This is a genomic window from Pseudomonas sp. E315, assembly GCF_055406205.1.
The window spans coordinates 1-230,686 of sequence record NZ_JBUZPJ010000006.1; the positions used below are offsets into that span (position 1 = coordinate 1).

A 230,686-nucleotide genomic window follows, 5' to 3' on the forward strand; every position below is an offset into this window, starting at 1 on the left:
ATGCGAAGGGAGAAGATATCTTAAACAAGATACAGCGAGCCCGTGAGGCAATGGCCTCACGGGCTGGCGGGTAAGTTATTTTCAAAACAGCACACTAGAGAGGCCATGCAAAACGCTTACCTCAACACGGCTTATAACTTCGAGAGCCTGCACATCATCCTGACCACTCTTGAAAAACTCCCTGACTGGCCTACCTCCCTCAAAATTGAAATACGGGATAACAACATTAATGGCGAAACGCTTGGCGTCATTGGTCCCGACAATGCGGCTAAACAGTACCTGCTCGTTCGTAAAGACAATCTTTATGCCGTTAACGATGCCAACCTCGGCCAGTTGCATGCGCCTACCGACCTATTTAGTGCCATCGAGCAAACCTTGACCACGGACACCTTAAGCGTTAACAAAGGCGAGGCTCTTGAGCGAACAGTACAGCGAGCGCTACTACAGCGTGCGCAGTGGAAAACCCTGCCGATAAGAAGTGCTTCGCCTGCGCCGCCCCCTGTCATTTCAGCCGGACGCCCTCTTGACCCTAATTTTGCTGAACCAAAGCCGCCGAAAGGCGCTGTATTGCATAGTGAACACATCTACCAGAGCCAGCCCCAACCAGACGGCATGTACCGCTATTACATCCTCCAAGATGGTAAATACTACCAAGTCAAATCTGACAGAGCAGGCTGGCAGTTAATTGATTCCCGTAGCCGATTCCGGGCGTATAAGCCTTACATCCAAAGAAACCCTGAGGGAGGCTGGGGAATTGATGAAAGCAAAGGTTCGCTTCTCGGTGGCATGCCTGACAGCGCTCTACAAAAAACACTACAACGAGACAATAGTCACGATTCCAGCGACGACTTTCAATCTGCAACGTCCTCAAGCGAGGACGAATACGCATCTGCTGATGACAGCCCCCCACAAGTGTTTTACACAGCGGAAGAATTGGCCGACATGCGACGTATAAGTCCTTACGAAGATAATGAGGAGCACATTCGTACATACAAACGTTCAAACAATGGAAGGTACCCTATTCGTGATCCTGAAGGCCGGCCTATGCATATAAAAAGTATACAAGCCAACAGCAACCATTCAGCTTCTGGCATTAGATATGAGAAAAAATTATTAATACCTTATATTCTGTGGGAAGGCTACGAAAGGGTTGCCAGACTCTATGACGAAAAAATTGAAGTCGTCACTTTCAAAGCTGAATATCAAAAACACTCACAAGAATCGAGGTTGATTGGTCAAAAAACAGTAATTACAAAAAGAGTCATTAAAAAAGGAGAAATCCTGGGTATTTATGGCGGCGAATTTTTCAACGCGACACTTGAAAAAGCGCAAAAAAACCCCTATTTGATAGACGCCGACCCAAGCATCTTTCCAAGCCGTAGTGAGGCTCCGCAACTCAAAGCAATTCCAGGCAATTGGGCGTTTTCTGGTGACAATGTGCTGTCCAGAATTAATACCATTTTTGAATATCGCGCCAATAAACCTTACCGGCAGGCTAACAATGGGTACAACACCGAAATGGCAATTTTCGACATTACTGCACTTAACAACTATGCTCAAGAGTTAGCTCTGGGGCACAGAGTACGGCTTAAACTGGCAGGTATTTTTGCCACCGAAGACATCAGCGAAGGTACGGAGTTACGCTGGAACTATGGCTACAGTGAAAAAATGATCAAAGGTCTATTTCGAGAATAGAATACCGGCAGCTCACCTTCGACTTTAACTTAGGGCCAATCAGTCATCGTCAAAGTTGTAACTACCCGGCGCCAAGTTTTCAAAACGCGTGTATTTACCGATAAACGCTAGGCGCGTGGTGCCAATTGGGCCATTACGCTGCTTACCGATGATGATTTCAGCAATGCCTTTATGTTCGGTTTCGGGGTGATAGACCTCATCCCGATACACGAACATGATCACGTCGGCATCCTGCTCGATAGCTCCAGATTCACGCAAGTCGGAGTTAATCGGGCGCTTGTTTGGGCGTTGTTCAAGGGAGCGGTTAAGCTGCGACAGCGCGACGACCGGGCAGTTGAACTCCTTGGCCAGCGCTTTCAGGGAGCGCGAGATTTCAGAAATCTCGTTGGTACGGTTATCACCACCCGACCCAGGGATCTGCATCAATTGCAGGTAGTCGATCATGATCAGGCCAATGTCGCCGTGTTCACGCACCAGTCGACGCGTACGCGCACGCATCTCTGATGGGCTGATACCCGCCGTGTCATCAATGAACAACTTGCGGTCGTTCAGCAAGTTGACCGCAGAAGTCAGGCGCGGCCAGTCATCGTCTTCAAGACGACCCGCACGAACCTTGGTCTGGTCGATACGACCAAGCGAGGACAACATACGCATGATCAGTGATTCACCTGGCATCTCAAGCGAGTAAACCAACACCGCTTTTTCACTGCGCAAAACGGCGTTCTCTACCAGGTTCATCGCAAAGGTGGTTTTACCCATCGAAGGACGACCCGCGACGATGATCAAGTCCGCAGGCTGCAAGCCGCTGGTCATGCCATCAAGGTCGGTGTAACCCGTGGACAAGCCGGTAATGGCGTTGTCCGTGTTAAACAGCGTGTCGATTCGGTCGATGGCTTTGGTCAACAGGTCGTTAACACTCACCGGGCCGCCGGTTTTAGGCCGGGCCTCAGCGATTGCGAAGATCTGACGCTCAGCCTCGTCGAGGATTTCTTCGGCGCTACGACCTTCCGGGTTGAACGCACTGTCAGCAATTTCAGTGCTGATGCCGATCAACTGGCGCAAGGTTGCGCGCTGGCGCACGATCTGCGCGTAGGCCTTGATGTTAGCGACAGAAGGCGTGTTTTTCGCCAATTCGCCCAGGTAGCCCAACCCCCCAACTTGCGAAGTCTGACCTTCCTTGTCCAATTGCTCGGCAAGGGTCACGACGTCGATAGGGGAGTTTTGATCAGCCAATTTGGCAATGGCGCGGAAAATCAGGCGGTGGTCATGCCGATAGAAGTCGCCGTCCGACACTTGATCCAACACACGTTCCCAGGCGTTGTTGTCCAGCATCAACCCACCGAGCACGGCCTGTTCGGCCTCGATGGAATGCGGAGGCACCTTCAGGGCAGCGGTTTGTAGATCGTATTGCTCAGGAGCGGAGATATCGTTCATGGCCACTTGGAATTTGAGAGTGAAAATCAGGGTCAGCAGAAAGACAAAGGGCACGACCTGTAAACAGGATCGTGCCCGATGTTAACCGCCCGACACACAAGGTGCCAGTCAGTTAAGACTGCTTAAGCAGCTACCACAACAACGCGTACGGTTGCTTCAACTTCGGCGTGCAGGTGCACAGCCACGTCGAATTCACCCACGTTGCGGATAGTGCCGTTCGGCAGACGAACTTCGCTTTTTGCAACTTCAACGCCAGAGGCGGTCAGTGCATCAGCGATGTCGTGAGTGCCGATCGAACCGAACAGCTTGCCTTCGTCACCAGCGGTGGCAGTGATAGTCACTTCCAGCTCAGCCAGTTGGGCAGCACGCGTTTCAGCCGAAGCTTTTTTGTCTGCTGCTGCTTGTTCCAGCTCAGCACGACGCTCTTCAAACGCAGCCAGGTTGGCAGCGGTTGCAGCGGTTGCTTTGCCGTATGGCAGCAGGTAGTTACGACCGTAACCGGACTTAACATTTACTTTGTCGCCCAGGTTGCCCAGGTTCGCGACTTTTTCCAGAAGGATCAGTTGCATGTGAAAATCCTCTTAACTTTTAACCTTCACCGTTCGCAGAACCTTTGTCGGCATCTTTCGGCGCCAAACGTCCGCGAAAATCAATCAGGCTGTCGACAATGGCCAAAACCACGAGCAACGGATAGATCAGCTGCATAAACAGCAACAGCGTGACGTACAACCCCACCAGCCAAAACTTGGCCAGTCGCTTATGCGCCACCAGCCCGTGAATCAGGGCCAGCCCGGCGAAGAACAGCGGTACGCTGCACAACGGCGTAAGCATTGCCATTTGAGGACCAAAATTTGGCCCTACAAGCATGCACGCCAGCAGCAACATCGCTGGTCCAAGCGGTAGGCGGATGCTGCGAAACTCGCTGGCAAAACCGCCCGGGTTGTACAACAACGCTTGCCAATAACGCCCAAGAATCAGGCTCAGCACGCTGACGACCTGCATCAAAGCTGCAATCAAACCGGTGAGGACGGGTGCAATCAGTGCTCCAAGGCGCGCTCGCTCTACGTCAGATAACTTGTCGTAGAGCCCATTGAGGACCTGCGGCAGAAGTTTTTCCAACTCCTGTGCCATCGCTGCAATGGGTTCACGGAAAACCGTGCCCAGGATCACGCCATACACCACACCCAATGCCACGCTGACTAGCAGCACGCGATGCCAAGGCTGATCGGCGCGTAATAACATCGCCAATCCCAGAGTTCCGAGCAGCACCATCAAGGTGCGAGGTTCTCCGATAAACCACCAGACCAAGGCCGGCAGTAGAGCCCATGAGAGGATGCTCAAGGCATCTCTCGGACCGCGCCGCAGGAGCACAAGGCAACCCGCAGCAGCACTCAACCAGAACAAAAACGGCAATGCCGCACATCCGGCCACGATTAACGTGGCCTGCACACGGCCGCGCATGATGAACTCAGCTAAGGCGCGCATGCTTTCAATCCTTTACTACTTGTCGACTGCCCGGTCTCAGCGGCCGTGGCTGTCGGTGTAGGCCAGCAGGGCCAGGAAGCGGGCGCGCTTGATAGCGGTGGCCAGCTGACGCTGATAACGAGCTTTGGTACCGGTGATACGGCTTGGAACGATTTTGCCGGTTTCGGATACATAAGCTTTCAGGGTGTTGAGATCTTTGTAATCGATCTCTTTCACTTCTTCAGCTGTGAAGCGGCAGAATTTACGACGACGGAAGAAACGTGCCATGTAATTGGCTCCTCAAAAGGTCCGTGGATTACTCGTCAGCGTTATCGCTGGCGTCGCTGTTATCGCTGTCATCGCCATCGGCGCTGTCAGAATGCTCAGGACGGTCACGACGCTCACGGCGCTCACTGCGGTTCTCTTCAGCCTTGAGCATCTCGGACTGGCCAGTTACGGCTTCGTCGCGACGGATGACCAGGTTACGGATCACAGCATCGTTGTAACGGAAGTTGTCTTCCAGCTCAGCCAAAGCCTTGCCAGTGCACTCAACGTTCAGCATCACGTAGTGAGCCTTGTGAACATTGTTGATTGCGTAGGCCAGTTGACGACGGCCCCAATCTTCCAGACGGTGGATTTTGCCGCCGTCTTCTTCGATCAGCTTGGTGTAACGCTCTACCATGCCGCCGACTTGTTCGCTTTGATCCGGGTGGACCAAAAAGATGATTTCGTAATGACGCATGAATGCTCCTTACGGGTTGTAGCCTGCCGCTAACTAAAAAGCGGTCAGACAAGGAGTGAATGACACTTGTGTGTCTTGCCTAGAGAGGCACATATGCGCCCGCCATGACGGCAAGGGGCGCAATTGTAGAGAAGGCACAAGAGAGGCGCAAGGCAATTGGTGATTATTTGAACAATCAACCCCTGCCGAATTTCGTAGTCGCTGCCGCAGGCTGCGATAAGGTCCAAGACCGAAACGCCGAGCGCCTAGCACTCGATCGCAGCCTTCGGCAGCGACTACGGGTTTGGCTTACTTCTTTTTCGAAGAAGATTTAGCTTTGACGCTGCGCTGACGCAAGGCCTCGAACAGACAAACACCGGTGGCAACCGATACGTTCAGGCTGCTAACGCTACCGGCCATCGGCAAGCGCACCAGATAGTCGCAATGCTCACGCGTCAAACGACGCATACCTTTGCCTTCAGCACCCATGATCAGGATGGTCGGGCCAGTCAGGTCTTGCTCGTACAACTCTTGTTCGGCTTCGCCAGCAGTGCCGACGATCCACAAACCGCGCTGCTGAAGCTTTTTCAGCGTTGCCGCCAAGTTAGTAACGGCAACCAACGGAATCACTTCCGCCGCACCACAAGCCACTTTTCGCACAGTCGGGGTCAGGGTAGCTGACTTGTCTTTGGGCACGATAACAGCCAAAGCACCGGCTGCATCAGCCGTGCGCAGGCAAGCACCCAAGTTGTGCGGATCGGTCACGCCGTCCAGCACCAAGATCAGCGGAGCACCTTCGGTACGGTCCAGCAGCTCGTTGAGCATCGCTTCGCCCCACACCTGGCTCGGGCTCACATCCGCCACAACACCTTGGTGAACGCCTTCAACCCAAACGTCCATTTCACGACGCTCGGCGTTACCTACTGGCACCCGGCTTTCATCGGCCAAGGCAATCAGGGTCTGAACGCGAGGATCGCTGCGACCCTCGGCCAGCCATATCTGCTTAACACGCTTAGGGTGATGACGAAGCAACGCTTCTACGGCGTGGATGCCGTAGATTTTTTCCAACTGACTCATGACTTGGCCTTAGGTTTGCGCGCCCCGCCGCTTTTGGCGGCAGGAGCGGTGCCCGTTTTTGGCGGGCCTTTACGATGTTTGCTCGGCTTGGAAGGCTTGCCCGCGTCTTTAGCGGGTGCTGCCCTCCCCGACTTTCCCGGCTCAGATGTCCGACCGCCGCTTTTCGCTTCGGCCAGCAGCGCCTGCTTCAATTCGCGGCTTTTGCGCAGCTCGGCATTCTTTGCTGCCGCATCGCTTGGGCGATAGGCATCATCGGTGCTTTTCGGGGCTTTCTTCGCTGGCGCGCGGCGGCTGGCCTTTGCCGGCTCTGCGGGCTTTTCAGTCTCGTAGCTGCTTGGCTTGCCGGCCGGTTTGGTCTTGGCCGCAGGCTTTTCAGCACCACGATTCTTGCGACCGATCGGCGCGCTGAGGGTTTTCTCAGCCATTTCGAAGTCAATTTTGCGCTCGTCGAGATCGACGCGCATCACCCGCACTTCAACGGTGTCGCCCAAACGGAAGCTGCGACCGGTGCGCTCGCCCGCCAAGCGGTGATGCACAGGATCAAAGTGGTAGTAGTCGCCCGGCAAGGCTGTCACGTGAACCAGACCTTCGACATAAATGTCGGTCAGCTCCACAAACAGACCAAAGCCCGTCACAGCGGTCACTACACCCGGGAACGATTCGCCAACGCGGTCTTTCATGAACTCGCACTTGAGCCAGTTGGTCACGTCACGCGTGGCCTCATCGGCACGGCGCTCGCTCATTGAGCACTGCTCGCCGAGTTGCTCCAGAGCAGCTTCGTCGTACGGGTAAATGCGCGCCTTAGGAATAGTCATCGCGCCAGCACGGCGAACGTGCGGGGTATCCATTTTTGAATGGATGACGCTACGAATCGCACGGTGCGTGAGCAAGTCCGGGTAGCGACGAATCGGCGAAGTGAAGTGGGTATAGGCTTCATAGTTCAGGCCAAAGTGGCCTTGGTTATCAGCGCTGTACACCGCCTGACTCAACGAACGCAGCATCACGGTCTGGATCAGATGGAAGTCCGGACGATCCTTGATGGTTTCAAGCAACGCCTGATAGTCCTTCGGCGACGGGCCATCTTTGCCTTTGTGCAGGGTCAAACCCAGCTCGCCGAGGAAAGCGCGCAGTTTTTCCAGACGCTCTGGTGGCGGGCCATCGTGCACGCGGTACAGAGCCGGAATTTCGTGCTTTTTGAGGAATTCAGCGGTGGCCACGTTGGCCGCCAACATGCACTCTTCGATCAGTTTGTGCGCATCGTTACGAGTGGTTGGGCGGATTTCTGCGATTTTGCGCTCAGAACCGAAGATAATTCGGGTTTCTTGCGTTTCAAAATCGATTGCACCACGCGTATGACGAGCGGCCAGCAGCACTTTGTACAGCGAATAAAGCTGTTTGAGGTGCGGCACAACGTCAGCGTATTCAGTACGCAGTTGCTTGGCTTCGCTGGTTTTGGGCTGCTCAAGAATGGTGCTGACCTTGTTGTAGGTCAGACGCGCCTGAGAGTGAATCACCGCTTCATAGAACTGGTAGTCGGTCATTTCGCCGGTTTTGGAGATAGTCATCTCGCAAACCATGGCCAAACGATCAACTTTCGGGTTCAGGGAGCACAGGCCATTGGACAACTGCTCAGGCAGCATCGGGATAACGCGCTCGGGGAAGTACACCGAGTTACCGCGAACCTGAGCTTCGGCATCCAGCGCCGAGCCGATTTTCACGTAGCTGGACACGTCGGCAATGGCCACGTACAACTTCCAACCACCCGAGAACAGGCGCAACTTGCCTGGCTTGGCCTCACAGAACACCGCGTCATCGAAGTCGCGAGCATCTTCACCGTCAATGGTGACGAATGGCAGATGACGCAGGTCGATGCGCTTTTCTTTGTCTTTAGCTTCAACTTCAGGCTTGAGGCGACTGGCTTCTTTGAGCACCGCCTCTGGCCAGACGTGAGGAATGTCGTAGGTGCGCAGCGCGATGTCGATTTCCATGCCGGGCGCCATGTAGTTGCCCACCACTTCAAGCACATCACCTTGCGGCTGGAAGCGCGGCGTCGGCCAGTGAGTGATTTTCACTTCAACGAACTGGCCGACCTTGGCCCCTGCGTTGCGACCTGGCGTGACCAGCACTTCTTGCTGGATCTTGGGGTTGTCTGCAACCACAAAACCAATGCCGCCTTCTTCGAAGTAACGGCCCACGATGGTTTCGTGAGCGCGCGATACCACTTCGACAATAACGCCTTCACGACGACCACGACGGTCTAGCCCAGACACTCGGGCCAGTGCGCGGTCGCCATCGAATACCAGACGCATTTGCGACGGGCTCATGAATAGATCGTCGCTGCCATCATCCGGGATCAGAAAGCCGAAGCCATCACGGTGACCACTGATGCGGCCGAGAATCAGGTCGAGTTTGTCCACCGGGGCGTAAGTGCCGCGGCGCGTATAAATAAGTTGTGCATCACGCTCCATCGCACGCAGGCGACGGCGCAAGGCCTCAATTTGGTCTTCAGTCACCAGACCAAACTCTTCTACCAACTGCTCGCGAGCAGCAGGCGAGCCACGCTCGGCCAAGTGCTGAAGGATCAGTTCGCGGCTAGGGATAGGGTTTTCGTATTTTTCCGCTTCACGTGCGGCCTCGGGATCGAGGGTCTGCCAATCGGCCATTAGATAGTTTTCACCTTGTCTATATGCGGGTTAGTTTGGCATACGCGTATTGAAACGGGAAATTTCGGGCTCACACAGAGCCTTATTAGTCCTTTCTGACGCGTAATGAAGCTGCTTGCCAACCGTTCGCGAAATATTTGCGCTATTTTTGTTCACAACGCTTTACAGGTCAAAGGGGCATCCGTATAGTGCGCGCCATCAACAGCGGCAACGTTGCTGATGCTGCCCAGATGGTGAAATTGGTAGACACGCCAGCTTCAGGTGCTGGTGACCGCAAGGTCGTGGAAGTTCGAGTCTTCTTCTGGGCACCAATTTCGAGGTTGAGATTAGTACACTCTCAGGCCTCACACAAAAACCCGCGAAAGCGGGTTTTTGCATTCTAAGCATCTGGTTTATTAAAACTAAATCAGGGGTTTACAGAATTAAAAGGCCTCCGTATAGTGCGCCACATCAACAGCGGCAACGTTGCTGATACTGCCCAGATGGTGAAATTGGTAGACACGCCAGCTTCAGGTGCTGGTGACCGCAAGGTCGTGGAAGTTCGAGTCTTCTTCTGGGCACCAATTCAGGTTTGTAGTTAAACACTGCACAACCACTCAAAAAGCCCGCGAAAGCGGGCTTTTTAGTTTCCGGGATTCAAGCCCTCCCCCGCACACCCATCAAATACCTTCTATCTGCGTATCCAACGCTGTATTTGATAATCCATCTCATCCGCATTAATATCCGACCACCTTCAGATCGCTAACGCGTCTTCCTGGATTCTTGTGTCCGATAACAACGAAAGGCTCCAGCTCTACCTCACGCATCGACTTGCCTTGGTGGACTACGCCGCACCTATCGTAGGCTGCCGCTCCAAAGCCGAAGATGTCGTTCAGGATGCCTGGCTGCGTTTCAGCCAAAGCGCAGACAACCTTAACCCGTTGACGCAACCGGTCGGCTATCTCTATCGCATCGTGCGCAATCTGGCATTTGACCTCAACCGTCGCGTTACTCTGGAAAACCGCCACACCTCACGCGGCGAGTTACTGGATGAGCACATCGCCAACACCCCGTCCCCCGAACAAGAAGCACTGCATGTGGACGAGCTGCGCAAATTGCAACATGCTCTGTACCGCTTACCAGAGCGCACACGCCAAGCCTTTGTGCTGCACCGACTGCAAGGCTTGACGTTTCAACAAATCGGCACGCAACTGGGGATTTCTGTCAGCCTGGCCCACCAATTGGTACGCGACGCCCTGACCTACTGCGCGGAACAACTGAGCGATGACTGACTTTTTTGACACAACACCCTTACCTGCGCCCACCCAAGCCCGTGATTTCGGTGGCGCGTCCCGTGGCGACTGATAACCCGAACCCGGTTTGGGAAGCCGCACTGGACTGGCTTTTGCTGATTCAGCAAAACCCGCATGACCGCGAACTAATGAATCGCCTGAACGATTGGCGCCTCTGCACGCCCGAACATGACGCGGCGTATCGCAAAGCGCTTAAGGTCTGGCGTCTGAGCGGTGAAGCACTCAACCTGCCCGCCGAATCGCCACTCCTGTCGTCAATCACCCCAGCACCTACGCGCCCAACTGCACGTTTTACGCGCCGAAAACGCTCATTGCTCGGCGCAGCTGTGGCCGCCTGCGCATTGGTCATGCTGCTGCCAGACTGGCAAGCCATGAGAGCCGACTACCAAAGCCCGGTTGCCGAACACCGAACCGTCGCATTAAGCGACGGCAGCCAAGTGCTGCTCGACAGCAACACCTTGGCCGATGTGCAGTTCAATCCCGAACGACGCGAAGTCACGCTGCTGCGAGGTCAGGCGTTTTTCTCAGTTAAGCCCGATGCCGCCCGCGCCTTCTATGTAAACGCCGGGCAAGTTCGGGTGCGAGTGACCGGAACCGCGTTTGCTGTGAGCCTGAATGACAACGGCGTCGACGTCAGCGTCGAAAGCGGTACCGTGGCGGTGCACACCTCACAATCATCCACGACCGCGCCTCACCTGCTGCACAGCGGCGACCTGCTGAGTTACACCTCCGCCGACGATCGCACCCGTCTTGCGCAATTACCCCTTGAGCAAATCGCCCCGTGGCGCCGCTGGCAATTGGTGGCCATCGATCAGCCCCTGGAGCAGGTACTCGTACAGTTGCGACGCTATCAACCCGGCTTGATCTTGCTGACCGACAAAGCACTGGGACAGCGACGCATCACCGCTGCCCTCAACCTGCGCGACCCTAAACGCGCACTGCAAACGGCCATCGCTCCACTGGGCGCTCGCGTGCAAGACAGCGTGCCTTTTACCCTGATTGTCTCGGCCTCTAGCACCGCTCTGTAAGGCCCATTCCGGGCCTTGTGGAAAAAACTTCATTTATTTCTGGAAATCTTCAACAGCCAAGAGTCTTTACCTACGAACGTCACTGATAAAGATTCGCATTAGTGACTATGGCGTTTCATTTCGTAGGTCATCTCATGCCTTCTTCGCGTTTGCGTTGCATCCGTCTTGCTGTTTATGGATCTCTGGCCCTTGCACTTGGACTGCCCTCACTGGCCTGCGGCGCCACTATTGAGCCTGATGCAAGCATCAGCCACCCGCTTCAGCACTTCCAGATTGCAGCTCAGCCATTGGGCTCAGCGCTGATTGTTTTTTCACAACAATCTGGCTGGCAGGTCAGCGCCGAAAGCTCATTACTGGCGACACAAAGTAGCGCGCCAGTGCAAGGCAACATGAGCCCTGAGAAAGCCCTGACTCAACTCTTGCGCAACAGCGACTTGCAATGGGAGGCCACATCACCCGATAGCGCCTCAATCTTGCCGCCCATTCAGGCCAATGAACTACTCATCAAAAGCACGCCCATCACGGCTATGGAGCCTATTTTTCAAGGCGAGCAGACGATTGACCGACAAATGATCGAGAGCCTGCCCTCAGGTAACGGCGACATTACTAGCCTGTTGCGCACCAACCCTAATGTGCAATTCGACAACAGTCAGTTGAGCAGTAAAACCCCGGGCGAAATCGCTCCTGCCGACATCAGCATCAACGGCGCACGCCCTTGGCAGAACCTGTTCATAGTCGACGGCATGAACATGAACAACGACCTCGACCCGGGCAATAGCAACGACGATTTCGATGAAATGCCTGGCCGCAGTCAAGGTTTGGCGCTCGATACCGACCTGCTCAATAACATCAAGGTTTATGACAGCAACGTCCCCGTCGAATTTGGCGGCTTTAACGGTGGCGTGGTCGAGGCCAATACCCGAGACCCCAAAACCGACTTTCACGGCAAGCTCTCCGTGCAAATGTCGCGCTCCGAGTGGACTCGGTATCACCTGAACGAAGACGACCCGGACCTTGAAAGTTTTGAAGCCGGGTTCGGCAACAAAAACCAGCCCGGATTTAAGAAGATCATCACCCGCGCCACCCTTGAAGGGCACCTGACCGAAAACCTTGGCCTGTTAGGCAGCTTCTCCCGCAAGGACTCAACGATTCCGACCCGGGTGTTTGCCCTGTCCAACCAAACTGAAACGGCCAATCAGACTGAAGTTCAGACCCGACGCATCGACAACTATTTTCTAAAGGCTGTGTGGCAGGCCAATGAAGACTGGAAACTGGACGTGAGCCTCACCCACGCTCCCGAAACCGCCAAGACGTTTGGCCCAAACTCGCTCTATTCCGCCCGTGAGATGGAAGCAGGCGGCGATAGCCTAAGCGCACGTCTGGTATGGAACGCCCCTTTTGCCCGCGTCGAGCAGAACCTGAGTTGGAGCCAGTTGAATACCGCACGCTACTCCGAAAGCGACTACATGATTCTATGGCGCACCTCCGAGACTAAAGACTGGAGCTCTACGGCATTCGCCACAGAAGGCGGTTTTGGGAATATCGAAGAAACCCAAAAAACCCTGGCTTACAAACTCAAGGCCGACTGGAACAGCTTCAACTGGCTAGGGGTCGAGCACACCCTGCAAACCGGGCTGGAACTCTCGCAAAATTCGGCTACTTACGAGCGCGCCCAGCCTTATTCCAGCTTCGGCGTGGCCAAGACACAATCCTGTCAGAACAATGATCGCTGGTGCTCGATGGGCACCACTCTCAATGGCTGGGCAGGGCAATATGCCAACACCATGACCCTAACCGAGGGGAAAATTGCCTTCGACACACGCTCATGGGCCTTATATCTGCAGGACGAAATGCGCTACAAACGCCTGACGGTGAGGCCTGGTGTGCGAGTCGACGGGGACGACTACATGAACCAAATCACTGTGGCCCCACGACTGGCGATAGAACTGGACGTGTTCGGTGACAGCAAAACCCGTATCACCGCCGGCGCCAACCGTTACTACGGGCGCAACCTGTATGCCTATCGCCTGCGAGATGGGGTTGCAGCCATGAGCACTGAGTACACCCGAGCCAATCAGACGGCCGAATGGGTAAAGGGCGACCGCACACCCAACGACAGCAAGTTCCAGCAGTTGAATGTTCCCTATGACGATGAACTCACACTGGGGCTAAGCCATGTGCAATGGAACACCGAGTTCGCCGTCAAATACGTTAACCGCAAGGGCCGCCAACAGATAAGCCGGGCCTGGGGCTCGCAAATCGGCGCCCCCTCCGAAGACACCAGCACCTTGGCAGCCAACTACTACACCTATTACAACGGCGGCAAAAGTGACGCCGACATCTACACACTGACCATTACTCCACTTCAGGCACTGACCCTGGGCAGCACCCGCACCAGCGGCCAGTTCGCTATGGACTGGAGCAAAATCAATAACACCGGGCTGTCCAACTACAGCGCCAGCATCGGCGCCACCTATGTCGAAGATCCAATGATCCAGTACAACGGTAAATTCATGCGCTATTCCGACATGCCTGCGACCAATTACAACCGTCCCTGGACTGCGCGCCTGACAACCATTACCGAAATAGAACCGCTGCACCTGACGTGGAGTAACTTCCTTCGTTACCGAGATGGCTATCGCCGTATCGCCGCCACAGGTAAAAAAGTCGTACACGAAGGCACCGAGGCCCGCGTCTGGGAAGAAACGCCATTCTCTGGCGCACTGACGTGGGACACCCGTCTGGCTTGGGAAATGCCCACCGCCAAGGAGCAAGCGGTATTCGTGAACCTCGATGTGACCAACCTGCTGGACAAGAAAATCGTCAGCACCACAGAAACCTCCGGCTTACCCACCTTTGAAGTCGGACGCCAATTCATGCTGGAAGTGGGGTACAAGTTTTGAACCGCTTGTTGGCGCGCGCACTGCACACTGGCTTGGCCGCGTGGCTGAGCAGCGCAGCCCTGAACGCAGCAGCCACAACAACCTGCGAAGAAAAATCGGCGGATTACACCGCCTGCATCGCTCAGCTCTATCGCCAACCCATTGCCCAATGGCCGACGCCAAGCGTAGATGCCGACATTGACTGGCAAGAAATGGCCGCGCTGCCCGACCACGCCCCAGCGCCGACCAACAACCCCTTTACGCAAGCCAAGGCTGATCTGGGTAAAAAGCTCTTTAACGACCCCAAGCTGTCGCGCTCCGGGCAAATTGCTTGCGCGTCATGTCACGAAGCCGATATGGCGTTTGCCGATGGGCGCCGCGTGTCTTTCGGCCATGACCGACAGAGCGGACGGCGCAATGCGCCAAGTCTGGTCATGAGCGGTTACAGTCAGGCACTGTTTTGGGATGGCCGTGGCGGCAGCCAAGAACAACAAGCCACACAACCAATCATCGACCCCGTTGAAATGGCTTTCGAGATCCCGCAGTTGCTGCAACGCCTCAACGCCGACTCAACCTACCGCGCGCTCTTTGCGCAGGTGTTCGGCGCCAGCCCTATTACCCAAGAACAAACGTCGTACGCGCTGGCCACCTACCAACGCACACTCGTCACCGCCACACGTAACACGGCGTTTGAACAACTGCTGCGCGGGCGCCCACAACGCATGAGCGAGCAGCAGTTGTACGGCCTGCATTTGTTTCGTACCAAGGCGCGGTGCATGAACTGCCACTTTGGCCCATCGCTGAGTGACGACGAGTTTCACAACGTGGGCCTGAGCTACTACGGGCGTAAATATGAAGACTTGGGCCGCTACGAAGTGACCGGAAAACCTGAGGATGTCGGGGCATTTCGCACACCATCATTGCGCTTGGTGATGAAAACCGGCCCGTGGATGCACAACGGGTTGTTCGTCAACATGGAAGGCACGCTAGCGTTTTACAACATGGGCATGCCTCGCCCGCGGCCCAATGCACAGCAAGCCAACGACCCATTGTTCCCGCAGACCAGCGATCGACTCAAAGTGCTGAACATGGACAAGGACGAGCTGCGAGCACTGCGCAGTTTTCTCGACACGCTCTAGGCAGGAGGCATCACAGTTCGTCGTACTAGCGCAATTGGACGCTGGGTCAAGCGCACTTGAGAAACAATATCGTTTATTATTGTTACAAGTTTTGTAGTACCCAAGCGAGGAACCCAGCGAATGATGCTCCGAAATACCCAGCTTGCGACATTTCTACTGCGCGGCCTGTCCATCGCCGCTTTAGGTCTGACACTGACCGCACCCACCGCCTACGCCGCCGATAAAGTTTCTCTGACCTTGTATAACGGCCAGCACAAAGAAGTGGGCGACAACCTCGCCGCAGCCTTTGAGGCCAAAACAGGCATCCACGTCAACGTGCGCAAAGGCAGCAGCAACCAACTGGCCAGCCAGATCATGGAAGAAGGTGATCGCTCGCCTGCTGACGTGTTTTACGCCGAAGAATCCCCGCCCCTGAACAACTTGGGTGAACAGGGTTTTCTGGCCAAGGCAGACGACAGCACCCTGCAAGCATTGCCTCAAGAATACGTGGCCGCTAACGGCACATGGATTGGCGTCACGGCGCGTACCCGTGTTGTAGCGTTCAACCCCAAGTTGATCAAAGAAGAAGAGCTGCCCAAGTCGGTGCTCGATTTTGCCGACCCTGAATGGCAAGGCAAAATTGGCTTTGTGCCCACCAGCGGCGCCTTTCAAGAACAAGCCGTTGCCATCATCAAACTGCACGGGCGTGAAGCAGCAGAAGAATGGCTAACGGGCCTGCGCGCCTTCGGCAAGACCTACACCAACAACATGGTGGCGCTCAAGGCGGTTGAAAATGGCGAAGTCGCCGCCGTTTTGGTCAACAACTACTACTGGTTTGCACTGGAAAAAGAGAAAGGCAAGCTGGACTCCAAACTGCACTACTTCACTGACGGCGATGCGGGCGGCTTGATCACCGTGTCCAGCGCAGGCGTGTTGAAAGCCAGCAAGCATCCCAAAGAAGCCCAGCAACTGCTCGCCTACATGGCCAGTGAAGAAGGCCAGCGTGTGATCACCAACACCACTGCTGAGTACCCAATGCGTAAAGGCATGGTGTCGGATCGTGGGCTTAAGCCATTCGAAGAACTGCAAGCGCCCAAAGTCACCCCGGCTGATCTGGGCAACGCCGAAGAAGCGCTGGACCTTGAACGCGACGTGGGCCTGCTCTGATGCTGTCTGGCGCCCAACCCGCACGCTTCACCCTAAAACCTAAAAGGCCTTCGATCTGGCTGCTGTTGCCCGTGCTGTTACTGGTGGGCCTCAGCCTGTTGCCGCTGCTGTACGTCGGCACCAAGGCCTGGCAGGCCGGATGGGCGCAGGCGGCGAATCTGTTGTGGCGCCCTTATGTCTTTGGCTTGATGCGCAACACGTTGATGCTGATGGTCGGCGTTACCGTGACCTGCGCGCTGGTCGGGCTGTCTTTGGCGTGGCTGCTTGAACGCAGCAACCTGCCGGGACGGCGCTTGTGGGGCGTAATTTTGTGCCTGCCGTTTGCCGTTCCGGCCTTCGTCAGCAGCTTCACTTGGGTGTCGCTCAGTTCCAGCTTTGAGGGCTTGGGCGGCGCCATTCTGGTGATGAGCCTGTCCAAATACCCACTGATTTTTTTGCCGGTCGCGGCCACCTTGCGCAACCTCGACCCGGCACTTGAAGAGTCGGCCCGCACCTTAGGGCAGAACCGTTGGGGCGTGTTTTTCAAAATCACGCTGCCGCTGCTCTGGCCTTCATTGCTGGCGGGCTCACTGTTGATTGCCCTGCACATGCTGGTGGAGTTTGGCGCGCTGTCGATTATCGGCCTGCAAACCTTCACCACCGCGATCTATCAACAGTTTGAGCTGGAGTTCAGTAACGCCAATGCGGCGATGCTGTCTGCGGTGCTGCTGGTGATGTGCCTGAGCCTGTTGTGGCTGGAACTGAAAGTGCGCGGCAAGGGCCGCCACATTCGCATTGGCCAAGGTGCAGCCCGTCACGCCGAACAAGTGCGACTGGGCAAGTGGTCAATTTTGGGGCAGGTGTATTGCTTGGGGCTGGCCATTATCGGCAGCGGTATTCCATTGGGCATGCTGGTGTTTTGGCTGGTAAAAGGCAGCTCAGCCGCGTTCCCGATGGCGGCCATTGGCGAAGCGCTGTTTTCGTCGCTGTCATTGGCGTTGGGGGGCGCAGCGCTGTGTTTGGTGCTGGCCGTTCCCGTTGGGCTGTTGGTGGTGCGCTATAAGGGCCAATTGGCGATCTGGGCCGAGCGCCTTCCGTATTTGCTGCATGCACTGCCGGGGCTGGTCATCGCCTTGGCGCTGGTGTACTTCGCGCTGCATTACGTGCCCGCGCTGTACCAAACTTCAGCTCTGCTGCTAGTCGCCTATGCCTTGTTGTTTTTGCCACTGGCGCAAGCGCCGATTCGTACTGCGCTGAACAAAGCCGCCCCGCAGCTTGAAGAAGCCGCACGGACGTTGGGCGCATCGTCGTTCTCGGCGTTTTGCCGAGTGACGCTGCCGATCATCTTCCCGGCATTGGGTGCGGCCTTCGCGCTGGTGTTTCTCGATGCCATGAAAGAGCTGACGGCCACGCTGCTATTGAGCCCGACCGGGCTTAATACCCTGGCCACCCAAGTTTGGGCGCACACCTCCAACATCGAATTTGCGGCAGCAGCGCCTTATGCCGCGCTGCTGATTGTGGTGTCGGGGCTGCCGGTTTACTTGCTCACAACCAAGATGTATTTGAGCCGCTGACAAAGCAAAAGATCGCAGGCTGCGATCTTTTGACCTCAAGCCCTGAACTGCCCCAAGCTTGCTTTGAGTTGCGCCGCCAAGCCATCGAGCACTTGCCCGCTGGCCGTGGTTTCATTTACAGCTTGGGCGGCGCGTTCAGCCTGAGCATGGATCACCTCAACTCGCCCACGCACAGCCTGTGCGCCCTGCGCCTGATGCGCTGCGGCTTTAGTGGCCTCGCCAATCGCTGCGTGCACCTGTTCAACGGATGCCTGAACGGTCTTTTGTAATTGCACGCTGCCACGCAATACGGCCAAGCCTTCGTTGGCTTGACGACCCGCCAGACCAATCGCGGCCACAGCTTCTTTGGCGCCTTGCTGCAAGGCCACGATGTGCGCCTGAATATCTCCGGTAGAGCTTTGCGTCTTGCTGGCCAGCGCTCGCACCTCATCAGCGACCACCGCAAACCCGCGACCGGTTTCGCCTGCCCGAGCGGCCTCAATGGCTGCGTTCAAAGCCAGTAGATTGGTTTGCTCAGCAATGCCGTGAATGACTGTCAGCACCACTTCGATTTGCTCGCTTTGCTGCGCCAGCCGCTCAATAACTTTTGCCCCAGCGCCCACTTGCCCTGCCAGCGCTTCAATGAGGCCGCCCACCTGAGCCGACGTTCGGGTGTTTTCATCTGTGGCCTGACGAATGTCCAAGACCTGCTTGAGCGCCGCCTGCATTGCATGGCTTTCCGATTGTGCTGCGTCGGCCATAGTCGACAGCGCTTCAAGGCTTTGCGCCACTTCATCACGCTGCATTTGCGCCGCAGCATTGGCGCCCGCGTTACGCACGGTCATTGCGCCGATTTCAACGCCGGTACGCTGCGCAACATCACCGGCTTCGCGCACGATAGGCTGCAGTTTTTCGACAAAGCGGTTAACCGCCGCCGCCATGTCACCAATCTCGTCCTTGCTGTTAAGGCCCACACGTTTGGTCAGATCCCCCTCACCTGCTGCCAAGTCGTCCAGCGCCGCAATTAACAACAGCAACTTGTTGACCACTCGCCGGCCCAGCACCACAGCCAGCAAAAGCAATACGCCCAAGCCCACAATCGCCAAGCCCAAGCCAATGCGCCAGCGCAAGGTGTCAGCCGCTTCACGCACAACGGTGGCGGTGTTGGCCTGCATCTGCGCCGCTGCAGCCTGAGCCGATTGCAAACGCGCGCCCAGGGCCGCAGCACTGTCACTGGCCGCCCCTTGCAGGCTTTCGCCGACCAACTGCTCGCTATTCACGATCAACGTTGCAAAACGCTTATCAAGGGCAGCCAAGTCCTTCTCTACTGACGCGGTGGAAACCCCCATCAAAACCTTGCCGATCTCGACACCGTTAGGGCTAATGGGCGCTTCGAGGTAATACACGGCTGGATCGCTGCGAGCGGCATCCAGCACTTTGTCGAGCGCACGCTCGCCTTTGCCCCTTTCCAAAAGCGCTTTGTTGATAGGGTTTTCACGATTGAGGTAACGCGTCAGATGTTGCCCCGCTGCGTCGTCATACACCACAAACAACACATTGGGATTGCGCTGAGCGCGACGGGCGAATTCAGACAGCGCAGGAACATCACTGTCCCACATGGCACGGGGCGCGACAGCCGCCAGCAGTTGCGCCATATCGTTGGCCGAATCCATCAGACTCTTCTCCAGCGTACCCCACAGCTGTTCTTGCTCTTCTTTTAAGCGAGGCGCCAAACCGGCGGTCAAACGTTCGCGTGTACTGGCAGAAAGGCTGTCCAAACTGCCTTTGACTTCACGTCCGGCCTGCTCAAGTTCACCCGAAAGTTTTTGACTGTCAGCCCCCAGACGTACCGCTAAATCACCCTCAAGTGCAGAGACTGTGCTCCGAGTTAGTGCAACCGCCACCAACACTTGCACCAAAAGAGCGATACCAAGGGTAACGAATACCGGCCGCAATAAACGGCTTTGTAACAGTGAGAGTACGGCGGACATGGAGAACCCCTCTACATCGGTGCCATTACGTTGATGGCACACTTGGATACATTTCCTACAGCAAAGGGCGTGCCGCTTACCAAAACAACAAAAGGCCCCGAAGGGCCTTTTGTTTTACATCAACAGCGACTTAAGCGAACGGGTGACGCAGAACGATAGTTTCGTTGCGATCCGGGCCTGTCGAGATGATGTCAATCGGAGCACCGATCAGCTCTTCAACGCGCTTGATGTAAGCGCGCGCGTTAGCTGGCAGTTCTTCCAGGGTTTTGGCACCCACGGTCGACTCGGTCCAGCCTGGCACTTCTTCGTACACAGGCTGCAGGCCTACGTAGCTGTCAGCGTCAGTCGGCGCAATGTCGTTACCTTCTGCGTCTTTGTAGCCAATGCAGATGTTGATGGTTTCTAGGCCGTCGAGTACGTCCAGCTTGGTCAGGCAGATGCCCGAGATGCTGTTCACATCAATAGCACGACGCAGGATTACGGCGTCGAACCAGCCGCAACGACGAGCACGGCCAGTGGTTGCGCCGAATTCGTGACCTTGCTTGGCCAGGTGAGCGCCGACGTCGTCGAACAGCTCAGTCGGGAACGGGCCCGAACCTACGCGAGTGGTGTAAGCCTTGGTGATGCCCAGGATGTAGTCCAGGAACATCGGGCCAACGCCCGAACCCGTAGCCACGCCACCAGCAGTGGTGTTGGAGCTGGTCACGTACGGGTAGGTGCCGTGGTCGATGTCCAGCAGCGAACCCTGAGCGCCTTCAAACATGATGTCTTTGCCAGCACGACGCAGGTCGTGCAGCTCAGCAGTCACGTCCAGCATCAGCGGCTTGAGCAGCTCAGCGTATTCTTTGCACTCGGCCAGCGTTTTGTCGAAGTCGATGGCAGGCTCTTTGTAGAAACCCACCAGCATGAAGTTGTGGTATTCCACCAGTTCACGCAGTTTGGCTTCAAAGCGCGGCATGTTCAGCAGATCGCCAACGCGCAGGCCGCGACGTGCAACCTTGTCTTCGTAAGCCGGGCCAATGCCGCGACCGGTTGTACCGATCTTCAGCTCGCCACGGGCCTTTTCACGGGCCTGGTCCAGCGCAACGTGGAACGACAGGATCAGCGGGCAGGACGGGCTGATACGCAGACGCTCACGCACCGGTACGCCTTTTTCTTCCAGCTTGATGATTTCACGCAGCAGGGCGTCGGGAGCAACCACCACACCGTTGCCGATCAGGCATTGCACGCCTTCGCGCAATACGCCCGATGGAATCAGGTGCAAAACGGTTTTTTCGCCGTCGATGACCAAGGTGTGGCCAGCGTTGTGGCCACCTTGGTAGCGCACTACAGCGGCAGCATGTTCGGTCAGCAGATCAACGATCTTGCCTTTGCCCTCATCACCCCATTGGGTGCCCAGGACTACGACATTCTTACCCATAACACTTGTCCTCATTCGCGCAAACTTGGTGCCGGCAGCCGCCGGCAGGAAAACTCAAGAAACCAGCGGCACTACTTGCCACAAGTCGTTCTGCTGAATCAATTGGCGGTCACAGTCTGCCTCACGGGCGGCGGTCAGTGGCTGCCCGGGCAATGCCTGAACCACACGCTGACCTTCACTGCGAAGCTGGCAAACGTGCTGCCAGAGTGCCGCATCTGTGCTGTCGGGCATCCAGATACCGCCAGACGGTAGCTCGACTTCAGCACGCCCCAGGGTTACCAGGGTTTTCAAATCGGTAGAGAAGCCGGTAGCCGGACGGGCACGACCGAAGTCAGCACCGATATCGTCATACCGACCGCCCTGAGCGATGGAGTCTCCAACGCCCGGTACAAAGACCGCAAACACGACACCCGTGTGGTAGTGATACCCACGCAACTCACCCAGGTCGAAATACAACGGCAACTGAGGGAAGCGCACAGACAACCGCTCGGCAATTGCCAGCAAGTCGTCCAGAGCAGCCAATACCGGGGCCGGAGCCTTGGCCAGTCGCACACGTGCAGCGTCCAGTACTTCACGGCCGCCACACAAATCAACCAATGCCCGCAGCATACCTGCCAAATCAGCGGGCAAGCCTTCGGTCAAGGCTGTTACTTCGTCGATCGCCTTACGTTGCAGGGCGTCGAACAATTGTTGTTCCACTTCAACCGACAGGTTGGCCGCACGGGCCAGACCGCGGTAAATACCTACGTGTCCCAAGTCCATGTGGACATCCGGAACGTCAGCCAGTTGCAGCATTGCCAGCATCAGGCTGATGACTTCTACGTCGCTGCTCGGGCTGGCATCACCATACAACTCGGCACCCAACTGAATCGGGCTGCGTGAGGACGACAATGCACGTGGCTGAGCATGCAATACGCTACCGGCATAGCACAGACGACTCGGCCCTTCACGACGCAGGGTATGCGCATCAATGCGCGCTACTTGCGGGGTGATGTCGGCACGAAAACCCATCTGGCGACCCGTTTGCGGGTCAATAACCTTAAAGGTCCGCAAGTCGAGGTCCTGGCCAGCCCCTGTCAACAGGGACTCCAGGTATTCGATATGCGGGGTGACGACGAACTCATAGCCCCAGCTCTGGAACAGATCCAACACCTGACGGCGTGCGACTTCGATACGCGCAGCCTCAGGTGGAAGTACTTCTTCGATGCCATCTGGCAAGAGCCAGCGGTCTACCGTTGCCATTACGCCATTCCCCTATGATCCGGGCGGCCAGCCAGCAGGCGAGCCTTGAGTAAAGCAGAACGTGCCTGCGTCTTGAACGCGCACAGCAAAAAAGCCCGAAACGACAGGCTCAGACAGCACATTCCTCGAAAAATCTGCCGACGCTGTACCAGCCAGTCGGTCAATCAAACATGCAGACGCAAAAAAGCCGGGAATTTCCCGGCTGCCGCATCATACACACGTTTTCTAAAAGGATCACCCCGCCAGGCAATTTGACCGCCGGGCGGAGTGAGTACATGCGACGCATTCTATGCAGAAGCGGCCTTGCTCGTGATTGCTTCAACGCAGTTTCATTGCCAAACCGCGCTGCCTGCATCGCGAGCAAGCTCGCTCCTACAAGAGTGGCCACATACCTTTTACTGCTGCTGCGGCTTGGATTTTTCCAGATAGCGGAAAAAATCGCTGCTTGGGTCCAGAACCAGAACGTCGCTCTTGTTCGCAAAGCTTTCGCGGTAAGCGCGCAGGCTGCGATAGAACTTGTAGAACTCCTGATCCTGACCATAAGCCTTGGAGTAGATCGCCGCGGCCTGAGCATCACCATCACCGCGTGCTTCTTCGGACTGACGATACGCCTCAGCCAGCAGTACACGACGTTGACGATCGGCGTCAGCACGAATGCCTTCTGCCAGCTCGTTACCCTTGGCCCGGTGCTCACGAGCTTCACGCTCACGCTCGGTGCTCATACGTTCGAAAACGCTGCGGTTCACTTCTTTAGGCAGGTCGATAGCCTTGACCCGAACATCGACAACTTCGATGCCCAGCTCTTTTTCAGCCATTTTGTTCAGCGATGCAGTGATGTCAGCCATCAACGCATCACGCTCACCCGACACCACTTCGTGCAGGGTGCGCTTACCGAACTGGTCACGCAGGCCTGATTCCAGACGACGCGACAAGCGCTCGTCAGCAATCTGCTTCATGCCGGAGGTTGCGGTGTAGAAGCGCTCGGCATCTTTCACGCGCCACTTGGCGAAGGCATCAACCATTACAGCTTTCTTTTCCAGCGTCAGAAAACGCTGAGTCGGCGCATCCAGCGTCATCAGGCGGGCGTCAAACTTGCGCACCTGGTTAACGTAAGGAATTTTCACGTGCATGCCAGGCTGAACATCCGCCTGAACCACGCGCCCAAAGCGCAGCAGCACTGCACGTTCGGTTTGCGAGACGATGTAGAAGCTGTTCCAGGCAACCACCGCCACGACAACGCCAACAATAAGGGCGATCAGCGATTTATTGCTCATCAGCGACTCTCCCTGGTACGCGGTTGTTGCGGCAGATCTGTACTGACGTGCGAGGCAGCATCGTTAGTGCTCGCCGCGGCTGCCGAACCCGTTGCCGGGGTGCTGCCATTACGACCTTCGATCATTTTGTCCAGCGGCAAGTAAAGCAGGTTGCTCTGGCCGTTTTTGTTGCCGGTCACGAGAACCTTGCTGGTATTGCTGAAGACTTCCTGCATGGTGTCCAGATACAGACGATCACGCGTAACTTCTGGTGCCTTGCGGTACTCGGCGACCAGCTTGGTAAAGCGGTCTGCTTCACCCTTGGCGCGAGAAACCACTTCGTCGCGGTAGCCGTTGGCATCTTCGATGATGCGCTGAGCTTGACCACGGGCTTCTGGCACCACGCCATTGGCGTAGCTTTCAGCCTGGTTACGAGCACGCTGTTCGTCTTCACGAGCACGAATCACGTCATCAAAGGCTTCTTGTACTTCACGCGGTGCAGCTGCGTTTTGTACGTTGACCTGAGTCACCGTGATACCGGTCTTGTAGGTATCGAGGAAGCGCTGCAAGCGTTCCTTGATTTCGACTGCCATTTGCTCACGACCTTCGGTCAGCACCTTGTCCATCGAGGTAGAACCCACGACGTGACGCAAGGCGCTGTCGGTGGCCTGCTGAAGGCTGACTTCTGGCTGATCAACGTTAAGCACGAAATCGCGCAGGTTGCTGATCTTGTACTGCACGGTCAGCGGCACTTCGACGATGTTTTCGTCTTCAGTGAGCATCTGACCCTGCTTGGTGTACGCACGCTCACGCGTTACGTTTTCCATGTACTTTTTATCGAACGGCGGCAGGTAGAGGTTCAAACCTGGCCCTACGGTTTCGTAGTACTTGCCCAAGCGCAGCACAACGGCTTGCTCTTGTTCATCGACCACGTACACGGCGCTGTAAAGCCAGACAGCCGCAAGCACGACCAGACCGATGCCGAGCAGGCCAAAGCCAGCGCCCTTGCCATTCGATCCGCCGTCGCTGCCACTACCGCCAGTGCGTTTTTTTCCACCACCGAACAACCCATTCAGGCTTTCCTGCAGCTTACGGAAGGCCTCGTCGAGATCTGGTGGTCCCTTGCGGTCGCCATTTTTAGGGCGTTTGCCACCCCAAGGATCTTGATTATTCGAGTTGCCACCCGGCTCATTCCAAGCCATAGCGCTCTCCATCTGATAAAGCAAAGACGCGCCCACGGCGCGCCGACCAATGCTACAGAATGCCTATCACAGCGGCACGACCGCTTTGCGAGGCTTTTATTGCAAAGTGTGTTCTTCGATGAACTCTGCGGGCTGTATCCCTTCGCGGCTGACCAAGCGATTAAGCTCGGATCGCGGCAGGCGGACAGCCAGCAGGCAGACACCTTCATCGTCGTGCTCTTCTTTTTGCACCGCACCCAACTCAAAGAACTGCGCTCGCAGTCGAGCAAAACGCTGGCCCAAGCGCAAGGTCCCAACGAACAAATCATTGCCCAACAACTCGGCAATGGCTTGTTCCAGCAACTCCAACCCTTGCCCGTTGCGCGCCGACAACCAGACCCGCTGCGGTTTGCCATCGGCATCGCGCTGGATCTGCGGCTCAACGCCTTCAAGCAAATCGATTTTGTTGTAGACCTCGAGGATCGGCAAGTCTTGGGCGCCAATCTCGCCCAACACCACCATCACCTGCTCGATCTGCGCCATGCGCTCAGGCTCGTGCGCATCAATCACATGCAGCAACAAGTCGGAATTGCTCGACTCTTCGAGCGTAGACCGGAAAGCTTCAACTAGCTTGTGCGGAAGGTGACGAATAAAGCCCACGGTGTCAGCCAGTACAATCGGCCCCAAGTCGCCCAAATCAAGGCGGCGCAAGGTCGGGTCGAGTGTGGCGAACAATTGGTCGGCCGCAAAGACGTCAGAACCGGTGACCGAATTGAACAACGTGGATTTACCCGCGTTGGTATAGCCCACCAGCGACACCGTAGGAATGTCGGCGCGTTGGCGCCCTCTACGAGACTGCTCGCGTTGACTGCGGACTTTTTTCAGACGGGACTTGATCTGACTCATGCGAACACGCAGCAGACGTCGGTCGGTTTCGAGCTGGGTTTCACCCGGGCCACGACTACCGATGCCACCCCCTTGACGCTCAAGGTGAGTCCAGCCGCGCACAAGACGCGTGCTCATGTGGTCAAGCTGGGCCAGTTCGACCTGGAGCTTGCCTTCATGGGTACGGGCGCGTTGGGCGAAGATGTCGAGAATCAGCCCGGTACGGTCAAGCACACGACACTCAAACACACGTTCGAGATTTCGCTCCTGACTGGGCGTGAGGACGTGATTAAAAATCACAATGTCGACCTTCTCGGCCTTGACCAGGTCGCGCAGTTCCTCGACCTTGCCAGTGCCAATCAGGTACTTGGCCGATGGCCGATGACGCGGCACGTTAAAAAACGCGACGGTCTCGGCGCCAGCCGATACAGCGAGCTCCTGAAACTCCTGCGGATCTTCGCGCGCCTCAGGGTCCTGACCTTCTAAGTGAACGAGGATCGCTCGTTCACCACCACCGTGGCGCTCAAAGAACAAAGCAGACTCCTATCAAGCGTTACCTGGTTCAGTGTCAGCCAGTTCAGATTCAGCTGCGCTCGGCAAACGAATTGGACGTACTGGCACTACTGTCGAGATAGCGTGTTTGTAGACCATCTGGCTGACTGTGTTTTTCAGCAGAATTACAAACTGGTCGAAAGATTCGATAGTGCCCTGCAACTTGATCCCGTTGACCAAGTAGATGGAAACGCCCACCTTCTCTTTACGCAAAGTATTCAAGTAAGGGTCTTGTAGCGAATGCCCTTTTGACATATGCCGCACTCCTGTAAGGATAAAAAAATAGAAACGAAATTGGATGACTGATGACGCCACACCCATAGGATAGACGGCATTTCTGGAGACTCAGCTCAATATGGAGACCGATCCCAGGTATTTCAAGGCTCGCGGCAGATTGTCGCAGTCCAGACTGTCAAGCCACTGTAGATCAGCCCAACTGCGCAACCAGGTGAACTGACGCTTGGCCAATTGGCGCGTGGCAATGATGCCGCGCTCCTGCATCTCGGCCGCTGTCAGCTTCCCATCCAGGTAATCCCACACTTGGCGATAACCCACAGCACGTATAGACGGCAACCCTGCATGCAGGTCACTTCTATTACGCAGGGCTAGGACCTCGTCGATGAATCCCTGTTCCAGCATTTGCTCAAATCTTTGTGCTATTCGCTGGTGCAGCACCTGACGGTTCGCCGGGGCGATGGCCAGATTTGCGACAGTATAGGGCAATTGACTAGCGCCTGAAGCCGCTGCTTTAGTCGTTTGTTCAGATTGTTTCTGACGATGGGCTGTCATGCTCATGCCACTGACCCGGTAAACCTCTAATGCCCGCGTCAAACGCTGCGGATCATTGGGGTGAATACGCGCCGCTGATTCAGGATCAATCGCTGCCAACTGATCGTGCAAGGCTTGCCAGCCAAGGCGCTGCGCCTCTTCTTCAAGCTGCGCGCGCACCTCTGGATCTGCTGCGGGCATATCGGCCAGCCCTTCATTCAGCGCCTTGAAATACAGCATGGTGCCGCCCACCAACAGCGGGATATTGCCCCGTGCGGTGATTTCAGCCATCGATTTGAGCGCATCGCGCCGAAAATCAGCCGCCGAATAGCTGTCAGCCGGGTCGAGGATATCGATCAGTTGATGCGGGTGCTGGGCCAGAATGTCTTTCGACGGCTTGGCCGTGCCGATGTCCATGCCGCGATAAACCAGTGCCGAATCGACGCTGACCAACTCACACGGCAGCACCTTGCTCAGCTCAATGGCTAAGTCGGTTTTACCGGCAGCGGTAGGCCCCATCAAGAAAATAGCGGGGGGTAAAGCGTTGGAACCTGTCATCAGCGACCGCGCAAAAAGAGTTTGTCCAAGTCGTCCAGGCCCATTTGGGTCCAAGTGGGACGACCATGATTGCACTGACCACTGCGCTCGGTGTTCTCCATGTCGCGCAACAAGCCGTTCATTTCCGGGATCGCCAAACGACGATTCGCCCGGATAGCGCCGTGGCACGCCATAGTGCCAAGCAGTTCGTTGAGGTGCGCTTGAATCCGGTCACTGGTGCCGTATTCCATCAAGTCAGCAAGTACGTCATGCACCAAACGCTGCGCCTCGGCTTGTTTGAGCAGCGCCGGGATTTGACGGATCGCCAAGGTCTCGGGGCCAAGGCGCTGCAATTCAAAGCCCAATCGCTGGAACCACTCAGCGTGCTCCTCGGCACAATTCGCTTCACGCTGACTCACAGCGATGGACTCCGGCACCAACAACGGCTGACCACTCAGGCCTTCACTGGCCATAGCGATTTTTAAACGTTCGTACATGATGCGTTCGTGGGCCGCGTGCATGTCGACCAACACCAACCCTTGAGCGTTTTCCGCAAGGATGTAAATGCCTTTGAGCTGTGCCAGAGCAAAGCCCAGCGGCGGAATATCGCCCTGCCCATCGGGCAACGGCGCGGCATTAGCCTCGGGCAACGGGGCAAAAAACTCCCGGTACGCGCTTTTAGCTTCATTGACCGGCACAGAAGGCGCCGAAGGCTGCGGGCGATATTGATACTGATAGCCCGCGCCAGCACCAGAACCCGGCACATGGGGAGCAGGGGCTGATTGAGGCTGTTCAAGCAAATGCGCCGCCAGACGCATTTCACCTTGTGGGCCGAACTCACCAGCATCCAGCCCGGTCGGGCGTTCGGCGCCCGGGACAGGCGCTGGCGCGGCTAATTGATCTTCGGGGCGCACATCGCCCAACGCACGGTGCAACGTGCCATAGAGGAAGTCATGCACCATGCGCCCATCACGGAAGCGCACTTCGTGTTTGGTCGGGTGAACGTTGACGTCAACCACCGAAGGGTCAACCTCAAAAAACAGTACAAACGTGGGGTGCCGGCCGTTGAACAACACATCGCGATACGCCTGACGCACCGCGTGGGCCACCAGCTTGTCGCGCACGGCTCGGCCATTGACGTAAAAGTATTGCAAGTCAGCTTGACTGCGCGAGAACGTCGGCAAGCCAACCCAACCCCACAAATGCAAACCATTGCGTTCGATCTCAATCGGCAGCGCTTGCTCCAGAAACGCCGAGCCGCATACCGCTGCCACGCGTCGGGCGCGAGCAGTGTCGTCATGAGCTTCGTGCAAGTTGAGGATCGACTTACCGTTGTGGCGCAAGTTAAAGGCCACATCAAAACGCGCCAACGCCAAGCGCTTGATCACTTCTTGCAGATGATCAAACTCGGTTTTTTCGGTTTTGAGAAATTTGCGTCGCGCCGGAGTGTTGAAAAACAGGTCGCGCACTTCAACCGACGTACCGACCGGGTGCGCCGCTGGCTGCACACGTGGCGCCATGTCGCGACCTTCTGTTTCAACCTGCCAAGCTTGGTCAGCGCCGCGCGTGCGCGAGGTTAAGGTCAAACGCGCCACAGAACTGATGGATGCCAGCGCTTCCCCACGAAACCCCAGGCTCATCACCCGCTCAAGGTCTTCGAGGTCACGAATTTTACTGGTGGCGTGTCGCGCCAGCGCCAGCGGCAAGTCATCGCTGGAGATACCGCTGCCATCGTCGCGCACCCGCAGCAGCTTGATCCCGGCTTGCTCCACGTCCACATCAATACGCTTGGCGCCCGAGTCGAGGCTGTTTTCCAACAGCTCCTTAATCACCGACGCCGGACGTTCAACCACCTCGCCCGCCGCAATCTGGTTAGCCAGACGCGGGCTGAGCAGTTCAATCCGTGCGCTGCTGTTCAGCTCCCCAGCACTCATTGCTTGGACACCAAGTCAGTGGCGGGGATGTTGAGGGTTTGGCCGATTTTCAGCTCGTCGGTTTTCAAGCTGTTGCTCGAACGCAACGTGGCAACACCCACTTGATAACGCACGGCGATCATGGCCAAGGTCTCGCCGGGAAGCACTCGGTGCTCGCGTGAACTCTGGGCAATTTTGCCGGTGTCACGCAGCCATGCAATGTAGCTGCCCGGTGGCGGATTTTGTTGGAAGAACTGACGCACGCCGCTGCTGATCGACCGAGCCAGCGCTTGCTGGTGGTTGGCCGAGGCCAGCTTGGAGGCTTCGTTGGCGTTCGAGATAAACCCGGTTTCAACGAGAATCGACGGAATGTCTGGCGACTTGAGCACCATAAACCCGGCTTGCTCTACACGTTGTTTGTGCAGTGGCGTTACGCGACCGATGTTAGTCAGCACTTTTTGGCCCACATTAAGGCTGGAGGTCAACGAAGCGGTCATCGACAGATCGAGCAACACCCCCGCCAGCATCCGGTCTTTGTCATCGAGGCTGACGTTGCCTGCACCGCCGATCAAGTCAGAACGGTTTTCGCTGTCTGCCAACCAACGGGCTGTTTCAGAGGTGGCACCGCGCTCAGACAAAGCAAACACGGAAGCACCAAAGGCCGCCTTGGACGGCGCGGCATCTGCGTGGATCGACACAAACAAATCGGCGCCCTTTTTGCGGGCGATTTCAGTTCGGCCACGCAGTGGGATGAAGTAGTCGCCCGTACGAGTCAGCTCGGCTTTAAAGCCTTTCATGCCATTGATCTGGCGCTGCAATTCTTTGGCAATTGCTAACACGACGTCTTTTTCACGCTGACCTTGGGAGCCCGAAGCGCCCGGGTCTTCACCGCCGTGACCGGCGTCAATCACCACCACAATGTTGCGTTTACCGCTAGGAATAGGCGCCAGCTTAATATCGGGCTGCGCCGGGGTGACAGGCACCACGGGCACCGTCACCACATTGGTCGCTGGCAGGCTTGGAGCAGGGTCAACTCCTTGGTCATACAGGTCGACGACCAGTCGGTTGCCATATTGCGCGTTAGGCGCAAGGGTGAAGCTCTTGGGAGTGACCGATTTTTTCAGGTCGATCACCACCCGCAAATCGGTTGGGGTGCGTTGCGCTGAGCGCAGGCTGGTGATGGGCGTGTTGGCCATCGGCACATTCAAGGTGCCGCCCAAGGTGGCACCGTTGATGTCGATCACCAGACGGTCAGGCGAGGTCAGGGTAAACACGCTGTGCTGCACCGGGCCCGTAAGGTCAAACACCAGTCGCGTGTTGTCTGGCGCACGCCACAGGCGCACGCTTTTTACTTGTGTCGCCGCAACGGCATTCACCGCCATGACACTGAGCAACAGTCCAACGACACTCAACAACGCGCGAAAGCGCATACCAAACCCCATCATTATTTGAATTCCAATGCCAAAGCTTCACACCAAGACTCGCCACGCGTGCCTTGGGGCGACAACTTCAGCGAGCGCCCGGCGTTATGCGGGCTAATGGTAATGGTCAGGTCGGGCTTTGGCAAAAAGCCTGCACCTTTATCGGGCCACTCAATCAAGCATAGAGCGTCATCGTCGAAGTAATCACGAATCCCCATGTACTCAAGCTCTTCAGGGTCGACCAAACGGTAGAGATCAAAATGGAACACCCGGGTGTCGCCAATTTCGTAAGGCTCAACCAGCGTGAAGGTCGGACTTTTAACCGCCCCGGTATGACCAAGGCCGCGAATCAAGCCGCGTGACAGGGTGGTCTTACCCATGCCGAGGTTGCCATCCAGAAAAATCAAACCGTGACCTTGGGTGATTTTCCCCAGGCGCGCACCCAGCGCGGTCATGGCCTCTTCATCAGCCAAGTGCAGTGTTAATTCAGACACGGTGTTTGCTCCTCCAACAACTGACGAATGGCTGGCATCAAGTCACTGGCCGCCAGCCCACGGCCCAATTGCCCTTGCTGCTCTCCCGCGCGGGCATGCAGCCACACCGCCAGGCACGCCGCATCAAATGCACTCATACCCTGCGCCAATAACGCCCCAATCACGCCTGCCAGCACATCGCCCAACCCGGCAGTCGCCATCGCAGGGTGCCCGTGATTGCACATGGCTAGCTCGCCATTCAGCCCGGCGACCAATGTGCCAGCACCTTTCAACACGCACACCACTGAGTATTTTTTAACCAGCGCACGGGCCGCAGCAGGGCGGTCTGCCTGCACCTGCTCAGTACTCACGCCCAGCAAACGTGCTGCCTCACCGGGATGTGGCGTCAGCACGGAGCCAAATGCCAGAGCAAGGCCAGCGTTGGACAACAGATTCAGCGCATCGGCATCCCAGACTTGTGGCATTTTTGCCTGAGCGGCCGCCGACAACAGGCTGCGCCCCCATGCAGCCTGCCCCAAGCCGGGGCCGACAACCAACACCGACGCCTGAGCCAACACGCCCATCAATTGATTAGCTGACGACACGCCCAGCGTCATCACCTCGGGCAAACGCGTTAAGGCCGCTGCGACATGTTCCGGGCGTGTCGCCAGCGACACAAGGCCTGCGCCTGAGCGTAACGCCGCGTGCGCGCTGAGGGTAATTGAACCGCCAAACCCTCGATCACCGCCAATCAGCAGCACATGCCCAAACTGGCCTTTATGGGCGTCTGAGGCACGCGCAGGCAGTCGCGCCAAGGTCTGTGCGTTGAGGGTTTGAGGAGGGGTAATCAGGTGTTTGGTCTGCGGCATGCGTGTTGGGCTCCGATGTCTGGCAGAATTATACGCATCTCAGCCCCGGTTTCTCTTGCCTCATGCCTGCTATTACTGCCGACCTCCCCGCTCTTGCCCAGTCCATCAAGGAATGGGGCCGTGAGTTGGGCTTTCAACAAGTCGCTATTGCCGGGCTTGACCTGGGTGAACACGAACAACACTTACAGCGTTGGCTGGATGCCGGCTACCACGGCGACATGGAATACATGGCCGCCCACGGCAGCAAACGCTCACACCCCGACGAGTTAGTGCCCGGCACCTTACGCGTGGTTTCGCTACGTATGGATTACCTGCCGGGCGACACTCAAATGGCGCAATTACTGGCTCAACCAGAAAAAGCCTACGTGTCGCGCTACGCCTTGGGTCGCGATTATCACAAGCTGATTCGCAAGCGTGTGCAACAACTGGCTGATCGTATTCAAGCTGAAATTGGCCCTTTCGGCTTTCGCGCCTTTGTCGACAGCGCCCCGGTGCTGGAAAAAGCCATCGCCGAAAAAGCAGGCCTCGGCTGGATTGGCAAAAACACCTTGGTGCTGAATCGTAAGGCGGGCAGCTTCTTTTTCTTGAGTGAGTTGTTTGTGGATTTGCCTCTGCCCGAAGACCCACCTCACACCACCGAACACTGTGGGCGCTGCACCGCGTGCCTGGACATTTGCCCGACCAATGCCTTTGTGGGGCCTTATGTGCTGGATGCGCGGCGCTGCATTTCGTATCTGACCATTGAGCTGAAAACCGCCATCCCCGAAGACCTGCGCCCATTAATAGGAAACCGGGTATTTGGCTGTGACGATTGCCAGATCGTGTGCCCGTGGAACCGTTTTTCCCGCCCCACAGGCGAGAGCGACTTCAAACCGCGGCATAACTTGGACAACGCCGAGTTAGCCGAGCTGTTTATGTGGGATGAAGACACATTTTTGAGCAGTACCGAAGGTTCGCCCCTACGGCGGGCAGGTTACGAGCGCTGGCTACGCAACCTCGCTGTAGGGCTGGGCAACGCGCCATCGAGCATTCCCGTACTGGAAGCACTCAAGGCGCGAAGCGATTACCCATCAGATTTGGTGCAAGAACATGTGGCATGGGCGCTCAAACAACATGCGCAGCGACAGTGAAGTAGAAGAGCCCGGGCTCAGATATGGCCACCCACCTGCATGATTGTCATCGTGCTGCCCTCCAAACTAAAAAGCACACGATCCTTTCCACCAATACGGATTTCGTATATGCCTAGGCTTTTCTTTAGACCTTTAACCGGGCTGTATTTGGAGTCACCAATTAACTTTGCTGCCAATTTAGGGTGGAGATTTTCGTTATTGACTGCATCGACAAACGCTTCGTAGTCGCGCAAAGCGACATCACCCAAGTCACTCACGATGTCTTTTGGCTTAGGCCGAACGGCCTTCCACTTAATCGCCTCTTTTTCAAGCGATGTGGTGTTCTTTGCTAACGCCGCCCCTGCCTTAATAGCGCCCTTTCCTGCAAGCCCCGGTTTAAAGGCATCATTTAGCCGGTTACCAAATTTATTGAATGCTTTGCCCAGCGCCACCAGCCCTGTCGCTGCAGACGCCAGCCCCAATCCCATACCAACCCATCCTAAAATGGCCCCCGCCTCAGACCGGGGCTCAAGCTCATCCAAGATAGCGCCCGTAATGGTAGCGACCGCCGAAGCTGCGCCTAACGCAAGCCCCGCGATGGCGAGCGGCGTTGCAGCACCTAACGTCAAAAGGCTAGCAGCTACTCCGACAACAGCCATTGCAATCCCGAGTGTGGACTCCCAAGACCAATGCCCTGTCGGGTCAACTCGATTGATAGGGTCTCCCAGGCAATAGGCATAGGGGTTTAACCCGCCCGCACCGAACGGGCTCCAACTGTCCGGCGATTGAAAGCGCATAAGCGCAGGGCTGTAAGCGCGGTAACCATTGCCCAGCAAATAAAGCCCAGTCAGCGGGTCGAGCTGCTCACCATTAAAGCCCTGCAAACTGAACAATCCGCCCTGTGCCGCACAATGCCCATACGTGTCATAAGCCCTGTATTGATACTCACCGCTGACAACCGCGCTCAACACGCTGTGCTGCTGATCGGTGCAAAACAACGTCGTTTTTGCCTCTGGCCCTTGTTGATGACAACCCAGTGCGATGCCTGCAACCTGCAAGGAGCTCGAACGTTGATCACCATTGATCTCAGTGGCACTCCTGTCGTTGCAGTAATAACGCTGGGTGGGTGCGACTGAGGGCTGAGATAACTCAACCAACTGATCTCGGGCGTCATAGTGATACCCACGCACCACGCCGGTCTCTGCACTGGTTACCTGCGTCAAACGCCCTAGAGCGTCGTACTGCAAGTCGCGATTTTGCTCATCAACAATCAAGCGGCCATTAAGGTCGTACTTCAAGACGACAGCAGCCGGGTAATCAGGGTGGCTGTGTTCAATGCCCACCAACTGAGTCGGGTCGTGCTCGCTGTAACTGAACAAGCTTATGTTTTTGCCCTCTGGAAACTCAGTCTCCAGCGTCACAATGTTGTCCAGCGCATCAAATACGTAGATCTGTTTGAGGATTTGTTTGCCATGAGCATCAACCGGCAACTGAGTACCACTGCAGTAGTACTCACTTAAGCGCCCTCGTGCGTCATAACTGAAGCGCTCATCTCGAACACTGCGCTCCCCTCGGGTCAGTGTTCGTTGCGCCAGCTTGCTGGCTGGCGTGTATCGAGACCTCAAAGTGCTGGCCTCTGAGCCCGCGCTTTCAAAACGTCGCGAAACCTCGCGCCCAAGGTCGTCATACATCAGCAGCGTTATGACTTGACGCCCACTGGCCACTTCAAACGCAGTTACGGTCTCGATCTGGCCCAGGCCGTTGTACTTCAACTCGGCCTTGATACCGTTATGCTCAAACGAGACCGGCAATCCTGCCGCCCCATAGGTCGTATGGTGAACCGCACCAAGTACATCGGTGTACGTCAAAGGCCGACCGGCCAGTGAATACGTGTGGCTTGCCTGCTTCTCAACGTCAGGGGTTAGCGTCATTTCACGCTTGAGACGCCCGCTTGGGTAGTACTCAAAACGCGACTCATGCGATTGTTCCTTGCAACTCAACAGCATGCCCAACTTGGTGTCGTAGGTGTAACTGGCCGATAAGTCAGCAGCCTCACGCAACGTGATTTTCTCATTCACATTACGCTCGTAGGTGTAAGCAATGCTCTCGCCGCTTGGGGTATGCACGTGAGAGGGCTGCAGGCTTTCGGCGTTATAGGCCAAGCGAGTCACTCGCCCACCGATTGCGCTTTGCGATAAGCGCCCCAAACCATCGAATACTTGCTGGCCCAAACTAAGCCCGGCGACTGTCACCTCGGTCGGCAACTCGCTTGCCGTGTGCTCTGCATACCGGGTTTCAACTGCGTGGCCATCTGGCAGTACGCTGCGGCACAAGCGATTGAACACATCGAATTGGTACGTTGTGCAGTTACCCACTGGATCCGTCTGACTGATGCAACGCCCCAGCCCGTCATAGACATTCACTGTTTCGCTCAAACGTGTACCGTCACTGCCAAACACTTCAATACGTTCGGGCTTGTTGAACAGGTTCAAGTGAGTAATGCTCTTGCCTGCACCCTCAGTCCATTGAGCCTCAAGCATCAAGACATAATCTGTCTCGCTATAGGTTGTTCGCCCATCAGGATGGGACGTCATTAAGCGCTGTTGATTCGCGCTTAAATCAAAGGTGCTGGTGAGTGCCAGTGGCACACCTTGCAGCCAGTCGGTGCGTACTTCCCGAAGGCAATGCCCCAACTGGTCATAGTGTGTTGAGTAGACTTCACGCAATGGCCCATTTTGCGTGCCATCCGAGTCCTGCTCCTCAACACGTGACGTACGACCCAAACCGTCGTACGTGACTTTATTGCGCACGCCATTGACATCAATCCTCTCTAGCGTTGCGGGTGTACCTGCACCGCTGGCAGCCTGATAAACCGAAGAGCGGGTAGCCTCAAAGTCAGTGCCCGGAGCAACCGTTTCACTCAACACACGCCCCAAGGCATCGTAAGTAAACACCTCCAGCGGCTGACCTTCGTTTTGCTCTGACAATAGCAGCCCGTTAACACTCGACAGCGTTTGCACCTGCTGAGTGCGCGTATCGTCAAAGCCAATCAGAGTCCGCACCAGTGTGAGCGTGGTGTCATTCAATGAGTAGCTGCAGAGAGTCTGAGTACGCTGACCGTTTTGAAGCTCGCTTTGTGTGCTCACAACCCCATGACGCAGGAAGTCTTGAGGGTCGTTGATATAGGTGAAGTCGGTTTGCACGCACAAAACTTGTTCAGCTTCGGCCTGCTCATAGAGTGACTCACGCGTGCAAACCACATGTTCTTGGTCTGCCCCTTCCATGCCTGGCATCGACTCATAGTCAAAGCGGGTGATGGTGGTCGGGGCTGCGGCAAACCCGGGAGCAGGTATAACCGTACGCTCGCGCTCAAACCGCACAAAACCCATCGGATCAGCCGGGCACCCTTGCGCGCCTTCTGCCGGGTAAAAGGTGGACAACACGGTAATACCGCTGGGCTCAACCTTGCGTAGCAGATTACCGGCCACGTCATAGTCTGTGTAGGTCACCTCCTTGCGACTCTGCCCTGTGCTCAGGTTTTGATACGTCAGGGTTTGAATTTTTGGCAGCCGTAACTGAGCAGGTTGCTCGCTAAAAGACTTGCTCGGCAGCTCGTGATACTCAATCTCGCTCAAGAGGCGAAAATCGCCCGACGTGCTGACCTCAGAAACCAACAGGTGAAATTTGTTGTAGGTGCGCACCGTTGAGCTGTGGACTTTGCCACCCGCCATCAACCGCTCAGTTGAGGTGTATTGATAGCGCCCAGCAATGCGGTACAACGCATCACCCCGCTCACTCCCATCGATGCCCGCACCAAAACCTAAAAAGTTCGTATCCGAAAACTTATAGGTCTTGGTAAGAGGTTGCTGACCTTGGCCGGGATGAATCGTGTGCGTGCTCACACTGCGGATAGAGTCAAACGATCCATTAGGCATCTGTTGGCCGATCGCTTTATATCCAATGACCTCACGGGCGCCTAAGGGCGAATCGACCACGACCACATAAGGCGCGCCGTCAAAAACCTCGTATTTCAGGGCCCACTTTTCCCCAGTGGGCAACGTAATGCCCGTCAACAGGCCTTCACTCAGGCTCAACGTATACACCGCTTCGTGAGCTGACCCTGGGTATTGGGTCAGCGTCACCTGGTGTACTTGACGGCGGATGCTCAACAGCACACGCCGGGCATCGCTTACCTGGCACAACACAGGCTGGTCATTACTTAGTTCGTACTCAAACGAAAAGCTAGCACCGTTGGCTGCAAAGAGCTGACGCGAAACGGCGATGCTGCTCGTGCCGTATAAGGCCAACTCTTCACGCTGCCCATTTTTATAGGTCAGACGGTAACGGCCAAGCGCCAGCACCTGCGCCTTGAGATGCTCTAGCTTCATATCCTCGAACACCAACACAGTCGGCGTTTCGATAGCGTTAAACACTTCGCCATTAGCCAGTGACAGCGTTTTACTCAATACATCGTAACGGCTCAGTGCTAACGACCAGCCTTTACCCAGGCCTGTGTCACCACCCAACGGGTTAAAACTCAGATTAATCGGTAACTCTGGTCCATTGAGCCCCGACGACACAAGTGCTCCTAAAGACAAAGAACACGTATACAACCCTGTACGCGCGTCCACTCCACCTGCCATAAAATCATTAAAATTAAAGGCATTGGAGTAGACATTTTTGGACTGACTCATCCTGAGTCTCCTTTTTGACTAACACATTATCTTCAGCCACCCCATATCAAATACGGTCAATGTCAAATACCACTGAATAATCATTTAAATGATGATCACCCAACTCCTCATTAGACGCATTAATATCTACACGCTCACCATTTTTATGATTTATCGAAACCCGAACAACAAACCAATGCTCCGTGCCATAGACATCCATCAGCGAAAAGATAATACCCCCCCTACTTTTATTAACATCACTCAACTTATAGATAGCACTGAGCACGGCAGTCTGCCCACTCTGTGGCTGTGTGTTATCCACCAACGCATCAAAATAACCTGCCAACTGAGAACCCAAAACGCCCATGTATTTTTCATCGTCTTCAAGGTGATATCGCAAAGGATTTCTTGTGTTCACACCTGCTGAATGACTGAATGCCATCCCTGTTAACATACCCGTCAGCAATTCGCCCCCTACCAAAGGGATTTGCTTTCGGCCTTCGGCAGCAGGAAAAAGCTCTACGGTGTGCACGTCAAAGGTATTCAGAAGACCTTTATGCCTCTTCACAAGGAAATCGCTCATTGGGTAAGTAACTGGCAACTTCCCAATTAACGTCACGCTGCTGTCTCTGTCGCCAAAGTTGCCCGTCCTGTTGGACCTGATAACTTCACCATCCATGGTCACTTCAGCGGCTATTTGGGTGCTGTCGGCGCGGGTGGTTGAGACCCAGAACGTCAGCACATGCGGCGGCGACACCTCAGTGTCTGTAGGCTCTACAGTCATGCGTGCAAACGCACCTGGGATTTCATGCACAAAGTTGTTTTCTTGCTTGCTGCTTGCCCAACTGCGGGACAATATCTGACCCACATGGACCAATGGCCGCTCATCATTGGCCAGTGGCTGGCTACCGTTGTAATGGATCAGTTTTACCGTGTTCAAAATCTCATCAGGCAACGCCACTTCATTCGCTTGCTCATCCAAGCCCGAAATAATAACAAGCACCTTAACTTGCATACGCCCGTTTGCGTATAAAGACCGACTGCGGGTCGAGGCTGCTGCATCAAACTTAACCTCGAGCCTTCCTATTTTCAATTTAGTGTCCGCGGGTGCAGACGGAGCGTTATAAGCAGGGTTGATAGCTTCTCTTACGTTCATTATTCAATGTCCTATATAAATACATCAGCGCATCCATTGCACTGACTTGCGCCCTCAGTGTAACCAAAAAAAACCAATGAACCAGACCGCCCAAAGATACATTATTAAAAATCTAGCAAGCACCTGTAAGCAGATATATCAAAGTAAAAGACAATATCTAACGCGCTCACTCCCACCCTCTTTCCCAGAAACACCATCTTATCCGCGACAATTAAATTTTCCCTTCTTTTTGAGAGACATTACCCACATCAAAGGGCACCATTACAACACAACACCCAGCCATAGTGCTCAAACCTAATCTTTATATAGATGACACCGACAAACGAATCCTTCCCACTTACAAACTAGAAAGGGCATGCAATGTGCAATATATGGATAATATTCAAAAAAACACGAGCCACTGACTTCAGCGACTCGCTTTACAACTCCACACGCCCGTCGACAACCAACAATTTTAATGTTCGTCGTTATAAACGAACTTGGGCATTTCCCAGTTAAAGCGAATGGCTAGCAGACGCAATAATAAACCGCCGAACAGCGTGACGAAAATCGCCTGTTCGTTGGGCATTTCCCAGTAAGTGCACAGCAAGAAACACCAAGCAGCTGCAAAGGACACGCTGGCATACAGCTCGCGACGGAAGATCAACGGAATGTCGTTGCAGAAGATATCGCGCAGGATGCCGCCAAACACACCGGTTATCACTCCGCTCACCGAGGCCACCAACATGCCTTGGCCCATTTCAAGTGCAGTCATGCAGCCGATCAGGGTAAAGGCCACAAGCCCAAGGGCATCAAGCACCAAAAACAGCGAGCGTAAATGGCGCATCAGCGGTGCGATAAAAATCGTAACCAGTGCGGCAAACGTGGTGAGTACCAAGTATTCCGGGTGCTTGACCCACGTCAGTGGGTAATGGCCCAACAGCATGTCTCGTACCGAACCACCGCCCAGCGCAGTGACGCACGCAATCAGCACCACACCAAACCAGTCCATGCCCCGACGCCCGGCAGACAACGCCCCGGTCATGGCTTCTGCGGTAATGGCAACTAGATAGAGCATCAGCAACATGGCGGCAATCCTTGCAAGAAGGCGCGCAGTCTACTCATTCGGCGCGAGCACCAAAAGGGGGCAGTACAAGCCGCTTTCTTGTGGCAGCCCCCGCTGGCCGCAATCTTATAAAAAATCACAAGATCGCAGCCTGCAGCAGCGCCTACAAAATCGGCTTAGAACTTGATGAAGTGTTTGCGGTAGTGCTGCAACTCGGCAATCGACTCGCGAATGTCATCCAGCGCCAAATGCGTGCCTTTTTTCACCAGGCTGTCGCGCACCTCGGGCGCCCAGCGGGCAACCAGTTCTTTGAGCGTGGAGACATCAAGGTTGCGGTAGTGGAAGTAGCTCTCGAGGGTTTTCATGTGGGTGTACAGGAAGCGGCGATCCTGACAGATGCTGTTACCGCAGATCGGCGACTTGCCTTTTGGCACCCATTGCTCAAGAAACGCAATGGTCTGCGCCTCTGCTTCGGCCATGCTGGTGGTGCTGTCTTTGACGCGCTGGGTCAGGCCGCTGCCGCCGTGGGTGCGAGTGTTCCATTCATCCATACGGGCCAGCACTTCGTCGCTGTGGTGAATGGCGATTACGGGGCCTTCAGCCAAAATATTGAGGTTGCTGTCGGTGACGATGGTGGCCATTTCAATAATGACGTCGTTGTCAGGGTCCAGACCAGTCATTTCCAGGTCGATCCAAATCAGGTTCTGCGGGTTGTTCATAAAGGCCTCCATAGCTTAGTTGTGCAGTTTAGCTTAGGCGTGCAGCCCTCGTGCTAAACTCGCCAGCGTTTTACCCTCCTTATCGTTTTATCAACACGGAACACCCATGGCCAAACGCCAGCTCAATCGCCGCCAAAACTGGCGCATCGAAAAGATCCAAGGTGAGCGCGCTGCCCGCGCCGCCAAACGCGAATCCAGTGCCGTCGAAGCGCTTGAAGGCGGTGACTTAGGTCCCGAGCAGCTCGGTCTGGTGATCGCGCACTTCGGTGTGCAGGTCGAAGTTGAAGCCCAGGAAGGCGAGCTGAAAGGCCAGATGTTCCGTTGCCACTTGCGCGCTAACCTGCCCGCATTGGTCACTGGTGACACAGTCGTCTGGCGCGCAGGCAATCAAGGGATTGGCGTTATCGTCGCCCAATTGCCGCGCAAAACTGAGCTGTGCCGTCCTGACAGCCGTGGCCAGCTCAAGCCTGTGGCAGCTAACGTTGACATGATCGTGATTGTGTTCGCGCCAATGCCCGAACCTCACGCCAACTTGATCGACCGTTATTTGGTGGCCGCTGAGCACGCCGGGATTCGTCCGCTGCTGCTGCTCAACAAGGCTGACTTGATCGACGATCAAAACTCGCCAGCGCTCAATGCTCTGCTAGGTGTTTATCGCCAGTTGGGCTATCCGGTGCTGGAAGTGTCGGCCCATCACGGTGATGGCATGCAGCAGTTGCAAGCGCAACTGGACGGCCATATCAGCGTGTTTGTGGGTCAATCGGGCGTGGGTAAATCGTCTCTGGTCAACAGCCTGCTGCCCGAGGTCAATCTGCGCGTTGGGCCGCTGTCGGAAATCTCGGGGCAAGGGACGCACACCACCACCACTGCGCGGTTGTTCCACTTCCCGGGCGGCGGCGAACTGATCGACTCCCCGGGGATTCGCGAGTTTGGTTTGGGCCACGTGAGCCGGGCCGATGTTGAGGCCGGTTTTATCGAGTTCAACGACTTGATCGGCCGCTGCCGTTTCCGTGACTGCAAGCACGACCGCGAGCCGGGCTGTGCGTTACTGATGGCTTTGGAAGATGGCCGCGTGCAGCAACAACGCATGAACAGCTATCGTTCGATCATCGCCAGCTTGCCTGAGTCCAGCTACTAAACAGGCAGCCCCTGCTGGAGCGAGCACGCTCGCTCCAGCGTTGATCACGGCTTGATCGGTGCTGGCGCCTTGTCGTCAAACAGGTTCAGCTTTTCCCGCTCTTCGTGCATGGCAGGCGGTTGTTGATCGGCTGGCAACGTGATCGGGTCAATCGGCGTGGTCGGCGTTTCAGCTTTCGCCGCATCAGCACCTTGCTCACCTTCAATCGCACGCTGCGCCTTTTTGGTCAGCACCACGATGTCGATTCGACGATTGACCGGGTTCAACGGGTCAACCTTGTCAAACAACACAGATGAGGCATACCCCACAATTCGCGCGACCTGATCTTGCGGGTAGCTGCCAGCCACCAAAGCACGGCGGGCGGCATTGGCACGGTTGGCCGACAACTCCCAGTTACCGAATTCCGTATCGCTGGCATAAGGCGTGGCATCGGTATGACCACTGATGCTGACCTTGTTAGGCACGGCTTTGATGGTGTCTGCCATTGCCAGCAAGATGTCTTCAAAGTAGGGCTTGAGCCGCGCGCTGCCCACATCAAACATTGGGCGATTTTCGGCGTCCATGATCTGAATCCGCAGGCCGTCCGGGGTGATCTCAAACAACAACTGGTCTTTGAACTTGCGCAGTTGCGGGTTTTCTTCAACCTTGTTCTGTAACTCTTGCAACAGCAATTCGAGACGCTCTTTCTCGACCTGCTCCGCCATGCCTTCGACCTGATCAGTGTCGACCGTGATCTTGTCCGGCTGCGGCTGCATTTTTTGCTCGGGGTTCAGGGTGTTATCCGGCGCCATCGTTGGCGTGCCGCCCAAGTCGATGATGTAAGGCGTACCACTTTCTGAAAACCCGATCGGGTCTTTGAAGTAACCGGCAATCGCGATTTTTTGTTCTGGCGTGGCCGTGGACAACAGCCATAGCACCAGAAAGAACGCCATCATCGCCGTAGCAAAGTCAGCGAAAGCGATTTTCCAGGCGCCACCGTGGTGGCCCGCTGCAAAGCGCTTGACGCGCTTAATAATGATTGGCTGGTTGTTTTCCATGACTTAGCGACCGCGAACCACTTGTTCCAGCTCCATAAAGCTTGGACGGTGCTTGGGATACAGCACTTTGCGTCCAAACTCGACCGCCAGCGATGGCGGCATGCCCGAGGCCGAGGCCACCAGCGATGCTTTGATTGACTCGTAGACGTTCAGTTCTTCTTTGGCATCGTGCGCCAGTGACGTCGCCAACGGGCCGAAGAAGCCATAGGCCGCCAAAATACCAAAGAACGTACCGACCAACGCGGCGCCAACGTGCATACCAATCGCAGCTTGGTCGCCCTCACCCAACGAAGCCATCGTCACAACGATACCCAGCACCGCCGCCACAATACCGAAGCCCGGCATGCCATCGGCAATCCCGGTGACAGCGTGGGACGGGTGCTCCAGCTCTTCTTTCATGCTGAACAGCTCCATGTCGAACAAGCCTTCCAGCTCGTGCGGGGCCATGTTGCCCGACGACATGATGCGCAGGTAATCGCAGACAAACGCAGTCATGCGCTCGTCTTTAAGCACTGCGGGGTATTTGGCGAAGATTGGGCTAGCGGCCGCGTCTTCAATATCGCCCTCGATGGCCATCATGCCTTCGCGGCGACTTTTGTTGAGAATCTCGTAAACTAGACCCAGCACTTCAAGATAAAAGGTGTGGGTAAACCGCGAGCCGAACATGCCAAGTGATTTTTTGATCACGTGCATGGTCATATAACCGGGGTTAGCCTGCAGGAAGGCACCGAAGGCCGCCCCGCCAATAATCAAGACCTCAAACGGTTGGATCAATGCACCGATCTTGCCGTGGGAAAGTACGTATCCGCCAAGAACACTCGCGAACACGACAATGATGCCGATAATTTTAGCCATAGGAATAAAGGTACTTACTGAGTCGGGTTCAAGGTCATATTCGCAGGAGAGTAAAAACTCTTCTTCTCCTTATCGGCGAAACTGCGCCAGACTATAGGCCGTAAAGGCGAAAAGCCAGTTGGGCCCATTCCGGGCGTGTAAACAACGGATTAAAAGCGCGCTCCCATCATGGCAAATGAAACCACCACAGCGACCAACATTCCTTCTACCCTCGAAGCCTGGGTCAAACAGCTCGACGCTGTTCGCCTGCCCATTGCGCAGGACAGTCACGATCAGGTTTGCAAGGCGATCAACGACAATCGCCGCTCATTGCGCGAAATTGCCGAGCTTATGCAAGACAGCCCCGCGCTGGCGCTGAGCCTGATCCGCGAGGCTAATCACCACACGCATGGCAGCCTGAGCGAACCCGCCGAGAGCCTTGAAGTGGCGATCAACCGACTAGGTCTGACCCGTACGCAAGAACTGATGGAGCGTCTTCCCGCGCTACCTACGGAAGAAATCCCACAGGCATTTCGACAAATTCAACTGATTAGCCAGCATGCTGCGCAACAAGCCAGCGGGTTATTCGCCAATCGTTTAGCGCGTCTGTGGCAAGAAATTTATTGGGGCAGCTTGCTGTTTCTGTCGCCATTGTGGGCGATGGCTCTGACTCATCCCGAACAGCTCGAAGAATGGGAGCTGCGGGTGATTCACAAGGGCGAATGCGCGAGCAAGGTTGAGCAAAAACTGTTCGGTGTGCGCTTGTTTGAGATCTGCCGTTCACTGGCTGAGTTGTGGCGCCTGCCTGCGTGGGTGCTGCAAGGTTACGCAGTCATCACCGATGAGCAGCGCACGCTGGTCAAAGTGCTGCACATCGCCCGCGACAATCATCATCGCCTGCGCCAGCAACAACGTCTGGACGCTGATCCGTCGCTGCGGCGCTGGCTCAACCAGCCAGCCAATACAGTGTTGTTGGCAAACGGCCTGGCGTTATCGGCGCAGCAAGCGTGGGATACGCCGCACAACCTGCGCTGGCAATACCTGACCAGCCTGTACCTGCAAATACCGCTGGATGACTTACAGCAACAGGTTCACCAAAACGCCGCCAGCAGCGGGCGTTATCACGCAATGCCCGATTTGTGGCACCCGGCCGAGGCACTTGTCTGGCCTTGGGACATGCGCCGCGTGCATCGCGGCCTGCTGCCAGCCCCACCGCCCTCCGCAGAAGCGCTGGTGGTATGGCGCAAACACTGCGGGGAGTTACTCGCCGAGCCGAGTGCATTTACCAACTCGATGCACCTGACCACCTGCGCCCGTGACGCACTGGTGGCGTGTGGCATGCGCCGGGTCATTTTGTTGATGGCCGATAAAACGTCCACCACCCTACGCGCCCACCAAGTGGCCGGCTTGCCCAAAGCGGCTTTCGACCTCAACCTGGACGTCACCCAAAGCCCCGGCCTGCGGCGCTTACTGACGCAGCCCGCGCAAATTCGCCTCACCCCCGAAAACAACGCACAGATTTCTGCAGCCTTGCCCAACAACCTGCGCAACCTGTTCCCCGGCGAGCATTTGCTGCTACGGTCACTGAGCAATAACGGCCGCGTTGTGATGCTGGTGCTGGCAGACCAAGGTGGCGGCCCGCTTTCAGAGATCACCGTGCAGGCGTTTGGTAAAACAGCGCAATGCATTGAAAAAGCTCTGAACAGCTTTACTACGCGCGGGCGCTAGCGGTTACGTTACAATTTGCCCCTTTTTCGCTCTGGAGACCTCACATGCCTGACTTCTCTGGCTTGCCGTTAGTCATTGAGCCTCGCGACCTGCTCGCTCGGCTTGATGCTCCACACTTGATTTTGGTCGACCTGAGCAGTGCCGCTCGCTATGAGGCGGGGCATATAGCAGGGGCTCGTTTCATCGACCCCAAGCGCACGCAACTGGGCCAGCCTCCAGCGCCCGGCCTGTTGCCGACTCAAGCGTCGCTTCAAACGCTGTTTGGCGAATTGGGGCACAACCCCAATGCAATCTACGTGGTGTATGACGATGAAGGCGGCGGCTGGGCCGGGCGCTTTATCTGGCTGCTGGATGTGATCGGGCACAAAAACTATCACTATCTGGACGGCGGCATTCACGCGTGGATCGCCGAAGGTTATGAGCTGACTCAAGACGTGCCACCGGCTGTTGCCAAGCACGTTGCCCTGACCTTGCATGACGAGCCCACCGCAACCCGTGAATACCTGCAAAGTCGTTTGGGTGCCGCCGATCTCGCGATTTGGGACGCACGCAGCGCAGCTGAATACACCGGCGAAAAAGTGCTGGCAGCCAAGGGTGGACACATCCCCGGCGCCAAACATTTCGAATGGACCTCAGGCATGGACAAAGCCCGCAGCCTGCGTATTCGCACCGACATGGCCCAGATCCTCAACGATCTGGGCATCAGCAAAGACAAAGAAGTCATTACCCACTGCCAGACTCACCACCGCTCTGGCTTTACGTATCTGGTCGCCAAATCGCTCGGTTATCCTCGCGTTAAAGGCTATGCCGGTTCTTGGGGCGAATGGGGCAACCACCCCGATACGCCTGTAGAACTGCCTGTAAAAAATTAAGGACTTGTAATGAAAAAGCGTTTGTTCCTCCTGAGTCAGTACCTGTTACCGCATCACCTGTTGTCCCGTCTGGCCGGCTGCGTAGCCGAATGCCGCGTGCGCTGGTTCAAAAATGCGTTCACCACCTGGTTCGCCAAGCGTTATCAAGTGGACATGTCTCAGGCCCTGATTGAAGACGTCACCGCGTACGAGCACTTCAACGCCTTCTTCACCCGCGCCTTGAAAGACGGCGCACGCCCGCTGGACCAAACCCCCGGCGCAGTATTGAGCCCGGCCGATGGCGCCGTCAGCCAACTTGGCCCCATTGAGCATGGCCGCGTGTTTCAGGCCAAAGGCCATAGCTACAGCGTGCTGGAGCTGGTGGGCGGCGATCCGGCCGTGGCAGCACCGTTTATGGGCGGCGACTTTGCCACCATTTACCTGTCGCCCAAGGACTACCACCGCGTTCACATGCCATTGGCGGGCACCCTGCGCGAAATGATTTACGTGCCGGGCCGACTCTTCTCGGTCAACCAAACCACAGCCGAAAACGTGCCCGAGCTGTTTGCTCGCAACGAACGTGCGGTGTGCATTTTTGATACCGAGCGTGGCCCAATGGCTGTCGTGCTGGTTGGGGCGATGATCGTCGCGTCGATTGAAACCGTGTTTGCAGGTTTGGTGACGCCGCCTAAGCGCGAGCTGAAAACCTTCCGTTACGACGAAGCCGCCCGTGCGCCCATCCACTTGGAAAAAGGGGCCGAACTGGGTCGCTTCAAGTTGGGTTCTACTGCGATCGTGCTGTTTGGCCCTGAGCAGGTGAAATGGGCCGAGAACATGACGGCGGGAACGCCGGTCATGATGGGACAAAGCATGGGTGCCCCGGTTAACGCGGCGTAACACCCGCCGCCCCGTAGGCGTTGGCGAAGGCTTCGATCATCCAACAGATCGCAGCTTTCGCCAGCGCTTACAGGTCAGGGATTAGCCCTGGCTGTTGCGGTCGCGCTGACCCAACAGGTACAACACACCATCAAGCCCCAATGTTGAAATCGCATGCTTGGCCGATTTTTTCACCAGCGGCTTTGCACGAAACGCGACACCCAACCCGGCAATGGCAAGCATTGGCAAGTCATTGGCGCCATCACCGACCGCAATGGTCTGCTCCAGGCTCAGGCCTTCCTTTTGTGCCAGCTCGCGCAGCAAATCTGCCTTGCGCTGAGCGTCAACAATCGGCTCGACCGCTACGCCTGTGACCTTGCCGTCGACCACTGCCAGCTCATTAGCAAACACGTAATCAATGCCCAGCTTGGCCTGCAACTGTTTGGCAAAGTAGGTAAAGCCGCCAGACAAGATCGCAGTTTTGTAGCCCAGCCGCTTAAGCTCAGCGAACAGCACTTCTGCGCCTTCGGTCAAACGCAACGATGCACCAATGGCGTCCAACACCCCTACGTCCAGACCTTTAAGCAACGCCAGACGCTCTTTGAAGCTGGCCTTAAAGTCCAGCTCGCCAGCCATTGCGCGCTCGGTGATTTCGGACACCTTGTCACCCACACCCGCTGCCTTGGCCAACTCGTCGATCACTTCGGCTTCGATCAGGGTCGAGTCCATGTCGAACACCGCCAAGCGGCGATGACGACGGAACAGGGTGTCTTCTTGTAGCGCGATATCCACGTTCAGCTCTTGAGCCAAATTGAAGAACGCTGTGCGCAAACTGGCAATGTCAGTCGGCTCGCCACACACACGCAACTCAATGCAGCTTTTGCTCAGATGAGTCGGGGCGTCCAGCGGTACGCGCCCTGACAAGCGATCGGTCTGCTCAATGTTCAGACCGTGCTGACTGATCACTGACGTCACGCGCTGCAATTCATGGGCTGTCACTCGGCGACTCATCAGTGTCACCACATGACGCTTCTGGCTTTGCTCATTCACCCAATGCTTGTAGCGGTCTTCAGTAATAGGGTCAAAACGCAGTTGCAGGCCCTCTTTGGCAATCAGAGGCTGGATGCCTTGAAGCACCGACGCTACCTGCTCGGCTTGCGCAATTTCAACCAAAAAACCTAACGACAAAACACCGTGGATGACGGCCTGACCAATGTCGAGAATGTTCACACCATTGCTGGCCAGTACGCCGGTAATGGCTGCAGTGAGACCCGGACGGTCCTCACCCGTGATGTTTATCAGGACGATTTCGCGCAAGGCACACCCCCATTCACTAAAAAAAACGCATTCTACCCACTTTCAGTGACCATCGGGCATCGCCAAGGCTTTGCCGCCTCAGGGCTGCTCGCTATACTGCGCTCCAACTTAACGGACTAAGAGCCGCGCTCAGTGAACCGGCCATTGCCTGTCAAAACCGATAACTTCTTTCTGCTGATCTTCCGGGCCCTGCGCGATCGTCGCATTCCGCTTGCTCTGCGTATTGCCAGCCACAACGTGATTTTGGTCGCCTTGGCGTTGGTCATTTACGCGGTGGTCATGGGCCTGCAATTCAAGCAAGCCATGCACGAGCAAGCCGATGCGCTGGGGCAGAGCCTGACCACGCAAACCGCCACCTCGGCAACTGAACTGCTGGTGTCCAACGACATCCTCAGCCTCAACGTGCTGCTCAACAACCTGACTAAAAACCCGCTGGTGGCCCACGCCGCTATTTATAGCGTCGATAACCGCATCCTCGCCGAAGCCGGTCAGCGCCCCAAAACCGGCTTGCTGGGCGAAGCCGAAGGCGTTTATCAAACCAAGATCACCTTTCAGGATGTAACGGCCGGGCACCTGCGTATCAGCCTGGACATGAACCAGTTCGAACAGCCGATGACCATCAGCCTGCAAAGCATGGGCATCCTGAGCGCCATTTTGCTTGCACTGGCGCTGGCCTTGAGCCTGCGTTTGGGCCGGCACATTACGACGCCTTTGCTGCAACTGCGCGTGTGGTTGCGCGAACCAGACCCGTACACACCTGCGGTTAATCGCCAAGACGAAATCGGCGATTTGGCACGTCAACTGCACACCCGTCTCGCACCTGCGGCGCCAGAACCGGAGCCAGAGCCAGAGGCGGATTACGACGAAGAAGAGGCCGAAGACAACGAGCCAACCTTCGAAGTGCGCAGCCTGCGCGACCCTACTTTCGACGAAAAACCGGCCATGCCCGCCCCTAAAGCGGCACCGCGCCAGTTAATCAGCACCGAAGAAGACGAAACCGACGAAGAAGACCCGTTCGCTGACCTGCGTGACAGCAGCCCAGCCAACGCTGCACCCACGTCGCAGGCCAAGCCGCAACCGGTGGTTCCATCAGTGCCACAACCAAGCGCCGTCCTGGCGGTGCAATTGGGCGCACAGGAACAACTGCGACGCTTACCCCGCGCCCGCTTGATGGAACTGCTGCAGCGTTATCGCGATTGTCTGGATCAGGCCGCCTCTCTGTATCAAAGCGAACTGCACACGCTGAACGATGGCAGCACATTGATGTTGTTCCACAGCGAAGACAGCGGCGACGATTACCTGACTAACGCCATCTGCTGCGGTGAACTGCTGCGCGCTCTGGGGCACGCCTTGCAAATCGAAGTGGCAGACAGCGGCATCACCTTACAATTGCAGTTGGGCCTGGTGCTGGGCGAGGGCCTCAGTGGTTTGAGCCAGATCGACCTGCTGCTGACCGAAACCGCGCAAGACGCCCTGGCTCTGTCGCAACACAGCCGCAACCTGCTGCTGGTTGAGCGTCAAATCAGCGACGATCCGCTGATCCGTCAACGCGCACGTATTCGCCCGATTGCCAGCCCAGAAGGTGCTTGCTGCGTTGAGCGCCTGATGGAGCCCTACCCATCAATGCTCGAACGCCAACTGGCGCGCATGCACGAGACTCGCGAGTAAAAAGCCTGCGACAGCTGTTGCGAAAACAGGGCCTGCGCAGCCATTGATTGCGCGACCAAGGCCCTGAAGTTATCCACAAAAAATCCCGCACATGTGCGGGATTTTTCGTTTCGGCCGACAGGCTCAGAAGCGGAACACTTCCATGTCAGTGCGAATCGGTGAAGCCATAGGGATTCTTGGCTTTTCGACATCTGCCTTGGGTGCAGGTTTTGGCTCCGGCTTGCGGGCTTCAACCACAGGCGGTTGGTTGGCCAGCGGCTTGAGTGCTACCGCTAATTGCTCGCTCAATTGCTGTAACAACTGGCCTTGGGCCTTGACCTGATCTGCCGTGCTGCCTTCGTGCGGCTGCTCCAGATGGATCATGCGGTTGTCACGTACTTGCCCGCGACGGTCGATCAAACGCCATTGAGCATCCAAAATAGCGGGCTGCGACTTGCCAGAGTCAAGTCGGGTAATCGACAGCAAGACTTGCACATCAGGGGTAAAACCCGCAGTGGCCGGGGCCAGCACGACGCGCTGACTGTCAAGCCGCCACGCCAGTTGGCGTACCAGCAGTTGATCGATGTCCGCCGACAAGCTGCCCGCCCAACGACCATCAGTGGCAGCACTCAGGCTGCCATCGGCCTGACGCTGCAACAGGGTTTCACGTTGCAGGTAGTCAGCCACGGTCACCGGGCCAAGCAATACGGCCATGCCAGCGCTTTGCGTTGGCTGGCCTGGGGTACCGCTGTCTAGCTGATACAAGGACGCTGGCTGGTGCACGCTGCACCCCGCCAGACCAAGCACACCAGCCAGCAACACAATTAAAGGAAGGCGCAGAACGTTCATCATTCCATCCAGGTGGTCGCGAATGGGCGAGCCACAGTGTGATTCTCGAGAAATTCGTAGGGCACATCGCCATGGGCGTGGCCTCAAGTGCGCCATATCATCCGCGAATATCAGGCACGACTCCAGCGCTGTTGCGCCGATCTACGCGATAAAACGCAGATCGAGCGCTCTAAACAGCCTTAATTGGGAGTTTCTACCAATAACGCGTCGACACGCTGGAAGCCGCGAGGCAATTTATTACCCCGTCGCCCACGCTCGCCTTTGTAGTGTTCAAGGTCGTCAGCCTTAAGCGACAAGGTGCGCTTACCGGCCTGCAACACTAATGTCGCGTTGTCCGGCAGTACCGCGATGTCGGTAACGTACTCTTCACGGCTTGCCACGCGATCCCCGGGAATGCCGATGATCTTGTTGCCTTTGCCCTTACCCAGCTGCGGCAAGTCGCTGACTTTAAAGATCAGCAAGCGCCCTTCAGTGGTCACAGCGGCCAACCAGTTGTGCTCGCGATCAGCCACCGGACGCGGCAGCATGACTTGCGCGCCTTTTGGCAGGCTGAGCAACGCTTTACCCGCTTTGTTTTTGGCTTGCAGGTCTTCACCTTTGACCACAAAACCATAACCGGCATCAGAAGCGATCACGTACAGCGAGTCGTCTTCAGGCAGCAATACGCACTCAAACGTTGCACCCGGTGGCGGCGTAAGACGCCCGGTCAACGGCTCGCCTTGGCCCCGTGCCGACGGCAAGGTATGCGCTGCGACCGAGTAACTGCGCCCGGTGGAGTCAATAAACACGGCAAACTGGTTGGAGCGCCCGGCCGCAGCGGTTTTGTAACCATCCCCGGCCTTATAGGACAAACCAGTCGCATCAAGGTCGTGACCTTTACCGCAACGTACCCAACCTTTTTCAGACAGCACAACGGTAACGGGCTCAGTCGGTATCAGCTCGTTTTCCGACAGGGCTTTGGCTTCTGTACGCGACACAATCGGTGAACGGCGGTCATCGCCATAGGTGTTTGCGTCGGCCAGCAACTCAGTGCGCACCAGCTTCTTGAGCTTGGTCTCGCTGCCCAGCAAAGCTTGCAGCTTGGCTTGCTCTTTACGTAGCGCGTCCTGTTCGTCGCGCAGTTTCATCTCTTCAAGACGTGCCAATTGGCGCAAGCGCGTGTCGAGGATGTAATCGGCCTGAGTTTCAGTCAGACCAAAGCGCGCAATCAGCTCCGCTTTGGGGTGTTCCTCGGTACGAATGATGTGAATCACTTCGTCCAGGTTCAGGTACGCGGTGAGCAAACCGTCCAACAGGTGCAGGCGGCGCTCGACTTTATCGAGGCGGAACTGCAAGCGGCGGCGCACCGTATTAATACGGAACTCCAGCCACTCCACCAACAAAGCGCGCAGGTTTTTCAGCTGGGGCTTGCCGTCCAAACCAATGATGTTGATGTTGACCCGGAAGGTCGACTCCAGCTCAGTCACAGCGAACAAATGCTGCATCAGCTCATCGAGATCTACCTTGTTGTTACGCGGAATGATCACGATGCGGCATGGGTTTTCGTGGTCTGACTCGTCGCGCAAGTCAGTCACCATCGCCAGCTTGGTCGGCTTGGCTTGCATCAGCGCGGCGATTTGCTCCAGCACCTTGGCGCCGGACACTTGGTGCGGCAACGCCGTTACAACAATGTCGCCGTCTTCAACGTGATACACGGCACGCATGCGCACCGAGCCGCGCCCCGTTTGGTAGATCTTCAGCAGATCCGCGCGCGGGGTAATGATTTCAGCTTCAGTCGGGTAGTCCGGGCCTTGAATGTGTTCACACAATTGCTCAACGGTCGCCTTGGGCTCGTCGAGCAAGCGCACACAGGCGGTAGCAACTTCACGCAGGTTATGTGGCGGCACATCTGTGGCCATACCCACCGCGATGCCAGTGGTGCCATTGAGCAGGATATTCGGCAAACGTGCAGGCAATACCGCAGGTTCGTCCATCGTGCCGTCAAAGTTCGGCACCCAGTCAGCCGTGCCCTGGCCCAGCTCGCTGAGCAGCACTTCGGAGTAACGAGACAAGCGTGCTTCGGTGTATCGCATGGCCGCGAAGGACTTGGGATCATCCGGCGCACCCCAGTTACCCTGACCATCGACCAAGGTGTAGCGATAGCTAAACGGCTGCGCCATCAGCACCATTGCTTCGTAACACGCCGAGTCGCCGTGCGGGTGGAACTTGCCCAGAACGTCACCGACCGTACGGGCCGATTTTTTGTGCTTGGAGTCTGCGTCCAACCCCAATTCGCTCATGGCGTACACAATACGCCGCTGTACAGGCTTAAGACCGTCGCCGATGTGCGGCAAGGCCCGATCCATGATCACGTACATGGAGTAGTTGAGGTAGGCCTGTTCTGTGAAGTCGGCCAGTGACCGGCGTTCTACGCCGTCCAGGCTGAGATCAAGGGAGTCGCTCATGCGGACCTCATTCAGTTCGTTGTCTGGCGCAGCAGCATGGTGCCGCCGCGCTGAGTAAATTCAAGTTTTTTCAAAGCGCTCATGCCCAGCAGCACTTGTTCGCCTTCAAGCCCCGGAGCCGCCACGGCACGCACGTCGCGCAGCACAATGGCACCCAGTTGCAGGCGATCAATTTGAGTTCGGTAACCCTGAGCCCGGCCATTGGCGGTGCTCAAGGTAACGGGCGCGCCTTTGGGCAGCGCCAGTTGCTGGGCCAAATCCAGCGGAACCGCCACATCGGTGGCTCCGGTATCGAGTAAAAATTGCACGGGCACGTTGTTAATTCGTCCGCTGGCAACAAAGTGCCCCTGCGTATTGCCCAGCAACGTGACTTCGATATAACCCTCGCCTTGCTGCGAGGAGACCTCGGTGTTGGGGTTTTCTTGATGCTGCTCCCAGCGCCCGAAAAACTGGGTCGCCAAATACAAGCCGGCGCACCAGGCCAGAATCATAAAGATGCGCCCTGCGCCCTTACCCGGTGCTTGCTGGCTCATGATTTGGCGCCCCAACCACCTTGTGGCGCTGCAAAGCGCCAAACAACAGGCCGCTTCTCGCCATCGGCGCGCACATGGTTGCCGTTATCAACACCGATCCACACGCCCTTGGCATCCAAGCTCAAAGCCTCCGCGTTGCCGTAAGCCGATTTGTATCGGCGGGCATCGGTTAATGCGTCATTGGCAAATGACCAGCAGCGCTCAACTTCGCCCGTGCTCGGGGTGCGACGGCAAATGCGATAGGCCATGCGCTCAAGGGTGAACAACTTGCCCTCAAACAACGCCAGATCGGCAAAGTCCTTTTGTTGCGCCCGAACTTTGAGCTGTGGCGGGGCTTGCTCAAGCCCGCCCTCGCTCATCAAGACGCAGCCGCCCTCGCACTCCCACACACTCTGCTGCTTGCGAATGGTCAATAAACCCCGGCGTTCACGCTCGGCAGCCAACCAGATTTGATTGCCTTGCGGGTTGACAGCAATGCCTTCAAACAGCGCATTGAAATGCAGCAACATGCCGCTGGCGCGCGCTTGTCGCACCAGCGCCGAGTCGATCTTGAGCCACGCAGGTGAGCCCGTTTGCGGGATGTTGAGCACCGCCGCATAAGACTCGCTGACCACATACCGATTGCCCGCGTCGTCGCAGGTAATCCCTTCAAAATCCAGATCGCCGCCGCGCAACGGGCTAATGGCTTTACCCATCATGCGCACGCCCCAGGGCAAGCCGCTTTCAGGAGGCGACGGCACATTAAGGGCCAACGGCTCGGCGTGCCACAGGGCATAGCGGGTATCAAGGCGATAAATTTGATCATCATCGCGATCAGACACCGCCCACATCTCGCCCTGACACAGCGCCAGCCCCGACAGGTTGCGACCGCGCATACCTTCAACCGGATGCTCGGCCTGCAACGCCAGCTCAGGCCAGGCTTGGGCCATTACTGGCGTTGCGACCACACAGAGCAACGCCAGCAAGGCACTGCGCATCAGGCCAGCACCTGCGCGAGGTTACCTTTGGATTCCAGCCAGGACTTGCGATCACCTGCGCGTTTTTTAGCCAGCAGCATGTCCATCATTTCTGAGGTAGCGGCAAAGTCTTCCAGCGTCAGTTGCACCAAGCGACGGGTGTTCGGGTCCATCGTGGTTTCACGCAGTTGCGGAGGGTTCATTTCACCCAGCCCCTTGAATCGCGTGACCTGCGGCTTGCCGCGCTTTTTCTCGGCTACCAGACGATCCAAGATCCCGTCACGCTCGGCTTCGTCCAGCGCGTAGAAAATCTCTTTGCCCAGATCGATCCGGTACAAGGGTGGCATGGCGACATACACGTGACCGGCGTCCACCAACGGGCGGAAGTGCTGCACAAACAATGCACAGAGCAAGGTCGCAATGTGCAAACCATCGGAGTCGGCGTCGGCGAGGATGCAGATTTTGCCGTAACGCAGCTGGCTGATGTCTGCCGCGCCGGGGTCAACGCCAATGGCCACGGCGATGTTATGCACTTCCTGACTGGCCAGCACTTCGCTGCCATCGACTTCCCAGGTGTTGAGGATCTTGCCGCGCAACGGCAGGATCGCCTGAAACTCCTTGTCTCGTGCTTGCTTGGCCGAACCGCCAGCGGAATCACCTTCGACTAAAAATAGCTCCGAACGCATCGGGTCTTGCCCGGCGCAGTCCGCCAACTTGCCCGGCAAGGCCGGGCCTTGGGTGATGCGCTTACGCTCTACCTTTTTGCTGGCCTTAAGCCTGCGCCCGGCGTTGTTGATCGCCAGCTCGGCCAGTTGCATGCCCAGTTCGGGGTTGGCGTTGAGCCATAGGCTGAACGCATCTTTAACCACACCCGACACAAAAGCCGCCGCTTCACGCGACGACAGACGCTCTTTGGTTTGGCCAGAGAACTGAGGCTCTTGCATCTTCATCGACAGCACAAAAGCAATGCGCTCCCAGACGTCTTCAGGCGCCAGCTTCACGCCACGCGGCAACAGGCTGCGAAACTCGCAAAACTCACGCATCGCATCAAGCAAGCCCTGACGCAAACCGTTGACGTGGGTGCCGCCTTGCGCCGTCGGGATCAGGTTGACGTAGCTTTCCTGCACGCTGTCGCCGCCTTCTGGCAACCACAACAGCGCCCAATCGACGGCTTCTTTATTGCCGGCCAAGCTGCCGCAAAACGGCTCGTCGGGCAGGCGTTCAAATTCGCTGACCGCATCGACCAAATACGAGCGCAGGCCGTCTTCGTAATGCCACTCGACCTTTTCGCCGGTGCCTTTGTCTTCAAAGGAAACCAACAAACCGGGGCACAACACGGCCTTGGCCTTGAGTACGTGCTTAAGGCGGCTGACCGAAAACTTGGGCGAGTCGAAGTACTTAGGGTCTGGCGCGAAGTACACGCTGGTGCCGGTGTTGCGCTTGCCAACAGTACCGACGATTTCGAGGTCGGTGGCTTTGTAGCCATCGGCGAATGTCATTTGGTATTCGTTGCCGTCGCGCTTGACCTTGACCCGAACCTGAGTCGACAAGGCGTTGACCACCGAAATCCCCACGCCGTGCAGGCCGCCGGAGAACTGGTAGTTTTTGTTCGAAAACTTGCCGCCCGCGTGGAGCTTGGTCAGGATCAGCTCGACGCCTGACACACCTTCTTCGGGGTGAATGTCCACGGGCATGCCGCGCCCGTCATCACTGACTTCTAGCGAGTGGTCGGCGTGCAGAATGACTTGCACCGACTTGGCGTGCCCGGCCAAGGCTTCATCGACGCTGTTGTCGATGACTTCTTGGGCCAAATGGTTTGGCCGACTGGTGTCGGTGTACATGCCGGGGCGCTTGCGCACCGGGTCGAGGCCCGAGAGGACTTCGATGGCGTCGGCGTTATAAGAGCTAGCGCTGGGAGTGGCCATAAGGTCTCGTCGTTAGTCGTAAATTAAAAATTAGAGCCATTCGATGTGCGCCTTACAGCGCCGAAAAGTCGATGGCTTGATACTGTTCTGCACCGATCCCGGCAAAAGTCAGCAATGCAGGCAATTGCGCTGCGAACCCCTGGTAACTGTGATCGCCACCGGCCTGAATGCGCAAGGCACACGCTGCGTAGTACTTTTCAGCGAGACGGTAGTCCAGGGTTTCGTCGGCGGTTTGCAACCACACCTGATAACGCTGCGGGTCTTGGGGCGCCGCCACTTCCAGCTCAGCCAGAGCGGCCACGTGATCGTGGGTCAGCTCCCAGGTTTCGCCGCTGTAGAGGTTTTTTTGCGTGCCCAGATAACCGTCGAACATCCGATGCGGGCTGACGGCCGGGTTGACCAGCAAGGCTTTAAGCCCTGACTGCTCGGCCAGATACGTCGCATAGTAGCCGCCGAGCGAGCTGCCGACCAGCAATGGCCGGCCCAACTCGTTGATGGCCGCTTGCAATTGGGCCATCGCGTGGCGCGGATGATGATGCAAAGCGGGCACACGCAACTGATTGCCAAGGCCAATGCGCTGCATCAACGAGGTTAACTGCGTAGCTTTCTTCGACTCGGGGGCGCTGTTGAAACCGTGGATATACAAGATGGAACCCGACATGCAATCACTCCCGAGTACAGATTTAGCTGAACGCAGCATCAATAAAGACGCGCAGTTTAGCCTGAAGCAGGGGTAATGACTCGCTTCAAGATATTTCAGTCACCCAGGATTCAGTAATTGTCGGCGCTGTAATCGGGCTCAAACTCAAAGCTGGGCAAACGCGACACATCCGTTTGCAAAGTGCCATCAGGCAGCAAACGCAGCCAGCGATAGCCGGGCGCTTCACCGCTGACCTTAAAGTCCTTGCTACCCGGCGCAAACTGAAAGCAGGTAGAAGGCGTTGCCAGCAGCCTGACCCCGTTGCGCTGTTGGTCAAATGGCTGGTGAACATGCCCCCAAAGAACGGCTTTTACCTGCGGAAAACGCTCCAGCACGGCCCAAAACGCATTGGCGTTCAACAGACCAATCGGCTCAATCCATTCACACCCCACAGGCACTGGGTGATGGTGCAGGCTTATCAAATGATGGCGATCAGGTGCTTCGCTCAATGATTGCACCAACAACTGAAGCTGACCGTCTTCCAGATAGCCATGACTCTTCTTGCTCACGTTCGAATGCAGCAGCGTGATACGCCAGTTCCCGATATCAACCACCGGTTCTAGCAGACGGCTTTGCACCGCCGCTTCGCGCATATGGGACACATCATCATGATTGCCCGGGATCCAGCGGGCCGCTGCCGCAAGCGATTCGGTCACCTGCCGAAAATGCTGGTACGCCGCAACGCTGCCGTCTTGGGCCAAATCCCCCGTGCCCAACAGCAAATCGACAGACGGCTGCTCAGCACGAACCAGCTCTATGACCTGATGCAAGCTTTGGCGGGTATTGAGCCCCAGTAACGAACCATCCGCGCTGGCGAACAAATGGCTATCGGACAGCTGCACCAGCAGCACCGGGTCTTCGGTGGTCAGCGTGGATACACTCGGCAAGTGACTCTCCCGGTAAAAATCAGTCAGCAAAAATAGGCAGGGCAAGTTCGCGCCTGCAGGGCTTAACGCACTTCAGCGTATTCATGCCCGCAAGCCAGGCAATGGCTGAGCCACTCACCTAAAAACACATTGAGCTGCGCTTTTTCGTCGGGCTGGTGCATGGCTACATTGGGGTAAGGATAGATGCTGCGAAAACGCCGTGCATGTTCGGCGCCAATCACCTCGGCCATGCGGGCGTCGTGGTAAACCTGCACCTGCAATTCGGGCACCGGCAACCACGGCAAACTGTGTTCCTGACGCACACGCAAGGTGCTGGTGTACGGGCAGTCGAGTATCACCTCAAGGGTCAAGATGCCGAGCATCTGATCACCCTGGGTCACGGCGATCTGGCGTGCAGCAGGCTGTTGACGCATGTCGGGCAACAAACGCATCAGGCGTGCGTAATTGGCCTCGCAGGCTGCCTGCAAGCCAATCAAGTCAACCCGATAACGGTCGCGCGCCTTTTTTACACCCATAGCCCCCTCACTTCAGCGCGATTAAGCGCCAGCCACTGCAGGGCAATAATGCTCGCCGCATTGGAAATACGTCCATCTCGCACAGCTTGAAGGGCATCTTCGTACGACCAAACGGTCACTCGAATGTCCTCCGCCTCTTCATCCAAACCATGCAAGCCGCCTGCATTCGAGCTGTCGCAACGCCCCAGATACACATGCACAAATTCGGTGCTGCCACCCGGCGACGGGAAATAACGCGTGATCGGCCACAACGACGAAAACGTCAACCCGGCCTCTTCCTGGCCTTCACGGTGACCAACTGCCTCGGGCTCCTCGTCTCTGTCGATCAGCCCGGCGACCAGTTCGATCAGCCACGGATTGTCGGTTTTACCCATCGCCCCCACACGAAACTGCTCAATCAGCACCACCTCATCACGCTGCGGGTCGTAGGGCAGTACGCACACAGCATCGTGACGAATAAACACTTCGCGACTGATTTCACGGCTCATGCCACCGGCAAACAGTTCATGGCGCAGATGAACGCGATCAAGCTGGTAAAAACCTTTAAAACACTCTTCGCGTTTTACGATCTCAACAGCGCTGGGCTTAGCCTTGGTGATGTCAGTCATTGAAAACCTCTTGCTGGCGGATTCACACCGGGGTGCCCCTCGGGATCGGGCATCCTAACGCGCCTGCACCTGTCGATGCAGCCCCTTTACTGACGCGGGGATAGACGGATCGCCTGCAAACCAACTCTAATTGACACTATTGAGCTTAGTGGCGAACTGACTTATCTGTCGGCAGTCCAAGCAGCATATTTTTCACCTTTCTTTCGTTGATGAAGGACGACCATGTCGCTTTTAAAACTTGCCTCCCTGACTTGTATCGCCCTGACGCTGGGCGCTTGCCAGAGCGTATTTCAACCTTCTGCCCCCAAACCGCTGGTGCCTGTACCAGACGCGTCTGAACAGGTCAAAGCTGGTTGCAGCGGCGATGAATGCCCGTTGGTCAACATCGAAACCCTGCACTTTGCCGACGCACCAAATCTTGATGTTTTGATCGAAAAACGCTTGCTGCAAATGACTCAAAACTCGCCGGACGCCGTTTTACCGACCTCACTTGAGGCTTACCGCGAGCAGTTTTTACGCACCGCTGACAGCCGCAACAGCACCTACTTGCAGGCAAAAGTGCGCGAACAACATGACGATCTAGTGATCATTGAGCTGTCCAGTTATCTGGACACGGGTGGCGCGCATGGCATGCCCGGACGTGGGTTCATCAACTACTCGCGCAAAAACCAAAAAGAAGTGACCTTGCAAGACATGCTGTTGCCGGGTCAGGAGCAAGCCTTTTGGGGCGCCGGTAAAGTAGCCCACAACAATTGGTTGATCAGCACAGGTCAGGGCAGCGATTCAGAGTTCGTCAAAAACTGGCCCTTCCAGAAAACCCCGCACGTGGCCTTGCTCAAGGACAATGTGGTGCTCAAATACGACGTGTACAGCATTGCGCCGTACTCCGATGGTCACATTGAGCTGAAAATCCCGTACTCACGCTTAAACGGGATTCTGAAACCCGAGTGGTTCCCGGGCCGCGGATAACCCCCCCGACTTCGCGCAGAAGCTGCCAAGGCGGCGATCTTTTGACCCTAAAAATCAAAAAATCGCAGCCTTCGGCAATTCCTACAAACTTAGTTACGCGTGCGCCCCAACACCCACTGCAACGCCCCGGCCAGCAGCAATGCAGGCAAGGTGGCGCCATATTCCGGGAGCAGGCTCGCCAGTACGTGATAGGTCATCACCCCGCCCAACCAGGCCAAAAGCGTCGTCCAGTGAAACAAGCCCGGCGTCACCTCGGCACTGCGTTTGCGCAAGATGAAGTGATCCACCAACACCACGCCAAACAGCGGCGCAAACACAGAGCCGATCAGTAGCAAAAAGTTTTGGTATTGCGCCAACGGCGCGAAACAGGCGATTAAGGTACAGACCACGCCTATAGCCAACGCAAGATGCTCGACTTTCAAACGCAACAGCATCCCGCTGGACACGGCCGCCGAGTGGATATCGGCAAACGCGTTTTCGGACTCATCCAGCAAAATCAGCAACAGCGGAACCCCCAGCCCCGCCCCCGCCAGCGCGAGCAGCAGCGCATTGACTTCACCACTGGGCGCGAACGCCAAGGTGTAAGCCACGCCCAAACTCATCAACCAAAAGTTGCCAATAAAGAAGCCCAGCGCAGTGCCGCCAAACACGCTTTTGGCCCGCTTGCCGAAGCGCGAATAGTCGGCGATCAGCGGCAACCACGACAGCGGCATGGCGATCGCAATGTCAAAACCCACGGCAAATGGCAGCGAGCCATCACCTTTTTGTGCCCACAATGCGGCTAAATCTGCTTTGGCGAACAGGTTCCAGGTCAACCACAGGCACGCAGCCAGCAGTAACCAGATGCCCCATTTGCGCAAGATTTGGCGCACAAAGGTCAACGGCCCACTCACCGCGAGCAACGTGGCTAATGCGCCGAAAAACAGCGTCCACACCATTGGGCTGCTGAGCCAGCTGCCTTCACTGAAGGCACGAGCACCGAGCAGGCTGGCCGCATCGCGCATCACGATGATCTCGAACGAGCCCCAGCCAATCAGCTGCAATACGTTAAGCAATGCGGGCAGGCTGGCGCCACGACTGCCGAGGCTGAGCTTGAGCGCGGCCATCGAAGACAGCCCCGTGTCGCTGCCGATCACCCCAACCGACGCCAGCAACGCGACCCCGACTAGCGTGCCCAGAAAAATGGCCAACAACGACCCCGACAGGCCCAGCCCCGGCGCAAGCAATGCGCCCGTCTGCAACACCATGAGGCCGATGCCGAGGGAGAACCACAAAGAAAACAAATCACGCGCACCGAACGCCCGCTGATTGGCAGGTACGGCGATATCCGGTGAATAGGTGCTGGGTGTGTTCAAGGCATGAATCTCAAGAGAGGAAAATAACCCTGTAGCCGCTGCCACAGGCTGCGATGGGTTACGCAGCGACCCCGCTTACCGATTAAAGCGAAGGTCCTGCGGCCCTTATCTCAGCCTGTGGCAGCGACTACAGGATTTGGCCAGTTGGACTGGCGAGGTTTACATCACACTTTTTTGTACAGCTGGCTGCCTTCTTGCTTGAAGCGCTCAGCCTGTTCGGCCAAGCCTTTGGCCACATCCACGTCGATGGCTTCTATGCGCTGGTTGGCCGCGTAGATGCGCACTTCCTGGGTGATTTTCATCGAGCAAAATTTCGGCCCGCACATGGAGCAAAAGTGCGCAACTTTGGCCGAATCTTTGGGCAGGGTCTCGTCGTGGTACGAACGTGCAGTGTCCGGGTCAAGGCCCAGGTTGAACTGGTCTTCCCAGCGGAACTCAAAACGTGCCTTGCTCAGGGCGTTGTCGCGGATTTGCGCCCCCGGATGCCCCTTCGCCAAGTCGGCGGCATGGGCGGCAATTTTGTAGGTGATGATGCCGGTCTTCACGTCATCCTTGTTCGGCAACCCCAAGTGCTCTTTGGGCGTTACGTAACACAGCATCGCGCAGCCAAACCAGCCGATCATGGCGGCGCCAATGCCAGAAGTGATGTGGTCGTAACCCGGCGCAATGTCGGTAGTCAGCGGGCCGAGGGTGTAAAACGGCGCTTCGTCGCAGCATTCCAGCTGCTTGTCCATGTTCTCTTTGATCAACTGCATCGGCACGTGGCCGGGGCCTTCGATCATGCACTGCACGTCATGCTTCCACGCAATTTTGGTCAGCTCACCCAAGGTTTCAAGTTCGCCGAACTGCGCAGCATCATTGGCGTCTGCAATCGAGCCCGGACGCAGACCATCACCCAGCGAGAAGCTGACGTCGTAGGCCTTCATGATTTCGCAAATTTCGTCGAAATGGGTGTAAAGGAAGTTCTCTTTGTGGTGCGCCAGGCACCACTTGGCCATGATCGAGCCACCACGAGACACAATGCCGGTCACGCGCTTGGCGGTCAGCGGCACATAGCGCAGCAGTACACCGGCGTGGATGGTGAAGTAATCAACGCCCTGCTCAGCCTGCTCAATCAGGGTGTCGCGGAACAACTCCCAGGTCAGGTCTTCGGCCACGCCGTTGACCTTTTCCAGCGCCTGATAAATCGGCACGGTGCCAATCGGCACTGGTGAGTTGCGGATGATCCACTCGCGGGTTTCGTGGATGTGCTTGCCGGTGGACAAGTCCATGACGGTGTCCGAACCCCAGCGGATGCCCCAGGTCAGCTTGGCCACTTCTTCTTCAATCGAAGAACCCAGCGCGCTGTTGCCGATGTTGCCGTTGATCTTCACCAAAAAGTTGCGGCCAATGATCATTGGCTCCAGCTCAACGTGGTTGATGTTGGCTGGAATAATGGCGCGGCCACGGGCGATTTCGTCACGCACGAACTCGGGGGTGATCTCTTTCGGGATGTTGGCACCAAAGCTGTGGCCGGGATGTTGCTGATCCAGCAGGCCCGCAGCCCGCGCCTCTTGCAGCTTCATGTTTTCGCGGATGGCGACGTATTCCATCTCGGCGGTAATGATGCCCTGACGCGCATAGTGCATCTGGCTGACGTTGACCCCGGCCTTGGCCCGACGCGGGTTCTTCACATGGGCGAAGCGCAGCTTGGTCAATTCGGCATCTTCGAGGCGCATCTGACCAAAGTTCGAACTCAGGCCCGGCAGGCGTTCTGTGTCGTTACGGTCATCAATCCAGGCCGAACGCACATCGCCCAGACCTTTGCGCACATCAATGTCTACAGACGGGTCGGTATACGGCCCGGAGGTGTCATAGATCAATACCGGAGCGTTGATTTCGCCGCCAAAATCGGTGGGTGTGACATCCAGGCTGACTTCACGCATCGGCACCAGAATGTCCGGGCGCGAACCCTGTACGTAGACTTTTTGCGAGCGGGTAAACGGCTTGACCGACTGTTCATCGACTTTTGCCGAGTCACTGAGGTTGATCGCGTTTTTTAGTTTTGTACTCATCACGGCTCTCCAGACTGCATCCAGGCGGATTGTCGGAGGGAGAACCTGAAAAATGTACGGATGCACCCAAGGACTGGGTGCTGAGTAACGGCCTCGAACGATTGTTCATTTTTTGAACAATCGATCCCGAACGGTACTCAAGAGGACTCGCCGGGAGACGAGAAATCTTGTTCCCTACGCAGGCGCTAACCTGATCAGGTTCAACGGGATCCGAAATTATTCGATCTCAGCCTCATAGCAAGGCACCCCGACAAGAACCCGGCCAGTCTAGACAAGACTGGCCCAGAACGCCAACCCCTCAAATGTCGACGTGATCAAAGGCGTGATATCAGCATTGTTGCAAAGTGTCACGGCTACTACACTCGCTACGTCTTGACACCACGAGTGCCGCAACACGGCCTCGGGAGTTTATTTTTCCGCATTATTGAACTAGGGATCGCTCATGCTGCGCAAACTCTCACTGGCTATCGCCGTGTCTTGTGCGACCAACGCAATGGCAATGGACACGCAAGCCACACTGTCCAATAAGACCGATCTGGTCAGCGTGTACCACGAAGCGGTCGACAATAACGCCGATCTGGCGGCAGCGCGTGCCGATTATCAAGCGCGCAAGGAAGTCGTGCCGCAAGCACGTGCTGGCTTGCTGCCAAACCTGTCTGGGGGCGCAGAGTCGAGCAGTGTGCGCACCTCCATCGACCAGCCGTCGATGACCACAACCCGCAGCGCGGTGGTGTATCAAGCGACCCTCGCGCAACCGATTTTTCGGGCCGATCGCTGGTTCCAGTTGAAAGCCGCTGAGTCGGTCAACGAGCAGGCCGCCCTGCAACTGTCGGCCACCGAGCAAAATCTGATTCTGCAAACAGCCGAATCCTACTTCTCGGTACTGCGCGCCCAAGACACGCTGGCCTCGACCAAAGCCGAAGAAGCCGCCTTCAAGCGCCAGTTGGATCAGTCCCGCGAGCGTTTTGATGTGGGCCTGTCTGACAAAACTGACGTGCTGCAATCGCAAGCCAGCTATGACACTGCGCGGGCCAATCGAATTGTGGCCCAACGTCAGGTTGAAGACGCGTTTGAAGCGCTGATCACCCTGACCAATCGCCAATACAACTCGATTGAAGGGATGCGCCACAGCTTGCCGATTTTGCCGCCAACGCCAAACAACGCTAAGGCGTGGGTTGATACGGCCGCTCAGCAAAATCTCAATTTGCTGGCCAGCAACTTCGCTGTCGAAGCGGCCGAAGAAACCCTCAAGCAGCGCAAGGCTGGCCATGCCCCTACGCTGGATGCCGTGGCGCAATACAAAACTGGCGACAACGACGGCTTTGGCTTGAGCAACCCCAATGCCCTGCAACAGCGCTATAGCGGCGATGTCTCGCAACGCAGCATTGGCTTGCAACTCAATATCCCGATTTACAGCGGCGGCCTGACCAGCTCGCAAGTGCGTGAGTCTTACTCGCGCCTGAACCAGACCGAGCAGCAGCGCGAAGCCCTGCGCCGCCAAGTGGTCGAGAACACTCGCAATCTGCACCGCGCAGTCAACACTGACGTAGAGCAGGTGCAAGCCCGCAAGCAGTCGATCATCTCTAACCAGAGCGCCTTGGAAGCCACAGAAATTGGCTATCAGGTGGGTACGCGCAACATCGTCGACGTGCTCGACGCTCAGCGCCAGCTGTACAGTTCAGTGCGTAATTACAACGACACCCGCTATGACTACATCCTCGACAATCTGCGGCTTAAACAGGCTGCGGGGACGTTAAACCCGGGCGATCTGGAAGCGCTCTCGCGGTATTTGAAAGCCGATTACAACCCGGACAAGGACTTCTTGCCGCCAGACCTGGCCAAAGAAGCCGCCGCGAATATGCGCTCGCCGGGTAACGAGTAGGCTGATGAATGCGCTGCGTAGGAGCTGGCGCAGGCTGCGATCCTTTGATGTTTAAAGATCGTAGGCTGTGCCACTTCCTGCGGTTACTGCGGGTTAGGCCTCACTCGCGCAGTAACCGCCCCAGCCCGTCCAGCAAGCGCTGCAAGGCGCCCTGATTAGCCCGCATCACCTTCAAGCCCGCCTGCGCCATGTGCTGCGCGTCTTGTGGCAATTCAAACAAGCGCTGCACGGCAACCGCCAGCCCTTGAGCATCGTCCACTTCTTCCAGCGCCCCCGCCTCTCGCAACAAGGCAGCAATTTCGAGGAAGTTAAACAAGTGCGGGCCACTTAACACAGGCTTGGCCAACGCCGCCGGCTCCAGCAAGTTGTGCCCGCCATTGGGCACCAGGCTGCCGCCCACAAAAGCGCTGTCGGCCAAGGCATACAAAAATAGCAGTTCGCCCATTGTGTCGCCCAACAGCACCTGAGTTTGAGCGCTGACGGCCTCACCCTGAGAACGACGAACGGTAGCAAAGCCTTCACGCTGGCAAAGATCAAACACCGAGTTGAAGCGCTCAGGATGTCGCGGCACCAGAATCAACAAGGCATTCGGGTAGCTGGCGAGCAATTGGCGATGGGCGGCGAGCACAATGTCGTCTTCGCCTTCGTGGGTGCTGGCGGCAATCCACACCGGGCGCTCTTGCGCCTGCCATTGATCACGCAGGTCGCGGGCTTTGATCAACAGCTGCGGATCAATGCTCAAGTCGAACTTGATCGAACCGGTCACTTCAACGCACTCAGGCCGGGCGCCCAATTGGCGAAAACGCTCGGCTTCGGCCTCGGTTTGCACGGCGAACAAGCTCATTTCTTCAAGCATGGGCCGCGTCAGCCCGGCAAAACGTGCATAGCCTTTTGCTGAGCGAGCCGACAACCGCGCATTGGCCAATGCCACGGGAATACCCCGTTTAGCGCATTGGTGAATGTGATTGGGCCACAGCTCGGTCTCCATGATGACGGCGAGCGTAGGCTGCACACGATCCAGAAAACGCGCCGCTGCCCACGGTAAATCGTAGGGCAGGTAGCAATGCTGAATACGTGGTTCGTCGGCAAACAGAGCCTGAATACGCTCGGAGCCAGTCGGCGTCATGCAGGTAACGGTGATAGGCAACTGTGGATAACGCTTGAGCAGAGCTCGAATCATCGGCGCGGCCGCAATGCTTTCGCCCACCGAGACCGCATGCACCCAGATACCACCCGGCTGCATCAGCGGCAGGTTAAACGCAAAGCGCTCCCCAATGCGCTTGGCATAGGCTGGTGCCTTGCGCGAACGCAGCCACAAGCGGATCGCCACCAGCGGCAGCCCCAGATGAAACAGCAAGGTGTAGAGAGTTCTATTCATGGGCGCGGAGTTTACTTGAAAATTCCAGGCCAGATGCGGGCATACAGCAGAACGCTTCAATCAAGAGCCCTCCTACGCTTAGCAGAACAAAAACGCACTACACACTTTTACAACCACTAGAATGTCGTGCTGTTAAATTGCCCCGCTACACACTCAGGACTCCACCATGAACGCTTACTACTACTTGGCGATCGCCATATGCGCCGAAGTGATTGCCACTGTTTCCATGAAAGCAATCAAAGGGTTCAGCACACCATTACCCCTGATATTAGTGATCGCGGGCTACGCCACGGCATTTTGGATGCTGACGCTGGTGGTGCGCACCATTCCGGTTGGAGTGGCTTACGCCGTATGGGCGGGCATGGGCATTGTGATGGTGAGCATCGCAGCACTGTTTATCTACGGCCAAAAGCTTGATGTGCCAGCCATGCTGGGCATGGGCTTGATTGTGCTGGGCGTGGTGGTGATTCAACTGTTTTCCAAAACCGCCGGCCATTAAAGCCAGATACTTCTGCCGTAGCAGTTGGCCAGTAGAGCGAGGCTACGTTCGGTGGCGCAGCCGCCGCACAGTCAGGCAACGCGGTGCGTCAGCGGCCCTGCGGATACCGATTTACGATCGCTTCGCAATCGAACGCCGCCTTCGCCAGCTGCTACAAACACGTCTGCGGCCTTTGTAGGCTCTGCAAAGGCAGACTCAAGATCAGGCTGTATACTCCTTGCCTTGTCTTTGAACACTGAGGTCGCCCATGCCATCCGTTATTTCCACCGACGTACTGATTGTCGGCGCTGGTGTTGCCGGCCTCTGGCTCAATGCCCGCTTGCGTCAACAGGGGTTTTCTACGGTGCTGGTCGAGCGCGAGACGCTCGGCGGCGGCCAAAGTGTGAAGTCCCAAGGCATCATTCACGGCGGTGCCAAGTACGCGCTGCATGGCGCGCTGACCGGCGCCTCTGAAGCCATTGCCGATATGCCACGCCGCTGGCGCGAAGCCCTTGCCGGCGAGGGCGAGCTGGATTTAACCGGCGTGCGCCTGCTGTCCCAAGCCCATTACCTGTGGTCCCCCGGCACACTGGCGGGCAATCTCACCAGCTTTTTTGCCAGTAAAGCCGTGCGCGGGCGCGTTGATCAGGTCAAGGGCGATCAATTGCCGCCCGCCCTGCAAGACCCGCGCTTTAAGGGCAAGGTCTATCGTTTGGCCGAACTGGTGGTCGATGTACCGAGCCTGATTGAGCGTCTAGCGCAGTTGGCAGGCGATGGGTTACTGGCCGGGCAAATCATCGAACCACTGTTTGAAAACAAAGAACTGGTGGGCCTGCGGGTTGATGGTCGTGATATTCACGCGCAGCGCATTGTGTTCAGCGCGGGGGCTGGCAATGCCGAGCTGCTGGCCAACGTGGGCATCAGCGTTCCTGCACAGCAGTTGCGCCCGCTGCACATGGTGATGGTCAAAGGCCCAAGCCTCAAACCTCTGTACGCCCATTGCCTTGGCGGCGGTCCAAAGCCTCGCATTACGGTCACTACGCACCCCGCCTCCAATGGCGAGTGGGTGTGGTACTTGGGCGGCGACATCGCAGAGGCCGATGGCGTTGCCCGTGAACCCGCCGAGCAAATCGCAGTGGCGCAAAAAGAGCTGGGCAACTTGCTGCCGTGGGTCGATCTGAGCCAAGCACAATGGGCCACGCTGCGGGTCAACCGTGCCGAGCCTGCGCAATCAGGCTTGGTTCGCCCAGACAACGCGTTCCTCGCCGATCAAGGCCGCCTGCTAGTGGGCTGGCCAACCAAGCTGGCACTGGCACCAGACTTCGCGGATCGGGTAATCGCCGCGTTTGAGCAAGACGCTATCAAGCCAAGTAACCCGCCAGCGCTGCCTGAGCTACCCCGTCCGCCATTGGCTAAAACGGCGTGGGAGCAACTGTTGCCATGAGCCAGCCCACCCTGCACGATTTTCATCGCCCGCTGGGCAGCACCGGTTTAATGGTGTCGCCACTGGGTTTGGGCACCGTCAAACTGGGACGCGACCAAGGGGTGAAATACCCCAGCGGCTTTCAGATCCCAGATGATAACGACGCCAAAATGCTGCTTAAGTTGAGCCGCGACTTGGGCATCAACCTGATCGACACCGCACCTGCTTACGGCCGTAGCGAAGAGCGCTTGGGCCCGCTGTTGCGTGGTCAGCGCACAGATTGGGTGATCGTCAGCAAAGTGGGTGAAGAATTCAGCAATGGCGTTTCGCACCACGACTTCAGCGCCACCCATACCCGACGCTCTGTAGAGCGCAGCTTGCAACGTTTAGAAACGGATTTTATCGACCTGGTGTTGGTGCATTCAGACGGCAACGATTTGGCCATCCTCAATGAGTGCGAGGTTTACCAGACGCTGGCCGACCTCAAACGCGAGGGCAAAATCCGTGGCTTTGGGCTGTCGGGCAAAACTGTCGAAGGTGGGCTCAAAGCCTTAGAAAACGGCGATTGCGCGATGGTCACTTACAACCTCAATGAACAAGCCGAGCAACCTGTGATTGACTACGCGGCCACCCACGGCAAGGCCATTTTGGTGAAAAAAGCACTGGCCAGCGGCCATGTTTGCTTGAGTCTTGGGATTGATCCTGTGCGCGCCAGCTTCGAACTGGTATTTGGCCATCACGGGGTTGCCAGTGCTATTGTCGGCACCATCAACCCATTGCACCTGGCCCATAACGTGGCAACTGTTACGCAGGTTTTGCGTAACCTCTGATGCCGCCGACGCGGCCGACCCCGACGCAAGAAGGAGCCGACATGCCGCGAATGCTGATCCGCAAGAACCCCAGCGACTTCAAAACCTTGCCGCTGTTTGTCGAAGCCACACCGGAAGGTTTGAGCTATCAAAGCATCGGCATGCCGCTGAACTTCGCACAGACCCTGAGCAAACGCCGCTTGGTGAGCGTGGCCGATACCGAGCGTTTTGCGCTAGAGCTGGCCAACCTAGGGGTGTCTGTGCGCTTGACGCTGCATTGGCAAGGCCGCGATTACTGGGTGCTGGTGCGTCAGCGACGCCAAGACCGGGGCGACGTGGTGCTCAAGTTGATCTCCGGGTATGTACCCGCGCACGAGGTCAATCTGCCGCTGCACACGGCCATCCAGGAGATTGCCGAAGAGTGCTTACTGGAAACCCCGGAAGGCTGGCTAAGCGGGCGGTTCAACGAAACATGGCTCCCCGCGCCTTACGCCAGTGCGCTGCATTATCGCGAAGCCCTGCCCTTTCGCCTCACCCCGCTGTCAGGTGCTGCACGCCCGGTACGTTGTGGCAGCCAACCTCTGCTTGAGCGCCCGCGGGCCTATGTGCATTTGCCCACCGCCTCGTTGCAACTGATTTACGACCTGCGGCTAGAAGTCCCAAAAGATGCAAAATCCCTGAGCCTGTTTCATGTTGAAGAACGCTTGGAGGGGGATTTGTTGGTCGCCCGTCTTGATCGAAAACGCCCGGACTTGTACCTGATTCCCTTAAAAGAGGGCCAACCTTGCGCCGAACTCTACACTTTGAGCAAAGACCAACTGCAACCGGCCAGCACCCGTGGCGTGTGCCTGGCAGAAAGCTTTGCCGTGCAAGAAGGCTGGGTGGTGAGAGACGAGCGCATTCGTTGGAAGGATTGGCTCAAGCAGCAAGGTCTGAGCGCGCCGACCAAGGAGTCGAGGCTCAAGCGTCTAACGGGCAAGGCCCGCCAGATATTCAGGACGGTGGTGAAGAGTAAGGTTTGAGTAACTCTAAGTCAGTGTAGAAGCGGGCAAGCTCGCTCCTACACTGGCTTGAGGCTCAGTTACTGACTGCGGATTTTTTCAACGATCGCCGTGGTCGAGCTGTTTTCTACCAGCCCCAGCACTTTAACCGTCCCGCCGTAAGCGGCCACGATGTCGGCACCTACCACTTGGTCGATTCCGTAGTCACCGCCTTTGACCAGCACATCCGGCTTGACCTGAGCCAGCAGGTTTTCCGGGGTGCCTTCAGGGAAGCTGATCACCCAGTCCACCGCACCTAAACCTGCCAATACGGCCATGCGGCGATCAACACTGTTGATCGGGCGACCAGGCCCTTTGAGGCGGCTGACAGAGGCGTCGTCGTTGACCGCAACGATCAAGCGATCACCTTGAGCCCGCGCCTGCTCCAGATAGGTCACATGCCCGGCATGCAGAATGTCGAAGCAACCGTTGGTGAACACGATTTTCTCGTCGTGCGCGCGCGCATCATCAATGGCCAACAACAGTTGGTCGAGGCTCAACACCCCACGCTCTGAGCCTTCTTCGCGCTGAATGGCCCGGCGCAATTCTGGCGCACTAATGGCCGCCGTACCGAGCTTGCCGACCACGATGCCCGCCGCCAAATTGGCCAATGCAACCGCGTGTGGCAGCTCTTCGCCCGCAGCAATTGCTGCGGCCAAGGTCGAAATCACAGTGTCACCAGCGCCGGTCACGTCAAACACTTCGCGAGCACGTGCAGGCAAGTGCATCGCCGGGAAACCTGGACGCAGCAAAGTCATGCCGTTTTCGCCGCGGGTCACCAGCAATGCGCCCAAGTCCAGATCAGCCATGAGCTTGGCGCCCTTGGCTACCAGATCCGCCTCATCAGTGCAGCCGCCAACGATGGTTTCAAACTCGCTAAGGTTGGGCGTAATCAGGCTCGCCCCCCGGTAAACCGAGAAGTCTTTACCTTTAGGGTCGGCCAACACCGGAATACCCCGGGCGCGCGCCGCTTGAATCAGGGTTTGGTGGTTTTTCAGAGCGCCTTTGCCGTAATCAGACAGCACCAGCACTTTGATGCCTTCAAGCAGACCGTCAACTTCTGCGCCCAGCGCCAGTGCATCTGTAGCGAAGGGTTGTTCAAAGTCGATACGCAGCAGTTGCTGGTGACGACTCATGACCCGCAGTTTAACGATGGTCGGCTGATGCGCAATGCGCTGGAACAGCGCTCGCACGCCTGCACCTTCCAGACTGTTGGACAGGCTGTCAGCCGCCTCGTCATCGCCTGTCACACCGACCAGCGAGGCCGGTGCGCCAAGCGCTGCAATGTTCAAGGCGACGTTGGCAGCGCCACCCGGACGGTCTTCGATTTGCTCGACCTTGACCACCGGCACCGGCGCTTCAGGGGAAATCCGTGAGGTTCCGCCATGCCAGTAACGGTCGAGCATGACATCGCCTACCACCAAGACAGGGGCTTGATCGAATCGCGGCATGGACAACTTCATGGAGAACCCACATACAAAATGAACAGGGGCGCGATATTAACACAGGGTGAACGCTGGTCAGTTCACGGTGTTAGTCGCAGGAATGAGAATCAGACATCACTGACAAAAGCCGATACGCGATAAACGCAGGAGATGAGGCCAAGCCCCACCCCCTGCGGGGTCTCAGACGATGTCGCCAGAGGCCATCGGCGCATCAAGGCCCAACGAGTGCAAGCGGGCGTAGTAACCGTTTTGCTCCAGCAACTGGGCATGGGTGCCACGCTCAACGATCTGGCCTTGGTCCATGACCAAAATCATGTCGGCTTTTTCGATGGTCGAAAGACGATGCGCAATCACCAGCGTGGTACGCCCTTGCATCACGTGGTCTAGAGCCGCCTGGATGTGGCGCTCAGACTCGGTGTCCAACGCCGAAGTAGCTTCGTCGAGAATCAGCAATGGCGCGTTTTTGAGCAACGCCCGTGCAATTGCCAAGCGCTGGCGCTGACCACCGGACAACAGCACGCCGTTTTCACCGACCTGAGTGTCCAGCCCTTGTGGCAACTGCTCGATGAAGTCCATCGCGTAGGCATCACGCGCGGCTCTCTCGATGTCGGCACGCGGCGCGCCCGCCAGATCGCCATACGCGATGTTATTGGCCACAGTGTCGCTGAACAGCGTCACGTGCTGGGTCACTTGCGCAATGTGCCGGCGCAGGTTGAGCAAGCGGTACTGCTCGATCTCAACGCCATCGAGCAATATCTCACCCGAATTGTGGTGATAAAAACGCGGAATCAGGTTCGCCAAGGTTGATTTGCCACTGCCAGAGCGACCCACCAAGGCCACCATCTGGCCCGGCTCAACCTTGAACGACACATCCTTGAGCACCTGACGGTCGGTGTCCGGGTAAGTGAAGTTGAGGCTACGCACTTCCAGCAGACCGCTTACGTGATCGCGCTCAATGGTGCCGTTGTCGACTTCCGGTTTTTCATCCAACTGCTCAAAAATGCTTTCAGCGCCAGCCACACCTTTCTGAATAGTCGAGCTGACTTCAGACAGTTGACGAATCGGCTTGGGCAGCAAGCCCGCCAGCGTAATGTAAGCAATCATGTCGCCTGCGGATGAATCGCCACGCATGTACAACACCAGAAACATCAAAACGCCCATGGCGACGTAAATGACCAGTTGCAGCATCGGGGTATAAATCGCCCCGGTGCGGGTCATGCGCATCTGTTTGTCGGTGTTGCTTTGACTGGCATTCAAAAAACGCTGCTTCTCGTAGTTTTCGCCGCCGAAGCTGCGCACCACGCGGTAGCCCTGAATGGTCTCAGACGCCACGTGAGTGACATCGCCCATTGCCACCTGGATTTTCTTGCTCTGTTTGCGGAATTTTTTGCTCGCGGTGCTCACCATGACCGCAATCAGCGGCAGGATCGCCACCATCACCAGCGTCAGACGCCAGTTCATCCATAGCAACGAAGCAAACAGGAACACCACCGTCATGCCTTCGCGGATGACCACCTTGATCGCATCGGTGGCAGCACCCGTGACCATCGTCACGTTGAAGGTAATACGCGAAATCAGGTGCCCCGAGTTGTGCTTGTCGAAATAGCGATTTGGCAGTACCAGTAGCTTGTTGAACAGCTCTACCCGCAAGTCATGCACCAACCCCAACGACACCTTGGCCAAAAAGTAGTTACCCAAGAACGAACCTAGCCCTTGCCACGCCGCAATCAGTACGATCAACAGCGGAACAGCCTGCAACAAGCGCAAGTCACGCAAGTAAGGAACGGTCGGGAACAGCACTGCATCGGGATTGGACAGGCCATCGACGAAATACTTGAGAATGTATCCAAGCATCGGTTGGGTCGAAGCGAAAATAAGAAACCCGAGAATACTCAGCAGAAAAATGCCGATGTAGGGCTTCACATAACCCAAAAGCCGGAAGTAGATTTTCAGGCTTGAACTCTGTTCCGCTTCGGACGGTGCATCACTCATCGTAGAGCTCACTGATTAGGGAAAACGCGAAATTTTATCACAGGCATCGGCAGACGCCTTCTTGAACGTCAAAAGAGTCGCCACAGCAATCGGTAGCCACGTGATGAACCACTCAGCACGCGGTGTGCCCAGCAGGCTTGCCGCATCAAACTGCATCGCCAACGTCGAGAACACCCACATGCCTATTACACCTTGACCCAGCAAGGTTGCACGCGCACGCCAGCCATAAATAAGCACCGAAAACCAGGCCACACACCAGAAGAACAAACCTGGTAAACCCAAACTAATGGCAACACTGGTGAACAGGTTGTGCGAGTGATCGAAGGTGATTCCGACAGCCGTCACCCCGAACTTGGTTCCCAAACCCAAACCCGTCCACGGGTGTTGAGCAATCATCTGCAAGCTGCCCATGAAAATCTCAGGACGGTATGAAGAGCCCCGCGACAGCAGCAACGGAGCCATCAACCAGAACACTGCGCCAGCGGCAACCAAGGCAGCGATGGCAATCGAAACGGTAAGCCGGTCACGACGCCATATCGGCATTGCTAAAATCGTCAGCAACAGCGCCAAGCCAGCGCCACGGCTTTTGGTCATAACGACAAAAATGCCCAACAGACCTAGCGCCAAGAGCCAAAGCACCTGCATGCCACGGGCTTTAGGCGCCCAATGCAACATCCAGATCCCGGCGATGCCAATGGCATAGGCACCCAAAATGGGGTGTGACAATTCGCCAAGCCCGTCAAGGCGAGCGGTCCAGCCATGGTGCTGTACAACATAAAAACGCACCAAGGCCACCAGCGCGCTAAGCGCCAACCCCAAACCACCCCATTGCATCAAGCGGACAATGTATTCGGGGCGGCCGTTGGCCAGAATCGGAAAGGACAGCACGAACAGTGTGATGTAGGCCAGCTCCTTGGCTTCGCTCAGCGGCATGCCACTCCAGCTCAAGCTGAGGATGGCCCAAGCAGCCAGGCCCAAAAGCCCAAGGCAGAGCCCACGCTGAGCGTGCCAAAGCTGGCTCAGAATTGAGCGTGCTGACCACGCGACAATCAGTGTAGGCACCCAGGTAAACAACACCAGCCCTTGCTGGTACAGCTTATTGGTGGGAGCGAAGGCAATCGCCACCATAAACCACACCACACCACAGGTCATAAGGGTCTTCGCCCAACGACTTTCGTACATTTTCCAACTCCTGAATGGATCACCCTGCCAACCCGGCATGGTTAAAACCTTACTTTTTCGGCATCATTGCCTGTCTGACTGCTCGCAAGGGTTCTACGATGCAATGCTCACGGCTTCCACAAGCCGCTCTAAATCAAATGATTGAAGGCGCCAAAATACTTGAAGCCGACAGTTACGGCGCCAAAGTCTACCTGTTGCAAGACGGGAACATTCTGAAACTGTTCCGTCGCAAGCGTCTTTTCTCATCGGCATTGTTGCGCCCCTACTCCAGACGCTTCATCAATAACGTCCTTGAACTTGAGAAGCGGGGTGTTCCCACCCTTAAGGTGCTGGCGTTTTATCGTTTAGAAAAACCGGGCATGACGGCAGTTCTGTATCGCCCTCTGCCGGGCGAAACACTGCGTCAAATTGCAGAAAAAAACGGCTTTGACTGGGAGCAAACGCTGCCACAGCTGATTGAACTGATTCGTCACCTGCATGCTAAAGGCATCTATTTCCGCTCTTTGCACTTGGGCAACATCGTGATCACCCCACAAAACGAGTGGGGCTTAATTGATGTGGCAGACATGCGCTTCTTTAATGGCCCACTGTCCAAAACAATGGTGCAGCGCAACCTTCAACACTTCGCGCGCTACATCCAACGGGAGAACCTCACAGAGAAGTTCCCCGTTAAAGCCTTGGAAAACGCTTTATTGGCGAGCTGAAAGAACGTCGTCGCAGGCTTGGCTGAAACAGCGCCACGCCTGCTCTGGCGCAAGGGCTGCGTACTGGCGCGCGGCAATATCGTCAGCGCCAAGGTTCAAGGTGCTATCAATGGCTGCCGCCCAGGCCTGCACATCATCGACCGGCACATAATGCCCAGCCTGCCCTAACTGCTCATGAAATACAGGCAAGTCGCTAGCCAGTATCGGCACGCCTGCGATAACCCCTTCCTGCACGATCAGACCCAAGCCTTCAGCTCTGGAAGGTATGAGCACCCAGTCGAATGCGCGGTACAGGCTGGCGATATTGCTTTTGTGGCCCGTCAATAAAACCTTGTCTTGTACGCCAAGAGAGCGGATTCGGGCTTGCAGCGCATCCCGTTCATCGCCTTCGCCAATAATCATCAACAGCCTGTCCGGGTGTTGTTTAAGGGTTTGTGCAAATGCCTCAATCAAACAATCAAAACCTTTGGTTGGGACCAACCTGCCCACGGCACCAAATACTTGAGCCGGGAATGACGATATACCCAGTTGTTGCCGGGCCTGTTCACGAGGCAACAAGCGGCTTTTAAAAGCGTCGATATTTAGCGTGCAACGCAGGCTTACAACCGGCAGTTGGGTCTTGGCCGCAATCGAATCTGCCAGGGTGTTAGACACGGCACACAACGTCAGTTGTTGCGGCGAAAACTGGCTGAAGAGGCGTTTGTCCTTACCATACAGCCGTGTTGCGCCATGAAACACCACCACCACCCGCACATGGGGCAATGAACGCAGTACAGGCAACAACACACGAGCCACACCCAATCCATCGAGCAGCAGCAATCGTGCTTCGCTTTGCACCAACGCCTTGCGAAAGCGTCCACGCAGCCAAGGCGCTGCCAGTATCCAAATGCCGCGACCTTTCAATAAACGCGACGACAAACCCCAGGCACGGACTTCACCTATGTCTTTCAGGCAAGTGCTGGCCTTGTCCTTGAGTAACCAGGTTTTAACCGAGGCTCCAGAAGTGGTTTGAGCCAGTATTTGCTGGTGCACTTTGTGGACTGACGTGAAGGGAGAACCACCGGACCACATCACATTAATGATGCTCATCTCGTTGCCTCTCGGGGGTTAATCATCAAGAGCGCTTGCACCGACTTAATTAATAACAATGCCAATGGCCACTCCCAACAACAAAGCAACAACCAACTTGATCTTCTCGCGGCGGCTACGACGTGCCTTGCGCTGACGCTCCTCAGGAATCTCAACATGGGTGCCAAACCCTGTGTGCAAAACAGCATCAGCTTCCAATGCAACCGCCGTCAAATGAAGATCGGCATAACGCTTGGATAATGCCTTTTCGCCACCATGACCGCTAAACGGCGCGCACAACAAATATTCCTTGTAGCGACGCAAGCCTGGGTTCAAAGAGAAGCTCTGCCATTCTGGCTTGTCAGACAGCACCGGGTAGCATGCAACCCCACCTACCACCTCGCGTTCGCCGTAATGAAGGTAAGGGCTGTGAATCCTTAAGTCGTAAGCATAGCTGCGTAACCAGACTTGAAGGATCTGAGGCTTGAGTTCAAGAATTGTTTTTGAGTCTTCAACAAAAGCCGGGCGATAAAACTCCCAATCATCTTCGCAATGGAAAATGTAGGCCGTTTTAACGTGAGAGTAAGCCAGATCAATGGAGGCCAACTGACCTAGCTTGGGCTTGTTGACGAAAACAGTGCAGTGACCCTTCCAACCAACGGGGATCACATCGTGCACAGCCTCATTACCCGAATCTTCGGTGATGAACACTTCACGAATGGGGGCCGTATTAAATCGGTCAAAACTTTCAAGCGTCAGCTTGAGCAAGTCAAACCGGCCGCAACTGGTTACGACCAGCGTTATGTCACTTTCTTGGCAGAATCGCACTGGACGCCTCCTAAAATTATTGTGTCATTCCATTGGAATGTTGCCCCAGGCCAGCCATAGGCTATATCAGATCCCCAGTTTCAATCGCAGGCGCTCAAACAAACTCAAGGGTGGGTGAGCGCGCAAAGCGGGCTGTAACTCTTCTGTTATGCGCTGACCAATACGCCCGAAACTGTATTGCGATACAGCAAGATCTCGGCCCCGACGAGCAATCTGCTCAGCAAGTTGCGGATCATTACGCAGGCGAGCGAGTTTTTCCTGTAATTGCGCAATAGTTTTGTAAAAAACTATGTTTTGCATGTCCTCAAAACCCAGCGCACGGTTTTCAGCGTCACCCTGATCAAACGCCAGCAACACACAACCACAGGCCATCGCTTCGAAGTTTTTGATCATGTACTCCCCCATGCCCACATCTGCGCTCACAAAAAAGCGGATGCGATTGAGGGTCTCGCGGTATTCATCCCCCGACTTGGTGCGGGTCACGACAAGCGGCTCAACACTGGCCAGCTCATCAAGCAACGCCTTGCGACCGCTATAAGCGACGCTGTTGGTGCTGCCCACAAATGCCAGCTCAATGTCACGCTCACGACCCAGATCCTGCAAAAGCGCTTGATCGTAGCCCTTGGGCACAAATACAGCGTCAAACCCTTCTTCACGCAGTCGTTGGGTAACCATAAAGCCAGAGCTGATCACTCGCGCCCAAGGCAGTTGGCGATAATGCGCGCTGAATTTACCGGTGTACTTGCACTCGATGTAGTTCTGGTAAGCATCGTGCTCAAGAATCACAAGGTTAGGCACTGTGCGAATGAAGCTGACCTGACGGATTTCTTGCTTGAAGCGCAAGAAAAACACAATCCGATCGTAGCGCGTCACATCGACCTCACGCCGGAAGTAGCGGCGCAAGTTGCGTTGTTCATCACTGCTGAGCCAGCGAATGTCACATTCGCAATGAGCTGCAATGCCGTCATATAAGCGATCCAGAATGGCCCGCTGCTCTTTCTGTACGAGAAATAGAACTTTCATGGTTTTCCTTGCGGCGCTGAAAGACGCCAATACAACTCATGGCGTCTGACCGCTTTGCGGAAGAATTCGTTCTCGCCATAAGGCGATGGTTTTCTGCCTGCCAGTAGTGTCTGTATCGAGCGACGCAATCGACGCTTGAGCGCGGCTCGTGGTTGCAGGTCGTGCATCATGCCCAGCGCCATCGCCTTGTCGCGTTGCTGATCAAGGGTCAGCGGCAAACTGCAAGGGTACAAGCTCAACGACGCATCGAAAACCGGCGGTAACGCAATCCCGTCTCCACTGTTGCCCATCGGCCAGCGGTCGTTGTCATGCAGGTGGTTGGCGTATCCCAAAATTGTCGTCGGCTGCCACTCCAGGCCTTGCAGCGCCTCAATAACAGCATCGTGCGCACAAATATGATCAGGGTGCGGGTCGATTGAGGGATGCGGCAGCACAATCACTTCAGGGCGCGCACGCAGGATCAAGGCGCGCAAGTCCGCCAGCAGGTTATTCCAGGTGGGCGCACCATCTTGGTCGCCGGGCAGTAAACACGGGTTGAATTGACGGAACAGGCGGGTGTCACTCAGTTGCGCCTCACGCGAAGCAATGGGTTGATCTGGCGCAGCCTGCATCGCGGGCAACTGCAAGCAGAAATACCCCAGTTGCGCGCAATGCGCTTCAGGCACCCCGGCCCAACGCGGCACAGTCATGCTGTCCCACGCACGCAATCGACCTTTCAGACGAGCCGCTTGTGCACGTTCAAGGCCCATCTGCTGATAGTGTTCGGCTTCAATCTCGCCTGCGGTCAAGGTCACAACCCACGCTTCTTTGGCCTGACTGTACAAACCAAAAGCTGCCAGCTCGGCATCATCAGCATGAGGCGCAATAACCATCACGCGCTGGTCGCGGTAGTCCGGCTGTCGCAAGACCCACAACTGCGGCTGGCCCAAAACCCGGCACAAACGACCTCGCAGGCGCAATTTGCCGCTGGTCAGGGCCGAGGCCATACCACTCAGGTTCAGATAGCGCAGGCCATTCACGCCACGCTCGAACGTTTGTTGATCAGGGTTTTCAGCACCCAGCAGTTGCACACAAGGGTCTACAAAGCGACCTAGCCAGCCACTTTTGACCTTGAGCGCCACAATCAGGGTTTCGCCCCCCGTCAGGCTTAGGGGCTGGTCCAGCACAAGGCGATCACCTTCCAGGCGCACACCCGGATGTTCGCTGTCCTCAGCGAAGCTGTACTGGTAATCGTCTTGGGCTGAATAGAACAGATGATCTGCAAACCAAGCCTCATGGGCTACCCAGCCCAGCACTGCCAACAGCAGCGGCAACCACCACGCGAGCAAAACGCCGCTGGCAATCAACACCAGCAAACCGACCAACAGGCCAATACGTTTATTACGCCGATGGCGCTTGAGTAGCTGTTGTTTACGACTGATCGGTTGGCTCATGTCTGGCTCTTATTTGCGTCATACACCCGTAGGAGCTGCCGCAGGCTGTGATCGATTGATCTATGTAAAAGATCGCAGCCTGCGGCAGCTCCTACGGGGTGACTGTTATCACACCTTGAAAACTGGCACCGGGTTGCACCAACGCTCTTTGTACTCGCGATCAGCACGACCGAACGAGAAGCGCAGAGGCTTGTTAACGCTGCGAGCTTGCTCCCAAGCCGACTGAGTATTGAGGAAGCTCAACACACTGCCGGGGCTGAAGGCGCGGGTTTGCGGATCGACGCCGCCATTGACGTACTCAACACTGATCCACTCGGGCGATTCAACGCGGTACACCAGCTGGATCGCAATCGGGGCATCGTTGAGAAAAATCACTGAGCCAATCAGTAACTCGCGCAACAGTTCAACCACTTCAGCCATACGCTCGGCGCCTGTAGCCACAAAACCCCAGCGGCGCAAAAACAAATCGCAGTAAATGGCCGCCAGTTCAGCACTGGAAAACGCCGAGACAGGCCGCACGACACCGCCCGCCTCCTCAAGCAAACGCAATTCGCGGCGCTGGTTGTAGCGAAACTTCTTGGACAGCTCTTCTGGCGTGCGAGCCATTGCCAACTGCTCAGTTTGCGGAACCAGCGTGCTGAAACGCCCTTCATTGAGCGCAGACAAGTAACGCCCACGATGACGCAATGGCGCGTTAGCGTCAGCCGCCGCGGGCAGTATCAACTCGGCATTACCGAGGTCAAACAGGCCCTTTTTGCCGTGGCGTTTAAGCACATCCTTGGACAACGCCAAGTCACGCCCCCACGTCGGGATTGCGGCTTTCAACTCGCCATTTTGCTCCCAAGCCAGATAACGCACAGGGATCTCGGCCAGTTGCGCCAGACGCTCAACCACTAAGGGATGAGTGGCTACACTGCCGCCAAATCGCTGCCATGCGTCAGCGTAAGTGCTCGCATCGACAACGCTCCAGCCCCGCTCACGAACGCTTTGAAAACGATTGAACATCAGGCCCCCGCAGTCAGGTCAGTGACTTGCGGCAACTGCCAAAAGGTGTCGTGCACAGCTTGGTCGCTAAATCGTTCGTGCAAACGAGCCAGCATCAAATCGGCACACGCCTGACGTTGCTCATCGCTGAGCGCGGCCAAGTGCTTCAACCCTTGAGCCAAACTGTCGGCATCGCGCAGCGGGAACAAAATGCCTACACCTTCAACCACTTCCTTGGCGCCGCCACACGCGGTGGCCAGCAATGGCACGCCCGCGGCCATCGCCTCAAGCAGTACCATGCCGAATGGCTCGTGGTCTGAACTCAGCGCAAACACGTCGAATGCCCGGAAGTAACGTCGCGCGTCAGGCACTTGGCCCAAGAACTTAACCTGTTCGGTGATCCCGAGTTCACGCGCCAGCCCTTTGAGGTCTTGCTCCAAACGCCCTTGGCCGAGAATCACCAACTGGCTGTCAGCCGGCAGCTCAGGCAAGGCTTTGGCAAAACCTTGTAACAGCGTGGCCTGGTCTTTGTCCGGGTGCAGACGACCGACGTTGCCCACAATCCAGCCATTGGCCGACAACCCCAGCGCTTCACGCGCTTCGGCTGACGGCAACTGGCTGGCTTGCACAGCGTCGATATCGATGCGGTTGTAGAGCGTACTGATGCGTCCGGTCGGCCACTTGGGCAAACATTGACGCATGTCGTCGCGCACGGCATCCGACACACCCAGCAAGCTCAGGCGTTTGCGGAACAAGTTGGCAAACAGCTTGCGGGTACGACGCTGATAGTCACCAAACGCGTGATGCACGCCAATCACGGGTAAACCTGTGGCCAGCAAGACGATATAAATCGGCTTGAAGCGATGGGCGATGCAAAAACTGAAATTGCGCGAGGCTGCGATTTTTCGCAGCTCGCGAATGGCACCCAGCTTAAGACCACGAATGGCCTTGGAGCTGAATTCCATAAACAGCACTTCATCGGACGCACAGCCCGCAGCCACATCAGGATCGGCCGCCCCGGTCAAAAAGACCGTGGTGACTCGATACCCGCTATCGGCAAACAGGCTGGCGTACTGACGTGCACAGTCTAGAAACGGCCCATCATAGCCGTGACAAAACTGCAAAACATGACGCTCAGTCGAGCGAGTCATAAGCATCCGCGCCGTCTTTAACCACCAAAATATCTTCCATGATCAGGTACTGCAGATCGGAGCCAAAGAACATGTTCAGCGCATCCGTTGGCGAGCAAACCATTGGCTCTCCACGGCGGTTGAGCGAGGTGTTCAGCGACACGCCATTGCCGGTCAGAACCTCAAGCGCTTTCATCATGTCGTAGTAACGCGGGTTGTATTCGCGCTTAAGCACCTGCGCACGCGAGGTGCCATCTTCATGGACCACTTCCGGCACACGGGTTTTCCACTCTTCCGCTACTTCAAAAGTGAAGGTCATGAACGGCGCCGGGTGATCGACCTTGATCATCTGCGGGCCAACGGTGTCGAGCATCGACGGGCAGAAAGGCCTCCAGCGCTCACGGAACTTGATTTGTTCGTTGATGCGATCAGCTACGCCAGCGCTGCTCGGGCAACCAATAATCGAACGACCGCCCAACGCACGCGGGCCAAACTCCATGCGGCCTTGGAACCAGGCCACTGGGTTGCCATCAACCATGATCTTGGCGATGCGCTCCGGGGTTTTGTCGATTTTGCGAAAGTTCGGCTTGCCTGGGTGACGGGCACACGCCGCGATGACGTCTTCGTTGCTATACGCAGGGCCGAGGTAAACGTGTTCCATCTTCTCGACTGGCACGCCGCGAGCATGTGACACATAGGCCGCAGCACCCACCGCAGTACCCGCATCGCCCGATGCTGGCTGCACAAACAGCTCTTTGACTTCAGGGCGGGCAATGATTTTTTGGTTCAGCTTCACGTTCAACGCGCAGCCGCCCGCAAAAGCAATCTTGCCAGTCTCTTTAAGGATGTCGCCCAAGTAGTAGTCGATCATTTGCAGCGACAGTTTTTCAAACAGCGCTTGCATGCTGGCGGCGTAATGGATGTAAGGTTCGTCGGCGATATCGCCTTCACGCTTAGGCCCCAGCCACTCGATCAGTTTTGGCGAGAAGTAGAACCCTTTGCCTTTCTCTTTGTAGCGACGCAGGCCAATAACGTTGGCGTATTCGGTGTTGATCACCAACTCGCCATTTTCGAAAGAGGCCAAACGCGAGAAGTCATATTTGCTGGCATCGCCATACGGCGCCATGCCCATGACTTTGAACTCGCCATCGAGCATCTCAAAACCAAGAAACTCGGTGATTGCACCGTACAAGCCGCCGAGGGAGTCCGGGTCGAAAAATTCCTTGATCTTGTGGATCTGGCCGTTTTCGCCATAACCAAAGAAAGTGGTGGCGTACTCACCCTTGCCGTCGATGCCGAGGATCGCGGTTTTTTCTTTGAAACCCGAGCAGTGGTAGGCGCTGGAGGCGTGAGCTAAATGGTGCTCCACAGGCTCGATTTTGATTTTTTTCGGGTCAAAGCCCAATTGCTCAAGGCACCAGACAATTTTGTTGCGGTAGCGCTTGTAGCGACGGTTACCCATCAAAATCGCGTCAAGGGCGCGATCCGGTGCGTACCAATAACGCTTGGCGTAGTGCCAACGGGCCTTGCCGAACAAGCTGATGGGAGCGAATGGGATCGCTACCACGTCAACGTCAGAAGGTTTGATACCCGCTTGCTCAAGGCAGAATTTCGCTGATTCGTAGGGCATGCGGTTTTTTGCATGCTTATCGCGTACGAAACGCTCTTCTTCAGCCGCTGCAACCAGCTTGCCGTCGATATACAGGGCTGCTGAGGGGTCATGGCTCAGGGCGCCGGACAGGCCAAGGATCGTCAATGCCACAGGTTATGCCTCTTAAGAATGCAGGCAGGCGGCGGGCGCCTGAAAAAATGGTGTGCCTCTCGTCAAACGAGAAACAGAGAAAGGGCGCGATTATAGCTCAAAAGGCAACACCAAACCTCTAGGGCCTATTGCCGCCCTGCCAGTGAGCGCTATCAGTCTAATGTCAGCCATTACATATGTACCCCCATCGGCCCCAGGCTTTGGGATTACCTGTGACAACAGCGCCAGCCATTCAAGGCAAGCGCGACAACACAGGAGCACCGTTATGCCCAACTACCTAACACAGTTCAAAAAAGCTGAAGAACGCCTGTTACGTTTGACTAACCTCATACCAGACATGAACTTTTCACTGGACCAACTGTTGCAAGCGCACTTCCCACAGGTACCTACCGCCCGCTGCACACACGATCTTTTTATAACTTATAAAGCTCCACCTGAACCCGGCCAACATCCTAAACTGATCAGCCTTTCACTCATTACGCTCATTGAGAGCAGCTTCCTGCGTAGAGAGTTTCCTACTTACGACGACAGCTCAGCCAAGGTCTATGACACGGCCTACACTCTGGATGAGCAACATCTCGTACGGGAAATTTCAGCCTCTCAGATGAAGGTATTTGTAGAGGGCATCATCAACGACCTTGAGCAAAATATGAAAAAGGCGCTCAGGCTTTTTTGGGACGACCCCCTCATAACCCTAGAATATAACAGTCCTAAAAATTGGCTAATCTCCGTTGCTCGAGAGTTATTCGCCGCAGAGTCAGAGCTGCGCTACAGCGATAAAACACTGAGTGCTACCGCCTACGCCTATACCCGACAATTACTTTATTTCCCCTCATATACGGCGCTAAGTGAAAGCGGGTTAAGCAAGCCTTTAAGAGTGTACGAGGTGGCATTAAAAGCCCCTGTATCGGCACTGGATGCCCCGTTGAAAGACCTTATGGTCATTGCACATAGCAGCCTTTCCAATTTAGTGAATACATCGGATACATTTATTTCCGCGACAAAACCACCTCTTGTCTTGGATGAACACAGGGTTGTCCTGTTCAGTCCAGGTAGTGGACTGGAAGAGTTTGAGTCATTACATGCACTGAGTCTGGAACTGGAGGCCCGACTCAAGGATGAATACCAGCGTGAAGCACTGCTCGATTACGCACTGCTCAAGGACAGTCAGTTGGGGCTTAACTTATATGATGGCCTCGGTTTTCGGGAAATATCCACTGATGTGTTTGAGCACTATGTCTCTGGGCTAATAGACAAGCAAATCCAGAACCTTAGCTACGTATGGGAAAAAGCCACTGCTAAAGACAACCAATACAACCTTCAATTATTAGCTGAACAGGTAGCACATGCATTAAATATTAGTTTCAGCCTCAACCCCAAAGCCCTGCTAAAAACGCGCTACGCTCGACTACTGGAAAGCCAGCTCCCAATATGGCTACGGTTAGCGTCAGAAGAAAAAAAATTGCAGTGGCGCTTGGCTGTCGAACGACTAAAACAAGAAAGGCTTCTTTCTCAAACTACAAATAATACCCCCTTGCTTGTGAACGGCCGAAAAATCACATTACAAGAATTTGCCAAGCACCAACTCAAGCTACAGATACAGATCGACCATAAAATAGAGGTAGACCCTGATAGTATTTATATTTCTACCACCGAGGCCCATAACACCAGCCCAGGATTTTATCCGTTCGTAACATCAGGGTATACCGCGGGAGTGAGTGTTCATCGAACAGGGCCGACAATCACTTATAGAACTATCCGGCGCAGCTTAAGTGACTTGGCATTGGAAAATGTTGGACTTCTGGACCTTGATTACGCCCTGACTGCACGCGTTGTAGACTGGCAAGGGAAGCGCCACCCAATCCTCACGACGTCTTATTTAAAAACGTTAGTGCGCACACTAAACATTGGAAAAAACTACGAAACGCTGCTTTATAAACATCTTGTTGATCCAGAGTCTGAGCAGGTTGCTTGGCGTAAAGAACGTTATATTTCTGTAACAAAAGCAAAATTACGGTTGGATATTTTGGAATCCGAACTCTCTGGCGCACTGAGCGAAGAGGAGGCTACCAAAGTTGACGCTATATTAAACTTCCCAATCGAACGTTCACGCCCCGAAGTCAACGGAAAATACATCAATGTTCACCTGCTAACGCTGCGAGACAAACCCATGCTGGGTGTATTTGTCATCACGACTTACCACACCCCTGACCTCCTTTGCTATACCCCAGACGCACCAGACAAAATATGGTTCCGCAGAGCCAGTTCACTGGAAGAATTAATGGCTACGCTGTCGCACAGAACATTGCACAACTATGTATTGGAACGCGTCAGCAGTGCAACACAGCCGTATATCAAGCAAGCACTGAAAGAGAGCCTCGACTTCTTTGACGCCGGATTACAAGTAATCACTGGCCATTTTTTACAGGCGTATTACGACGCCGATGCCGCGTTTGTTATACGCAATACCGATGAACAATCGACCTCAACCCTTGAGGCCAACGTACAAACCGCAAAAGATATAGCGCTGACGGTTATCGACGTCATCAGCTTTGCTCTCCCGCTCAAAATACTGCTGCCTCTAGCATTAGCACGCTTCATTTACAGCGCTGCCGAAGGTTTGGATGCACTTGAGCGAGGCGAAAAAAAAGAAGCCATGCTCTATTTTTTGGAGTCGATCAGCCACCTGACCGATGGCGCCTCAGACTTTGCAGGGTCTGCCGTGTTTGGTCGATCCATACGCCAGCGCGCCCGAATATCTTTTCCAGTCTTAAGCCCAAGAGCTGCCAGCACCAAAGCCATAACCAATATGACCCTGCGCAACAGGGACAGGTACGGCGAGGGCATCTACGAACTTGTCGAAATCACTGGCGAACAACCTCGCTATTACCTCCAGGATGCACACGACAGCTTATATCGCGGTCAATTCGACCACCTGAGCGAAACCTGGCAAGTCATCGACGAGAGACAGCCTAATGCTGTTTACCGAATATCGGTGTATCAAGTGTCAGCGGGGCGGTGGAGCTTGTCTCCTGCTAGACATACGACCTATCCTAGCCTGCAAGAGCTAATTGAAAGAGCCTCCATTGATATAAACCTGAGTAACCTAAAACCTGACATCGACGGTACCTATAAAGTTAACAACCTTTACTACATTCAACAAAGCGGAGTCGTTTTTGAAGTTCAATACGGCTGGCTGGGGCGGCATCTGTACTTGAATATGCCAGGCAGTTCACGCGGCAATCAATATAGCTATAAGGTGCGACGCAGTATAGAAGGTGGTCACTGGGAAGTTAAACATCGGCTGAGTGACTACTCTAAACAGTGGGAGCCGTTAACTCTGGATCGCTCGCGCCAGTCCTCCATCGCCTCGAATTCATCCGGATCCACCTACAGTGATTACGATGCCGCGCCAGAACACGTGGCAGCGCTGAAGTACCTGATCGAAATGAAGCAAGTTAACTTTAATAGCTACTTTTTACCCCGTCATACCGAAGGTGAGGCCGCCAGGGCTCACATTGAAGGTATACAACGAAAAATGCTCACCGACGCACTAACCTTCTTCAAAAACTGGCACCCAACCGCACGGCAAAAGCCACCTAAAATCGACGCATATGAAACACACGAGAGCATATTTAACAAGCTCTACGAGAAATATTCCGGAGTCATTATTGGTGAGGCACACTCCGATACGTCGAGCAAAAAAATCATCATGGACAACATGGCTTTTCTCGCAAAAAACAATGTGAAAGTTCTTTATATGGAGCACCTGCAAACTGACTTGCATCAACCCTATTTGAATGAGTTTTTCAGGACAGGAAAAATGTCTCCCGCGCTGGAAAAGTTCCTGAACGATCAGGATAAAGGCCATCGTATTGATAGACGTAGCCCGTATAACTTCACGAACCTTGTGCTAAAAACCCAACGTTACGGTATTCGGGTCAAAGCTATCGATTGCGTGGCCAGTTATTACAGCAAAACGCTGATGCACCTTGACGCCAAGAGCATTCGACATGAAATGCTCAGTTACGGCGCCTCGAAAATAATTCGTCAATATACGGCCAATGTCGGCAAACACAAATGGATTGCGCTGACCGGGAATACCCACGCCAACACCTACAATGGTGTACCCGGCTTGGCAGAGCTTGAAGACGTTGTAGGATTGCGTGTTCAGGATGTCGCGCCCGGCAAGAGTCAAGGCATCAATACTGACTCAGGCACCATCTATTACCACCCTACAAGCTCTACCCACTATTCACTGTTGAAAAATGATTGGGTGCTGGGCATTGAGGTGCTCTCCCCTCCCCCCTCTCCACCTACACCCACACGGACCCGCCTGGAACTAATACTGCCTCGCCCCGGCATGTTTACTTTTGATAATGACTCGATTATGGGACCGATACTGGCACATCACACAATGGACGGCCGTATAAGGCAGTCACCGTTAATATTCAATAGCGATGGTACATTCTATATTTACTACCCTGAATGGCGAGACATTCATCTAACGCAGTATTCAGCGCTGCAGCCCATGATTGATGACTTGAAGCTGATGAACATGAAGGAGGTTTAACAAATCAAAAACCGGGGCATAGCCATTACATATATACCCCCAGCGAGGGATGACTTTGAGATTACCTGTGACAACAGCTTTGGCCGCACACGGCTCACGCAATCACACAGGAATACCCCAATGTCAGCCCCTCTCACCCAGCTCAAATACGCTGAAAAAAAACTGTCACTCCTGATCAAATCAATACCTGACTTTCGCCAGTCGCTTGACCATCAATTACACACCTACTTTTACCCTCGACTGCCCGCTAACATTAGCGCTGAAAAAATATACATTACCTATGAAGCGCCGCTAGAGCCTGCACAAACGCCAAGATTAGTCAGCGACTCGCTCAGCGAGCTGATCAAGCGCCGCTACGTAAGCGGGCATAACTATACGTATGACCCAAGCTCAACCAAGGTGTATAGCCGTGATTACACACTGGATGAGCAATACTTGGTGCATGCACTCTCGATCGTGCAGATTGAGGAATTTATGAGGCACACCCTCAATAATCTCGAATCAACCGTGACAACCGCACTTGAACATTTTTGGATAACACCTCGCAGTAACCTTGAAAACAAAGCCCCTAAAGACTGGCTCTCTGCTTTTTTACGCGCACTAATCACCACCGAGACCGAGCTACGCCACACGGATAGGACACTGAGCACTTTTGGCTATAACGCGATTAAACAAGTACTCGCCCACTCAACCTTTCAAGCCCGCCTTGAAAGTGGAGCGAGCCACCCATTAAGCGTCTACTGCATAGCTCTAAAAGGTTTTGTTTCTGCATTAGATGCACCCTTGCAAGGACTGTTGGTCATTGTTAACCGTACCCACTCAAACTTAAGCGATCCAGCGCTCGACTTTAGCCGAGTAACAAAACCGTCCCCTCTAGAAGATCAACATAAGGCCGTACTTTACATCCCGGGCAGCGGTCTAGAAGAGTTCGACTCCCTGCATGCACTAAGCTTGGAGCTTGAAAGCCGGCTCCAGGATGAGTACCAACGCAAGGCTCTGCTCGATTACACGCTGCTTAAAGACCGCGAGCGGGCGCAGCATTTGTTTGGTATTGGTTACCGCGAAATAACTGCTGACGTGTTCGACATCTACACCGCTGAGCTGATGGATAATCAAAAACAAAATATCGCTCACGCTTGCAAGATCACTAAAGAGCCAAACACTCCAAATAACTTTGCAGCACTGACCACCCAGATCGAACGAGCACTCAGCATCACCCTGAATCCGGCCAATATTCTGCAAGCGCGCTACACCCGATTACTAGAAAGCCAACTTCCTACGTGGCTCACCACAGCCCCAGAAGAAAGCAAACAACAATGGCGCCAATCCGTAGAGCGCCTCAGAAACGAGATGCGCATTTCCCAAACCAGTGAACTGAAATTTCTACAGGGAAATGGCGGTAAAACTACCTTATTGGGTTATGCCAGATCCCGCCTCAAAAAAAAGATAAAGGCAGACCACTCAATTAACGTTGATCCCGACCAGATTTTTATATCCACGACCCAAGCCTATAACACTGCCCCCGGTTTCAACCCTCTATCGACCTCAGGTTACGCCGCAGGGGTGAGTGTCCATCGAACAGGATCAACAATCACTCAAAGCACCACTCGCCGCAGTTTGAGTCAATTGGCACTTGAGAATGTCGGGTTACTGGATCTGAACTTTGCTCTTACTGCCCGTGTTCAAAGCGCTGATGGTAAGAGCCACCCAGTCCTCACTGCAGATTATGTAAAAACGCTGGTGCGCACACTGGATATTGGAAACAGCTACAATAATTTGCTGCATATCACCCTCATCGACCCATACTCTACGCAGGTTCAATGGCGAACAGATCGCTTCATCACCGTTACAACAGCACAATTACGCTTGGATATTCTGGAAGCCAAGCTGTCGGGTATTCTCTCAAGCGAAGAAGCCAGTCGGGTTGAGGTCATATTGAGCCATCCGGTGGAAAACACTCGCCCCGAGATCAATGGCAAGCAGATCAAAGCTTACTTTTTGACGTTGCGGGATAAACCTATGCTGGGCGTATTTGTCGTTGCCGCTTACAACTCTGCCAGCCTTATTTGCTACACCCCAAATGCGCCAGACAACGTGCATTTCCGCAAGGCTGACTCACTGGATAACTTAGCAGTTGTGCTATCGAACAAATTACTTCATAGCTATGTATTAGAACGCGTGAGCAGCGCTACACAGCCATATGTCAGGCACCAGCTAAAACAAGGTGTTAGCTTCCTTGGTGCAGGACTCCAGCAGGTCACCCAACACTTCTTGCAAGCCTATTACGACGAGAGTGCAGCCTTCGTTATACGCAATGCCGATGAACAATCGACTTCAACCTTTGAGGCCAACGTACAAACCGCCAAAGATGTGGCATTGGCCGTCATTGACGTCATCAGTTTTGCATTGCCTGTCAAAATACTGCTGCCTCTGACGTTGGCACGCTTTATTTACAGCCTAAGCTCAGGTTTTGATGCCTTGGCGCGGGACGAAAAAAATGAGGCAACGAGCCATTTTCTGGAATCGGTGAGCCACCTGACCGACGGCGCCTCAGACTTGGCAGGCTCTATCGCGTTTGGCCAAACCATCCGTAATCGCCCACACACTCCAGCCCTAGCGTTAAGTCCCAAGGCCGCCAGCACCCACCCCAAAACCAATATGAGGTTGCGCGACAATGACGAGTACGGAGTTGGCATCTACGAATACACCAGTGCAAGTGACGGGCTAACTCGCTATTACCTTCTGGATGAACACGGCAATGTGTACCGCAGCCAGTACGACAATTTGAACGAAACGTGGCGCATCATCGACGAACGTCAACCCAATGCCCTCTACAACATGCCCGTCTATCATTTATCTGCTGGTCGATGGGGAGTCAGCAGCACACCTGCGGACGTCATGAGCTTGCGGGAGCTGATCGAAAAGGCTTCGGTCAACGTTAATCTCAACGGCCATACGCCAGATATCAAGGGCATTTACAAGATCAATAACTTTAGTTACATCCGCCAAGGAGAAGCTGTTTTTGAGGTTCAATACGGTTGGATGGGACACCACCTGTACTTAATCATGCCGGGGACCTCTCGAAGCAGCCAAAACACTTATAAGGTGCGCACTAATAGTGATCTCGGCTATTGGGAAGTTAAGCGGCGCAGTGTTGTCCTTACCAAGCAGTGGGAGCCGCTCAGTCTGAGCCCAATCCGCCAGACCACGCTACCGCGAAACGCCCCTCATATCATTTACACCCATTACGATGCGGGCGTAGAGCATGTGGAGGTTTTAAGGGAAATAACAGCCAACAAAGAAATCAATTTCAGCAGAGAAGTTTATTACTTTAGCTCAAAATGGGAAGCTGCCAGAATTCATATCATGGATATTCAAAATACAATATTTAGGGATGCACTGATTTTTTTAAAAAACCACTCGCCTACGCCACGAATCACGCCGCCGACCATGCCAGAACATGCGTCCCAGGAGGCCATACTAAAAACACTCCATGATCACTACCCAGGAATTGTTATCGCCGAAGCTCACAATGAAACAGCCAGTAAAAAGTTTATCATGGAGAACATGGCTTACCTCGCAAAAAGCAAAGTAAAAGTTTTGTACATGGAACATCTTCAAACTGATTTGCACCAACGCTTTTTGGACATTTTCTTGAGAACAGGAACAATGCCTCCAGAACTGGATGAGTTCCTTAGGCATCTAAACGCAGGTCATCGCATTGATAAAAAAACCCCCTATAACTATAGAAGTTTAGTGCATATCGCCCAGCGTCACGGCATTCAAGTTAAAGCCCTCGACTGCGTGGCCAGTTACAACAGCAAAGGGCTATCAAACCCTGATTCAGTCAGCCCTCGTCATGAAATGCTGAGCTACGGGGCGCATCAAATAATCCATGAATATACGGCAACCCAAGGCTGGCATAAATGGATCGCGCTGGTCGGCAATACTCACGCCAACAGATACAAAGGCGTACCCGGCCTCGCTGAGCTTGAAGGCTCTGTGGGGTTACGTATTGAAGATGTTTCGTCAGGGGAGGGGCAAGGAATTAGACTTGATAAGGGCTTCATTGATTACCGCTCAATGCTTAATAACAAAACGTCGCTCCTGAAAAACGACTGGGTGCTTAAGATTGAAACTCCCAACAAAGCGCCGCGCCCCCCCATGCTCACAAACACCCAATTGCTTGAAAAACTGACCGAGGTCGGTATGTACACCTTTGAAAACTTCCCACTGCTGGGTCCATTTTTAGTCTATCGCTCCAACAATGATCTATTAGTGAAAACGCCTTTCATATTTGATACCGATGATGCATTCCACATCAACATGCCTAACAGACCACTCGTCCATCAAAAAAAATACACCGCTCTGCATGATATGTTCATTGACTTGGCGAGTATCGGAATGAAAAGGGGGTAATGCTTTTACCGAAAGGGTGAAAGGGCATAGCCCCGGGGCATCATGATAATGATGCCCTTCCCTCACCGTATCCCCGTGTTAAGTCGAACACTCAGCACTACATATCTAGCCCCATCAGCCCCCTACTTTGGGATTACCTGTGACAACAGCGACCGCCATACATGGCTCACGCAACCACACAGGAATACCCCTCAATGCCCAATTACCTCACACAGCTCAAGCAGGCTGAACAGCGACTGTCTCGCCTCATACAAGTTCTGCCAAATATTGCTCAGACATTTGATTACCAACTACAAAACTATTTTCCTCACCTGCCCGCAGGCAGTTGCACTGACCTGCTTCACATCACCTATCAAGCCCCTCCTGAACCGGGCCAAAGACCCGAACTGATCAGCTATTCACTCAGCGAACTCATTAATCGTAGTTTTTTCACCGGGCGAGTACCCACATATAAACAAGGCTCAACCCATCTGTATAACCATGCCTACACGTTGGATGAGCAGGATCGTGTACAGGGTGTCTCGATCCTTTCAATAGAGACTTTTGTGGCCGACCTGATCAACAATTTTGAGTTGTGCATAAAAAATACAATGACTGTTTTTTGGAACACAGCTTACCCAAGCTTTGAACATAGACCCCCCGAAGACTGGCTATGTTTTTTTGTAAAAGACCTACTCACCGCCGAAGCAGAACTTCGCCATACAGACAAAACCCTGAGTGACACAGCCTATAAAGCTGTCAGCCAAATACTCACTAACCCAGCATTTCAAGCCCGTGTAGAGAACGGGGCAAGCAACCCATTAAGCGTGTATCGCGTGGCGTTGAAAAACCAAATACCCCTGGACGATGTTCCACTAAAAGGTTTGCTGGTTATCACCCACAGCAGCACCTTAAGTCAGAGCAATGCAGCGTATATCGCTAATGGTGAGACGGAGCTGTCAGAAGCTCATGACCCACTATCTTTAGCCACACCTAAAGTAGTGCTTTACATGCCGGGAAGCGGCCTTGAGGAATTTGATTCTTTGCATGCACTGAACCAAGAACTGAAAGCACGACTTAACGATGCTTATCAGAGTGACGCACTGCTTAATTACACATTGCTCAAAGACCGCCAACGCGCAGCAAGCTTGAGCAAGTTTGACTATCACGAGATAACGACTGACGTGTTTGATCATTTCGTCGATGAACTGATTGATACCCTGAATCAGAACTTAACCTTCGCCTGGAAAGCTACCAGAGCCCAAAATACTCAAAACGACCTTGAGACACTGGCCACAAGGATTGAGCAAGCCCTTGGCGCCAGCTTTTACGTCAACCCGACAGCTATTTTGCAAACGCGCTACACCCGGTTATTGGAAAACCAACTGCCCACTTGGCTCACTTCAGCCCCTGAAGAAAGCAAACAACAATGGCGCCGGGCAGTAGAGCGTCTTAAAAACGAAAGGCTCGCCTCACAGACAACAGAAAACTCACCACTACTGGAGAACGGCCAGAAAAGTACCTTATTGGGTTACGCCAGAGCCAGGCTCAAACAACAGATAAAGGCTGAGCATCAACTGGACATCGACCCCGACCAAATTTTCATTTCAACGACCAAAGCCCTCAATACCAGCCCCGGGGTTTATCCCTTCGGCACTTCCGGGTATGTGGCAGGCGTCAGTGTCCACCGAACAGGGCCCACAATCACTTACAAAACCACTCGACGTAGCTTGAGTGAGTTGGCATTGGAAAATGTGGGACTGCTGGATCTGGACTTCGCCCTGACTGCCAGAGTGCATGACGCTCAGGGCAAGTTCTATCCAGAGCTCACGGCAGAGTATTTAAAAGCCTTGGTGCGCAGGCTGAATATTGGAGAGGCCTACAAAGTCCTGCTCTACAAAACCCTCGTTGATCCAACGTCTAAACAGGTCAAGTGGCGCCGTGAACGCTACACCGCCGTGACAACGGCCCAACTGCAACTGGATGTTCTGGAGGCCAAACTGGCAGGTCAACTCACCCGTGAAGAAGCCTCTTGGGTTGAGACAGTATTGAAGCATCCTGTCGAGAGTACACGCCCTACAGTCAACGACAAGTCCGTCAAAGTACATTTGCTGACACTGCGTGATAAACCAATGCCCGGGGTACTTGCCATCACGACTTACTCCCCCTCACGCCTCCTGTGCTATACCCCAAATGCCCCCGACAAAGTGTGGTTTCGGACAGCCAACTCAATGGACGACTTAGCTCATGAGCTGTCGAAAAAAAAACTGCGCAGTTATGTCCTGCAACACGTGAGTAGTGCTGAGAGACCTTACATTAAACACTCACTTAAACAGGGCCTTAAGTCTCCAACGCTTGGGTTACAAGTGATCACCGCTGACTATCTGCAAACCGCTTACGAAGAAGAAGCTGGCTTCGCACTGCGTAATGCCGATGAACAATCAACTTCAACCTTTGAAGCTAACCTGCAAACGGCCAAGGATGTGGCGCTGACTGTCGTTGATGTCATCAGCTTTGTGCTGCCCACCAAAATACTGCTGCCACTGGCCTTGTCACGCTTCTTTTACAGCCTGGCGGAAGGGATTGACGCCCTCAAACGTGACGAAAAAAACGAGGCCATGTTCTTATTTCTGGACTCGATCAGTCACCTGACTGACGGCGCCTCGGACTTTGTCGGCTCGGCGGTGTTTGGGCGAGCCATCCGCCAACGTCCCAAAAAAATCGCCCCCCTCTTGAACCCAAAAGCTGCGAGCACACTACCCAAAACCAGCATGACACTACGCAACAGTGACAGCTATGGCAGTGGCATCTACGAGTTCACCAATGCGGGTGACGGCCAAGTCCGTTATTACCTTCAGGATGACCAAGGCAATCTTTACCTCAGCCAATACGACAACCTGAGCGAAACATGGCGCATTATCGATGAACGTCAGCCTAATGCGATTTACAGCTCAACAGCCACGCAATTATCAGCAGGCCGATGGGGCATCACCTCTGCAACCCCCGCCTCCAACTTGAGCGTACAAGAGCTGATCGAAAAAGCGTCGGTCAACGTTAACCTCTCTGAGCGCACGCCTGATGCCAACGGTGTCTACAGGCTTGATGGCCTTTATTACATCCAACAGAACGGGATTGTTTTTGAAGTTCAATACGGCTGGCTCGCACGTCACCTGTACCTGAACATGCCGGGGTCTTCACGCAGTAATCAAAACATTTACAAAGTACGACGCACTGATGGGCACGGTGATTGGCAGGTCAAACGTCGGTTGAGTGACAACACAAAACTGTGGGAGCCCTTGTCCCTCAACCAAACAGATCGAGCCTCTATCCCGGCTGACGCCCCCCCGATCACTTACAGCGATTACGACGCACCGGCCGAACACGTCAGCGCATTAAAGGAAATGACCACAGCCAAAGAAGCAGACTTCCAAAATTACTTTTACCTCTCTAACCCCAAGTGTGAAGCCGCACGGCGCCATATGCTCAGAGTGCAGCAAAAAATGCTCACCGATGCACTTGAGTTCTTTCAAACCCATCCATTGCCTACACGACCTGCGCTACCCGAAATCCCCGTAAATGCGTCACAGGAACTTATTTTTAAAACACTCTATGACACCTACCCCGGCGTTGTTATCGCAGAGGCTCATTTCGCCACATCGAGTAAAAAAATCATCTTGGACAACATGGCCTATCTTGCAAAACAAGACGTGAAAGTGCTGTACATGGAGCATTTGCAAACTGACTTGCATCAACCTTATCTGGACGAACTTTTTAAAACAGGAAAGATGCACCCTGAACTGGCTGTTTTTTTGAATAGCCAAGATATCGGTCACGGCGTCAATCAGCTCACCCCTTATACCTTCACCCGTTTAGTACAAAAAGCTCACACTCACGGCATTCACGTTAAAGCCATTGATTGCATCGCCAGTTACAACCCCAAGGGTCTACGCAATGCCAACTCTAAAAGCATTCGCCATGAACTGCTCAGTTACGGAGGGGCTTTGATAATCCGCAAAAACACACCTCCATCAGAAGGCCATAAATGGATCGCCCTGACAGGTAACACCCACGCCAACACCTTCAAGGGTGTGCCAGGTTTCGCTGAGATTGAAGGGGCTGTTGGGCTGCGTGTTGAGGATGTACTGCCCGGAACAAGCCAAGGTATCAGGATTGATGCCGGGCTGATCGATATAACCCCGTTTCATCTCTATGATTATTCATGCCTGAAAAATGACTGGGTACTTGATATTGAAATCTCTGGTGCAAAAGCACACCCCCCCGCACTGACCCAAGAACAGCTCACTGTTGCGCTCCCCATTGGCGGGATGTTCCTCCTTAATAACGACCCTGTACTGGGGCCGCTTCTCATCCACCGTTCCCATGCTAGAGAGCTGATAAAAACGCCCCTCCTGTTTAACCCCGACGGCACGTTTCGCATCGAGCGCATAAACTGGCCGGATGTTCACCAAAAGCCCTATGCAGACCTGCACCAACTCCTCCGGGACTTAACCAAAAGGGGTATGAGGAAGGTGTAAACAGAGGCTGGATATGAGTGCCTGAACACTGGGAGCCCATCAACGGGCTGTCTCGTTGACCTCATAAGCGCTACATATGTACCCCCAACAATCCTTGGCATTGGGATTACCTGTAGCAACAGCGCCGGCCATACAAGGCCTGCGCAAACACACAGGAATATCGTAATGCCAGCCCCTCTCGCACAGCTAAAATTGGCTGAGCAGCAACTGTCACGCTTAATCCAGGTTCTTCCCGATCTGGACATATCACTTGATCATCAGTTGCAAACATCGTTCCCGCTTTTGCCAGCGGACAGTTGCATCTATGACCTCTGCATTACTTACCCGACGCCACCTGAGCCGGGGCAGATCCCAAAGTTAGTCAGTTACACCCTTAGCAAGCTCATAGAACACAGCTACCTAAGCGGCCATGTGCCCAGCCACGACCAAGAATCCACCAAGGTGTACAACCGCACTTTTTCACTGGATGAACTTGATCTTGTACAGAACATCTCGATCTCACAGATAGAAACGTTTGTGAGTTATGTCATCAACAATCTTGAGCTGTGTGTAAAAAATACACTGGAGCATTTCTGGAAAGCGCAACGCGTCAGCCTTGAAAATACAGCACCTGAAGACTGGCTCTCAGCGCTTACACGAACGTTAATCACCGCAGAAACAGCGTTACGCAATGCTGACAAAACGCTAAGCGACTCAGGCTATGCCGCAGTTCACCAGTTACTGACCCACCCAACATTTCAGGCACGCGTTGACAGCGCAGTAAGCAACCCAATGCACGTCTATAACGTAGCGTTAACAGGCCAAAACTCGGCACTAGATATTCCTTTGCATGGCTTGCGGGTCATTTCGGACAGCACCGCCTCGGCTCTGAGCGATACGAGGGCCTTTAACCCAGCAACAGAGCTGGCGTTGACGCAAGAGACGCAAACCCTGATGGCGCGCAAGGTGGTGTTGTACACCCCTTACAGCGGTCTGGAAGAGTTCGACTCCTTGCATGCGCTAAGCCTGGAGCTACAAGCCCGGCTCAACGACATTTATCAACGCGAAGCATTGCTTGATTGCGTACTGCTCAAGGATCGCCAACGTGCACTGAGTATCCATGAGATTGGCTATCGCAAAAACAGCGCAGATGTCTTCGAGGCGTATGCCGCTGAGCTGATTGATCTGCAAACCCAAAACATGGCCCACGCTTGGGAAACCGCCAGAGCTCAACAGACCCAATTCAACCTTGAGAAGCTGGCCTCGCTGATTGAGCAATCACTGCGCATCAACCTCAACCCGACCGGTATTGCGCTAGCACGCCACACCCGGCTACTGGAAAGCCAACTGCCCACGTGGCTCACCTTGGCCTCAGAAGAAAAAAAGCAGCAGTGGCGCCAAGCCGTTGAACAGCTAAAGCATCAAAGGCTCCTCTCCCAGACTGCGTCCCATCCTGAAAAAACCACCTTGCTGAGCTACGCCAAATCCCAACTGAAGCGACAAATACGGGTTGATCATCAGCTAGAAGTAGACCCCGACCAGATTTTCATCTCTACCACCCATGCCCATAACACCGGCCCCGGGATCTACCCCCTTTCTACTTCAGCATATGCCGCCGGTGTGAGTGTGCAGCGAACAGGGCCGACCATTACTCATAGCAGTACTCGGCGTAGTTTGAGCGAACTGGCACTGGCGAATGTGGGCCTACTGGACGTCACTTTCACACTGACTGCCCGTGTTTTAGACCAACATGGCAAGCCCCACCCGACTCTGACCCCGGCGTATTTGAAAACACTGGTGCGTGGTCTGGATATTGGGAAAACCTACAAAGCCTTGCTCTACACAACCCTCATTGACCCAACATCTGCACAGGTTAAATGGCGTAAAGAGCACTACAGCGCCGTGACCATAGCCCAACTGCATCTGGATGTTTTGGAAGCCGAACTGGCAGGGCACCTCACTGAAGAAGAGGCCCTGTGGGTCAAAGCTGTCTTGAACCAGCCCGTCGAGAGCGAACGCGCCCCGGTCAGCGGTAAATCCATCAACCTCCAGCTACTGACACTACGCGCCCACGCCATGCCCGGCATGTTTGTCATCAGCACACAGCCATCCTCACAACTGCTTTGCTACACCCCGAATGCACCAGACACTATTAGGTTTCGCAGGGCCAGTTCACTGAGTGAACTCGCCAACGAGCTGTCAAAAAAAGCACTGCACAGTTATGTGCTACAGCGCACAAGTACAGCCACACAGCCTTACATCAAACACTTGCAAACGAAGGGACAAACGCTTTCCCAAGTTAGCCTGCAAACAGTTTCCACTGATTTTTTGCAAACCCTTTACGATCAAGAAGCAGCCTTTGCAGTCCGTAACGCCGATGAACAATCGACCTCAACCTTCGAAGCTAACGTGCAAACCACCATTGATGTAGCCGTGGTGCTGGTTGACGTGATCAGCTTTGTTCTACCGACAAAAATACTGCTGCCTTTGGCATTTTCGCGCTTCATGTACAACGTACTTGGCGGTTTGGACGCACTGCAACGCAACGATAAAGACGAAGCGTTATCGTACTTTCTAGAGTCGATCAGCCACTTGTCTGACGGAGCTTCGGACTTTGCTGGCTCTGTCGTGTTTAAGCGCGCCATACGTCAACGGCCCCAAGCCTCCGTGCCAACCCTGAATCCAAAGACTGCCAACACAAGATCCAGAGTTGATCTAACCCTGCGCAACAGTGACAGCTATGGCAGTGGCATCTACGAATACACCGAGGCCAGTAACGGGCAAACCTACTACTACCTCCAGAGTGATAAAGGAAACGTGTACCCCGGCCAATACGACAATTTAAACGAAACTTGGCGAGTGATCGACGAACGCCAACCTGAAGCGATTTACAGCACGCCCGTCTCTCAATTAGCTGCTGGCCGATGGGGCATCTCCTCCACAACACAGGCAACTAGCATTAGCCTGCATGAGTTGATCGAAAGAGCCTCAGTCAATATCAACCTAGCAGCTCAGGCGCCTGATGCCAGTGGTATCTACCGAACCGATCACACTGCTTACATTCAACAAAACGGCATTGTGTTTGAGGTTCAATACGGATGGCTAGGGCGTCGTCTGTACTTGATCGTACCCGGCACTTCGCACGGCCATCAAAACACCTACAAAGTACGACGTAATACCGAGCATGGGTATTGGGAAGTCAAACGGCGCCTGAGCAACAACACCAAACAGTGGGAGCCATTGACCCTGAACCAACCTCGCCAACTCTCTGTGACGGTTGACACCGCCACTACCATTTACACTCTTTACGATGCCGCGCCGGAGCACTTGAGCGCGCTGAGAGAGTTAACCGTTGGCACGGAGATAGCGCTGAGCAGTTACATCTACAAGCACAATGCTGAGTGGGAGGCGGCTAGGAGGCATGTCGTTAATATTCAAAAAAAATGCTCATTGATGCACTGACATTCTTCAGAACCCTGCCCCCCATTACACGAGCAAAAGCGCCTTACATACATCCGAACGCCTCCCAGGAAGTTATGTTTAAAAGCCTCTATGACACCTACTCTGGCGTCGTGATCGCCGAAACGCATTTCGCGGGCTCGGGCAAAAAAATAATCCTCGACAACATGGCTTATCTCGCTAAAAACAACGTGACAGTGTTGTATATGGAACACTTACAAACTGACTTGCATCAAACCTATCTAGATCAGTTTTTTAAAACAGGCGCGATGCACCCTGAACTTGAACTCTTTCTTAAAAGTCAGGACTTCGGACACAAAACAGATATCAGCAGCGGGTACACGTTTAGCCGTTTGGTACAAGAAACTCAACGTCACGGCATTCAAGTAAAAGCCATTGATTGCTTTGTTAGCTACTACACCAAGGGCCTGGCGCACCCTGATGCCAAGAGTATTCGCCATGAAATGTTCAGTTATGGAAGCTCACAAACCATCCGTAAAAATACGCTCCAAGCCGAGCAAAAAAAATGGATTGCACTGACCGGTAACAGCCATGCCAATTCGTTCAAAGGGGTTCCCGGCCTCGCAGAGCTTGAAGGGGCTGTTGGGTTACGCGTGCAAGATGTACCGCCAGGTACAGGGCAAATTATCAAGCCAGATACAGGATTCATCGAATACGACCCTGCAAACATCAATGACTACTCCTATCTGAAAAACGACTGGCTGATTCATATTGAAATCCCCGGCGCCCCCACTTCCACTGCACCGTTAACACACAAGCAACTGACTGAAAGCCTCCACACTCCTGGGATGTATACCTTTGAAAACCAATCGCCACAGGGGCCGATCATCATCCACCGGGCTCGCACAGGGGAGTTGATACAAACGCCCTTCGTCTTCGATAGCACGGGGGCATTTCATATCGAGCGGCCCAGTTGGCCGAGCATTCATCAGAAATCCTATACCGACCTAAACCACCTGCTTGATGATCTGACGGCCATGTACATGCAAAGAGCGCAATAAACTCCCTGAGTTGATACCCAGCGCCCAGGCTGCGACCTAATGCCGCAGCCTCGGTGGCAGGCGCCCTCAGCGGCTAAACTGCGCGGCCTCTGCTAGCCTGATACCGGCCTGTCCAAGCCCGGTCGCTTCACACGGAAACCTGCTGCTCCCCATGAAAGCCTTTAACCCCGCCTATGTTGCCCTTCTATTGCCCTGCCTGCCCCTAAGCCCGAGCGCTCAGGCAGACAGTGAACCGCTGATGCTCGACCCCAGTGTTATCACGGGCTCACGCAGCGCCAGCGCCAGTTTTGATTTGCCGTACTCGGTCGACAGCATCAGCCAAGAGCAAATACAGGATGGGCAACTGGGCATCAATGCTTCAGAAGTGCTGTCCCGCGTGCCGGGGCTGGTGGTGCAAAACCGCCAAAACTACGCACAAGATTTACAAATCTCGTCCCGCGGCTTTGGCGCACGATCAGCCTTTGGTGTGCGAGGAATCAAGTTGATTGCTGACGGCATTCCGGCCAGCACCCCCGACGGCCAAGGTCAGGCAGCCACGTTCAACCTCGACACCGCCGAGCGCATCGAAGTGCTGCGCGGCCCGGCCGCGACCTTGTATGGCAGCAATGCGGGCGGGGTCATCCAAATGTTCTCCCGCGATGGCGAGGGTCCGCCACGCATAGGCGCAGAAACGTTGATTGGCAGTGATGGCCTGAGCAAAAACCACCTCACCGCCGAAGGCGCTACTGACGACGTAGGCTTTGTGCTCGACGCCTCGCGCATGGACACCGACGGCTACCGCGAACACAGCGCCGCTCGTCGCGACCAGACATTTGCCAAGCTCAACTTAAAACCCGACGACGACAGCAAACTGGCACTGATTTACAGCAGCCTTGAGCAAAACGGTACCCAAGACCCATTGGGCCAAACGTGGGAAGCCTACAAAGCCGACCCGCGCTCAGTCACGCCCAACGCTCTGACCTACAACACCCGTAAAAGCATCGACCACCAACAACTGGGCTTGAACTACGAACGCTACATCGGCGACGCGACCTTGCAGGTCAATGCGTATACCGGAACGCGCAGCGTGATTCAGTACTTGGCGATTCCCAAATACAGCGGAAAACCACCAACACTAAACCCTGCTAACGAGCGTGGTGGCGGTGTTGTACAGTTCGACCGCAAATTCTACGGCGCCAATGTGCACTGGATTCAGCCCATCAGCGGCGTACCGGGCGAATTGACCATTATTGGTGGGTTAGATTTCGACCAAAGCCGGGACAACCGTCACGGCTATCAAAACTATGTCGGAGATCAACTGGGCGTTAAAGGTGAGGAGCGCCGAAATGAAGTCGATACAGCTCGCAGCCTTGACCCCTTTGTCCAAGCAAACTGGGCCATTGATAACTGGACCATCCAAACTGGCCTGCGCTACAGCACGATGGAAATGGACGTTGACGATCACTTCTTGAGCAACGGCGACTCTAGCGGCACTAAACGGTACGAGAAAGCTACGCCGTCGATGAGCGTGATGTACGCCTTTACCCCTCAGTTGCATGGTTATGTCAGCGCAGGCAAAGGATTCGAGACACCGACTCAAGCAGAACTTGCCTACGCGCCGGGCAATCAAGAAGGCTTCAACTTCGGCCTTAAGCCTTCCGAGAGCACTCAGTACGAAATGGGCTTGAAGGCTCAACTCAACAACACCCGCATCAACGCTGCGGTGTTCCAAATCACGACCGAAGATGAATTAGTAGTAGCAGGCTCTGAAGGTGGACGTACCAGCTACCAAAACGCGGGTCGCACTCTGCGTCGCGGCTTTGAACTGGGCGTCGAAAGCCAGCTCAGCGAGCACTGGACGACCACATTGGCGTACACCCGCCTGCAAGCCACTTACGACAGCGACTTCGCCAGCCCCAAGGGCACGATCGACAAAGGTAACTACCTGCCGGGCGTGCCGCAAACCACCCTGTTTGCCGAAGTGAACTGGAAGCCCACAGACTGGCTGAGCACCGCCGTTGAAGGCATGTACCGCAGCAAGGTTTACGTCGAAGACACCAACACCCAAAAAGCTGCCCCAGCCTATAGCGTATTCAACTGGCGGGCACAGTTTGAGCAAAAGGTTGAGCACTGGACCTTCCACCAAACACTGCGTCTGGACAACTTGCTGGATCGCCAATACGTAGGCTCGGTCATTGTCGGTGACGGCAACTTCCGCTATTACGAAGCGGCACCTGGCCGCTCGTGGTACGCCGGCGCCGGAGCGCAATACACCTTCTAAGCCCGCAACAACTCTTGTAGTCGCTGCCGAGGCACGAAGGCTGCGATCGGGCTGAGCCCGTAAAATCTGCGCCTCAATGTCTCCGACACTCAGGCGTCTGATTTACGACTGCTTCGTACCTCGACAGCGACTACGGTTTTACTCGGCCAGCTCTTTGGGCAAACGCCCGTCAATCACTTGATACAGCGCACTGCCCACCGGCCAATTGCGCATAAAACGCGCACGGTCACGGGCATAAGCAGGGGCAAAGCTGTTCAGTGAACGGTGCTGGCACATCGAATCCAGATCAATCAGCGCCCAACGCCCCTCATCCCAAAACACGTTATGGCCCTTGAGGTCGCCGTGGCTGATGCGCTCATGAATCAAGCCTGCAAACAGCTGATCCAGCGCCTGCAACTCAGCCTCGGGGGCATCACCGTGCTCAACATACGGCGCAAAGCGCTCAATAATGTCAGGGCCGGGTAAAAATTCAGTCACCAGATACGCCTTGGCGCGCAGCCACAAAAAACGCGTTTCCAGCAACGCCAACGGCTGAGGCGTCGCAATGCCGAGAAACGCCAGCCGATTACCTTCACGCCAGGAATGCCACGCACGGCTTGGACGCCAGAAACGCTTGAGCCAGTGAGCAAACCCCTTAATGTTGTAGCGTTTGACCACCAACGTACGGCCTGCCACGTCGACTTTGCCAACGCTCGCAGCCCCGCCCGTTTTGTACAAATGGCCTTGATCGAGCAACGCATCAGCCTTGGCCAACACGGGCAACATTGCAGCCTCTTCTTCACGCCGAACGGCACGCAAGGCCCATGCACCACGTTGCACGCTGAACAGTGAGCAATCGCGTCCAACCTTGTTCAAAAAATCATTCAAACGCCAAGCACGAACTTTTTCGACCTGCTTGAGCAACGCTTCCAATGGCAAGGCGTGTTCGCCATTGCTCATCAGGTAATGCACCAACAACTCTTCAATAAAGGGTTCAAGACTTTTGGGCAGTTGGGCGAAAAACACGCCGAGGTTTTCCAGCACCTTTTGCCGCGACAGCGGTTGGCCCGCTTCTTCGACGCAAATCCCGGCGCCGTCGATCAAATACAGTTGGCCGTTTTGACGCAGCAGGTTGTCCAGATGCAGGTCTTCTTGCCACAAACCTTTAAGGTGCATGTGACCGATGGCAGCCAGCGCTTCAGCCAATACCGCCTGCTGTTCGTCCGCCAAGACCGGCAACGACTGCACTGCGCTCCAGGCCTGGCCCAAGCTTTGGGCGTGTTCGAGAAACTCAAACAATAGCCAGCCGCCCTCACCTTCCTGCAAGCCATCAGCCAACAACTGCGGGGTCGTCAAACCTTGCTCGGCCAACAGGCGCACGCCTGTCAGTTCACGCTGAAAGTTACGCGCAGCCTTACTGCCCACCATTAACTTGGCCAGCACCGGGCGCCCGCGCCAAACGCCAGCTCCCACATAACGCTGACCCGGCAACACCCGTAGCAGCGTCAGCAGTTGCAACTGTGCCGGGCCTGCGGCATCTGCCAGTTCAATGCTCAGCGGCAAGCCCGGCGCACGTCCGGTTTTTTGCAGTTCGGACAAACGCATCAACGTGCCTCCTTATTGCTGCGACGTACATTCAAGCGCTCAAACCAGGCCTGCACCAGACCACTGTCAGCAGGTTGATCCAGATACTCGGCGAGCAACACCCGCACTTCATCTTCGCTCCAAACGCGGGCCCGACGCAGCAACGGCTCGATGTCCTTGACCCGATCACGCATCCCCAGCAGCAAAGGCCGGGTTTTCTCCAGATCAATCAGTTGAGCGCGATAGCCCGCACCCTCAGGCTGCAAAAAGATGTGTTTGGGGTAAAAGCAGCCGTGAACCTGACGCACGCCATGCAGGCGGCGCGCCAGTTGCCCGCAGGCCCGCAGGATCGCTTGCTGCTGTTCGACAGTCAGTTGCGGCCATTGCGCCAGCAACGAGTCGAGGTCATTCCAGCCGTCCAATGCGCGAGTCATCAGAATTGCCCGGCGCTCGTGAGGCACCTTTCGCTCACCAAAAAACACCGCTTCCAACGCTGGAATACCCATTTGCTGATAACGCTGAATATTGCGAAATTCGCGGGCAAAACTCGGTTCGCCCAGCGGGCTGTGCAAGGTGCGCGTCAGGTAATTGCTCTGGCGCTTGAGGTAAAAACCTTGCCCTTCCAGATCCAGACGAAAAACGCTGCTCCAGCCGCCCCGGTTGGTGTTGGGCTCATCGACGGCATCGAGCTGCAAGCTCCACAGCGCATCAAAGTCAGCCACGCCGTTGCGTTCCAGCAAATTCCGGTCAGTTTCTGCCAAAAAATCAGTCATTCCCGGCCCTCAAAGAAACGCACGATATGGCGGACACGTTCTTTGTCCGCCGCATTGAGTTTGGCGCGCCCGGTGTATTGGGTATAAAAACGCAAACGCTGAGTGGCTGACAGGTGGTATTTGGCGACTTTATCCAGACAGGCCAAGTCTTTGGTGATGCGGTACTTGAGCCAAAAACCCCGCCAGAAATCGCCATTCGGGCAGTCGATCAAAAACAGTTTGGCTTGATCGTCGATCAGCAGGTTGCGCCACTTCAAGTCGTTATGGGTAAACCGATGGTCGTGCATGATCCGCGTGTAACGGGCTAGCTGACGGCTAACCCCATCGACCCAGACCGGGTCTTTGAGCAGCGGGTCGTGATTGTCGGCCAACTCGGACAAGTCGCGGGTGTTGGGCAACTCACGGGTAATCATGGCGCCACGGGCATAAGCAAAGCCGCTACGTTCAAGCCCCCACGCCACAACATCAGCGGTCGGAATGCCCCACTTGGCGAAGCGCTTAAGGTTTTGCCACTCAGCCTTAACCCGTGGCCGCCCCAAATAGCGGCGCAACCCCTTGCCTGCGCCGGTGTAACGCTTGACGTAATAGTTCACGCCATCACGCTCCACGCGAATCACCTCAGACAATGGGTCTCGGGTCAGGTGTTGGCCTTGCAAAGCAAAAACCGCATCCAGACTGCCAAAATCGTGTGCCAACGCGCTGTAGGCTGGGTCAAGATTCCAACCCGCCATTACAGTGCATCTCCATAGCGCTGTTTGCGCTCGTAGAGTTTGTTGGCCTTGCCTTCGAGCCACGCCAAAAGGCTGGCCTCTTCACGCAAGATTTGGCGCAGTGGCATTTGGAAGTAGCCACGCAAAAAGCGCAATTTGTCCCGTTGGGTCAAGCCGATGTCCAGCGCCGAGAAGTACAGCGCGGCCAAGTCTTTGTTGCGCCAGCGCTTGCTGATGACCGCACGGGTTTGAGCGCGGTGCAGGTCGATGACAGACAAACGAAAGTCTTGCGCGGTGACCGGTTTGTCGGTGTGCAGCAAAAAGTGGCAGATGTAGCAGTCGCGGTGGTTAACCCCGGCGCGGTGCATCATGCCCGTCATGCGCGCCACTTCGCCGATCAGTGCATGCTTGAGCTTGGGCTGTGGCGGTTGCTTGACCCAGTTAAGGCTGAAGTCTTCGAGGCTGACGGTCGGGGCCAGCTCTTGGGTGATGATGAACGAGTGCTGCGCCGCCGGGTTGCTGCCTTTTTCGCCATACGCGACGGCAGTCATGGTGGGCACGCCCACTTCGTGCAAACGCTTGATCGCCCGCCACTCTTGGCCGGCGCCAAGTACTGGCAGTTTGGCGGTCAGCAGGTTTTTAAACACTTCCCCCCAGCCAATGCCTCGGTGGATTTTCACAAAAAAGCCGCGCCCGTCGACTTCCGTACGCAAGGTACGGCGGCCTTCCAGCTCGCGGTAAACCTCGCCGTCCAGACGCTCGACTTCGGCAAACGCATCGCGTCCTGCCCACAAGCTTTTGAACGGTTCGGCAAGAATCAGTTTCATCAGTGTTGCTCCGCCAGAATCACATCCGCAGCGTGCTGCGGCATGCTATAGAGGTCGGCCGTCTGCGCGTAGGCCAAGCCATTACGGCTCCAGGCATGGCGCGCAGCATCGTCGGACAACATGTGGGTCAGGTACTCATTGAGTTGCGTCTGTTCAAACGGCTCGTCCAACACGCGGCCAGCGTCGGCATCCGCGATGTAGTGAGCGTAGCCGCATACAGCGCTGACCAATACAGGCAAGCCCGCCACCAACGCTTCAAGCAGTACGGTGCCAGTGTTTTCGTTGTAGGCCGGGTGAATCAGCATGTCTGCGCCCAACAGGAAGCGCGGAATATCGCTGCGCCCCTTGAGAAACTGCACATGCTCGCCCAAGCCCAAGGTGGCGCTCTGTAGCTGAAACACCTTGGGGTCGTCCTGACCAATAACAAACAATTTGGTGCGTTTTTTAAGCGCCGACGGCAACGCAGCCAACGCTTTAAGGCTGCGATCCACGCCTTTGGTCTTGAACCCGGAGCCGATTTGCACCAACAACAGGTCATCGTCTGCCAGCTTGAACTCACGGCGAAACTCAGCGCGAATTTGCTCGGCATTGGGCGGCGCACGTCGGTCCTGCGCAATACCTGGAGGCAGCAGATGAAAGCGCTGCAACGGTGTGCCGTAATGCTTGATGAACAGCGGCTGCTGAACCTCAGAAATCATCAGAATTTCAGTCTTGGCGTTTTTGTCGAATACCGCTCGCTCGTACTCGGCAAAGTGCCGGTAGCGCTTGAAGTAGCGGTACATCGAATGACGCAGGTTTTGCGCCTTGTCTTCAAAACACCCATCGGCGGCGTAATACACGTCCAGCCCCGGCATTTTGTTGAAGCCAATCAAACGGTCGACCGGGCGCTTGGCCAGATCAGCCTGCATCCAGGCCAGCATTTTCTCGTTACGGGTGTGATTGAAGAACGCCTTAACCGGCGCTACCAACACTTCAAAGCCCGGCGGGATGTCGCCTTCCCAGATCATGGTGTACACGCGGATCTGGTGCCCACGCTTCTGGCACTCCAGCGCAATGCGCATGAAGTCCCGTTGCAGGCCGCCGAACGGAAAGTATTTGTACAGCACAAAAGCCAGTTGCATCAGCGCAGTTCCTCAGCCAGTAACAACGTGCTTAATCGACTCGCGACACGCTCAGGGTTCAAACGAGTGAAGCACAGCGGCCACTCGTTTTTCAGATCAAACCGCTGCTGATCCTGTGCAGTCGGCTGGTAGGTGCATTTTTTTTGCAGGCACGGCGCGCACGCAAAGTCGCTGGCGAGGTGAATTTGCACCTTGCCATAAGCGCCTGTCAGGCCCGGATTGGTGGGGCCAAACAACGAAATGGTCGGCACGTCCAAGGCGGCGGCCAAATGCCCCAGCCCTGTATCAACCGCCACGCAGGCACTGGCGCTGGCCAACACTTTGGCCACGCCAGCCAGATTCAATTTGGGCAACACCACAGCGTTGTGCAAACCCTGGGCGATGCGCTCAGCGCGGGCCTTTTCAACCGGGTTGCCCCACGGCAAACGCACCTCGACACCCAAATGCCCCATGCGTACGGCCAAGTCGCGCCAATACCGTTCGGGCCAGTGTTTGGTGTCCCAAGTGGTGCCGTGCAGAAACAAGACGTAGGGTTTTTTGCGCGGTAATTCAATCAACCGCTCAACGTCGAGGCCGTAATCACCCAGTCCTTTGGGCAGGTCATAACCCAATGCAACGGCAAACAGCTGACGCAAACGCTCAACCGCATGTTGCCCGCGTGCCACGGCTAAACGTCGCTGATAAAAGTGACTGGCCAGCGGTTCACGGGCCGAGTTTTTATCCAGCCCCGCGACGGGGGCTTTGACATAGCGAGTCAGCCAAGCGCTTTTGAGCAAGCCTTGGGCGTCGATAACCAAGTCGTATTTTTCGGCACGCAGGCTCTGCTTGAAGCGTCGCCACTCGCCGCTTTTAATCGTTTGCCAGATGTTTTTGCGCCAGCGGCGAATCGCCACCGGGATCACTTTGCCGACAGCAGGGTGCCAGGTCGGGATTTCGGCAAAGCCTTCTTCCACGACCCAGTCGAAGGTAATGCCGGGAATCGCCCGCGACGCGTCAGTCAACGCAGGCAACGCGTGAATCACATCCCCCAACGATGAGGTTTTCACCAACAGTACGCGCACCTAGTGAACCTCGACCGGTTCGCCCTGCAAACGCTGCAAGGCTTCAACCACTGGCTGCGGCATCAATTGGCGCAGGCAGTTGTAGTGACCAAAACGGCAGGTACGTTCAAAACATGGGCTGCAATCGAGCCCCAAACGCACGATTTCAACCTTGTCAGCCAGCGGCGGCGTGAACCCCGGAGAAGTCGAGCCATACACGGCCACTAGCGGGCGATTCAGCGCTGCCGCCACGTGCATCAGCCCGGAATCGTTGGACACCACAGCGTCAGCGCAAGACAGCAAGTCAATGGCTTCTGCCAGCGAGGTTTCGCCGCTCAGATTGACCGACTCTTCGCGCAAGCCAGGAATCAACCGCGAGCGAATGTCTTCGCCCACGCTGTGATCGTTCTTGGAGCCAAACAGCCACACTTGCCAGCCTTCGCGGATTTTTTGCTCGGCCACCTTGGCGTAGTGCTCGGACGGCCAGCGTTTGGACTCGCCAAACTCGGCGCCTGGGCACAGCGCCAGCACCGGACGGTCCAGCGCCAGACCAAACTTGGTCAGCGCCCCATCGCGACTCACCGGGTCGATTTGCAGATCAGGACGCGGATACGGCTTAGGCAACTCGGCACCCGGCTCGTAAGCCAACGCCATAAAGCGCTCGATCATCAGCGGGTAGCGTTCTTTATCGAGCTTGCGCACATCGTTAAGCAGGCCGTAGCGAAACTCGCCACGCCAGCCTGTACGTTTGGGAATCGCGGCAAAAAACGGCACCAGTGCCGATTTCAACGAGTTGGGCAACAAAATGGCCTGATCGTACTGCCCTTTAAGGGACTGGCCGATCTTGCGACGCGTGGCCAGTTCGAGCGCGCCGTGGCCGAGCGGAAAGCTCAAGGCCTGACGCACTTGGGGCATGCGCTCAAGGATCGGCCGGCTCCACTCGGGGGCCAGCACATCGATTTCGCAATGCGGGTGACGCTGCTTGAGGCACTGGAACAGTGTCTGCGCCATCACCATGTCACCGACCCAGCTGGGCCCAACGATCAAAATTTTCATAAGTTTCCATAAACAAGCAAGGGAGGCATTCGCCTCCCCGCTGTGATGCCATATCGCTTTATTTGACCAGTGTACGCCACTCTGGGTGGTCCGTTGTCTTGCCGGTCACCAGGTCGAAATAAGCTTTTTGCAGTTTTTCGGTGATCGGGCCACGGCGGCCGATCCCAATTTGACGGCCATCCACTTCACGAATCGGCGTCACTTCAGCGGCAGTGCCAGTAAAGAACGCTTCGTCAGCGATGTACACCTCGTCACGGGTAATGCGTTTTTCAACGAACTTGTAGCCTAGCTCAGTGGCCAGCGTCAGGATCGTGCTGCGGGTGATGCCATTCAAGCAGGCCGTCACGTCCGGCGTGTAGATCACGCCATCTTTGACCAGGAAGACGTTCTCGCCCGAACCTTCGGCAACAAAGCCTTCCGGGTCCAGTAACAGAGCTTCGTCCGCGCCGCCGGAAATAGCTTCCTGCAGGGCCAGCATCGAGTTGATGTAGTGACCGTTGGCCTTGGCCCGGGTCATGGAAATGTTCACGTGGTGGCGAGTGAAAGAGCTGGTGCGCACCTTGATCCCGACTTCCAGCGCTTCGGCGCCCATGTAGGCACCCCAGCTCCACGGCGCGATGATCACGTGGACTTTAAGCCCCGTGGCACGCAGGCCCATAGCTTCAGAGCCGTAGAACACCATTGGGCGAATGTAGGCGCTGTCGAGGTTGTTTTCACGTACCGCGACGCGGGTCGCTTCGTTGATTTCGTCTTTGGTGAACGGGATCTTCATGCCCATGATGTGGGCCGAATCGAACAGGCGGTCGGTGTGTGCCTGCAAGCGGAAAATAGCCGCGCCTTGCGGGGTTTCGTACGCGCGCACACCTTCAAACACGCCCATGCCGTAGTGCAAGGTATGGGTCAACACGTGGGTCGTTGCATCGCGCCACGGCACCAACTTGCCGTCATACCAGATCACACCATCACGATCAGCCATCGACATCATTACGCTCCTCAAAGAATCCAGCACCTGCGCTTTAAACAACAGGCAAATTGGACGGGCTTCATGAACCCGCCGGATACGTTTTACAGCTTTAACTCTGTGTTCTGGCTGACCTAGTTCAAACCTAGCTCAGACCAAATGCGCCGTACGTGCTGACGCTCGACTACCAGTTGATCTCCCGCGACTACCCCGGCCTCGTTCTGCAACGCCTGACGGTGAGCAACGGCACGAAAGGCCTTATAGACCTCGCGCATCAGGCTGGCATCGGCGGCGGGCATTAACCCGGCCTCCTCCAGCCCTTCTAGAATGCGGATGTTATCGGTATAACGCAGCAGTTGCGGGTATTGCCACGACCACGCCAAGGCCGCGTATTGCACCATAAATTCAATATCGACGATACCTCCGGCGTCCTGCTTGAGGTCGAACGGCACTGTGGGCTCGAAGGCATTGTCAGCCGTGCCGGCAGCGGTAATACGCGTGCCAAGGCTGCTGCGCATTTTGGCGCGCATTTCGCTGACTTCCTGACGCAACTTGGACAAATCACGCTCACGCCCCAACACCTGGGCACGAACCTGCTCAAACGCCGCGCCCACTTGCTTGCACCCCACCAGAACCCGCGCCCGCACCAGCGCCTGATGCTCCCACGTCCAGGCTTCGTTCTGCTGATAGCGCTCAAAAGCCCCCAACGAACTGACAAGCAACCCCGAAGCACCCGACGGGCGCAAGCGCATATCAACGTCATACAACTGACCGGAGTTGGTTTGCGCGGTCAGCAAATGAATGATCCGCTGCCCCAAACGGGTAAAAAACTGCGCACTGTCGATGGGCTTGGCGCCGTCGGTTTCGGCGTTTGGGTCACCATCATGAATGAACACCAAATCCAGATCCGAGCCGTGGCCCAGCTCAATGCCGCCCACTTTGCCGTAGCCCACAATAATGAAGCCGGGATCGCACACACTGCCGTCACTGCGTTGTGGGGTGCCGTATTTGGCCACGGTCTGACGCCAGGCCAATGCCAATACCTGCTCCAAAATCGCCTCGGCCAACCACGTCAGGTAATCGCTGACCTTCATCAAAGGCAAACTGCCCGCAATTTCTGACGCCGCCACGCGCAGGCGGTGGGCCAATTTGAAGTTACGCAGGGCTTCCATCTGCTGCTCCAGATCATCCTCAGGGATGCGCGTTAGCCGCTCGCGCAACTCGGCAGCCAACTCGGGCGCCAACGGTGGCTTGAACAAACGCCCCTCGTTCAGCAACTCATCGAGCAACAGCGGGAAACGCGTGATTTGCTCAGCGATCCAAGGACTGGCGGCACACAGCGTCAGCAAACGGCGCAGCGCATCGGGGTTTTCTGTCAGCAACACTAAATAAGCAGAGCGTCGGGCCACGGCTTCGACCAGCGGCAACACACGCTCCAACACCAGATCCGGGTTGGCATGCTCAACCGCCTGCGCCATCAAACGAGGAATAAAAGCATCGAGCCGCTCGCGCCCCAAACGCTGCATGGCGCGTAACTGAGGGCTGGAGCGCAAGCTCGCCAATTGTTTCAGGGCCTTGGCCGCATCGGCAAACCCGGCCTCTTGCAACTGAACGCAGGCCGCAGCGTCGTCCTGAACTTCTTCCCACAAGGGCAGCCATTCGCCGCCTACGATCATTTCGCCTTCGTCGATATCGTTTTCGTCGTCCGGGTCCGCAATGACCTGACGGAAATGCCAGTCGATGCGCCCACGCCACGCCATCAACTGCTCATGAAACGCAGCCCAGCTGTCAAACCCCATCATGAATGCAATGCGCGCCTGATCCTGTTCGGTGTCGGGCAGCATTTGGGTTTGGCGATCGGCAATCGCCTGAATCGCGTGCTCGGTGTAACGCAAAAACTCATAGCCTTCGCGCAGCTCTCTGATTACCGCAGGCGGCAAGTAGCCCTGAGCTTCAAGAATGCCGAGCACTTTAAGCAACGGACGCTGTTGCAGGCTGAGATCGCGGCCGCCGTGGATCAACTGAAACGCCTGCGCTATAAATTCCACCTCGCGAATTCCGCCTGCGCCCAGCTTGATGTTGTCCGCCATGCCTTTGCGCCGCACTTCTTGCTGGATCAACTGTTTCATGGTGCGCAGCGCTTCAATCGCCGAGAAATCAAGGTAGCGCCGATAAACAAAGGGCCGCAGCAAGTCGAGCAACTGCGCGCCCATCACTTGGTCACCTGCCACCACACGAGCCTTGATCATGGCGTAACGTTCCCAGTCCCGGCCTTGATCCTGGTAGTACTGCTCCAGCGCATTGAAACTCAGTACCAAAGCCCCCGACGACCCATATGGCCGCAGGCGCATGTCCACGCGGAACACAAAACCATCGACGGTCATGGGGTCCAAGGCTTTAATCAGGCGCTGGCCTAACCGGATAAAGAACTCCTGATTATCCAGCGGGCGCTTAACCCCGACGGTTTCGCCACCTTCGGGGTAGGCAAAAATCAGGTCAATGTCAGAAGACAGGTTCAGTTCCACAGCACCGAGCTTACCCATGCCCAAAATCACCATTGGCTGGGGCTCACCGCTGCGATGCCCCATCGGCGTACCAAATTGCTGGCAATGGCGCTGATACAACCAGCGATAGGCCTGATCAATGCTCGCATCGGCCATGTCCGACAGGTCGCGGCAAGTTTCAATCAGATCGGCTTGGCGGTTGATATCACGCCAGATAATCCGAACCTGATGACGGGTGCGCTGGCGGCGCAAGACGCGCCCAAGGTCATCGTCGGTGTGCGCCTGCTCAACAGCTGCGGCAATCTGCCCGCACAACTCGCCGGGCTCAAAACGGCGATCCAGCTCACCAGACGCCACCCACTCCAGCAACATCAAAGGGTCACGCAGCACCTGCTCAGTAAAGAAGTCGCTCGCCGCGCTGACACGATCAAAAGCAGCCCACTGTTCAGCCGACCACTGGTCGAGCCTGTGTTCACCTTCCAACTCGGCCACCGCACTGCGCCAAGACTGCTCAGCACGGCTGGCCAGCGGCTTTAAAAGGGAAGGAATTGCAGCAAGCGACGGAAGGCTCATGGTCTATCCTTGATCGGCTAAGGTGTTGCCGAGTACGGTGACGGGAAGAAACAGCGGTTTAATCCGACTGTCGAACAAAGGTTATAAATAGCTGAAAAACATTTTTATTTAGCAGTCAAAACATGCAGCAACGCAAAAAATCAAAATATTCAACTGACAATATCGATTTTTCGCACAACCAAACAGATGGCCGCCGCAAGCTTCCCTGTAGTTTTACTACTGACTCAACGACTTGAAAGGCTGAAATGGCCAACGATTTGTAGTAAAACTACACAACGCCGGAAACAACAGCCGGCCATCCAAGAATTTATGTCGTCTGCCCACAAGGCCAGTCGCAAACTCAGGCAACCGATTCTGGAAGCCTTTCCGCCCTGGAGCAAGCCATGCAAGACCTCGATCCCGTCGAAACCCAGGAATGGCTGGACGCCCTGGAATCGGTTCTCGACAAAGAAGGCGAAGAACGCGCTCACTACCTCATGACCCGTATGGGTGAGCTCGCTACTCGCACCGGTTCGCAGCTGCCGTACGCCATCACCACGCCATACCGCAATACGATTCCTGTTACCCACGAAGCACGCATGCCTGGCGACCTGTTCATGGAACGCCGCATTCGCTCGTTGGTTCGCTGGAACGCGATGGCGATGGTTATGCGCACGAACTTGAAAGATTCTGACCTGGGCGGTCACATCTCCAGCTTCGCTTCCAGCGCAACCCTGTATGACATCGGCTTCAACTACTTCTTCCAGGCCCCGACCGAAGAACACGGCGGTGACCTGATCTACTTCCAGGGCCACACCTCCCCAGGCGTTTACGCCCGTGCGTTCATGGAAGGTCGCATCACCGAAGACCAAATGAACAACTTCCGTCAGGAAGTCGACGGTCAAGGCTTGTCGTCCTACCCGCACCCTTGGCTGATGCCTGATTTCTGGCAGTTCCCGACTGTATCAATGGGCCTTGGCCCGATTCAGGCGATCTACCAGGCACGCTTCATGAAGTACCTGGAAGCCCGTGGTTTCATCCCGGCTGGCAAGCAAAAAGTATGGTGTTTCCTGGGCGACGGCGAGTGTGACGAGCCGGAATCCCTGGGCGCCATCTCTTTGGCTGGCCGCGAAAACCTCGACAACCTGATCTTCGTCATCAACTGCAACCTGCAGCGCCTCGACGGCCCGGTTCGCGGTAACGGCAAGATCATCCAGGAACTCGAAGGCGTGTTCCGCGGTGCTCAGTGGAACGTAACCAAAGTCATCTGGGGCCGTTTCTGGGACCCACTGTTGGCCAAAGACGTCGACGGCATCCTGCAACGTCGCATGGACGAAGTCATCGACGGCGAGTACCAGAACTACAAAGCCAAAGACGGCGCGTTTGTACGTGAACACTTCTTCAACACGCCAGAACTCAAGGCGATGGTTGCTGATCTGTCCGACGACGAGATCTGGAAGCTCAACCGTGGCGGCCACGACCCGTACAAGGTCTATGCGGCGTACCACGAAGCGGTCAACCACAAAGACCAGCCAACCGTCATCCTGGCCAAGACCATCAAGGGTTATGGCACCGGTGCAGGCGAAGCGAAAAACACCGCGCACAACACCAAGAAAGTCGACGTCGAGAGCCTGAAGTTGTTCCGCGATCGTTTCGACATCCCGGTCAAAGACGAAGAAATCGAAAACCTGCCGTTCTTCAAACCAGAAGAAGGCAGCGCTGAAGCCCGCTACCTGAGCGAGCGTCGCACGGCACTGGGCGGTTTCGTGCCTCAGCGTCGCGCCAAGAGCATGAGCATTCCGACCCCGCCACTGGACACCCTCAAAGCCATCCTTGACGGCTCCGGCGACCGCGAAATCTCCACCACAATGGCTTTCGTGCGCATCTTGGCGCAGCTGGTCAAAGACAAGGACATCGGTCAACGCATCGTCCCGATCATCCCGGACGAAGCCCGTACCTTCGGTATGGAAGGCATGTTCCGTCAGTTGGGCATCTACTCGTCCGCCGGCCAGCTCTACGAGCCAGTCGATAAAGACCAGGTGATGTTCTACCGCGAAGACAAAAAAGGTCAGATCCTCGAAGAAGGCATCAACGAAGCAGGCGCCATGAGCTCCTTCATCGCTGCGGGCACTTCGTACTCCAACCACAACCAGCCGATGCTGCCGTTCTACATCTTCTACTCGATGTTCGGCTTCCAGCGTATTGGCGACCTGGCCTGGGCCGCTGGCGACAGCCGCACCCGTGGCTTCCTGATCGGCGGCACCGCCGGGCGCACCACGCTCAACGGTGAAGGCCTGCAACACGAAGATGGCCACAGCCACATTCTGGCGGGCACCATCCCGAACTGCCGCACCTTTGATCCAACCTACGGCTATGAGCTGGCGGTGATCATTCAGGACGGCATGAAGAAGATGACCGAAGAGCAACAGGACGTCTTCTACTACATCACCGTCATGAACGAGTCTTACCAGCAGCCAGCCATGCCGGCCGGTGTTGAGGAAGGCATCGTCAAAGGGATGTACCTGCTCGAAGAAGACACCAAAGAAGCGGCACACCACGTTCAACTGATGGGCTCGGGCACCATCCTGCGTGAAGTCCGTGAAGCGGCAAAAATCCTGCGTGAAGAGTTCAACATCGGTGCTGATGTATGGAGCGTTACCAGCTTCAACGAACTGCGTCGCGACGGCCTGGCCGTTGAGCGCAGCAACCGTCTGCACCCGGGCCAGAAGCCTAAACTGAGCTACGTCGAAGAGTGCCTGACCGGCCGCAAAGGCCCAGTCATTGCCTCTACCGACTACATGAAGCTGTTCGCCGAGCAGATTCGTCAGTGGGTTCCGGTCAAAGAATTCAAAGTGCTGGGCACTGACGGTTTCGGCCGCAGCGACAGCCGCAAAAAACTGCGTCACTTCTTTGAAGTAGACCGTCACTTCGTGGTGTTGGCAGCCCTTGAAGCACTGGCTGACCGTGGCGATATCGAACCTAAGGTGGTGGCTGAAGCCATCGTCAAGTTCGGCATCAACCCGGAAAAACGCAACCCACTGGACTGCTGAGGAGAATATTTGTGAGCGAACTCATTCGAGTACCTGACATCGGCAGCGGTGACGGTGAAGTCATCGAACTGTTTGTAAAAGTCGGCGACCGCATCGAAGCCGATCAAAGCATCCTGACGCTGGAGTCGGACAAGGCGAGCATGGAAATCCCTGCTCCCAAGGCCGGTATCGTCAAAAGCCTGAAAGTAAAGCTGGGCGACCGCTTGAAAGAAGGCGACGAACTGCTGGAACTGGAAGTCGAAGGCGCCGCTGCGGCACCTGAAGCTGCAGCCCCGGCTGCTGCGCCATCCGCGGCTGAAAAGCCTGCCGCTGCACCTGTTGCCGAGGCCGCTGCGGCCCCGGCAGCGGCTCCTGCAAGCTCGACGGTTCAGGACATTCATGTCCCGGACATCGGCTCGTCGGGCAAAGCCAAAATCATCGAAATCCTGGTTAAGGCCGGCGATACCGTTGAGGCTGATCAATCGTTGATCACCCTCGAATCCGACAAGGCAAGCATGGAAATCCCATCGCCTGCTGCCGGTGTGGTTGAAAGCATTTCGGTCAAGCTCGATGACGAAGTCGGCACTGGCGATTTCATCCTCAAGCTCAAAGTAGAGGGCGCTGCAGCGCCAGCAGCTCCAGCTCAAGCCGCGGCATCTGCCCCGGCCAAAACTGAAGCCCCTGCCGCCGCACCCGCGCCTGCTGCCCAAGCGGCACCTGCGCCAGCACCGGCCGCAGCACCGGCTCCAAGCGGTGCTAAAGCTCACGCTGGCCCGGCCGTACGCCAACTGGCTCGTGAGTTCGGGGTTGAACTGAGCGCCGTGAGCCCAACCGGCCCACACGGTCGTGTGCTCAAAGAAGACGTGCAGGTTTACGTCAAAGCCATGATGCAAAAGGCCAAGGAAGCTCCAGCCGCTGGCGCAACCGGTGGTGCTGGCATTCCGCCAATTCCGGCAGTCGACTTCAGCCGTTTCGGCGAAGTGGAAGAAGTAGCCATGACCCGCCTGATGCAAATCGGCGCGTCGAGCCTGCATCGCAGCTGGCTGAACATCCCGCACGTGACTCAGTTCGATCAGGCTGACATCACCGAGCTGGAAGCTTTCCGCGTTGCACAAAAGGCTGTCGCTGAAAAAGCCGGTGTGAAACTCACCGTGCTGCCTCTGCTGCTCAAGTCTTGCGCTCACTTGCTCAAGGAAATGCCAGACTTCAACAGCTCGCTGGCACCAAGCGGCAAAGCAATCATCCGTAAAAAGTACGTCAACATCGGCTTCGCCGTAGACACCCCGGATGGCCTGCTGGTCCCTGTAATCAAAAACGTTGATCAGAAGAGCCTGCTGCAACTGGCTGGCGAAGCAGCTGCGCTGGCTGCCAAAGCACGCGACAAGAAGCTCACCGCTGACGACATGCAGGGCGCTTGCTTCACCATTTCCAGCCTCGGCCACATTGGCGGTACCGGCTTTACGCCGATCGTCAACGCGCCGGAAGTGGCGATCCTCGGCGTTTCCAAGGCAACCATTCAGCCCGTCTGGGACGGCAAAGCCTTCCAGCCGAAACTGATGCTGCCACTGTCGCTGTCCTACGATCACCGCGTGATCAACGGCGCGGCAGCTGCACGCTTCACCAAGCGTCTGAGCGACTTGCTGGGCGACATCCGCACCATCTTGCTGTAAGCCACGCCCCGGCCTTCGTCACCGAAGGCCGGGGTAGCGCACTGTTTTCCGAGCGCCACGCTCGTACCTCAACCCCGCCCATTTGGCGGGGCTTTTTTTGCCCGTCATTTAGTCAGGCGAAGCCTTACCCCCCCCCTAATAGCAGTTCATATCCCACACATCACAGTGGGCCCGCACTACAACTCGCTCTGAATTGTGGAATGGGTATTACCCGTACACCCCCCTACCGTTTAACAAAAGGAATTTATTGGCGCGAACGTGACCGCACCTACATCAAAAAGGATTTCGATGTGAAGCAACCAACCGTTGGTCCTATCGTTGGCTACACCACGCCTGAACATGTACGCATTTTTGTGCGCGGCGTACCCGACAACAACTACCCTGTGTTTGCAGGCATTCGTCACCGCAAGGTCGGCGACGAGCCTTGGTCGTCTGGCGTGTACTCAAGGCTAAGTACGAAATACGACATGGCCGACACGCTGGTTTTAAACAACCTGAGCGCCGACACCCAGTACGAATATCAGGCGGGATGGTTCACAACTGTTAACCACGACCACACCCCCGAGACTGTCGGACAGCTCCCGTTGCAATGGCCCGCAACCACTTACACCTTCAAAACAGCGAGCTCCAAACGCAATAGAACACACCGCTATGTCGTGGGTTCGTGCCGCTATTTAAGACTCACACTGGGTGTTGCTTCTGCGCCTCATGTGGGTGATGAAATCTTCGGAGCTATCAAATCACTCAGCGACAACCACGGCCTTGATGGCCTGCTCATGGTGGGTGATCAGGTGTATGTCGATGATCTGAATATCGTAGCCCCAGATCGCGAGTACACAGCCATTACACAAAAGTATCGCGCTGCGTTTTCCCAGCCCCATATTCGCAACCTGATGGCCACCACACCGACTTACATGATCCTTGATGACCATGAGATCGAAGATAACTGGCCCGCCAATCAAGGCCGCACCGATAAACAGCTGTATGCCAACGCCATGCGTGCCTATGAAATCTACCAATGCAGCCACAGCCCCATTCACGACCTGAGCCCTACCGGGCACATCAATCGCAAGCTGAATCAATACTGGTACTCATTTGCCAACGGTGACACCGAGTGGTTTGTCATGGACTGCCGCACACAACGCACGCCGTCTGGCAGCGACAAAAACCTGATTGATCCCGAACAAGAACATGCACTGCTGAAATGGCTGATACACAGCACCGCAAAAGTAAAATTTGTGGTCACCAGCGTGCTGTTTCTCTTGGATCAAAAAAAGCACAGCAGTGACTGGGCGTCCTACCCCGCCCAGCGAAACCGAATCCTCGAAACCATCCGCAGCAACAAAATCAACAACGTGATAGTCGTTTGCGGCGATATTCATGGCTCCCTGACCAGCCAGCTCACTCATAGTGAAGACCCCGACTTCATCGTCCACAGCATTGTGTCTTCCCCGCTGTGCAACTCAAAAATGCTGCCGTATGCCAAAGCCAGCGACCTGTTTTTTGATAAACCATTGACCGTCGTTGGGGCTGGCGCTTATCTGCCAGCACTCACCAGCAAATTTGTCAGCCAGGACAACTTCGCGTGCATGACCCTTGAGGGGGACAAACTCAAAGTCGATTTTCACGATAAAAAAGGCAAAACCATCGAATCGGTGACGATAAAGCTTAAAGAACGGTCATAAAACTGACACCGCTATCAGCGGGAACTGTAGGAATCTTCTTTGTTGCCGATAACGCTTATAGCACTTAGCCTTCATGCTCACTTGTCAGCGCAGTGAGCATGATGCAACCTTGGCGCAGACCGCAGGAACAGGACTTGTACCCTGACGCAATCAGCATTCGTGAAGCGAGTCCTCAATGAAAAGCCAACCCGATGCTGCTCCTCGTATGGCAGCCGAGGTAGTGACACAGTTACCGGTGCCTTCGCGGCTCGGCATGCTGCGTTTTGAGCGGCTGAATGAAGCCAACTGGGCCCTGCTTTACCTTGATCCCAATTGCGAGCGCCAATTTGGCTTGCCTGCAGTAGAGCTGTGCGCGCTGATAGGTTCGCCCTACGCCAGCCTGATGGAGCCCGAAGCACGTTATCGCCTGCACGATGCCATCCAACTGCAACTCGGCGTCAGCCCGCATTATGTGGTGCATTACACCTTGCACACGGCTCAAGGCGCTCTGAACCTGATGGAACTGGGCGAGGCCTACAAACAGCATAATCGCCACTTGCTGCGCGGCTACCTGCTGGTGATTGAAGGCGCGGTCAACAGCGCGCCGCCTGTGCCCGTTGCAGACCTTGAAACCCAGAACTCACGCCTGCAAATTGCCCTCGAACTCAACCAGCGTGCGCAGCAAGAACAACTCCAGCATCTGGAGCGCGTGCGCGCCCAACAAAACTTGATCCTGCGTCTGGCGCGCCATCGCTACAGCCAGAACAACTCATTGCAAGAAGCTGCCGAGCTAATCACCCGCAGCGCCTGCGACATTTATCAGGTTGACCGCGCCAGCCTATGGAACCTCGAAGACAGCCAACTGGTGCCGATTTCGACGTTCCATCGAGAAAGTCAGGCCTATGTGCCTGAAGACTTCTTTGATGCCAGTAGCTTCCCGGATTACCTTGAAGCCCTGCATACCAGCCGCTCCATTGATGCCCAAAACGCCAAACATGACCCGCGCACCCGCGAACTAGTGGCAAGCATCGACCGGCGCGAAATCAGCGCCATGCTCGACGCCAGTATTCGTATCGACGGCCAAGTAGTGGGCGTGCTGTGCCTTGAACAAATCAGTGCAACTCGTGCCTGGCAGTCTGATGAAATTGCTTTTGCTGGCGAGCTGGCTGACCAGTTCGCACAAGTGATCAACAATCACAATCGACGTGCAGCGACCCATGCACTGCACTTGTTCCAGCGTGCCGTAGAACAAAGTGCCAATGCGTTCTTGTTGGTCAACTGCAACGGCGTGGTGGAATACGTCAATCCAAGCTTTACCGCCATCACTCAGTACAGCACCGAAGAAGTGCAAGGGTGCAAACTGTCCGAGCTGCCGGCGCTAGAAAACCTCAGCGAGTTACTGTTCGATGCGCAATCGAACCTGAGTAAAAGCAACAGCTGGCAAGGCGAGTTCAAAAGCCGCCGCAAAAACCTCGAGCCCTACTGGGGTCAGTTGTCGATTTCCAAGGTGTATGCCGATAACCGCGAATTAACGCATTACATCGGCATTTACGAAGACATCACCGAAGCAAAACTGGCTCAGCAACGCATTGAGCGCCTGGCCTACACCGACAACCTGACCAATTTGGGCAACCGTCCGGCGTTTATTCGCACTCTGGACGAACGCTTCAGTCACAACAGCAACACCCCAACGTGCCTGTTACTGGTGGACATCGACAACTTCAAACGCATCAACGACAGCCTCGGCCATCAGACTGGCGACAAACTGCTGATCAGCCTAGCCCGACGCCTGCGCAATAGCCTGTGCCCCGGCGGCAGTCTGGCCCGATTCGCCAGTAATGAATTTGCAGTGCTGCTCGACGACACAGGCATCGAAGCGGGGCAAGCCACCGCCAACCAACTCTTGATGACCCTCGACAAACCCATGTTTGTCGATAACCAACTGATTAGCGTCACGGCTTCGGTCGGTGTTGCCTGCGCGCCTGTGCACGGGCAGGACCCACAAACACTGATGCGCAATGCCGGGCTCGCGCTGCACAAAGCCAAAGCCAACGGCAAGCACCAAGTACAAGTGTTTACCGAAGCCTTGAACGCCGAAGCCAGCTACAAGCTGTTCGTCGAAAATAATTTGCGCCGCGCCTTGTCACAAAACGAGCTGGAGGTGTTTTACCAACCCAAGCTCTGCCTGCGCAGTGGGCGGTTGCTGGGCATGGAAGCCTTGCTGCGCTGGAACCACCCAGAAAAGGGCATGATCCGCCCCGACCAGTTCATCAGCGTGGCCGAAGAGACCGGGCTGATTATTCCGATTGGCAAATGGGTCGCGCGTCAGGCTTGCCGCATGAGCAAACAATTGACGGCCCAAGGCTTGGGCAACCTGCAAGTGGCGATCAACCTGTCACCCAAGCAGTTCTCGGACCCGGATCTGGTGGCCTCCATTGCCAGCATTCTTAAGGAAGAGCAGCTACCGGCAGCGCTGCTGGAACTGGAACTGACCGAAGGCCTACTGCTGGAGGCCACAGAAGACACACACTTGCAGCTCGATCAGCTAAAAAAGCTCGGCTTGACGTTGGCTATGGATGATTTCGGCACGGGCTACTCATCGCTCAGCTACCTGAAAAAATTCCCGATCGACATCCTCAAAATCGATCGCAGCTTTATCAATGAGATTCCGGACAACCAGGACGACATGGAAATCACCTCCGCGGTGATCGCCATGGCCCACAACCTCAAGCTCAAAGTGGTTGCTGAAGGTATTGAAACCGCTGCACAGTTGGCCTTTCTGCGCCGCCATCACTGTGATGTGGGCCAAGGCTACCTGTTTGACCGCCCTATTCCTGGCAGCGAACTGGTCGAAAAACTCAAACGCTACCCACGTGGCCCTCTGGCCTGACAGCGCATTAACACTCGGGCACACTAGCGTCACCCTACACATTGACTGAGAGGACTTGAAACATGGTCTTGCGCTCGGAAATTTTGGTGAATAAAAACGTGCTACCGACTAAAGAACAAGCCCTGCCGGGCCGCGAAACACCTATGGCGCTGCCTGAATACCACTTCGTCCACAAAGACACGCCACTGCTTGGCCCATTTATAGGCAATGTCGGTTTTGCGATTTTTGGTCTGGGGTGCTTCTGGGGAGCAGAACGCAAGTTCTGGGAACGCGAAGGCGTGGTTAGTACGGTGGTGGGCTACGCAGGTGGTTACACGCCCAACCCGACTTACGAAGAAGTCTGCTCAGGTCTGACCGGCCACACCGAAGTGGTATTGGTGGTCTACGATCAAGACAAAGTCAGCTACCAAGAGCTGCTGAAAATGTTCTGGGAGCTGCATAACCCAACCCAAGGCATGCGTCAGGGCAACGATGTCGGCACGCAGTATCGCTCGGTGATCTACTGCACCACGCTTGAACAACTCGACGAAGCATTGGCCAGCAAGCAAGCCTTTCAGGCTGAACTGACCAAGGCCGGCTTAGGCGAAATCACCACTGAAATTGAACAAGCGCCAACGGTTTACTTCGCCGAGGCGTATCACCAGCAGTATTTGGCCAAAAACCCTGAAGGCTATTGCGGCATCGGCGGCACAGGCGTGACCTGCCCGATTTGATGTAACGCAACACCTATCGCGAGCACGCTCGCCCCTACAGAACCAGGTAAAACCTGTAGGGGCGAGCATGCTCGCGAGTGGGTTTGGCTCGCGCTGATTTACTCAGCGATCAGCCATTCCATCTGCCAACCACCTTGAGTCTGGCCCAGCTTTTTGGCCAGCCAGGGCATCAGCTCACGCAGCTCTTCTTCTAGGCCCCAAGGCGGGTTAGCGATGATCAAGCCCGAGCCGTTAAGGCTATTCGGGGTGTCCAGCGGGTGAACAAACAACTCGACCATTAGCAGCTTCGGCGCACCCGACCCAGCCAGATCCTGATAAAAGCGGCGCAACTGTCGTTTGTCTTTAATCGGATACCAAATCGCCACAACGCTTTGACGCATGCGACCGATGGCGTCTTTCAACGATTCGGCGCAGCGTTTCATTTCATCAAGCTTTTCAAAAGGCGGGTCAATCAGCATCAAGCCGCGCTTTTCAGCCACCGGCAATAAAGCCCGCGGCACGTGCCAACCTTCACCCAAATGCACCGCCACCCGGCGATCGCCCTTCATGTTGTCTTTGAGCAACACACCGTCTTCGGGGTGTTTTTCGTTTAACAACACGCGGTCTTGGGAGCGCGTCAAACGGCGTGCCAGCTCAGGCGAGCCAGGGTAATAGCGCAACTCGCCATCCGGGTTCATCTTGTGCAGCACTTGCATGTAATCCGCGGTCAGCGCAGGCAAGTTGTTCTGCCCCCATAACCGAGCAATACCTTCCAGATACTCGCCCGTGCGATTCGCCTGATCACCTTTGAGGTCGTACAAGCCGATCCCCGCGTGCGTATCAAGGTAAGCAAAAGGCTGCTCTTTGCGCGACATCAGGGCGATGAGGCGGGTCAAGGTCAGGTGTTTAAAAACGTCGGCGTGGTTGCCGGCGTGGAAGGCGTGACGATAATTCATGGTTGCTCCTGCGCAGGGGGCGAAGTTTACCCTGTGCAGCGAATAACGTCAGGGGGTATGCCCACCACCGCGCCAGACGGTGTCCCCATCAAATTGCCTGAGGTTGCAAAAACAGGGTTTGCACACTCGGTGCATCGGCCTGCCAAGCAATGGAGAAACGCTGATCTACATCGGCCACTACCACTTGTTTGTCCAGCACCTCAACCTGAATGCCGTAGCCTTCAATGCTGCCCGCCACATGGTCATCGTTCAGGTAAAACGCAAAAAGCCACGGCGTCTGGATGGCTGTATACCCCGTGGTTTGCATTAACACCTTCGGGCGGCCATCTAACTGCACGGCATACAAACTGACCGTCCAGACATAATGGCTGCTCATTAGAAACGGAATATCACGCAAGGAAATATCGCCGGTGATCATTTTTTTTCGCACGTTTAAGCTCCTTATTTAAGTGTTCAAAGCCGAACACTCGAACAAGGCTAGTTCGGTTTAACCCCCTCAAAACACGTTCAGACACCTCTGTCACACCCCTGCGAAGCCTCTTACCCCGCGCCGCAGCGTTAACTCACACACATTCTTAAGCTCAAAAAAACGGCCCACCTCCAAAGGAAGCGGGCCGTTTTTAGCACCAGTAGACTGAGCCTTGGCTCAGTTCACTCAGCGATTGAGTTTGAAATCTTTTTCAGCAGCGTCGAAACGCTCGATCATCTTCTTGCTTGGGCCTTGGCCCATAGCGCTGACCACCAAGATAGCCACGCTGGCAAAGATGAAGCCTGGAATGATTTCGTACAGGCCCAACAGGCTGAAGTGCTTCCAAACAATCACGGTAATAGCACCGACCAAAATACCGGCCAATGCGCCATCACGGGTCATGCCTTTCCACAGTACCGAGATCAGTACCACTGGGCCGAAAGCAGCACCAAAACCTGCCCATGCGTAGCTCACCAAGCCCAACACGCGGTTTTCAGGGTTAGCGGCCAGTGCGATAGCGATCAAGGCAACCAGCAGCACCATTGCACGACCGACCCACACCAACTCCACCTGCGAAGCGTTTTTGCGCAGGAAGGTTTTGTAGAAGTCTTCTGTCAGGGCGCTGGAACATACCAGCAACTGGCAGCTCAAGGTGCTCATGACCGCCGCCAGAATGGCCGACAACAACACGCCTGCAATCCACGGGTTAAACAGCAGTTTGGCCAGTTCAATGAAGACCCGCTCCGGGTTTTCAGTCACAGGACCTGCCACTTCCGGGTGTGCCGAGAAGTAGGCAATACCGAAGAAGCCCACCGCCACAGTACCGGCCAGGCACAGGATCATCCAGGTCATGGAAATGCGACGCGCCTTGGCGATCGACTTGACCGAATCAGCGGCCATGAAGCGCGCCAGAATGTGCGGCTGACCGAAGTAACCCAAGCCCCAACCCATCAGCGAGATGATGCCGATAAACGTTGTGCCCTTGAGCATGTCGAAATTGCTTGGATCTTGAGCTTCGATAGCCAGGAAGGTGGTGTCAACGCCACCAGTGGCCAGCAACACAATGATTGGCGTGAGGATCAGCGCAAAAATCATCAAGGTTGCTTGAACGGTGTCTGTCCAGCTAACGGCCAAAAAGCCGCCCACGAACGTGTAAGCAATGGTCGCCGCAGCGCCGGCCCACAAGGCTGTTTCGTAAGACATGCCGAAGGTGCTTTCAAACAGGCGAGCACCCGCCACAATGCCGGAAGCGCAATAAATGGTGAAGAACACCAGAATCACGACGGCCGAGATAATCCGCAGCAAACCGCTTTTGTCTTCAAAACGGCTGGAGAAGTAGTCAGGCAGGGTCAGCGCATCGCCGTTGTGCTCGGTCTGCACCCGAAGGCGACCGGCAACAAACAGCCAGTTCAGGTAGGCACCGGTCACCAGACCAATGGCAATCCAGCTTTCCGACAGGCCGGACATGTAGATTGCACCCGGCAAACCCATCAACAACCAGCCGCTCATGTCAGAGGCACCAGCAGACAAGGCAGTGACGACGCTACCCAGGCTACGACCACCCAAAATGTAATCAGACAGGTTATTGGTGGAGCGATAGGCCATGAAGCCAATCAGCACCATTGCCGCGATATAGATCACGAACGTGATCAAGGTTGGGTTAGTAACACTCATTGAATTAAGCCCTGGCATTGTTTTTATGTTTAGCGGCGGTCTGGCCGTACGCTCATCAACGTCCTGTTTGAGACGAGTCGCCGGGCCGCGCATTTATGACTGATGTTTCCCCAGGAAATCCATCAGTTGATGAACCAAACTGAAACAGGTGGTTGCACCTTAGCTGCGAATGCTATGCAACAAACCAAACGAGGTGCAACCAATTTCTGTCAGGCCAGTTGCACCTTGTCGCCTTTTCGTCTCAATTCAGGTTTTTTGCTCCTTTTCGGAGCAAAAACAACACATGACTAACGAAAAGCACCAAGCGGGTGCGCTGAATTCAGTCGCTTCCAACATTCCTGACGAAGTGTCAGTCAATTCGCAACAAAAACGGGTTGCACTAGGTTGCACCTCTTTGTGCGCACAGCTAATCTTGCCGCCAGCTGATGCCACGCAGATGTGGCACCCATGAGGATAAAAATATGGCTACTACCACCCTTGGGGTCAAACTTGACGACCCAACCCGCGAGCGCCTTAAAGCCGCTGCAACTTCGATTGATCGCACGCCACACTGGCTGATCAAGCAGGCAATCTTCAATTACCTGGAAAAACTCGAGGGTGGTGCAACCCTGACCGAGTTGAGTGGCATCCCTGGCAACAGTGGTGATGACGCCGACGACGTACAAACCGACCACGCACATCAGTGCTTCCTGGAATTCGCAGAAAGCATCCTGCCGCAGTCCGTACTGCGCGCCGCGATTACATCCGCCTACCGCCGCCCGGAACCCGAAGTCGTTCCGATGCTGCTGGAACAAGCTCGCCTGCCAGCAGCTATGGCTGAAGCCACTCAAGCCCTGGCCGCCTCGATTGCTGAAAAACTGCGCAATCAAAAGAGCGCCGGTGGCCGCGCCGGCATCGTGCAAGGCCTGCTGCAAGAATTCTCCCTGTCTTCGCAAGAAGGCGTGGCACTGATGTGTCTGGCCGAAGCGCTGCTGCGTATCCCGGACAAAGGTACTCGCGACGCCCTGATCCGCGACAAAATCAGCACCGGTAACTGGCACCCTCACTTGGGCAACAGCCCATCGCTGTTTGTGAACGCTGCGACCTGGGGCCTGTTGCTGACCGGCAAACTGGTGTCCACGCACAACGAAGCGGGCCTGACCTCCTCCCTGAGCCGCATCATCGGCAAAAGTGGCGAGCCGATGATCCGCAAAGGCGTCGACATGGCCATGCGCCTGATGGGCGAGCAGTTTGTGACCGGCGAAACCATCGGCGAAGCACTGGCCAATGCCACGCGCTTTGAAGCCAAGGGTTTTCGTTATTCCTACGACATGCTCGGTGAAGCCGCACTGACCGAGCATGACGCACAGAAGTACCTCGCGTCCTACGAGCAAGCCATCCACTCGATCGGCAAAGCGTCCAACGGTCGTGGCATTTATGAAGGCCCGGGCATTTCGATCAAGCTGTCGGCCCTTCACCCACGTTACAGCCGCGCCCAGTACGAGCGCGTGATGGACGAGCTGTACCCGCGCTTGCTGTCACTGACCTTGCTGGCCAAGCAATATGACATCGGTCTGAACATCGATGCCGAAGAAGCAGATCGTCTTGAGCTGTCGCTCGACCTGCTGGAGCGCCTGTGCTTCGAGCCACAACTGAGCGGCTGGAACGGCATCGGCTTTGTTATTCAGGCGTATCAAAAACGCTGCCCGTATGTGATCGACTACGTGATTGATCTGGCTCGCCGTAGCCGTCATCGCCTGATGATTCGTCTGGTTAAAGGCGCGTACTGGGACAGCGAAATCAAACGCGCCCAAGTCGAAGGCCTGGAAGGCTATCCGGTCTACACCCGCAAGGTGTACACCGACGTTTCCTACCTCGCCTGCGCGAAAAAGCTACTGGCTGTGCCGGAAGCAATCTACCCGCAATTCGCAACCCACAACGCCCAAACGTTGTCGGCGATTTACCATATCGCGGGTCAGAACTACTACCCTGGCCAGTACGAATTCCAGTGCCTGCATGGCATGGGCGAGCCGCTTTACGAGCAAGTGGTCGGCAAGGTTTCCGAAGGCAAACTAAACCGTCCGTGCCGTGTGTACGCGCCGGTCGGCACTCACGAAACGCTGCTGGCTTACCTGGTACGCCGCCTGCTGGAAAACGGCGCAAACACCTCGTTCGTTAACCGCATCGCCGACCACAGCATCTCGATCCAGGAACTGGTGTCAGACCCAATCAGCACGATCGAGCACATGGCTACGCAAGAAGGCGGCTTCGGCTTGCCACACCCGCGTATCCCATTGCCGCGTGACCTGTACGGTAGCGAACGCGCCAACTCCAGCGGCATCGACATGGCCAACGAACACCGTTTGGCATCCCTGTCTTGCGCGCTGTTGGCAACCGCTCACAACGACTGGCAAGCCGCGCCTATGCTCGGTTGCCCGTCGAGCAGCGAAGCGGCTGCACCTGTTCTCAACCCGTCCGACCTGCGTGACGTGGTGGGCCATGTGCAAGAAGCCACTGTTGAAGATGCCGACAACGCTATCCAGTGCGCCCTGAATGTGGCGCCGATCTGGCAGGCCACTCCGCCTGCTGAACGTGCAACCATTCTGGAACGCGCCGCTGACCTGATGGAAGCTGAGATTCAGCCGCTGATGGGCCTGCTGGCTCGTGAAGCTGGCAAGACCTTCGCCAACGCCATCGCCGAAGTGCGCGAAGCCGTGGACTTCCTGCGTTACTACGCTGTGCAGGCACGCAACGATTTGACCAACGATGCCCACCGCCCACTGGGCCCAGTGGTTTGCATCAGCCCGTGGAACTTCCCGCTGGCGATTTTCAGTGGTCAGGTGGCTGCTGCATTGGCCGCTGGTAACCCAGTGCTCGCCAAACCTGCCGAGCAAACCCCGCTGGTCGCCGCGCAAGCCGTGCGCATATTGCTCGAAGCCGGTATCCCACAGGGCGTGCTGCAATTGCTGCCGGGCCGTGGCGAAACTGTTGGTGCCCGACTGGTGGGCGACGATCGCGTCAAAGGCGTGATGTTCACCGGCTCCACCGAAGTTGCTCGCTTGCTGCAACGTAACATCGCTGGCCGCCTGGACGCTCAAGGCCGTCCAATTCCACTGATCGCCGAAACCGGTGGCCAGAACGCAATGATCGTCGACTCCTCGGCACTGACCGAACAAGTGGTCATCGATGTTGTGTCCTCGGCGTTCGACAGTGCAGGCCAGCGTTGCTCGGCGTTGCGCGTACTGTGCTTGCAGGAAGACTCCGCAGATCGCGTCATCGAAATGCTCAAAGGCGCGATGGCCGAATCGCGCATGGGTAACCCTGAGCGCCTTAACGTAGACATTGGCCCGGTAATCGACGCCGAAGCCAAAGCCGGGATCGAGCAACACATCCAGGGCATGCGCGACAAAGGCCGTCACGTTTACCAAATGGCCATTGCTGACATCGAAGAATGCAAACGCGGCACCTTCGTCATGCCGACCTTGATTGAACTGGAAAGCTTCGACGAGCTAGAACGCGAAATCTTCGGCCCAGTGCTGCACGTGATTCGCTACAAGCGCAAAGACATCGACCAACTGATCGCACAGATCAACGCTTCGGGTTATGGCCTGACACTGGGCGTACACACCCGCATCGACGAAACCATTGCCAAAGTGGTCAACAACGTCAATGCCGGTAACGTCTACGTCAACCGCAACATCGTAGGCGCTGTAGTCGGCGTGCAACCCTTCGGCGGCGAAGGCTTGTCGGGCACTGGCCCTAAAGCCGGTGGCCCGCTGTACCTGTTCCGCCTGCTGTCGACCCGCCCAAGCGATGCGATTGAACAATCGTTCGCCAAAGTGGACGCCATCACGGCGCCAGACACCCAAGCACGCGAAGCATTGAGCAAGCCGCTCAGCGCCCTGCAAGCCTGGGCTCAAAGCAATCAGCAACCTGCACTGGCCGAACTGTGCACCGAGTTTGCAGCGCACTCACAAAGCGGTATCACGCGCCTGCTCAACGGCCCGACTGGCGAGCGCAACAGCTATGCCATCCTGCCGCGTGAACACGTGCTGTGCCTGGCCGAAGTCGAAAGCGATCTGCTGACCCAACTGGCTGCGGTACTGGCCGTAGGCAGCTCGGCTGTAATGCCAGAAAGCGAACTGGCTAAAGCGCTGCTTGCTCGTTTGCCAAAAGAAGTACAGGCACGCATCAAACTGGTGGCTGACTGGACCAAAGACGACGTGATCTTCGACGCCGTTCTGCATCACGGCGACTGCGACCAACTGCGTGATGTGTGCCAGCAAGTGGCCAAACGCGCAGGCGCTATTGTCGGCGTGCAAGGTCTGTCCCAAGGCGAAACCAACATTGCCCTGGAACGTCTGGTAATCGAGCGCGCACTGAGCGTCAACACCGCTGCGGCTGGCGGTAATGCGAGCTTGATGACCATCGGTTAAAGGTCTGAACGCTTCATAAAAAACCGGACGCCTGTTAAAGGGCGTCCGGTTTTTTATTTAAACAATCATGCTTTTCTCATTAGATACAGCGCCGGAATTCGACCTCACCCAGCGCCGCCAGCTCTTGATCAGTCAAGCTCAAGATGGACAGCTCAACCTCAGCGATATCGGCTGGCCGTTTATGCGCATGCCGCTGGCCCTAAGTGCTGTCGGGTAAACACACCTGCTCAATGGGCCCAAACCAACGCGCACACTGACAGTCATCAGTTTCGCTAAATCAGGCAGTCTCACACCATCAAGCAGAACATAGGCATTCAATTACCAAGGCAGGCTGTGCGGGAGTGCAGGCATGTCAATCACGACTCGCTCTCGCTTTTCTTGGCAGCCTCTTCGCAAACAGCGCATACCGCGTGCTGGTTCAGCAGGTTCGCGCGCTGTGCTTGCAGCAAGTAAGGGGTGTGCGAAGCCAAAAGAGGGTCTGGCGTTGCCAGTAACGCTGGCGCTCCCGGCACCGGAGCACCACCCAACATAATCGGGCTGCTGCTGTAAATGCCTGCGGCACTGATCAGAATGTGCTGCCCACCCGCCATCAATGAGATGGCCGCTCCAGCCTCAAGCACTATTTGAGCACCTGCTTTGAGGTGCACTTGTAACCCTGCCTCAGCTGCAAGATTTTGCCCCACGTGAGTATGGCTACTGGCCGCTACCTGCAAGTGATCGCTGGACTTGATCAGCACTTTGCGATCGCCCATTACCGTGCGTTGATCTTCAGCGTTAATCACGCAAACGTTATTGCCAACAATGATTTCTTCACGCTGACCATCGACCTCCAATCGGCTGTCATTTTTGATGTGTTGTGCCATGTCGCGCTGAGCGTGAAGGTAGATCAGTTCCTGATCTTTACGATCCTCAATGCGCAGTTCGTTGTAACCGCCACCTCCCGGCGTGCTGCGGCTTCGCAGTACGGTTTGGGTTTTGTTCTCAGGCAGTTGCAGCGGCGCCGGGTTGAGGCTGTTGATCAGGCAACCGCAGATCAACGGCTGATCGGGGTCGCCCTCTAAAAAGGTGACCAACACTTCCATGCCCACCCTGGGAATGGTCACGCTGCCATGACTGTCCCCGGCCCAGCTGGATGACACCCGCAGCCAGCAACTGCTGGTCTCGTTGTGGGCACCCAAGCGATCCCAATGGAACAACACCTTGACCCGACCATAGGGGTCGCAGTGAATGTCTTCGCCCTCTGGCCCCGTGACCCGGGCGGTTTGGCTGCCGAGAATACGGGGTTTGTCATAGGCCTGTTGTGGGCGCCAATTCACGTCTTCCGGGGTGGCATAAAAAGTGTTGCGGTAGCCTTGGGTAAAACCACTCGTATCAGCCATCAACGAACTTGAACCGTACTCTTCCAGCACCTGTGGCTGCTTACCTTCGTGATGAATGTCCGTCAGCAGCCATTGGGTATTCCATGCCGGGCGTGGGTGCTCACTCATCGACAGGAAATGACCGCTGCGCAAGTTGGGCTGGTCGCTACTGCCACTGGCCTGTCGATAGCCCGTTTGATGACGCTCAAGTACCCGCAGCCCTTGGCGCTCGCCTTGAGCCTTTTCGGCAAAGCGACCGGGGTAAATATAGTGTTCTAGCGCCCGCTCTTTGTGGTCTGCCTGACTGTCGGCGCTCAAGGTGCGACTGGCTTTGGCAAAGTCGTAATCGCGGGCAAAGGTACGGTTGGTCTGCACTTGAAACTGCAGGTCAAAACGATTAATCGCCGCCTGCTGGGCCACCATCCCGCCGCCATGCACATAGGACGTTGGCAGGACGATTGAAGTGAACGCCTGCTGTTTATCACCGAAAACCAATACATGTTCGTCAGGCGAATGCCTGAAGTGGTAATGAAAACCCTCCTCAAAACACAGCCGCTGAATAAAGTGCAGGTCGGACTCGCCGTACTGCACGCAGTATTCCCGAGGCGCATACGTCGAAAATGAAGAGAACGTGTAGGCATCGCTGAAGATCCCGTGCTCTCCAAGCACCGTTTCGATGATCTGCTGCACGGTCAAACTCTGAAAAATACGATGGTTGGTGCGATAAGCCAGATAGGCCAAGCGCGGTACCAGCGTCAGACGGTAACGGGTTAGTCGCGTACCGGGGCTGTCCTGCTCAATTCGCTCGATCTGCCCATGAATGCCATTGCCCTGCGGCTCAAACGCCAGAAAAGCACTTTTGTGCAACAACGCTTCAAGCTCAAGCCCTGAGCGATCACTGACCAGCTCAATCTGTATGGCAAAGGGCGTGCTGATAGCTTCATCGCCCTTGAACGCCAGCACGTGAAGCTCATCCTCACAACCTTGGATGGTCAAGCTAAAGCGTGCTTGCTGGGCCATGTGGGGCATGCGTGATTCCTCTAAAGCGCGCAGTAGGTTGTCTGCACAAAAAAGAGTGAACGCTAACGGATACCGTGAGAGAGCCGATGTAGGAAGCGCCCTAAAGATGCCAGCGAAACAGGATTAAATATTTGCATGCGCTAAACCACGTTACGGCTCGCATTAAAGCCACCCACACCTAAAACCTTTTTGACAGCCCTGCAATTGTGCAGGTTAGAATCGCTGGCACGCAGACTGCATGTTCAGCCTGCGCCCCCGCCTTTCACGTTTCTGGAGTACTGCCTTTGAATGCGACGACCATCAACAGCCTGTTCTTGATCGGCGCGTTGCTGGTGGGTGCGAGCATTTTGGTAAGTTCTTTGTCCTCGCGTCTGGGCATCCCGATTCTGGTGATTATCCTTGCGGTGGGCATGACCGCTGGCGTAGATGGCGGCGGCATCATTTTCAACAATTACCCCACAGCTTATTTGGTCGGCAACCTCGCCCTCGCGGTGATTTTGCTCGACGGAGGGTTGCGGACACGGGTGTCGAGTTTTCGGGTGGCTTTATGGCCAGCGCTATCGCTGGCCACGGTCGGGGTAATGATTACCACCGGGCTGACGGGCCTGATGGCCGCGTGGCTATTCAACCTCAACCTGATCCAGGGGTTGCTCGTGGGCGCCATTGTTGGCTCCACCGATGCGGCAGCCGTATTTTCGCTGCTGGGCGGCAAAGGCCTGAACGAGCGGGTATCGGCCAGCCTTGAGATCGAGTCAGGCAGCAACGATCCAATGGCGGTGTTCCTCACCGTGACCCTGATCGACATGCTCGCCAGCGGCGAAACCGGCCTGCACATGAGCCTGCTGCTCAACCTGTTGCGCGAGTTCGGTATCGGCGGTGCCATTGGCCTGACGGGCGGTTGGCTGATGCTGCAAATGGTCAACCGGATTAACCTTGCCAACGGCCTGTACCCCATTTTGGTGGTGGCGGGCGGGCTGGTGGTCTTTGCCCTGACCAACGCCCTGCACGGCAGCGGCTTCCTTGCGGTTTACCTCTGCGGCCTAGTGATAGGCAACAGTCCCATCCGCAGCCGTCATGGCATTTTGCACATGCTTGACGGCATGGCCTGGCTGGCACAAATCGGTATGTTTTTGGTGCTGGGCTTGCTGGTCACTCCCCACGATTTGCTGCCCATCGCAGTGCCAGCACTGGCGCTGGCGCTATGGATGATCCTGTTTGCCCGGCCGCTGTCAGTCATTGTGGGGCTACTGCCGTTCAAAGCCTTTCATGGGCGTGAAAAAGCTTTTATTTCCTGGGTGGGGTTGCGCGGCGCAGTGCCCATCATTCTGGCCGTGTTCCCATTGATGGCCGGGCTACCGAACGCCCAGCTGTACTTCAATTTGGCGTTCTTTATCGTGCTGGTGTCCTTGTTAGTGCAAGGCACCAGCCTGCCGTGGGTCGCTAAATGGCTCAAGGTCACGGTGCCACCTGAGCTGGCACCTATCTCGCGCGCCGCACTCGAAGTGCACGTCACCAGTGAATGGGAGCTGTTTGTTTACCGACTCGACGCACAAAACTGGTGCATTGGTGCTGCCCTGCGCGAACTAAAAATGCCCGAGGGCACGCGCATTGCGGCACTGTTTCGCGGCCAAATGCTGCTCCACCCGTCGGGCAGTACCACCCTCGAAATAGGCGATCTGCTCTGCGTGATAGGGCACGAACACAACTTGCCCGCCTTGGGCAAACTGTTCAGCCAGCCGCCTACCCGCGGTCTGGACCTGCGCTTCTTCGGTGACTTTGTACTTGAAGGCGACGCCCAACTGGGCGCAGTGTCGGCGCTGTACGGCCTCAAACTGGACGGCATCGACCCCGATCTTCCTCTGAGCAGCTTCATCGCGCAAAAAGTTGGCGGCGCCCCGGTGGTCGGCGACCAAGTGGAGTGGAACAACACCATTTGGACCGTTGCCGTCATGGAAGGGAACAAGATAGGCAAAGTGGGCGTCAGATTCCCCGAAGGAAGTGCCCCGGGCCCCGGGTTGTTCCTCTAAACTCCCAACTTTCCTACGCTTGTCTGATCGGTATCTATGCCAACTCTGCGCACGTTCTTTGCCACCGTCCTGCTCGGTCTGAGCCTTTCAGTCGGCATGCTCCACGCTGCCGAACCGCCCACCGCCGAGGCGGTTCAGCAAAGTCTGGACAAAATTGCCGACCGCAAATTACCCGATGCCGATCAAAAAGCGCTGCAAGCGGTGTTGGAGCAGACCCTAAGCCTGTTAGCCACCAAAGCGGATTACGAACAGCGCCTCAGTGAGGTCAAACAGCAGCTCAGCAATGCACCACAGCAAACGGCCGAAAATCAGCGTGAGTTGGCTCGACTCAAAGCCTCCAAAGCCGTCCCTGTGGAGCAGCGCTACAGTGGCCTTTCAGTGCCACAACTGGAGCAGATGCTGGCCGAACGCACCACGCAACAGGGCGAATTGCAAAAGGCGTTGGCCAACGCCAACAGCATGAGCATTGCTGCGCAGACCCGCCCAGAAAGGGCGCAAGCCGAAATCAGCACCAGCCAAACGCGCATCCAGCAAATCAACAACACCCTCAAACTGGGGCGCGACAACGGCAAATTACTGACCGCTGACCAGCGCAACAAACTCAATGCCGAAGCTGCCTCGCTCACGGCCTTGATCGCTTTGCGCCGCCAGGAGCTTGCGGGCAACAGCCAACTTCAGGATCTGAGTGGCAGTCAGCATGACCTGCTGCTGGAAAAAACCGCCCGTCAGGATCAAGAGATCCAAGAGCTGCAAACCCTGATCAACAAAAAGCGTCTGGCGCAGTCGCAACAGACGGTGACCGAGCAATCCATTGAGGCGCAGAAATCAGGCAGTAGCAGCCTGTTGGCCACCGAGAGCGCGACAAATCTTAAACTTTCCGACTACCTGCTGCTCAGCACCGACCGCCTGAACGAAGTCACCCAGCAAAATCTTGAGACCAAGCAGCAACTCGACAACGTGACCCAAAGCGATCAAGCGTTGGACGAGCAAATCAGCGTGCTCAAAGGCAGCCTGCTACTGTCAAAAATCCTCTACAAACAGAAGCAAGCCCTACCGCGCCTACAAAAGATGGACAAAAATCTGGCAGACGAAATTGCGGATATTCGTCTCTATCAGTTCGAAATCAACCAGCAGCGCGAACTCATCAGCAACCCGGCCACCTACGTCGATAACCTGCTGGCCACACAGCCTGCCGACCAAGTGACCCCGCAATTGCGCAAGACCTTGCTCGAACTGGTCACTACCCGCAGCGACCTGTTAGAGCGGCTGAACCGCGAGTTAAGCGCGTTGCTTAACGAAACAATCACCCTGCAACTGAACCAGAAACAACTGCTCAGCACCGCCCAAAGCCTGCGCGCCACCCTTGATGAGCAGATGTTCTGGATCCCGAGCAACAAACCACTGGATCTGGAATGGCTCGAAGGCGCCCCGCGCCAGCTCAAACAACAGGTGCTCACCCTGCCCTGGACAACTGGCCTCAGCGAACTGGCTGACGGTTTGGCCCAGCGCCCTCTGTTGTTTTTGCCCTTGGCACTGTTGATCGTGGCCTTGCTGTGGAAGCGCAGATACCTCTACGGCAAATTGAACAAAATCCATCAAGACATTGGCCACTTCAAGCGCGACAGCCAATGGCACACGCCCTTGGCGATTCTGATCAACATTTTGCTCGCGCTGCCTGTTTCACTGGCGCTGGCCTTGTGTGGCTATGCCTTGCAAACCGATGCGCGGGGTATGAACGCCAACTTGGGTTCATCGTTAATCCAAATGGCCCAAGCCTGGCTGGTGTTCTACACCGCGTATCGTATTCTGGCGCCCGGTGGCGTGGCTGAACTGCATTTCCGCTGGGAAAAACCCTTGGTCGAATTCCTGCAGAGTTGGGTTCGCAAACTAGGTTTTGTGGTGCTGGCATTGGTGGCAGTGGTCGCTTTTGCTGAGCAACAACCCGCCGCGCTGGCAGACGACGTGCTGGGCCTGATTGTGGTGCTGAGCTGTTATGCCGCTATGGCCTGGTTGTTGTGTCGCTTGCTGCTTAACGACAAAACCGAGAAAAAAGCCTACCGCCTGCGCAAGCTGCTGGGCTTTGCGTTCGCCCTTCTGCCTTTGGCTTTGTTTGTGGCGGTGTGCTTTGGCTATTACTACACCGCGCTCAAGCTCAGCGATCGCCTGATCAACACCCTTTATCTGTTGATGTTCTGGCTGGTGACCGAAGCCGCGTTTGTGCGCGGGCTGGCTGTAGCCGCTCGCCGTCTGGCGTATCAACGCGCACTGGCCAAGCGTCAAGCTGCCAAAGAAGCGGGCGAAGGCAACGATGCCATCATTGAAGAACCCACGCTGGACATCGAACAAGTTAACCAACAGTCACTGCGACTGATTCGTCTGGCGCTGCTTGCCGGTTTTATCGGCATTCTGTACTGGGTGTGGGCCGATCTGATTTCGGTGTTTTCCTACCTCGACAACATCACGCTGTACGAATACACCAGCGGCAGCGGCGCCACCATGAGCATGGTGCCCATCAGCATCGGCGATGTGATTGGAGCATTGGTCATCATCGGCCTCAGCATCGCTCTGGCGCGCAACCTGCCCGGCCTGCTTGAAGTGTTGGTGCTGTCCAGACTTGACCTGGGGCAAGGCAGTGCTTATGCCACCACCACCTTGCTGACCTACGTGATTATTGGCATTGGCTTTGTCTCCACCCTGTCGACCCTCGGCGTAAGCTGGGACAAGTTGCAGTGGCTGGTAGCAGCGCTGTCGGTAGGCTTGGGCTTTGGCATGCAGGAAATTTTCGCCAACTTCATCTCCGGGATCATGATTTTGTTTGAACGCCCGGTGCGTATTGGCGACACCATCACCATTGGCAACCTGTCTGGCACCGTGAGCAAAATCCGCATCCGGGCGACCACCATCACGGACTTCGACCGCAAAGACATCATTGTCCCGAACAAAACCTTCATTACCGGGCAACTGATCAACTGGTCGCTGACCGACACCATTACCCGCGTGACGCTCAAACTTGGCGTCGACTACGGCTCGGATCTGGACTTGGTCAAGCACCTGTTGCTCAAGGCCGCGCAAGAAAACCCGCGCGTGCTAAAAGACCCCGAGCCCCACGTGTACTTCCTCAACTTCGGGGCCAGCACCCTCGACCACGAACTGCGCATGCACGTGCGTGATCTGGGCGACCGTAACCCCGTGATCGACGAAGTGAACCGCTTTATCAACCGTGAGTTCAAGAACCACCAGATCAACATCTCGTTCCAGCAGATGGAGGTGTACCTCAAGAACTTGCAGGGCCAAGAGTACAAACTGGTCCCAATCGGCCCGGAGGCTCCCGCGAGCGGCACCGAGCCCGAACGCGCATCCGAACCAACACCGCCGCAAAAACCGCAACTGGGCAAGTTGGACTGACCAGAACAACACTGTAGGAGCAAGCTTGCTCGCGAAGGCATCAGCACGGCAACTCAAGCAAACTGAGGCGCCTGCATCGCGAGCAAGCTCGCTCCTACACAGGTTTTACATGCGCCTCAACGCCTTACTGGAGACGGCCATTGAAAGCCCTCGACGAACTGACCTTCGATAACCGTTTCGCTCGTTTGGGCGATGCCTTCTCAACTCACGTCCTGCCTGAGCCCATCGACGAGCCGCGCCTGGTTGTGGCCAGCCATAGCGCTATGGCGCTGCTTGACCTTGATCCGGCCATCGCCCACGACCCTGTGTTCGCCAAACTGTTTGGGGGCCACACGTTGTGGGCCGATGCCGAGCCGCGGGCAATGGTCTATTCAGGCCACCAATTTGGCTCCTACAACCCACGTTTGGGCGACGGCCGTGGTGTGTTGTTAGGCGAGGTGTACAACGAAGCGGGTGAGCATTGGGATTTGCACCTTAAAGGCGCAGGCATGACCCCTTACTCGCGCATGGGCGATGGCCGCGCCGTACTGCGTTCATCCATTCGCGAGTTTCTCGCCTCAGAAGCGCTGCATGCACTGGGCATTCCCAGCAGCCGCGCTGCGTGTGTCATTGGCTCCGACACCCCGGTATGGCGCGAAAAACAGGAACGTGCCGCTATGGTCTTGCGCTTGGCACCGAGCCATATCCGCTTTGGGCATTTCGAGTACTTCTACTACACCAAACAACCTGAGCAGCAAAAGCAACTGGGCGAACACGTGCTGGCCCTGCACTTCCCCGAGTGCCTGGAGCAGCCAGAACCGTATCTGGCCATGTTTCGCGAGATCGTCGAGCGCAACGCCGAACTGATCGCCAAATGGCAGGCTTATGGCTTTTGCCACGGCGTGATGAACACCGACAACATGTCGATTTTGGGCATCACTTTCGACTTCGGCCCATTTGCCTTCCTCGACGACTTCGACGCCCACTTCGTGTGCAACCACTCCGACCACGAAGGCCGCTACTCCTTCAGCAATCAGGTGCCTATCGGCCAATGGAACCTCAGCGCACTGGCACAGGCGCTGACACCGTTCATCAGCGTTGAAGCGTTGCGCGAGACACTGGGCTTGTTTTTGCCGCTGTATCAAGCGCACTACCTCGACCTCATGCGCCGCCGCTTAGGCTTGACCACTGCGCAAGACGGCGACCAAGCCCTGATCGAAGATCTGCTACAACGCATGCAAGGCAGCAGCATCGACTACACCTTGTTCTTTCGCCGCTTGGGCGACGATTCTGCCGAGCAGGCCGTGGCTAAACTGCGCGATGAATTTGTCGACCTGAAGGGTTTTGATGAATGGGCAGAGCGATATGTGGCACGGGTCAATCACGAAACTGAGCGCGACAACAGCACACGCCGAGCACGCATGCACGCGGTAAACCCGCTATACCTGCTGCGTAACTACTTGGCGCAAAAAGCCATCGATGCCGCCGAAGCCGGTGACTACAGCGAAGTACAGCGCTTGCACACCGTACTCACCCAACCGTTCACTGAGCAGCCGGGAATGGAAAGTTATGCCGAACGCCCACCGGAATGGGGCAAGCATTTGGAGATTAGTTGTTCGTCGTAAGTGAACAACTTTAAATCACCCCACACGTTCATTTAAACCTCATCAGGTTCTAGATGGGCGTGAGAAGTGCGCCTCAGAACTTAACAAAAACAAAATCAATACTACTTGCGTGAGAACCACCATTTAACATTCCGCCTAACAGGAAATAAAAGTACATGTATAAAAATACAGACAAAAGCAATCCAGCCAATAAACGGGTGCTCTGAAACAATCTCCGGACGATGCCCTAAAAATAAAAAATCATCCCCTTGGAGAATATCCATATAAGGCACAACAAACATCCCATTGACTATCAAGCAAAAAAACAGCTTAACGTAATTTAAATCACCACCAGAAAAATGCACCTTTAAAAAGGTGGCGACAAAAATCCCACAAGCTGCCAAGACAGGAAAAACCAACAAAATCATTTTTCAGCCTCTTGATATACCTGCTTCCCTGTTTGGAAGTCAGAATATATTTCAAAGCCCATAGCACCAGCCCCCATTCCTTTATAGGATCGCACATAGTCTGTTTTGACATACCTGAATAAGCGCCAAGCATCGGGTTTTAATATATAACGACCAAGAGCATACGCAGACAGTCCTAAGTCGATTGCCCCATAGGCTATATTCCCTTCGCGCTCTCCGCAACCAAGTGCTTTTGCTACTGCTTGATATCCTTTCCTGACTGGACCCTCTGTATTAGTACGATCAGTTAAAAGATTGCGTGCGTTTTCGTAAACGTTATTTGCGCCATGTGCCATCATTGGTACGCCAGCCACGAGACACAGTGTACCCACTGAGGCGTAACATATCCCTGCACCTGTTACAACCTGCATTGCCCCGGCAATTGTTCCAGCACCTTTTTTGGCGATTTGCCATGACTGACTGAGCAGACTATTTTGCTCGTCCTTTAACTCTTTTAATCCTTGCTCAACACTTTTATTTCCCAGCGAGACATCATTAACAATGCTTTTAGCGTAATAAGCGACTTCGCGGTTGAATTGCAAACGCAGCGTGCCGTCTTTTATGTGCTTAACACCTAATGTGCTGGCTTGGCTTCCAAGCTTTCCAGCCGCAGCACTCACCATCCAATAGTCACAGCTATCAGGCATGCAACTTTCGTTAGTTAACTTCACTCGTCACTTCCCCATGTGCTATATCCGCTGGTACCTGCAATGTGGTGGGTCCACGTGATCTCTCGATAACGAATGGCAACATGCTCTTGTGGTTCGGCGTCGCTCTGCAAAATAGAGTGCGGCATTTCAAGTGTCAAATCAGCAATAATCCCGCCATTGATTGAAACCGAGTAAAATTTCTCCTGCATACCAAAAGAAGACACTCGATAAAAACTAATCGTGCAGTTTATTTCTTCTCTAGCTGAGAGCGCTTGCGCGAGGAGCGGCGAGGCTTTATCAACATTTTTGGTGATAAGGATTGGACCATGTGTAGGTTTGTTAATATTTCCAATGTTGACCATATTATGAGTGTAAGACAGCACCATGATTTCGTCGACATGCCCGGACTGACACTTATTACCTATAGAGTCTTGGGTTGAGCAACCTGCTGAAATCAAACCTTGTGCTTTGCCTGCGATAGCCATATATCCGTGATTAGCCATAATCCAAAAATCCTTTTATTTATTCAACTATCCTACCTGTAACAACCTGCGCTTATCAAACGTCAATTTACGCGGACCCACATTATCGGTGACTACTGACTGACAAAATAAAGATTAATTTCTAATACACCTACACCTGACATAGGATAAAACGCAAAACTATATAAACTATTGCCTTCATTTAATAAACACAATTAATCGCCACCACTGACAGAGCAACATACAAACTATCGCACGGCTCATTGAATAAGTACTGGCAGGCTTAGCGAACATCTGCTGAACTGCACCTTCTCGAAACTTAAACGGACTATGTAGACGCGTAGTTCTTGCAATAAACGGAGTGTTGAAATGACCGACCCGCTGCTGATCCCCTGCCCTCACTGCAACGGCCTTAACCGTATCCCCGCTGAACGCGTGGGCGAGCATCCTAAATGCGGACGCTGCAAGAATGAGGTGTTGCAGGGTAAGCCCTTCGAGCTTAAACAAACCGACTACGCCAGTCAGATCAAGGGCGATCTGCCGCTATTGGTGGATGTGTGGGCTGATTGGTGCGGGCCGTGCAAAGCATTTGCACCCGTTTTCGAGCAAGCTGCCAGTCTGCTAGTCGGCAAGTGCCGTCTGGCCAAGCTCGACAGCGAGGCCAATCAACAATTGGCCGGGCAATTGGGCATTCGTTCTATCCCCAGCCTGATCCTGTTCAAAAACGGCCGTGAAGTCGCACGCCAAAGCGGCGCGCTGCCGTTGCAGCAGCTCACCGCATGGTTACGCAGCCAAGGCATCAGCGCTTAGGCGTTCTGATCCAAATAGTCGTGCAGTTCTACAAACTGCTGGGTCAGTTTATGCCGCGGGTCAAAGTGGATCAGCGGCTGGCACGCCTGATGCGACTCACGCATACGCACAGAACTGCCCAGATAGACCGGTAACACCGGCAAGCCTTCAGCAATAAGCTCGTCGAGCATTTGCTGTGGCAAGCTGGCCCGAGCTTGAAACTGGTTAACCACAATGCCTTCGACCAACAACTCTTCGTTGTGGTCTTCTTTCAGCTCTTCGATTTCAGATAACAAACCGTAAAGGGCTTGGCGCGAGAAACTGTCGCAATCGAAGGGGATGAGCACCCGATCACAGGCAATCAGCGCCGAGACCGCGTAAAAATTCAAGGCGGGCGGCGTGTCGATATAGATGCGGTCGTAATCTTCGGCCAGTTCATCAAGCAGCTTTCGCAGCTTGTTGATCTTGTGCTTGGCCTCAAGTTTGGGCTGCAAGTCGGCCAGCTCGGCCGTGGCAGTAATAACGTGCAAATTGTCGAAGGGCGTTTCGTATATATCGACTCGATTTTTCTTGGAGCCAACACTGGACGAAAGGCTGTGCTTGAAGAACTCGGCGATCCCCATCGGGATGTCGTCGCCGGTCAATCCGGTGAGGTATTGGGTAGAGTTGGCCTGAGCGTCCAAGTCCACCAACAAGGTGCGATACCCCTCGCTGGCGCTGACGGCAGCCAGGTTGCAAGCGATGCTGGACTTACCCACACCACCTTTTTGATTGAACACCACGCGACGCATTTAAAACCTCCGTGTATCAATGAATGCCCGAGTGTAGATGCCCTTTATGCGCCTTCGCTACCTCGCATCGAAAACAGCTACAGCTCTAGCTCACAGATCTGCAAATACACACGAACATATCCTTCATTTGTGACACACAAGTCCTACCCATAGACCAATAATGGCAAAATGACAGCTATTTCGTCTAAATCGATAAAATCCCATACTTAAAAATGTAAGCAATATTTGCTACGAGCCAACTGCACCGGGATAATGCCGCCTCTCTGTTTTCAGGTGCAGCATCGATCGGTGTTGACCTTCGCATCAAGGAAGCCCGCAGGGGCGGGATGAATCTCCAGTGATCAATTTCGATATTGCCGCATGGCGCGCCTGGGCTCCGGGCATCGACAGCGTGGCCGATTGGCAGGCCTGGAGCCAGCAACCCAGCATTCCCGCGCCCAGTGATGCAGCCCCAGACGTCTCGTTTTTACCGGCAATGCAACGCCGTCGCCTCAGTCGGCTGGCACGCATGGCGTTCAGCGTCGGCTGGCCATTGGCCGAAGGTCGGGAAGCGCTGCCACTGGTTTTTATCTCGCGCCACGGCGAAACACCCCGCACCTTCGATATCCTCAGCGATTTAGCCGCCGAGCAACCGTTGTCACCCACTCAGTTCAGCCTGTCGGTACACAACGCGATTATTGGTTTGTGGTCGATCATGCGCGGCGAAACCAGCGAAATGACGGCGCTCGCAGCGGCGGGTGATGGTCTGGAGCATGGCCTGCTCGAAGCCTGCGCGCTGCTCAATGAAGGCGCGCCTGCGGTGTTGCTGATAGTGACTGAAGAGCAACCGCCCCAAGCCTATGCGCACTGGATTGACGATGTTCCCTTTCCGTATGCCGTAGGTCTGTTGCTGACACCGGGCGAGCAATGGCAACTGTCTCTCACGCCTCAAAACTGCCCACCCGCCACAGCACCGTGGCCGCACGCCTTGAACCTACTGCGCCACCTGTTCAATGAGCAGCCTTCGTTCCAACATGCCTGGAATAAACGTGTATGGAACTGGCAACGCACCCTGTGAACACGCCTCGTGATGCCTATTACTGGCGATTAATCGCCACCGCTCTCAGCTTCGGTTTATTCGGGTTGGGGTGTTTGTGTCTGCGCTTGGTCATTTTCCCCCTGCTCAGTTGCTTGCCCGGCCCCCCCATTCGCCATCGCGAACGCGCGCGCGCGACCGTCAGTCGCCTGTTCTGGCTATTTATCCGCACGATGGCCCGTATGGGCGTGCTGACCTATGACGTACAAGGCGCCGAGCGGCTCGGGCGGCCCGGCCAAATGATCATTGCCAACCATCCGTCGCTTATTGATGTGGTTTTTTTGATCGGTCTGGTGCGCAACGCCAATTGCGTGGTCAAACAAAGCCTTTGGCAGAACCCCTTTACCCGCAGCCCGGTGCGCGCCACGCAATACATCAGCAATGACGGCAGTGTCGACATGCTCGATAAAGCCGCAGGCGCGCTGCAAGACGGCCAAACCTTGATCATCTTCCCCGAGGGTACCCGCACTCAGCCAGGGCAGGCGCCAGCCTTTCATCGCGGCGCGGCCGCCATTGCGCTGCGGGGTGCGAAGATCCTCACCCCGGTGGTGATCAAGGTCAGCCCCACCACGCTGACCAAAGCCGAACCCTGGTATCGAATTCCTAAACGCCGCGTGCATTTCAGTTTTTGTGTCGGCGCCGATATAGATCCACAAACCTTTACAGCGCTTGGCCCGCCACCTAAAGCCTCGCGTCTGCTCAATGACTTCGTGCATGACTTTTTTATTAAGGAGCTCGCCACAGATGAGCGATCTAAACAGTGACATCAAGCAGTTGATCATCGACGCCCTGGGCCTCGAAGACATCAGCATCAGCGACATCGGCGACGAACAAACCCTGTTCGGCGAAGGCCTGGGGCTCGACTCTGTAGACGCCCTTGAGCTGGGTCTGGCGATTCAAAAAACCTACGGCATCAAAATAGATGCCGACGCCAAAGACACCCGCGATCACTTTTCCAACGTGGCCAGCCTTGCGGCTTTTGTCACGGCCAAACAGGCAGCCTGAGACCGACCCATGCAAACCCGTGATGACATTTTCAACACCCTGCGCGACGCCTTGGTCGAACTGTTCGAACTTGAACCCGAGCGCGTCACCCTGGACGCCAACCTGTATCAGGATCTGGAAATCGACAGCATTGATGCCGTTGACCTGATCGACCATATCAAGCGTAAAACCGGCAAAAAAATTGCCGCCGATGAGTTCAAGTCCGTGCGTACGGTCAATGATGTGGTCGAGGCGGTTTACCGTCTGGTTCACCCGAGCGCATGAGCCGACTGATCGGCATCGGCTTGTTACTGGTCGGCTTGCTGTACCCCTTCGCGGTGTATTTCGGCATGGCCCACTTCGCCCCGTGGCAGTTCGCGCTGTTGCTCGGTGGTTTGTGGCTGGCCCGCGCCCTGACGGGGGAGCGACGCCCCGGCAGTCTGTGGATGGCAGGCGTGGCGCTGGGGTTTTGCGCACTCTTGGCGTTGTTCAACAGCCCAGCCTTACTGCGCTGGTATCCGGTGCTGATCAGCACTTTTATGCTCAGCCTGTTCAGTCTGAGCTTGACCTTCGGGCCACCGATGATCGAGCGTTTGGCGCGGTTGCGCGAGCCCGTGCTCCCCGACATTGCTATTCATTACACACGGCAGGTGACCAAAGTCTGGTGCCTGTTTTTTGCGCTCAACGGGTTAGTCGCAGCCAGTTTGACGCTGTGGGCACCGCTGAGCTGGTGGACGTTGTACAACGGCCTGATCGCCTACGGGCTGATGGGACTGTTGTTTGCCATTGAATGGCTGGTACGACAAAAAGTAAGAGGCCGTGCATGAATTGGATAAAACTTGAGCAGTTGTTGCTCAAGGCAGACGCTGGCCGAGCCGTCAGTTTTGACCCTGCACTCAATCACCTTTCGCTCTGCGAGCAGGCCTTGAGCCTCGCGGGCGGGTTGCAGCAGCGTGGCGTACAACGAATTGCCGTGCATCTGGCCGACGCCGCCGAGCTGGCGGTGGTGCTGCTCGGCGCGTGGCGGGCAGGTGTAAGCGTGCTCTTGCCCGCCGACGTGCAAGCCCAAACCCGTGAACGCTGGGCTTCACAGGTCGATTTATGGCTCACAGACAGCCACACGCTTGAAGCTCTGTTCGCCGAGCCGGTGCCAGCGGCCGAGCTGGATCTGGACGCCTGTCAGCTCAGCCTGTGTACCTCCGGCTCCAGCGGCGAACCCAAGCGCATCGACAAAACCTTGCGCCAGATGGCCAATGAAGTAGAAGCACTTGAGCGTCTGTGGGGTGCAGAACTGGGCGACGCCTGCATCATCGCCAGCGTGGCGGCGCAGCATATTTATGGGCTGTTGTTTCGTGTGTTGTGGCCGTTGTGTGCCGGGCGCCCCTTTGTGCGCAAACAACTGGCGTTCCCTGAAGACATGCAGCGCGCCAGCCGTGAACACAACGCTTTTGCGTGGGTGGCAAGCCCAGCGCTTCTGAAAAGAACCACCGACAACCTCGACTGGCCCGCCATGAGTCAGGTTCGCCGCGTGTTCTCATCTGGCGGTGCGTTACCTGCTGAAGCAGCGCAGGCGTTACACCAACGGTTAGGCCAATGGCCCACCGAAATTCTGGGCAGCTCCGAAACCGGAGGCATTGCTTGGCGCCAGGGACAAACCCTGTGGCAGCCGTTCGCCGATGTGCAACTGAGCCAAAGTGACGACGGCGCGTTACGCATCACCTCGGCGTACTTGCCTGCTGGCCATGTGGAGCACACCGCTGATGCAGCCCGCATTGAAAGCGATGGGCGCTTTGAACTGCTCGGGCGACTGGATCGCATCGTCAAGCTGGAAGAAAAACGCATCTCGCTGCCCATGCTTGAGCACGCGTTGGTCAGCCATGAATGGGTGCAAGAAGCGCGTTTTGGCGTGGTACACGACAACCGCGCATCCCTCGGCGCCTTGCTGGTGCTCAGCGACAGCGGCTTGTTCGCCTTGCGCGAGCATGGCCGCCGGACGCTGACCCAAACCCTGCGCCAGCACCTGAGCCAACACTGCGAAGCTCTGGCCCTGCCGCGCCGCTGGCGTTTATTGCGCCAACTGCCACTTAACAGCCAAGGCAAACTGCCGCAGGCACAAATCGATGCCCTGCTGCTGGCTCCGCGCACCAAACAGCCTGAAGTGCTTAATCAACAACACGTAGATGGCGTCTGGACGCTCAACCTGTCGATCCCGCCTGACTTAGCATTTTTCAGCGGTCACTTCCCTAAAACCCCCGTGCTGCCGGGCGTGGTGCAGGTGGATTGGGCGATGAGCCTGGGCCAGCAACTGCTCGACCTGCCGCCTCGTTTTGCCGGCATGGAAGTGCTCAAGTTTCAACAACTGGTGCGCCCCGGCGACACCATTGAGCTGACGCTGCGCTTTGACAGCGAACGCGGCAAATTGCATTTTGCCTACCGCAACGCCAGTGCCGCCTGCTCCAGTGGCCGCATCGTGCTGGAGGGAGATGCCATCGCGAGCATGCTCGCGCCTACCAAGGAAGGGGGCTCCCCCCATGCATAACCCCTGCGCCGTGATCCCGGTTTTTAACCATGAAACAGCAGTGCCCGCCGTGGTCGATGCGTTGCTGAGCGCAGGCCTGCCCTGCGTATTGGTGGACGACGCCAGCAGCCCGGCCTGCAGCGCTGTACTTGAACAACTGGCCCAACGCGATCAGGTGTTTTTGATCCGTTTGGCGGTCAACCAAGGCAAAGGCGGCGCCGTGATGGCCGGGCTGCGCGAAGCTGCACGACTGGGCTTCACCCACGCTCTGCAAGTGGACGCTGATGGCCAACACGACTTACGCGACGTCGCGACGTTTTTACAAGTCTCGCAGCTCAACCCCCAAGCCCTGATTTGCGGTTATCCACAGTACGACGCCAGCGTGCCCAAAGGCCGTTTGTATGCGCGCTACCTCACCCACGTTTGGGTATGGATCAACAGCCTGTCGCTGCAAATTCCCGACTCGATGTGCGGCTTTCGGGTGTACCCGCTGCCCCCGACGCTCGCCTTGATCAACTCGGTCAAGCTGGGCAAACGCATGGACTTCGATCCCGAGATTCTGGTGCGTTTGGCGTGGCGCAATCAGCCAATGCGCTGGCTGCCCACCAAAGTGCATTACCCCCAGGATGGCCTGTCACACTTTCGTTTGTTCCATGACAACGCGCTGATTAGCGGCATGCACACCAAACTGTTTTTTGGCATGTTGGTGCGCTTGCCGACCATTCTCTGGAGGCGCTGGCAAGCATGAGTGAGCCCCAACAGCATTGGGCTGACCACAAGGAGCGCGGCAGTTTTTGGCTGATGAAGCTCACCGCTTTTGGCGTCAAAGTCCTGGGCCGACGCCTACTCACGCCAGTGTTGTACGCCATCGTGCTGTACTTCTTTTTGTTCGGCGGCCGCGCCCGACGCAGCATCTGGCAGTACCAGCAACGGCTGGCCGACTGGAGCGGGCAAAGCACATTGCGCCCTACCCGCTGGCGCGTGTTCGGGCAGTTCATGGCCTTTGCCGATGCCTTGCTCGACAAACTCGACGTATGGAACGGCCGCCTCAAACTTCAGGACATCGAAATCGTTGACCCGGCGGGCCTGCGCAATCAACTGCGCGGCGAACGCGGGCAAATGCTAGTGGGTGCCCATCTGGGCAACCTTGAGGTATGCCGCGCGCTGGCTGAGCTGGGTGAAAAAGTCACCATGAACGTGTTGGTTCACACCAAACACGCCGAGCAGTTCAATCGCCTGCTGGGCGAAGCTGGGGCCAGTAACTTACGACTGATTCAAGTCAGCGAACTCAACCCTGGCGTGATGCTGCAATTGAGCCAACGCCTTGAAAACGGCGAGTGGCTGGCGATTGCCGGTGACCGTGTACCGCTGCATGGCGGGCGCAATGTGCGGGTAGATTTTCTCGGCCATGCGGCGGCGTTCCCACAAGGCCCGTGGCTGTTGGCGGGGCTGCTCAAATGCCCGGTCAATTTACTGTTTTGTTTGAAGCGCCAAGGCCATTATCACGTGATCCTCGAACCCTTCGCCGACGCTGTTATATGGCGTCGCAGCGACCGCGAGCAGGTGATCGCCCAATGGACAACACGCTACGCCGAGCGTCTGGGGCATTACTGCCTTCAAGCACCCCAACAATGGTTTAACTTTTACCCTTTCTGGAAGACCGATGACGACGCATCCGCATGAGCCAGTAACCTTCGGCCAACCCCCTTTGCGCATTGAAGACGTGCTGGCCTTGGCCAATCGTCAAGTGCCAACACAGCTGCAAGACGATGCTCAATACCGCGAGCGCATCGCCAAGGGCGCACGTTTTCTGGACTCGCTGCTGGACAAGGAAGGCGTGATCTACGGCGTGACCACCGGCTACGGTGATTCATGTGTAGTGGCAGTGCCGCTGGAACACGTCGAAGCCCTGCCGCGTCACCTTTACACCTTTCACGGCTGCGGGTTGGGCAAGTTGCTCGACGCCCAAGCCACCCGCGCCGTACTCGCCGCCCGTTTGCAGTCGCTGTGCCACGGTGTTTCAGGAGTGCGCATTGAGTTGCTGGAGCGCCTGCACGCTTTCATCGCCCACGACGTGTTGCCGCTGATTCCCGAAGAAGGCTCGGTTGGCGCCAGCGGCGACCTCACGCCGCTGTCCTACGTGGCTGCAACCTTGTCGGGCGAGCGCGAAGTGCTGTTCAAAGGCGAGCGTCGCTTTGCCGCTGACGTACATCGCGAACTGGGCTGGACGCCTCTGGTGCTGCGCCCTAAAGAAGCGCTGGCACTGATGAACGGCACCGCCGTCATGACCGGCCTCGCCTGTCTGGCCTATGCCCGCGCCGACTATCTGCTCAAGCTCGCCACCCGCATTACCGCGCTCAACGTGGTTGCACTGCAAGGCAACCCGGAACACTTCGACGAGCGTTTGTTTGCCGCCAAACCCCATCCGGGGCAAATGCAGGTTGCTGCCTGGATTCGGGAAGACTTGGCCATCGACGCACCGACCGCGCCGTTGCATCGCCTGCAAGACCGCTACTCGCTGCGCTGCGCCCCCCACGTGCTGGGCGTGTTGGCTGATAGCCTGAACTGGCTGCGCGGGTTTATCGAAATCGAACTCAACAGTGCCAACGACAACCCCATCATCGACGCCGAACAAGAACGTGTGCTGCATGGTGGGCACTTCTACGGCGGCCATATTGCCTTCGCGATGGACAGCCTGAAAACGCTGGTGGCCAACGTTGCCGACCTGCTCGACCGCCAGCTCGCGTTACTGGTAGACGTGCGTTACAACCACGGGTTGCCAAGCAACCTGTCGGGCGCAACAGCTGAGCGCGCGATGCTCAACCACGGCTTCAAAGCGGTACAAATCGGCACCAGCGCCTGGACCGCCGAAGCCCTGAAAAACACCATGCCTGCCAGCGTGTTTTCACGCTCCACCGAGTGCCATAACCAAGACAAAGTGAGCATGGGCACCATCGCCGCCCGCGATGCCATTCGCGTGTTGGAGCTGACCGAACAAGTGGCCGCCGCCGCGTTGCTGGCCGCAAATCAGGGCGTGTGGTTGCGCAGCCGCGCCGAAGACGCACGACCACTGCCGCCTGCGCTGGCCGCCATGCACGCCGAACTGGCCAAAGACTTCCCGCCGGTAGTTGAAGACCGCGCCCTCGAAGCCGAGCTGCGTTTGTGCCTGAGCCGCATTGCTGAGCAACATTGGAGGCTGCATGCGTAGCAAAGGCGTAATGCACGTTGATACCGAAGTGTTGGTGCCGTTTTTCGACATCGACACCATGCACGTGGTGTGGCACGGGCATTACGTCAAATACCTGGAAGTGGCTCGCTGCGCGCTGCTCGACCACATCGGCCACAACTACACGCAGATGCTCGACGCGGGCTACGCGTGGCCAGTGATCGACATGCAACTGCGCTACGTGCGCGGCGCAACCTTCGGCCAACGGATAAACGTGCGCGCCAGCCTCGTGGAATGGGAAAACCGCCTGAAAATCACCTACCTGATCACCGATCTGGCCAGCGGCGAGCGCCTGACCCGCGCCTGCACCGTACAAGTAGCAGTCGAAATCGCCAGCCGCGAAATGCAGCTGGCCTCGCCTAAATGCTTCACCGATGCCGTCGCCAAGGTACTGCCATGAACCTGTTTGCCCGATTTTGTAGTCGCTGCCAAAGGCTGCGATTGAGCCCAAAGGGCTCTCGTTTTGCCAAGAACGAAGGTCCTGCGGCCCTTATCGCAGCCTTCGGCAGCAACTACAGGGGATTCGCGTTCACCCTGCTGCTCGGCTTTTCCTCGTTCGCTCATGCTTTCGACTTGCAGCAACTCAGCCAACAACTGGCCAAGCCGCAAGTCATCCACGGTCAGTTCATTCAGGAAAAACACCTGCGCGCCTTGCCCCAGCCGCTGACCAGCACCGGCACCTTTGTGCTGGCCAAAGATCACGGCCTGCTCTGGCAGTTGAAAACCCCGCTGCAACAGGATTACCGCATCACTGCGCAGGGCATTGCCCGTCGCAATGGCAGTGAGTGGCAGATGCTGCCCGGCAAAAGCGCAGGCGCAGAGCAAAACCGGCTGTTTCTGGCGGTGCTGCAAGGCGACAGCAGCGGCTTGCAGCGGGACTTCGACTTGCAACTACAAGGCCAAAGCAACGCTTGGACGCTCACCCTGACCCCGCGCTCGCTGCTGCTCAAGCAGGTGTTTAATCAAATCAACATCACCGGCGGGCAATTGGTGCAGCGCATTGAACTGCAAGAAACCCAAGGCGACAGCACGTTGCTCAAGATGCAGAACAGCGTCAGCAACCAACCGTTGAGTGACGCGGAGCAACACGACTTTGCGCAGTGAACGCTGGTTGCCCCGAGGCTTTTTAATTGTGTTACTGGCCGTACTCGCCGTGGCCGGCTGGCAATGGCGCAATGGCGCGCCGCTGTCAGCGAACCTGATGGAGCTGGTGCCCGGCGAGTCGCCAGACGCATTGGAGCTGAGCGCCGAGCAACGCATGCAAGAGCCGCTAAACCGCGAAATGCTGGTGCTGGTGGGCAGCGCTGATCGCCAACAAGCCATCGCTACCGCTCAACATGTGGGCGAGCAATGGCAAGCCAGCGGCCTGTTTGAAAAAGTGCAGTGGAACCTGCAAGCCGACTTGCCTGCCCTACGCGAACAACTGCTGCGCGGGCGGCTGGCGATGCTGTCAGAAACCGACCGCATGCAACTGATTGAACACCCCGACGCGTTTATCCAACAACGCGTGCAAGCGTTGTTTGATCCCTTCACAGGTTTCAGTCTGGTGCCGAGCCAGGACGACTGGCTGGGCCTTACCGGGCGCATCCAAAACAGCCAGCCACAACGCGGCGCTGTGCAACTGGATATCGGCAGTGGCGCGCTCATTGCCGATGCCGATAGCAAAAGCTGGGTGCTGCTGCGTGCGCGCACCCAAGGCAATGCCTTCGACATGAAGCTGCCGCTGCAAGTGGCCGAGCTTTTACGTCAAAGTCGCGAACAGGCGGCCGCACATAACGTTCAATTGTTGGCAGCCAGCGGTTTGCTGTACGCCGCCAGTGGTCAGCAACAAGCCACACGTGAAATCACGTGGGTGGGCGGCGGTGCCACCGTGGGTATCTTGCTGCTGTTGCTGCTGGCCTTCCGACGCTGGCGAGTATTGCTGGCCTTTTTGCCCGTGCTGGTGGGCATGCTGTTTGGCGCAGTCGCCTGCGTCGCCTTTTTTGGCAGCATGCACGTCATGACGCTGGTGCTGGGCTCCAGCCTGATCGGCGTGGCAGTCGATTACCCGCTGCATTACCTGTCCAAGAGCTGGAGCCTCAACCCTTGGCGCAGTTGGCCAGCGTTGCGTTTGACCTTGCCCGGTTTGAGCCTGAGCCTGGCCACCAGTTGCATCGGTTATCTGGCCTTGGCCTTTACGCCGTTTCCGGCACTCACCCAAATCGCCATTTTCTCTGCGGCGGGTTTGGTCGGCGCTTACTTGAGCGCTGTTTGCCTGCTGCCCGCGTTGCTCAAGGGGGTGGAACTGCGCCCTACGCAATGGCCATTGAGCGTCGCGCAACACCTGCTCGATGTGCGTGAGGCGCTGCTGAAAAAAGTCCCGACACCAGCTTTGTTGGCGGTGCTGTTGGCTTTTTGCGCAGCCGGTTTGTGGCAACTGACCAGTAAAAACGACATTCGCCAGTGGGTCGGCGCACCACCACAACTGATGGCCGAAGCACAGGCCATTGCGCGAATCACGGGCTACCAACCCACCAGCCAATTTTTTTTAGTGCGAGCGGACAACGAGCAGCAATTGCTGGAACGCCAGACCGCCCTCAGCGAACGCCTCGATCAGTTGATCAATATGGGCAAGCTGCAAGGCTATTTGGCGCTAAACCAATTGGTCAGCCAGCCCGCCGATCAACAACGCCTGCGCGCAGCCTTGAACCAGCTGCCGCAACATTGGCAACCCTTGCTGGCGCTGGGCGTGCCCGAACCCGCACTTCGTGCCGAGCTGGCCCAACTGCAAGCCTTGCCTGAGCAACGTATCGAAGACGCTTTGGTGGGGCCGTTGGCCGAGCCTTGGCGCGCCTTGTGGCTGGGCAAAAATGAAGCGGGCGTGGCGGCAATGGTGAGCCTGCAAGGGCTGAACAACGCCAACCTGTTGCGGGTGCAAGCTCAAGACTTGCCCGGCGTACAGCTGGTGGATCGCTTGGGGGATTTGAACAAGGTGTTTGCGGCCACTCAAATCAGTGCGGCGCAGTTGAAGCTGTTGTCCTGTGTGTTGATCGTGTTGTTGCTGATTGCGCCATTTGGCTTTGGCGGCGCACTGCGGATTGTGGCCCTGCCGTTGCTGGCCGCGCTGTGCAGCCTGGCCAGCCTTGGCTGGTTAGGACAGCCACTGACGCTGTTTAGCTTGTTTGGCTTGTTATTGGTGACCGCCATCAGCGTCGACTACGCGATTTTGATGCGCGAGCAAATCGGTGGTGCGGCTGTCAGCCTGCTTGGCACTCTGCTGGCGGCGCTGACAACGTGGCTGTCGTTTGGCCTGCTGGCCGTGTCGAGCACGCCTGCGGTGAGTAACTTCGGTCTGTCGGTGAGTTTGGGGCTGGCGTTCAGCTTTATCCTCGCGCCGTGGGCGGGCAAGCAGGTACACCGCTCATGATGACGCTGGTGTTTTGGCTGCTGGCCTTGGCCCTGTTTGCACTGGCGACACGTGTGGGCCGCTATTTTGGCGTCATTCCCATTGTCAGCCAGTTGCTGCTGGCATCCATTGGCCTGCCGTTGCTTATGCTGCTGTGGATAGAGCCGCACTGGCAGCTCACCGGCGCGCAGCTTGTCGCACCGACGTGGCTTAAAAGCCTGTACAGCCTGAGTTTCGCTCTGTTGCTGGGGCACATTTTGAGTGACGTGATCGACCTGCGACTGGATCGCCAAAGTCTGAAAATCGCCCTGCCCAGTTTTGCCGTGCCGTTTGCTTGTGGGCTGGCCTGTGCCGTGTGGCTGCTGCCCGAACAACCGTGGTTGAGTTCGCTGGCCATCGGATTGGTGTTTGCCATCACGGCCATCCCAGTGCTGTACCTGTACTTGCGCCACATCGACTACCCGCCCGCCGCCACTCGACGTCTAGTGCAAAGCGCAATTGTGATTGATCTGACCTGCTGGAGCCTCTTCGGTCTGGCGCAAGGCACGCTAGACCTCAACAGCCTGTTGCTGCCCATGGCCGGGGCTTTGCTGCCGTTGCTGCTGCGGGTTCTGCGTATTCGTGAGCCGCTGTGCTACAGCCTGCTGTTTTTCGCCTTACTGGTGGTGGCCGAGCATTACCACCTTAATGCGCTGATATTCGGTGTCGGTTATTTGGTGTGCATGGCGTGGCTCAAGGTACCGCTGGTGATGCCGTTAAAGTCAGCCTGGCTTGTACGTTTGCAAACCACGATTGCGATCCCGTTGCTGCTCACGTTCGGCATTGTGCAAATCAACGTGCACAGCGTGCTAAGCGACATCAGCGTGCTGCAATTGAGCGCATTGCTGGTGTTGCCAGTGGTCAGCAAAATGCTCGGCAACTGGCTCGGGTTGAGCTGGGCCACACCGTCGTTTGTGGGCGCCAGTAAATGGCGCGAAAGCCTGTTACTGAATATTCGCGGGTTGAGTGAAATCGTGTTCCTCAACTTGTTGCTGCAACAACACCTCATTAGCCCCGCGCTGTACTTCGCGCTGATGCTGATGGGGTTGATCGCCACCCTATTACCCGCGCTGGCGGGCATGAACAAACCCCCAGTGAAGTCTGCCGTAGTCCCCGGCAAGGAGCCTCTGTGTCAGTAGTAGAAATGGAACGTCGTCAGGTTGTGGTCATTGGTGCTGGGCCGTCTGGCGCCATTGCGGCAGCGTTGCTCAAACGTAAAGGCCACGATGTATTGATCATTGAACGCCAGCACTTCCCGCGCTTCTCCATTGGTGAAAGCCTGCTCTCGCATTGCATCGACTTCCTCGAAGAGGCCGGCATGCTTGAAGCCGTGCAAGCGGCCGGGTTCCAGGTCAAAAATGGCGCGGCCTTCGCTTGGGGCGAGCAGTACAGCGCCTTCGATTTTGGCGACACCTTCAGCAATGGCAAGCCGACCACCTTTCAGGTGCAACGCGCCGACTTCGACAAGCTGCTGGCCGATCAGGCCGCGCTGCAAGGGGTCGAGATTCGCTACGGCCAAACCGTCATCGCCACCGATGTTGAGCGAGCCAAACCGCTGCTTGAGGTTGAACGCGAAGATGGCAGCCGGTATCAGGTCGAAACCGACTTTATTCTCGATGCCAGCGGCTATGGCCGTGTGCTGCCGCGCCTGCTTGATCTGGAGGCACCGTCAAATTTCCCGGTGCGCCAAGCGGTGTTCACCCACGTTGAAGACCGCATTGATTGCGAAGGCTTCGACCGCAACAAAATTTTGGTCACCACCCACCCGACCCACCGCGACATCTGGTTCTGGAGCATTCCGTTCAGCAATGGCCGGTGCTCGGTGGGTGTGGTCGCGGCAGCGGAGCATTTCGAGGGCCGCAGCGAAAACCTCGACGAACGCCTGCGCAGCTTTATCGACGAAACCCCAAGCCTGCAACGCGTGCTGGCCAATGCAGTGTGGGACACCCCGGCCCGCACCATCGGCGGTTACTCGGCCAATGTCAAAACCCTGCACGGCCCGGGTTTTGCGCTGCTGGGCAATGCGGCTGAGTTTCTGGACCCTGTGTTTTCGTCAGGCGTGACCATCGCCATGCGCTCAGCCAGCATGGCCGCGGGCGTGCTGCATCGTCAGTTGCAAGGCGAAGCCGTGGACTGGCAAACCGAGTTCGCCGAGCCCCTTAAACGCGGGGTTGATACCTTCCGCTGCTACGTCGAAGGCTGGTACGCCGGCACCTTTCAGGACGTCATCTTCCACCCCGGTAGCTCGCCACAAATTCGCCGCATGATCAGCTCGATTCTGGCCGGCTATGCCTGGGATGAACGTAACCCATTTGTCAGCGAACCCAAGCGCCGTTTGCGCATGCTGTCGGACATTTGCGCCACGGAGCCTGCATGAAACCTCTGAGCGATACCTACGTCGAAGAAACCCGCTTCGGGTTTTGGTTCTTGCGCAGCCACACCTGGCAGCACCATGTGTTGCGAGTGGCAATCAACGACCTGCGCAGTCTATTCAGTGAAGCGTTGCCGTCTGCGCCGGTGATCCTCGACGCAGGTTGCGGCCAGGGCAAGTCGTTTCAGTACCTGCAAAAAACCTTCGCCCCACAGCGTTTAATCGGCCTCGACGCCGACCCGCTGAGCCTGACCCTGAGCCGTGAAGAAGCCAAACGCCAAGGCATCGACATTGAGTTGATTGGCAGCGATTGCGCAGAGCTGAACGTGCCCGATGCCAGCGTCGACATCCTGTTTTGCCACCAGACATTCCACCATTTGGTGCAGCAAGACCGTGCGTTGGCCGAGTTTTATCGCGTGCTCAAGCCGGGCGGCTACTTGCTGTTTGCCGAGTCCACCGAAGCCTACATCGACACGTGGGTGATCCGCTGGTTGTTCCGCCACCCCATGCACGTGCAAAAAAGCGCGGCGCAATACCTTGAGATGATCCGCGATCAAGGTTTTGAATTTGAGCCGAAAAACGTGTCGTACCCGTACCTGTGGTGGAGCCGTTCCAAAGACTTCGGCCTGCTGGAGCGCTTTGGCCTGCGACGTGCAAAACCGGTGGGCCAGCGTGAAGAAACGTTGGTCAACGTGGTAGCGCGTAAACCCCTGCACGGTAATCAGCAATGACAAACCCAATCCCCGTAGGAGCTGCCGCAGGCTGCGATATGGGCCGAAGGATCTTCTTCAACATGGGCCTGCTGCGCAGACCATCGCAGCCTGCGGCAACTCCTACAGGGTTCTGCGCAACTCTTTGGATACTCATGTTCCTGTTGCTCAGCGGCTGCGCCAGCTTGCCGTTGCCTAAACACACTCCAACGCTGGCGTTACCGATGCAGTTGCATGTCCAGCGTATAAAGGGTGATCAGCGTCAGGATTGGTTACTGGTCATTCAGCAAGAAGATGCCGGGCTGCGCTGGTCGTTGATGGACCCATTAGGTATTCCGCAAGCACGCCAACAGTTGCAGGACGGTCGTTGGCACGCCGATGGTCTGCTGCCACCCAATCCTGAAGCCCGCGAGTTGTTCGCCGCACTGCTGTTTGCGCTCACCCCGCAACACGAGTTGAAGCGAAATTATCCACAGGCCAAATTCGAGTCCAATGTGCGCGTACTGCCTGCGCGCTGGCAGATTCAATACGACCAGCCGCAGGTGTTTCGCATCAACATGCGGGGCGATCTGGATTACGACATCAGCCCGCTCAACACCGAGGCGGCGCCATGACGGCTTACCTGAATGCTTTGGGCGTCATCTGCTCGCTGGGCCGCGGCGCCAAAGAGGTCGCGCGCACTTTGTTTGCCGGTGATTGTTCGGGTATGCAGCGCCAAAGCGGCTGGGTGCCGGAGCGCTCGGTCACTGTCGGTGCCGTAAAGGGTGAACTGGCAACAATCGCGCCTGAACTCACTCAACAAAGCAGCCGTAACAATCAGTTGCTGCTTGAAGCCGCGTTGCAAGTGCGTAACGAAATCGATCAAGCGATTAAGACCTTTGGCCCTGAGCGCATCGCCATTGTGCTGGGCACCAGCACTTCGGGCATTGATGAAGCCAGCCGTGGCATCGCCCACTACTTGCACAAACAGCAGTTCCCCAGCGAATACGACTACCGCCAGCAAGAACTCAGTGCCCCGGCCACGTTTATGGCCGAGTGGTTGGGCATCACCGGCCCGACCTATGTGATCTCGACCGCCTGCACCTCCAGTGCCCGTGCGTTGATGAGCGCCCAGCGCCTGCTGGACATGAACCTATGCGACGTGGTGCTGTGCGGCGGTGTCGACAGTTTGTGCAAGCTGACGCTTAACGGCTTTTCGGCCCTTGAAGCGGTGTCCGACGAGCGCTGCAACCCGTTTTCAGCCAACCGCCACGGCATCAATATTGGTGAGGCCGCGGTGCTGTTTGTGATGAGCAAACAACCAAGCAGCGCCCATGCCATCGCCTTGCTGGGTGCGGGTGCAAGCTCGGACGCACATCATATTTCGGCCCCGGAACCCTCGGGGCGCGGCGCAGCTCAAGCCATGCACAGCGCCTTGAAGCGTGCGGGTTTACAGGCCAGCGATATCGGCTACCTGAACCTTCATGGCACGGCCACCCAACATAACGATGCAATGGAAAGCCAGGCAGTGGCACGGGTGTTCCCCAACGGCGTACCCTGCTCGTCGACCAAACCCATGACCGGCCACACCCTCGGTGCAGCAGGCGCGCTGGAAGCCGCGTTTTGCTGGCTGAGCCTGACCCACGGCAACGCGTTGGCGCCCCATGTCTGGGATGGCCAAGCCGACCCGGCACTGCCCGCGTTAAGTTGGGTCACGCCCGGCCAAACCTTGGCCCTCACCCCTCAACGCTGCCTGATGAGCAACTCGTTTGCTTTCGGTGGCAACAACGTCAGCCTGATTATCGGAGACGCCCCATGATTGATTGGCCGCTCGCCGAACTACTGCCCCACGCTGGCGACATGATCCTCATTGATCATGTGCTGGCGTTTGATGAAGAACAGATTAAAACCAGCCTCACTGTGCGCGCAGGCGGCTTGTTCAATCGCGAAGACGGCAGCTTGCCCGCGTGGGTTGGCGTCGAGTTGATGGCGCAAAGTGTGGCGGCTTACGCCGGTTGCCGCGCCCGCCTGCAAGGCAACCCCGTGGTGCTGGGCTTTTTGCTGGGCACGCGCAAATTTGAATGCAACGTCGAACACTTCCCTCTGGGTGCGCAGCTGCACATCCATGCCTTGCGCTCGCTGGAAGACGATAACGGCATGGGCGTTTTTGAGTGTCATCTCACTGGCCCCGACATCCACGCCACCGCCCGTCTGAACGTGTTCCGTCCGCCTCAGGCTGAAAACTACCTTGCTCAAGCTTCCCAGGAGACCCGCCATGACTGAGTCCATTTTGGTCACAGGCTCTAGCCGTGGCATCGGCCGCGCCATCGCGTTGCGTTTGGCGCAAGCCGGTTTTGATCTGGTGCTGCATTGCCGTAGCGGCCGCCATGAAGCCGACGCCGTGATGGCTCAAGTGCACGCACTGGGGCGCAACGCTCGCGTGTTGCAGTTTGACGTGTCGCAGCGAGATCAATGCAAAGCCATTCTTGAGGCCGACGTTGAAGCACACGGCGCCTATTACGGCGTGGTACTCAACGCCGGGTTAACCCGCGATGGCGCGTTCCCGGCCTTGAGCGAGGACGATTGGGACGTGGTCATGCGCACCAACCTCGATGGTTTTTACAACGTGCTGCACCCGGTAATGATGCCGATGATCCGTCGTCGCCAAGCCGGGCGCATTGTGTGCATCACCTCGGTGTCAGGCCTGATCGGCAATCGCGGCCAAGTCAATTACAGCGCGTCAAAGGCAGGCTTGATCGGCGCTGCAAAAGCGTTGGCCATTGAACTGGGCAAACGCAAAATCACCGTTAACTGCGTCGCGCCGGGCCTGATCGACACGGCCATGCTCGACGAAAACGTCCCGGTAGAAGAATTAATGAAAATGATCCCCGCCCAACGCATGGGCACCCCGGAAGAAGTCGCAGGCGCGGTTAACTTTTTGATGTCCGCTGAAGCCGGCTACATCACCCGCCAAGTGCTGGCGGTTAATGGAGGCTTGTGCTGATGAAACGCGTTGTCGTCACCGGTATGGCCGGTATTACCTCGCTGGGCAGCGACTGGGCCAGTATTGAGGCCAACTTTGTAGCGGGCCGCAGCGGCATTCGGCGCATGGACGAGTGGGATCGGTTTACCGAACTCAACACCCGTCTGGCCGGGCCGATTGATGACTTTGCCGTGCCCACGCACTGGACGCGCAAGCAACTGCGCAGCATGGGACGCGTGTCTCGGCTAGCCGTCGGCGCCGCAGAACAAGCGCTGCAAGACGCCGGTTTGCTGGGCAACGAGATCATTCGCGATGGCCGCATGGGTGTCGCATGTGGCTCGTCCACCGGCAGCACTGACGAGATCAAAGCGTTCGGCAACATGCTGCTCAACTCAGTCGCCGAAGGCCTGAACGCCAACAGCTACGTGCGCATGATGCCGCACACCACGGCAGCCAATATCAGCATCTTTTTTGGCCTCACCGGGCGTTTGATTCCGACCTCCAGCGCCTGCACCAGCGGCAGCCAAGGCATCGGCTACGCCTACGAAGCCATCAAGTTTGGTCGCCTGCCCTTGATGCTCGCCGGTGGCGCCGAAGAGCTTTGCCCCACCGAAGCGATGGTGTTCGACGCCCTGTACGCCACCAGCCTGAAAAACGACGCCCCGCAGACCAGCCCGCGCCCTTACGACAATGGCCGGGATGGCTTAGTGATTGGTGAAGGCGGCGGCATGTTGGTGCTCGAAGAGCTGGAGCACGCCTTGGCACGTGGTGCGCATATTCATGCTGAAATCGTTGGCTTTGGCAGTAACGCTGACGGCCAACACACCACCCGCCCAGAAGTGCGCACCATGCGCCGGGCAATGGAACTGGCCTTAGAAGACGCGGGCATCAATGCGCAAGCCATCGGCTACGTAAACGGCCACGGCACCGCCACCGAACAAGGCGATATCGCTGAAACCCTGGCCACCAGCGAACTGTTCGGCAAGCACATGCCCATCAGCTCGCAGAAAAGCTTTTTGGGCCACACGTTGGGCGCATGCGGGGCTCTGGAGTCGTGGTTTTGCATCGAAATGATGAACCGCGATCGGTACGTGCACACCCTCAACCTGGACGAAGTTGACCCTCGTTGTGGCGAGCTGGACTACCTGCGCGGCGAGTTCCGACACATGCACAACGATTACGTGATGAACAACAACTTTGCCTTTGGCGGGGTTAACACCTCACTGATTTTCCGTCGCTGGTCGTAAGGCACAAACAGGCACAAACAGAAAACAGAAAACAGAAAACAGAACACGCCATTTCAGAAACCTCTCACTTTCAGCGCTTGAGCTTCGCGCTAGGGTCAATGCCCCCGACGCATCGGGGGCATCCCAAGGAAGAGTGAACCATGACTGCTGTTCAGCAGTTGTCAGACCCTCACAACATAATCTCCTTGATTAGCATCCACAGTGGCCAGATGAATTTGTGCACGCACTAAGTCTTTGGGTTAATACTCGATATAAGCGATGCCAGTTAACATGACATCAGTCATTTAAACCATAAACTTGAAGCTCAACTTTTAGCCTCATAGCCAACATTAAGTCAAGTTATAGCAAAATAGAATGAACCAGTGATAGCCACAAGCCAAAATATGTCTAAACTTAAGTTACAACCAACACTTGATATATAACATCAAAATAGCTGAGGTTTTTATGAGTTCAACATTATATGTGGGCAACCTTGAGCCTTCTACCACAATAGAGGATCTAGGGTCATTATTCACCAATTACGGTGACGTTGAAAATATAAATATTGTTGAGGACAGGGAAACAGGTCGACCCAAAGGATTTGGATTCGTAAAATTTACTGATAACGACGCAGCGGATAAAGCTATCGCGGCCTTGAATGGATCGAATTTCAAAAACAGAGTCCTCCGCGTCAATATTGCGCAGACTCGCTCTACCCAGTGAAGTCCGACTCTTATCACACACAAGTGGACAAAATGGTGCCAAAAAAATTAAGTAAATCGTCGTACCAACAATTCAAACGGCTATTTATAAATATAAGTATCCCTAATACGAAGACCTAACTCGCCACAACGTAGTGATTAGTCGATAACGGCGTTACGACAAGCTCGAGAAAAATAGCAATTAGCAGAAACTCTCACTTTCGCGGGGTTAACACCTCACTGATTTTCCGTCGCTGGTCGTAAGGTACAAACAGGCACAAACAGAAAACAGAACACGCCATTTCAGAAACCTCTCACTTTCAGCGCTTGAGCTTCGCGCTAGGGTCAATGCCCCCGACGCATCGGGGGCATCCCAAGGAAGAGTGAACCATGACAAAAAAGGCAGTTATTTTTTTCAGCGGTGGGCAAAATAACGTTATTCCTCCTTACTTAACTCAGGCAGCAAGCGTCCCAGCGGCATAGCGCTTAAATAATGCTCTTGCACCATAGGCAGGCAATACATTAAATACAGCGAAGCACATTTTTATAGCGATCTGAACATAAATTAAATTTAATATTTCAGCTGTTGCCATCACTCCATAAAACGCAACAAAGCAAAAAATAAAACTATCTATCATCACTGCGAAACACGAACTTAAAAATACACGCAAAAACAAAAATCGCGAATTAGTTAACTCTTTTATTTTATTCAGAAGATAAGAATTCATATATTCAGAAAAAATAAAGGACACCGACGAAGCTACCAACACCGATGATACATTTGTCATAATCTCATCATAGGGAACATTAAATCTCCAACCTGCCACCCCAGGAAGATAACTTGTTGCGCTCAGCAACATAATCACTAAAGCATTACTTGCAAACGCAAACAATATAGCCCTTCGCGCAAGTCTAACGCCATAAAACTCATTCAAAAGATCGACTATCAGAAATGTAAACGAATAGAGAAATACTCCAGGCGTCACAACAACATCAAAAAACTTTATGTAGACCAGTTTTGTAGCTGCAATATTCGCGAAGATATAGAGTGCAAAGAGCAGTAAATTTAGACCAACATAGACCATCCACGACGTTTCGTGCCTATCAGTTATTTCATAGGCCGTATGCGCAGCGCCATGCGAATAAAACTTCCGATATATATTCTTCAACTCAACCTTACTTAAGTCCTCCAACATCTCACTTTTCAACAGATCACTTAGTTTTATTTTGACAACCTTACCCGTAGAGATAACCATAATAATGGCGAGGTTTTTCCTATTTTCAAAACCCAACAATTTGTATTTTTTGTTTTCTACCTCACCATTATCGGTCATTAAAATCGCTCCTCCAATATTTCTCCGACAACACAAAAAACATCCGACTCCACCGGCGCCCCATTTACAACAAACAACTTTTTCGTAATTTTATCGTAGACTAAAACTTCTCTACCGCTGTTTGATAAGCCCTTTTTAACTATTAACAGATCGCCAGATTCGTTTGCGCCACTAATTTCGTTCTCTAAAAGCACACCTATCAAATTGCAGGCCGTACCAAAATAATAAGTGAGTGGATACATAGTTGATAACTCACCAATCCTTTTGTTCATACTTTGGATAAGCTGACTCTCTTTAATAATAGGAACCGCCGCCGGATTCATGTTCCCCTGAAAGGAAATACTACTTTCTATTATTTCCCTCTCTTCAAAATCAACACTTTCTATCTCTTTGTAAGACACGCCAAAGAAATCAGATATCTTACGAATCGTAGACTGTTGAACATTAACGACCTTGCCTTCCAGAATGTTATATATAGTCGTCCTCGTTAAGCCGCTGGCACTGCATAAAGACAACTGCGTCTCCCCGCGACTTCTAATAAGGTACTTTATATTGTTTTTTAAATTTTCCGCCCTTTCTTTTTTATGCACCATACATTCACCCCCTGTGTTTATTCACAAACAACCGCGCACACCAGACAAGTTACCCCACATTTTTCCTTGCAAGACCAGCACCACAGCTCAACACCATACAAAACACACTACTAACGAACACGCAAAAGAAGACTGACGTAATACAAAAATACAGGAAGCCTCTTTCAGCCCTAGAAATAATTCCTACGGCAATTTGGAAGTATTTAACTTTTACCACAACCCAATACCTCGCTGCATGAACCGACATGAAGCGCAGGAGCACTGTATTGCGCAAAAAATAAACACCCCCACAACTATTAATCATTTAAATATGCACATGTTTAATAACATGACCAATTAAACAAAATTTTATATTAATAATTCACCTACCGTCTAAAGCCGCGTAAAGTACTCATCAACTCCAAACTAACAGTGATAGCTTGGAGCCATTCCAACTTTACAGGGAGATACTTCATGGAAAAGAACCCTCACCCATTTGAAATCGCCAGCCCTAATAGCTGCCGAACAATTTCAACCATCAGAAGTCGCCACCCCCTCTTAAAAGCCTATCCAACGGGCTGGCTAAAGCTCCACCCAACAACACTCGCTAAATAGTCGCGTTATTTAACCAAGAGGAAGTTAGTTATGAATCGATATATGCCTATCACGGGTATCGACTGCAATATTGCATCGTTGCTGATCGACACTGAAGCACCGCTGGACGTCTTGCACGAAACAGCAGCCTACCGGATCCGCACTGCGACTCAGCTTCTCGAAAATCTGGCATTTAACGAGGGGGCTTATAGCGAGCTGGCGCGGGTGCTGGTGACGTCGTTACGCGATGGTTGTGACTTGCTGGATGTGGTCGGGCGACGATTACAGACGCAGGCTTGCGCGTAAAAAGTGGGTCGATCTCAAAGAGGTCGACCCACTTTGTAACAAGTTCGGGCAAAATGCACAGCCAATGCGTCATGAACATCACTTTCGCCTTTGACGGGATCAACACTTGGTTGATTTTGCGTCGCTGGCCGCAACACTTTTGGAGCCAATGGAATGTCTTACCTGTTGCGCGGCGCCCTGATTGCGCTTGCTTTGCTGACCACCGTTTCGTGCAGCAGTAAACGCCTGTTTACACCCGATCGCACACTGCATGCCTCGATCCAGACCGATCGTGCGCAGATGCAGCAAGCCATCGTCAAAACTCTGGTTGCTCGCCAATGGACGGTGCAAAAAATCACCCCCGAATTGGTACAAGCCCAGATCACGGTGCGCGGCCAATACCATGCCGAAATCGACATTCCATACAGCGCCAATCATTACCGTATTCAGTACCGCGCCAGCAGCGGGCTGGACTACAAAGACGGCAAGATTCACAAGAACTACATCCGCTGGGTGCGCCTGCTGGATCGGGGCATCGTGCGTGAATTGAAAGACAACCAGAACGAACGCACAGCCCAACAGCTGTCCGAGTCGGCACTGGCAAAACCGCTGTAACCCTGCACTTTTCGTCGTCAAGGAGACTTCAAACATGCAATTCAAAACGCTGGCTGCTGCCACCACTGTGCTGCTGTGTGCCCTGCCTGCTGTGAGCCAGGCCCGTGACACCGCGCTGTATCTGCCATTTGATCAGGTGGTGACCGAAGCCATCAGCACGGGCAAGATCGACGGCAGCGTCAAGTTCTACCTGGCGGGCAATACGCCACGCGGCAAGGTCACGGTGGTCAGCCCTGGTGCTGTGACCAATAAGAAAACCAACGCCTTCAACAAAAGCGACGAGCAGGCGTGCTCTTGGGCGCTGCAATCAGCGTTGATCACCTTGCACGAAGCCGCCAAGAAGGTCGGTGCCAATGCCGTTACCAACATTGCCAGCTTCTACAAACGCAACGAGCGTAAAGACCCTAAAACCTACGAGTGCCATGCAGGCGCCGTGATTGCGGGCGTAGCATTGAAAGGGGATTTGTCGAAAGTGAATTAAGGGTAAGACCGGTGTGTAGGAGTGAGCTTGCTCGCAGATGGGCTCTGCGCAGTGCGCGCATTTCATCGAGATATTAGATTTGCAAACTCGCTCCTACACTGAGTCCCACGGGGTGCTACACCGACGCCACGGTTTTGCGCGTCAGCAGTTCGGCAAAGGCCTTGGCCATCGGCGATGGGTTGCCTTTGCGTTGCACCAGCCACACGGCGGTGTTGGCATCCGGGTCAAGCAACGGTCGATACACCACGCCTTTGATGCGCATGTGCTGGAACGATGCTGGCAGTACCGACACCCCCAACCCCGCCGATACCAAACCAATAATGGTCATGGCTTCGCCCACTTCTTGGGAGAAGTGCGGGCTGAAACCCGCCTGGCGCGCCAAGCTCAGCAACTGAGCATATAAGCCGCTGCCGTAGCTACGCGGGAAGAACACAAAAGGCTCGTCTGCCAATGCCGCAAGGAGTAAGCCGCCTTCACTGCCTTCAGCCAACGGATGATCTGCACGTATGACCGCCACTAATGGCTCGCGGAACAACTCCACCGCCACTAACGATTCTGGCAATACCAATGGGCGCATCATGCCGACTTCTATGGACTCGTCCACCAAGCCTTGGGCCACTTCGCGGCTGCTCATTTCCTTGAGGTTGAGGTGCACCGCCGGGAAGGCCTGACGAAACGAAAAAATCGCCTGCGGAATACTGGAGCTAAAAGGCGCTGATGAGGTGAAGCCAATTTTGAGTTCACCTAACTCACCCAACTGGGCACGGCGGGCAACATCGGCAGCTTTGTCGACTTGGGCCAGCACCAGGCGCGCTTCTTCCAAAAACAGTCGCCCGGCTTCGCTAAGCTCCACTCGCCGATTGGTGCGATCAAACAAACGCGCCCCCAGCTCATGCTCCAGCGCCTGAATCTGCTGACTCAGCGGCGGTTGTGAAATGCCCAGTAATTGAGCGGCACGGCCAAAGTGCAGCTCTTCGGCAACGGCGATGAAGTAGCGCAGGTGGCGCAGTTCCATACAGGCTCCATTGAGTCGTTAAACCTATCAAACAGGTCGAACAATATATTGGAAAGAATCGTTAGCCGCCTATATTCTTTTGCCATTGCCGCTTGGCTTTACGCTTGTTTGAGGTCCCCGTGAAAACTGCTGTCGCCCCTCTCGCCCACGACATCCCGCCTACAGGGCTGGATGATGTTGTCGCTCAACTCAATGAAGTGTTTATCGAGAAAGGTACGCCGTTGTTTATGCGTACGGTGTTGGCGTTGTTTTCTGGCGGCTTTGCGACCTTTGCGCTGCTGTATTGCGTGCAACCGATGATGCCGGTGCTGTCCCATGAATACGGGATCAACGCAGCGCAGAGCAGTTTGATTTTGTCGGTGGCGACCGCAATGCTGGCCATCGGGTTGCTGATCACCGGGCCTATCTCGGATGCCTTTGGGCGCAAACCCGTGATGGTGTTTGCATTATTTGGCGCCGCGGCATTTACCGTGCTCAGCGCACTGATGCCGAGCTGGGAAGGTGTGTTGATTACCCGTGCGTTGGTGGGGTTGTCGCTCAGCGGCTTGGCGGCAGTGGCGATGACCTATTTGAGTGAAGAAATTCACCCGCAGCACATTGGTTTGGCGATGGGTTTGTACATCGGTGGTAACGCCATTGGCGGGATGAGCGGACGCTTGATCAGCGGCGTATTAATCGACTTTGTGAGTTGGCACACGGCGATGCTGGTGATCGGCGGCCTGGCACTGATTGCAGCCATCGTGTTTGTAAAAATCCTGCCTGAATCACGCAACTTTCGCCCACGGGCCATGAACCCGCGCAGCTTGCTGGACGGCTTTACCATGCACTTTCGCGATGCCGGTTTGCCGTGGTTGTTTCTCGAAGCATTTTTGCTGATGGGTAGCTTTGTCACGCTGTTCAACTACATCGGTTATCGCTTGTTGGCTGACCCGTACAACATGAATCAGGCGCTGGTGGGGTTGTTGTCGGTAGTGTATCTGTCGGGGATTTACAGCTCGGCGCAAATTGGCGCGCTGGCAGACAAGCTGGGTAGGCGCAAAGTGTTGTGGGCCGTGATTGTGCTGATGCTGGCCGGGATCGCGCTGACGATGCTCACGCCCCTCGCTTTTGTGATTATTGGCATGTTGATGTTCACTTTCGGCTTCTTTGGCGCACATTCGGTGGCCAGCAGTTGGATCGGTCGGCGCGCCACCAAGGCCAAGGGCCAAGCTTCTTCGCTGTACCTGTTTAGCTATTACGCCGGGTCGAGCATCGCTGGCACCTTGGGCGGCGTGTTCTGGCATTACGCAGGCTGGAACGGCATCGGCCTGTTTATCGGCGTGCTGTTGGTCATTGCGCTGCTGGTGGCACTGCATCTGGCCAAACTGCCCGTGTTGCCCGGCAATACCAAAAACGCCTGATTGCCCGCGCAATACCCAGTGTTATTGCGCATGAGTGATTTGCAACTGGGCTTGAAGGGTTTGTTCACTTCTTTGCAGGTTTAAGGTTTCGAAGTGAGCGCCTTCTTGCTCAATACGACTGAGCCAACCCAGCACGGCGAACGCTTGGCCACTCAACGTGATACGCACCACGTGGGCTGACATTTCAAATTGCTGCACATCCAGCCCCGCCGCCGCAGCGCTCTCACTCAAGCGGCTCGACAGGGGTTGATCAAACACTGTGGCTGCCTGCGTGGGCTGGGCCTTTTGCAGTTCCCCCAATTGCGCCAGTCGCTGAAAGTACAGGGTTTGGGCGGCTGCCAAACGTTGCTGCGCAGGCTGCCAAAGGCCGTAAACACTCAACACCACTAGCAAAAAAATCCCGAGCACACCGCACAGTTGGCGGTCGCGACGCGGCAATTGCTGCCATTGTTCACGCACTACGCGCAGGCGCTTGTTCATAGAACTTCCTCCAACGTGAGCAAGGCCTGCACCCCGCTCCCTTGCTGACTGGCGTTAGCCAAGGTAATCGGCAATGCGCTCTGTATGCCGCGCTCTCGTAACTGTTGCAGCTCGGCAAAGTTACGAACGGTGATGTTTAAGGTCCAACCAACCCCCGCCCGCAGTTCCATGCGCTGCACTTCGGCACTGCTGGCCCCGATGACTTGTTCGGTTAACTGAGCTAGCCGCGTCATGTATCCGTTGTGCGGGGCGGCGCCTTGCTGTTGCAGCATTTTGAGCTGCGCGCTCAGATCAACGATGCGGATTTGGTCGGGGTACAGGGTTTTGAATCGTTGCTCACTGAGGGCATACACACGGGTAGCTTCGCCTTCAAGAAAACCACTGCGCACATGGGTGAAGCCCAAAGCCAATGCAAACATCAGCAGCAACGCAGCGCCGGCTGTTCGCCACGGCAACACCTGAGATTTACGCTGAAACTCGCCTTGCAGCAGGTCGATGGTGAGTCGTTGGGGCGCGCTGAATACGGCGTTGGGCAGCGCTTGCGCGGCAACGTCCAGCTCGATCAACGTGTGAGGCAGTTCGGGTTTCAAGGTCGCCAGCCCTTGTGCCGACAGGGCCAGTCTCGCGGGCAGCGAGCCGCCTAAAATCCAGCGCTCGTCCCACCACGCGGCACACGCTTGATCGTGGGGTAAGACGTCTGCGTCCGCCTGCGCGCTGACGATGTTCAGGCCACATTCATGCAACAGCACCAACAAAGATTTGAACCGCTGTTTGTGGGTGATCAACAGCGGGTAACGCTGTTGCGAGTCCACAGGCCCAACGGCGATGTGCAACTCTTCAAGCTCATCGACCAGTTGTTCTTCGACTGCAAAAGCCAAAGCCTGGACGCTAGGGCGACGTTTGCCCAACCACGGCTCAGTCAACTGCCAACTGCACATTTCCATTGGCACAATCAGCTTCACTTCTCGGCCTTTGAGCGCTGTGGCGGCTTCGCTCAACGAGGTGCGATGAGCGGCTGTGTCGTCGTGCCAAAAATAGACCGACGCGGTATCAACAGGGGTTTGATCGGGCTGAGCAAAATCGTCGGCCGTGAGGTAAAGCCAGCTGTTCATCAGGAAGGTTCGCTGTAGGTAGGCGCTACAAAGCGCCGTTGCAGAAGGTGCCATTGGCCCGTTTTTAGATCGCGGGACACATCACTCTCAAGGCGCAAATGGCTTTGCCCAAGGCGCACTTGAGTGGTAATCCGAAACCAGCGGCTGTTGATGCCCAAACCGTTGGCATGCACCCCAAGGCCAATCAGCGCTGGCGCAAACGTAAAGTCCTGAACGCTGGCGTAGCCTTGCATTGGGCGCTCTGCTACGAGCTTGTTAGCCATGTCGGGAGTCACGCCTTCAAGGGTGGCCAGCAACGTGGCTGAGGCCGTGTTGATATTGAGCGTTGCCTCTTTACCGAGCAGCGCGATCCAGGGCCGCATGCGCGCCAACCATTGGGCATCAACGCCAGGCAATTCACGCAACTGACTGAGGTCATTAAAACTGCGCCCTTGAAGTTCACTGGGCGCCAGCAACGGAATGTCGAGTTGTGTTTGCAGGCGCAACCAACGCTGCGCCAGCATCTTGTCAGCGGGGCCATCTGTGAACAGAGCGGCGACATTGAAACGCCCAGCCAAGTCCTCAATGTCGACCTGAATTTGACCATTGTCGATCGGCATGTTCGGTTGTTCATTCGCCCAGGCTTGGCCTGCGGCCACCACTTTTTCTGGGTCAGAGACCAGATCATGCAAGCGTTGACGCGCCCACGCCTCGCCCGCAAAACCTAACTGGCGCAACTGCACTTGATGAATGTGTTGAGCACTGCTGTGCAATGCCAAACGATGGCTGCGCACCATCCCGGCGATCACCAATAACGCTAGGCTCATTACCAGCAGCACGGTAATCAGCGCAATGCCTTGCTGCGCCCGGCCCATCACTCGCCCTCCGGCAGCAAAAGCACGCGGCGGATGTCTTCAAAACGCCCAACCGAGAACTGCAATTCCAACGCTTTGGGTACACCTTTAGGAGCGTTTTCATCTTTGGGCCAGTCACTGCGCCAACCGGTTTGGCTGTCGAACAAGCGCCAGCGCAAATGGTGCACATCACTGAACACCTGTTGTTTTTGTAACGCGCCACCTTCCAGCCCCCGGCTGTAGCGCCAGAGCACACCCTCTTCCAGTTGGTAGCTGATTTCTTGTAGCTCACTGCGGGGCTGGTCTAGCGGGTTGCGCCAATTGGCCCTGAGCAGATTGAGACGATCAGGGTAGAGCGCAAAGCCCGGGTATTCGGCAGACGTCATAAGATGCAGCACATCACGTTCGATAAGCCCCACTGCACGCTGCAATCCGCGCAAGGCATGCTCATGGGTGCTGCTGCTGCGCTCGACGCGCAGCACGCCTTCAAATAGTCGCCAGCAGCCCACACTCAATAGCGCGAAAATAGCGATCGCAATAATCAGTTCGAGCAATGTAAAACCAGCCTGGGGTTTAATCATTTTTGGGGGGGTAACCAATGCGTCACGTCGAGAATTGACTGATCGCTGCCCGCTGGACTGACGCTCAACTCCACACGCAACATGTTGTTGCCGAGGTCGGCCACGATGACCTGACTCAAGTGCCATTCGCGTTGAGCGAATCGCTGTTTAAAGGTTTTGCGCCCTGCCACCACGGGCTGCGTTTGCAGTTGCAGTTCACTGAGATGGTTATCAACCAACCAAGCGGCCAATAGCTGCGTTTGTGCTCGCATGTTCTGCCCCAAGACATACTGGCTGGCCGACATGACCGCGCCCGCCAAGGTGGCAAACACGGCCAGTGCAATCATGACTTCCAGCAAGGTAAAACCTCTTTCAGCCTTCATGGACAGTCTCGGGTTCGTCTATCACGGGCTCGCCAAAACCATCACTGCTGATGCTTAGCCAGCGCAGTGGCGGGCTGTCGAGGTGCAAGCTAAACGCTGTATTTTCATCACTGCTCAGCCATAACAATTGCGGCGTTTCAGAGCGAGGTGTGAGGGGTTGCGAATGCCCGTCAAGGGTCAAACTCAACACAAGGCCAGCAGGCAGTTGCACCAGTGGCTGAGCAACCTGCCAACGCTCACGCTCCAGACGCATCAATTGGTAGGCTTCGGGCTCCAGACGCAGGCCATATTCCCGTGTTTCGAGCACCGCTTTATCGCGCAACCCTTGCATCAGCCCAAGCAGCACATTGGCCTCTTGGCGAGCGTCTCGGGCACGGTTGTCACCCAAACTGATATGCACCATTGAAGCGAGCAGGCCAATCAGCACCATGACCACCAACAGCTCAATCAAGGTGAAGCCCAACGTCGCGTTGCGCATGTTTTAGTTGCCCCAATTTCCAATATCAGCAGCGTAATCTTCGCCCCCCAGAACACCGTCCGAACCAAAAGAAAACAAGTCATAACCCGCCGAATGCGTACCCGGATTGAGGTACTGATAAGGGCTACCCCACGGGTCAAGCGGCAACGTTTTTAGATAGCCTTGGGGGTTCCAGTTTTTCGCCACGGGCGTGCCTGTCGGGCGCTTGACCAACGCTTCCAGCCCCTGCTGGGTTGAGGGGTAACTGAAGGTGTCGAGACGGTACATTTCCAGCGCTGTGGAAATGGCCTGAACATCTGTTCGCGCGGCTGTCACTTTGGCTTGATCGGGCCGGCTCATGAACTGCGGCACCACAATGGCGCCAAGTACGCCAATGATCACCACGACCACCATGATTTCAATCAACGTGAAGCCACGCTGAGTCGATTTTGAAGGCATTTTCATCGCTTAATTCACCAACTGATTGAGGCTAAGAATCGGCAACAGGATGGCCATGACGATCAGCAAAACAACGCCGCCCATCAGCACCAACATGACGGGTTCAAACAAACTCACGACTAACGCAATTCGAGCAGCCAGGGTTTTTTCTTGCTGCTCGGCAGCCCGGGCCAACATGCTGTCCAACTCGCCGGCACGCTCTCCGCTAGCAATCAGGTGCAGCATCATTGGCGGGATATCACCGCTACGTTCCAACCCTCTGGCGAGCGTCCCGCCTTCGCGTACAGAGCGAGCGACATCCACCATGCGTTGGCGAATGGCGAGGTTGGCAATTACCGTTGCAGCAATCTCCAGCCCATCAACCAACGGCACTGCGCTTTTTCCCAAAATCGACAAAGTGCTGGCAAAACGTGCGGCTTCCATTGCACGCAATACCCCGCCCGCCAGCGGCAAATTGAGCAGCACCACATGCCAGCGCAGTTTCAAATGGGGTTGGCGCAAGGCCCAACGAGCCGCAAAAATGCTCGCGAGCAATAGCATCAGCAGCAAGCCGCCGTAAGCACGCAAACCACTGCTCAGGGCAATCATGCCCTGCGTTAACAGCGGCAAAGGCTGACCACTGTTGATGAAAATTTTCACCACATCCGGCACCACAAAACCGAGTAAAAAGCCGACGATTGCCACAGAGGCAAACATCAAAATCATGGGGTAAACCAGCGCTAGCTGAATCTTCTGGCGGGACGCATGCCGGGCTTCGGTGTAGTCGGCAAGTTGCTCCAGCACCTGGCCCAAATGACCGCTGCGCTCACCTGCCGCCACGGTGGCGCGAAATAACTCCGGGAACGCCTTGGGGAAAGTCGATAACGCTGTGGCCAACGCATGCCCCTCCATGACCCGGTTGCGCACGGCGGCCAAGAGGCTGCTAACCACGCGCTTTTCACTTTGCGCAGCGACGGCAGCCAGCGCTTCTTCTAGGGGTAAACCGGCTTGAATCAAGGTCGACAGTTGTCGTGTTAGCAAGGCCAGATCCGTCACGCCAAGTCGTGTACCCGCCTGCGCATGGCGCCCTGAATAAAACCGGTTTTTAGCTGCGTTCAAGTGCATCAAACGCAAGCCACGTTCACGCAGGATTAACCGCGCATGGCGAGCGCTCTCAGCCTCTTGCTGCCCGCGAGAAGTGCGCCCATTGGCATCCTGCGCCTGGTAATCAAACGTGGGCATGTTCAATCCTCCTGAGTAACGCGCAGCAGTTCGTCGAAACTGGTCAGCCCTTCAAGCACCAGCCGCTGGCCGTCTTGAAACAAGCTGGACGACAGCGTGCGGGCCTCGCGGGTCAAGTCCAGCTCGCTGGCACCTTGGTGAATCAAGCCAGCCAAAGGTGGCGTGATGCTGATCAGCTCATAAATACCGGTGCGACCGCGATAGCCTTGTTGGCATTGGTTGCACCCTTGAGCGCGAAACAGGGTTACTGCGACCTGCGGCTCTAGCCCTAAACGGGCGCACAACGACGGGTCGGGGGTGTAGGCAACTTTGCAGTCGGCGCACAGCGTGCGTAACAAACGTTGAGCCAAAACACCCACCAGCGAGGACGCCAACAGGTACGCGTCAACGCCCATGTCCACCAAACGAGTGACCGCACCGATTGCGCTGTTGGTGTGCAAGGTCGACAACACGAGGTGCCCGGTCAGCGATGCTTGCACCGCAATTTCGGCCGTTTCGTGATCGCGAATTTCACCCACCATCACCACGTCCGGGTCTTGGCGCAAAATCGCTCGCAAGCCGCGGGCAAAGGTCATATCGGCTTTGGTGTTAACGGGCGTTTGGCCTATGCCCGGCAAGTGGTATTCCACTGGGTCTTCGACCGTCAGGATGTTGCGCGTTTGGTGGTTAAGGTGGCTTAGCGCGGCATACAGGCTGGTGGTTTTGCCTGAACCGGTTGGGCCGGTTACCAAAAAAATGCCATGTGGCCGAGCCAATATGTGCTCGAAACGGCTTAGGGTTTGAATGGGCATGCCCAAGCATTTCAAGTCCAGCCGACCCGCCTGCTTGTCCAGCAAACGCATGACTACTCGTTCGCCGTGAGCAGAAGGCAAGGTCGACACCCGCACATCAACCTCATGCCCCGCCAATCGCAGGCTGATACGGCCATCTTGCGGTACGCGCTTTTCTGCAATATCCAACCGAGCCATCACTTTGATACGTGATACCAACAAGTTGGCCAGCTCGCGTTTAGGCCTGAGCACTTCACGCAATTGACCGTCGATACGCATGCGCACCGACAGGTAATGTTCAAAGGTTTCAAGGTGAACGTCCGAGGCTTTCTCGCGCATGGCTTCACGCAACAGAGCATTGATCAGACGAATGATCGGTGCATCGCCTTCTTGCTCCAGCAAGTCCGCCGTTTGCGGCACTTGCTCAGCCACACTCATCAAGTCGAGTTCGCTGTCGAGCCCCTGCGCAACTTGCTCGGCTGCACTTTGCCCGGCGCTGTAATTGCTGGCTAACAAGTCGCTAAAAAGCTCATCGCTCACTTTTCGCACGATCAGCTCAACCCCTGCCCAGCGACGTGCTTCGGCCAGTACGGTCAACGGCGTGTCGTTGCGCATTAACAGGCTCACAGGCGTTGTAGAGACGTCCAGCAGCACACCAAAGCGGCGAGCGAAGCTGAAGGGCAAACGCAGCAAGGGCTCGGTCATGGGCGATCCGTTTCAGGGCGACGCAGGTCTACCGTGGCAGGGTCTTGCAAATTGGCGTCGAACATCTGGTGCGGGTCGCTGGGCAATAGCAGCGAGTTGGCATCTTTGGATGCAGGCTGGCTCAAGTTGCGCAACGCGTTGTATCGGTCTTCGCTGATCTGGCGGATATCGTGCTTGCTGCGCACGATGGTCGGGCGCAGGAACACCATCAGGTTAGTTTTGCTATGGATGTCTTTGTTCCAGCGAAACAAGGCACCCAAATAGGGAATGCTGCGCAGCAATGGCACGCCACTTTGTTGTGTGCGAATACTGTCTTTGATCAAGCCGCCAATCACGATGATCTCGCCGTCTTCGGCCAAAATCGTACTTTTGAGCGCGCGCTTGTTGGTAATCAGATCGGTGGAGTCCACCCCTTGCAGCGAGGGTGCGATTTCAGAGTTTTCCTGTTCAACTTCAAGACGCAGCGAGCTGCCTTCGTTGATGTGAGGCTTTATTTTCAGGCTGATGCCAATGTCTTGGCGAGTCACGGTTGTAAACGGGTTGTCCGAGCTCTCGCCCGTGCCCGTGTATGACCCGGTTTTAAAGGGCACGTTTTGCCCCACCAGAATCTCGGCTTGCTGGTTGTCCAGGGTTAACAGGCTCGGGGTAGATAACACGTTGTTGTTAGTGTCGCTGGCCAAGGCCGAGATCAGCGCATTGAAGCGATCACCGCCCACTTGCAACACAGCACCTTCAGGCAGTTTGGCGCCACTTTGCGAGAGTGCGCCGATCTGAATATTGGTGCCCGGGAAGGTGATCCCGCCTTGGGAGCCACCGGTATTAACGCCCCATTGCACACCAAGGGTGTCCACTATATCCCCCGATATTTCAACAATGGCGGCATGAATCAAAACCTGAGAGCGCGGCTGATCAAGCTGGCTAACAATGCTTTCTAGCGTGCGAACCTGTGCTGGGTCGGCTATCAGGACTAATGCATTTTGGTTCTCATCGGCGGCCACCATCACCGGCTGCGGCGACTCTTTTTGGATCGTGCCGGCCAAGGCAGACTTTTGCTGCATACCCTGCCCCACCGTGGTTAACACGTCAGCCAACTGCTTGGCATCACTGTGACGCAGGCGAATTACTCGTGAGTTTTCTGACTTGTTAGTGGCGGGCGTGTCCAACGAACGAGCCAGTTTGCTCAGGCGCCCGCGTGAGGTTTTGCTGCCCAATATCACCAGACGGTTAGCCGCGGCATCAGCAATAACCTGGCTGCCGGGCGCCCCCCCTTTTTTGTCCAGCGACTGGCTAATCACTTTGGCAATGTCGCTGGCCACACCATGACGCAGCTCTACCACCGAGTAGTCATGGCGCGTGCCAGCATCCAGTTGGCGCACAAGCTCAGCAATACGCAGCGCGTTGGCAGCCGTGTCGGTAATGATCAGCGCATTGGCCGACGCGGAAGGCCCAACATAACCATTGTTCGACACCAAGGGCCGCAAGAGGCCCGCCAGATCGGCCGCGACACTGGTGTTGAGCTCGATGACCTGCGTGACAAATGTTTGGTTATTGGCATCAGGGTTGCCCGCCCGAGCTTTAGCTTCGGCGGCGGGAATGATCAATAAACGATCGCCTTCATCAACGATGGCAAAGCCGTGCGCATCCAGCACCGAATAAAACAGTTGGCGCACGCCCTCGCGATCCAGAGCCTGCTCAGAGATCACCGTAATGCGACCTTGTACCCGGGGGTCGAGCACCACTGTGGCACCGAGCACCGATGATATCTCCTGTACGACATCGCGCAGCTCAGCGTCTTTCATTGCCAATTGCCAATACTGCTCGTCTGCAAGCGCAAGGTTTTGGGACAACACCGTGCACAGTGCAGTGCCACACAAAAAAAGACGGCCGATGCCGAACACGTTTGGCCTGGTCATGGCGTTTCTCTAGGGTTGGTCGGCGTGGGCCGCAGATGGAGGGAGGGAGGCTGGGTTTTTTGGGCAAAGGGTTTAGTGGATGGCAAGAAGTGCTGATTCGCAGGTTTGAGCACCAAGCGTTCTTCTCGGCCATTGCGCCAAAGCACCACGTGGGAGGCCTCTACACGGCGTAAAACACTGCCGCCCGGCAAACGCTCGCCCACGGTGTAAAAACGCTCCTCTTGGGCACCAGCCAGCAACGCCTGCGACCCTCCAAGGCTGGACACAAAACTGGCACGCAGCTCCAGAGGCTCGGCGCTTTTTACCAATGCTTCTTGAGTAGAAAAGCCGAGCACAGCAGCAATGGCATCAGGCTTAAAGGTTGGCGCTTGAGGCAAGGCGCTTGTGCTCACCGACGCAAAAACCGGTACCGCCAAAACTGACTGGCGATATAGCCACTCTTGCCACGCCAGATAGGCCCCATAAGCCACAGGCAAACTCAACAGAAACGTCGCAGCGATGACCGGGAAGTGCCGCAGCACTACTGCGCGATTCAAAACCTTTTCACCTGCGTGTGCAGGCAGCCCGCCAAACAGATCATAAATTTCTCACCGATAGATCAAGAGAACATGTGTTTGATAACCGATTGCCCAGCGAGCTGATGCTTGATCACCGCACCGATGTGCATGACCAATAACACCGCCAAAAGAACGCAAGCTACGTCATGAACAAAAGTGAACAGTTCCAGGAGCGCCACATCGGATACCAAGGGAGGCAGTGACACGAGGTTGAAGACCTCGGTCTCTCGATTCATCATCAAAACCCCAGATACCAGAACGATGGCTGTCGCTAAATAAATAGCGGTGTGTACAAAAAAAACCATGCACGGCATAAAGGCTTTGGTCTTGAACACAACCAAACAACCCTTGCCAAATGACACGTACATTCTGAAAAAGAAAAAAGGAATAAACAGTGACCCTAAAGAAACATTAAATGCGCCGACGGCCTCTTTAATACTGCCTGACTGACTGATAAAGGCGACGTAATAACCAGACACCATCAACCACATCATCACTAATGCAGAAATACCATGTAACCACTTCTGTAACGTTGAATACTTTGCCTCACGTTCAGGCAAGGCACTTATTAAATTCATTGAGTATTGTTCCAACTTGTCGCTTGTTCGTAGGTTCTGTACGAAATGTATCTATGCTCGGTTATGCAGCATCGATAACATTTCGTACAGAACCCGTCTTTCTTTAAGGCCGGATCATTTAAGAGTGATCCGGCCTTAATCAGAACTTGTTACTTTTCAGTCCATGCCATCGTCCAGTGCGAACCCACACCTGGCTCAAACTGAGCGGCATTTGGGGAGTACTGAGCGCAGTAACCCGAGTTCGGGAAGGGCTGGCATTCGTAGACTTTTCCGGTTTTTGGCTGCAAGACCAACGTGCCAGCTTTGTAAGCCGCAAACCCTTCCGGGAATACTGCGTCGTACTCCTGAGCACCGCCCTCACCGACCAAGGTCAGAGGCTTCAGGGCCTGGAAGTTTTCGCGACCGTCTTCGCTGCTAGCAATCAGCTTTAGAGAGTGAGCACCCGGCGCACTGATGACATCAACACGAACAGGGGCCGTTGTGGCATTCAAGGCTTGCTTGGTGAAACCCACTTGCTTGTTGGCTGCATCGTAAACCGTCGCCTCTACCGTGATGTTTTTGTTGGTCATCAAGGTAAATGCAACGCTGCCGCGGCCCTTTTCCAGGATGTACTCTGGCGCAACATCATGGACATGCAGGTAAGCCGCCGGGTCTGGAACCAAGGTTGTCAGCATCTGGTAGCTGGTGACGCCGCTTTCAGGCTTGGCGAAAAAGGTGTTGGCGCCCTTGATCGGCTCAATGCTGGCGTCTTCATTGCGAACGCCTGCACGTACCGGTTTGTTCGCCGCATTGACCGCTTGGGCCAGTTTAAACGACCAGTTTTCAGGCTGGCCCTCTTCTACCGAATCGATACCAATGCTGAAACTGTATTCAGCGCTCTCGGAACTGCCAGTAAAAGCACGCGCCTTGACCGAGTCACCGGGCAGTAGTGCTTGGGTCGGTGCGATGACCCCTACGTTTTTCCAATCGTCCGGGTCTGGCGCAGGCCCAGCGTCTGCACTGATGTTAACGTCAACGACGTCATAGAAAGCCGCCGCCGTGTCGTCGACAGTCCACGCCCCCAAAATGACGTGTTGGCCACTGCGGTCGGCCGGAAGAGTACACGCATGTTTTTGCGCCGCAGGGCCGTTACCGCCTGCAGCACCGTCAATCGGAACACCACCTGCACCGTCTACCTGACAGAAAGGCGTGAGCTCGAAGCTATCGCGGGTCAGCGCCAGATTGGGGTTCCAACCAGCTTTGGTGATGAAGTATTCCCAGCGAGTGCTTTTATGAGCGGCTGTGTAGAACCAACTGAACTCTACGCTGCGGTTGCTGATTTCAGTCAGATGCCAACGGGTAGCGGCTTGAGCATCCAGGGCCGCAAACATCGCATTACCACCGCTTGGGATCTTGCCATCAGCCGGCCCAAAAGCAGGGAAACCCTTGGGAGCTTCACCGACTGTTTGCGGTTCATATTGGGCCGGGCCGCAATTGGTGTTCAGGCCTAACTTGCACGCATAAGCACGCGATGGAGGTTCGCTCATGTAGCCATGAGCCGCCGCCTGTTGCGCACCAAACATGGCAGCCAACAACGTTACCGAGGATGCACACCTCAACAAAGTGCGAGACTTTGAAAGTGCAATGTTCATATGAAACCTCACTTTTTAGAATTAGAAGCAAGCGGTTATAAAAACCACGGCTATATGTCAGAGAGCCCTTGCGTAATGACAGCCACTGCAATTACGGAAAAACCCCACAACATCCCCACTAAATAATTAGCAATAGTCAGCCAACACCGACTTTATCGGTGGGAAATACTACTTAGCTCAGATATTTTGTATGTAGGTTATTTCTCTGATTAGCAGGTATAAAATCTTTATTACTTTATTACTTTATTTGCCACCCAAACAAAAACGCCCGGCATCAGCCGGGCGTTCAAGACAAACAAATAGAACTTACTCGTGATATTGCGCCGAGAACTCGTGTACTGCGCTGATGAACGCGCCTGCGTGCTCAGGCTTAACTTCTGGCGTGATGCCGTGGCCCAAGTTGAATACGTGGCCCGAGCCCTTGCCGTAGCTGGCCAAGATACGCTTGACCTCAGTGCGAATGGCCTCTGGGTTGGCGTAAAGCACGGTTGGGTCCATGTTGCCTTGCAGCGCAACTTTGTTGCCCACACGTTGACGGGCTTCGCCCAAGTCGCAAGTCCAGTCCAGACCCAGCGCGTCAGCACCGGCATCGGCGATGCTTTCCAGCCACAGACCGCCGTTTTTGGTGAACAAAATCACCGGCACTTTGCGGCCTTCGTGTTCGCGGATCAAACCGCTGACGATTTTGCGCATGTAAGCCAGCGAAAACTCCTGATATGCCGCAGACGACAGGTTGCCGCCCCAGGTGTCGAAGATTTGCACGGCTTGAGCACCGGCCAGGATCTGACCGTTGAGGTACGAAGTGACCGACTGCGCGAGTTTATCGAGCAACAAGTGCATGGCGTGGGGGGTGTCGTACAGCATGGCTTTGGTTTTGCGGAAGTCTTTGGATGAGCCGCCCTCCACCATGTAGGTGGCCAAGGTCCACGGGCTGCCCGAGAAACCGATCAGCGGGACGCGGCCATTGAGCTCACGACGAATGGTGCTGACCGCGTTCATGACGTAGCCCAGGTCTTTTTGTGGGTCCGGGATAGGCAGGGCTTCGATGTCAGCCAGCGTGCTCACGACCTTTTTGAAGCGCGGGCCTTCGCCGGTTTCAAAGTACAGGCCTTGGCCCATCGCATCAGGAATGGTCAGGATGTCAGAGAACAGAATTGCGGCATCCAGCTGTGGGAAGCGGTCCAGAGGCTGCATGGTGACTTCGCACGCGAACTCGGCGTTCTTGCACAAGCTCATGAAATCGCCGGCCTTGGCGCGGCTGGCACGGTACTCCGGCAGGTAGCGACCGGCTTGGCGCATCATCCAAACAGGCGTTACGTCTACGGGTTGCTTGAGCAGAGCGCGAAGGAAACGGTCATTCTTCAGAACAGTCATGTCGGCATCCGGAAAAAAAGTGTGGGCATTTTCTCAGAGACGGACGCAAAAGGCACGGCAAGAGCCGTGCCTTTTATCTATCGGGTCGATTTACCTCGGTGTAACACGGTGTTTAGCAACACCGTGAAACAACAACTCCCCGTAGTCACTGTCGCCAGACGGCGACAAGGGCCAAAACCTTCGCTTTTCAAAGGCAAAGTACCACCCCTTCGGGCTCGATCGCAGCCTTAGGCAGCGACTACACGGGCGCAGTCAGACGCCCAGGTAATCCATGATCCCTTCTGCCGCAGTGCGGCCTTCAAAGATCGCGGTAACTACCAGATCGGAACCGCGCACCATGTCGCCACCGGCAAAAATTTTCGGGTGGCTGGTCTGGTGCTTGAACTTCGATTGTTCAGGCGCAATCACACGGCCTTGGCTGTCAGTCTGGATCTCGAACTGTTCAAACCAGGTTGCCGGGCTTGGGCGGAAACCAAACGCGATAATCACGGCGTCTGCCGGGATGATCTGTTCCGAACCCGGGATCGGCTCCGGGCTACGACGACCACGGGCATCAGGCTCACCGAGACGGGTCTCGACCACCTTCACACCTTCGACCCGACCTTCACCCACAATGGCAATCGGCTGGCGGTTATAGAGGAATTTCACACCCTCTTCCTTGGCGTTTTTAACCTCTTTGCGCGAGCCGGGCATGTTGGCTTCGTCGCGGCGATAAGCACAAGTCACCGATTTGGCGCCCTGACGAATCGAGGTTCGGTTGCAATCCATAGCCGTATCGCCGCCGCCCAGCACCACAATTTTTTTGCCTTTCATGTCGACGAAATCTTCCGGCGACTTTTCAAAACCCAAATTGCGATTGACGTTAGCGATCAAGAAATCCAGCGCGTCGTGCACGCCCGGCAGGTCTTCACCAGCAAAGCCACCTTTCATGTAGGTGTAAGTGCCCATGCCCATAAAGACGGCGTCGTACTCTTCCAGCAGCTGTTCCATGCTGATGTCTTTGCCGATTTCGGTATTGAGGCGGAACTCGATCCCCATACCGGTGAAGACTTCGCGACGATGGCTTAGCACGGTTTTTTCGAGTTTGAACTCCGGGATACCGAAGGTCAGCAGACCACCGATTTCCGGGTTCTTGTCGAATACCACAGGCGTCACGCCGCCACGCACCAGCACGTCGGCACACCCCAGGCCCGCAGGCCCGGCGCCGATGATTGCCACACGCTTGCCGGTCGGTACGACTTTCGACATGTCCGGGCGCCAGCCCATAGCGAACGCCGTGTCGGTGATGTACTTCTCGACCGAACCGATGGTGACCGCGCCAAAACCATCGTTCAGGGTGCAAGCACCCTCGCACAGACGGTCTTGCGGGCACACCCGGCCACAGACTTCGGGCAGGGTGTTGGTTTGGTGCGACAACTCGGCGGCAGCGAGGATGTTGCCCTCGGCCACCAGCTTGAGCCAGTTGGGAATGAAGTTATGCACAGGGCATTTCCATTCACAGTACGGGTTACCGCAGCCCAAACAGCGATGGGCCTGCTCGGCCGATTGCTGGGGTTTGAAGGGCTCGTAGATTTCCACGAACTCTTTTTTGCGTTGACGTAACAGTTTCTTCTTCGGATCTTTGCGCCCGACATCGATGAACTGGAAGTCGTTACTCAGACGTTCAGCCATTGTTAAAACCTCATCAAACTCTTCAGGCGCATATCACTGCGGGTTGGCACGGATGCTGGAAAGCAACGACTTCAAGCTGGCAGCCTTGGGCTTGACCATCCAGAAACGACGCAGGTAATCATCGAGGTTTTCCGAGAGGTTACGACCCCACTCGCTGTTGGTTTCCTCAACGTATTCGTCCAGCACGTGTTGCAGATGGTTGCGATACGCCTCCATCGCTTCGCCGCTGATACGTTGGATTTCCACCAGCTCGTGGTTAACCCGATCGACGAAGGTGTTGTCCTGATCCAGCACGTAGGCAAAACCGCCTGTCATGCCCGAGCCGAAGTTGTAACCGGTTTTGCCCAATACGCAGACAAAACCACCTGTCATGTATTCGCAGCAATGGTCGCCGGTGCCTTCAACCACGGTGTGAGCACCGGAGTTACGCACAGCAAAACGCTCGCCTGCCGTGCCTGCGGCAAACAGCTTGCCGCCCGTGGCCCCGTACAAACAGGTGTTGCCGATAATGGCGCTGTCCTGAGTTTTGTAGACGCTGCCCGCAGGCGGAACGATCACCAACTTACCGCCGGTCATGCCTTTGCCCACGTAGTCGTTGGCATCGCCTTGCAGATACATGTTCAAACCACCGGCGTTCCACACACCAAAGCTCTGACCCGCAGTGCCTTTGAAGCGGAAGGTGATTGGCGCTTTAGCCATGCCTTGGTTGCCATGAGCCCGAGCGATTTCACCGGAGATACGCGCACCAATGGAGCGGTCGCAGTTACAAATATCCAGCTCGAACTCAGCACCGCTCAGGTCGTTGATCGCCGAACGCGCCATGTCGAGCATCTTTTCGGCCAGCAGGCCTTGGTCAAACGGCGGGTTGCGATCCACTTGGCAGAACTGAGGCTTGTCAGCCGGGATATGGTCGCTGCCCAGCAACGGCGTCAGGTCGAGGTGATGCTGCTTGGCCGTTTCACCCTGAAGGATGTCCAGCAGATCCGTACGCCCGATCAGCTCTTCAAGGGTGCGCACGCCCAGCTTGGCCAGCCATTCGCGGGTTTCTTCGGCCACGTAGGTGAAGAAGTTGACCACCATATCAACGGTGCCGATGTAGTGGTTTTTACGCAGCGATTCGTTTTGCGTTGCAACACCGGTGGCGCAGTTGTTGAGGTGGCAAATACGCAGGTATTTGCAGCCCAGCGCGATCATTGGCGCCGTGCCGAAGCCAAAGCTTTCGGCGCCTAAAATGGCTGCCTTGATCACGTCGAGCCCGGTTTTCAAACCGCCGTCGGTTTGTACCCGTACTTTGCCGCGCAGGTCATTGCCGCGCAGGGTCTGGTGGGTTTCAGCCAAGCCCAGTTCCCACGGTGCGCCCGCGTACTTGATGGAGGTCAGTGGTGACGCGCCTGTACCGCCGTCATAGCCAGAAATGGTGATCAGGTCGGCATAAGCCTTGGCCACGCCTGCGGCAATAGTGCCCACACCCGCTTCTGCCACCAGTTTTACCGAGACCAGCGCTTTTGGGTTGACCTGCTTGAGGTCAAAAATCAGCTGCGACAGGTCTTCGATGGAGTAGATGTCGTGGTGCGGTGGTGGCGAAATCAGGGTCACGCCCGGTACGGCATAACGCAGTTTGGCGATCAGGCCGTTGACCTTGCCGCCCGGCAGTTGCCCGCCCTCACCCGGCTTGGCGCCCTGGGCGACCTTAATTTGCAGCACTTCGGCGTTAACCAAGTATTCCGGTGTTACCCCGAAACGACCCGTGGCCACTTGCTTGATTTTCGAGCTTTTGATGGTGCCGTAACGCGCTGGGTCTTCGCCGCCTTCGCCGGAGTTGGAGCGTGCGCCCAAACGATTCATGGCTTCAGCCAGAGCTTCATGCGCCTCAGGCGACAATGCGCCCAGCGAGATACCTGCCGAGTCAAAACGTTTGAGGATCGATTCCAGCGGTTCGATTTCGTCGATGGCCAACGGCGTGTCGAGCGTTTTGACCTGCAACAGGTCACGAATCATCGACACCGGACGCTTGTCCACCAGCGAGGTGTATTCCTTGAACTTGCTGTAGTCACCTTGCTGCACAGCGGCTTGCAAGGTGGCAACCACGTCCGGGTTGTAAGCGTGGTACTCGCCCCCGTGAACGTACTTGAGCAGGCCACCTTGTTGAATCGGCTTACGCGCGCTCCAAGCTTCGGCAGCCAGCAATTTTTGCTCGGCTTCCAGGTCAACAAAGCGCGCGCCCTTGAGGCGGCTTGGCACGCCACGGAAGCTCAGGTCGCAGATTTCTTCTGACAGGCCAATGGCCTCGAACAACTGCGCACCACGGTACGAAGTAATGGTCGAGATGCCCATTTTGGAGATGATCTTGAGCAGGCCCTTGGTGATGCCTTTACGGTAGTTCTTGAACACCTCGTAGAGGTCGCCCAGTACTTCACCTGTTCGGATCAAGTCACCCAGCACTTCGTAAGCCAAGAACGGATAAACCGCCGAAGCACCGAAGCCGATCAGCACCGCAAAGTGATGCGGGTCACGAGCGGTCGCGGTTTCAACCAAGATGTTGCTGTCGCAGCGCAGGCCTTTTTCGGTCAGGCGGTGGTGAACCGCGCCAACAGCGAGCGAGGCGTGAACCGGCAATTTACCCGGTGCGATATGACGGTCGCTCAAGACAATTTGGGTACGCCCAGCACGTACGGCTTCTTCAGCCTGATCGGCGATGTTGCGCACGGCGGCTTCAAGACCGACGCTTTGGTCATAGTTGAGGTCGATGATCTGACGCTCGAAACCCGGCAAGTCGAGGTTCATCAACGAACGCCATTTGGCAGGCGAGATCACTGGCGAGCTGAGAATCACACGCGATGCGTGCTCTGGTGATTCCTGGAAGATGTTGCGCTCAGCACCGAGGCAGATCTCTAACGACATGACGATAGCTTCACGCAGCGGGTCGATCGGCGGGTTGGTCACCTGCGCGAACTGCTGACGGAAGTAGTCGTAAGGCGTGCGCACACGCTGAGACAGCACGGCCATTGGCGTGTCATCGCCCATCGAACCCACGGCTTCGTAGCCTTGTTCGCCCAATGGGCGCAGCACTTGGTCGCGCTCTTCAAACGTGACCTGATACATCTTCATGTATTGCTTGAGCTGATCAACGTCGTAAAAAGCCGAGCCGTGGTCATGGTCGTCGATGGTGGCTTGAATGCGCAGGGCATTTTTGCGCAACCACTGTTTGTAGGGGTGGCGCGACTTCAAGCGGTTGTCGATGGAGTCGGTGTCCAGCACCTGACCGGTTTCGGTGTCCACGGCCAAGATCTGACCCGGGCCAACACGACCTTTGGCAATCACGTCTTCAGGTTTGTAGTCCCACACGCCGATTTCGGAGGCGATGGTGATGTAACCGTTGGTGGTGGTCACCCAGCGTGCTGGGCGCAGGCCGTTACGGTCGAGCAGGCAAACAGCGTAACGACCGTCGGTCATCACCACGCCTGCCGGGCCGTCCCACGGTTCCATGTGCATGGAGTTGTACTCATAGAACGCCCGCAGGTCGGGGTCCATGGTTTCAACGTTTTGCCACGCAGGTGGAATCAACATGCGCACGCCACGGAACAGGTCAATGCCGCCAGTGACCATCAACTCAAGCATGTTGTCCATGCTGGAGGAGTCAGAACCTACGCGGTTAACCAGCGGGCCGAGCTCATCGAGGTCGCCGATCAGATCGTTGGCAAACTTGGTGCGACGGGCCAATGCCCAGTTGCGGTTGCCGGTGATGGTGTTGATCTCGCCGTTGTGGGCGAGGAAGCGGAATGGCTGAGCCAGCGGCCATTTCGGCAACGTGTTGGTGGAGAAGCGCTGGTGGAACACGCAGATCGCGGTTTGCAGGCGCTCATCGCTCAGGTCTGGATAAAAGGCGGTAAGGTCCGCCGGCATCATCAGGCCTTTGTAAATGATGGTCTTGTGAGAAAAGCTGCAAATGTAGTGATCGGTGTCCGCTGCGTTGCTGACCGAAGAGCGGCGGCGAGCGCTGAACAGCTTGATCGCCATGTCTTGATCGTTCAGCCCATCGCCTGCAATGAACACCTGTTCAATTTGCGGCAGACGCTCTAACGCAAGACGGCCCAGCACGCTGGTGTCGATCGGCACTTTGCGCCAGCCCACCAATTGCAGGCCCGCCGCGAGAATTTCGCGATCCATGTTGGCGCGGGCCGCTTGGGCTTTGATCGGGTCTTGGTTGAAAAAAACCATGCCGACCGCGTATTGCTTGGGCAAATCACAACCGAACTGTTCTTTGGCAACTGCACGCAAGAACAGATCAGGCTTTTGAATCAGCAGGCCACAACCGTCACCGGTTTTGCCGTCTGCGTTGATCCCACCGCGGTGGGTCATGCAGGTCAGTGCCTCAATAGCTGTTTGTAAAAGGGTATGACTAGGCTCGCCCTGCATATGGGCAATCAGGCCGAAACCACAGTTATCCTTAAATTCATCGGGGTGGTACAGACCTGCTTTCATAGACACTTTCTCACCAGGCTGCCCCAAAAAGGGGCAAATTACTTTTAATTCAACCACTTGCTCCTGCGCTGAACGTACGCCAGCTTGGCAGGGGCAAAAAGGGTGGTCATTTTACACACCGCCAGAAAAGCCCACAAATTGTGCGGCGATTAACCGTAAATTCATGTCGCATTTGTGAAAGGTTTAAAGCGATTGTCTGTGCTAGTCAAAACATTTTGATGTTGACTGCCACACGGCGCAGACACCACAAGGCACACGGCTTAAAAAGCCGCATGCGCAAGCTGGAATGTTGATGGACTAGAACGGCGACCTGGGTAAGGTCGCCGGATCATCAGCGAGCTGCTGCCAGTTCTTGTTGAACGCTGGCGACAGTGCGAGGCCAAGGTTTACCAGCCTGAGTCTTCGCTGGCAAGTTCTTGATAGCTGCAGTTGCTGCAGCATGGCTTGGGAAGTTGCCGTAGGTGACAACGTAAAGCGGCTTGCCGTTAAGCATTTTCTTGAAGTAGCGAGCATCGCCACCCAGTTCTTTGGCGACATTTTGCGCAGATGCTTCAGAGCTGGTGCCAACGATCTGAACCACATAGTTGCTGGCTGGCTGGCTGGCGTACCAACTGCCACCCGGTGCTGCTTTAGCCAAGGTGACCGGCTTTTCAGCAGGTTTGACCACAGGCTTTGGAGCAGGCACTGGCGCTGGCTTGGCAACAGGCACCGGGGTTGGCGCAGGCTTGGCTGCTGCTACTGGCGCAGGTGCTGGAGTCGGAGTGGGCACAGGCTCTGGGCCGGCTGGCACGCCGACAGGTGGCGCGGTGGTGGTGACGGTCGGTGGCTGAGAAGCGCCACCGTCAACAGCAGGCACGCCGCCATCATCGCCTTCAGTCATGCCACCCGCAGCTTCTGCCAGCGGGCCACGCATCACAGGCTGCGATTGGCCAACCAGCGGCAATGGCATCGGTTGCGAAGAACCGGCGAAATCAATCGACGGGTTAGCAGCGCCATTGGGCGCAGCCTGACCCAAAGGCAATTGAGCCTGCTCAGCGCCTGGCGCGGTTGGGGTTTTGCTGCGACCGGGTATCAAAATAGCAGCGGCGACTGCCACCACTACCACTGCACCAATGGCCAATACGTGTTTCTTCGGCATCTTGAACCCCATACTTGGACGCTTAACCGCAGAGCGGCTGGCGATCATGGCTTCGATCATGGCATCGCGGGCGACCTGATTGATGTTGCCAGGCCAGCCCTCGGAGCTCTCGTGAATATCTGAGATCTGTTGTGCGCTAAAGAGTTCGATTCCGGCGCCTGCACCTTCGAGGCGCTGAGCCAGATATTCGCGAGTTTCTTCTTCGCTGTAAGGCTGAAGCTCAATGACATGAAAGCGCTCTTCGTCCGCGCTCAACTGCTCAAGCCCGGCGATCATCGACGGCTCACCGAACAGGAACACATGCGGGCGGCCTTCAGGCGTGCCCGCTGCCAGCGCCAACAAGGCTTCTAGCGCGGAGTCGTCAAGCTGCTCGGCATCATCAACCAGCAAGTACACTTCTTGCCCGGTCAGCGCCAACTGCACCACTTGAGCCAAAATCGAGCCCACGTCGGCATGGGCGACATTCAGGGTTTGCGCCACTTGGCTCAAGACACCTGCGGCATCACCCGCGCCACGCGCCGACACCACCACACTCTGCACCGATTGTTTGTTGGTGCTGGCAACCAGCGCTTGGCGCAGCAAGGTTTTACCGCTGCCCTCAGGCCCCGTCACAACTAACAGTAACTGGCTGTAGCGCGCGAGGTGGTGCAGTTGGCCTAACACCGGTTTGCGCTGGGCAGGAAAAAACTTGAACCCTGGCACCCGTGGCGCAAAGGGGTCGTGGTTCAGTTGAAAATGGCCGAGAAATGCCTCGTCGGCATGCAAACTAGTCATCGGGATCTTATTAACCTTTGAGCTGAGCCAGCGCACGGTAATCCGCGCCCAGCGTGGCCTGTAGAACCTCTTGTGGATAATCGTCGGTCACTGTGGCTTCGCCCATGCGGCGCAAGAGCACCAAGCGCAAACGACCGTCGATCACTTTTTTATCAATTGCCATGTGTTCCATAAAATCAGCGGGCGTCATCTGCACCGGCGGCACCACGGGCAAGCCTGCACGCTGGAACAAACGGATACCACGATCACGCTCTGCCTCGCTGATCCAGCCCAAACGAGCCGACATTTCTAGCGCCATCACAGTGCCCGCAGCCACGGCCTCACCATGCAACCACACGCCGTAGCCCATATGGGTTTCGATGGCATGGCCAAAGGTATGGCCCAAGTTGAGCGTCGCGCGCACGCCTGATTCACGTTCATCAGCGCCAACCACTTCTGCCTTGGCAGCGCAGGAACGCTCAATGGCGGTGGTCAGCGCCGCTTGGTCTAGCCCGCGCAACGCGTCGATGTTTTCTTCAAGCCAGGTCAAAAATGGTTCGTCGCAGATCAGGCCGTACTTGATGACCTCGGCCAAACCAGCCGACAACTCACGAGCCGGCAGGGTGTTCAGCGTCTGCGTATCGATCAGCACCAGATTAGGCTGATAGAAGGCGCCGACCATGTTCTTGCCCAGCGGATGGTTAATACCGGTTTTGCCGCCAACCGAAGAATCAACCTGAGACAACAAGGTGGTGGGCACCTGAATAAAATCGACGCCACGCTGATAGCAAGCCGCAGCAAAGCCCGCCATATCGCCAATCACGCCACCGCCCAAAGCAATCACGGTGGTGCGACGGTCGTGGCGCGCAGTGAGCAGGCCATTAAAAATAAGTTGCAGGGTTTCCCAATTTTTGAACGATTCGCCATCGGGCAAGATGATCGGCAAGACTGAAAATTGCGCGAGGCTACGGGTCAAACGCTCAAGATAAAGAGGCGCGACCGTTTCATTGGTCACAATCGCCACTTGGCGACCGGCGATATGCGGGGCCAGCAGTTGCGGCTGATCCAACAAACCTTCGCCAATATGAATTGGGTAGCTACGCTCGCCTAGATCAACCTTCAGTGTCTGCATGAATCCCCACATTGAAAAAGGACGCTGGCGTCCTGTATCGCAATTATCAAGTATTGGCCGCGACTGCTGACGCGGCCCAACCGCTTGGTCATACCGTGTAACAGGCATGACCGGCGCCGAGGATAGCGCATTTCGCGCCGCGCTTTAACGGGGGGGGAGTTGTGCCAGACGTTCCAGAATGTCCAAAACGACCATTCTGGGTGGCCGCTCATCGGTTTCAACCACCACATCGGCAATTTCGCGATAAAGCGGATCACGAATGGCCAGCAAGTCGCGCAGGGTTTTTTCGGGATTGGCGGTGCGCAGCAAAGGCCGATTACGATCACGCGAGGTACGCCCCACCTGCTGTTCGACCGAAGCATGCAAATACACCACTCGCCCGCCTTCGCGCAGCGCTTTGCGGTTTTCTGGACGCATAACCGCGCCGCCGCCAGTGGCTAACACGACGCCATCGGCCTCGCACAGCTCAGCAATCATTGCCTGTTCACGTTCGCGAAAACCCGGCTCGCCTTCTTTATCGAAGATCCACGGGATATTAGCGCCGGTGCGTAGTTCAATTTCCTTGTCGGAATCTTTGAACGGCAGGCGCAGCTCTTTGGCCAGCAAACGTCCGATGGTGCTTTTACCAGCCCCCATCGGCCCAACAAGAATCAAATTTCGCACAGAATCAATGACTCACAGCAATCGCCTGGTCGTTCATGATACGCGGAGTCAGGAACACCAGCAGCTCGGATTTTTTGTCCAAGACAACGTCTCGACGGAAAAGTCGGCCAACATACGGCAGATCGCCCAAAAATGGCACTTTATCTACCACTTTGCTTTGAGTATTTGAGAACACGCCTCCAATTACGATGGTTTCGCCGTCCTTGACCAGAACTTTGGCTTTGACTTCGTTTTTCTTGATGGGCGGTACATCGTTGACCATGTTCATGTAGTCCGGCTCATCTTTGGTCACGGTCACCGCCATGATGATGCTGTTGTCAGGGGTTATCTGTGGGGTGACTTCCAGTGACAACGACGCCTCTTTGAACGACACCGACGTTGCACCGCTGGAGCTGGCTTCTTGATACGGGATTTCAGTGCCCTTGAGGATCTTGGCGGTTTCTTTGTCTGCGGTGACGACCTTGGGTTGAGAAATGATTTCGCCGTTGCCGGTTTTTTCCATCGCGCTCAGTTCAAGGTCTAGCAATGCGTTATTACCAATGAAAGCGATGCCTAGCCCCGACGCGTTACCCGCTGCGCCCAAATCGACAAAGGTGCCGCCCACATCGACAGGCTCGCCCTCAACCTCGGATGAAACTGGTTTTCTGATCCCGCCCGCGCTCCACTGCCCGCCCTTGCGCAAAGAGCCGCCCCACCGCACGCCCAAGCTCTTTTCAAAGTCCACGCCCGCCTCAACAATGCGAGCTTCAATCATCACCTGACGCAGAGGCACGTCCAGCTGAGCCACAATCCGTCGCAGCTCATCAAGGCGCTCTGACGACTGAAAAGCAATGATGTTATTGGTGCGCTCATCCACCGCGATAGAACCGCGCTCATCACCTTCAAACTGCCCACTGGTCAATGATTCAAACAGCTTGGCGATATCCGTTGCTTTCGCGTAATTGACCTGCAACACCTCACGCCGCAAGGGCACAAGCTCGGCCAACAGGCTTCTTGATTCAAGCGCTTGGCGCTCACGAGCGGCGATCTCTTCAATGGGCGCAATCAACAGCACATTACCCTGCAAGCGTTTATCCAACCCCTTACTTTTAAGCACCAGATCCAACGCCTGATCCCACGGAACATCCTGCAAATTGAGCGTGATATTGCCGTCAACAGCGTCACTGACAACCAGATTGAGTTGAGTGAAATCAGCCAATAACTGAAGCACCGTGCGCACTTCAATGTCTTGGAAACTCAATGACAGCTTGTCGCTGACAGGGGCCGAATTCTGCGCTTCAGGCAGCAACGGCATTGCGCTGGCGGGCACATTGGCCAACAGCAGTGGCGAATTCAGCGCACTCCATAGCGCCAGTCCGAAAACCGGGAAAATCCTTTTCATGGTGGTAGTTCCGTTAAGACTGCTGTTTCAAAGGGATGGTCAAAGACCTCTGCAACCAGCCTCCCCGACCATCAGATATCACTTCAAACACTTCAACGTGAGTTGTTGCGACCAAGGCGATCTGGCCGTTGTTGCGTCCCAGCGCGTCGCCTGTTTTCAACCGGTGTACTCGCCCACCGGCCCGCAATAACGCGTTTTGCTCCGCGCCCTTGGACAGCGTGCCGACCATCTCGAACTGCTCCAGATCAACCGCTTCGAGATGCGTTCTAACGCGCAATTCATCAGGGCCTTCAGTCAACGAACTGACCTGCCAACGACCGCTTTCAAACTCGGGCAATGCCTGAAAAGGGCTGCGTAAAGCCATCGCGTCATAGATAAACGCAGGTGCTGACAAAACCTGGGGCAGCGGCTCAAACACACGGCCTGGCCGCGCATGCACTGCCTCTAAATAACCCTGCAGTTCGGCTGTATCTGACCCGTTGTCGCAGCCGGCTAAAACGGCTGACAACCCGACAACCAAGCTCCCAACACTTACCTTCAGAGAATCGGTCATGGCAGCAGCCCTTGATCGTGGGAACGGTAGGTCTTTGCCAACAAGTTCATGCGCAACTCGCCGCCCTGAGGCCCAAGCGGCTGAAGTGCAAAGTCGTGCAGCGTGATAATCCGCGGCAACCGGGCAATGTCACTGACAAAGAGGCCCAGCTCATGAAAACCGCCGATCAAGGTGAGTCGCAGTGGAAGTTCGGCATGAAATGGCTGCGGGACTTCGGGCAACCATTGGATTTTTTCGATTTTCAGCCCCGCCATCCGCCCCAAACGAGAAACGTCTTCCAGCAAACCTGGCACTTGCGCTTGAGTGGGCAGTTGCTCGCGCAACGTATCAAGGGACGCCTCCAGTTGTTGCATCTGACTCATGGAAGCCTCCAGCCCTGCCACCTGAGCCGCCTTGGCTTCGAACTCAACCTTGAGAGTGGTTTGCGCATGCCGTTGCTGCTCAAGCCGCGACAGTGGCGACTGCAAAAGCGCCCCATACCCCAACGCCACAACCAGTACAGCCAACGCCCCTGCCACTAGCGTTTTTCGACCTGCCGACCACGTACCGCAATCACCAAAATCCAATTCGCGCAGATCGACGCCACGCAGACGCTCCAACCATTGAACGACCATCACAACGACCTCGCGTCATGCACATGCAAGGTTTGGCGAACCGTCATTTGAAAGTGCCTAGGGTGATTGCCAGCCGACTCAGGTTCTGCCTTGAGTTCAAGCAGCGCCGGGGCTTCTAGCCAATGTGAGGCGTCTAAATTACGCATCAGCTCTGAGACGAGACTGTTGGATTGAGCAACGCCCGAAATGGCGATAGTGCGATCGGTCATTTTGACGTCAGTGAAGTACACCCCATCCGGCAGGCTGCGCACTAATTGATCAAAAATCAGCCCCGTACCCGAACGATTACCTTGAAGCGTTTCGATGGTTTGCATGCGCTCAACCAATTGCTCGCGCCGCTCCTTCAACTCGGAAATTTGCAGGGTTCGGGTATCCAATTGGGCGATACCACTGCGAATCAGGCTGTTGCGCGCTACCTGGCGCTCAACCGCCCGATCGATGTAATGATCCGCGACAAACAACCCCACAACGGCCACAGTCGCTACGCCCGCGATAGCCAGCAAAAAGCGCTTACGCCGCTGCTCGCGCAACCAGGTGCGCCAAGGCAGCAAATTGATTCGCGCCATTAATCAAACCCTCTCAAGGCCAGGCCACAGGCTGTCAACAACAGCGGAGCATCGCAGAGCAGAGCGTCTAGCGCGAGCTTCGGGTTAAGAATCATTCCTGCAAACGGGTCACCCATGTGAGTGGGTACGCCAAGCGATTGCTCAATCTGGCACCTCAACTGGGGCATTGAAGGTGCTGTTGCGCACAGCACAATCGCCCCCACTTCATGGCCACCCGCGGATTGTGAAAACAATTCAAGCCCTCGCCCAAGATGTTCGACAGCACCGGCACTGAAAGCGTTTGGTTCGTGACTGGCCAGCCCAAAGAGCAGCTCACGGGCGTATATCACTTTGCCCTGCTGATGCACGCTCAACATCGTCGTGGCCGATGCAAACTCAACCACTGCCACAGGCTTGCGCGGTAACTCATGGCCGATTGAATCCATCATTCGCTCAATCGAGCGCGCCAACGCATGGGCTTGAACATCAATCACGCGCACCGCCAGCCCTGCACTTAACAAAACCGCCTGGCGCCACTCAAGTTCTTCTAAACGGCAGGCCACCAACAGCACCTCCACGCATTCTGGGTTTCGTGCGCTGTAGCCCTGGACTTCAAAATCCAGCGCGGCCTCTTCCAAGGCATAAGGCACGCACTGCTCGGCCTCAAGCCTGACCTGAAGCTCAAGCTCGTCCTCAGTCAAACCGGCTTCAATTTCGAAGGTTTTGCAAATGACGTGGGTGTCCGCTAGCGCCGTGACGACGTTGCTCGCCTGCACACCGGCCTTGCGCACTGCACTGATTAGCGCTTGCGCGACACTTTTGGGCTCGAGGCTGGTCTGATCGGGGGCACCCGTGGTTGGGATGAACTCAATGGCATACGACTCCAACTGAATACCGTTGCGCTGCTGGCTCAACTCCACAACTTTGACTGCCTGCGAACTGAGCTCAATGCCCAAAAACCGCTGCCGTTGTTTAGAAAATATTCCGGGCACTGCTGTTTTCCTAATGCAATCCGTGACTTACGGAGGGTGAAATATGAGATCCGTTCATAACCCGCTTCGACATGAGGCCCATGACCTTCATGCTCGAAAAATGCTTATAATGCCGGGCGTTTTTTTTCCGCATTGTCGACCCGGCGCTTCTGCGTATTGCCCTGACGTGCAACCCATTTCTTAATCTGGAAATCCAAAAGCCTTGATTCGTCTGCTGAAGTTTTTCGGGTGGTCATTCGTTGCTGTGTTCTGCGGGCTCCTGCTCGGCTTGAGCGGCGCGTTTCTCTATCTTAGTCCTGGCTTGCCGTCCGTAGAGTCGTTGAGAAGCATCCAGTTGCAGATTCCTTTGCGGGTCTACACCAGCGACGGCAAATTGATTGCAGAGTTTGGCGAAATGCGCCGCTCTCCCATCAAGTTCGCCGACATTCCCCCCAATTTCATCAATGCTTTGCTCTCAGCAGAGGATGACAACTTCGCCAATCATTACGGGGTCGACCCCAGTAGCCTGATGCGTGCCGCAACCCAGTTGGTAAAAAGCGGACACATACAATCGGGTGGCAGCACCATCACCATGCAGGTGGCGAAGAACTATTTCCTATCCAGTGAGCGGAGCTTTTCCCGCAAAACCAACGAAATTCTGTTGGCGCTGGAAATAGAACGCGAGCTGACCAAGGATGAAATCCTTGAGCTGTACGTGAACAAAATTTATCTGGGTAACCGCGCGTACGGCATCGAAGCCGCTGCGCAGGTTTACTACGGCAAGTCGATCCGCGACCTGAGCTTGGCGCAGATGGCGATGATTGCCGGCCTACCTAAAGCCCCTTCGCGCTTCAATCCGCTGGCTAACCCGGTACGCAGCAAAGAGCGTCGCGACTGGATTTTGGGCCGCATGTACAAGCTCGGCAAAATCGACAAAAACAGCTACGAAACTGCAATCGCCGAACCGGTGAACGCCAGCTATCACGTGCCAACCCCAGAAGTGAGCGCACCTTACATCGCTGAAATGGCCCGAGCCGAAATGGTCGGCCGCTATGGCAGCGAGGCGTATACCGAAGGTTTCCGCGTGACCACCACGGTACCAAGCGACCTTCAAGAACTGGCCAATAACGCTGTTCACGAAGGCCTGATCGCCTACGATCAACGTCACGGTTATCGCGGCCCGGAGTCACGCTTTGCGGGCAAAACGCTGGCCGTATGGACTCAAGAACTCGCTAAACAGCGCCCCATCAGCGGCCTTGAGCCTGCCATCGTCACGCAGGTCGAAAAAGACGGCCTGCAGGTGCTGACCCGTACCGGCGAAGCTCATGTGTCATGGGACAGCATGAAATGGGCGCGACGTTTCCTTAACACCAACAGCATGGGCCCAATGCCCAAGCAACCCTCCGATGTGGCGCAAGTCGGTGATTTGATTCGCGTGCAACCACAAGCCGATGGCAGCCTCAAGTTCAGCCAAGTGCCGAACGTGCAAGGCGCATTGGTATCGCTTGACCCCAACAACGGTGCCATACGCTCATTGGTCGGCGGCTTTGCCTTCGAGCAAAGTAACTACAACCGCGCCATGCAGGCAAAACGCCAACCCGGCTCCAGCTTCAAGCCATTTGTGTACAGCGCTGCACTGGACAACGGCTACACCGCCGCCACTTTGGTCAATGACGCGCCCATCGTGTTTGTCGATGAGTACTTGGACAAAGTGTGGCGCCCAAAGAACGACACCAATACCTTCCTGGGCCCGATCCGTGTACGTGAGGCGCTGTACAAGTCGCGTAACCTGGTGTCGATCCGCTTGCTGCAAAGCTTGGGCGTCGACCGCACCGTGGACTACATCAGCAAATTTGGTTTCAACAAGCAGGACCTGCCGCGCAACCTGTCGCTGGCATTGGGCACCGCTACGTTGACACCAATGGAAGTCGCTACGGGCTGGAGCACTTTTGCCAACGGCGGCTACAAGATCACGCCCTACCTGATCGACAAGATCGAAAGCCGTAATGGCGAAACCTTGTTTGTAGCCAACCCGCCAAGCGTGCCGAAAAGCGCAAGCAAAGACGTGCCCGCCGAAGCCGAAGCGCTGACCATCGACACGATCAACGCAGCACCCGGCCTGCCCACCACCGAAACTCAAGCAGTGGCTGAACGCATCGTCGACGGGCGCACCACTTACATCCTCACCAGCATGCTGCAAGACGTCATCAAGCTGGGCACAGGCCGTCGCGCCCTGTCGCTGGGCCGCACTGATCTGGCAGGCAAAACCGGTACGACCAACGAGTCCAAGGATGCGTGGTTCTCCGGCTACAACGCCGATTACGTGACCACCGTATGGACAGGTTTCGACCAGCCAGAAAGCCTGGGTCGTCGCGAATATGGCGGCACTGTTGCTCTGCCGATCTGGATCAACTACATGGGCGGTGCGCTCAAGGGCAAACCTGCCCACACCCAGCCTGAACCAGAAGGCATCCTGAGCCTGCGGGTTGACCCCGTGAGCGGCCGCATTGCATCGCCAGGCACCCCCGGCGCGTACTTTGAGCTGTTCAAGAGCGAAGACACGCCACCGTCCAACAGCGAGCTGGGCAACGGCGTAGCGCCGGGCAGCCCACTGCCCGCAGACGATGGTGCGCCAATCGACTTGTTCTGATCGCTAACCACAGCGCATAAAAAAACCCGGCCAAGGCCGGGTTTATTTTTGGGCGTTTACTTAACCGTTGAACACGTCATCCACGCTTTTGAGCGGGTAGTTCTTCGGGTACGGCAGAGTAGCAACACCGGTCTCGATGGCAGCTTTGGCCACAGCATCAGAGATCACGGTGATCAGGCGAGCGTCCATTGGTTTCGGGATGATGTACTCACGACCGAATTCCAGCTTGATGCCGCCGTAGGCGTCGCACACTTCTTGTGGCACTGGCAGTTTGGCCAGTTCACGCAATGCGTTGGCCGCTGCGATTTTCATTTCTTCGTTGATGCGCTTGGCGCGAACGTCCAGAGCACCACGGAAGATGAACGGGAAGCCCAGCACGTTGTTCACTTGGTTCGGGTAGTCCGAACGGCCAGTAGCCATGATTACGTCGTCGCGAGTGGCGTGAGCCAGCTCTGGTGCGATTTCTGGATCAGGGTTAGAGCACGCGAACACGATTGGGCTTGCAGCCATCGACTTCAGGCCTTCAGCGCTCAGCAGGTTCGGGCCGGACAAGCCCACAAACACGTCAGCGCCTTGCAGAGCATCAGCCAGCGTGCGCTTCTCGGTAGCGTGCGCAAACACAGCCTTGTACTGGTTCAGGTCGTCACGGCCGGAGTGGATCACGCCGGTACGGTCAACCATGAAGATGTTTTCGAGGGTAGCACCCATGCTCACCAGCAACTTCATGCAGGAGATGGCCGCAGCGCCAGCACCCAGGCAGACGATTTTGGCGTCAGACAGGGTTTTGCCAGCGATTTCCAAGGCGTTGATCATGCCGGCTGCGGTAACGATCGCGGTGCCATGCTGGTCATCGTGGAAAACAGGAATATCGCACTGCTCGATCAGAGCACGTTCGATTTCAAAGCACTCAGGGGCTTTGATGTCTTCGAGGTTGATGCCGCCGAAGGTGATGGAAATACGTTTAACGGTGTCGATGAAAGCCTGTGGGCTCTCAGCATCGACTTCGATGTCAAATACATCGATACCGGCAAAGCGCTTGAACAGCACGCCTTTGCCTTCCATAACTGGCTTGGAAGCCAATGGGCCGAGGTTACCCAGGCCCAAAATCGCGGTGCCATCAGAAATAACTGCGACCAGGTTGCCCTTGCCGGTGTACTTGTAGGCCAGCTCAGGATCGCGGGCGATTTCGCGCACTGGTTCGGCTACACCCGGGCTGTAAGCCAGCGCTAGATCGCGGGCTGTAGCGGTTGGTTTGGTGAGCTCGACACTCAGTTTCCCTGGACGGGGCTGGGCATGATATTCGAGAGCGGCGGTTTTTAAATCAGACATGTTGGCATTCCGCTTTTTTGCTGTTGGACAGACGGATCGCCGAGCATACGCGTGTCGCAAAGTCCCGACAAGACTGACCAGTCAGCAGTGTCAAGGGCTTTACCCTACGACTTTGGGCCAAGAGCCGCGGCCCGCAAGGGCTACAGTGTTCACAATCCGTATTAAAAATTGTCTACAATTTTTAATACGCTGCAATATTCAGCATCCCTTGATGAGTCAACGTCAGCATCCAACGTGCCTGCCCTGACTTCAAACCCCCTCGCCGCGAACGATCCAGCACCCAGCCCCGCGCCTCGACCTGCTTGCCTTGCAGGTTAGTGAGGGTTTTTTGATCAAAGTTCTTCAACTGATTGGGCGCAACGTGCAGCACCAAACCGCCTTGAAGATCGATCCAAACCCCGCCGCGATTGCGTTGCACCTTACTGACCTTGCCACCCACCAGCGCAAAACCTGAACGGATGATTTGTTGCGGCGCAAGCACAGGAGGCTGCCGCCACAAGCCCCGAGCGGCTGATCGAGCAGAATGCTCTGCGGCTTGCTGACAACTGAGCAATTCGACATTCGGGGCGATTGCGACCTGATAAGCCAAGCCATCGGCCAGCAACTGAGCCTCAAGGTTGCTGCCATCAGCACCAAACACATGGGCTAACGTGCGCCCGTAACGGTCTTGGGCCTGTTTGCCCGCCCGCAAGCCCACACGCCCGTCACTCTGCGCCACCAAATCTTGCAGACGTTTACGAGCTGCGACCGCATACGGTTCGTCGGACTGGCCTTTCTTGCCTGTTTCCGGGGCATTGATGCCGATCATGCGTACGCTGCGCCCGTCCTTGAGGCGCAAAGTGTCGCCATCGACCACGCGCTCCACTTGCGCGTAAGACAACGCCGCTGGCGCCGGACACAGCACCTGAGCGTTTACGTTTGATAGCCAAATCGCAGGCACAAAAAAGGCGCCCACAAGGGACGCCTTTTTCAATAACCTGGCCAGACCAAAAAGGCTGCCCGAGGTCATGCGCCTTACTCGGCGGCTTTTTTCGTAGCGCCGAAAGCACCGAAACGAGTTTTGAAGCGATCAACACGACCGCCAACGTCCAGAGTTTTTTGCTTACCGGTGTAGAACGGGTGGCACTCGTTGCATACGTCAGTGCCCAGTGGCTTGCACAGGTTCGAACGAGTTTCGAACTTGTTGCCGCAGCTGCAAGTTACTGCAATCACTTCGTACGCTGGATGGATATCGGCTTTCATGGGGTATTCCTCAGGCTAGCGTGCCGCCACTCAACACCATTGTTGAATACCGCACGTAAATTTAGGGCGCCGATAATACCAGACCTTTGCATTGACGCAAGCGGCCAAGCATGCTCCATCCAAATTCTTTAGCGATTAAAACACCTGCCTTTTAGTCCCTGAGTGCGTTGTCTGCTAGGCTCCGGGCCATCTTTGCCGTTCATCACTTGAGAGCCCCGCGTGCCCGACGCCATTTTGCGCCTTGCCCTGCCTTCACCCTTGCGCCGCCTGTTTGATTACCGGGCGCCTGCGGGCGTGGTGCGCAGTCAATTACAGCCTGGCATGCGCTTACGGGTGCCATTTGGGCGACGCGAGATGATTGGCATTCTGGTCGAAGTGGTCGATCACAGCGAAGTGCCCGCCGACAAGCTAAAACCGGCCATCGCGCTGCTCGACAGCACACCGCCCTTGCCCGCATCGCTGTTCAAACTGTGCTTGTGGACTTCGCAGTATTACCAGCACAGTTTGGGTGACACCTTAAGCTGGGCCTTACCGGTATTACTGCGCCAAGGCGAACTGGCTGAAGCCCGCCAAGAGCGCTTCTGGCAAATAGCCCCCGGCGCACGTCTCGACGACCCGCGCATCGCTCGCGCACCGCGTCAGCGTGAAGCACTGGCCACCCTCGCTCAACACCCGCATGGTGTGGCGCATCAGCTACTCAGCAAGTTGATGCTAAGCAAAGACAGCCTCGACCTGCTGCTAGCCAAAGAGTTGGTGCAGGTCGAGATCCGCCGTCACGCCGTGGCCGAACGCCATGAGCACTGGCTGGCGCAGCCCGAACTGCCACTTAACAACGAACAGCGTGCCGCTTACGAAGCGATTCGGGCAGGTTTCGATCATTTTCATGCCTTCTTATTGGCCGGGGTCACAGGCAGCGGCAAAACCGAAGTGTATTTGCAACTGATCCGCGAAACCCTTGAGGCCGGCAAGCAAGCATTGGTACTGATCCCCGAGATCAACCTCGGCCCGCAAACACTGGCCCGCTTTGAGCAACGCTTCAACGCCCGCATCGCGCTCGTGCACTCGGCAGTCAATGATCGCGAGCGTCTTGAAAGCTGGCTCGCCGCCCGTGATGGCGAAGCCGACATTATTATTGGTACCCGCTCGGCACTGTTCACTCCGATGAAAAACCCGGGGCTGATCATCATCGACGAAGAACACGACGGCTCTTATAAACAGCAAGAAGGTTTGCGCTACCACGCACGTGACCTGGCACTGGTTCGCGCCCGCCAAGAAAACATTCCGATTGTGTTGGGTTCGGCCACTCCTTCGCTTGAAAGCCTGCATAACGCCTACACCGGGCGTTACGGCCTGCTGCGCCTGAATGAACGCGCAGGCGGCGCCAAACAACCACGATTCCTACGACTGGATGTAAAAAGCCGCCCGCTCGACAGTGGTATTTCCGGGCCTATGCAGCAAGCCATCGGCCAAACCCTCGCGGCAGGCCAACAAGTGTTGGTGTTTCTAAACCGTCGCGGCTTTGCCCCAACCTTGCTCTGCCATGACTGCGGCTGGATGTCGGAATGCCAGCGATGCGACGCACGTATGACCGTTCATCAGCGTTCTGGCGAATTGCGCTGCCACCACTGTGGTCACGTCGAGCGTGTGCCTCGTCACTGTCCGCAATGCGGCAAAGTCGATTTGCGACCTGTAGGCGCGGGGACTGAGCGCGCCGAAGAGCGATTGGGCATTTTGTTTCCGGACTACCCGGTACTGCGCGTTGATCGTGACAGCACCTCACGCAAAGACGCGATGAACCAGCTGTTTGCCACCATTCAAAAGGGGCAACCGTGCATTTTGGTTGGTACGCAAATGCTCGCCAAAGGCCATCACTTCCCGAGGGTTACGCTGGTGTCGATTCTTGACGCTGACGGCGGCTTGTTCTCGGGCGACTTCCGCGCCAGCGAGCGCATGGCGCAACTCATCGTTCAAGTAGCCGGGCGTGCCGGGCGTTCCGAAGAACCTGGCAAGGTGATTATCCAAACCCACTTGGCCGACCACCCGCTGCTGATCCAATTGACCGAACAAGGCTACTTTGCCTTCGCCGAACAAGCATTGAGCGAGCGTCGGGCCGCCGGTTTACCGCCCTTCGCGCACTTAGCGCTGCTACGCGCCGAAGCCCATAAGCCGGGGCAGGCTGAGGCTTTTCTGGATGAGGCGTGCAGCGAAGCCGAGCGTTTGCTGGGCGAACTGAATTTAAGCGCCATTGAGCTGCTCGGCCCCGTGCCCGCGCCGATGGAGCGCCGGGCTGGGCGCTATCGCGCGCAGTTGTTGCTGCAAGCCAGCGCCCGCGCACCGCTGCATCGCTTGCTCAGCCAATGGCTATTAATCCTTGAGCAAATGCCCAGCGGTCGGCAGGTTCGCTGGTCGTTGGACGTTGATCCGGTTGATCTGTACTGACCGCCAAACCCTTGATCGCGAGCAAACTTGCACCTGCAAATTTATGCACCCTTATAAGGGTGAAATGATCCCGAATAACACAGGGATCAGCACCACAGATCCATAACCCGACTGCTAAGGTTGGCAAGGCCGACACGGCAACGGATAATGCCCAGTTTTTCCACCTGCGCACTGAAGCGCTACCGCGCTTGCGGTCGAAAGAGAAGACCATGAAAGACACCATTCGCCAGCTTATTCAACAAGCCCTAGCTCAACTCGTCACAGAAGGTGTGTTGCCTGAAGGCCTGACGCCAGCGATTCAGGTGGAAAACGCCCGTGACAAGACTCACGGCGACTTCGCCAGCAACATCGCCATGATGTTGGCCAAGCCTGCCGGCATGAAGCCCCGCGACCTGGCTGAAAAAATCATCGCCGCCCTGCCGGCCGACGAGCAAATCAGCAAAACCGAGATTGCAGGCCCTGGCTTCCTGAACTTCTTCCAGAACACCCAAGCGCTGGCGTCACGTCTGGACGCGGCATTGGCCGACCCTAAAATCGGCGTACGCAAGGCTGGCCCAGCCAAGCGCACAGTCGTCGACATGTCGGCACCTAACCTGGCCAAAGAAATGCACGTTGGCCATTTGCGCTCCACCATCATTGGTGACGGCGTGGCACGGGTGCTGGAGTTTTTGGGCGACGAAGTGATTCGTCAAAACCACGTGGGCGACTGGGGCACCCAGTTCGGCATGTTGATGGCCTATCTGGAAGAAAACCCGATCACCAGCGAAGAGCTGTCCGATCTGGAAAACTTCTACCGCGCTGCCAAACAGCGCTTTGATGAATCCCCTGAGTTTGCCGACCGCGCCCGTGGTCTGGTGGTCAAGCTGCAAGCTGGCGACCCGGACTGCCTGGCACTGTGGACCAAATTCAAAGACATCTCGCTGTCGCACTGCCAGAAAATTTACGAACAACTGAACGTTAAGCTGACGATGGCCGACGTGATGGGCGAAAGCGCCTACAACGACGACCTGATCAACGTGGTCAACGACCTCAAGGCCAAAGGCATGCTGGTCGAGAGTAACGGCGCCCAGTGCGTGTTCCTCGACGAGTTCAAAAACGCCGACGGCGAGCCGCTCCCAGTAATCATCGTTAAGGCTGACGGCGGCTACCTGTACGCCACCACTGACTTGGCGGCCATCCGCTATCGCAGCGGTGTATTAAAAGCCGACCGTGCTCTGTATTTCGTGGATCAGCGTCAAGCGCTGCACTTCCAGCAAGTGTTTGCCGTTGCGCGCATGGCCGGCTTTGTAACCCACCCGATGGAAATGGAACACATGGGCTTCGGCACCATGAACGGCGCCGATGGCCGTCCATTCAAGACCCGCGACGGTGGCACGGTCAAACTGATCGACCTGCTCAACGAAGCCAAAGAACGTGCTTACGCGCTGGTTAAAGAGAAAAACCCTGAACTGCCAGAAGACGAACTGCGAGCCATCGCCAAAGTTGTGGGCATTGGCGCCGTGAAATACGCTGACTTGTCCAAGCACCGCACCAGCGATTACAGCTTCAACTTCGACCTGATGTTGAACTTTGAAGGCAATACCGCGCCTTACCTGCTGTATGCCTACACCCGTGTCGCGGGCGTGTTCCGCAAGCTGGGCAAAAGCTTCGACCAAGTTGAAGGCCGCATCATTCTGGCTGCACCACAAGAGCAAGAACTGGCCGCAAAACTGGCGCAGTTCGGTGAAGTGCTCAACAACGTGGCCGAGAAAGGCACGCCGCACACCCTGTGTACTTACCTGTACGAAGTGGCGGGTTTGTTCTCCAGTTTCTACGAGAACTGCCCGATCCTGAGTGCCGAAGACGAAGCACAAAAACAAAGCCGCCTGCGCCTGGCAGCCCTGGCGGGCCGTACTCTCAAGCAAGGCCTGGAGCTGCTGGGTCTGGAAACTCTGGAGCGCATGTAAGTTGGCCGCAAAGAAAAAACCTGCACCCAAGCGCGGCGCCAGTCGGTATCAGGCGCCCGCCAAACAGCCGATTCCGGGCTGGCTGTGGATGGCCATCGGCCTGACTGTGGGCGCGTTTATCGTGTTTCTGATGAAACTCGAACCCGGCACAGGCGACGACGTCAAACGGGTCAAGCAAGAGCAGAAAAAAACAGCACAAGCCGTAGAAGCCAATAAAACAGCGCCTAGCCCGGCACAGCCGGCCAAGCCCAAGTACGACTTCTACACCTTGCTGCCCGAGTCCGAAGTGATCGTGCCGCCAGAAGCTGTGCCTGAAAAAACCCTGCCAACGCCGCAAACGGCGCCGCTGACCCCGGTCACGCCAGCTGAAGCGGCCAAGATTGACACCGCCCGTGCTCAGGCGGCGTTAAGCGGTATTACGCCGCCGCCTGCCCCGCCAGTGGTCAAGGCAGCGCCGGTGACCAAGTTCTTCCTGCAAGCGGGCTCGTTCCGCAAGCAAGCAGATGCCGAAAAAGTGCGTGCGCAAATCATTTTGCTAGGGCAAACCGCTACGGTTGAAGCGGGCACGGTCAAGGATGAAACCTGGTATCGCGTTTTGGTTGGGCCGTTCAGCAACCGCGAGCAGCTCACCGTGGCCCAAAAGCAATTGGCGGGCAGCGGTTTTAGTAATTTGTTGTTGCAACAACGCCGCTGATTCAGTGCCTCAGACTGCGATCTTGAAGATCGCAGTCTGAGGAGCTGTAGGCGCTGACAAGGCACGCAGGCTGCTAAAGCGCTGGAGCCTGTAATCGTTGGCCCAGCTCTTCATAAACCATTACCGCTTTGTCCCACCCTCTGTTTATGTGTTCCCACCCCCCGCTCATCTGCATTCCCTCCCCGCTGTTGAAAAATCCGCGACAACCCCCATATGTATTCCCATCAGGCATTTTCGCCCCGCTGCGTGGAGACTCTTCCCTTGACCACCATCGTTTCAGTACGCCGTCACGGCAAAGTCGTCATGGCTGGCGACGGCCAAGTTTCGCTTGGCAACACCGTGATGAAAGGCAATGCGAAAAAAGTCCGCCGCCTCTACCACGGTCAGGTAATCGCTGGTTTTGCCGGTGCAACCGCTGATGCTTTCACGTTATTTGAACGCTTCGAAGGTCAGCTTGAAAAACATCAAGGCCATTTGGTGCGTGCCGCTGTCGAGTTGGCCAAAGAATGGCGTACCGACCGCTCACTAAGCCGTCTGGAGGCCATGCTGGCCGTCGCCAATAAAGACGCGTCATTGATCATCACCGGCAACGGTGACGTAGTTGAACCCGAAGACGGTTTGATCGCAATGGGCTCAGGGGGGGCATTCGCCCAAGCAGCCGCCCGCGCCTTGCTGATGAAAACCGACCTGTCGGCTCGCGAAATCGCTGAAACCGCACTCGGTATCGCCGGTGACATCTGTGTATTCACCAACCACAACATCACTATTGAGGAGCAGGACCTCGCTGAATAAGCCACCTGCCGGGCCAGCCCGCTGGCCCGTGTGTGCCCTACTTCTGCTTGAGGAACGCCAATTACTATGTCCATGACTCCCCGCGAAATCGTCCACGAACTTAATCGCCATATCATCGGCCAGGACGACGCCAAGCGCGCCGTCGCCATTGCGCTGCGTAACCGCTGGCGCCGTATGCAGCTGCCTGAAGAGCTGCGCGTTGAAGTCACCCCAAAGAACATCCTGATGATCGGCCCGACGGGTGTCGGTAAAACCGAAATCGCTCGCCGTCTGGCCAAGCTGGCCAACGCGCCGTTCATCAAGGTTGAAGCCACCAAGTTCACTGAAGTCGGCTATGTAGGCCGCGATGTGGAGTCGATCATTCGTGATCTGGCTGACGCGGCGATCAAGCTGCTGCGTGAACAGGAAATCGTCAAAGTGCGTCATCGCGCTGAAGATGCCGCCGAAGAGCGCATCCTCGACGCATTGCTGCCGCCTGCTCGCACCTTCGGTGAAGAGGCCGCTGTGCCGCAAGACTCCAACACGCGTCAGCTGTTCCGCAAGCGCCTGCGTGAAGGCCTGTTGGACGACAAAGAGATCGAAATCGAAGTCGCCGACTCGGTGGGCGTTGATATCGCCGCGCCACCCGGCATGGAAGAAATGACCAACCAGTTGCAAAGCCTGTTTGCCAACATGGGCAAAGGCAAGCGCAAAAGTCGCAAGCTGAAAGTCAAAGAAGCCCTGAAGATGGTGCGCGACGAAGAAGCGGGCCGCCTGGTTAACGACGAAGAACTCAAGGCCAAAGCACTTGAAGCCGTTGAGCAGCACGGGATCGTGTTCATCGACGAAATCGACAAAGTGGCTAAACGCGGCAATGTTGGCGGCGCGGATGTGTCCCGTGAAGGTGTTCAGCGCGACCTGCTGCCACTGATCGAAGGCTGCACCGTTAACACCAAGCTGGGCATGGTCAAAACCGACCACATCCTGTTTATCGCTTCTGGTGCATTCCACCTGAGCAAACCAAGTGATCTGGTGCCTGAACTGCAAGGTCGTTTGCCGATTCGTGTCGAACTCAAGGCGCTGACGCCAGAAGACTTCGAACGCATCCTGAGCGAACCGCATGCGTCGCTGACCGAGCAATACCGCGAACTGCTGAAAACCGAAGGCTTGAACATCGAGTTCATGCCTGATGGGATCAAGCGTTTGGCAGAAATCGCCTGGCAAGTGAACGAAAAAACCGAAAACATCGGTGCTCGTCGTTTGCATACGCTGCTTGAACGTTTGCTTGAAGAGGTCTCTTTCAGCGCCGGCGATATTGCCAGCGCTCAAAAAGACGAGCCGATTCGCATCGACGCTGAGTACGTCAACAGCCACTTGGGCGAGTTGGCCGAAAACGAAGACCTTTCGCGCTACATCTTGTAAGCCCAACCCGCGAAGGGTTGCACACCACCAGTAGCCGCTGGCGCAAGTTGCGTCAGCGGCTACTGTGTTTGTGCAATGCTCTGGCGTAGGCTCACTCAGACAGACCCAAGGCGATGACCATGATCCCCAGTGCCATCAACCTGCACAAAGCCTCAAAAACACTGACCCTTAAATACCCCTCAGGCGAGGAATATCACCTGCCGGCGGAATTTTTGCGTGTGCACTCTCCGTCCGCCGAAGTTCAGGGCCACGGCAACCCGATTTTGCAAACGGGCAAGATCAACGTCGGCCTGAGCAAAATCGAGCCCGCAGGCCAATACGCGCTAAAACTGACCTTCGATGACGGCCACGACAGCGGCTTGTTTACGTGGGAATACCTCTACCAACTGGCCGTTCGCCAAGAAGAATTGTGGGCTGACTATCTGCAAGAGCTGAAAAAAGCCGGTAAATCCCGCGACCCGTCAGAGTCCATCGTCAAGTTGATGCTGTAACTCGCTCTGCCTGATTGCGTAGCCGTTGGTGCTTAATGCTGCTCACTTAAGGCCAACTCTAGGAGCGAGCACGCTCGCGCCTACAAAACGCACGACCCGTGCAACCTTAACGAGTAGAGCGCGGCTTACGCGAACAGCATTACGCCGTTGGCGTTGGTGGTTTAGCGGCGGCTGGTTTTTTGCTCACGGCTGGCTTTTTAGCAGCAGGTTTGGCGGCTACAGGCTTGCTCGCTGCCGCAGGCGCTTTGGCGGTAGATTTGACGGCAGGTTTGGCCGGCGCTTTAGTCGCAGGCTTGGCCGCAACCTTGACGAGCGCAGGCTTACTGGCAACCGGGGTTTTGGTCGCAGTCACCTTTGCCGCGGCAGCCGTCAGCTTTTCAATGTGTTTAGTCAGCGCCTCAACCTTGGCGTGCAGCGCTTTGACTTCATCGCGACTCGGTACACCCAAACGTGAAATCGCGCTGCTCAGGCGCTTGTCAAAAGCCTCTTCCAGCTCGCCCCACTTGCCTAATGCCAAATCCTTAACATCCTCAACCTTGGAGCGGGCAGAAGACTTGGTGCTTTTGGGGGCTGCTGCTTTTGTCAGCTTTTCGGCCTTTTCGCCTTCTTTAACCAAACTGTCAAACAGCTTGCTGCCATCGGTATCGACCTTCGAGTACACGCCCAAACCGGCCAGCCAGATTTTGCGTGAATATTGCTCAACCTTGTCCACCCACGAATTGCTTTCTTGTGCAGCCGGTTTCTTAGCAGCCATCGTGTTCCCCTCAATGTGCAGGCGCGACGTCAATGAGCCGGATCGTCGCATCACTAAGGTGAACAAAATGCTCACCTTCATCAGGTTTAGACGCTAAGTGGGCAAGCAGCAAGGCAGGCGCGGCATCAAGACAGGGCTTTATCCAGCGAGCGTTCGATTTCAGATTGAATCATGCCGCTCATCGCTGACATCAACAGGCCCAGCTCAACATCGACCTTCACGCTCTTTTCGCCGATTTCCAACGTGCCGTTCACGCCAGAACGCTTGAGTTTCACGGTGTCGCCCAACCAGCTAGGCGTCAGCCCGTACTGCCCGGCCAACTTCTCAACCAACGGCTGAGCTTTTTCACGTGCGGCTTCGAGGCCAAGGTTATGGGTACGTTCAACGCGGATACGCGCCATGAGTTCACTCCGAGTAGAAAAGGCCGTCACTATACTTACATTGACCCTCGCCAAGACAAAGTCGGCCACCGGGATTAGAATGGCCAGCATTCTCTTTTGGTGACAGCGATATGACTGATCAGCGCAAAGGCAGCGATGCCGAACCCACCACGCATTTCGGCTTCAAAAACGTTCCAGAAAGCCAAAAGGCGGAAAAAGTCGCCGAGGTTTTCCACTCCGTAGCCGGTAAATATGACCTGATGAACGACGTTCTGTCAGGCGGCATGCACCGTCTGTGGAAGCGTTTCACAATCGAATTGTCGGGTGTACGCCCCGGTAATCGGGTGCTGGACATTGCCGGCGGCACTGGCGACCTGGCTCGTAAATTTTCGCAACTGGTTGGCCCTACTGGTCAAGTGGTGCTGGCCGACATCAACGCTTCCATGCTCAAGGTCGGTCGTGACCGCCTGCTGGACAAAGGTGTGGCCGGCAACATTGAGTTCGTTCAGGCCGACGCTGAAAAGCTGCCGTTCCCGGACAACCACTTCGATTGCGTCACCATCGCCTTCGGCCTGCGTAACGTGACCCACAAAGAAGACGCCTTGCGCTCGATGCTGCGCGTGCTCAAGCCGGGCGGTCGCTTGCTGGTACTGGAGTTCTCCAAACCCACCAACGCGCTGATGTCCAAGGTTTACGACGCTTACTCGTTCGCCTTTATGCCAATGGTCGGCAAACTGATCCTTAACGACCCGGACAGCTACCGCTATCTGGCCGAATCGATCCGTATGCACCCCAACCAAGAGACGCTGAAGTCGATGATGGTCGAAGCCGGTTTTGACCGCGTGACGTATCACAACATGACCTCAGGCATCGTTGCACTGCACCGCGGCATTAAACCCTGATGTTGCTGCGCGGCCTTCTCGCCAGCGTTGAAAACGGCATTAATCGCGTTCTACGCATGGACAGCACTGCCTTGGCGCGCTTGCAGCCCTTGACCGGCAAGGTCATTGCTGTCGAATGCGCGAGCCCGGCATTGCACGTCTTTATTCTGCCCAGCGATGAAGGCTTGCTGTTGGCCGGCCAATGGGCCGCTGACGCCGACTGCACATTACGCGCCCCCGCCTCAAGCTTGCTGCGGCTAGCCCTGAGCAAAGACAAAAGCGCTATTTTGCACAGCCCTGAAGTCGAGCTTGAGGGCGACAGCCACGCACTGATGGAGCTTGCGGCGGTGCTGCAAGACTTGGAGCTGGACTGGGAGTACGAACTCTCGCGCTGGTTGGGGCCGGTGGCCACAGCATTAATCGGCGGTCATGTGCGCAGCCGCGCCAATTGGTATCAGCAAGGGTTCGCCAGCCTTAATCAGAACCTGGCCGAATACCTGAGCGAAGAAGCCCGCACCTTGGTCGGTGAACGTGAAGCGCAAGCGCGTTTTAGCGAACTGGACCAACTCAAACTCGATCTGGACCGACTTGAAGCGCGTTTTGAGCGCCTCAGCCGATCCCTCAATTCCAGCGATAACGCATGAAGCTGCTTGCCATCCGCCGTTTGTTTCGCATCCAGCGCGTCGTCATTCGCTACCGCCTTGATGACTTGCTGTTCGCCCTGCCCTTACCGTGGTGGATGCTGTCACTGCGCTATGCACTGCCGTGGCGCTGGTTCCCGCGTAAAAAGCTGGAGCTGAGCCGCGGCGCAGCTCTGCGCTTGGCGTTGCAGGATTTGGGGCCGATCTTTATCAAGTTCGGGCAAATCCTCTCCACCCGTCGCGACCTGCTCCCCGCTGATATCGCCGATGAGCTGATGCTGCTGCAAGACCGTGTCCCGCCGTTTGACCCGCAACTGGCCGTCGCGCTGATTGAAGAGCAACTGGGCGCCAAAATCAGTGACGTATTCAGCCGGTTTGACATCGAACCACTGGCCTCGGCCTCGGTGGCGCAAGTTCACTCAGCCAAACTCAAAACCGGCGAAGAAGTGGTGGTCAAGGTGGTACGGCCTGGCCTCAAGCCGATTATTGGTTCTGACTTGGCCTGGCTGTTCATTCTGGCCAAAGTTGCCGAGCGTTTAAGCGCCGATGCTCGCTTGCTGCACCCGGTAGACGTGGTCAGTGACTACGAAAAAACCATTTACGACGAACTCGACTTACTGCGCGAGGCGGCCAACGCCAGCCAGCTCAAGCGTAACTTCGAAGGCTCGCCGCTGCTTTACGTCCCGCAAATTTACTGGGACTGGTGCCGACCTAAAGTGCTGGTGATGGAGCGCATATACGGGGTTCAGGTCACCGATCTGGCCACCTTGGCCGATCAACGCACGGACATGAAAATGCTGGCCGAACGCGGGGTCGAAATCTTCTTCACCCAAGTGTTCCGCGACAGTTTTTTCCACGCCGACATGCACCCCGGCAACATCTTCGTCAGCACTGTGAGCCCTTGGAGCCCGCAGTACATTGCTATCGACTGCGGCATTGTCGGCAGCCTGACCCCTGAAGACCAAGACTATCTGGCTCGCAACCTGTTCGCATTTTTCAAGCGCGACTACCGGCGTGTGGCGCAGTTGCACATTGATTCTGGTTGGGTGCCCGCGCACACCAAACTCAACGAGTTTGAAGCCGCGATCCGCACTGTCTGCGAACCGATTTTTGAAAAGCCGCTGAAAGAAATCTCCTTTGGTCAGGTACTGATGCGCCTGTTCCAGACCGCTCGACGCTTCAACATGGAAGTCCAGCCGCAGTTGGTATTGCTGCAAAAAACCCTGCTCAACATCGAAGGGCTGGGCCGTCAGTTGTATCCCGATCTTGACCTGTGGAGCACAGCCCAGCCTTTCCTTGAGCGCTGGATGCGTGAGCGCGTCAGCCCTAAAACCTTGCTGCGTAACCTGCACAGCCAGGTCGAGCAGATCCCGCATTTGGCCGGCATGACCCGCGACTTGCTCGAACGCTTGTCGCAACCCCACGCCAAAAACCAGCAGTTGATTGTGCGTGAGTCTAAAGATGGCTGGTTCTTGCGCTTGCTCGGCGCAGGGCACTTGGCGGCAGGGGCATTGCTGGCCAGTGTCGGCCCGCTGCATACGGCGGGTTATTGGCCCGCCGGGATACTGCTGGCCGTGGGCCTTTATCTGATCGTGCGCCGATCTTAGGCGCAGCCTGCGTCAGCGCCTATAGGGAGTTCTAGCCACTCTTAGGCGAGGCTGGCAAACTGTCGAATCGCTAGGGCGGAGTCAAACATGAAAGACTGGCAGGACGAGATCAAATGGGACAACGACGGCCTGGTGCCCGCAATTGCCCAAGACCATAAAACCGGGCGCGTCTTGATGATGGCCTGGATGAACCGCGAAGCACTGAGCCTGACTGCTGCCGAAAATCGCGCTATTTATTGGTCACGTTCGCGTGGCAAGCTGTGGCGCAAAGGTGAAGAGTCCGGGCATGTGCAAAAGCTGCATGAAATGCGCTTGGACTGTGACGCCGACGTCATCATTCTGATGGTTGAGCAAATCGGTGACATCGCCTGCCATACAGGTCGTCAGAGCTGCTTCTATCGCGTGTACGAAAACGCCGAATGGAAGACCGTTGACCCGGTACTTAAAGACCCGCACGCCATTTACCACGCAGGCCACTCCCATGACTGACACCTTGAGCCGCGTCGCCCAAGTGATCGAAGAACGTAAAAATGCCGAACCCGGCAGCTCTTACGTCGCCAGCCTGTACCACAAGGGCTTGAACAAGATTTTGGAAAAGGTCGGTGAAGAGTCGATCGAAACCATTATTGCTGCCAAAGACGCCGCCATCAGTGGCGATTGCAGCGATGTGATCTACGAAACCGCCGACCTGTGGTTCCACAGTATGATCATGCTCGCTCAACTGGGTCAGCATCCGCAGGCTGTACTTGATGAACTTGAGCGCCGCATCGGCACTTCCGGACACGTGGAAAAAGCCTCACGGCCAACCACCTAAACCACTTAGCAAAGGAGCACGGCATGGGCATTTTTGACTGGAAACACTGGATCGTCATTCTGGTAGTGGTTGTTCTGGTGTTCGGAACCAAAAAACTGAAAAACCTGGGCACTGACGTCGGCGAGTCGATCAAAGGCTTTCGCAAAGCCATGAACGATGACGAAAAACCTGCCGAGCCTGTGGTTCCGCCTGCGCAACCCACTGCTGCACCACAGCCGCACACCACTTCGACCTTGAACGAGCCGCACACCATTGACGTGCAGGCACAAAAAGTCGAAGAGCCGACCCGCAAAGACGTGTGAGCCAAAACTAATGTTCGGTATCAGCTTCAGTGAACTGCTGCTCGTTGGCCTTGTGGCCCTGCTGGTGCTCGGCCCCGAGCGTCTGCCCGGAGCCGCACGTACCGCGGGTTTGTGGGTTGGGCGTTTGAAGCGCAGCTTCAATGCGATCAAACAGGAAGTTGAACGTGAAATCGGCGCCGACGAAATTCGTCGGCAGTTGCACAACGAACACATCATGTCGATGGAAGAAGAAGCCAAGAAAATTTTGGCTCCGCTGCAAGACGTCGTGAAACCTGCCGCACCAACCGAAGTGCCCACCGCCGTAACGCCCGTCGAGCCAAGCCCTGCCCCTGTCAGCCTGAGCAAGCCCGCGTCCGAGCCTGCGCCTCAACCGGCAGCGCCACACGACCCAACCCTGCCACCGCGAGCCCCCTAAGCGCATGAGCAAGCCTGAAAACGACCAGCCAATGCCGCTGGTCTCGCACCTGACCGAACTGCGCACCCGCTTGTTGCGCTGTATCGCCGCGATTTTCATCATCTTCGCCGGGCTGTTTGCCTTCACTCAGCAGATCTACACCCTGGTGTCGACGCCGCTGCGTGAATACCTGCCCGTTGGCGCAACAATGATTGCCACCGACGTGGCCTCGCCGTTCCTCACGCCGCTCAAGCTGACGATGATGGTCTCGCTGTTTATTGCGATTCCGGTGATCCTGCACCAAATCTGGGGTTTCATCGCGCCTGGCTTGTATAAGCACGAAAAACGCATCGCCGTGCCGTTGCTGGTGTCCAGCATCTTCCTGTTCTATGCAGGTATGGCGTTTGCCTACTTTCTGGTGTTCCCGCTGGTGTTCAAGTTCTTCGCTGCCGCCACCCCGCAAGGGGTCGCCATGATGACCGACATCAGCAGCTACCTTGATTTCGTGATGACTCTGTTCTTCGCCTTTGGCGTGGCATTCGAGATTCCCGTGGCCGTGGTGCTGCTGGTATGGATCGGCATTGTCGACGTCCAATACCTGCGCAAAATTCGCCCCTACGTCATCATTGGCTGCTTTGTGGTGGGCATGATTTTGACCCCGCCGGACATCTTCTCCCAGACGTTACTGGCGATCCCAATGTGGATGCTGTTTGAAATCGGCATTCTGTTTGGCAGCTTGGTCAGCAAGAACAAGCGCGGCGATCATCCCGACGAGCAACCAAGTGATACCAACGCTCAACCGCCAGCACCGCAAGCGTGAACCTGCTGCTCCTCGAAGAGGCTGATTTCATTGCCGCTGATCGCGTGATCTTGCGCGATCGGCGCCTGACTCACATGCAGGAAGTTCACCGTGCAACCATCGGCGACAACCTGCGCGTTGGGCGCGTTGGCGGGTTGATGGGCAACGCAGAACTGCTACGGCTTGAACCCAAAGAAGCTGAACTTAAAATCCTCAACCTTGACCAACCCCCTCCCGCCAAATTGCCGCTGACGCTGCTGTTGGCGTTACCGCGCCCAAAAATGTTGCGCCGGGTGCTGCAAACCGTGGCCTCGATGGGCGTGCCCAAAGTGGTGTTGGTTAACAGTTACCGAGTAGAAAAAAGCTTCTGGCAAACGCCGTTTCTGGAGCCCGACGCGATTCGCGAACAGCTGATTCTGGGGCTCGAACAAGCCCGTGACAGCGTGTTGCCTGAAATCATCATCGAAAAACGCTTCAAGCCTTTTGTTGAAGACCGCCTGCCTGCGCTGGTAGACGGCACTTTAGGCTTGGTCGGCCACCCCGGCGATTACCCGGACTGCCCACGCGGGCTGGATGAGCCGGTCACGCTGGCCATCGGCCCGGAAGGCGGCTGGATCCCCTACGAAATCGACCTGCTGGCCAAAGCAGGCCTGCAACCGGTGCAACTCGGCGCTCGTATTCTGCGGGTCGAAACCGCCGTCACTGCCCTCCTCGCCCGCTTGTTCTAACGCCCACAGCAGCCTCTTCCAACAGGCTGCGGCTGGCGTCGCAAATCAGACGCTTGGGGCATCAACTAGACTCGCCACTCAGGCTTTACGTCCGCTTCGTTATCGGACGTAAATTCGATGCGCTGTAACTTCCAGTTTCAATACACTTTGTACATAAACCTATAGTTTCATTTGCGGGGGCCGATGCAAAGATTCCGCAAAAAAACCAAAAGGCCACGGAGGGCTGTTGTCGATGCGAGTCGACCGAGAAAAGGAGCTTTTCCATGATTCATTGGTTAAACACCACCTTAGGCAACATCAGTGTCGCCCGTAAACTCAGCCTGGGATTTGGTCTGGTATTGGTGCTGACGTTACTGATTGCCGTCACTGGCTGGAGCGGCTTGGCTTCTGTCATCGACCGGGGTAACAAGCTTTACAGCATGTCCAACATCATTGCGCTCATTAAAGACTTACGAATCGCCCGTATTAACTACGACAAAGAAAATGGCGAAAACGGCCCCGGCGAAGTCAATCAATTGCTGGACCACCTTGATAGCAGCTTCAAACAAGCCCGTGAGCAGATGACCGATGCCGAAGACTTGACCAAGCTCACCGAAGAACTGAAAACCCTTGAACAGTACAAAAAAATCTTCGCGCAAATAGACACCGCAACACAGGCCCGCGAAGCCAGCCGAGCACAGCTCAGTGCCAGCGCCGAAAATGCCGTCAACAGCGTCACCGCCGTTGAGAAGAACGCGCTTAAAGGTAACGACCTAGCCCAACTCAACAGCGTCAATCAACTCGGCAAACTGCTCCAGCAAGCGCGTTACGAGGTGCGTGCTTACACCTACAGCGGCGAAGAAGAAAAAGCCCAGCCCGCGATAGATGCCATTGATCAAGCCCTCAACGAGTTGTCGCGCCTAAGCGCCAAAATGCCCAGCGCCTACAACGCTGAGTTTGTTCAGGCCAGCACAGCACTTAATGAGTACCGCCAATCGTTCGTGCATTTCCATAACTCGCAAGTGCAGAGCGATCGCCAACTAGACCAGTTGCACGTACTGGGCGATGCCTTAGTCGACTTGAGCAACCAACTCTCGGTTTCACAAATCAGCAAACGTGACGACGACACACGGCACGCAAAAACTGCGCTCGCCATCTGTGCAGCCCTTGCCTTGCTGCTGGGCATCATCGCGGCTTGGCTTATCACTCGACAGATTGTTGGCCCCCTGCGACAGACCCTCAACATCGTTCGAAGCGTTGCAGCGGGCGACCTCAGCCAAAATCACCCCACCCAACGCCGCGACGAACTGGGCCAACTGCAGCAAGCTATTAGCCACATGAGTACCGGTCTACGCGAACTGATCGGCGGCATCAGCGAAGGGGTAACGCAAATTGCCAACGCCGCCGCGCAGTTGTCTGCCGTCACAGAACAAACCAGCGCCGGGGTGAACAACCAAAAACTCGAAACCGATCAAGTGGCCACCGCCATGCACGAAATGACGGCAACGGTGCAAGAAGTCGCACGCAACGCCGAAGAAGCCTCAGAGGCCGCCGTCACTGCCGATCAACAGGCCCGCGAAGGCGACAACGTGGTAGCCCAAGCCATTGAACACATTGAGCGCCTGGCCGCCGAAGTGGAGCAGTCCACCGAGGCGATGGTTCACCTTAAGCAAGAAAGCGACAAAATCGGCAGCGTGCTCGACGTCATAAAGTCTGTGTCCCAGCAAACCAACCTGCTGGCGCTTAACGCCGCCATTGAAGCTGCACGCGCAGGCGAAGCGGGACGCGGGTTTGCCGTGGTGGCTGATGAAGTACGCAGCTTGGCCCAACGCACGCAAAAATCTACCGAAGAAATCGAAGACCTGATCTCGGGGCTGCAAAGCGGCACTCAACAAGTCTCCAACAGCATGGACAACAGCCGCCTGCTGACCGACAGCAGTGTCGAGCTGACCCGCCGCGCCGGGGAATCGCTGGGCACCATCACCCGCACAGTCTCAACCATTCAGGGCATGAACCAACAAATCGCAGCGGCAGCCGAACAGCAAAGCAGCGTGGCCGAAGAAATTAATCGCAGCGTCATCAACGTGCGCGATGTCTCGGAGCAAACCGCCGCCGCCAGCGAAGAAACAGCATCATCCAGCGTCGAACTGGCGCGACTCGGCATGCACCTGCAAACATTGGTCACACGCTTCAAAGTGTAAACACCGTGTGTAGCCGCTACTGCTAACCGCGGTAGCGGCTACACAGGCTTGGCTTAAGGAATTGGCTACACTGACCGCGTGATAGCAAAAAGCCTGCGATGTCTGTCACACAATCAGCTAACGTCCTACAGTTCCAACGAACCACGCCGATGCCCTATTAACCATAAAAACCGCTGAACGTTGAGCGGCTCGCCATTAAGGCAACTCGGTCAAGAAAGGAGCACTGCCATGTACCGTTGGTTGGCACAAAAGCTGGGTAACATCAGCGTCAATCGTAAGCTCAGCCTAGGATTTGGCTTGGTGCTGGTGTTGACCTTGTTAATTACTGCAACCGGCTGGAATGGCTTGGTCACCGTGATCGATCGGGGCGACAAGCTGGCCAATATTTCAAAAATCATTGCCCTGACCAAAGACTTGCGCATCGCCCGTCTCAATTATGAAAGAGACAAGGGAGAGCAAGGCCCTCAAGAACTCAATGAGCGGCTGAGCGAGCTGGACGAAGCGCTCGAAGTTTCACGCAAGCAACTCGTCACCCCAGAAGACCTGGTAATGGTTCAGCAACAACTGGCTGCCGTGACCGACTACCGACGCGCAGTCGCGGATATCACGCTGGCCACCCAAGCCCGCGAGTCTAACCGCGAGCAATTGGGCGCGACGGCCGATGCAGCTGTCGACAAAGTCGCCAGTGTCGAGAAAGCCTTGCTGCAAGGTGAGAGCCTGGCGCAATTCAACAGCATTATCGAACTGGGAAAGCTGGTTCAACAGGCGCGCTTTCAGGTACGCGGTTACACCTACAGCAGCAAACCTGAGGCCGAAAAGCTTGCGCTGGACGCCATTGATAACGCCTTAAAAGAACTCTCCAGCCTGCCTGCCAAGCTTCCCGATGAACACATCACTCATTTGCAGCAAGCCAGTGAGGCGCTGCAAAACTATCGTGCAGCCGTTCTGGGTTTTCGTGACGCGCTGGCTTCCAACAATCAAACACTTGAGCGCATGCATGTGTTGGGCAACAGCCTGATCGACCTGAGCAAACAGCTTTCAAGCCTGCAAGCCGTCAAGCGTGATAACGACAGCCAGCGCGCTAAAACACTGCTCGCCGGGTGTACGCTGCTGGCCTTGGTGCTGGGCATTCTTGCGGCCTGGAGCATCACCCGCCAGATCGTCACACCGCTTGCACAAACGCTCAAAACGGTTGAACGCGTGGCCTCGGGCGATCTGACGCAAAACACCGACACAACGCGCAAAGATGAACTGGGGCAACTGCAACGAGCCGTGCAGCGCATGACTGTGGGGCTGCGCGAATTGATTGGCGGCATCACCGACGGCGTGACACAAATTGCCAGCGCCGCCGAAGAACTGTCTGCCGTGACCGAGCAAACCAGCGCCGGGGTGAACAGCCAAAAGGTCGAAACCGATCAGGTCGCCACGGCGATGCACGAAATGGCCGCAACGGTGCAAGAGGTTGCCCGCAACGCCGAAGAAGCGTCCGAGGCCGCCGTTGCCGCCGACCAACAAGCCCGTGAAGGCGACAAAGTCGTCGGTGAAGCCATCGCCCAGATCGAAAAACTGGCCATTGAAGTGGGGCATTCCACCGAAGCGATGGGCCATCTAAAACGCGAAAGCGACAAAATTGGCAGCGTGCTCGACGTTATCAAGTCGGTGGCCCAACAAACCAACTTGCTGGCACTTAACGCCGCCATTGAAGCTGCTCGCGCGGGTGAAGCCGGACGCGGGTTTGCTGTGGTGGCTGACGAAGTACGCAGCTTGGCCCAGCGCACGCAAAAGTCCACGGAAGAGATTGAAGAACTGATCGCAGGCTTGCAAAGCGGGACTCAGCAAGTGTCCAACAGCATGGACAGCAGCCGCAGCTTGACCGACAGCAGCGTTGAATTGACTCGCCGTGCAGGCGACTCGCTGGGCAATATCACCCGTACCGTGTCTGCGATTCAGGCCATGAATCAGCAAATCGCTGCCGCCGCCGAGCAGCAAAGCGCCGTGGCTGAGGAGATCAACCGCAGCGTATTGAATGTGCGTGATGTGTCAGAACAGACTTCTGCCGCCAGCGAAGAAACAGCAGCGTCCAGCATTGAACTGGCGCGCTTGGGCACCCACCTGCAAACACTGGTTGGGCGGTTCAAGGTTTAAGAGCAAAAGTTCATAGCAACTGTGTTGCCTGACTTTCTGTAGGAGCGAGCTTGCTCGCTCCTACAGGATTTAGCGCGTTACAACACCTGACGCAAAAACGCCTGAGCGCGCAGGTCTTTAGGCGAGGCGAAGAAGGCTTCCGGGGCGGAGTCTTCCAGCAGTTTGCCGTGATCGAAAAACAACACGCGGTTAGCCACTTCACGAGCAAAGCCCATTTCATGGGTCACGCAGACCATCGTCATGCCTTCCAGGGCCAAGGTTTTCATCACGTCCAACACTTCGCCGACCATTTCTGGATCGAGCGCTGAGGTGGGCTCGTCGAACAGCATCACCTTGGGTTCCATCGCCAGCGCCCGGGCGATGGCAACGCGCTGCTGCTGACCGCCTGAGAGACGCGACGGGTACTCGTTGGCTTTCTGACCAATACCGACCTTTTCCAGCAACGCGCGGGCCTTGGCTTCGCGCTCAACCTTGCCACGCTTGCGCACGACCTTCTGCGCCAGGCAGAGGTTTTCCAGCACAGTCATGTGCGGGAACAAGTTGAAATGCTGGAACACCATGCCGACTTCACGCCGATACGCGTTGACGTCGGTTTTGGGGTTGGCCAAATCAAGGCCGTCGATGCTGACCGAGCCCGAGTCGAAGTCTTCCAGGCCATTGAGGCAGCGTAAAAAGGTCGACTTGCCCGAACCAGATGGGCCGATCACCACCAGCACTTCGCCCTTGGCGACGGTGGTGCTGACGTTGTCCACAGCGCGCACGATCTGCCCGCGGGTGTCGAAGACTTTTACCAGTTCGCGAACTTCAATCACTTTGCGCAAGCCTCCGCTCAAGCCGGCTGGCCAAATGCGACAGCGGCAGGTTGATCAACAGGTACAGGCCCGCCACGCAGAACAAAATTTCGAACGGCGAAAACGAGGTGGTGATGACTTCACGGCCACTTTTGAGCAGCTCAGTAATCGCGATCACCGACACCAAGGAGGTGTCTTTGACCAAGCTGATAAATTGCCCGGCCAAAGGTGGCAACACCCGTTTGAATGCTTGCGGCAACACCACGTAGCGCATTGACTGGCTGGCGTTGAGCCCCAACGAACGCGCGGCTTCGTTTTGCCCGCGTGCGATGGACTGCACGCCAGAGCGCACGATTTCTGCCACGTACGCCCCCGTGAACAACGACAGCGCAGCAATGCCGGCAAATTCGCGGGACAGGTTAAGCACAGTGCCAATAAAGAAGTAGAAGATGAAAATCTGTACCAGCAACGGCGTGCCACGCACCAACTCGACGTACAACGTCGACAGGTCGCGCAGGGTCGGATTATTGGACAGTCGGCACAAGCCTGTGGCCAAGCCGATCAGTAAGCCCAGCACACCAGACACCAGTGATAGCCAAACCGTGGTCCATAACCCGAGCAGCAGCGGGCCTGCGGCCCAATGTCGATTGACGCCAATCACGTCGCCCTCGGCTACGTCATCGCCTTCTGCCAGTTGCAGACTGTTGTCAGCAACTGTCACACGTTGTTCTGCACCATCATCGGCGCGCAGTACCACTTCGGCTTGATCGCCTTTGCGTACCAGTTCAATCACGGTAGAGGTTTGATCTGCCCGCTGGGCTTGCTCCGCCTGATAGACGAAGTACTGCGGGACTCGGTTCCAGCGCCATTCGTAGGACATCAGCGAGGTGGCGTAATACAACGCGCCTGCCAGACCGATGAGCACCAGCACGGTTAATACGTGCCAAGGCCACTGGGATTTTTTTTGTTTGATCACTTTGCAATATTTCCGTCAAGGTCAGCGCGGCCAGCTTTATGTCGTCGCTGCCGCAGGCTGCGATAAGGTCTGCGTCGTCTTCAAAAACGTGTTGCTACGCAACCCTTCGCAGCCTTGGGCAGCGACTACAGGGGTCGCGCTTACTCCATGTCTTTGAGCCAAGCGGTGTCTTTAAACCACTTGTCATGGATACGGTCATAAGTGCCGTCTTCGTGGATCTGATGCAAGAAGTTGTTGATGTAGTTGATGCTGTCGTAGTCGCCTTTCTTCAGACCAAAGGCCAACGGCTCGTAGGTGAACGGCTTCTCGATGAACTCCAGCTTGCCGTTACCGAACTTGTTAACTGCCACAACGTTGTAAGGCGCGTCGTAGATGAAGGCATCAGCCTTACCGTTAACCACGTCGAGCACAGCTTCTGGTTCGTTGTCGTAGCCGTGGTACTGGGCTTTAGCCATCAGTTTGCGGGCGACGATTTCACCCGTGGTGCCGATTTTTGAAGTCAGGCGGTATTGAGGGTCGTTCAGGTCTTTGTAGGATTTGACCTTGTCAGCCAGCTCCTTGCGGATCAGCAAGGTTTGGCCCACAACGATGAAGGGTTCGCTGAAGTTCAGGCGCAGGTTGCGTTCCTGAGTCAGGGTCATGCCGCTGCCAATCATGTCGAACTTGTTGGTCATCAAGGCCGGGATGATGCCGTCATAAGCGGTGGACACCAGTTCCAGCTTGACGCCCATAGACTTGGCCAAGGCTTTGAGCAGGTCAACTTCGAAGCCAATGATCTGGCCGCGTTTGTTGGTCATTTCGAATGGCATGTAAGTTGGGTCCATGCCCACCTTTAAAGTGCCACGCTTGACCGCGTCATCAATTGCGCCTGCATGGGCTGCGTTAACCGCCAGTAGTGCAGTGACACCGAACAGCAGACTCGACACAAACTTCTTCATCATCAACTCCCCCTGAACCTACTCAATAAAGGTGTTGGCCTACGGCGGGCTCGATGCAAAAAGCCAATAGAGCCGGGCGCTCACCCATTCGAGAACGGATGCTAACCCACTGCTGAGGGAGCACAAAGAGTTTGTGTCAAAAAGCGTAACTGAGGGAAGGCAAGAAGGAACTCGTCGCAGCTGCCGCAGGTTGCGTGCGATTGCACAACAATCGTAAATGCTGAGGTTATGAACTGTCTGATAGAACGCAACAACCGACTTTACGACGACTCAGTCGCCGGACGTAGCCTACGGCAATGGCTACAACAAGCCGATATCTCGCCCGCTTTAATAAGCGGGCGAGATATCACTCAGGCCGCTGGTTGCAACGGTAACAATGGCGCATGTGGCTGGGACGCCACTGCTTGACGCCATGCGTTGAGCCAGTCTTCGTGGCCTTCGTTCCACACCTGAGCATGCAAGCGTGCCAACGCGACAGGGTCGCTCAACAACGCCATACGCTCGTTGTTGTTGAGGCCATGAGGGCCGACCTTGAGGGCGTGGCGCACACGTTCGGTACGCAACCACTCAATAGGCTCCGCCTCACCGTGACGTGATGTTGCCAAGGCACACGCCAAGGCGTTCTGCTGCGGGTCGACCACTGAACGAATGAAGCCTTCGTTCAACGCGTGGTAACGGTTCTCATGGGTGTATTCGGCAGTGGACGACAATTCACGCGGCGGCGCGTACTCCTCAGGAATCAGGAACAGGCTTTCATCGCGGGACTTGAGGCCCAGCTTGACCCGACTGGAGATCACCGACACCGGAATCGACAGCATCAGCGAACCCACAATCGGCACCAACCACCACAAGAAGCTCGGGTTGAGCCACAGCACCAATGCAGCCCATGCCGCACCCAATAGCGTTTGCGGGCCATGACGGCGCACCGCTTCACTCCACGGCGTGGAATCGTCGTCACGTTGTGGCGAGTTCCAGGTCGCCGCCCAGCCAAGGAACGCGGCTAGTACGAAACGGGTGTGGAAGATCATGCGCACGGGCGCCAGCAGCACCGAGAACAGCATCTCCAATAACATCGACAGCGTGACTTTGAACTTGCCGCCGAACGCTTTGGCGCCCTTGGCCCAGATCAAAATGATGCTCAGCAGTTTTGGCAGGAACAACAGCACAATAGTGGTCGAGAACAGCGCTACGGCTTTTTCCGGGTGCCATTGTGGCCACAACGGATACAGCTGACGCGGCTCCATAAAGTACTGCGGCTCCATCAACGTGTTGACCGCCAGCAATGCCGTCGACAGCAGCAAGAAGAAGAACCACAACGGCGCCGACAAGTACGACATCACGCCCGTCAGGAACACGGCCCGGTGTACCGGGTGCATGCCCTTGACCAAGAACAGGCGGAAGTTCATCAAGTTACCGTGGCACCAGCGACGGTCACGCTTGAGTTCGTCCAACAGGTTAGGCGGCAGTTCTTCATAGCTGCCCGGCAAGTCGTAGGCGATCCATACGCCCCAGCCCGCACGACGCATCAACGCGGCTTCAACGAAGTCATGGGACAAAATCGCACCCGCAAAAGCACCTTTACCCGGTAACGGCGCCAAGGCGCAGTGCTCGATAAATGGCTTCATGCGGATGATGGCGTTGTGGCCCCAGTAATGGGATTCACCCAACTGCCAGAAGTGCAAACCGGCTGTAAACAGCGGCCCGTAAACCCGTGTCGCGAATTGCTGCATGCGCGCATACAAGGTGTCCATGCCCGATGCACGGGGCGCGGTCTGGATGATGCCCGCGTCTGGCGTGGCTTCCATCAAGCGCACCAAACTGGTCAGGCATTCGCCGCTCATGACGCTGTCGGCGTCGAGCACCACCATGTACTTGTAGTCACCGCCCCAGCGACGGCAGAAGTCGTCGAGGTTGCCACTTTTACGCTTCACACGACGGCGACGACGGCGATAGAAAATCCGCCCAAAGCCTTCTGTCTCGCGGCACACATCCAACCAGGCCTGTTGCTCGGCGACACAAATATCAGGGTCGTTACTGTCGCTGAGGACAAAAAAGTCGAAGCGATCCAGGTCACCCGTGGCAGCCACCGACTCGTACGTCGCACGTAACCCGGCAAACACGCGGGCCACGTCTTCGTTACAAATCGGCATCACCAGCGCAGTACGTGCTTGCTCCGGGATCGGCTCATTACCGGCGCTGGCGCCAGAAATGCGGTATTTGTCGTGCCCGGTGAGCAGCTCCAGAAAGCCCATCAAGGCCGTCCAAAAACCTGCCGACACCCAACAAAACAGGATCCCGAACAAAATCAGGATGCTGGTTTGCAGCGCATACGGCAGCACTTGCTGCGCCGTTTGCATTAACGGCTGGTGAATCACTTCGTCCAGATCAACGAACGCCCAGCCTTGGTACGGCATGATGCCTTTCATGTACCAGCCAGCGACGATGGTTTGGCCGAGCATCAACACCAACAGGATGTAACGGCGGATCGAACCCACGGTACGCCAGCGCGCCTTGGGCAGCACACGCTCGTCGATTTTGGCAGCCGGTGGATTACTTCGCCCGGTCAGACGCCGCCAGCCACGTACCAAAATATTGGTACGCCACGGCTCGGGCACCACTTTGGTGCGACGAATCGGTGGCGTGGCCTTGAGCATTACGCGGCCGCTGGCGTCGAGGGCGAGCATTTCTGCTTCCTCCAACGCCTCGGCAGAGCTGAGGTTCAGACGCGTGCCCACTGAGGCCTGAGCAGCCTCGTTCGCATCAATATCTGCACGGGCTGACAGGCGTTCATGCAACTGTGCGAACGAAGTGCAGCTCGCCAGTTCTGCGCGCTGCTCATCACTCAGGGGCAAGTGGGCCAGGTACTCGCTGAGCGAGGCTGGCTGTACTTGAGCATTACTCATCGGCGGGCAACTGGTAGCTCCAAGTCTCGGTCAAGACTTTTTCAGTCTTCACAGGCTCAGGCGTGGCTGGGGTAGCTTGAGCGTCAGACTTTTGCGCGTCTTTGGCTTTCTGCTCTTTTTTCTCGTGCAATTTGGCTGCTGCTTTTTCAGCTTTGGTCATTTGCGCAGCGGGCTTGGTCGCCGGGGCCTCTACAACGTCCTGAACCAGCGATGCACGCAGCTCGGTGGACTTGCTCGGGTCATTGAGCTTCAAGCGCAGCGTCAAGCGCCAGCCTTTGGTTTCAGGGTTGTAACGCAGGTTGTTTTCGACCAACTCAGCGTTATCGCCAACGCTGACCACACTGCGCACAGCCGCGTCTTCAGGCAGTTTGCTCAGCGACGGGCCTTCAAAGTCGATCAGGTAGGCCACGCTGCCGTCTGGCTGACGGATCAGGTTCGATTGCTTAACGTCGCCAGTCGAACGCAAGGTCTGTTTGACCCACGCGCTGTCAGTCGGATGCAAAGCGGCTTCGTCCATCGTCCAGTGCAGGCGATACGCGAAGTCAAACGGCTTGCCGGGCTCTGGCAAGGTGTCCGGGCTCCAGAACGCGACAATGTTGTCGTTGGTTTCGTCAGCCGTCGGGATTTCTACCAGATCAACAGAACCTTTGCCCCAATCGCCAGATGGCTCGATCCAGGCGCTTGGGCGCTTGTCGTAGCGGTCATCGAGGTCTTCGTAGTGGCTGAAGTCGCGACCACGTTGCAGCAGGCCAAAACCGCGTGGGTTTTCAACCGAGAAGTTGCTCACCGACAAGTGTTTCGGGTTGTTCAGCGGGCGCCAGATCCACTCGCCATTGCCTGCATGAATAGCCAAGCCCGACGAATCGTGCAGCTCGCGGCGGTAGTTCAAGACTTTGGACGGCTGATTGGCCCCAAACAGGTACATGCTGGTTAGCGGAGCGATGCCCAGCTTGCCCACGTTGTCACGCAGGTACATTTGCGCTTTAACATCGACCACGGTGTCTACACCCGGGCGCAGAGTAAAGCGGTATGCGCCTGTGGCACGCGGCGAATCCAGCAACGCGAAGATCACCAAATGCTTGTCACCCGCTTTGGGGCGCTCAATCCAGAACTCAGTGAAACGCGGGAATTCTTCACCCGATGGCAATGCTGTATCAATGGCCATGCCACGGGCCGACAGGCCGTAGATTTGACCCTTGCCGACCACGCGGAAGTAGCTCGCGCCCAGCATGGTCATGATTTCGTCTTGCTTGTCCGCCTTGTTGATCGGATAAAGCACACGAAAGCCTGCCCAACCGAGGTTTTCGGTGGCTTTAGGATCGAACTGAACATCGCCAAAATCGAAACGACTGGCGTCGTACTTGATCTCTTGGACTTTGTCGGTGGTGACTTCGTTGATCTTCACCGGCGTGTCGAAGTGCATGCCCTGGTGATAGAACGACAACTTGAATGGGGTTTTCTGATCGGCCCACTGTGCCTTTTCATTGCGGAAACGAATTTTCTGGTAGTCCGCGAACTTCATGTCACGGAATTCGTTTGGCAAATTGCTGCGTGGCGCTTGGTATTTTTGCCCAGCGAGGGTTTTAGCCTCAGCCGCCACGTCATCCAGACT

180 protein-coding genes, 2 tRNA genes, 5 pseudogenes and 1 riboswitch (1 of these 188 cut by a window edge) are annotated in these 230,686 nt (G+C 56.0%); of the genes and pseudogenes, 84 read left to right on the forward strand and 103 right to left on the reverse strand.

The window, feature by feature from the left end; translation table 11 throughout:
- Nucleotides 1-105: 105 nt before the first annotated feature.
- Nucleotides 106-1,695, forward strand: a complete 1,590-nt coding sequence (locus ACZRJQ_RS10550) for a hypothetical protein (protein WP_463978303.1) — start codon at nucleotides 106-108, stop codon at nucleotides 1,693-1,695.
- A 39-nt stretch (nucleotides 1,696-1,734) separates the two neighbouring features.
- Here the strand turns inward: ACZRJQ_RS10550 and dnaB are convergent, their stop codons facing one another.
- The 7 genes from dnaB to rnr form a co-directional block, all read right to left on the reverse strand.
- Nucleotides 1,735-3,129: a replicative DNA helicase gene (dnaB, locus tag ACZRJQ_RS10555; RefSeq protein ID WP_016783319.1), complete on the reverse strand. Its 1,395-nt coding sequence runs from the start codon at nucleotides 3,127-3,129 to the stop codon at nucleotides 1,735-1,737.
- A gap of 122 nt (nucleotides 3,130-3,251) precedes the next feature.
- Entirely contained in the window at nucleotides 3,252-3,698 is a 447-nt protein-coding gene (gene rplI / locus ACZRJQ_RS10560) for a 50S ribosomal protein L9 (protein WP_048360320.1), read from the reverse strand.
- 19 nt (nucleotides 3,699-3,717) lie between these two features.
- A complete protein-coding gene (locus ACZRJQ_RS10565) occupies nucleotides 3,718-4,614 on the reverse strand; it encodes a hypothetical protein (RefSeq protein ID WP_463978304.1) in 897 nt (298 codons plus the stop codon).
- Between the two features lie 36 nt (nucleotides 4,615-4,650).
- On the reverse strand, nucleotides 4,651-4,881 hold the full coding sequence (rpsR, locus tag ACZRJQ_RS10570) for a 30S ribosomal protein S18 (RefSeq protein WP_003171373.1): 231 nt from the start codon (nucleotides 4,879-4,881) through the stop codon (nucleotides 4,651-4,653).
- 28 nt (nucleotides 4,882-4,909) lie between these two features.
- A complete protein-coding gene (rpsF, locus tag ACZRJQ_RS10575; RefSeq protein WP_003439045.1) occupies nucleotides 4,910-5,335 on the reverse strand; it encodes a 30S ribosomal protein S6 in 426 nt (141 codons plus the stop codon).
- A 288-nt stretch (nucleotides 5,336-5,623) separates the two neighbouring features.
- Nucleotides 5,624-6,391 carry a 23S rRNA (guanosine(2251)-2'-O)-methyltransferase RlmB gene (rlmB, locus tag ACZRJQ_RS10580; RefSeq protein WP_463978305.1) on the reverse strand — a complete coding sequence of 256 codons (768 nt, stop codon included), beginning with the start codon at nucleotides 6,389-6,391 and terminating at the stop codon, nucleotides 5,624-5,626.
- Nucleotides 6,388-9,054: a ribonuclease R gene (rnr, locus tag ACZRJQ_RS10585; protein WP_463978306.1), complete on the reverse strand. Its 2,667-nt coding sequence runs from the start codon at nucleotides 9,052-9,054 to the stop codon at nucleotides 6,388-6,390. The genes rlmB and rnr overlap by 4 nt, the downstream gene beginning before the upstream one ends.
- A gap of 224 nt (nucleotides 9,055-9,278) precedes the next feature.
- Between rnr and ACZRJQ_RS10590 the strand changes: the two genes are divergently transcribed.
- The 8 genes from ACZRJQ_RS10590 (at nucleotide 9,279) to ACZRJQ_RS10625 (ending at nucleotide 18,094) form a co-directional block, all read left to right on the forward strand.
- Nucleotides 9,279-9,365: transfer RNA gene (locus ACZRJQ_RS10590), tRNA-Leu, on the forward strand.
- Nucleotides 9,366-9,530: 165 nt separating this feature from the next.
- Nucleotides 9,531-9,617 (forward strand) — tRNA-Leu (locus tag ACZRJQ_RS10595).
- A 201-nt stretch (nucleotides 9,618-9,818) separates the two neighbouring features.
- Entirely contained in the window at nucleotides 9,819-10,325 is a 507-nt protein-coding gene (locus ACZRJQ_RS10600) for a sigma-70 family RNA polymerase sigma factor (protein WP_463978307.1), read from the forward strand.
- A 5-nt stretch (nucleotides 10,326-10,330) separates the two neighbouring features.
- The gene (locus ACZRJQ_RS10605; protein WP_463978308.1) at nucleotides 10,331-11,374 is read left to right on the forward strand and encodes a FecR family protein; all 1,044 of its coding nucleotides are present in this window, start codon (nucleotides 10,331-10,333) and stop codon (nucleotides 11,372-11,374) included.
- A 134-nt stretch (nucleotides 11,375-11,508) separates the two neighbouring features.
- Nucleotides 11,509-14,277, forward strand: a complete 2,769-nt coding sequence (locus tag ACZRJQ_RS10610; protein ID WP_463978309.1) for a TonB-dependent receptor plug domain-containing protein — start codon at nucleotides 11,509-11,511, stop codon at nucleotides 14,275-14,277.
- A complete protein-coding gene (locus ACZRJQ_RS10615) occupies nucleotides 14,274-15,395 on the forward strand; it encodes a cytochrome-c peroxidase (RefSeq protein ID WP_463978310.1) in 1,122 nt (373 codons plus the stop codon). Before ACZRJQ_RS10610 ends, ACZRJQ_RS10615 begins: the two co-directional genes overlap by 4 nt.
- Nucleotides 15,396-15,515: 120 nt before the next feature.
- A complete protein-coding gene (locus ACZRJQ_RS10620; RefSeq protein ID WP_463978311.1) occupies nucleotides 15,516-16,541 on the forward strand; it encodes an iron ABC transporter substrate-binding protein in 1,026 nt (341 codons plus the stop codon).
- A complete protein-coding gene (locus ACZRJQ_RS10625) occupies nucleotides 16,541-18,094 on the forward strand; it encodes an ABC transporter permease (RefSeq protein ID WP_463978312.1) in 1,554 nt (517 codons plus the stop codon). Before ACZRJQ_RS10620 ends, ACZRJQ_RS10625 begins: the two co-directional genes overlap by 1 nt.
- A gap of 35 nt (nucleotides 18,095-18,129) precedes the next feature.
- Here ACZRJQ_RS10625 and ACZRJQ_RS10630 read toward each other — a convergent pair.
- The 13 genes and pseudogenes from ACZRJQ_RS10630 to ACZRJQ_RS10690 form a co-directional block, all read right to left on the reverse strand.
- Nucleotides 18,130-18,624 (reverse strand): annotated as a pseudogene (locus tag ACZRJQ_RS10630) (methyl-accepting chemotaxis protein); the annotation flags it as partial.
- 363 nt (nucleotides 18,625-18,987) lie between these two features.
- A pseudogene (locus tag ACZRJQ_RS10635) lies at nucleotides 18,988-20,064 on the reverse strand (HAMP domain-containing protein); the annotation flags it as partial.
- Nucleotides 20,065-20,194: 130 nt separating this feature from the next.
- Nucleotides 20,195-21,484 (reverse strand): adenylosuccinate synthase, encoded by a 1,290-nt coding sequence (locus ACZRJQ_RS10640; protein ID WP_463978313.1) that lies wholly within the window; start codon nucleotides 21,482-21,484, stop codon nucleotides 20,195-20,197.
- Nucleotides 21,485-21,538: 54 nt separating this feature from the next.
- Nucleotides 21,539-22,726, reverse strand: a complete 1,188-nt coding sequence (locus ACZRJQ_RS10645) for an ATP phosphoribosyltransferase regulatory subunit (RefSeq protein ID WP_463978314.1) — start codon at nucleotides 22,724-22,726, stop codon at nucleotides 21,539-21,541.
- A gap of 395 nt (nucleotides 22,727-23,121) precedes the next feature.
- Nucleotides 23,122-24,000: a protease modulator HflC gene (gene hflC, locus ACZRJQ_RS10650; protein ID WP_463978315.1), complete on the reverse strand. Its 879-nt coding sequence runs from the start codon at nucleotides 23,998-24,000 to the stop codon at nucleotides 23,122-23,124.
- Nucleotides 24,000-25,181 (reverse strand): FtsH protease activity modulator HflK, encoded by a 1,182-nt coding sequence (hflK, locus tag ACZRJQ_RS10655; RefSeq protein ID WP_463978316.1) that lies wholly within the window; start codon nucleotides 25,179-25,181, stop codon nucleotides 24,000-24,002. The genes hflC and hflK overlap by 1 nt, the downstream gene beginning before the upstream one ends.
- Before the next feature lie 96 nt (nucleotides 25,182-25,277).
- Nucleotides 25,278-26,579, reverse strand: a complete 1,302-nt coding sequence (hflX, locus tag ACZRJQ_RS10660; RefSeq protein WP_463978317.1) for a ribosome rescue GTPase HflX — start codon at nucleotides 26,577-26,579, stop codon at nucleotides 25,278-25,280.
- Between the two features lie 12 nt (nucleotides 26,580-26,591).
- A complete protein-coding gene (gene hfq, locus ACZRJQ_RS10665) occupies nucleotides 26,592-26,852 on the reverse strand; it encodes an RNA chaperone Hfq (RefSeq protein WP_463978318.1) in 261 nt (86 codons plus the stop codon).
- Between the two features lie 90 nt (nucleotides 26,853-26,942).
- Entirely contained in the window at nucleotides 26,943-27,923 is a 981-nt protein-coding gene (miaA, locus tag ACZRJQ_RS10670; RefSeq protein ID WP_463978319.1) for a tRNA (adenosine(37)-N6)-dimethylallyltransferase MiaA, read from the reverse strand.
- Entirely contained in the window at nucleotides 27,923-29,836 is a 1,914-nt protein-coding gene (mutL, locus tag ACZRJQ_RS10675) for a DNA mismatch repair endonuclease MutL (protein ID WP_463978320.1), read from the reverse strand. Before mutL ends, miaA begins: the two co-directional genes overlap by 1 nt.
- Entirely contained in the window at nucleotides 29,833-31,245 is a 1,413-nt protein-coding gene (locus tag ACZRJQ_RS10680) for an N-acetylmuramoyl-L-alanine amidase (RefSeq protein ID WP_463978321.1), read from the reverse strand. Before ACZRJQ_RS10680 ends, mutL begins: the two co-directional genes overlap by 4 nt.
- A gap of 14 nt (nucleotides 31,246-31,259) precedes the next feature.
- Complete coding sequence (gene tsaE, locus ACZRJQ_RS10685) at nucleotides 31,260-31,730, reverse strand: tRNA (adenosine(37)-N6)-threonylcarbamoyltransferase complex ATPase subunit type 1 TsaE (protein ID WP_463978322.1); 471 nt, start codon at nucleotides 31,728-31,730, stop codon at nucleotides 31,260-31,262.
- Nucleotides 31,718-32,578 carry an NAD(P)H-hydrate dehydratase gene (locus tag ACZRJQ_RS10690; RefSeq protein WP_463978323.1) on the reverse strand — a complete coding sequence of 287 codons (861 nt, stop codon included), beginning with the start codon at nucleotides 32,576-32,578 and terminating at the stop codon, nucleotides 31,718-31,720. Before ACZRJQ_RS10690 ends, tsaE begins: the two co-directional genes overlap by 13 nt.
- A 62-nt stretch (nucleotides 32,579-32,640) precedes the next feature.
- On the opposite strand from ACZRJQ_RS10690, the gene queG reads away from it, so the two are divergent.
- Entirely contained in the window at nucleotides 32,641-33,708 is a 1,068-nt protein-coding gene (gene queG, locus ACZRJQ_RS10695; protein WP_463978324.1) for a tRNA epoxyqueuosine(34) reductase QueG, read from the forward strand.
- Between the two features lie 17 nt (nucleotides 33,709-33,725).
- Here the strand turns inward: queG and ACZRJQ_RS10700 are convergent, their stop codons facing one another.
- From ACZRJQ_RS10700 to orn, 4 genes are all read right to left on the reverse strand, one after another.
- Nucleotides 33,726-38,381, reverse strand: a complete 4,656-nt coding sequence (locus ACZRJQ_RS10700) for an RHS repeat-associated core domain-containing protein (RefSeq protein ID WP_463978325.1) — start codon at nucleotides 38,379-38,381, stop codon at nucleotides 33,726-33,728.
- A 46-nt stretch (nucleotides 38,382-38,427) separates the two neighbouring features.
- The gene (locus ACZRJQ_RS10705; protein ID WP_463978326.1) at nucleotides 38,428-39,516 is read right to left on the reverse strand and encodes a hypothetical protein; all 1,089 of its coding nucleotides are present in this window, start codon (nucleotides 39,514-39,516) and stop codon (nucleotides 38,428-38,430) included.
- A 454-nt stretch (nucleotides 39,517-39,970) separates the two neighbouring features.
- Nucleotides 39,971-40,582 carry a trimeric intracellular cation channel family protein gene (locus ACZRJQ_RS10710; protein ID WP_463978327.1) on the reverse strand — a complete coding sequence of 204 codons (612 nt, stop codon included), beginning with the start codon at nucleotides 40,580-40,582 and terminating at the stop codon, nucleotides 39,971-39,973.
- Between the two features lie 155 nt (nucleotides 40,583-40,737).
- Complete coding sequence (gene orn, locus ACZRJQ_RS10715; RefSeq protein WP_463978328.1) at nucleotides 40,738-41,280, reverse strand: oligoribonuclease; 543 nt, start codon at nucleotides 41,278-41,280, stop codon at nucleotides 40,738-40,740.
- A 106-nt stretch (nucleotides 41,281-41,386) separates the two neighbouring features.
- Between orn and rsgA the strand changes: the two genes are divergently transcribed.
- Nucleotides 41,387-42,418 carry a small ribosomal subunit biogenesis GTPase RsgA gene (rsgA, locus tag ACZRJQ_RS10720; RefSeq protein ID WP_463978329.1) on the forward strand — a complete coding sequence of 344 codons (1,032 nt, stop codon included), beginning with the start codon at nucleotides 41,387-41,389 and terminating at the stop codon, nucleotides 42,416-42,418.
- Nucleotides 42,419-42,462: 44 nt separating this feature from the next.
- On the opposite strand, the gene motB is transcribed toward rsgA, so the two are convergent.
- Nucleotides 42,463-43,455: a flagellar motor protein MotB gene (gene motB / locus ACZRJQ_RS10725; protein ID WP_463978330.1), complete on the reverse strand. Its 993-nt coding sequence runs from the start codon at nucleotides 43,453-43,455 to the stop codon at nucleotides 42,463-42,465.
- 3 nt (nucleotides 43,456-43,458) lie between these two features.
- Nucleotides 43,459-44,310 (reverse strand): flagellar motor stator protein MotA, encoded by an 852-nt coding sequence (gene motA / locus ACZRJQ_RS10730; protein WP_463978331.1) that lies wholly within the window; start codon nucleotides 44,308-44,310, stop codon nucleotides 43,459-43,461.
- A gap of 168 nt (nucleotides 44,311-44,478) precedes the next feature.
- On the opposite strand from motA, the gene ACZRJQ_RS10735 reads away from it, so the two are divergent.
- The 3 genes from ACZRJQ_RS10735 to asd are packed head-to-tail and all read left to right on the forward strand — an operon-like array spanning nucleotide 44,479 to nucleotide 47,765.
- Nucleotides 44,479-46,017, forward strand: a complete 1,539-nt coding sequence (locus tag ACZRJQ_RS10735; protein ID WP_463978332.1) for an HDOD domain-containing protein — start codon at nucleotides 44,479-44,481, stop codon at nucleotides 46,015-46,017.
- 44 nt (nucleotides 46,018-46,061) lie between these two features.
- Nucleotides 46,062-46,889 carry a rhodanese-like domain-containing protein gene (locus ACZRJQ_RS10740; RefSeq protein WP_463978333.1) on the forward strand — a complete coding sequence of 276 codons (828 nt, stop codon included), beginning with the start codon at nucleotides 46,062-46,064 and terminating at the stop codon, nucleotides 46,887-46,889.
- 9 nt (nucleotides 46,890-46,898) lie between these two features.
- Entirely contained in the window at nucleotides 46,899-47,765 is an 867-nt protein-coding gene (gene asd / locus ACZRJQ_RS10745; RefSeq protein WP_463978334.1) for an archaetidylserine decarboxylase, read from the forward strand.
- 81 nt (nucleotides 47,766-47,846) lie between these two features.
- Here asd and serB read toward each other — a convergent pair whose 3' ends face one another.
- Nucleotides 47,847-49,061 (reverse strand): phosphoserine phosphatase SerB, encoded by a 1,215-nt coding sequence (gene serB, locus ACZRJQ_RS10750; RefSeq protein WP_463978335.1) that lies wholly within the window; start codon nucleotides 49,059-49,061, stop codon nucleotides 47,847-47,849.
- A 132-nt stretch (nucleotides 49,062-49,193) separates the two neighbouring features.
- Here serB and ACZRJQ_RS10755 point away from each other — a divergent pair, with 132 nt between their 5' ends.
- Nucleotides 49,194-50,729: an AhpA/YtjB family protein gene (locus ACZRJQ_RS10755; protein WP_463978336.1), complete on the forward strand. Its 1,536-nt coding sequence runs from the start codon at nucleotides 49,194-49,196 to the stop codon at nucleotides 50,727-50,729.
- A gap of 123 nt (nucleotides 50,730-50,852) precedes the next feature.
- Here the strand turns inward: ACZRJQ_RS10755 and ACZRJQ_RS10760 are convergent, their stop codons facing one another.
- From ACZRJQ_RS10760 to ACZRJQ_RS10800, 9 genes are all read right to left on the reverse strand, one after another.
- Entirely contained in the window at nucleotides 50,853-51,557 is a 705-nt protein-coding gene (locus ACZRJQ_RS10760; protein WP_463978337.1) for a PqiC family protein, read from the reverse strand.
- 179 nt (nucleotides 51,558-51,736) lie between these two features.
- Nucleotides 51,737-54,001 (reverse strand): DNA topoisomerase IV subunit A, encoded by a 2,265-nt coding sequence (gene parC, locus ACZRJQ_RS10765; RefSeq protein ID WP_463978338.1) that lies wholly within the window; start codon nucleotides 53,999-54,001, stop codon nucleotides 51,737-51,739.
- A gap of 11 nt (nucleotides 54,002-54,012) precedes the next feature.
- Complete coding sequence (locus ACZRJQ_RS10770) at nucleotides 54,013-54,534, reverse strand: retropepsin-like aspartic protease family protein (RefSeq protein WP_463978339.1); 522 nt, start codon at nucleotides 54,532-54,534, stop codon at nucleotides 54,013-54,015.
- Complete coding sequence (locus tag ACZRJQ_RS10775; RefSeq protein WP_463978340.1) at nucleotides 54,531-55,511, reverse strand: esterase-like activity of phytase family protein; 981 nt, start codon at nucleotides 55,509-55,511, stop codon at nucleotides 54,531-54,533. The genes ACZRJQ_RS10770 and ACZRJQ_RS10775 overlap by 4 nt, the downstream gene beginning before the upstream one ends.
- Entirely contained in the window at nucleotides 55,511-57,415 is a 1,905-nt protein-coding gene (gene parE, locus ACZRJQ_RS10780) for a DNA topoisomerase IV subunit B (RefSeq protein WP_463978341.1), read from the reverse strand. Before parE ends, ACZRJQ_RS10775 begins: the two co-directional genes overlap by 1 nt.
- A 52-nt stretch (nucleotides 57,416-57,467) precedes the next feature.
- Nucleotides 57,468-58,076 (reverse strand): YqiA/YcfP family alpha/beta fold hydrolase, encoded by a 609-nt coding sequence (locus tag ACZRJQ_RS10785; RefSeq protein WP_463978342.1) that lies wholly within the window; start codon nucleotides 58,074-58,076, stop codon nucleotides 57,468-57,470.
- A gap of 110 nt (nucleotides 58,077-58,186) precedes the next feature.
- Complete coding sequence (cpdA, locus tag ACZRJQ_RS10790) at nucleotides 58,187-59,002, reverse strand: 3',5'-cyclic-AMP phosphodiesterase (protein ID WP_463978343.1); 816 nt, start codon at nucleotides 59,000-59,002, stop codon at nucleotides 58,187-58,189.
- A gap of 62 nt (nucleotides 59,003-59,064) precedes the next feature.
- Nucleotides 59,065-59,517 (reverse strand): DUF1249 domain-containing protein, encoded by a 453-nt coding sequence (locus tag ACZRJQ_RS10795; RefSeq protein WP_463978344.1) that lies wholly within the window; start codon nucleotides 59,515-59,517, stop codon nucleotides 59,065-59,067.
- On the reverse strand, nucleotides 59,508-60,125 hold the full coding sequence (locus ACZRJQ_RS10800; RefSeq protein ID WP_463978345.1) for an NUDIX domain-containing protein: 618 nt from the start codon (nucleotides 60,123-60,125) through the stop codon (nucleotides 59,508-59,510). The genes ACZRJQ_RS10795 and ACZRJQ_RS10800 overlap by 10 nt, the downstream gene beginning before the upstream one ends.
- Nucleotides 60,126-60,347: 222 nt before the next feature.
- On the opposite strand from ACZRJQ_RS10800, the gene ACZRJQ_RS10805 reads away from it, so the two are divergent.
- On the forward strand, nucleotides 60,348-61,094 hold the full coding sequence (locus ACZRJQ_RS10805) for an RsiV family protein (RefSeq protein WP_463978346.1): 747 nt from the start codon (nucleotides 60,348-60,350) through the stop codon (nucleotides 61,092-61,094).
- 89 nt (nucleotides 61,095-61,183) lie between these two features.
- Here ACZRJQ_RS10805 and cytX read toward each other — a convergent pair whose 3' ends face one another.
- The gene (gene cytX / locus ACZRJQ_RS10810) at nucleotides 61,184-62,449 is read right to left on the reverse strand and encodes a putative hydroxymethylpyrimidine transporter CytX (protein ID WP_463978347.1); all 1,266 of its coding nucleotides are present in this window, start codon (nucleotides 62,447-62,449) and stop codon (nucleotides 61,184-61,186) included.
- Between the two features lie 164 nt (nucleotides 62,450-62,613).
- Nucleotides 62,614-64,503, reverse strand: coding sequence for a phosphomethylpyrimidine synthase ThiC (gene thiC, locus ACZRJQ_RS10815; RefSeq protein WP_463978348.1), 1,890 nt, complete (start codon nucleotides 64,501-64,503; stop codon nucleotides 62,614-62,616).
- Nucleotides 64,504-64,657: 154 nt separating this feature from the next.
- Nucleotides 64,658-64,763: riboswitch (TPP riboswitch) on the reverse strand.
- Nucleotides 64,764-64,945: 182 nt separating this feature from the next.
- On the opposite strand from thiC, the gene ACZRJQ_RS10820 reads away from it, so the two are divergent.
- Complete coding sequence (locus ACZRJQ_RS10820) at nucleotides 64,946-66,385, forward strand: TolC family outer membrane protein (protein ID WP_463978349.1); 1,440 nt, start codon at nucleotides 64,946-64,948, stop codon at nucleotides 66,383-66,385.
- A 100-nt stretch (nucleotides 66,386-66,485) separates the two neighbouring features.
- Here ACZRJQ_RS10820 and waaA read toward each other — a convergent pair whose 3' ends face one another.
- Nucleotides 66,486-67,763 carry a lipid IV(A) 3-deoxy-D-manno-octulosonic acid transferase gene (waaA, locus tag ACZRJQ_RS10825; protein WP_463978350.1) on the reverse strand — a complete coding sequence of 426 codons (1,278 nt, stop codon included), beginning with the start codon at nucleotides 67,761-67,763 and terminating at the stop codon, nucleotides 66,486-66,488.
- A gap of 166 nt (nucleotides 67,764-67,929) precedes the next feature.
- On the opposite strand from waaA, the gene ACZRJQ_RS10830 reads away from it, so the two are divergent.
- The 4 genes from ACZRJQ_RS10830 (at nucleotide 67,930) to ACZRJQ_RS10845 (ending at nucleotide 71,495) form a co-directional block, all read left to right on the forward strand.
- The gene (locus ACZRJQ_RS10830) at nucleotides 67,930-68,262 is read left to right on the forward strand and encodes a DMT family transporter (protein ID WP_094991926.1); all 333 of its coding nucleotides are present in this window, start codon (nucleotides 67,930-67,932) and stop codon (nucleotides 68,260-68,262) included.
- A 247-nt stretch (nucleotides 68,263-68,509) separates the two neighbouring features.
- A complete protein-coding gene (locus ACZRJQ_RS10835) occupies nucleotides 68,510-69,685 on the forward strand; it encodes an NAD(P)/FAD-dependent oxidoreductase (protein WP_463978351.1) in 1,176 nt (391 codons plus the stop codon).
- On the forward strand, nucleotides 69,682-70,494 hold the full coding sequence (locus ACZRJQ_RS10840) for an aldo/keto reductase (RefSeq protein WP_463978352.1): 813 nt from the start codon (nucleotides 69,682-69,684) through the stop codon (nucleotides 70,492-70,494). Before ACZRJQ_RS10835 ends, ACZRJQ_RS10840 begins: the two co-directional genes overlap by 4 nt.
- 41 nt (nucleotides 70,495-70,535) lie before the next feature.
- Entirely contained in the window at nucleotides 70,536-71,495 is a 960-nt protein-coding gene (locus ACZRJQ_RS10845) for a metal ABC transporter ATPase (RefSeq protein WP_463978353.1), read from the forward strand.
- Between the two features lie 59 nt (nucleotides 71,496-71,554).
- Here the strand turns inward: ACZRJQ_RS10845 and hldE are convergent, their stop codons facing one another.
- The 3 genes from hldE to ACZRJQ_RS10860 all read right to left on the reverse strand — a co-directional run bounded on the left by hldE (nucleotide 71,555) and on the right by ACZRJQ_RS10860 (nucleotide 76,132).
- A complete protein-coding gene (hldE, locus tag ACZRJQ_RS10850) occupies nucleotides 71,555-72,976 on the reverse strand; it encodes a bifunctional D-glycero-beta-D-manno-heptose-7-phosphate kinase/D-glycero-beta-D-manno-heptose 1-phosphate adenylyltransferase HldE (protein WP_463978354.1) in 1,422 nt (473 codons plus the stop codon).
- A 162-nt stretch (nucleotides 72,977-73,138) separates the two neighbouring features.
- The gene (gene msbA / locus ACZRJQ_RS10855; RefSeq protein ID WP_463978355.1) at nucleotides 73,139-74,950 is read right to left on the reverse strand and encodes a lipid A export permease/ATP-binding protein MsbA; all 1,812 of its coding nucleotides are present in this window, start codon (nucleotides 74,948-74,950) and stop codon (nucleotides 73,139-73,141) included.
- Nucleotides 74,951-74,965: 15 nt separating this feature from the next.
- Nucleotides 74,966-76,132 (reverse strand): O-antigen ligase family protein, encoded by a 1,167-nt coding sequence (locus ACZRJQ_RS10860; RefSeq protein ID WP_463978356.1) that lies wholly within the window; start codon nucleotides 76,130-76,132, stop codon nucleotides 74,966-74,968.
- Nucleotides 76,133-76,230: 98 nt separating this feature from the next.
- Here ACZRJQ_RS10860 and ACZRJQ_RS10865 point away from each other — a divergent pair, with 98 nt between their 5' ends.
- Nucleotides 76,231-76,836: a BUD32 family EKC/KEOPS complex subunit gene (locus ACZRJQ_RS10865; RefSeq protein WP_463978357.1), complete on the forward strand. Its 606-nt coding sequence runs from the start codon at nucleotides 76,231-76,233 to the stop codon at nucleotides 76,834-76,836.
- Here ACZRJQ_RS10865 and ACZRJQ_RS10870 read toward each other — a convergent pair.
- From ACZRJQ_RS10870 to ACZRJQ_RS10900, 7 genes are all read right to left on the reverse strand, one after another.
- Nucleotides 76,822-77,925 (reverse strand): glycosyltransferase, encoded by a 1,104-nt coding sequence (locus tag ACZRJQ_RS10870; protein ID WP_463978358.1) that lies wholly within the window; start codon nucleotides 77,923-77,925, stop codon nucleotides 76,822-76,824. The genes ACZRJQ_RS10865 and ACZRJQ_RS10870 overlap by 15 nt on opposite strands.
- 45 nt (nucleotides 77,926-77,970) lie before the next feature.
- Complete coding sequence (locus ACZRJQ_RS10875) at nucleotides 77,971-78,732, reverse strand: glycosyltransferase family 2 protein (RefSeq protein ID WP_463978359.1); 762 nt, start codon at nucleotides 78,730-78,732, stop codon at nucleotides 77,971-77,973.
- 66 nt (nucleotides 78,733-78,798) lie between these two features.
- Nucleotides 78,799-79,755, reverse strand: a complete 957-nt coding sequence (locus ACZRJQ_RS10880; RefSeq protein ID WP_463978360.1) for a glycosyltransferase family protein — start codon at nucleotides 79,753-79,755, stop codon at nucleotides 78,799-78,801.
- On the reverse strand, nucleotides 79,752-81,188 hold the full coding sequence (locus ACZRJQ_RS10885) for a PIG-L deacetylase family protein (protein WP_463978361.1): 1,437 nt from the start codon (nucleotides 81,186-81,188) through the stop codon (nucleotides 79,752-79,754). Before ACZRJQ_RS10885 ends, ACZRJQ_RS10880 begins: the two co-directional genes overlap by 4 nt.
- A 108-nt stretch (nucleotides 81,189-81,296) precedes the next feature.
- The gene (locus tag ACZRJQ_RS10890; RefSeq protein WP_463978362.1) at nucleotides 81,297-82,193 is read right to left on the reverse strand and encodes an antimicrobial resistance protein Mig-14; all 897 of its coding nucleotides are present in this window, start codon (nucleotides 82,191-82,193) and stop codon (nucleotides 81,297-81,299) included.
- Entirely contained in the window at nucleotides 82,193-83,323 is a 1,131-nt protein-coding gene (locus ACZRJQ_RS10895) for a glycosyltransferase (RefSeq protein WP_463978363.1), read from the reverse strand. Before ACZRJQ_RS10895 ends, ACZRJQ_RS10890 begins: the two co-directional genes overlap by 1 nt.
- Complete coding sequence (locus ACZRJQ_RS10900; RefSeq protein ID WP_463978364.1) at nucleotides 83,307-85,064, reverse strand: carbamoyltransferase family protein; 1,758 nt, start codon at nucleotides 85,062-85,064, stop codon at nucleotides 83,307-83,309. The genes ACZRJQ_RS10895 and ACZRJQ_RS10900 overlap by 17 nt, the downstream gene beginning before the upstream one ends.
- Nucleotides 85,065-85,329: 265 nt before the next feature.
- On the opposite strand from ACZRJQ_RS10900, the gene ACZRJQ_RS10905 reads away from it, so the two are divergent.
- From ACZRJQ_RS10905 to ACZRJQ_RS10930, 6 genes are all read left to right on the forward strand, one after another.
- Nucleotides 85,330-89,637 carry a dermonecrotic toxin domain-containing protein gene (locus ACZRJQ_RS10905; protein ID WP_463978365.1) on the forward strand — a complete coding sequence of 1,436 codons (4,308 nt, stop codon included), beginning with the start codon at nucleotides 85,330-85,332 and terminating at the stop codon, nucleotides 89,635-89,637.
- Nucleotides 89,638-89,757: 120 nt separating this feature from the next.
- Nucleotides 89,758-94,056, forward strand: a complete 4,299-nt coding sequence (locus tag ACZRJQ_RS10910) for a dermonecrotic toxin domain-containing protein (RefSeq protein ID WP_463978366.1) — start codon at nucleotides 89,758-89,760, stop codon at nucleotides 94,054-94,056.
- A gap of 194 nt (nucleotides 94,057-94,250) precedes the next feature.
- The gene (locus ACZRJQ_RS10915) at nucleotides 94,251-98,570 is read left to right on the forward strand and encodes a dermonecrotic toxin domain-containing protein (protein WP_463978367.1); all 4,320 of its coding nucleotides are present in this window, start codon (nucleotides 94,251-94,253) and stop codon (nucleotides 98,568-98,570) included.
- A 165-nt stretch (nucleotides 98,571-98,735) separates the two neighbouring features.
- Nucleotides 98,736-102,011, forward strand: a complete 3,276-nt coding sequence (locus ACZRJQ_RS10920) for a dermonecrotic toxin domain-containing protein (protein ID WP_463978368.1) — start codon at nucleotides 98,736-98,738, stop codon at nucleotides 102,009-102,011.
- A 74-nt stretch (nucleotides 102,012-102,085) separates the two neighbouring features.
- Nucleotides 102,086-103,030 (forward strand): membrane-targeted effector domain-containing toxin, encoded by a 945-nt coding sequence (locus ACZRJQ_RS10925; RefSeq protein ID WP_463978369.1) that lies wholly within the window; start codon nucleotides 102,086-102,088, stop codon nucleotides 103,028-103,030.
- A 151-nt stretch (nucleotides 103,031-103,181) separates the two neighbouring features.
- Complete coding sequence (locus tag ACZRJQ_RS10930; RefSeq protein ID WP_463978370.1) at nucleotides 103,182-105,290, forward strand: TonB-dependent receptor family protein; 2,109 nt, start codon at nucleotides 103,182-103,184, stop codon at nucleotides 105,288-105,290.
- Nucleotides 105,291-105,428: 138 nt separating this feature from the next.
- Here ACZRJQ_RS10930 and ACZRJQ_RS10935 read toward each other — a convergent pair whose 3' ends face one another.
- The 9 genes from ACZRJQ_RS10935 to glnE form a co-directional block, all read right to left on the reverse strand.
- On the reverse strand, nucleotides 105,429-106,874 hold the full coding sequence (locus ACZRJQ_RS10935) for a lipopolysaccharide kinase InaA family protein (protein ID WP_463978371.1): 1,446 nt from the start codon (nucleotides 106,872-106,874) through the stop codon (nucleotides 105,429-105,431).
- On the reverse strand, nucleotides 106,874-107,626 hold the full coding sequence (locus ACZRJQ_RS10940; RefSeq protein ID WP_463978372.1) for a lipopolysaccharide kinase InaA family protein: 753 nt from the start codon (nucleotides 107,624-107,626) through the stop codon (nucleotides 106,874-106,876). The genes ACZRJQ_RS10935 and ACZRJQ_RS10940 overlap by 1 nt, the downstream gene beginning before the upstream one ends.
- Complete coding sequence (locus tag ACZRJQ_RS10945) at nucleotides 107,623-108,357, reverse strand: lipopolysaccharide kinase InaA family protein (RefSeq protein WP_463978373.1); 735 nt, start codon at nucleotides 108,355-108,357, stop codon at nucleotides 107,623-107,625. Before ACZRJQ_RS10945 ends, ACZRJQ_RS10940 begins: the two co-directional genes overlap by 4 nt.
- Entirely contained in the window at nucleotides 108,357-109,163 is an 807-nt protein-coding gene (gene rfaP / locus ACZRJQ_RS10950) for a lipopolysaccharide core heptose(I) kinase RfaP (RefSeq protein WP_463978374.1), read from the reverse strand. The genes ACZRJQ_RS10945 and rfaP overlap by 1 nt, the downstream gene beginning before the upstream one ends.
- Entirely contained in the window at nucleotides 109,163-110,284 is a 1,122-nt protein-coding gene (locus tag ACZRJQ_RS10955; protein ID WP_463978375.1) for a glycosyltransferase family 4 protein, read from the reverse strand. The genes rfaP and ACZRJQ_RS10955 overlap by 1 nt, the downstream gene beginning before the upstream one ends.
- Nucleotides 110,284-111,345 (reverse strand): lipopolysaccharide heptosyltransferase I, encoded by a 1,062-nt coding sequence (gene waaC, locus ACZRJQ_RS10960; RefSeq protein WP_463978376.1) that lies wholly within the window; start codon nucleotides 111,343-111,345, stop codon nucleotides 110,284-110,286. Before waaC ends, ACZRJQ_RS10955 begins: the two co-directional genes overlap by 1 nt.
- Nucleotides 111,346-112,380, reverse strand: coding sequence for a lipopolysaccharide heptosyltransferase II (waaF, locus tag ACZRJQ_RS10965; protein WP_463978377.1), 1,035 nt, complete (start codon nucleotides 112,378-112,380; stop codon nucleotides 111,346-111,348). It lies immediately after the preceding gene.
- Between the two features lie 58 nt (nucleotides 112,381-112,438).
- On the reverse strand, nucleotides 112,439-113,362 hold the full coding sequence (locus ACZRJQ_RS10970) for a branched-chain amino acid transaminase (RefSeq protein WP_463978378.1): 924 nt from the start codon (nucleotides 113,360-113,362) through the stop codon (nucleotides 112,439-112,441).
- A gap of 113 nt (nucleotides 113,363-113,475) precedes the next feature.
- Complete coding sequence (glnE, locus tag ACZRJQ_RS10975; protein ID WP_463978379.1) at nucleotides 113,476-116,418, reverse strand: bifunctional [glutamate--ammonia ligase]-adenylyl-L-tyrosine phosphorylase/[glutamate--ammonia-ligase] adenylyltransferase; 2,943 nt, start codon at nucleotides 116,416-116,418, stop codon at nucleotides 113,476-113,478.
- A gap of 383 nt (nucleotides 116,419-116,801) precedes the next feature.
- Here glnE and aceE point away from each other — a divergent pair, with 383 nt between their 5' ends.
- The 5 genes from aceE (at nucleotide 116,802) to msrA (ending at nucleotide 126,363) form a co-directional block, all read left to right on the forward strand.
- Nucleotides 116,802-119,447 carry a pyruvate dehydrogenase (acetyl-transferring), homodimeric type gene (gene aceE / locus ACZRJQ_RS10980; RefSeq protein ID WP_463978380.1) on the forward strand — a complete coding sequence of 882 codons (2,646 nt, stop codon included), beginning with the start codon at nucleotides 116,802-116,804 and terminating at the stop codon, nucleotides 119,445-119,447.
- Between the two features lie 11 nt (nucleotides 119,448-119,458).
- Nucleotides 119,459-121,096 carry a dihydrolipoyllysine-residue acetyltransferase gene (aceF, locus tag ACZRJQ_RS10985; protein ID WP_463978381.1) on the forward strand — a complete coding sequence of 546 codons (1,638 nt, stop codon included), beginning with the start codon at nucleotides 119,459-119,461 and terminating at the stop codon, nucleotides 121,094-121,096.
- Between the two features lie 290 nt (nucleotides 121,097-121,386).
- On the forward strand, nucleotides 121,387-122,781 hold the full coding sequence (locus ACZRJQ_RS10990) for an alkaline phosphatase D family protein (protein ID WP_463978382.1): 1,395 nt from the start codon (nucleotides 121,387-121,389) through the stop codon (nucleotides 122,779-122,781).
- Nucleotides 122,782-122,956: 175 nt separating this feature from the next.
- Entirely contained in the window at nucleotides 122,957-125,650 is a 2,694-nt protein-coding gene (locus ACZRJQ_RS10995) for a sensor domain-containing phosphodiesterase (RefSeq protein ID WP_463978383.1), read from the forward strand.
- Between the two features lie 62 nt (nucleotides 125,651-125,712).
- The gene (gene msrA, locus ACZRJQ_RS11000; RefSeq protein ID WP_463978384.1) at nucleotides 125,713-126,363 is read left to right on the forward strand and encodes a peptide-methionine (S)-S-oxide reductase MsrA; all 651 of its coding nucleotides are present in this window, start codon (nucleotides 125,713-125,715) and stop codon (nucleotides 126,361-126,363) included.
- A 98-nt stretch (nucleotides 126,364-126,461) separates the two neighbouring features.
- On the opposite strand, the gene ACZRJQ_RS11005 is transcribed toward msrA, so the two are convergent.
- The 3 genes from ACZRJQ_RS11005 to putP all read right to left on the reverse strand — a co-directional run bounded on the left by ACZRJQ_RS11005 (nucleotide 126,462) and on the right by putP (nucleotide 129,441).
- Entirely contained in the window at nucleotides 126,462-127,298 is an 837-nt protein-coding gene (locus tag ACZRJQ_RS11005) for a 23S rRNA (adenine(2030)-N(6))-methyltransferase RlmJ (RefSeq protein WP_463978385.1), read from the reverse strand.
- Nucleotides 127,299-127,386: 88 nt separating this feature from the next.
- Nucleotides 127,387-127,728 carry a hypothetical protein gene (locus ACZRJQ_RS11010; RefSeq protein WP_463978386.1) on the reverse strand — a complete coding sequence of 114 codons (342 nt, stop codon included), beginning with the start codon at nucleotides 127,726-127,728 and terminating at the stop codon, nucleotides 127,387-127,389.
- Nucleotides 127,729-127,953: 225 nt separating this feature from the next.
- A complete protein-coding gene (putP, locus tag ACZRJQ_RS11015; protein ID WP_463978387.1) occupies nucleotides 127,954-129,441 on the reverse strand; it encodes a sodium/proline symporter PutP in 1,488 nt (495 codons plus the stop codon).
- A 461-nt stretch (nucleotides 129,442-129,902) separates the two neighbouring features.
- On the opposite strand from putP, the gene putA reads away from it, so the two are divergent.
- Together putA and ACZRJQ_RS11025 are read left to right on the forward strand one after the other, a co-directional pair.
- A complete protein-coding gene (gene putA / locus ACZRJQ_RS11020; protein ID WP_463978388.1) occupies nucleotides 129,903-133,856 on the forward strand; it encodes a trifunctional transcriptional regulator/proline dehydrogenase/L-glutamate gamma-semialdehyde dehydrogenase in 3,954 nt (1,317 codons plus the stop codon).
- A 67-nt stretch (nucleotides 133,857-133,923) separates the two neighbouring features.
- Nucleotides 133,924-134,073 carry a hypothetical protein gene (locus ACZRJQ_RS11025; protein ID WP_463978389.1) on the forward strand — a complete coding sequence of 50 codons (150 nt, stop codon included), beginning with the start codon at nucleotides 133,924-133,926 and terminating at the stop codon, nucleotides 134,071-134,073.
- 139 nt (nucleotides 134,074-134,212) lie between these two features.
- Here ACZRJQ_RS11025 and ACZRJQ_RS11030 read toward each other — a convergent pair whose 3' ends face one another.
- The gene (locus ACZRJQ_RS11030; RefSeq protein ID WP_463978390.1) at nucleotides 134,213-136,243 is read right to left on the reverse strand and encodes a type VI secretion system Vgr family protein; all 2,031 of its coding nucleotides are present in this window, start codon (nucleotides 136,241-136,243) and stop codon (nucleotides 134,213-134,215) included.
- A gap of 275 nt (nucleotides 136,244-136,518) precedes the next feature.
- On the opposite strand from ACZRJQ_RS11030, the gene ACZRJQ_RS11035 reads away from it, so the two are divergent.
- The 3 genes from ACZRJQ_RS11035 to selO all read left to right on the forward strand — a co-directional run bounded on the left by ACZRJQ_RS11035 (nucleotide 136,519) and on the right by selO (nucleotide 143,270).
- A complete protein-coding gene (locus ACZRJQ_RS11035) occupies nucleotides 136,519-138,261 on the forward strand; it encodes a potassium/proton antiporter (RefSeq protein ID WP_463978391.1) in 1,743 nt (580 codons plus the stop codon).
- A 36-nt stretch (nucleotides 138,262-138,297) separates the two neighbouring features.
- The gene (gene mscK, locus ACZRJQ_RS11040; RefSeq protein ID WP_463978392.1) at nucleotides 138,298-141,666 is read left to right on the forward strand and encodes a mechanosensitive channel MscK; all 3,369 of its coding nucleotides are present in this window, start codon (nucleotides 138,298-138,300) and stop codon (nucleotides 141,664-141,666) included.
- 140 nt (nucleotides 141,667-141,806) lie between these two features.
- Nucleotides 141,807-143,270: a protein adenylyltransferase SelO gene (gene selO, locus ACZRJQ_RS11045; RefSeq protein WP_463978393.1), complete on the forward strand. Its 1,464-nt coding sequence runs from the start codon at nucleotides 141,807-141,809 to the stop codon at nucleotides 143,268-143,270.
- Nucleotides 143,271-143,371: 101 nt separating this feature from the next.
- Here selO and ACZRJQ_RS11050 read toward each other — a convergent pair whose 3' ends face one another.
- Genes ACZRJQ_RS11050 through ACZRJQ_RS11060 form a run of 3 tightly spaced genes read right to left on the reverse strand, consistent with a single transcriptional unit; the run spans nucleotide 143,372 to nucleotide 144,869 of the window.
- Nucleotides 143,372-143,677 (reverse strand): hypothetical protein, encoded by a 306-nt coding sequence (locus ACZRJQ_RS11050; protein ID WP_463978394.1) that lies wholly within the window; start codon nucleotides 143,675-143,677, stop codon nucleotides 143,372-143,374.
- Complete coding sequence (locus ACZRJQ_RS11055; RefSeq protein ID WP_463978395.1) at nucleotides 143,674-144,363, reverse strand: DUF4225 domain-containing protein; 690 nt, start codon at nucleotides 144,361-144,363, stop codon at nucleotides 143,674-143,676. Before ACZRJQ_RS11055 ends, ACZRJQ_RS11050 begins: the two co-directional genes overlap by 4 nt.
- A gap of 20 nt (nucleotides 144,364-144,383) precedes the next feature.
- Nucleotides 144,384-144,869, reverse strand: a complete 486-nt coding sequence (locus ACZRJQ_RS11060) for an Hcp family type VI secretion system effector (RefSeq protein WP_463978396.1) — start codon at nucleotides 144,867-144,869, stop codon at nucleotides 144,384-144,386.
- A gap of 348 nt (nucleotides 144,870-145,217) precedes the next feature.
- On the opposite strand from ACZRJQ_RS11060, the gene trxC reads away from it, so the two are divergent.
- Nucleotides 145,218-145,658 carry a thioredoxin TrxC gene (gene trxC, locus ACZRJQ_RS11065; RefSeq protein WP_463978397.1) on the forward strand — a complete coding sequence of 147 codons (441 nt, stop codon included), beginning with the start codon at nucleotides 145,218-145,220 and terminating at the stop codon, nucleotides 145,656-145,658.
- Here trxC and ACZRJQ_RS11070 read toward each other — a convergent pair.
- The gene (locus ACZRJQ_RS11070) at nucleotides 145,655-146,428 is read right to left on the reverse strand and encodes a ParA family protein (protein WP_463978398.1); all 774 of its coding nucleotides are present in this window, start codon (nucleotides 146,426-146,428) and stop codon (nucleotides 145,655-145,657) included. The genes trxC and ACZRJQ_RS11070 overlap by 4 nt on opposite strands.
- A 337-nt stretch (nucleotides 146,429-146,765) precedes the next feature.
- Between ACZRJQ_RS11070 and ACZRJQ_RS11075 the strand changes: the two genes are divergently transcribed.
- The 21 genes from ACZRJQ_RS11075 (at nucleotide 146,766) to ACZRJQ_RS11175 (ending at nucleotide 165,647) form a co-directional block, all read left to right on the forward strand.
- The gene (locus tag ACZRJQ_RS11075) at nucleotides 146,766-147,485 is read left to right on the forward strand and encodes a beta-ketoacyl synthase chain length factor (protein WP_463978399.1); all 720 of its coding nucleotides are present in this window, start codon (nucleotides 146,766-146,768) and stop codon (nucleotides 147,483-147,485) included.
- Nucleotides 147,461-148,267, forward strand: coding sequence for a lysophospholipid acyltransferase family protein (locus tag ACZRJQ_RS11080; protein ID WP_463978400.1), 807 nt, complete (start codon nucleotides 147,461-147,463; stop codon nucleotides 148,265-148,267). Before ACZRJQ_RS11075 ends, ACZRJQ_RS11080 begins: the two co-directional genes overlap by 25 nt.
- Nucleotides 148,248-148,508, forward strand: a complete 261-nt coding sequence (locus ACZRJQ_RS11085; protein ID WP_463978401.1) for a phosphopantetheine-binding protein — start codon at nucleotides 148,248-148,250, stop codon at nucleotides 148,506-148,508. Before ACZRJQ_RS11080 ends, ACZRJQ_RS11085 begins: the two co-directional genes overlap by 20 nt.
- A 9-nt stretch (nucleotides 148,509-148,517) precedes the next feature.
- Nucleotides 148,518-148,772, forward strand: coding sequence for an acyl carrier protein (locus ACZRJQ_RS11090; protein ID WP_463978402.1), 255 nt, complete (start codon nucleotides 148,518-148,520; stop codon nucleotides 148,770-148,772).
- Nucleotides 148,769-149,314, forward strand: a complete 546-nt coding sequence (locus tag ACZRJQ_RS11095) for a COG4648 family protein (RefSeq protein WP_463978403.1) — start codon at nucleotides 148,769-148,771, stop codon at nucleotides 149,312-149,314. Before ACZRJQ_RS11090 ends, ACZRJQ_RS11095 begins: the two co-directional genes overlap by 4 nt.
- Nucleotides 149,311-151,026, forward strand: coding sequence for an ApeI family dehydratase (locus tag ACZRJQ_RS11100; RefSeq protein WP_463978404.1), 1,716 nt, complete (start codon nucleotides 149,311-149,313; stop codon nucleotides 151,024-151,026). The genes ACZRJQ_RS11095 and ACZRJQ_RS11100 overlap by 4 nt, the downstream gene beginning before the upstream one ends.
- Nucleotides 151,019-151,753, forward strand: coding sequence for a glycosyltransferase family 2 protein (locus ACZRJQ_RS11105; RefSeq protein WP_463978405.1), 735 nt, complete (start codon nucleotides 151,019-151,021; stop codon nucleotides 151,751-151,753). The genes ACZRJQ_RS11100 and ACZRJQ_RS11105 overlap by 8 nt, the downstream gene beginning before the upstream one ends.
- Complete coding sequence (locus tag ACZRJQ_RS11110; protein ID WP_463978406.1) at nucleotides 151,750-152,688, forward strand: LpxL/LpxP family acyltransferase; 939 nt, start codon at nucleotides 151,750-151,752, stop codon at nucleotides 152,686-152,688. The genes ACZRJQ_RS11105 and ACZRJQ_RS11110 overlap by 4 nt, the downstream gene beginning before the upstream one ends.
- Nucleotides 152,669-154,213 (forward strand): HAL/PAL/TAL family ammonia-lyase, encoded by a 1,545-nt coding sequence (locus tag ACZRJQ_RS11115; protein WP_463978407.1) that lies wholly within the window; start codon nucleotides 152,669-152,671, stop codon nucleotides 154,211-154,213. The genes ACZRJQ_RS11110 and ACZRJQ_RS11115 overlap by 20 nt, the downstream gene beginning before the upstream one ends.
- Nucleotides 154,206-154,631: an acyl-CoA thioesterase gene (locus ACZRJQ_RS11120; RefSeq protein ID WP_463978408.1), complete on the forward strand. Its 426-nt coding sequence runs from the start codon at nucleotides 154,206-154,208 to the stop codon at nucleotides 154,629-154,631. Before ACZRJQ_RS11115 ends, ACZRJQ_RS11120 begins: the two co-directional genes overlap by 8 nt.
- Nucleotides 154,628-155,335 (forward strand): outer membrane lipoprotein carrier protein LolA, encoded by a 708-nt coding sequence (locus ACZRJQ_RS11125; protein WP_463978409.1) that lies wholly within the window; start codon nucleotides 154,628-154,630, stop codon nucleotides 155,333-155,335. The genes ACZRJQ_RS11120 and ACZRJQ_RS11125 overlap by 4 nt, the downstream gene beginning before the upstream one ends.
- A complete protein-coding gene (locus tag ACZRJQ_RS11130; RefSeq protein ID WP_463978410.1) occupies nucleotides 155,325-157,637 on the forward strand; it encodes an MMPL family transporter in 2,313 nt (770 codons plus the stop codon). The genes ACZRJQ_RS11125 and ACZRJQ_RS11130 overlap by 11 nt, the downstream gene beginning before the upstream one ends.
- Complete coding sequence (locus tag ACZRJQ_RS11135; RefSeq protein WP_463978411.1) at nucleotides 157,634-158,794, forward strand: cation:proton antiporter; 1,161 nt, start codon at nucleotides 157,634-157,636, stop codon at nucleotides 158,792-158,794. The genes ACZRJQ_RS11130 and ACZRJQ_RS11135 overlap by 4 nt, the downstream gene beginning before the upstream one ends.
- The gene (locus tag ACZRJQ_RS11140) at nucleotides 158,785-160,032 is read left to right on the forward strand and encodes an NAD(P)/FAD-dependent oxidoreductase (protein WP_463978412.1); all 1,248 of its coding nucleotides are present in this window, start codon (nucleotides 158,785-158,787) and stop codon (nucleotides 160,030-160,032) included. Before ACZRJQ_RS11135 ends, ACZRJQ_RS11140 begins: the two co-directional genes overlap by 10 nt.
- Entirely contained in the window at nucleotides 160,029-160,757 is a 729-nt protein-coding gene (locus tag ACZRJQ_RS11145) for a class I SAM-dependent methyltransferase (RefSeq protein WP_463978413.1), read from the forward strand. The genes ACZRJQ_RS11140 and ACZRJQ_RS11145 overlap by 4 nt, the downstream gene beginning before the upstream one ends.
- 134 nt (nucleotides 160,758-160,891) lie before the next feature.
- A complete protein-coding gene (locus ACZRJQ_RS11150) occupies nucleotides 160,892-161,350 on the forward strand; it encodes a hypothetical protein (RefSeq protein WP_463978414.1) in 459 nt (152 codons plus the stop codon).
- Nucleotides 161,347-162,534: a beta-ketoacyl-[acyl-carrier-protein] synthase family protein gene (locus tag ACZRJQ_RS11155; RefSeq protein WP_463978415.1), complete on the forward strand. Its 1,188-nt coding sequence runs from the start codon at nucleotides 161,347-161,349 to the stop codon at nucleotides 162,532-162,534. The genes ACZRJQ_RS11150 and ACZRJQ_RS11155 overlap by 4 nt, the downstream gene beginning before the upstream one ends.
- Nucleotides 162,531-162,998: a hotdog family protein gene (locus tag ACZRJQ_RS11160; RefSeq protein WP_463978416.1), complete on the forward strand. Its 468-nt coding sequence runs from the start codon at nucleotides 162,531-162,533 to the stop codon at nucleotides 162,996-162,998. Before ACZRJQ_RS11155 ends, ACZRJQ_RS11160 begins: the two co-directional genes overlap by 4 nt.
- Entirely contained in the window at nucleotides 162,991-163,719 is a 729-nt protein-coding gene (gene fabG / locus ACZRJQ_RS11165; RefSeq protein ID WP_463978417.1) for a 3-oxoacyl-ACP reductase FabG, read from the forward strand. Before ACZRJQ_RS11160 ends, fabG begins: the two co-directional genes overlap by 8 nt.
- Nucleotides 163,719-164,945: a beta-ketoacyl-ACP synthase gene (locus ACZRJQ_RS11170; RefSeq protein ID WP_463978418.1), complete on the forward strand. Its 1,227-nt coding sequence runs from the start codon at nucleotides 163,719-163,721 to the stop codon at nucleotides 164,943-164,945. The genes fabG and ACZRJQ_RS11170 overlap by 1 nt, the downstream gene beginning before the upstream one ends.
- Before the next feature lie 444 nt (nucleotides 164,946-165,389).
- The gene (locus ACZRJQ_RS11175; protein ID WP_463978419.1) at nucleotides 165,390-165,647 is read left to right on the forward strand and encodes an RNA recognition motif domain-containing protein; all 258 of its coding nucleotides are present in this window, start codon (nucleotides 165,390-165,392) and stop codon (nucleotides 165,645-165,647) included.
- A 433-nt stretch (nucleotides 165,648-166,080) separates the two neighbouring features.
- Here the strand turns inward: ACZRJQ_RS11175 and ACZRJQ_RS11180 are convergent, their stop codons facing one another.
- Together ACZRJQ_RS11180 and ACZRJQ_RS11185 are read right to left on the reverse strand one after the other, a co-directional pair.
- Entirely contained in the window at nucleotides 166,081-166,959 is an 879-nt protein-coding gene (locus ACZRJQ_RS11180) for a queuosine precursor transporter (protein ID WP_463978420.1), read from the reverse strand.
- Nucleotides 166,959-167,552: a helix-turn-helix transcriptional regulator gene (locus ACZRJQ_RS11185; RefSeq protein WP_463978421.1), complete on the reverse strand. Its 594-nt coding sequence runs from the start codon at nucleotides 167,550-167,552 to the stop codon at nucleotides 166,959-166,961. The genes ACZRJQ_RS11180 and ACZRJQ_RS11185 overlap by 1 nt, the downstream gene beginning before the upstream one ends.
- A gap of 624 nt (nucleotides 167,553-168,176) precedes the next feature.
- On the opposite strand from ACZRJQ_RS11185, the gene ACZRJQ_RS11190 reads away from it, so the two are divergent.
- The 3 genes from ACZRJQ_RS11190 to ACZRJQ_RS11200 all read left to right on the forward strand — a co-directional run bounded on the left by ACZRJQ_RS11190 (nucleotide 168,177) and on the right by ACZRJQ_RS11200 (nucleotide 169,506).
- Nucleotides 168,177-168,431, forward strand: coding sequence for a hypothetical protein (locus ACZRJQ_RS11190; RefSeq protein ID WP_463978422.1), 255 nt, complete (start codon nucleotides 168,177-168,179; stop codon nucleotides 168,429-168,431).
- 153 nt (nucleotides 168,432-168,584) lie between these two features.
- The gene (locus ACZRJQ_RS11195; protein ID WP_463978423.1) at nucleotides 168,585-169,025 is read left to right on the forward strand and encodes a hypothetical protein; all 441 of its coding nucleotides are present in this window, start codon (nucleotides 168,585-168,587) and stop codon (nucleotides 169,023-169,025) included.
- Between the two features lie 34 nt (nucleotides 169,026-169,059).
- Complete coding sequence (locus ACZRJQ_RS11200) at nucleotides 169,060-169,506, forward strand: excinuclease (protein WP_463978424.1); 447 nt, start codon at nucleotides 169,060-169,062, stop codon at nucleotides 169,504-169,506.
- 115 nt (nucleotides 169,507-169,621) lie between these two features.
- Here the strand turns inward: ACZRJQ_RS11200 and ACZRJQ_RS11205 are convergent, their stop codons facing one another.
- Nucleotides 169,622-170,521: a LysR family transcriptional regulator gene (locus tag ACZRJQ_RS11205; RefSeq protein ID WP_463978425.1), complete on the reverse strand. Its 900-nt coding sequence runs from the start codon at nucleotides 170,519-170,521 to the stop codon at nucleotides 169,622-169,624.
- Between the two features lie 152 nt (nucleotides 170,522-170,673).
- On the opposite strand from ACZRJQ_RS11205, the gene ACZRJQ_RS11210 reads away from it, so the two are divergent.
- Nucleotides 170,674-171,921, forward strand: coding sequence for an MFS transporter (locus ACZRJQ_RS11210; RefSeq protein WP_463978497.1), 1,248 nt, complete (start codon nucleotides 170,674-170,676; stop codon nucleotides 171,919-171,921).
- Between the two features lie 21 nt (nucleotides 171,922-171,942).
- Here the strand turns inward: ACZRJQ_RS11210 and gspM are convergent, their stop codons facing one another.
- The 24 genes and pseudogenes from gspM to pilM form a co-directional block, all read right to left on the reverse strand.
- The gene (gspM, locus tag ACZRJQ_RS11215) at nucleotides 171,943-172,401 is read right to left on the reverse strand and encodes a type II secretion system protein GspM (protein WP_463978426.1); all 459 of its coding nucleotides are present in this window, start codon (nucleotides 172,399-172,401) and stop codon (nucleotides 171,943-171,945) included.
- Nucleotides 172,398-173,513: a type II secretion system protein GspL gene (gspL, locus tag ACZRJQ_RS11220; RefSeq protein ID WP_463978427.1), complete on the reverse strand. Its 1,116-nt coding sequence runs from the start codon at nucleotides 173,511-173,513 to the stop codon at nucleotides 172,398-172,400. Before gspL ends, gspM begins: the two co-directional genes overlap by 4 nt.
- Complete coding sequence (locus ACZRJQ_RS11225) at nucleotides 173,513-174,367, reverse strand: type II secretion system minor pseudopilin (protein WP_463978428.1); 855 nt, start codon at nucleotides 174,365-174,367, stop codon at nucleotides 173,513-173,515. Before ACZRJQ_RS11225 ends, gspL begins: the two co-directional genes overlap by 1 nt.
- A complete protein-coding gene (locus tag ACZRJQ_RS11230) occupies nucleotides 174,367-174,924 on the reverse strand; it encodes a type II secretion system protein GspJ (protein ID WP_463978498.1) in 558 nt (185 codons plus the stop codon). The genes ACZRJQ_RS11225 and ACZRJQ_RS11230 overlap by 1 nt, the downstream gene beginning before the upstream one ends.
- On the reverse strand, nucleotides 174,924-175,289 hold the full coding sequence (gspI, locus tag ACZRJQ_RS11235; protein ID WP_463978429.1) for a type II secretion system minor pseudopilin GspI: 366 nt from the start codon (nucleotides 175,287-175,289) through the stop codon (nucleotides 174,924-174,926). The genes ACZRJQ_RS11230 and gspI overlap by 1 nt, the downstream gene beginning before the upstream one ends.
- Nucleotides 175,279-175,767, reverse strand: coding sequence for a type II secretion system minor pseudopilin GspH (gene gspH, locus ACZRJQ_RS11240; RefSeq protein WP_463978430.1), 489 nt, complete (start codon nucleotides 175,765-175,767; stop codon nucleotides 175,279-175,281). Before gspH ends, gspI begins: the two co-directional genes overlap by 11 nt.
- Nucleotides 175,768-175,770: 3 nt before the next feature.
- Entirely contained in the window at nucleotides 175,771-176,211 is a 441-nt protein-coding gene (gene gspG / locus ACZRJQ_RS11245) for a type II secretion system major pseudopilin GspG (protein WP_463978431.1), read from the reverse strand.
- A gap of 3 nt (nucleotides 176,212-176,214) precedes the next feature.
- Nucleotides 176,215-177,426, reverse strand: a complete 1,212-nt coding sequence (gene gspF / locus ACZRJQ_RS11250; RefSeq protein WP_463978432.1) for a type II secretion system inner membrane protein GspF — start codon at nucleotides 177,424-177,426, stop codon at nucleotides 176,215-176,217.
- 2 nt (nucleotides 177,427-177,428) lie between these two features.
- Nucleotides 177,429-178,901, reverse strand: coding sequence for a type II secretion system ATPase GspE (gene gspE, locus ACZRJQ_RS11255; protein ID WP_463978433.1), 1,473 nt, complete (start codon nucleotides 178,899-178,901; stop codon nucleotides 177,429-177,431).
- Entirely contained in the window at nucleotides 178,898-180,814 is a 1,917-nt protein-coding gene (gspD, locus tag ACZRJQ_RS11260) for a type II secretion system secretin GspD (RefSeq protein ID WP_463978434.1), read from the reverse strand. Before gspD ends, gspE begins: the two co-directional genes overlap by 4 nt.
- Nucleotides 180,811-181,350, reverse strand: coding sequence for a type II secretion system protein N (locus tag ACZRJQ_RS11265; protein ID WP_463978435.1), 540 nt, complete (start codon nucleotides 181,348-181,350; stop codon nucleotides 180,811-180,813). The genes gspD and ACZRJQ_RS11265 overlap by 4 nt, the downstream gene beginning before the upstream one ends.
- A gap of 62 nt (nucleotides 181,351-181,412) precedes the next feature.
- Nucleotides 181,413-181,949, reverse strand: a complete 537-nt coding sequence (locus ACZRJQ_RS11270; RefSeq protein ID WP_463978436.1) for a cytochrome b — start codon at nucleotides 181,947-181,949, stop codon at nucleotides 181,413-181,415.
- A gap of 149 nt (nucleotides 181,950-182,098) precedes the next feature.
- A complete protein-coding gene (gbpA, locus tag ACZRJQ_RS11275) occupies nucleotides 182,099-183,580 on the reverse strand; it encodes an N-acetylglucosamine-binding protein GbpA (RefSeq protein WP_463978437.1) in 1,482 nt (493 codons plus the stop codon).
- A 306-nt stretch (nucleotides 183,581-183,886) separates the two neighbouring features.
- Nucleotides 183,887-184,954, reverse strand: coding sequence for a uroporphyrinogen decarboxylase (hemE, locus tag ACZRJQ_RS11280; RefSeq protein WP_463978438.1), 1,068 nt, complete (start codon nucleotides 184,952-184,954; stop codon nucleotides 183,887-183,889).
- Nucleotides 184,955-185,206: 252 nt separating this feature from the next.
- On the reverse strand, nucleotides 185,207-186,625 hold the full coding sequence (locus tag ACZRJQ_RS11285) for an FAD-dependent oxidoreductase (RefSeq protein ID WP_463978439.1): 1,419 nt from the start codon (nucleotides 186,623-186,625) through the stop codon (nucleotides 185,207-185,209).
- Between the two features lie 33 nt (nucleotides 186,626-186,658).
- A complete protein-coding gene (gene gltB / locus ACZRJQ_RS11290; protein ID WP_463978440.1) occupies nucleotides 186,659-191,107 on the reverse strand; it encodes a glutamate synthase large subunit in 4,449 nt (1,482 codons plus the stop codon).
- 331 nt (nucleotides 191,108-191,438) lie between these two features.
- Nucleotides 191,439-193,019, reverse strand: coding sequence for an AAA family ATPase (locus ACZRJQ_RS11295; protein WP_463978441.1), 1,581 nt, complete (start codon nucleotides 193,017-193,019; stop codon nucleotides 191,439-191,441).
- 10 nt (nucleotides 193,020-193,029) lie between these two features.
- Nucleotides 193,030-194,130, reverse strand: coding sequence for a 3-dehydroquinate synthase (aroB, locus tag ACZRJQ_RS11300; protein WP_463978442.1), 1,101 nt, complete (start codon nucleotides 194,128-194,130; stop codon nucleotides 193,030-193,032).
- 144 nt (nucleotides 194,131-194,274) lie between these two features.
- On the reverse strand, nucleotides 194,275-194,793 hold the full coding sequence (gene aroK, locus ACZRJQ_RS11305) for a shikimate kinase AroK (RefSeq protein WP_463978443.1): 519 nt from the start codon (nucleotides 194,791-194,793) through the stop codon (nucleotides 194,275-194,277).
- A gap of 4 nt (nucleotides 194,794-194,797) precedes the next feature.
- Nucleotides 194,798-196,048: pseudogene (locus ACZRJQ_RS11310) on the reverse strand (type IV pilus secretin PilQ); the annotation flags it as partial.
- A 139-nt stretch (nucleotides 196,049-196,187) separates the two neighbouring features.
- Nucleotides 196,188-196,727, reverse strand: coding sequence for a pilus assembly protein PilP (locus ACZRJQ_RS11315; RefSeq protein ID WP_463978444.1), 540 nt, complete (start codon nucleotides 196,725-196,727; stop codon nucleotides 196,188-196,190).
- Nucleotides 196,724-197,341, reverse strand: a complete 618-nt coding sequence (locus ACZRJQ_RS11320) for a type IV pilus inner membrane component PilO (protein WP_463978445.1) — start codon at nucleotides 197,339-197,341, stop codon at nucleotides 196,724-196,726. The genes ACZRJQ_RS11315 and ACZRJQ_RS11320 overlap by 4 nt, the downstream gene beginning before the upstream one ends.
- Complete coding sequence (locus ACZRJQ_RS11325; RefSeq protein WP_463978446.1) at nucleotides 197,341-197,907, reverse strand: PilN domain-containing protein; 567 nt, start codon at nucleotides 197,905-197,907, stop codon at nucleotides 197,341-197,343. The genes ACZRJQ_RS11320 and ACZRJQ_RS11325 overlap by 1 nt, the downstream gene beginning before the upstream one ends.
- The gene (gene pilM, locus ACZRJQ_RS11330; RefSeq protein WP_463978447.1) at nucleotides 197,907-198,878 is read right to left on the reverse strand and encodes a type IV pilus assembly protein PilM; all 972 of its coding nucleotides are present in this window, start codon (nucleotides 198,876-198,878) and stop codon (nucleotides 197,907-197,909) included. The genes ACZRJQ_RS11325 and pilM overlap by 1 nt, the downstream gene beginning before the upstream one ends.
- A 205-nt stretch (nucleotides 198,879-199,083) precedes the next feature.
- On the opposite strand from pilM, the gene ACZRJQ_RS11335 reads away from it, so the two are divergent.
- A complete protein-coding gene (locus ACZRJQ_RS11335; RefSeq protein WP_463978499.1) occupies nucleotides 199,084-201,507 on the forward strand; it encodes a penicillin-binding protein 1A in 2,424 nt (807 codons plus the stop codon).
- Between the two features lie 60 nt (nucleotides 201,508-201,567).
- On the opposite strand, the gene ACZRJQ_RS11340 is transcribed toward ACZRJQ_RS11335, so the two are convergent.
- The 3 genes from ACZRJQ_RS11340 to rpmE form a co-directional block, all read right to left on the reverse strand.
- The gene (locus ACZRJQ_RS11340) at nucleotides 201,568-202,836 is read right to left on the reverse strand and encodes a malic enzyme-like NAD(P)-binding protein (RefSeq protein WP_463978448.1); all 1,269 of its coding nucleotides are present in this window, start codon (nucleotides 202,834-202,836) and stop codon (nucleotides 201,568-201,570) included.
- A gap of 181 nt (nucleotides 202,837-203,017) precedes the next feature.
- Nucleotides 203,018-203,845, reverse strand: a complete 828-nt coding sequence (locus tag ACZRJQ_RS11345; protein WP_463978449.1) for a thermonuclease family protein — start codon at nucleotides 203,843-203,845, stop codon at nucleotides 203,018-203,020.
- A gap of 5 nt (nucleotides 203,846-203,850) precedes the next feature.
- Entirely contained in the window at nucleotides 203,851-204,078 is a 228-nt protein-coding gene (rpmE, locus tag ACZRJQ_RS11350) for a 50S ribosomal protein L31 (RefSeq protein ID WP_463978450.1), read from the reverse strand.
- A 219-nt stretch (nucleotides 204,079-204,297) separates the two neighbouring features.
- On the opposite strand from rpmE, the gene ACZRJQ_RS11355 reads away from it, so the two are divergent.
- The 6 genes from ACZRJQ_RS11355 to ACZRJQ_RS11380 all read left to right on the forward strand — a co-directional run bounded on the left by ACZRJQ_RS11355 (nucleotide 204,298) and on the right by ACZRJQ_RS11380 (nucleotide 211,841).
- Nucleotides 204,298-206,517, forward strand: coding sequence for a primosomal protein N' (locus tag ACZRJQ_RS11355; protein ID WP_463978451.1), 2,220 nt, complete (start codon nucleotides 204,298-204,300; stop codon nucleotides 206,515-206,517).
- Nucleotides 206,518-206,726: 209 nt separating this feature from the next.
- Nucleotides 206,727-208,463 carry an arginine--tRNA ligase gene (argS, locus tag ACZRJQ_RS11360; RefSeq protein WP_463978452.1) on the forward strand — a complete coding sequence of 579 codons (1,737 nt, stop codon included), beginning with the start codon at nucleotides 206,727-206,729 and terminating at the stop codon, nucleotides 208,461-208,463.
- Between the two features lies 1 nt (nucleotide 208,464).
- Nucleotides 208,465-209,157: an SPOR domain-containing protein gene (locus ACZRJQ_RS11365; protein WP_463978453.1), complete on the forward strand. Its 693-nt coding sequence runs from the start codon at nucleotides 208,465-208,467 to the stop codon at nucleotides 209,155-209,157.
- 261 nt (nucleotides 209,158-209,418) lie between these two features.
- Nucleotides 209,419-209,949, forward strand: a complete 531-nt coding sequence (gene hslV / locus ACZRJQ_RS11370) for an ATP-dependent protease subunit HslV (RefSeq protein WP_003438754.1) — start codon at nucleotides 209,419-209,421, stop codon at nucleotides 209,947-209,949.
- Nucleotides 209,950-210,015: 66 nt separating this feature from the next.
- Nucleotides 210,016-211,350, forward strand: a complete 1,335-nt coding sequence (gene hslU / locus ACZRJQ_RS11375; protein ID WP_463978454.1) for an ATP-dependent protease ATPase subunit HslU — start codon at nucleotides 210,016-210,018, stop codon at nucleotides 211,348-211,350.
- Nucleotides 211,351-211,469: 119 nt separating this feature from the next.
- Nucleotides 211,470-211,841, forward strand: a complete 372-nt coding sequence (locus ACZRJQ_RS11380) for a gamma-butyrobetaine hydroxylase family protein (RefSeq protein ID WP_463978455.1) — start codon at nucleotides 211,470-211,472, stop codon at nucleotides 211,839-211,841.
- A 139-nt stretch (nucleotides 211,842-211,980) separates the two neighbouring features.
- On the opposite strand, the gene ACZRJQ_RS11385 is transcribed toward ACZRJQ_RS11380, so the two are convergent.
- Both ACZRJQ_RS11385 and ACZRJQ_RS11390 read right to left on the reverse strand, forming a co-directional pair.
- Nucleotides 211,981-212,595, reverse strand: a complete 615-nt coding sequence (locus ACZRJQ_RS11385) for a phasin family protein (RefSeq protein ID WP_463978456.1) — start codon at nucleotides 212,593-212,595, stop codon at nucleotides 211,981-211,983.
- A gap of 125 nt (nucleotides 212,596-212,720) precedes the next feature.
- A complete protein-coding gene (locus ACZRJQ_RS11390) occupies nucleotides 212,721-212,996 on the reverse strand; it encodes a polyhydroxyalkanoic acid system family protein (RefSeq protein ID WP_463978457.1) in 276 nt (91 codons plus the stop codon).
- Between the two features lie 110 nt (nucleotides 212,997-213,106).
- Here ACZRJQ_RS11390 and ubiE point away from each other — a divergent pair, with 110 nt between their 5' ends.
- From ubiE to ACZRJQ_RS11455, 13 genes and pseudogenes are all read left to right on the forward strand, one after another.
- Nucleotides 213,107-213,877, forward strand: a complete 771-nt coding sequence (gene ubiE, locus ACZRJQ_RS11395) for a bifunctional demethylmenaquinone methyltransferase/2-methoxy-6-polyprenyl-1,4-benzoquinol methylase UbiE (RefSeq protein WP_463978458.1) — start codon at nucleotides 213,107-213,109, stop codon at nucleotides 213,875-213,877.
- Nucleotides 213,877-214,500, forward strand: coding sequence for a ubiquinone biosynthesis accessory factor UbiJ (locus ACZRJQ_RS11400; protein WP_463978459.1), 624 nt, complete (start codon nucleotides 213,877-213,879; stop codon nucleotides 214,498-214,500). The genes ubiE and ACZRJQ_RS11400 overlap by 1 nt, the downstream gene beginning before the upstream one ends.
- The gene (ubiB, locus tag ACZRJQ_RS11405; RefSeq protein ID WP_463978460.1) at nucleotides 214,497-216,104 is read left to right on the forward strand and encodes a ubiquinone biosynthesis regulatory protein kinase UbiB; all 1,608 of its coding nucleotides are present in this window, start codon (nucleotides 214,497-214,499) and stop codon (nucleotides 216,102-216,104) included. The genes ACZRJQ_RS11400 and ubiB overlap by 4 nt, the downstream gene beginning before the upstream one ends.
- An 87-nt stretch (nucleotides 216,105-216,191) precedes the next feature.
- Entirely contained in the window at nucleotides 216,192-216,593 is a 402-nt protein-coding gene (gene hisI, locus ACZRJQ_RS11410; RefSeq protein ID WP_463978461.1) for a phosphoribosyl-AMP cyclohydrolase, read from the forward strand.
- Nucleotides 216,586-216,918, forward strand: a complete 333-nt coding sequence (locus ACZRJQ_RS11415; protein WP_463978462.1) for a phosphoribosyl-ATP diphosphatase — start codon at nucleotides 216,586-216,588, stop codon at nucleotides 216,916-216,918. The genes hisI and ACZRJQ_RS11415 overlap by 8 nt, the downstream gene beginning before the upstream one ends.
- Nucleotides 216,919-216,941: 23 nt before the next feature.
- Nucleotides 216,942-217,220 carry a twin-arginine translocase TatA/TatE family subunit gene (locus tag ACZRJQ_RS11420; protein WP_019825245.1) on the forward strand — a complete coding sequence of 93 codons (279 nt, stop codon included), beginning with the start codon at nucleotides 216,942-216,944 and terminating at the stop codon, nucleotides 217,218-217,220.
- A gap of 10 nt (nucleotides 217,221-217,230) precedes the next feature.
- Nucleotides 217,231-217,635: a Sec-independent protein translocase protein TatB gene (gene tatB / locus ACZRJQ_RS11425; protein WP_463978463.1), complete on the forward strand. Its 405-nt coding sequence runs from the start codon at nucleotides 217,231-217,233 to the stop codon at nucleotides 217,633-217,635.
- 4 nt (nucleotides 217,636-217,639) lie between these two features.
- Nucleotides 217,640-218,434, forward strand: a complete 795-nt coding sequence (gene tatC / locus ACZRJQ_RS11430) for a twin-arginine translocase subunit TatC (protein WP_463978464.1) — start codon at nucleotides 217,640-217,642, stop codon at nucleotides 218,432-218,434.
- Nucleotides 218,431-219,141: a 16S rRNA (uracil(1498)-N(3))-methyltransferase gene (locus ACZRJQ_RS11435; protein ID WP_463978465.1), complete on the forward strand. Its 711-nt coding sequence runs from the start codon at nucleotides 218,431-218,433 to the stop codon at nucleotides 219,139-219,141. Before tatC ends, ACZRJQ_RS11435 begins: the two co-directional genes overlap by 4 nt.
- Nucleotides 219,142-219,404: 263 nt before the next feature.
- Nucleotides 219,405-220,466, forward strand: a pseudogene (locus tag ACZRJQ_RS11440) (methyl-accepting chemotaxis protein); the annotation flags it as partial.
- On the forward strand, nucleotides 220,458-221,321 hold the full coding sequence (locus tag ACZRJQ_RS11445) for a methyl-accepting chemotaxis protein (protein WP_463978500.1): 864 nt from the start codon (nucleotides 220,458-220,460) through the stop codon (nucleotides 221,319-221,321). The pseudogene ACZRJQ_RS11440 and the gene ACZRJQ_RS11445, both read left to right, overlap by 9 nt.
- A gap of 228 nt (nucleotides 221,322-221,549) precedes the next feature.
- Nucleotides 221,550-222,608 (forward strand): annotated as a pseudogene (locus ACZRJQ_RS11450) (methyl-accepting chemotaxis protein); the annotation flags it as partial.
- Between the two features lie 144 nt (nucleotides 222,609-222,752).
- Nucleotides 222,753-223,466 carry a methyl-accepting chemotaxis protein gene (locus ACZRJQ_RS11455; RefSeq protein WP_463978501.1) on the forward strand — a complete coding sequence of 238 codons (714 nt, stop codon included), beginning with the start codon at nucleotides 222,753-222,755 and terminating at the stop codon, nucleotides 223,464-223,466.
- 77 nt (nucleotides 223,467-223,543) lie between these two features.
- Here the strand turns inward: ACZRJQ_RS11455 and ACZRJQ_RS11460 are convergent, their stop codons facing one another.
- The 5 genes from ACZRJQ_RS11460 to ACZRJQ_RS11480 all read right to left on the reverse strand — a co-directional run.
- Nucleotides 223,544-224,278, reverse strand: coding sequence for an amino acid ABC transporter ATP-binding protein (locus ACZRJQ_RS11460; RefSeq protein WP_463978502.1), 735 nt, complete (start codon nucleotides 224,276-224,278; stop codon nucleotides 223,544-223,546).
- Nucleotides 224,271-225,233 (reverse strand): amino acid ABC transporter permease, encoded by a 963-nt coding sequence (locus tag ACZRJQ_RS11465; protein ID WP_463978466.1) that lies wholly within the window; start codon nucleotides 225,231-225,233, stop codon nucleotides 224,271-224,273. The genes ACZRJQ_RS11460 and ACZRJQ_RS11465 overlap by 8 nt, the downstream gene beginning before the upstream one ends.
- Nucleotides 225,234-225,373: 140 nt before the next feature.
- On the reverse strand, nucleotides 225,374-226,171 hold the full coding sequence (locus ACZRJQ_RS11470) for a transporter substrate-binding domain-containing protein (protein ID WP_463978503.1): 798 nt from the start codon (nucleotides 226,169-226,171) through the stop codon (nucleotides 225,374-225,376).
- Nucleotides 226,172-226,521: 350 nt separating this feature from the next.
- Nucleotides 226,522-229,074, reverse strand: coding sequence for a glucans biosynthesis glucosyltransferase MdoH (gene mdoH, locus ACZRJQ_RS11475; RefSeq protein ID WP_463978467.1), 2,553 nt, complete (start codon nucleotides 229,072-229,074; stop codon nucleotides 226,522-226,524).
- Nucleotides 229,067-230,686: the 3' portion of a glucan biosynthesis protein G gene (locus tag ACZRJQ_RS11480; protein ID WP_463978504.1), read on the reverse strand. The gene runs 57 nt beyond the window's last position; only the last 1,620 of its 1,677 coding nucleotides appear in the window; its start codon lies beyond the right edge, outside the window — the gene reads right to left on this strand; its stop codon occupies nucleotides 229,067-229,069. The genes mdoH and ACZRJQ_RS11480 overlap by 8 nt, the downstream gene beginning before the upstream one ends.

Coding starts and splice junctions, on each gene's coding strand:
- ACZRJQ_RS11420 (WP_019825245.1), top strand. CDS start 216,942: ATGGGCATTTTTGACTGGAAACACTGGATCGTCATTCTGGTAGTGGTT.
- gltB (WP_463978440.1), bottom strand. CDS start 191,107: ATGAAAGCAGGTCTGTACCACCCCGATGAATTTAAGGATAACTGTGGT.
- ACZRJQ_RS11150 (WP_463978414.1), top strand. CDS start 160,892: ATGTTCCTGTTGCTCAGCGGCTGCGCCAGCTTGCCGTTGCCTAAACAC.
- hldE (WP_463978354.1), bottom strand. CDS start 72,976: ATGAAGTTGTCCATGCCGCGATTCGATCAAGCCCCTGTCTTGGTGGTA.
- ACZRJQ_RS10835 (WP_463978351.1), top strand. CDS start 68,510: ATGCCATCCGTTATTTCCACCGACGTACTGATTGTCGGCGCTGGTGTT.
- fabG (WP_463978417.1), top strand. CDS start 162,991: ATGACTGAGTCCATTTTGGTCACAGGCTCTAGCCGTGGCATCGGCCGC.
- ACZRJQ_RS11030 (WP_463978390.1), bottom strand. CDS start 136,243: ATGCCCCACATGGCCCAGCAAGCACGCTTTAGCTTGACCATCCAAGGT.
- ACZRJQ_RS10680 (WP_463978321.1), bottom strand. CDS start 31,245: ATGCGCTTTCGCGCGTTGTTGAGTGTCGTTGGACTGTTGCTCAGTGTC.
- ACZRJQ_RS10860 (WP_463978356.1), bottom strand. CDS start 76,132: ATGTACGAAAGTCGTTGGGCGAAGACCCTTATGACCTGTGGTGTGGTG.
- ACZRJQ_RS11445 (WP_463978500.1), top strand. CDS start 220,458: ATGAGTACCGGTCTACGCGAACTGATCGGCGGCATCAGCGAAGGGGTA.
- ACZRJQ_RS11095 (WP_463978403.1), top strand. CDS start 148,769: ATGAGCCGACTGATCGGCATCGGCTTGTTACTGGTCGGCTTGCTGTAC.
- ACZRJQ_RS10690 (WP_463978323.1), bottom strand. CDS start 32,578: ATGCCGCAGACCAAACACCTGATTACCCCTCCTCAAACCCTCAACGCA.
- miaA (WP_463978319.1), bottom strand. CDS start 27,923: ATGACAGGTTCCAACGCTTTACCCCCCGCTATTTTCTTGATGGGGCCT.
- ACZRJQ_RS11385 (WP_463978456.1), bottom strand. CDS start 212,595: ATGGCTGCTAAGAAACCGGCTGCACAAGAAAGCAATTCGTGGGTGGAC.
- ACZRJQ_RS11180 (WP_463978420.1), bottom strand. CDS start 166,959: ATGACCGATAATGGTGAGGTAGAAAACAAAAAATACAAATTGTTGGGT.
- parC (WP_463978338.1), bottom strand. CDS start 54,001: ATGAGCGACTCCCTTGATCTCAGCCTGGACGGCGTAGAACGCCGGTCA.
- ACZRJQ_RS11285 (WP_463978439.1), bottom strand. CDS start 186,625: ATGGCTGAACGTCTGAGTAACGACTTCCAGTTCATCGATGTCGGGCGC.
- ACZRJQ_RS10935 (WP_463978371.1), bottom strand. CDS start 106,874: ATGCGTTTGTCCGAACTGCAAAAAACCGGACGTGCGCCGGGCTTGCCG.
- ACZRJQ_RS11080 (WP_463978400.1), top strand. CDS start 147,461: ATGGAACTGGCAACGCACCCTGTGAACACGCCTCGTGATGCCTATTAC.
- ACZRJQ_RS11110 (WP_463978406.1), top strand. CDS start 151,750: ATGAGTGAGCCCCAACAGCATTGGGCTGACCACAAGGAGCGCGGCAGT.
- ACZRJQ_RS10890 (WP_463978362.1), bottom strand. CDS start 82,193: ATGTTCAATCGTTTTCAAAGCGTTCGTGAGCGGGGCTGGAGCGTTGTC.
- ACZRJQ_RS10800 (WP_463978345.1), bottom strand. CDS start 60,125: ATGACTGACATCACCAAGGCTAAGCCCAGCGCTGTTGAGATCGTAAAA.
- waaA (WP_463978350.1), bottom strand. CDS start 67,763: ATGAATAGAACTCTCTACACCTTGCTGTTTCATCTGGGGCTGCCGCTG.
- ACZRJQ_RS11145 (WP_463978413.1), top strand. CDS start 160,029: ATGAAACCTCTGAGCGATACCTACGTCGAAGAAACCCGCTTCGGGTTT.
- ACZRJQ_RS10735 (WP_463978332.1), top strand. CDS start 44,479: ATGGCAAATGAAACCACCACAGCGACCAACATTCCTTCTACCCTCGAA.
- ACZRJQ_RS10565 (WP_463978304.1), bottom strand. CDS start 4,614: ATGCGCGCCTTAGCTGAGTTCATCATGCGCGGCCGTGTGCAGGCCACG.
- ACZRJQ_RS10905 (WP_463978365.1), top strand. CDS start 85,330: ATGCCCAACTACCTAACACAGTTCAAAAAAGCTGAAGAACGCCTGTTA.
- hfq (WP_463978318.1), bottom strand. CDS start 26,852: ATGTCAAAAGGGCATTCGCTACAAGACCCTTACTTGAATACTTTGCGT.
- hisI (WP_463978461.1), top strand. CDS start 216,192: ATGAAAGACTGGCAGGACGAGATCAAATGGGACAACGACGGCCTGGTG.
- gspF (WP_463978432.1), bottom strand. CDS start 177,426: ATGCCCACGTTTGATTACCAGGCGCAGGATGCCAATGGGCGCACTTCT.
- putA (WP_463978388.1), top strand. CDS start 129,903: ATGGCTACTACCACCCTTGGGGTCAAACTTGACGACCCAACCCGCGAG.
- argS (WP_463978452.1), top strand. CDS start 206,727: ATGAAAGACACCATTCGCCAGCTTATTCAACAAGCCCTAGCTCAACTC.
- ACZRJQ_RS11195 (WP_463978423.1), top strand. CDS start 168,585: ATGTCTTACCTGTTGCGCGGCGCCCTGATTGCGCTTGCTTTGCTGACC.
- msbA (WP_463978355.1), bottom strand. CDS start 74,950: ATGAGTGATGCACCGTCCGAAGCGGAACAGAGTTCAAGCCTGAAAATC.
- putP (WP_463978387.1), bottom strand. CDS start 129,441: ATGAGTGTTACTAACCCAACCTTGATCACGTTCGTGATCTATATCGCG.
- ACZRJQ_RS11345 (WP_463978449.1), bottom strand. CDS start 203,845: ATGACCTCGGGCAGCCTTTTTGGTCTGGCCAGGTTATTGAAAAAGGCG.
- rpsR (WP_003171373.1), bottom strand. CDS start 4,881: ATGGCACGTTTCTTCCGTCGTCGTAAATTCTGCCGCTTCACAGCTGAA.
- ACZRJQ_RS10740 (WP_463978333.1), top strand. CDS start 46,062: ATGCCTGACTTCTCTGGCTTGCCGTTAGTCATTGAGCCTCGCGACCTG.
- orn (WP_463978328.1), bottom strand. CDS start 41,280: ATGAACAACCCGCAGAACCTGATTTGGATCGACCTGGAAATGACTGGT.
- gspI (WP_463978429.1), bottom strand. CDS start 175,289: ATGAAGGCTGAAAGAGGTTTTACCTTGCTGGAAGTCATGATTGCACTG.
- ACZRJQ_RS11315 (WP_463978444.1), bottom strand. CDS start 196,727: ATGACCGATTCTCTGAAGGTAAGTGTTGGGAGCTTGGTTGTCGGGTTG.
- ACZRJQ_RS10550 (WP_463978303.1), top strand. CDS start 106: ATGCAAAACGCTTACCTCAACACGGCTTATAACTTCGAGAGCCTGCAC.
- ACZRJQ_RS10915 (WP_463978367.1), top strand. CDS start 94,251: ATGCCCAATTACCTCACACAGCTCAAGCAGGCTGAACAGCGACTGTCT.
- ACZRJQ_RS11175 (WP_463978419.1), top strand. CDS start 165,390: ATGAGTTCAACATTATATGTGGGCAACCTTGAGCCTTCTACCACAATA.
- rpmE (WP_463978450.1), bottom strand. CDS start 204,078: ATGAAAGCCGATATCCATCCAGCGTACGAAGTGATTGCAGTAACTTGC.
- ACZRJQ_RS10930 (WP_463978370.1), top strand. CDS start 103,182: ATGAAAGCCTTTAACCCCGCCTATGTTGCCCTTCTATTGCCCTGCCTG.
- ACZRJQ_RS10840 (WP_463978352.1), top strand. CDS start 69,682: ATGAGCCAGCCCACCCTGCACGATTTTCATCGCCCGCTGGGCAGCACC.
- gspH (WP_463978430.1), bottom strand. CDS start 175,767: ATGCGCAACGCGACGTTGGGCTTCACCTTGATTGAGCTGTTGGTGGTC.
- ACZRJQ_RS11070 (WP_463978398.1), bottom strand. CDS start 146,428: ATGCGTCGCGTGGTGTTCAATCAAAAAGGTGGTGTGGGTAAGTCCAGC.
- aroB (WP_463978442.1), bottom strand. CDS start 194,130: ATGCAGACACTGAAGGTTGATCTAGGCGAGCGTAGCTACCCAATTCAT.
- ACZRJQ_RS10700 (WP_463978325.1), bottom strand. CDS start 38,381: ATGAGTCAGTCCAAAAATGTCTACTCCAATGCCTTTAATTTTAATGAT.
- ubiB (WP_463978460.1), top strand. CDS start 214,497: ATGAAGCTGCTTGCCATCCGCCGTTTGTTTCGCATCCAGCGCGTCGTC.
- motA (WP_463978331.1), bottom strand. CDS start 44,310: ATGGCTAAAATTATCGGCATCATTGTCGTGTTCGCGAGTGTTCTTGGC.
- ACZRJQ_RS11455 (WP_463978501.1), top strand. CDS start 222,753: ATGCACGAAATGGCCGCAACGGTGCAAGAGGTTGCCCGCAACGCCGAA.
- ACZRJQ_RS11380 (WP_463978455.1), top strand. CDS start 211,470: ATGATCCCCAGTGCCATCAACCTGCACAAAGCCTCAAAAACACTGACC.
- ACZRJQ_RS11050 (WP_463978394.1), bottom strand. CDS start 143,677: ATGATTTTGTTGGTTTTTCCTGTCTTGGCAGCTTGTGGGATTTTTGTC.
- ACZRJQ_RS11190 (WP_463978422.1), top strand. CDS start 168,177: ATGAATCGATATATGCCTATCACGGGTATCGACTGCAATATTGCATCG.
- ACZRJQ_RS10870 (WP_463978358.1), bottom strand. CDS start 77,925: ATGAGCATCATTAATGTGATGTGGTCCGGTGGTTCTCCCTTCACGTCA.
- ACZRJQ_RS11390 (WP_463978457.1), bottom strand. CDS start 212,996: ATGGCGCGTATCCGCGTTGAACGTACCCATAACCTTGGCCTCGAAGCC.
- thiC (WP_463978348.1), bottom strand. CDS start 64,503: ATGAGTACAAAACTAAAAAACGCGATCAACCTCAGTGACTCGGCAAAA.
- ACZRJQ_RS11090 (WP_463978402.1), top strand. CDS start 148,518: ATGCAAACCCGTGATGACATTTTCAACACCCTGCGCGACGCCTTGGTC.
- hflK (WP_463978316.1), bottom strand. CDS start 25,181: ATGGCTTGGAATGAGCCGGGTGGCAACTCGAATAATCAAGATCCTTGG.
- mscK (WP_463978392.1), top strand. CDS start 138,298: ATGCCAACTCTGCGCACGTTCTTTGCCACCGTCCTGCTCGGTCTGAGC.
- rlmB (WP_463978305.1), bottom strand. CDS start 6,391: ATGAGTCAGTTGGAAAAAATCTACGGCATCCACGCCGTAGAAGCGTTG.
- ACZRJQ_RS10640 (WP_463978313.1), bottom strand. CDS start 21,484: ATGGGTAAGAATGTCGTAGTCCTGGGCACCCAATGGGGTGATGAGGGC.
- tatC (WP_463978464.1), top strand. CDS start 217,640: ATGAGCAAGCCTGAAAACGACCAGCCAATGCCGCTGGTCTCGCACCTG.
- ACZRJQ_RS10785 (WP_463978342.1), bottom strand. CDS start 58,076: ATGTCGGGTTCCATCTTGTATATCCACGGTTTCAACAGCGCCCCCGAG.
- tatB (WP_463978463.1), top strand. CDS start 217,231: ATGTTCGGTATCAGCTTCAGTGAACTGCTGCTCGTTGGCCTTGTGGCC.
- ACZRJQ_RS10620 (WP_463978311.1), top strand. CDS start 15,516: ATGATGCTCCGAAATACCCAGCTTGCGACATTTCTACTGCGCGGCCTG.
- ACZRJQ_RS11135 (WP_463978411.1), top strand. CDS start 157,634: ATGATGACGCTGGTGTTTTGGCTGCTGGCCTTGGCCCTGTTTGCACTG.
- ACZRJQ_RS11325 (WP_463978446.1), bottom strand. CDS start 197,907: ATGGCGCGAATCAATTTGCTGCCTTGGCGCACCTGGTTGCGCGAGCAG.
- ACZRJQ_RS11100 (WP_463978404.1), top strand. CDS start 149,311: ATGAATTGGATAAAACTTGAGCAGTTGTTGCTCAAGGCAGACGCTGGC.
- ACZRJQ_RS10970 (WP_463978378.1), bottom strand. CDS start 113,362: ATGTCGATGGCTGATCGTGATGGTGTGATCTGGTATGACGGCAAGTTG.
- ACZRJQ_RS10805 (WP_463978346.1), top strand. CDS start 60,348: ATGTCGCTTTTAAAACTTGCCTCCCTGACTTGTATCGCCCTGACGCTG.
- asd (WP_463978334.1), top strand. CDS start 46,899: ATGAAAAAGCGTTTGTTCCTCCTGAGTCAGTACCTGTTACCGCATCAC.
- aceE (WP_463978380.1), top strand. CDS start 116,802: ATGCAAGACCTCGATCCCGTCGAAACCCAGGAATGGCTGGACGCCCTG.
- ACZRJQ_RS10885 (WP_463978361.1), bottom strand. CDS start 81,188: ATGAGCCAACCGATCAGTCGTAAACAACAGCTACTCAAGCGCCATCGG.
- ACZRJQ_RS11225 (WP_463978428.1), bottom strand. CDS start 174,367: ATGGGCCGGGCGCAGCAAGGCATTGCGCTGATTACCGTGCTGCTGGTA.
- ACZRJQ_RS11200 (WP_463978424.1), top strand. CDS start 169,060: ATGCAATTCAAAACGCTGGCTGCTGCCACCACTGTGCTGCTGTGTGCC.
- mdoH (WP_463978467.1), bottom strand. CDS start 229,074: ATGAGTAATGCTCAAGTACAGCCAGCCTCGCTCAGCGAGTACCTGGCC.
- parE (WP_463978341.1), bottom strand. CDS start 57,415: ATGGCCACTCCCAGCGCTAGCTCTTATAACGCCGACGCCATCGAAGTC.
- ACZRJQ_RS10710 (WP_463978327.1), bottom strand. CDS start 40,582: ATGTTGCTGATGCTCTATCTAGTTGCCATTACCGCAGAAGCCATGACC.
- ACZRJQ_RS11340 (WP_463978448.1), bottom strand. CDS start 202,836: ATGTCTGATTTAAAAACCGCCGCTCTCGAATATCATGCCCAGCCCCGT.
- ACZRJQ_RS11025 (WP_463978389.1), top strand. CDS start 133,924: ATGCTTTTCTCATTAGATACAGCGCCGGAATTCGACCTCACCCAGCGC.
- ACZRJQ_RS10845 (WP_463978353.1), top strand. CDS start 70,536: ATGCCGCGAATGCTGATCCGCAAGAACCCCAGCGACTTCAAAACCTTG.
- ubiE (WP_463978458.1), top strand. CDS start 213,107: ATGACTGATCAGCGCAAAGGCAGCGATGCCGAACCCACCACGCATTTC.
- ACZRJQ_RS11185 (WP_463978421.1), bottom strand. CDS start 167,552: ATGGTGCATAAAAAAGAAAGGGCGGAAAATTTAAAAAACAATATAAAG.
- ACZRJQ_RS11415 (WP_463978462.1), top strand. CDS start 216,586: ATGACTGACACCTTGAGCCGCGTCGCCCAAGTGATCGAAGAACGTAAA.
- gspD (WP_463978434.1), bottom strand. CDS start 180,814: ATGACCAGGCCAAACGTGTTCGGCATCGGCCGTCTTTTTTTGTGTGGC.
- hflC (WP_463978315.1), bottom strand. CDS start 24,000: ATGAGCAATAAATCGCTGATCGCCCTTATTGTTGGCGTTGTCGTGGCG.
- ACZRJQ_RS10775 (WP_463978340.1), bottom strand. CDS start 55,511: ATGCGCAGTGCCTTGCTGGCGTTGCTCTGTGTGGTCGCAACGCCAGTA.
- ACZRJQ_RS10770 (WP_463978339.1), bottom strand. CDS start 54,534: ATGAGCCAGCAAGCACCGGGTAAGGGCGCAGGGCGCATCTTTATGATT.
- msrA (WP_463978384.1), top strand. CDS start 125,713: ATGGTCTTGCGCTCGGAAATTTTGGTGAATAAAAACGTGCTACCGACT.
- dnaB (WP_016783319.1), bottom strand. CDS start 3,129: ATGAACGATATCTCCGCTCCTGAGCAATACGATCTACAAACCGCTGCC.
- ACZRJQ_RS10865 (WP_463978357.1), top strand. CDS start 76,231: ATGCAATGCTCACGGCTTCCACAAGCCGCTCTAAATCAAATGATTGAA.
- ACZRJQ_RS11295 (WP_463978441.1), bottom strand. CDS start 193,019: ATGACTAGTTTGCATGCCGACGAGGCATTTCTCGGCCATTTTCAACTG.
- waaF (WP_463978377.1), bottom strand. CDS start 112,380: ATGAAAATTTTGATCGTTGGGCCCAGCTGGGTCGGTGACATGGTGATG.
- ACZRJQ_RS10995 (WP_463978383.1), top strand. CDS start 122,957: ATGAAAAGCCAACCCGATGCTGCTCCTCGTATGGCAGCCGAGGTAGTG.
- ACZRJQ_RS11170 (WP_463978418.1), top strand. CDS start 163,719: ATGAAACGCGTTGTCGTCACCGGTATGGCCGGTATTACCTCGCTGGGC.
- ACZRJQ_RS11400 (WP_463978459.1), top strand. CDS start 213,877: ATGTTGCTGCGCGGCCTTCTCGCCAGCGTTGAAAACGGCATTAATCGC.
- ACZRJQ_RS10820 (WP_463978349.1), top strand. CDS start 64,946: ATGCTGCGCAAACTCTCACTGGCTATCGCCGTGTCTTGTGCGACCAAC.
- ACZRJQ_RS11120 (WP_463978408.1), top strand. CDS start 154,206: ATGCGTAGCAAAGGCGTAATGCACGTTGATACCGAAGTGTTGGTGCCG.
- trxC (WP_463978397.1), top strand. CDS start 145,218: ATGACCGACCCGCTGCTGATCCCCTGCCCTCACTGCAACGGCCTTAAC.
- ACZRJQ_RS10610 (WP_463978309.1), top strand. CDS start 11,509: ATGCCTTCTTCGCGTTTGCGTTGCATCCGTCTTGCTGTTTATGGATCT.
- mutL (WP_463978320.1), bottom strand. CDS start 29,836: ATGAGTGCTGGGGAGCTGAACAGCAGCGCACGGATTGAACTGCTCAGC.
- ACZRJQ_RS10705 (WP_463978326.1), bottom strand. CDS start 39,516: ATGAACGTAAGAGAAGCTATCAACCCTGCTTATAACGCTCCGTCTGCA.
- motB (WP_463978330.1), bottom strand. CDS start 43,455: ATGGAAAACAACCAGCCAATCATTATTAAGCGCGTCAAGCGCTTTGCA.
- rsgA (WP_463978329.1), top strand. CDS start 41,387: ATGGCCAAACGCCAGCTCAATCGCCGCCAAAACTGGCGCATCGAAAAG.
- ACZRJQ_RS10795 (WP_463978344.1), bottom strand. CDS start 59,517: ATGGGTGTAAAAAAGGCGCGCGACCGTTATCGGGTTGACTTGATTGGC.
- ACZRJQ_RS10645 (WP_463978314.1), bottom strand. CDS start 22,726: ATGGCAACGGTAGACCGCTGGCTCTTGCCAGATGGCATCGAAGAAGTA.
- rnr (WP_463978306.1), bottom strand. CDS start 9,054: ATGGCCGATTGGCAGACCCTCGATCCCGAGGCCGCACGTGAAGCGGAA.
- ACZRJQ_RS10895 (WP_463978363.1), bottom strand. CDS start 83,323: ATGACTCGCTCGACTGAGCGTCATGTTTTGCAGTTTTGTCACGGCTAT.
- rfaP (WP_463978374.1), bottom strand. CDS start 109,163: ATGAAACTGATTCTTGCCGAACCGTTCAAAAGCTTGTGGGCAGGACGC.
- ACZRJQ_RS10830 (WP_094991926.1), top strand. CDS start 67,930: ATGAACGCTTACTACTACTTGGCGATCGCCATATGCGCCGAAGTGATT.
- ACZRJQ_RS11105 (WP_463978405.1), top strand. CDS start 151,019: ATGCATAACCCCTGCGCCGTGATCCCGGTTTTTAACCATGAAACAGCA.
- hslU (WP_463978454.1), top strand. CDS start 210,016: ATGTCCATGACTCCCCGCGAAATCGTCCACGAACTTAATCGCCATATC.
- ACZRJQ_RS11160 (WP_463978416.1), top strand. CDS start 162,531: ATGATTGATTGGCCGCTCGCCGAACTACTGCCCCACGCTGGCGACATG.
- ACZRJQ_RS11155 (WP_463978415.1), top strand. CDS start 161,347: ATGACGGCTTACCTGAATGCTTTGGGCGTCATCTGCTCGCTGGGCCGC.
- ACZRJQ_RS11055 (WP_463978395.1), bottom strand. CDS start 144,363: ATGCCTGATAGCTGTGACTATTGGATGGTGAGTGCTGCGGCTGGAAAG.
- gbpA (WP_463978437.1), bottom strand. CDS start 183,580: ATGAACATTGCACTTTCAAAGTCTCGCACTTTGTTGAGGTGTGCATCC.
- glnE (WP_463978379.1), bottom strand. CDS start 116,418: ATGAGCCTTCCGTCGCTTGCTGCAATTCCTTCCCTTTTAAAGCCGCTG.
- hemE (WP_463978438.1), bottom strand. CDS start 184,954: ATGACTGTTCTGAAGAATGACCGTTTCCTTCGCGCTCTGCTCAAGCAA.
- ACZRJQ_RS10880 (WP_463978360.1), bottom strand. CDS start 79,755: ATGAAAGTTCTATTTCTCGTACAGAAAGAGCAGCGGGCCATTCTGGAT.
- queG (WP_463978324.1), top strand. CDS start 32,641: ATGCCTGCTATTACTGCCGACCTCCCCGCTCTTGCCCAGTCCATCAAG.
- ACZRJQ_RS11205 (WP_463978425.1), bottom strand. CDS start 170,521: ATGGAACTGCGCCACCTGCGCTACTTCATCGCCGTTGCCGAAGAGCTG.
- ACZRJQ_RS11320 (WP_463978445.1), bottom strand. CDS start 197,341: ATGGTCGTTCAATGGTTGGAGCGTCTGCGTGGCGTCGATCTGCGCGAA.
- ACZRJQ_RS10920 (WP_463978368.1), top strand. CDS start 98,736: ATGCCAGCCCCTCTCGCACAGCTAAAATTGGCTGAGCAGCAACTGTCA.
- ACZRJQ_RS10760 (WP_463978337.1), bottom strand. CDS start 51,557: ATGAACGTTCTGCGCCTTCCTTTAATTGTGTTGCTGGCTGGTGTGCTT.
- ACZRJQ_RS10940 (WP_463978372.1), bottom strand. CDS start 107,626: ATGACTGATTTTTTGGCAGAAACTGACCGGAATTTGCTGGAACGCAAC.
- ACZRJQ_RS10625 (WP_463978312.1), top strand. CDS start 16,541: ATGCTGTCTGGCGCCCAACCCGCACGCTTCACCCTAAAACCTAAAAGG.
- ACZRJQ_RS10910 (WP_463978366.1), top strand. CDS start 89,758: ATGTCAGCCCCTCTCACCCAGCTCAAATACGCTGAAAAAAAACTGTCA.
- ACZRJQ_RS10955 (WP_463978375.1), bottom strand. CDS start 110,284: ATGCAACTGGCTTTTGTGCTGTACAAATACTTTCCGTTCGGCGGCCTG.
- ACZRJQ_RS10925 (WP_463978369.1), top strand. CDS start 102,086: ATGTTTAAAAGCCTCTATGACACCTACTCTGGCGTCGTGATCGCCGAA.
- ACZRJQ_RS11115 (WP_463978407.1), top strand. CDS start 152,669: ATGACGACGCATCCGCATGAGCCAGTAACCTTCGGCCAACCCCCTTTG.
- gspE (WP_463978433.1), bottom strand. CDS start 178,901: ATGACCGAGCCCTTGCTGCGTTTGCCCTTCAGCTTCGCTCGCCGCTTT.
- rplI (WP_048360320.1), bottom strand. CDS start 3,698: ATGCAACTGATCCTTCTGGAAAAAGTCGCGAACCTGGGCAACCTGGGC.
- ACZRJQ_RS11270 (WP_463978436.1), bottom strand. CDS start 181,949: ATGAATTTAATAAGTGCCTTGCCTGAACGTGAGGCAAAGTATTCAACG.
- ACZRJQ_RS11005 (WP_463978385.1), bottom strand. CDS start 127,298: ATGAATTATCGTCACGCCTTCCACGCCGGCAACCACGCCGACGTTTTT.
- ACZRJQ_RS11060 (WP_463978396.1), bottom strand. CDS start 144,869: ATGGCTAATCACGGATATATGGCTATCGCAGGCAAAGCACAAGGTTTG.
- gspM (WP_463978426.1), bottom strand. CDS start 172,401: ATGAACAAGCGCCTGCGCGTAGTGCGTGAACAATGGCAGCAATTGCCG.
- ACZRJQ_RS11470 (WP_463978503.1), bottom strand. CDS start 226,171: ATGAAGAAGTTTGTGTCGAGTCTGCTGTTCGGTGTCACTGCACTACTG.
- rpsF (WP_003439045.1), bottom strand. CDS start 5,335: ATGCGTCATTACGAAATCATCTTTTTGGTCCACCCGGATCAAAGCGAA.
- gspG (WP_463978431.1), bottom strand. CDS start 176,211: ATGAAAATGCCTTCAAAATCGACTCAGCGTGGCTTCACGTTGATTGAA.
- gspL (WP_463978427.1), bottom strand. CDS start 173,513: ATGAACAGCTGGCTTTACCTCACGGCCGACGATTTTGCTCAGCCCGAT.
- ACZRJQ_RS10945 (WP_463978373.1), bottom strand. CDS start 108,357: ATGGCGGGTTGGAATCTTGACCCAGCCTACAGCGCGTTGGCACACGAT.
- ACZRJQ_RS11085 (WP_463978401.1), top strand. CDS start 148,248: ATGAGCGATCTAAACAGTGACATCAAGCAGTTGATCATCGACGCCCTG.
- ACZRJQ_RS11125 (WP_463978409.1), top strand. CDS start 154,628: ATGAACCTGTTTGCCCGATTTTGTAGTCGCTGCCAAAGGCTGCGATTG.